The sequence below is a fragment of the Klebsiella sp. TF21-TM genome, from assembly GCF_019753495.1.
In the GTDB taxonomy this organism is placed as follows: domain Bacteria; phylum Pseudomonadota; class Gammaproteobacteria; order Enterobacterales; family Enterobacteriaceae; genus Klebsiella; species Klebsiella quasipneumoniae.
Genome location: NZ_JAIJYL010000002.1, coordinates 57,263 through 281,454, shown reverse-complemented (window position 1 = coordinate 281,454; position 224,192 = coordinate 57,263). Strand labels below are relative to the sequence as shown.

General features: G+C 60.4%; 220 protein-coding genes and 4 pseudogenes (2 of these 224 running past the window's edge). 110 read left to right on the top strand and 114 right to left on the bottom strand.

The genetic code is table 11. The features are described 5' to 3' along the window. Positions 1-439, top strand: the 3' portion of a protein-coding gene (locus tag K5R89_RS03275; protein WP_104467058.1) for a LysR substrate-binding domain-containing protein. The gene continues 407 nt to the left of window position 1, outside the view; 439 of the gene's 846 nt are visible here — the last part of the coding sequence; its start codon lies off the left edge, out of view; its stop codon occupies positions 437-439. A gap of 320 nt (positions 440-759) precedes the next feature. Further along, positions 760-1,185 (top strand): VOC family protein, encoded by a 426-nt coding sequence (locus K5R89_RS03270; RefSeq protein WP_032452805.1) that lies wholly within the window; start codon positions 760-762, stop codon positions 1,183-1,185. Between the two features lie 38 nt (positions 1,186-1,223). On the opposite strand, the gene K5R89_RS03265 is transcribed toward K5R89_RS03270, so the two are convergent. Further along, positions 1,224-1,670: a VOC family protein gene (locus tag K5R89_RS03265; RefSeq protein WP_217259156.1), complete on the bottom strand. Its 447-nt coding sequence runs from the start codon at positions 1,668-1,670 to the stop codon at positions 1,224-1,226. A gap of 177 nt (positions 1,671-1,847) precedes the next feature. Between K5R89_RS03265 and K5R89_RS03260 the strand changes: the two genes are divergently transcribed. The 5 genes from K5R89_RS03260 to K5R89_RS03240 all read left to right on the top strand — a co-directional run bounded on the left by K5R89_RS03260 (position 1,848) and on the right by K5R89_RS03240 (position 5,367). Then, positions 1,848-3,035 (top strand): MFS transporter, encoded by a 1,188-nt coding sequence (locus K5R89_RS03260; RefSeq protein WP_023289646.1) that lies wholly within the window; start codon positions 1,848-1,850, stop codon positions 3,033-3,035. 219 nt (positions 3,036-3,254) lie between these two features. After that, on the top strand, positions 3,255-3,545 hold the full coding sequence (locus K5R89_RS03255) for a hypothetical protein (RefSeq protein WP_008804940.1): 291 nt from the start codon (positions 3,255-3,257) through the stop codon (positions 3,543-3,545). A 206-nt stretch (positions 3,546-3,751) separates the two neighbouring features. Beyond that, the gene (gene tam / locus K5R89_RS03250; RefSeq protein WP_217259157.1) at positions 3,752-4,513 is read left to right on the top strand and encodes a trans-aconitate 2-methyltransferase; all 762 of its coding nucleotides are present in this window, start codon (positions 3,752-3,754) and stop codon (positions 4,511-4,513) included. A 162-nt stretch (positions 4,514-4,675) separates the two neighbouring features. Next, positions 4,676-4,996 (top strand): carboxymuconolactone decarboxylase family protein, encoded by a 321-nt coding sequence (locus K5R89_RS03245; protein WP_049014008.1) that lies wholly within the window; start codon positions 4,676-4,678, stop codon positions 4,994-4,996. After that, on the top strand, positions 4,987-5,367 hold the full coding sequence (locus K5R89_RS03240) for a tautomerase family protein (protein ID WP_217259158.1): 381 nt from the start codon (positions 4,987-4,989) through the stop codon (positions 5,365-5,367). Before K5R89_RS03245 ends, K5R89_RS03240 begins: the two co-directional genes overlap by 10 nt. A 208-nt stretch (positions 5,368-5,575) precedes the next feature. Here the strand turns inward: K5R89_RS03240 and K5R89_RS03235 are convergent, their stop codons facing one another. From K5R89_RS03235 to sad, 7 genes are all read right to left on the bottom strand, one after another. Beyond that, positions 5,576-6,022, bottom strand: coding sequence for a GNAT family N-acetyltransferase (locus K5R89_RS03235; RefSeq protein WP_032452801.1), 447 nt, complete (start codon positions 6,020-6,022; stop codon positions 5,576-5,578). A 261-nt stretch (positions 6,023-6,283) separates the two neighbouring features. Beyond that, positions 6,284-7,735 (bottom strand): tagaturonate reductase, encoded by a 1,452-nt coding sequence (locus tag K5R89_RS03230; RefSeq protein WP_060590741.1) that lies wholly within the window; start codon positions 7,733-7,735, stop codon positions 6,284-6,286. Between the two features lie 113 nt (positions 7,736-7,848). Next, positions 7,849-8,379, bottom strand: coding sequence for a GNAT family N-acetyltransferase (locus K5R89_RS03225; RefSeq protein WP_049014010.1), 531 nt, complete (start codon positions 8,377-8,379; stop codon positions 7,849-7,851). Between the two features lie 76 nt (positions 8,380-8,455). Further along, positions 8,456-9,880, bottom strand: coding sequence for a GGDEF domain-containing protein (locus tag K5R89_RS03220; protein WP_023289639.1), 1,425 nt, complete (start codon positions 9,878-9,880; stop codon positions 8,456-8,458). Between the two features lie 114 nt (positions 9,881-9,994). Then, the gene (locus tag K5R89_RS03215; protein ID WP_023289638.1) at positions 9,995-10,363 is read right to left on the bottom strand and encodes a DUF4186 domain-containing protein; all 369 of its coding nucleotides are present in this window, start codon (positions 10,361-10,363) and stop codon (positions 9,995-9,997) included. Next, positions 10,363-11,289: a glutaminase B gene (glsB, locus tag K5R89_RS03210; protein ID WP_050534214.1), complete on the bottom strand. Its 927-nt coding sequence runs from the start codon at positions 11,287-11,289 to the stop codon at positions 10,363-10,365. The genes K5R89_RS03215 and glsB overlap by 1 nt, the downstream gene beginning before the upstream one ends. Before the next feature lie 80 nt (positions 11,290-11,369). Next, positions 11,370-12,755, bottom strand: a complete 1,386-nt coding sequence (gene sad, locus K5R89_RS03205) for a succinate-semialdehyde dehydrogenase (protein WP_004205961.1) — start codon at positions 12,753-12,755, stop codon at positions 11,370-11,372. A 106-nt stretch (positions 12,756-12,861) separates the two neighbouring features. Between sad and K5R89_RS03200 the strand changes: the two genes are divergently transcribed. Continuing rightward, positions 12,862-13,740 carry a LysR family transcriptional regulator gene (locus K5R89_RS03200; protein WP_023289635.1) on the top strand — a complete coding sequence of 293 codons (879 nt, stop codon included), beginning with the start codon at positions 12,862-12,864 and terminating at the stop codon, positions 13,738-13,740. Here K5R89_RS03200 and K5R89_RS03195 read toward each other — a convergent pair. Next, positions 13,694-14,176: a GNAT family N-acetyltransferase gene (locus K5R89_RS03195; protein WP_023289634.1), complete on the bottom strand. Its 483-nt coding sequence runs from the start codon at positions 14,174-14,176 to the stop codon at positions 13,694-13,696. The two genes, K5R89_RS03200 and K5R89_RS03195, sit on opposite strands and share 47 nt — an antisense overlap. A 145-nt stretch (positions 14,177-14,321) precedes the next feature. On the opposite strand from K5R89_RS03195, the gene K5R89_RS03190 reads away from it, so the two are divergent. Beyond that, positions 14,322-15,266, top strand: coding sequence for an L-lactate dehydrogenase (locus tag K5R89_RS03190; protein WP_044522927.1), 945 nt, complete (start codon positions 14,322-14,324; stop codon positions 15,264-15,266). A gap of 21 nt (positions 15,267-15,287) precedes the next feature. Here the strand turns inward: K5R89_RS03190 and K5R89_RS03185 are convergent, their stop codons facing one another. The 3 genes from K5R89_RS03185 to K5R89_RS03175 are packed head-to-tail and all read right to left on the bottom strand — an operon-like array spanning position 15,288 to position 18,265. After that, positions 15,288-16,049: a DeoR/GlpR family DNA-binding transcription regulator gene (locus K5R89_RS03185; RefSeq protein WP_217259159.1), complete on the bottom strand. Its 762-nt coding sequence runs from the start codon at positions 16,047-16,049 to the stop codon at positions 15,288-15,290. 1 nt (position 16,050) lies between these two features. Further along, positions 16,051-17,037, bottom strand: a complete 987-nt coding sequence (locus tag K5R89_RS03180; protein ID WP_032452794.1) for a D-threonate 4-phosphate dehydrogenase — start codon at positions 17,035-17,037, stop codon at positions 16,051-16,053. Then, a complete protein-coding gene (locus K5R89_RS03175) occupies positions 17,030-18,265 on the bottom strand; it encodes a four-carbon acid sugar kinase family protein (protein ID WP_217259160.1) in 1,236 nt (411 codons plus the stop codon). Before K5R89_RS03175 ends, K5R89_RS03180 begins: the two co-directional genes overlap by 8 nt. Positions 18,266-18,449: 184 nt before the next feature. Between K5R89_RS03175 and K5R89_RS03170 the strand changes: the two genes are divergently transcribed. The 6 genes from K5R89_RS03170 (at position 18,450) to K5R89_RS03145 (ending at position 24,297) form a co-directional block, all read left to right on the top strand. Next, entirely contained in the window at positions 18,450-19,598 is a 1,149-nt protein-coding gene (locus K5R89_RS03170) for an iron-containing alcohol dehydrogenase (RefSeq protein ID WP_217259161.1), read from the top strand. A 14-nt stretch (positions 19,599-19,612) separates the two neighbouring features. Continuing rightward, positions 19,613-20,497 carry a dihydrodipicolinate synthase family protein gene (locus tag K5R89_RS03165; protein ID WP_217259162.1) on the top strand — a complete coding sequence of 295 codons (885 nt, stop codon included), beginning with the start codon at positions 19,613-19,615 and terminating at the stop codon, positions 20,495-20,497. Positions 20,498-20,573: 76 nt separating this feature from the next. Further along, positions 20,574-21,983: a sodium:solute symporter family protein gene (locus K5R89_RS03160; protein WP_023289627.1), complete on the top strand. Its 1,410-nt coding sequence runs from the start codon at positions 20,574-20,576 to the stop codon at positions 21,981-21,983. Between the two features lie 3 nt (positions 21,984-21,986). Continuing rightward, on the top strand, positions 21,987-23,153 hold the full coding sequence (locus K5R89_RS03155) for an exo-alpha-sialidase (RefSeq protein WP_060590754.1): 1,167 nt from the start codon (positions 21,987-21,989) through the stop codon (positions 23,151-23,153). Then, the gene (locus K5R89_RS03150) at positions 23,150-23,623 is read left to right on the top strand and encodes a YhcH/YjgK/YiaL family protein (RefSeq protein WP_048297479.1); all 474 of its coding nucleotides are present in this window, start codon (positions 23,150-23,152) and stop codon (positions 23,621-23,623) included. Before K5R89_RS03155 ends, K5R89_RS03150 begins: the two co-directional genes overlap by 4 nt. After that, entirely contained in the window at positions 23,620-24,297 is a 678-nt protein-coding gene (locus K5R89_RS03145; protein ID WP_023289624.1) for an SDR family NAD(P)-dependent oxidoreductase, read from the top strand. Before K5R89_RS03150 ends, K5R89_RS03145 begins: the two co-directional genes overlap by 4 nt. A 50-nt stretch (positions 24,298-24,347) precedes the next feature. On the opposite strand, the gene K5R89_RS03140 is transcribed toward K5R89_RS03145, so the two are convergent. Beyond that, positions 24,348-25,139, bottom strand: coding sequence for a PhzF family phenazine biosynthesis protein (locus tag K5R89_RS03140; RefSeq protein ID WP_023289623.1), 792 nt, complete (start codon positions 25,137-25,139; stop codon positions 24,348-24,350). Between the two features lie 201 nt (positions 25,140-25,340). Between K5R89_RS03140 and K5R89_RS03135 the strand changes: the two genes are divergently transcribed. Next, entirely contained in the window at positions 25,341-26,540 is a 1,200-nt protein-coding gene (locus tag K5R89_RS03135) for a sugar transporter (RefSeq protein ID WP_032452773.1), read from the top strand. Positions 26,541-26,608: 68 nt separating this feature from the next. On the opposite strand, the gene K5R89_RS03130 is transcribed toward K5R89_RS03135, so the two are convergent. Next, positions 26,609-27,277 carry a MarC family NAAT transporter gene (locus K5R89_RS03130; protein WP_004205969.1) on the bottom strand — a complete coding sequence of 223 codons (669 nt, stop codon included), beginning with the start codon at positions 27,275-27,277 and terminating at the stop codon, positions 26,609-26,611. A gap of 261 nt (positions 27,278-27,538) precedes the next feature. Between K5R89_RS03130 and marR the strand changes: the two genes are divergently transcribed. The 3 genes from marR to marB are packed head-to-tail and all read left to right on the top strand — an operon-like array spanning position 27,539 to position 28,627. Continuing rightward, positions 27,539-27,973 carry a multiple antibiotic resistance transcriptional regulator MarR gene (gene marR, locus K5R89_RS03125; protein ID WP_004143563.1) on the top strand — a complete coding sequence of 145 codons (435 nt, stop codon included), beginning with the start codon at positions 27,539-27,541 and terminating at the stop codon, positions 27,971-27,973. Between the two features lie 20 nt (positions 27,974-27,993). Continuing rightward, complete coding sequence (gene marA, locus K5R89_RS03120) at positions 27,994-28,374, top strand: MDR efflux pump AcrAB transcriptional activator MarA (RefSeq protein WP_004205971.1); 381 nt, start codon at positions 27,994-27,996, stop codon at positions 28,372-28,374. Positions 28,375-28,408: 34 nt separating this feature from the next. Continuing rightward, complete coding sequence (gene marB / locus K5R89_RS03115; protein WP_048297476.1) at positions 28,409-28,627, top strand: multiple antibiotic resistance protein MarB; 219 nt, start codon at positions 28,409-28,411, stop codon at positions 28,625-28,627. Positions 28,628-28,675: 48 nt separating this feature from the next. Here marB and eamA read toward each other — a convergent pair whose 3' ends face one another. Continuing rightward, a complete protein-coding gene (gene eamA, locus K5R89_RS03110; RefSeq protein WP_217259163.1) occupies positions 28,676-29,575 on the bottom strand; it encodes an O-acetylserine/cysteine exporter in 900 nt (299 codons plus the stop codon). Between the two features lie 194 nt (positions 29,576-29,769). Between eamA and ydeE the strand changes: the two genes are divergently transcribed. Beyond that, on the top strand, positions 29,770-30,966 hold the full coding sequence (gene ydeE, locus K5R89_RS03105; RefSeq protein WP_023289619.1) for an efflux MFS transporter YdeE: 1,197 nt from the start codon (positions 29,770-29,772) through the stop codon (positions 30,964-30,966). A 129-nt stretch (positions 30,967-31,095) separates the two neighbouring features. Then, entirely contained in the window at positions 31,096-31,578 is a 483-nt protein-coding gene (locus K5R89_RS03100; protein WP_064157637.1) for a helix-turn-helix domain-containing protein, read from the top strand. 33 nt (positions 31,579-31,611) lie between these two features. On the opposite strand, the gene urtE is transcribed toward K5R89_RS03100, so the two are convergent. The 7 genes from urtE to K5R89_RS03065 form a co-directional block, all read right to left on the bottom strand. After that, positions 31,612-32,310 carry an urea ABC transporter ATP-binding subunit UrtE gene (gene urtE / locus K5R89_RS03095; protein ID WP_023289617.1) on the bottom strand — a complete coding sequence of 233 codons (699 nt, stop codon included), beginning with the start codon at positions 32,308-32,310 and terminating at the stop codon, positions 31,612-31,614. A gap of 9 nt (positions 32,311-32,319) precedes the next feature. Then, on the bottom strand, positions 32,320-33,117 hold the full coding sequence (gene urtD, locus K5R89_RS03090; protein ID WP_023289616.1) for an urea ABC transporter ATP-binding protein UrtD: 798 nt from the start codon (positions 33,115-33,117) through the stop codon (positions 32,320-32,322). After that, complete coding sequence (gene urtC, locus K5R89_RS03085) at positions 33,117-34,190, bottom strand: urea ABC transporter permease subunit UrtC (protein WP_217259164.1); 1,074 nt, start codon at positions 34,188-34,190, stop codon at positions 33,117-33,119. The genes urtD and urtC overlap by 1 nt, the downstream gene beginning before the upstream one ends. Then, positions 34,190-35,764 (bottom strand): urea ABC transporter permease subunit UrtB, encoded by a 1,575-nt coding sequence (urtB, locus tag K5R89_RS03080; RefSeq protein WP_217259165.1) that lies wholly within the window; start codon positions 35,762-35,764, stop codon positions 34,190-34,192. Before urtB ends, urtC begins: the two co-directional genes overlap by 1 nt. Before the next feature lie 61 nt (positions 35,765-35,825). Further along, positions 35,826-37,097: an urea ABC transporter substrate-binding protein gene (gene urtA, locus K5R89_RS03075; protein WP_004205981.1), complete on the bottom strand. Its 1,272-nt coding sequence runs from the start codon at positions 37,095-37,097 to the stop codon at positions 35,826-35,828. A 170-nt stretch (positions 37,098-37,267) separates the two neighbouring features. After that, complete coding sequence (locus tag K5R89_RS03070) at positions 37,268-38,371, bottom strand: cobalamin-independent methionine synthase II family protein (protein ID WP_217259166.1); 1,104 nt, start codon at positions 38,369-38,371, stop codon at positions 37,268-37,270. 148 nt (positions 38,372-38,519) lie between these two features. Continuing rightward, positions 38,520-38,918, bottom strand: coding sequence for a rhodanese-like domain-containing protein (locus tag K5R89_RS03065; protein WP_023289613.1), 399 nt, complete (start codon positions 38,916-38,918; stop codon positions 38,520-38,522). Between the two features lie 67 nt (positions 38,919-38,985). Between K5R89_RS03065 and ftrA the strand changes: the two genes are divergently transcribed. Beyond that, a complete protein-coding gene (gene ftrA, locus K5R89_RS03060; RefSeq protein ID WP_217259167.1) occupies positions 38,986-40,083 on the top strand; it encodes a transcriptional regulator FtrA in 1,098 nt (365 codons plus the stop codon). Further along, positions 40,052-40,267 carry a DUF4177 domain-containing protein gene (locus K5R89_RS03055; RefSeq protein WP_004205985.1) on the top strand — a complete coding sequence of 72 codons (216 nt, stop codon included), beginning with the start codon at positions 40,052-40,054 and terminating at the stop codon, positions 40,265-40,267. Before ftrA ends, K5R89_RS03055 begins: the two co-directional genes overlap by 32 nt. A gap of 53 nt (positions 40,268-40,320) precedes the next feature. Here K5R89_RS03055 and K5R89_RS03050 read toward each other — a convergent pair whose 3' ends face one another. Then, a complete protein-coding gene (locus K5R89_RS03050) occupies positions 40,321-40,761 on the bottom strand; it encodes a GNAT family N-acetyltransferase (RefSeq protein ID WP_048297467.1) in 441 nt (146 codons plus the stop codon). A 265-nt stretch (positions 40,762-41,026) separates the two neighbouring features. After that, complete coding sequence (locus K5R89_RS03045; protein ID WP_044522878.1) at positions 41,027-42,091, bottom strand: LacI family DNA-binding transcriptional regulator; 1,065 nt, start codon at positions 42,089-42,091, stop codon at positions 41,027-41,029. Positions 42,092-42,286: 195 nt separating this feature from the next. Between K5R89_RS03045 and K5R89_RS03040 the strand changes: the two genes are divergently transcribed. Together K5R89_RS03040 and K5R89_RS03035 are read left to right on the top strand one after the other, a co-directional pair. Further along, on the top strand, positions 42,287-45,394 hold the full coding sequence (locus K5R89_RS03040) for a beta-galactosidase (protein ID WP_087827620.1): 3,108 nt from the start codon (positions 42,287-42,289) through the stop codon (positions 45,392-45,394). Positions 45,395-45,448: 54 nt separating this feature from the next. Continuing rightward, on the top strand, positions 45,449-46,714 hold the full coding sequence (locus tag K5R89_RS03035; RefSeq protein WP_087827621.1) for an MFS transporter: 1,266 nt from the start codon (positions 45,449-45,451) through the stop codon (positions 46,712-46,714). 29 nt (positions 46,715-46,743) lie between these two features. On the opposite strand, the gene K5R89_RS03030 is transcribed toward K5R89_RS03035, so the two are convergent. The 3 genes from K5R89_RS03030 to K5R89_RS27340 form a co-directional block, all read right to left on the bottom strand. After that, on the bottom strand, positions 46,744-47,832 hold the full coding sequence (locus K5R89_RS03030; RefSeq protein WP_023289607.1) for an AAA family ATPase: 1,089 nt from the start codon (positions 47,830-47,832) through the stop codon (positions 46,744-46,746). Positions 47,833-47,916: 84 nt separating this feature from the next. After that, entirely contained in the window at positions 47,917-48,177 is a 261-nt protein-coding gene (locus K5R89_RS03025) for a hypothetical protein (RefSeq protein WP_004205993.1), read from the bottom strand. Continuing rightward, positions 48,161-48,292 carry a hypothetical protein gene (locus tag K5R89_RS27340; RefSeq protein ID WP_023289606.1) on the bottom strand — a complete coding sequence of 44 codons (132 nt, stop codon included), beginning with the start codon at positions 48,290-48,292 and terminating at the stop codon, positions 48,161-48,163. Before K5R89_RS27340 ends, K5R89_RS03025 begins: the two co-directional genes overlap by 17 nt. Positions 48,293-48,473: 181 nt before the next feature. Between K5R89_RS27340 and blaOKP the strand changes: the two genes are divergently transcribed. Further along, positions 48,474-49,334, top strand: coding sequence for an OKP family broad-spectrum class A beta-lactamase (blaOKP, locus tag K5R89_RS03020; protein WP_101976783.1), 861 nt, complete (start codon positions 48,474-48,476; stop codon positions 49,332-49,334). A 20-nt stretch (positions 49,335-49,354) separates the two neighbouring features. Here blaOKP and K5R89_RS03015 read toward each other — a convergent pair whose 3' ends face one another. Then, positions 49,355-50,116, bottom strand: coding sequence for a DeoR/GlpR family DNA-binding transcription regulator (locus K5R89_RS03015; protein ID WP_023289604.1), 762 nt, complete (start codon positions 50,114-50,116; stop codon positions 49,355-49,357). A 261-nt stretch (positions 50,117-50,377) separates the two neighbouring features. On the opposite strand from K5R89_RS03015, the gene ltnD reads away from it, so the two are divergent. Genes ltnD through K5R89_RS02990 form a run of 5 tightly spaced genes read left to right on the top strand, consistent with a single transcriptional unit; the run spans position 50,378 to position 55,378 of the window. Then, positions 50,378-51,280, top strand: coding sequence for an L-threonate dehydrogenase (ltnD, locus tag K5R89_RS03010; protein WP_023289603.1), 903 nt, complete (start codon positions 50,378-50,380; stop codon positions 51,278-51,280). A gap of 11 nt (positions 51,281-51,291) precedes the next feature. Then, on the top strand, positions 51,292-52,557 hold the full coding sequence (otnK, locus tag K5R89_RS03005; protein WP_048297465.1) for a 3-oxo-tetronate kinase: 1,266 nt from the start codon (positions 51,292-51,294) through the stop codon (positions 52,555-52,557). Beyond that, positions 52,550-53,170, top strand: a complete 621-nt coding sequence (locus tag K5R89_RS03000) for an aldolase (protein ID WP_065806325.1) — start codon at positions 52,550-52,552, stop codon at positions 53,168-53,170. Before otnK ends, K5R89_RS03000 begins: the two co-directional genes overlap by 8 nt. A 4-nt stretch (positions 53,171-53,174) precedes the next feature. Then, complete coding sequence (locus K5R89_RS02995) at positions 53,175-53,957, top strand: HPr family phosphocarrier protein (protein WP_032452753.1); 783 nt, start codon at positions 53,175-53,177, stop codon at positions 53,955-53,957. A 56-nt stretch (positions 53,958-54,013) separates the two neighbouring features. Continuing rightward, positions 54,014-55,378: a GntP family transporter gene (locus K5R89_RS02990; RefSeq protein WP_217259168.1), complete on the top strand. Its 1,365-nt coding sequence runs from the start codon at positions 54,014-54,016 to the stop codon at positions 55,376-55,378. Between the two features lie 26 nt (positions 55,379-55,404). Here the strand turns inward: K5R89_RS02990 and K5R89_RS02985 are convergent, their stop codons facing one another. Further along, the gene (locus K5R89_RS02985) at positions 55,405-56,313 is read right to left on the bottom strand and encodes a helix-turn-helix domain-containing protein (protein ID WP_217259192.1); all 909 of its coding nucleotides are present in this window, start codon (positions 56,311-56,313) and stop codon (positions 55,405-55,407) included. A 310-nt stretch (positions 56,314-56,623) separates the two neighbouring features. Here K5R89_RS02985 and kbvR point away from each other — a divergent pair, with 310 nt between their 5' ends. Then, on the top strand, positions 56,624-57,235 hold the full coding sequence (gene kbvR / locus K5R89_RS02980) for a LuxR family transcriptional regulator KbvR (RefSeq protein WP_048297462.1): 612 nt from the start codon (positions 56,624-56,626) through the stop codon (positions 57,233-57,235). Positions 57,236-57,264: 29 nt separating this feature from the next. On the opposite strand, the gene K5R89_RS02975 is transcribed toward kbvR, so the two are convergent. Next, positions 57,265-57,384 (bottom strand): small membrane protein, encoded by a 120-nt coding sequence (locus K5R89_RS02975; protein ID WP_137910593.1) that lies wholly within the window; start codon positions 57,382-57,384, stop codon positions 57,265-57,267. Positions 57,385-57,781: 397 nt separating this feature from the next. Between K5R89_RS02975 and K5R89_RS02970 the strand changes: the two genes are divergently transcribed. After that, positions 57,782-58,999, top strand: coding sequence for a diguanylate phosphodiesterase (locus K5R89_RS02970; RefSeq protein WP_044522842.1), 1,218 nt, complete (start codon positions 57,782-57,784; stop codon positions 58,997-58,999). Positions 59,000-59,019: 20 nt separating this feature from the next. On the opposite strand, the gene K5R89_RS02965 is transcribed toward K5R89_RS02970, so the two are convergent. From K5R89_RS02965 to K5R89_RS02955, 3 genes are all read right to left on the bottom strand, one after another. Then, positions 59,020-59,532, bottom strand: a complete 513-nt coding sequence (locus tag K5R89_RS02965; protein ID WP_023289595.1) for a 2-oxo-tetronate isomerase — start codon at positions 59,530-59,532, stop codon at positions 59,020-59,022. A gap of 167 nt (positions 59,533-59,699) precedes the next feature. Further along, positions 59,700-60,173 (bottom strand): Hsp20 family protein, encoded by a 474-nt coding sequence (locus K5R89_RS02960; protein WP_044522839.1) that lies wholly within the window; start codon positions 60,171-60,173, stop codon positions 59,700-59,702. Positions 60,174-60,608: 435 nt separating this feature from the next. Then, complete coding sequence (locus K5R89_RS02955; protein ID WP_224222711.1) at positions 60,609-60,710, bottom strand: hypothetical protein; 102 nt, start codon at positions 60,708-60,710, stop codon at positions 60,609-60,611. On the opposite strand from K5R89_RS02955, the gene K5R89_RS27760 reads away from it, so the two are divergent. Further along, a complete protein-coding gene (locus tag K5R89_RS27760; protein ID WP_272482055.1) occupies positions 60,670-60,765 on the top strand; it encodes a YnaM/YnfT family protein in 96 nt (31 codons plus the stop codon). The two genes, K5R89_RS02955 and K5R89_RS27760, sit on opposite strands and share 41 nt — an antisense overlap. Before the next feature lie 411 nt (positions 60,766-61,176). Continuing rightward, positions 61,177-61,812: a LuxR C-terminal-related transcriptional regulator gene (locus tag K5R89_RS02950; protein WP_072199086.1), complete on the top strand. Its 636-nt coding sequence runs from the start codon at positions 61,177-61,179 to the stop codon at positions 61,810-61,812. On the opposite strand, the gene K5R89_RS27845 is transcribed toward K5R89_RS02950, so the two are convergent. Continuing rightward, the gene (locus K5R89_RS27845; protein WP_044522836.1) at positions 61,809-61,931 is read right to left on the bottom strand and encodes a small membrane protein; all 123 of its coding nucleotides are present in this window, start codon (positions 61,929-61,931) and stop codon (positions 61,809-61,811) included. The genes K5R89_RS02950 and K5R89_RS27845 overlap by 4 nt on opposite strands. A gap of 347 nt (positions 61,932-62,278) precedes the next feature. On the opposite strand from K5R89_RS27845, the gene K5R89_RS02940 reads away from it, so the two are divergent. Then, a complete protein-coding gene (locus K5R89_RS02940) occupies positions 62,279-62,950 on the top strand; it encodes an SOS response-associated peptidase (protein ID WP_217259169.1) in 672 nt (223 codons plus the stop codon). 78 nt (positions 62,951-63,028) lie between these two features. On the opposite strand, the gene K5R89_RS02935 is transcribed toward K5R89_RS02940, so the two are convergent. Next, entirely contained in the window at positions 63,029-63,565 is a 537-nt protein-coding gene (locus tag K5R89_RS02935) for a GNAT family N-acetyltransferase (protein ID WP_102006430.1), read from the bottom strand. A gap of 206 nt (positions 63,566-63,771) precedes the next feature. On the opposite strand from K5R89_RS02935, the gene K5R89_RS02930 reads away from it, so the two are divergent. Next, positions 63,772-64,665, top strand: coding sequence for a LysR family transcriptional regulator (locus K5R89_RS02930; RefSeq protein WP_117128794.1), 894 nt, complete (start codon positions 63,772-63,774; stop codon positions 64,663-64,665). Here K5R89_RS02930 and K5R89_RS02925 read toward each other — a convergent pair. Next, positions 64,660-65,262: a LysE family translocator gene (locus K5R89_RS02925; RefSeq protein ID WP_217259170.1), complete on the bottom strand. Its 603-nt coding sequence runs from the start codon at positions 65,260-65,262 to the stop codon at positions 64,660-64,662. The genes K5R89_RS02930 and K5R89_RS02925 overlap by 6 nt on opposite strands. A gap of 30 nt (positions 65,263-65,292) precedes the next feature. Between K5R89_RS02925 and K5R89_RS02920 the strand changes: the two genes are divergently transcribed. Beyond that, positions 65,293-65,457: a hypothetical protein gene (locus K5R89_RS02920; protein WP_181940029.1), complete on the top strand. Its 165-nt coding sequence runs from the start codon at positions 65,293-65,295 to the stop codon at positions 65,455-65,457. A 53-nt stretch (positions 65,458-65,510) separates the two neighbouring features. Here the strand turns inward: K5R89_RS02920 and dcp are convergent, their stop codons facing one another. After that, the gene (gene dcp / locus K5R89_RS02915; protein WP_217259171.1) at positions 65,511-67,556 is read right to left on the bottom strand and encodes a peptidyl-dipeptidase Dcp; all 2,046 of its coding nucleotides are present in this window, start codon (positions 67,554-67,556) and stop codon (positions 65,511-65,513) included. A gap of 130 nt (positions 67,557-67,686) precedes the next feature. Here dcp and ydfG point away from each other — a divergent pair, with 130 nt between their 5' ends. After that, positions 67,687-68,436 (top strand): bifunctional NADP-dependent 3-hydroxy acid dehydrogenase/3-hydroxypropionate dehydrogenase YdfG, encoded by a 750-nt coding sequence (gene ydfG, locus K5R89_RS02910; RefSeq protein WP_023289559.1) that lies wholly within the window; start codon positions 67,687-67,689, stop codon positions 68,434-68,436. 91 nt (positions 68,437-68,527) lie between these two features. Then, a complete protein-coding gene (locus tag K5R89_RS02905) occupies positions 68,528-69,214 on the top strand; it encodes a GntR family transcriptional regulator (protein ID WP_004206025.1) in 687 nt (228 codons plus the stop codon). Between the two features lie 51 nt (positions 69,215-69,265). Here the strand turns inward: K5R89_RS02905 and K5R89_RS02900 are convergent, their stop codons facing one another. From K5R89_RS02900 to K5R89_RS02885, 4 genes are all read right to left on the bottom strand, one after another. Next, a complete protein-coding gene (locus K5R89_RS02900) occupies positions 69,266-69,697 on the bottom strand; it encodes a universal stress protein (protein ID WP_048334875.1) in 432 nt (143 codons plus the stop codon). Positions 69,698-69,965: 268 nt separating this feature from the next. After that, positions 69,966-71,429, bottom strand: a complete 1,464-nt coding sequence (locus K5R89_RS02895; protein WP_217259172.1) for a mannitol dehydrogenase family protein — start codon at positions 71,427-71,429, stop codon at positions 69,966-69,968. 269 nt (positions 71,430-71,698) lie between these two features. Beyond that, positions 71,699-72,982, bottom strand: a complete 1,284-nt coding sequence (locus K5R89_RS02890) for an MFS transporter (protein ID WP_023289556.1) — start codon at positions 72,980-72,982, stop codon at positions 71,699-71,701. 114 nt (positions 72,983-73,096) lie between these two features. Continuing rightward, positions 73,097-73,459, bottom strand: coding sequence for a YnfA family protein (locus K5R89_RS02885; RefSeq protein ID WP_072140454.1), 363 nt, complete (start codon positions 73,457-73,459; stop codon positions 73,097-73,099). Between the two features lie 108 nt (positions 73,460-73,567). Between K5R89_RS02885 and K5R89_RS02880 the strand changes: the two genes are divergently transcribed. Both K5R89_RS02880 and speG read left to right on the top strand, forming a co-directional pair. Further along, complete coding sequence (locus K5R89_RS02880) at positions 73,568-73,909, top strand: DUF1283 family protein (protein WP_004206035.1); 342 nt, start codon at positions 73,568-73,570, stop codon at positions 73,907-73,909. 66 nt (positions 73,910-73,975) lie between these two features. After that, positions 73,976-74,536, top strand: a complete 561-nt coding sequence (speG, locus tag K5R89_RS02875; RefSeq protein WP_004206037.1) for a spermidine N1-acetyltransferase — start codon at positions 73,976-73,978, stop codon at positions 74,534-74,536. On the opposite strand, the gene K5R89_RS02870 is transcribed toward speG, so the two are convergent. After that, positions 74,530-75,240 carry a YnfC family lipoprotein gene (locus K5R89_RS02870; RefSeq protein WP_044522806.1) on the bottom strand — a complete coding sequence of 237 codons (711 nt, stop codon included), beginning with the start codon at positions 75,238-75,240 and terminating at the stop codon, positions 74,530-74,532. The two genes, speG and K5R89_RS02870, sit on opposite strands and share 7 nt — an antisense overlap. Before the next feature lie 101 nt (positions 75,241-75,341). Between K5R89_RS02870 and K5R89_RS02865 the strand changes: the two genes are divergently transcribed. From K5R89_RS02865 to clcB, 6 genes are all read left to right on the top strand, one after another. Next, positions 75,342-75,611: a DUF1161 domain-containing protein gene (locus K5R89_RS02865; protein ID WP_004206039.1), complete on the top strand. Its 270-nt coding sequence runs from the start codon at positions 75,342-75,344 to the stop codon at positions 75,609-75,611. Between the two features lie 150 nt (positions 75,612-75,761). After that, the gene (ynfE, locus tag K5R89_RS02860; protein ID WP_217259173.1) at positions 75,762-78,197 is read left to right on the top strand and encodes a selenate/tellurate reductase subunit YnfE; all 2,436 of its coding nucleotides are present in this window, start codon (positions 75,762-75,764) and stop codon (positions 78,195-78,197) included. A gap of 10 nt (positions 78,198-78,207) precedes the next feature. After that, positions 78,208-78,825 (top strand): DMSO/selenate family reductase complex B subunit, encoded by a 618-nt coding sequence (locus tag K5R89_RS02855; protein WP_023289552.1) that lies wholly within the window; start codon positions 78,208-78,210, stop codon positions 78,823-78,825. A 1-nt stretch (position 78,826) separates the two neighbouring features. After that, on the top strand, positions 78,827-79,684 hold the full coding sequence (locus tag K5R89_RS02850) for a DmsC/YnfH family molybdoenzyme membrane anchor subunit (RefSeq protein WP_217259174.1): 858 nt from the start codon (positions 78,827-78,829) through the stop codon (positions 79,682-79,684). Positions 79,685-79,725: 41 nt separating this feature from the next. Continuing rightward, positions 79,726-80,334: a Tat proofreading chaperone DmsD gene (gene dmsD, locus K5R89_RS02845; RefSeq protein WP_023289550.1), complete on the top strand. Its 609-nt coding sequence runs from the start codon at positions 79,726-79,728 to the stop codon at positions 80,332-80,334. A gap of 133 nt (positions 80,335-80,467) precedes the next feature. Next, a complete protein-coding gene (clcB, locus tag K5R89_RS02840; protein WP_217259175.1) occupies positions 80,468-81,763 on the top strand; it encodes a voltage-gated ClC-type chloride channel ClcB in 1,296 nt (431 codons plus the stop codon). On the opposite strand, the gene bioD is transcribed toward clcB, so the two are convergent. From bioD to K5R89_RS02825, 3 genes are all read right to left on the bottom strand, one after another. Continuing rightward, positions 81,716-82,411 carry a dethiobiotin synthase gene (gene bioD, locus K5R89_RS02835; RefSeq protein WP_023289548.1) on the bottom strand — a complete coding sequence of 232 codons (696 nt, stop codon included), beginning with the start codon at positions 82,409-82,411 and terminating at the stop codon, positions 81,716-81,718. The two genes, clcB and bioD, sit on opposite strands and share 48 nt — an antisense overlap. Positions 82,412-82,538: 127 nt before the next feature. Further along, positions 82,539-83,759: a sugar metabolism global transcriptional regulator Mlc gene (gene mlc / locus K5R89_RS02830; protein WP_048298665.1), complete on the bottom strand. Its 1,221-nt coding sequence runs from the start codon at positions 83,757-83,759 to the stop codon at positions 82,539-82,541. A 124-nt stretch (positions 83,760-83,883) separates the two neighbouring features. Then, positions 83,884-84,786, bottom strand: coding sequence for a LysR family transcriptional regulator (locus K5R89_RS02825; protein ID WP_023289546.1), 903 nt, complete (start codon positions 84,784-84,786; stop codon positions 83,884-83,886). A 130-nt stretch (positions 84,787-84,916) separates the two neighbouring features. On the opposite strand from K5R89_RS02825, the gene K5R89_RS02820 reads away from it, so the two are divergent. Further along, positions 84,917-86,167, top strand: coding sequence for an MFS transporter (locus tag K5R89_RS02820; RefSeq protein WP_023289545.1), 1,251 nt, complete (start codon positions 84,917-84,919; stop codon positions 86,165-86,167). A gap of 30 nt (positions 86,168-86,197) precedes the next feature. Here K5R89_RS02820 and K5R89_RS02815 read toward each other — a convergent pair whose 3' ends face one another. Further along, complete coding sequence (locus K5R89_RS02815; protein WP_004206050.1) at positions 86,198-86,290, bottom strand: hypothetical protein; 93 nt, start codon at positions 86,288-86,290, stop codon at positions 86,198-86,200. A gap of 227 nt (positions 86,291-86,517) precedes the next feature. On the opposite strand from K5R89_RS02815, the gene K5R89_RS02810 reads away from it, so the two are divergent. The 3 genes from K5R89_RS02810 (at position 86,518) to K5R89_RS02800 (ending at position 90,344) form a co-directional block, all read left to right on the top strand. Further along, on the top strand, positions 86,518-88,005 hold the full coding sequence (locus K5R89_RS02810; RefSeq protein WP_101989466.1) for a carboxypeptidase M32: 1,488 nt from the start codon (positions 86,518-86,520) through the stop codon (positions 88,003-88,005). A gap of 165 nt (positions 88,006-88,170) precedes the next feature. Continuing rightward, positions 88,171-88,590 carry an acid resistance repetitive basic protein Asr gene (gene asr / locus K5R89_RS02805; protein ID WP_004206052.1) on the top strand — a complete coding sequence of 140 codons (420 nt, stop codon included), beginning with the start codon at positions 88,171-88,173 and terminating at the stop codon, positions 88,588-88,590. A 941-nt stretch (positions 88,591-89,531) separates the two neighbouring features. Next, complete coding sequence (locus K5R89_RS02800; RefSeq protein WP_044522790.1) at positions 89,532-90,344, top strand: serine protease; 813 nt, start codon at positions 89,532-89,534, stop codon at positions 90,342-90,344. On the opposite strand, the gene K5R89_RS02795 is transcribed toward K5R89_RS02800, so the two are convergent. Continuing rightward, the gene (locus K5R89_RS02795) at positions 90,345-92,501 is read right to left on the bottom strand and encodes a bifunctional diguanylate cyclase/phosphodiesterase (protein ID WP_101989467.1); all 2,157 of its coding nucleotides are present in this window, start codon (positions 92,499-92,501) and stop codon (positions 90,345-90,347) included. On the opposite strand from K5R89_RS02795, the gene K5R89_RS27755 reads away from it, so the two are divergent. Further along, positions 92,461-92,550: an ArsR family transcriptional regulator gene (locus K5R89_RS27755; protein WP_258315333.1), complete on the top strand. Its 90-nt coding sequence runs from the start codon at positions 92,461-92,463 to the stop codon at positions 92,548-92,550. The genes K5R89_RS02795 and K5R89_RS27755 overlap by 41 nt on opposite strands. Positions 92,551-92,605: 55 nt before the next feature. Here the strand turns inward: K5R89_RS27755 and kpnF are convergent, their stop codons facing one another. Further along, positions 92,606-92,935, bottom strand: a complete 330-nt coding sequence (gene kpnF, locus K5R89_RS02790; RefSeq protein WP_023289540.1) for a multidrug efflux SMR transporter subunit KpnF — start codon at positions 92,933-92,935, stop codon at positions 92,606-92,608. After that, complete coding sequence (kpnE, locus tag K5R89_RS02785) at positions 92,922-93,284, bottom strand: multidrug efflux SMR transporter subunit KpnE (protein ID WP_023289539.1); 363 nt, start codon at positions 93,282-93,284, stop codon at positions 92,922-92,924. Before kpnE ends, kpnF begins: the two co-directional genes overlap by 14 nt. Positions 93,285-93,726: 442 nt before the next feature. On the opposite strand from kpnE, the gene K5R89_RS02780 reads away from it, so the two are divergent. The 9 genes from K5R89_RS02780 to mdcH all read left to right on the top strand — a co-directional run bounded on the left by K5R89_RS02780 (position 93,727) and on the right by mdcH (position 102,041). Next, the gene (locus tag K5R89_RS02780) at positions 93,727-94,761 is read left to right on the top strand and encodes an AI-2E family transporter (protein WP_023289538.1); all 1,035 of its coding nucleotides are present in this window, start codon (positions 93,727-93,729) and stop codon (positions 94,759-94,761) included. 220 nt (positions 94,762-94,981) lie between these two features. Continuing rightward, positions 94,982-96,637: a malonate decarboxylase subunit alpha gene (gene mdcA, locus K5R89_RS02775; RefSeq protein ID WP_080819670.1), complete on the top strand. Its 1,656-nt coding sequence runs from the start codon at positions 94,982-94,984 to the stop codon at positions 96,635-96,637. Next, positions 96,637-97,479, top strand: coding sequence for a triphosphoribosyl-dephospho-CoA synthase (locus tag K5R89_RS02770; protein ID WP_048334889.1), 843 nt, complete (start codon positions 96,637-96,639; stop codon positions 97,477-97,479). The genes mdcA and K5R89_RS02770 overlap by 1 nt, the downstream gene beginning before the upstream one ends. Positions 97,480-97,496: 17 nt before the next feature. After that, the gene (gene mdcC / locus K5R89_RS02765) at positions 97,497-97,796 is read left to right on the top strand and encodes a malonate decarboxylase acyl carrier protein (protein ID WP_023289535.1); all 300 of its coding nucleotides are present in this window, start codon (positions 97,497-97,499) and stop codon (positions 97,794-97,796) included. Next, positions 97,789-98,622: a biotin-independent malonate decarboxylase subunit beta gene (locus tag K5R89_RS02760; RefSeq protein ID WP_217259176.1), complete on the top strand. Its 834-nt coding sequence runs from the start codon at positions 97,789-97,791 to the stop codon at positions 98,620-98,622. Before mdcC ends, K5R89_RS02760 begins: the two co-directional genes overlap by 8 nt. After that, positions 98,622-99,422, top strand: coding sequence for a biotin-independent malonate decarboxylase subunit gamma (gene mdcE / locus K5R89_RS02755; protein WP_217259177.1), 801 nt, complete (start codon positions 98,622-98,624; stop codon positions 99,420-99,422). The genes K5R89_RS02760 and mdcE overlap by 1 nt, the downstream gene beginning before the upstream one ends. Before the next feature lie 136 nt (positions 99,423-99,558). After that, the gene (locus K5R89_RS02750) at positions 99,559-100,518 is read left to right on the top strand and encodes an AEC family transporter (RefSeq protein ID WP_064157582.1); all 960 of its coding nucleotides are present in this window, start codon (positions 99,559-99,561) and stop codon (positions 100,516-100,518) included. Between the two features lie 3 nt (positions 100,519-100,521). Next, positions 100,522-101,139, top strand: a complete 618-nt coding sequence (locus tag K5R89_RS02745; protein WP_107112615.1) for a malonate decarboxylase holo-ACP synthase — start codon at positions 100,522-100,524, stop codon at positions 101,137-101,139. Further along, entirely contained in the window at positions 101,139-102,041 is a 903-nt protein-coding gene (mdcH, locus tag K5R89_RS02740; RefSeq protein ID WP_072420263.1) for a malonate decarboxylase subunit epsilon, read from the top strand. The genes K5R89_RS02745 and mdcH overlap by 1 nt, the downstream gene beginning before the upstream one ends. Here mdcH and K5R89_RS02735 read toward each other — a convergent pair. The 4 genes from K5R89_RS02735 to K5R89_RS02720 form a co-directional block, all read right to left on the bottom strand. Then, positions 102,031-102,957 carry a LysR substrate-binding domain-containing protein gene (locus K5R89_RS02735; protein WP_023289529.1) on the bottom strand — a complete coding sequence of 309 codons (927 nt, stop codon included), beginning with the start codon at positions 102,955-102,957 and terminating at the stop codon, positions 102,031-102,033. The two genes, mdcH and K5R89_RS02735, sit on opposite strands and share 11 nt — an antisense overlap. A gap of 157 nt (positions 102,958-103,114) precedes the next feature. After that, a complete protein-coding gene (gene mqo / locus K5R89_RS02730) occupies positions 103,115-104,725 on the bottom strand; it encodes a malate dehydrogenase (quinone) (protein WP_135734263.1) in 1,611 nt (536 codons plus the stop codon). Positions 104,726-105,032: 307 nt separating this feature from the next. Next, a complete protein-coding gene (locus tag K5R89_RS02725; RefSeq protein WP_072421724.1) occupies positions 105,033-105,953 on the bottom strand; it encodes an N-acetylmuramic acid 6-phosphate etherase in 921 nt (306 codons plus the stop codon). 199 nt (positions 105,954-106,152) lie between these two features. Continuing rightward, positions 106,153-106,473, bottom strand: coding sequence for a hypothetical protein (locus tag K5R89_RS02720; RefSeq protein ID WP_032428815.1), 321 nt, complete (start codon positions 106,471-106,473; stop codon positions 106,153-106,155). A 155-nt stretch (positions 106,474-106,628) separates the two neighbouring features. Between K5R89_RS02720 and K5R89_RS02715 the strand changes: the two genes are divergently transcribed. Together K5R89_RS02715 and dcuR are read left to right on the top strand one after the other, a co-directional pair. Beyond that, positions 106,629-108,245 carry a sensor histidine kinase gene (locus K5R89_RS02715; protein WP_023289525.1) on the top strand — a complete coding sequence of 539 codons (1,617 nt, stop codon included), beginning with the start codon at positions 106,629-106,631 and terminating at the stop codon, positions 108,243-108,245. Further along, positions 108,242-108,961: a two-component system response regulator DcuR gene (gene dcuR / locus K5R89_RS02710; RefSeq protein ID WP_044522752.1), complete on the top strand. Its 720-nt coding sequence runs from the start codon at positions 108,242-108,244 to the stop codon at positions 108,959-108,961. The genes K5R89_RS02715 and dcuR overlap by 4 nt, the downstream gene beginning before the upstream one ends. On the opposite strand, the gene K5R89_RS02705 is transcribed toward dcuR, so the two are convergent. Beyond that, the gene (locus tag K5R89_RS02705; protein ID WP_178944484.1) at positions 108,942-109,892 is read right to left on the bottom strand and encodes an FAD:protein FMN transferase; all 951 of its coding nucleotides are present in this window, start codon (positions 109,890-109,892) and stop codon (positions 108,942-108,944) included. The two genes, dcuR and K5R89_RS02705, sit on opposite strands and share 20 nt — an antisense overlap. 65 nt (positions 109,893-109,957) lie before the next feature. Continuing rightward, on the bottom strand, positions 109,958-112,735 hold the full coding sequence (locus K5R89_RS02700; RefSeq protein ID WP_044522748.1) for a flavocytochrome c: 2,778 nt from the start codon (positions 112,733-112,735) through the stop codon (positions 109,958-109,960). A gap of 641 nt (positions 112,736-113,376) precedes the next feature. Between K5R89_RS02700 and K5R89_RS02695 the strand changes: the two genes are divergently transcribed. Further along, positions 113,377-114,888 (top strand): anion permease, encoded by a 1,512-nt coding sequence (locus tag K5R89_RS02695; RefSeq protein ID WP_049092623.1) that lies wholly within the window; start codon positions 113,377-113,379, stop codon positions 114,886-114,888. Positions 114,889-114,941: 53 nt separating this feature from the next. Next, positions 114,942-116,594 (top strand): class I fumarate hydratase FumA, encoded by a 1,653-nt coding sequence (gene fumA / locus K5R89_RS02690; protein WP_023289520.1) that lies wholly within the window; start codon positions 114,942-114,944, stop codon positions 116,592-116,594. A 597-nt stretch (positions 116,595-117,191) separates the two neighbouring features. On the opposite strand, the gene pcaC is transcribed toward fumA (K5R89_RS02690), so the two are convergent. Genes pcaC through K5R89_RS02660 form a run of 6 tightly spaced genes read right to left on the bottom strand, consistent with a single transcriptional unit; the run spans position 117,192 to position 122,256 of the window. Next, positions 117,192-117,581 (bottom strand): 4-carboxymuconolactone decarboxylase, encoded by a 390-nt coding sequence (gene pcaC, locus K5R89_RS02685; protein WP_023289519.1) that lies wholly within the window; start codon positions 117,579-117,581, stop codon positions 117,192-117,194. After that, positions 117,571-118,338, bottom strand: a complete 768-nt coding sequence (gene pcaD, locus K5R89_RS02680; RefSeq protein ID WP_032452712.1) for a 3-oxoadipate enol-lactonase — start codon at positions 118,336-118,338, stop codon at positions 117,571-117,573. The genes pcaC and pcaD overlap by 11 nt, the downstream gene beginning before the upstream one ends. Further along, the gene (locus K5R89_RS02675; protein WP_087827636.1) at positions 118,328-119,680 is read right to left on the bottom strand and encodes a 3-carboxy-cis,cis-muconate cycloisomerase; all 1,353 of its coding nucleotides are present in this window, start codon (positions 119,678-119,680) and stop codon (positions 118,328-118,330) included. The genes pcaD and K5R89_RS02675 overlap by 11 nt, the downstream gene beginning before the upstream one ends. Positions 119,681-119,689: 9 nt before the next feature. Then, positions 119,690-120,892: a 3-oxoadipyl-CoA thiolase gene (gene pcaF, locus K5R89_RS02670; RefSeq protein ID WP_023289516.1), complete on the bottom strand. Its 1,203-nt coding sequence runs from the start codon at positions 120,890-120,892 to the stop codon at positions 119,690-119,692. A gap of 10 nt (positions 120,893-120,902) precedes the next feature. After that, positions 120,903-121,559 (bottom strand): 3-oxoacid CoA-transferase subunit B, encoded by a 657-nt coding sequence (locus K5R89_RS02665; RefSeq protein WP_023289515.1) that lies wholly within the window; start codon positions 121,557-121,559, stop codon positions 120,903-120,905. Positions 121,560-121,569: 10 nt separating this feature from the next. Next, positions 121,570-122,256 (bottom strand): 3-oxoacid CoA-transferase subunit A, encoded by a 687-nt coding sequence (locus K5R89_RS02660; RefSeq protein ID WP_023289514.1) that lies wholly within the window; start codon positions 122,254-122,256, stop codon positions 121,570-121,572. A gap of 169 nt (positions 122,257-122,425) precedes the next feature. Between K5R89_RS02660 and K5R89_RS02655 the strand changes: the two genes are divergently transcribed. Beyond that, positions 122,426-123,232 (top strand): IclR family transcriptional regulator C-terminal domain-containing protein, encoded by an 807-nt coding sequence (locus K5R89_RS02655; protein WP_023289513.1) that lies wholly within the window; start codon positions 122,426-122,428, stop codon positions 123,230-123,232. Here K5R89_RS02655 and smrA read toward each other — a convergent pair. Together smrA and K5R89_RS02645 are read right to left on the bottom strand one after the other, a co-directional pair. Then, positions 123,229-123,792 (bottom strand): DNA endonuclease SmrA, encoded by a 564-nt coding sequence (smrA, locus tag K5R89_RS02650; protein ID WP_032452707.1) that lies wholly within the window; start codon positions 123,790-123,792, stop codon positions 123,229-123,231. The genes K5R89_RS02655 and smrA overlap by 4 nt on opposite strands. Positions 123,793-123,893: 101 nt before the next feature. After that, a complete protein-coding gene (locus K5R89_RS02645) occupies positions 123,894-124,802 on the bottom strand; it encodes a LysR family transcriptional regulator (RefSeq protein WP_044522727.1) in 909 nt (302 codons plus the stop codon). Positions 124,803-124,968: 166 nt separating this feature from the next. Here K5R89_RS02645 and K5R89_RS02640 point away from each other — a divergent pair, with 166 nt between their 5' ends. The 3 genes from K5R89_RS02640 to abgT all read left to right on the top strand — a co-directional run bounded on the left by K5R89_RS02640 (position 124,969) and on the right by abgT (position 129,374). Further along, positions 124,969-126,279: a M20 family metallo-hydrolase gene (locus tag K5R89_RS02640; protein WP_044522725.1), complete on the top strand. Its 1,311-nt coding sequence runs from the start codon at positions 124,969-124,971 to the stop codon at positions 126,277-126,279. Then, complete coding sequence (locus K5R89_RS02635; RefSeq protein WP_101989468.1) at positions 126,279-127,724, top strand: M20 family metallopeptidase; 1,446 nt, start codon at positions 126,279-126,281, stop codon at positions 127,722-127,724. The genes K5R89_RS02640 and K5R89_RS02635 overlap by 1 nt, the downstream gene beginning before the upstream one ends. Positions 127,725-127,847: 123 nt before the next feature. After that, positions 127,848-129,374, top strand: a complete 1,527-nt coding sequence (abgT, locus tag K5R89_RS02630; RefSeq protein WP_049013443.1) for a p-aminobenzoyl-glutamate transporter — start codon at positions 127,848-127,850, stop codon at positions 129,372-129,374. Positions 129,375-129,406: 32 nt separating this feature from the next. Here abgT and K5R89_RS02625 read toward each other — a convergent pair whose 3' ends face one another. Further along, a complete protein-coding gene (locus tag K5R89_RS02625) occupies positions 129,407-129,565 on the bottom strand; it encodes a hypothetical protein (protein ID WP_064154677.1) in 159 nt (52 codons plus the stop codon). A gap of 267 nt (positions 129,566-129,832) precedes the next feature. Between K5R89_RS02625 and ogt the strand changes: the two genes are divergently transcribed. The 3 genes from ogt (at position 129,833) to uspE (ending at position 132,383) form a co-directional block, all read left to right on the top strand. Then, positions 129,833-130,348, top strand: coding sequence for a methylated-DNA--[protein]-cysteine S-methyltransferase (gene ogt, locus K5R89_RS02620; protein WP_023289506.1), 516 nt, complete (start codon positions 129,833-129,835; stop codon positions 130,346-130,348). Positions 130,349-130,541: 193 nt separating this feature from the next. After that, a complete protein-coding gene (fnr, locus tag K5R89_RS02615) occupies positions 130,542-131,294 on the top strand; it encodes a fumarate/nitrate reduction transcriptional regulator Fnr (protein WP_004887031.1) in 753 nt (250 codons plus the stop codon). 138 nt (positions 131,295-131,432) lie between these two features. Then, complete coding sequence (uspE, locus tag K5R89_RS02610) at positions 131,433-132,383, top strand: universal stress protein UspE (protein ID WP_004887033.1); 951 nt, start codon at positions 131,433-131,435, stop codon at positions 132,381-132,383. A gap of 119 nt (positions 132,384-132,502) precedes the next feature. Here the strand turns inward: uspE and K5R89_RS02605 are convergent, their stop codons facing one another. The 3 genes from K5R89_RS02605 to pntA all read right to left on the bottom strand — a co-directional run bounded on the left by K5R89_RS02605 (position 132,503) and on the right by pntA (position 135,768). Beyond that, positions 132,503-132,691, bottom strand: coding sequence for a YdiH family protein (locus K5R89_RS02605; protein WP_004887037.1), 189 nt, complete (start codon positions 132,689-132,691; stop codon positions 132,503-132,505). Positions 132,692-132,839: 148 nt separating this feature from the next. Beyond that, the gene (gene pntB, locus K5R89_RS02600) at positions 132,840-134,228 is read right to left on the bottom strand and encodes a Re/Si-specific NAD(P)(+) transhydrogenase subunit beta (protein WP_217219767.1); all 1,389 of its coding nucleotides are present in this window, start codon (positions 134,226-134,228) and stop codon (positions 132,840-132,842) included. Between the two features lie 10 nt (positions 134,229-134,238). Further along, positions 134,239-135,768, bottom strand: coding sequence for a Re/Si-specific NAD(P)(+) transhydrogenase subunit alpha (gene pntA, locus K5R89_RS02595; RefSeq protein ID WP_048297428.1), 1,530 nt, complete (start codon positions 135,766-135,768; stop codon positions 134,239-134,241). 521 nt (positions 135,769-136,289) lie between these two features. On the opposite strand from pntA, the gene ydgH reads away from it, so the two are divergent. The 3 genes from ydgH to folM all read left to right on the top strand — a co-directional run bounded on the left by ydgH (position 136,290) and on the right by folM (position 139,559). After that, the gene (ydgH, locus tag K5R89_RS02585; protein ID WP_004887044.1) at positions 136,290-137,240 is read left to right on the top strand and encodes a DUF1471 family protein YdgH; all 951 of its coding nucleotides are present in this window, start codon (positions 136,290-136,292) and stop codon (positions 137,238-137,240) included. 177 nt (positions 137,241-137,417) lie between these two features. Further along, positions 137,418-138,800 (top strand): amino acid permease, encoded by a 1,383-nt coding sequence (locus tag K5R89_RS02580; protein ID WP_044522700.1) that lies wholly within the window; start codon positions 137,418-137,420, stop codon positions 138,798-138,800. Positions 138,801-138,836: 36 nt separating this feature from the next. After that, positions 138,837-139,559 carry a dihydromonapterin reductase gene (gene folM / locus K5R89_RS02575; protein ID WP_048334905.1) on the top strand — a complete coding sequence of 241 codons (723 nt, stop codon included), beginning with the start codon at positions 138,837-138,839 and terminating at the stop codon, positions 139,557-139,559. Here the strand turns inward: folM and K5R89_RS02570 are convergent. After that, a complete protein-coding gene (locus K5R89_RS02570; protein WP_023289501.1) occupies positions 139,556-139,891 on the bottom strand; it encodes a GlpM family protein in 336 nt (111 codons plus the stop codon). The two genes, folM and K5R89_RS02570, sit on opposite strands and share 4 nt — an antisense overlap. A 128-nt stretch (positions 139,892-140,019) precedes the next feature. Between K5R89_RS02570 and rstA the strand changes: the two genes are divergently transcribed. The 4 genes from rstA to tus all read left to right on the top strand — a co-directional run bounded on the left by rstA (position 140,020) and on the right by tus (position 143,907). Beyond that, positions 140,020-140,736 (top strand): two-component system response regulator RstA, encoded by a 717-nt coding sequence (gene rstA / locus K5R89_RS02565; RefSeq protein WP_217219765.1) that lies wholly within the window; start codon positions 140,020-140,022, stop codon positions 140,734-140,736. A gap of 233 nt (positions 140,737-140,969) precedes the next feature. Beyond that, positions 140,970-141,332, top strand: coding sequence for a hypothetical protein (locus K5R89_RS02560; protein WP_023289499.1), 363 nt, complete (start codon positions 140,970-140,972; stop codon positions 141,330-141,332). 265 nt (positions 141,333-141,597) lie between these two features. Next, positions 141,598-142,899: a two-component system sensor histidine kinase RstB gene (gene rstB / locus K5R89_RS02555; RefSeq protein WP_072421730.1), complete on the top strand. Its 1,302-nt coding sequence runs from the start codon at positions 141,598-141,600 to the stop codon at positions 142,897-142,899. Between the two features lie 75 nt (positions 142,900-142,974). Further along, entirely contained in the window at positions 142,975-143,907 is a 933-nt protein-coding gene (tus, locus tag K5R89_RS02550; protein ID WP_065812462.1) for a DNA replication terminus site-binding protein, read from the top strand. On the opposite strand, the gene fumC is transcribed toward tus, so the two are convergent. Together fumC and fumA (K5R89_RS02540) are read right to left on the bottom strand one after the other, a co-directional pair. Continuing rightward, positions 143,897-145,297: a class II fumarate hydratase gene (gene fumC / locus K5R89_RS02545; protein ID WP_032452692.1), complete on the bottom strand. Its 1,401-nt coding sequence runs from the start codon at positions 145,295-145,297 to the stop codon at positions 143,897-143,899. The two genes, tus and fumC, sit on opposite strands and share 11 nt — an antisense overlap. A 337-nt stretch (positions 145,298-145,634) precedes the next feature. Beyond that, positions 145,635-147,281: a class I fumarate hydratase FumA gene (gene fumA, locus K5R89_RS02540; protein WP_217259178.1), complete on the bottom strand. Its 1,647-nt coding sequence runs from the start codon at positions 147,279-147,281 to the stop codon at positions 145,635-145,637. 201 nt (positions 147,282-147,482) lie between these two features. Here fumA (K5R89_RS02540) and manA point away from each other — a divergent pair, with 201 nt between their 5' ends. Further along, on the top strand, positions 147,483-148,661 hold the full coding sequence (gene manA, locus K5R89_RS02535; protein ID WP_023289494.1) for a mannose-6-phosphate isomerase: 1,179 nt from the start codon (positions 147,483-147,485) through the stop codon (positions 148,659-148,661). An 86-nt stretch (positions 148,662-148,747) separates the two neighbouring features. Then, a complete protein-coding gene (locus K5R89_RS02530) occupies positions 148,748-150,307 on the top strand; it encodes a YdgA family protein (RefSeq protein WP_217219762.1) in 1,560 nt (519 codons plus the stop codon). Between the two features lie 39 nt (positions 150,308-150,346). On the opposite strand, the pseudogene K5R89_RS02525 reads toward K5R89_RS02530, so the two are convergent. Beyond that, a pseudogene (locus K5R89_RS02525) lies at positions 150,347-150,586 on the bottom strand (substrate-binding domain-containing protein); the annotation flags it as partial. Between K5R89_RS02525 and K5R89_RS02520 the strand changes: the two are divergent. Beyond that, positions 150,584-150,748 (top strand): annotated as a pseudogene (locus K5R89_RS02520) (transcriptional regulator); the annotation flags it as partial. The pseudogenes K5R89_RS02525 and K5R89_RS02520 overlap by 3 nt on opposite strands. A 244-nt stretch (positions 150,749-150,992) precedes the next feature. Beyond that, a complete protein-coding gene (gene ydfZ, locus K5R89_RS02515) occupies positions 150,993-151,196 on the top strand; it encodes a putative selenium delivery protein YdfZ (protein ID WP_004151566.1) in 204 nt (67 codons plus the stop codon). 69 nt (positions 151,197-151,265) lie between these two features. Here the strand turns inward: ydfZ and K5R89_RS02510 are convergent, their stop codons facing one another. Beyond that, a complete protein-coding gene (locus K5R89_RS02510; protein WP_162823501.1) occupies positions 151,266-151,745 on the bottom strand; it encodes a hypothetical protein in 480 nt (159 codons plus the stop codon). A gap of 239 nt (positions 151,746-151,984) precedes the next feature. Between K5R89_RS02510 and K5R89_RS02505 the strand changes: the two genes are divergently transcribed. The 4 genes from K5R89_RS02505 to K5R89_RS02490 all read left to right on the top strand — a co-directional run bounded on the left by K5R89_RS02505 (position 151,985) and on the right by K5R89_RS02490 (position 154,528). Then, entirely contained in the window at positions 151,985-152,338 is a 354-nt protein-coding gene (locus tag K5R89_RS02505; protein ID WP_112201607.1) for a DUF1304 domain-containing protein, read from the top strand. A gap of 103 nt (positions 152,339-152,441) precedes the next feature. Further along, positions 152,442-153,653 carry a selenium metabolism membrane protein YedE/FdhT gene (gene yedE / locus K5R89_RS02500; protein WP_048294706.1) on the top strand — a complete coding sequence of 404 codons (1,212 nt, stop codon included), beginning with the start codon at positions 152,442-152,444 and terminating at the stop codon, positions 153,651-153,653. Further along, positions 153,650-153,883: a sulfurtransferase-like selenium metabolism protein YedF gene (yedF, locus tag K5R89_RS02495; protein ID WP_004204092.1), complete on the top strand. Its 234-nt coding sequence runs from the start codon at positions 153,650-153,652 to the stop codon at positions 153,881-153,883. Before yedE ends, yedF begins: the two co-directional genes overlap by 4 nt. A gap of 252 nt (positions 153,884-154,135) precedes the next feature. Beyond that, complete coding sequence (locus K5R89_RS02490) at positions 154,136-154,528, top strand: DUF1398 domain-containing protein (RefSeq protein WP_023289488.1); 393 nt, start codon at positions 154,136-154,138, stop codon at positions 154,526-154,528. Between the two features lie 39 nt (positions 154,529-154,567). Here K5R89_RS02490 and K5R89_RS02485 read toward each other — a convergent pair whose 3' ends face one another. Then, positions 154,568-154,726: a YqaE/Pmp3 family membrane protein gene (locus tag K5R89_RS02485; RefSeq protein WP_002903230.1), complete on the bottom strand. Its 159-nt coding sequence runs from the start codon at positions 154,724-154,726 to the stop codon at positions 154,568-154,570. 282 nt (positions 154,727-155,008) lie between these two features. Between K5R89_RS02485 and gap the strand changes: the two genes are divergently transcribed. Next, positions 155,009-156,007: a type I glyceraldehyde-3-phosphate dehydrogenase gene (gene gap / locus K5R89_RS02480; RefSeq protein ID WP_016160929.1), complete on the top strand. Its 999-nt coding sequence runs from the start codon at positions 155,009-155,011 to the stop codon at positions 156,005-156,007. A gap of 48 nt (positions 156,008-156,055) precedes the next feature. Here the strand turns inward: gap and aldA are convergent, their stop codons facing one another. Then, the gene (gene aldA, locus K5R89_RS02475; protein ID WP_023289487.1) at positions 156,056-157,495 is read right to left on the bottom strand and encodes an aldehyde dehydrogenase; all 1,440 of its coding nucleotides are present in this window, start codon (positions 157,493-157,495) and stop codon (positions 156,056-156,058) included. On the opposite strand from aldA, the gene K5R89_RS02470 reads away from it, so the two are divergent. Next, positions 157,494-157,631, top strand: coding sequence for a hypothetical protein (locus K5R89_RS02470; RefSeq protein ID WP_181404265.1), 138 nt, complete (start codon positions 157,494-157,496; stop codon positions 157,629-157,631). The two genes, aldA and K5R89_RS02470, sit on opposite strands and share 2 nt — an antisense overlap. A gap of 61 nt (positions 157,632-157,692) precedes the next feature. Here K5R89_RS02470 and K5R89_RS02465 read toward each other — a convergent pair whose 3' ends face one another. Further along, a complete protein-coding gene (locus tag K5R89_RS02465; protein ID WP_044522681.1) occupies positions 157,693-158,493 on the bottom strand; it encodes a YdcF family protein in 801 nt (266 codons plus the stop codon). 380 nt (positions 158,494-158,873) lie between these two features. Between K5R89_RS02465 and K5R89_RS02460 the strand changes: the two genes are divergently transcribed. Beyond that, positions 158,874-160,199 (top strand): MFS transporter, encoded by a 1,326-nt coding sequence (locus K5R89_RS02460; protein ID WP_032452678.1) that lies wholly within the window; start codon positions 158,874-158,876, stop codon positions 160,197-160,199. Between the two features lie 343 nt (positions 160,200-160,542). On the opposite strand, the gene K5R89_RS02455 is transcribed toward K5R89_RS02460, so the two are convergent. From K5R89_RS02455 to K5R89_RS02430, 6 genes are read right to left on the bottom strand one after another with little or no spacing between them, the layout of a single operon-like run. After that, positions 160,543-161,973 (bottom strand): amino acid permease, encoded by a 1,431-nt coding sequence (locus tag K5R89_RS02455; RefSeq protein WP_023289484.1) that lies wholly within the window; start codon positions 161,971-161,973, stop codon positions 160,543-160,545. A 9-nt stretch (positions 161,974-161,982) separates the two neighbouring features. Then, complete coding sequence (gene astE / locus K5R89_RS02450; RefSeq protein WP_032452676.1) at positions 161,983-162,978, bottom strand: succinylglutamate desuccinylase; 996 nt, start codon at positions 162,976-162,978, stop codon at positions 161,983-161,985. A gap of 10 nt (positions 162,979-162,988) precedes the next feature. Next, a complete protein-coding gene (gene astB, locus K5R89_RS02445) occupies positions 162,989-164,329 on the bottom strand; it encodes an N-succinylarginine dihydrolase (RefSeq protein ID WP_032452675.1) in 1,341 nt (446 codons plus the stop codon). Between the two features lie 21 nt (positions 164,330-164,350). Next, entirely contained in the window at positions 164,351-165,817 is a 1,467-nt protein-coding gene (gene astD, locus K5R89_RS02440) for a succinylglutamate-semialdehyde dehydrogenase (protein WP_023289481.1), read from the bottom strand. Beyond that, positions 165,808-166,830 (bottom strand): arginine N-succinyltransferase, encoded by a 1,023-nt coding sequence (gene astA, locus K5R89_RS02435; protein WP_023289480.1) that lies wholly within the window; start codon positions 166,828-166,830, stop codon positions 165,808-165,810. The genes astD and astA overlap by 10 nt, the downstream gene beginning before the upstream one ends. 18 nt (positions 166,831-166,848) lie before the next feature. Next, on the bottom strand, positions 166,849-168,054 hold the full coding sequence (locus tag K5R89_RS02430; RefSeq protein ID WP_217259193.1) for a bifunctional succinylornithine transaminase/acetylornithine transaminase: 1,206 nt from the start codon (positions 168,052-168,054) through the stop codon (positions 166,849-166,851). Between the two features lie 169 nt (positions 168,055-168,223). Here K5R89_RS02430 and K5R89_RS02425 point away from each other — a divergent pair. Together K5R89_RS02425 and K5R89_RS02420 are read left to right on the top strand one after the other, a co-directional pair. Beyond that, positions 168,224-168,370: pseudogene (locus tag K5R89_RS02425) on the top strand (hypothetical protein). Between the two features lie 212 nt (positions 168,371-168,582). Next, positions 168,583-169,857: a Glu/Leu/Phe/Val dehydrogenase gene (locus K5R89_RS02420; RefSeq protein ID WP_032452671.1), complete on the top strand. Its 1,275-nt coding sequence runs from the start codon at positions 168,583-168,585 to the stop codon at positions 169,855-169,857. 62 nt (positions 169,858-169,919) lie between these two features. On the opposite strand, the gene K5R89_RS02415 is transcribed toward K5R89_RS02420, so the two are convergent. The 7 genes from K5R89_RS02415 to K5R89_RS02385 are packed head-to-tail and all read right to left on the bottom strand — an operon-like array spanning position 169,920 to position 177,402. Continuing rightward, positions 169,920-170,573 carry an HAD family phosphatase gene (locus K5R89_RS02415; protein ID WP_049013317.1) on the bottom strand — a complete coding sequence of 218 codons (654 nt, stop codon included), beginning with the start codon at positions 170,571-170,573 and terminating at the stop codon, positions 169,920-169,922. Further along, positions 170,554-171,339, bottom strand: coding sequence for an AfsA-related hotdog domain-containing protein (locus K5R89_RS02410; protein ID WP_023289476.1), 786 nt, complete (start codon positions 171,337-171,339; stop codon positions 170,554-170,556). Before K5R89_RS02410 ends, K5R89_RS02415 begins: the two co-directional genes overlap by 20 nt. Before the next feature lie 13 nt (positions 171,340-171,352). Next, the gene (locus tag K5R89_RS02405; RefSeq protein ID WP_023289475.1) at positions 171,353-172,558 is read right to left on the bottom strand and encodes an acetyl-CoA C-acyltransferase; all 1,206 of its coding nucleotides are present in this window, start codon (positions 172,556-172,558) and stop codon (positions 171,353-171,355) included. Between the two features lie 2 nt (positions 172,559-172,560). Next, complete coding sequence (locus K5R89_RS02400) at positions 172,561-174,045, bottom strand: FAD-dependent monooxygenase (protein WP_217259179.1); 1,485 nt, start codon at positions 174,043-174,045, stop codon at positions 172,561-172,563. A gap of 60 nt (positions 174,046-174,105) precedes the next feature. Then, complete coding sequence (locus K5R89_RS02395) at positions 174,106-175,170, bottom strand: aldo/keto reductase (protein ID WP_064157556.1); 1,065 nt, start codon at positions 175,168-175,170, stop codon at positions 174,106-174,108. Further along, the gene (locus K5R89_RS02390) at positions 175,167-176,354 is read right to left on the bottom strand and encodes an MFS transporter (protein WP_023289472.1); all 1,188 of its coding nucleotides are present in this window, start codon (positions 176,352-176,354) and stop codon (positions 175,167-175,169) included. Before K5R89_RS02390 ends, K5R89_RS02395 begins: the two co-directional genes overlap by 4 nt. A 49-nt stretch (positions 176,355-176,403) precedes the next feature. Next, complete coding sequence (locus K5R89_RS02385) at positions 176,404-177,402, bottom strand: aldo/keto reductase (protein WP_023289471.1); 999 nt, start codon at positions 177,400-177,402, stop codon at positions 176,404-176,406. A 100-nt stretch (positions 177,403-177,502) separates the two neighbouring features. On the opposite strand from K5R89_RS02385, the gene K5R89_RS02380 reads away from it, so the two are divergent. The 6 genes from K5R89_RS02380 to K5R89_RS02355 all read left to right on the top strand — a co-directional run bounded on the left by K5R89_RS02380 (position 177,503) and on the right by K5R89_RS02355 (position 183,800). Then, positions 177,503-178,417, top strand: coding sequence for a LysR family transcriptional regulator (locus K5R89_RS02380; RefSeq protein ID WP_023289470.1), 915 nt, complete (start codon positions 177,503-177,505; stop codon positions 178,415-178,417). Positions 178,418-178,551: 134 nt separating this feature from the next. Beyond that, a complete protein-coding gene (locus K5R89_RS02375; protein ID WP_023289469.1) occupies positions 178,552-178,983 on the top strand; it encodes a MarR family winged helix-turn-helix transcriptional regulator in 432 nt (143 codons plus the stop codon). Further along, the gene (locus K5R89_RS02370) at positions 178,983-180,635 is read left to right on the top strand and encodes an MFS transporter (RefSeq protein WP_032452666.1); all 1,653 of its coding nucleotides are present in this window, start codon (positions 178,983-178,985) and stop codon (positions 180,633-180,635) included. Before K5R89_RS02375 ends, K5R89_RS02370 begins: the two co-directional genes overlap by 1 nt. Positions 180,636-180,663: 28 nt before the next feature. Further along, on the top strand, positions 180,664-181,749 hold the full coding sequence (locus K5R89_RS02365) for an HlyD family secretion protein (RefSeq protein WP_032452665.1): 1,086 nt from the start codon (positions 180,664-180,666) through the stop codon (positions 181,747-181,749). After that, entirely contained in the window at positions 181,746-183,125 is a 1,380-nt protein-coding gene (locus K5R89_RS02360) for an efflux transporter outer membrane subunit (protein ID WP_050534155.1), read from the top strand. The genes K5R89_RS02365 and K5R89_RS02360 overlap by 4 nt, the downstream gene beginning before the upstream one ends. Then, positions 183,126-183,800 carry an O-methyltransferase gene (locus tag K5R89_RS02355; protein ID WP_072413124.1) on the top strand — a complete coding sequence of 225 codons (675 nt, stop codon included), beginning with the start codon at positions 183,126-183,128 and terminating at the stop codon, positions 183,798-183,800. It begins immediately after the preceding gene. 60 nt (positions 183,801-183,860) lie between these two features. Here the strand turns inward: K5R89_RS02355 and hrpA are convergent, their stop codons facing one another. Then, positions 183,861-187,763: an ATP-dependent RNA helicase HrpA gene (gene hrpA, locus K5R89_RS02350; protein WP_048334923.1), complete on the bottom strand. Its 3,903-nt coding sequence runs from the start codon at positions 187,761-187,763 to the stop codon at positions 183,861-183,863. Between the two features lie 203 nt (positions 187,764-187,966). Here hrpA and azoR point away from each other — a divergent pair, with 203 nt between their 5' ends. The 3 genes from azoR to nadS all read left to right on the top strand — a co-directional run bounded on the left by azoR (position 187,967) and on the right by nadS (position 189,434). Continuing rightward, positions 187,967-188,572: an FMN-dependent NADH-azoreductase gene (gene azoR / locus K5R89_RS02345; protein ID WP_002902889.1), complete on the top strand. Its 606-nt coding sequence runs from the start codon at positions 187,967-187,969 to the stop codon at positions 188,570-188,572. Positions 188,573-188,815: 243 nt separating this feature from the next. Then, entirely contained in the window at positions 188,816-189,148 is a 333-nt protein-coding gene (locus K5R89_RS02340; protein WP_008805112.1) for a type II toxin-antitoxin system RelE/ParE family toxin, read from the top strand. A 1-nt stretch (position 189,149) separates the two neighbouring features. Then, complete coding sequence (gene nadS / locus K5R89_RS02335; protein WP_049013327.1) at positions 189,150-189,434, top strand: NadS family protein; 285 nt, start codon at positions 189,150-189,152, stop codon at positions 189,432-189,434. 32 nt (positions 189,435-189,466) lie between these two features. Here the strand turns inward: nadS and paaY are convergent, their stop codons facing one another. The 13 genes from paaY to paaA form a co-directional block, all read right to left on the bottom strand. Continuing rightward, positions 189,467-190,063: a phenylacetic acid degradation protein PaaY gene (paaY, locus tag K5R89_RS02330; RefSeq protein ID WP_032452657.1), complete on the bottom strand. Its 597-nt coding sequence runs from the start codon at positions 190,061-190,063 to the stop codon at positions 189,467-189,469. 9 nt (positions 190,064-190,072) lie between these two features. Then, a complete protein-coding gene (paaX, locus tag K5R89_RS02325) occupies positions 190,073-190,999 on the bottom strand; it encodes a phenylacetic acid degradation operon negative regulatory protein PaaX (protein ID WP_072199087.1) in 927 nt (308 codons plus the stop codon). Positions 191,000-191,098: 99 nt separating this feature from the next. Beyond that, positions 191,099-192,415 (bottom strand): phenylacetate--CoA ligase PaaK, encoded by a 1,317-nt coding sequence (gene paaK, locus K5R89_RS02320; protein WP_048297408.1) that lies wholly within the window; start codon positions 192,413-192,415, stop codon positions 191,099-191,101. A gap of 26 nt (positions 192,416-192,441) precedes the next feature. After that, positions 192,442-193,647 carry a 3-oxoadipyl-CoA thiolase gene (gene pcaF / locus K5R89_RS02315; protein ID WP_044522629.1) on the bottom strand — a complete coding sequence of 402 codons (1,206 nt, stop codon included), beginning with the start codon at positions 193,645-193,647 and terminating at the stop codon, positions 192,442-192,444. Continuing rightward, positions 193,647-194,069 carry a hydroxyphenylacetyl-CoA thioesterase PaaI gene (paaI, locus tag K5R89_RS02310; protein ID WP_217259180.1) on the bottom strand — a complete coding sequence of 141 codons (423 nt, stop codon included), beginning with the start codon at positions 194,067-194,069 and terminating at the stop codon, positions 193,647-193,649. Before paaI ends, pcaF (K5R89_RS02315) begins: the two co-directional genes overlap by 1 nt. Continuing rightward, a complete protein-coding gene (locus tag K5R89_RS02305) occupies positions 194,059-195,483 on the bottom strand; it encodes a 3-hydroxyacyl-CoA dehydrogenase (RefSeq protein ID WP_072413122.1) in 1,425 nt (474 codons plus the stop codon). The genes paaI and K5R89_RS02305 overlap by 11 nt, the downstream gene beginning before the upstream one ends. Then, on the bottom strand, positions 195,484-196,272 hold the full coding sequence (gene paaG / locus K5R89_RS02300) for a 2-(1,2-epoxy-1,2-dihydrophenyl)acetyl-CoA isomerase PaaG (RefSeq protein ID WP_217259181.1): 789 nt from the start codon (positions 196,270-196,272) through the stop codon (positions 195,484-195,486). A 2-nt stretch (positions 196,273-196,274) separates the two neighbouring features. Then, complete coding sequence (gene paaF / locus K5R89_RS02295; protein WP_107112602.1) at positions 196,275-197,042, bottom strand: 2,3-dehydroadipyl-CoA hydratase PaaF; 768 nt, start codon at positions 197,040-197,042, stop codon at positions 196,275-196,277. Continuing rightward, positions 197,039-198,109, bottom strand: coding sequence for a 1,2-phenylacetyl-CoA epoxidase subunit PaaE (paaE, locus tag K5R89_RS02290; RefSeq protein WP_177335656.1), 1,071 nt, complete (start codon positions 198,107-198,109; stop codon positions 197,039-197,041). Before paaE ends, paaF begins: the two co-directional genes overlap by 4 nt. A 7-nt stretch (positions 198,110-198,116) precedes the next feature. Beyond that, the gene (paaD, locus tag K5R89_RS02285) at positions 198,117-198,614 is read right to left on the bottom strand and encodes a 1,2-phenylacetyl-CoA epoxidase subunit PaaD (RefSeq protein WP_217259182.1); all 498 of its coding nucleotides are present in this window, start codon (positions 198,612-198,614) and stop codon (positions 198,117-198,119) included. An 11-nt stretch (positions 198,615-198,625) separates the two neighbouring features. Continuing rightward, on the bottom strand, positions 198,626-199,381 hold the full coding sequence (gene paaC / locus K5R89_RS02280; RefSeq protein ID WP_217259183.1) for a 1,2-phenylacetyl-CoA epoxidase subunit PaaC: 756 nt from the start codon (positions 199,379-199,381) through the stop codon (positions 198,626-198,628). Between the two features lie 7 nt (positions 199,382-199,388). Next, positions 199,389-199,676 (bottom strand): 1,2-phenylacetyl-CoA epoxidase subunit PaaB, encoded by a 288-nt coding sequence (gene paaB, locus K5R89_RS02275; RefSeq protein ID WP_023289451.1) that lies wholly within the window; start codon positions 199,674-199,676, stop codon positions 199,389-199,391. A gap of 11 nt (positions 199,677-199,687) precedes the next feature. After that, entirely contained in the window at positions 199,688-200,617 is a 930-nt protein-coding gene (paaA, locus tag K5R89_RS02270; protein ID WP_032452647.1) for a 1,2-phenylacetyl-CoA epoxidase subunit PaaA, read from the bottom strand. A gap of 286 nt (positions 200,618-200,903) precedes the next feature. On the opposite strand from paaA, the gene paaZ reads away from it, so the two are divergent. Further along, the gene (gene paaZ, locus K5R89_RS02265; RefSeq protein ID WP_217259184.1) at positions 200,904-202,949 is read left to right on the top strand and encodes a phenylacetic acid degradation bifunctional protein PaaZ; all 2,046 of its coding nucleotides are present in this window, start codon (positions 200,904-200,906) and stop codon (positions 202,947-202,949) included. 814 nt (positions 202,950-203,763) lie between these two features. Next, entirely contained in the window at positions 203,764-206,031 is a 2,268-nt protein-coding gene (gene tynA / locus K5R89_RS02260) for a primary-amine oxidase (RefSeq protein WP_217259185.1), read from the top strand. Between the two features lie 2 nt (positions 206,032-206,033). On the opposite strand, the gene K5R89_RS02255 is transcribed toward tynA, so the two are convergent. The 7 genes from K5R89_RS02255 to K5R89_RS02225 all read right to left on the bottom strand — a co-directional run bounded on the left by K5R89_RS02255 (position 206,034) and on the right by K5R89_RS02225 (position 212,518). Further along, the gene (locus tag K5R89_RS02255) at positions 206,034-207,017 is read right to left on the bottom strand and encodes a zinc-dependent alcohol dehydrogenase family protein (RefSeq protein WP_072413118.1); all 984 of its coding nucleotides are present in this window, start codon (positions 207,015-207,017) and stop codon (positions 206,034-206,036) included. 22 nt (positions 207,018-207,039) lie between these two features. Beyond that, the gene (locus tag K5R89_RS02250) at positions 207,040-207,858 is read right to left on the bottom strand and encodes a phytanoyl-CoA dioxygenase family protein (RefSeq protein WP_049015212.1); all 819 of its coding nucleotides are present in this window, start codon (positions 207,856-207,858) and stop codon (positions 207,040-207,042) included. A 24-nt stretch (positions 207,859-207,882) separates the two neighbouring features. Next, the gene (argE, locus tag K5R89_RS02245; protein WP_217259186.1) at positions 207,883-209,052 is read right to left on the bottom strand and encodes an acetylornithine deacetylase; all 1,170 of its coding nucleotides are present in this window, start codon (positions 209,050-209,052) and stop codon (positions 207,883-207,885) included. Beyond that, positions 209,045-209,719: a DUF1028 domain-containing protein gene (locus tag K5R89_RS02240; RefSeq protein WP_130952585.1), complete on the bottom strand. Its 675-nt coding sequence runs from the start codon at positions 209,717-209,719 to the stop codon at positions 209,045-209,047. Before K5R89_RS02240 ends, argE begins: the two co-directional genes overlap by 8 nt. Continuing rightward, positions 209,716-210,150, bottom strand: coding sequence for a RidA family protein (locus tag K5R89_RS02235; protein ID WP_044522612.1), 435 nt, complete (start codon positions 210,148-210,150; stop codon positions 209,716-209,718). Before K5R89_RS02235 ends, K5R89_RS02240 begins: the two co-directional genes overlap by 4 nt. A 26-nt stretch (positions 210,151-210,176) precedes the next feature. After that, positions 210,177-211,433: an NAD(P)/FAD-dependent oxidoreductase gene (locus tag K5R89_RS02230; RefSeq protein ID WP_087827657.1), complete on the bottom strand. Its 1,257-nt coding sequence runs from the start codon at positions 211,431-211,433 to the stop codon at positions 210,177-210,179. 170 nt (positions 211,434-211,603) lie between these two features. Beyond that, positions 211,604-212,518, bottom strand: coding sequence for a LysR substrate-binding domain-containing protein (locus K5R89_RS02225; RefSeq protein ID WP_004204026.1), 915 nt, complete (start codon positions 212,516-212,518; stop codon positions 211,604-211,606). A gap of 489 nt (positions 212,519-213,007) precedes the next feature. Here K5R89_RS02225 and K5R89_RS02220 point away from each other — a divergent pair. The 4 genes and pseudogenes from K5R89_RS02220 (at position 213,008) to K5R89_RS02205 (ending at position 217,018) form a co-directional block, all read left to right on the top strand. Continuing rightward, a pseudogene (locus tag K5R89_RS02220) lies at positions 213,008-214,528 on the top strand (amino acid ABC transporter permease/ATP-binding protein). A 26-nt stretch (positions 214,529-214,554) separates the two neighbouring features. Then, positions 214,555-215,427: a phytanoyl-CoA dioxygenase family protein gene (locus K5R89_RS02215; RefSeq protein ID WP_064154704.1), complete on the top strand. Its 873-nt coding sequence runs from the start codon at positions 214,555-214,557 to the stop codon at positions 215,425-215,427. Between the two features lie 23 nt (positions 215,428-215,450). Continuing rightward, positions 215,451-216,281, top strand: coding sequence for an ABC transporter substrate-binding protein (locus K5R89_RS02210; protein ID WP_023289439.1), 831 nt, complete (start codon positions 215,451-215,453; stop codon positions 216,279-216,281). 5 nt (positions 216,282-216,286) lie between these two features. Then, positions 216,287-217,018: a class II aldolase and adducin N-terminal domain-containing protein gene (locus tag K5R89_RS02205; RefSeq protein WP_032452631.1), complete on the top strand. Its 732-nt coding sequence runs from the start codon at positions 216,287-216,289 to the stop codon at positions 217,016-217,018. A 27-nt stretch (positions 217,019-217,045) separates the two neighbouring features. On the opposite strand, the gene K5R89_RS02200 is transcribed toward K5R89_RS02205, so the two are convergent. Next, positions 217,046-217,936, bottom strand: coding sequence for an oxidoreductase (locus tag K5R89_RS02200; protein ID WP_023289437.1), 891 nt, complete (start codon positions 217,934-217,936; stop codon positions 217,046-217,048). A 124-nt stretch (positions 217,937-218,060) separates the two neighbouring features. Next, on the bottom strand, positions 218,061-219,560 hold the full coding sequence (locus tag K5R89_RS02195; RefSeq protein ID WP_060590893.1) for an aldehyde dehydrogenase family protein: 1,500 nt from the start codon (positions 219,558-219,560) through the stop codon (positions 218,061-218,063). 235 nt (positions 219,561-219,795) lie between these two features. Here K5R89_RS02195 and feaR point away from each other — a divergent pair, with 235 nt between their 5' ends. After that, positions 219,796-220,698 carry a transcriptional regulator FeaR gene (feaR, locus tag K5R89_RS02190; protein ID WP_048297386.1) on the top strand — a complete coding sequence of 301 codons (903 nt, stop codon included), beginning with the start codon at positions 219,796-219,798 and terminating at the stop codon, positions 220,696-220,698. Here the strand turns inward: feaR and K5R89_RS02185 are convergent, their stop codons facing one another. Genes K5R89_RS02185 through K5R89_RS02175 form a run of 3 tightly spaced genes read right to left on the bottom strand, consistent with a single transcriptional unit; the run spans position 220,699 to position 223,851 of the window. Continuing rightward, a complete protein-coding gene (locus tag K5R89_RS02185) occupies positions 220,699-221,022 on the bottom strand; it encodes a YdbL family protein (protein ID WP_023289434.1) in 324 nt (107 codons plus the stop codon). It lies immediately after the preceding gene. A 7-nt stretch (positions 221,023-221,029) separates the two neighbouring features. Beyond that, positions 221,030-221,215 carry a YnbE family lipoprotein gene (locus tag K5R89_RS02180; protein ID WP_004204017.1) on the bottom strand — a complete coding sequence of 62 codons (186 nt, stop codon included), beginning with the start codon at positions 221,213-221,215 and terminating at the stop codon, positions 221,030-221,032. Then, positions 221,212-223,851, bottom strand: a complete 2,640-nt coding sequence (locus K5R89_RS02175; protein WP_217259187.1) for a YdbH family protein — start codon at positions 223,849-223,851, stop codon at positions 221,212-221,214. The genes K5R89_RS02180 and K5R89_RS02175 overlap by 4 nt, the downstream gene beginning before the upstream one ends. Positions 223,852-224,057: 206 nt before the next feature. On the opposite strand from K5R89_RS02175, the gene K5R89_RS02170 reads away from it, so the two are divergent. Further along, a protein-coding gene (locus K5R89_RS02170) for a DedA family protein (protein WP_023289432.1) crosses the window boundary here: on the top strand, positions 224,058-224,192 show its 5' portion. 366 nt of this gene lie beyond the right edge of the window; 135 of the gene's 501 nt are visible here — the first part of the coding sequence; the start codon lies at positions 224,058-224,060; its stop codon lies beyond the right edge, outside the window.

Below are 224,192 nucleotides of genomic sequence, written 5' to 3'. Positions count from 1 at the left end.
CGCCGCCCTTGATGCCGCGCTGGTCTGCCTGCCGCCAGGGACGGATGGCCAACCGGCTTGCCCGCCCGGCCTGGGATCTGTCCCGGTGTTTCAGGAAACCCTGATGCTGGTCCGTCCGCAGAGCGCTGGCCCGCTGCGGTTCGCGGCATTTGCCAGCGGCTGCAGCTATCGGGCGCTGGGAGAGCGCTGGCTGGCGGAACAACAGGCGGCCGTCGAGGTGCATGAGGTGAGCTCCTATCACAGCATGCTGGCCTGCGTGGCCTCCGGGCGCTACGCCTGCCTGTTGCCGCAGAGCGTGCTGGCGCTGATGACGCTTCCCGAAAACAGCTTAAGCGAACCGCTGTGCGAGGCGACCACCCAGCTTATCTGGCGCCAGGGGTTCAGCACCTCCGCCCTCAGCGAGTGGCGCATCCTGTTGCAAAGCGCCGCGAACGGCTAAGCTAAATGAGGAAACCGCGACGCATTCGCCGGAGGCGAACCTGAGCTCTTACCGACAAACGCAGAGGCCTTTTGCCGCTACAGTATCCATCCGAGCGACAAAATCGTTTTCGCCAGGTCGCGGCCATGATGCCGCTTTTTTGCCGGGTGGCGGCTACGCCTGACCCGGCCTACATGGCGGCGCTTAGCCGGCTATAGGGATCCTCCGCTCCGTAGGCCCGCGCAAGCGCAGCGCCGCCGGGCGCCAGGTCGCGGCCATGATGCCCTTTTTTGCCGGGTGCCGGCTGCGCCTGACCCGGCCTACACCTTTTGGGAGTCATTATGTCGTTCTGCCACATGCGCATCGCCAGACCGGTCAGCGAACTGGAGAGCACCGCCAGCATGTATTGCGCCGGGCTGGGGCTGCAGCAACTTGGAAGCTTTACCGATCATGAAGGATTCAGCGGGATGATGATCGGTTCGCCGGATGCCAGCTGGCATCTGGAATTCACCCACTGCCGCCACCATCCCGTTACCCCCTCGCCAGGAGATGAAGATCTGCTAGTGCTGTACTATCCGCAGCCTGAGGCCTGGAAGGCACAATGCAGCGCCATGGACGCCGCCGGGTTTCTGCGCGTCACGGCATTCAACCCCTACTGGGAGGTCAACGGCGTCACTTTCGTCGACCGCGACGGCTATCGCACCGTGCTGCAAAACCGCGCCTGGGGGGAAGTGCGAAACGTTTCACATCACGAGGAGCCTCAATAACCTCCCTGAGGTGACCCGCACCGCGCCCGGCGGGGGCGTTAAGCCTGTTCCGACCGCAGCCACGGCGTCACGGTAAGCCCGGCCAGCAGACCTTCCGGACTGAGCAGACGGGTGACGGTCTGCCCCCACGGCTCGTCGCGCGCGGCAACAAGGAGGTGGTACCCCTGCTGCTGCAGTCGCGCCGTCGCCGCGGCAAGGTCGCGGACCTCAAATTCAATCCACGCCTGCGGCACCGGCTCCGTCTCCGGCCACTGCTCCTGACCAAAACAGGACTGCGCCGCCTGCGCCAGCGGCCACAGCGCAAAATGCTTCACCCCGCCGATGGCATCCTGCTCGCTGAGCAGATACGCCTCGTTACCCGGCATCGGCTTCAGCGGTAATCCCAATGCCTGACAATAGAAATCACGGCTTTGCGCGGTGCTTTGGGTAATAGGGCCGAAGCCCGCAATGAACATAACGTCAATATCGGCGAATTCCTGGGACATATTCTCTCCTCAAGGCGGCGGCAAGATACCGTCATCATGCCCCGAAGCCGGCGTCCGCGGCAACACCGTTAATGACGGCGGTGAGGCCATCGATCACGGATAAAACGCCCTCGCCACTCGCCAGCCTCTTCGCGGCGCGTTATGCTAAACATCCCTATGTATTAACCCTTTATCCCTATGAGCACTTCCGTCAGCACCACGCAACTTAATCTGCGCATCATTTCGATCGTTGTTTTTACCTGTATCTGTTACCTCTCCATTGGTCTGCCGCTGGCCGTTCTGCCGGGTTATATTCACTATCAGCTGGGCTACAGCACCTTTGTCGCCGGGATCGTGATCAGCCTGCAGTACATCTCGACGCTGATAAGCCGGCCGCACGCCGGGCGCTACACCGATATCTGGGGCCCGAAAAAAGTGGTTAGCCTCGGGATCGTCTGCTGTCTGCTCAGCGGCGCCTTCACGCTGCTGGCGGTAATGTTGCAGGCGATGCCGATGCTGGCGATTGCCGCGCTGTTGGCGGGCCGGGTGTTTCTTGGCGTCGGCGAAAGCTTTACCGCCACCGGCGCCACGCTCTGGGGGATCAAAACCGTCGGCGCGATCCATACGTCGCGGGTGATCTCCTGGAACGGCGTGGCAACCTATGTGGCGATGGCGGTCGGCGCGCCGCTGGGGGTCACCCTTAACCAGTATTTCGGCATCAGCGGCTTTGCCACGGTGGTGGTGCTGGTCGCCGCCATCGGCCTGCTGTTCGCCCGCACGCGGCAGGACGTCAGCGTGACCGCCGGCGTCAGAGCGCCCTTTCACGCGGTGGTGCGCAAAATCTGGCCTTATGGGCTGGGGCTGGCCTTTGGCACCGTCGGTTTCGGCGTTATTGCCACCTTTATCACCCTCTACTTTGCCGCGCACAGCTGGCAGGGCGCCGCGTTTACCCTCTCGCTGTTCAGCGTCGGCTTTATCTGTGTTCGCCTGGTGCTGGGGAACACCATCACTCGCTATGGCGGAGTCCCGGTATCCCTGGCCTGCTTCGTCATCGAATGTCTCGGCCTGCTGCTTATCTGGCTGGCGCCGTCGGCCTGGGTGGCGGGGATCGGCGCCTTTCTCACCGGCTCGGGTTTTTCGCTGGTCTTCCCGGCGTTGGGGGTTGAGGCGGTAAAACAGGTGGAAGAGCAAAACCAGGGGACCGCCCTTGGCACCTACTCGGCGTTCCTTGATCTCGCGCTGGGGCTGACCGGGCCGCTGGCCGGCTGGGTCGCCGGGTACTACGATCTCGCCACCCTGTATCTGCTGGCGGCAATCGTCGTAGTGTTCGCTTTCCTGCTGATTTTACGCGTATATCTGCAACAGCGGGCCGCGGTCAGGACGTAGCCAGGCCCGGCTCGCGGAACGCCGACACCGGCAAAAAACGAATCGGCAATTGACGACGATTCGGCTTCCGTGCCAACATCCCCTTCAGCGTCTGGCGACAGATGCAAGGACGGTGGCGGAAAACAACAGAGATCGCGCAACGATCCGGCCCGCCGCCGTAGTCCAATCCGAATCACTGACCCACACGGTGAATTCCTGATTCTGGCGGGAAACACAGACATGCACCAAAGTTTTAATCAGCGCGTTCATTTCTATTACTGCGTCCTGGTCGCGCTGAAGATGCACGGAAAGTCGAAAAAGTCGGGCGGTATCAGAGGAAAGAACAACTTTCTACTGAAATGGCTGCGCCGGGCGCAGGATAACAACATTTTCCCTCCCGATATCACCAGTGAAATCGAATGGCTGCGCGGGAAGATTATTCAGGCCGGCTACGATACCGATCTCGAGCCGATGCTGGATTTTGTTTACGCCACCGCCAGCCGCGCCGAAGCGCTCAAGAACGCCGAATAAGCCACTGCGCCCGCTGCGGGCGCAGATGCTGCCCAATCCGCTTACTCCCTGACAATATGCCCATCACGCACGGGATAGCCTGCTGAGGTTATTTTATCGGTGACACTGTCACGCAAGGCAGATGCTGCAGTGGATCATTTCCCCCTGACAGGCGGCCCCGGGCGTTCTATGCTTTGCCCTGTCTCCCTTACACAGGACAACGCCCGATGGCCGACTGGAACCCTTCGCTGTATCTGCAGTTTGACGCTGAGCGCACCCGCCCGGCGGCTGACCTGCTTTCCCGTATCGCTCACCTGCAGGTCGAGAGCGTCGTTGACCTTGGCTGCGGGCCGGGCAACAGTACCCGCCTGCTGCGTGCCGCCTGGCCGCTGGCGGCGATCGTCGGTATCGATAACTCCCCGGCCATGCTGGACCAGGCGACGCAGGCCTTACCTGACTGTGAGTTTATCGAGGCCGATATCGCCAGCTGGCGGCCTGCGCAACCGCCAGACGTGATCTATGCCAACGCCTCGCTGCAGTGGCTGGCGGATCATGAGACGCTGTTTCCGCATCTGGTTAACCAGCTGACGGAGAACGGTACGCTGGCGGTGCAGATGCCGGATAACTGGCAGGAGCCCTCCCATACTCTGATGCGTCAGGTCGCCAGCGAGCTGGGATTACCGGACCGTGGTCGCCAGCCCTTGCTTCCGCCGAACGCCTGGTACGATCTGCTCACCCGTCAGGGCTGTGAAGTTGATATCTGGCGCACCACCTATTTTCATCCGCTCGCTTCCCATCAGGCGATCGTCGACTGGCTGCAGGGCACCGGACTGCGACCTTATCTGACGGGCCTCGATGAACCGGCCAGGAGCGCCTTTCTGACCCGCTATTTGGCATTGCTGGCCGACCACTATCCGTTACAGTGTAACGGAATGGTGCTTTTGCGCTTCCCGCGTCTGTTTATCGTGGCGCGAAAAAGAGCCGCCTGACGGTTGGCCTGAGCAAGTCGTAAAACATAACCAACACAAAAATAAGAGCGGGCCAGCTGACCATCCTGATTTTCAGGATTAACTATCCTGAACATTGCGATATTCAACACATTCCTCAGCGTGCGACAGTGACGACCACTTCAACCTGTAACGGGAGTCACTATGCATACCCCCCCTGTCGATCGCCACACGCTGGCCGCCATTGCGCCAAAACTGGCCGAACTGACCGAAACGGTGCTGTTTGGCGATATCTGGGCGCGCAGCGAGCTGTCGCTCCGCGAACGCAGCTTAATCACCCTCTCCGCCCTGACGGCGCTGGGCAAAACGGAGCAACTGCCCTGGCATATCGCCTACGGCTATCAAAATGGCCTGAGCCAGGAGGAGATGGTCGAATTGTTTACCCACCTGGCGTTCTACGCCGGCTGGCCGGCGGCGGCCAGCGCCCTGACCTGCCTGAACGCGCAGGAGGCGCCATGCCTCTGACGCGTATTTCGCTTGGCGCGGCCTGGCGTCCCGCGGAGTTTGCTCAACTGTCGGCGCTATTCCATGAATGCCTGGTGGCGGAGTTTGACGTGCCGCCGGCGGACAAATTTCAGTTTATCGAGCAGACCGCCGACGGACAGCGCATTTACGACCCGCATTATCTCAGCGGCGGGCGCAGCGTCCGCTTCGTGCTGTTTCATATTTTCGCCGGGAAGCCGCGCCGCCGGGCGCAGAAACAGGGGCTCTACCGTCGGCTGTGCGCGCGGTTAGCCGATGAGATGGCGGTCAGCCCGCAGGACGTGATGGTGGTGATCCAGTTTAACCAGCTGGAGGACTGGAGTTTCAGCGCCGGCATAATGGCGGGTGAATAAGACAGGCGGCGCCTGCAGGGCGCCGCGATTCAGGCTATTTTGTTGCTACCAGGCGAGATGATGCACCAGTGACAGATCCCAGGCCGTCGCCAAGAGCGAAAGAAACATTATCAGATTGACCACTGTTTCGAGACGTTTTTCCATCGTTGCTTCTCCTGAGCCTGTTTCCCCTGTTATAGCGGGAAAAGCTTAACAACATCTTATCGCTTCAGGAGTCGAGGGTGATCCTGTAGCGCACATAATCGTCAGCCGGGGTGAATTCATCATACAGGTGGCGGGCGGGATTATCACGGCGAGTATGCCAGTACAGACGTGACCAGCCTTTCTCAGCCCCTTCGGTTTGCAGCGACTTAATCAGCGTTCTGGCAATGCCTTGTCCGCGGAAGGCAGGATCGACGAACAGATCCTCCAGATAGCAGATCGGCGTGGTGACCCAGGTGCCTTCGTGCAGAATGCAGATAGCGAACCCCACCACGGTATCATCCACCACCGCGACTCTGCCCAGCACGGGTGAGTTCACCTCCAGCATCCGCTGCCAGGTGCATTCGGTCACCTCTTCCGGCTGCGGGCTGCCGTAGAAGCGGGTATAGCCTTCCCAGAGCTGAAGCCATTCGGCTTTGTCATGCGGCCGAACTTCCCGGATATCGATGACCATGCGAGTTTCCTTACAGATGAATGAATTAGCCTGCGAACATTGGCAGGAAATATGTGATATGTGTTAAGGCCATTATTTTCCTGCGCAGGTATTTGTTCAAGCGGCTTAACCACAATTCTCCCCCTGTGCAGGGCGATTTGGCACTAAAAAGCCTTTTGCAGCGAGGCTGCCGACCGGCTAAATCTGGTTAATAAAAAAGTATGTTGTAACTAATTCGATTGCGATTAAACCCGGCCGCAGCCGGGTGAATAGACTCCGCTATCAGCAGAGCGGCCTGACGGCGTCGCGCATACCGCGGGTCAGGATAGCGTCAAGGTCAGCGGCGACCTGCTCCACCAGGCCGGGGATCTGGCTGAGATCCTGCTCCCAGTGGGACTCCACGCTGAGCACAGCGGAAACCAGCTCGCGGGTGCATATCTGGCCGTCACGATGGCGGGCCCAAAGCGTCTGGTAGCGCGTCAGCCATTCCGCATCATCCTGTACCGGATAGCTTGTCCCCTCCCGCTCTCCCCGGTAGAAGGCGATCAGCGCCGCCAGGGCGAAGGTCAGGCGCGGCGGCAGCGCGCCATGCGCCTTCTGCCCTGCCAGCAGCTGCGGCAGAATACGGGTGCGGTATTTGGTCATGCCGTTGAGAGCGATCGAGAGCAGCTGATGTTTGATATAGGGATTACGGAAGCGCCCGGTCACGGCGCTGGCGAATGACACCAGCTCATCGCGCGGCAGATCCAGCACCGGAATAATCTCGTCATAAATCGCCTTTTCGACAAACGCGCAAATTTCCGCATCGTTCATCGCCTCGCCGACGGTGTCGATCCCGGCCTGGAAGGCCACCGGCACCAGGGCGGTGTGCGCCCCGTTGAGGATCGCCACTTTGCGCTCTTTATAGGGCTTGATATCGTCCACGATGCGCACATTGAGCGGCAGCTTATCGAGTCGCAGCTCGCTGGCTAATGAGGCGGGCCCCTGAATAACGAACAAATAAAAGTGCTCGGCAGTATCGAGGAAAGCGTCCTGATAGCCGGTTTGCGCCTCCAGAGCCGCCACTTCATCGCGCGGGTAGCCGGTCACAATGCGATCCACCAGCGTGGAACAGAAGGTATTTGCCGACGTCAGCCAGTTGATAAAGGCCTGCGGCAGCTGCCACTCGGAGGCATAGCGCAGCACCAGCGTCTGCAACGCCTCGCCGTTATAATCGATCAGTTCGCAGGGGATGATCACCCATCCCTTATCGGCTGCGCCGGCAAAATGCTGGTAGCGTTCAAACAGCAGGCGGGTCAGTTTTGCCGGATAGCTTACCGGCGGCGCGTCATCAAACCGATCCCCGGCATGGTAGCTGATGCCCGCCTCAGTGGTATTGGAAAAGACAAACCGCATCTGGGGGTTATGCGCCAGACGTAAAAAAGCGTCGTAGTCAGCGTAAGCGCTGATTTCCCGATTGACCGAGCGGATCAGCCGCGCGTCGCTCACCGCTTCGCCCTGCTCGTTGAGACCGCGAATGATAGTGGTATAGAGGCCGTCCTGGGTATTCAGGGAGGGGGGGAAATCGGTGGCGATAGGACGAACGACCACGATGCCAGCATTCAGGTCGGTATGCGTGTTGAGCAGGTCAATCTGCCAGTCAACGAATGCGCGCAGGAAGTTACCTTCTCCAAACTGGATGATACGGTCAGGGTACTGCGCGCCGGGGAAATCACGACGGTTTAACGTTTTCACAATGGGTTCCCTCTAAGAGTAGTCATACAACCTGAGTAATTGGTCCAATAACTTATCAGGTTTTACTACCAGTGAAACCCTGTTTTGATCAAAGGATTCTGTAATAACCGCCGTCAGGCAAGAAACTTATAGAACAGTGAAGTGGCGGTCATCGCACCATCAGGCATCAGCGCATAGCGCGGAATTTCGCCCACTTTTTCCCAGCCACAGCGGACATAGAACTGTTCCGCCCCGCTGCCGGTCGCCGTGTCCAGCACCAGCACCGTCTTACCTACCCGCCGGGCGGTTTGCTCCAGCTCCGCCATCAGCGCGTTGGCAATCCCCAGGCGGCGGGCATTTTGGTGAACCAAAAGTTTGGCCACGTCCGCACGATGGGGCTGGTTTTCCGGTTGGCTGGTGATAAGTTGCACGGTGCCGACGGGACGTTCCTCAGCGTCAAGGGCGGCCAGCACGATGCGCTCCCCGGCCGCCACGCTGTTGGCGACATGTTGCCAGAAGGTCGTCGCCGTCTGCTGACTGAAAGGCAGCATAAAGCTCACCGAGGCGCCGCCGTTCACGCAGCTCGCCAGGATATCGCTTAATGCCGGAAGGTGATGAAGAATATCGTCACGCGATAGCGTGCGCAGTGAAAATGATGTGATCATGATAGCTCCTTGTTTTTGACCACATCACTATATTTTAACCAAGCATTAACACAAGCATAACACATATAGGATTTTCTTATGGTGCGCTTTCCGTCAGCGTCGGCATACAGATGCGATTACGGCCTGTCTGTTTGGCTTTGACCATTTCATCGTCCGCCGCCAGCAGCAGCTGGTTAAACAGCTCGGTAATACGGGCCTGGCCCACCTCGCGTGTCTCCAGTCCCATACTGATGGTCAGGTGGATCGGGTTATGTCCCCAACCGAAAGCTTGCGACTCTACGCCGTGGCGGATCTTCTCCGCCAGCAGATAACCCTGCTGGGTGCTGTCGACCACGGCGGCGACCGCAAACTCCTCGCCGCCGATACGGGCGACCATACCCTGCTCGCCCACCAGTTGCCTGACCTGCTGGGCAAACTGAGTCAGTACGCAATCTCCGCCCTCATGGCCCAGGGCATCGTTCACCCTTTTGAAGCCATCGATGTCCAGCACCATCACCGTCAGCAGTTTATCGGCCGGCAAGGCCTGACGTTTCAGCGCCTCGCTCAGCCCGGAACGGGAATAGACCCGGGTCTGGAAATCAAAATCAGCGCGCAGGGCCAGCTGTTTCACCAGCATGTTGATCGCCTCGACGCTGGAGGCGACGATCACCGGACTTATCAGCATCGCCGCGATCCCCAGGCGAGTGGAGAACAGCTGCCACGGCTGCATTCGCGTATCCGGCGCAAAGTGAATTAACGAGTTGGCCACCAGCAGTATCTCACCGATGCCGGTGAGGAAGGTCAACAGGCAGGTCAGGGGCAGCGGATAGCGCACGGCGCACCAGATCAGGGCCGGTAACGGGAAGGTAATGCTGCCGGCGCCGCCCACCGCCACGCCAAGGGCAATCGACAGCACCAGCGCCAGCGCGGGCAGCAGCTGGCGAAAGCGAAAACCGCTTAACGCGGAGGGCAGCGTCAGGGTCAGAATAAACGGCAGAATAAGCACCGCCGTCGAGAACTGCTCGCTAAACCAGTCCGCCAGCTGGGGAATAAAGGTGGCGCGCTCGACGTCCACCGACCCCAACGCGCCGACCGCTGCGCACAGCAGCGCGGCTAACAGACAGAAACAGAATAAATTAAGCGCGTTAATCGGGCCGGGCATCGAGTCGGCGCGTCGTTTATCCCACAGCACCAGCTGCGCCAGGGTCACAATAAAGACAATATTGGAGAAGTTAATCAGCAATGAGGCAAAGCCCATTCCCCAGCGCGAGGTTAATCCGTCATAGACCAGCATTGCCGCAAAGCAGACGGCATAAAAATAGCTGCGATTAAGCCATACGTAGCGCGCAAAGATCCCGGCCATCACTGCGTTGAGCGGCCAGAAGAAAGAGAGCTCCTGCACCAGACGCAGCATCGCGCCCAGAAAATGCAGCAATAGCGTTAACGTAAATAAGACCAGTGCATCGCGCACGGGTTGTTCTTCACGAAACAGCGTAAATGACCGAATCGACAGTGAAGACATTCAGTAATTATCCGTCTAATTGTTTCAGGCAATTATTATGTTAATAGTTAGTTAGCGGATTATCATAACATGAGAATATTTATCAGGCATACTCCGGCGCCGATCAAATGCAAATTAGCGCACAGACGGGCCGTTCATCTGCAGCACCAGCCAGCGGTGGATCACCTGCACAATATAGCGCTGCTCCTGCTCGCTCAGCGCGCGGCCGTGGGGAATGGCGTGCCATTTTTCCAGGCAGCCGCGACAGCAGGTGGCGGTCGCGTGCTGGGCGATAAACACCGGGTGACCGCGCATCGGCGTCTGCTTGCCATCATTGGCCGGCGCGGCGGACGCCAGCCGCTGACGGATAAAATCGGCGGCATGCTGGTCGATGACCTCCGGCCCTTTATCGAGGCAATATTGCCGCTCTTTCATTCCCAGCCGGAAGCGTGAACGAAACGTCGAACGCGCCAGGCGAGCAAATAATCGATCCTGATCGACCATCAGAACACCGACCTCCCCATCCGCTGAGTCAGTTTCTCCAGCAGCGCCACGCCGGCCAGGGAGTTCCCCGCCTCGTCAAGCTCCGGGCTCCAGACCGCGATCGCCATCTCCTGCGGCACAATTGCCACAATTCCGCCGCCGACGCCCGATTTCGCCGGCAGACCGACGCGCCAGGCAAACTCGCCGGCGTTCTGGTACATGCCGCTGGTCATCATCAGGGCATTCACCTGGCGGGACTGTATCGGCGCGATAACCGGCGTTTCGAGATGCGGGGCGATGCCGCGGTCGGCGAGAAACAGAAAGGTTCGCGCCAGCTCGACGCAGCTCATCTCCAGCGAACAGTAGTGGAAATAGTTCTGCAGCACGGTGGCGACATCATTATGGAAGTTGCCGAAGGATTTCATCAGCCAGGCGATAGCGGCGTTGCGCGCCGAATGCTCAAACTCAGAGCGGGCCACCAGCGGATCGTAGGCGATATCGGCCACGCCGCTCAGGCGGCGGACAATCTCCAGCATTCGCTGGCGCGGCGCGCTGAGCCGGCTCTGCAGCATGTCGCAGACAACCAGCGCCCCGGCGTTAATAAACGGGTTGCGCGGTTTGCCCTGCTCGATCTCGAGCTGCAGAAGCGAGTTAAAGGGCTGACCGGAGGGATCTTTCCCCACCCGCTGCCAGATCTCCTCTTCCTGATAGTGGTTCATGGCCACCACCAGACTCAATACCTTGGAGATCGACTGGATGGAGAATCGTTCATGGGCATCGCCGGCGGCAAAATGTTGCCCGTCCACCGTACAGATAGCGATGCCAAGCTTATCGCCGCTGACGCTGGCCAGCGCCGGAATATAATCCGCCACTTTACCGCGGCCAATCAGCGGCCTGATTTCTGCCAGAATGGCTTCCAGCATTGCGTTATTGATCACCGTCGCCACACGCGGCTCCTTGCCCACCGTCGAATTTTGGTGGGCGAGTATAGCAGACGAGAACGACGGTCGTCAGGGGCAAACGCAGATTAGCGACGGTCTTTCCAGACGGTCTGCGCATTGCAGAACTCATGCAGGCCAAAATGCGACAGCTCACGACCAAAACCGCTCTTCTTCACGCCGCCGAAAGCCACCCGGGCGTCGCTGGCGCAGTAGCCGTTAAGGAAGACACCGCCGCACTCCAGCTCGCGGGCAAAGCGCTGGGCCTGCGCCTCGTCGGTGGTGTAGACCGTTGCCGACAGGCCAAATTCGCTGTCGTTGGCGAGGGCCAGCGCATGGTCTGCGTCACGGGCGGTGGTCAGGGTCGCGACCGGACCAAACAGCTCCTGGCGGAAGCCGGTCATGCCGGCGGTGACGTTGCCCAGGACCGTTGGCGCATAGTAATTGCCCGCCCCTTCGATTTTTTCCGCCCCCAGCAGCAGGGTTGCGCCTTCATCGAGGGTCGCCGTTACCTGCTGGTGCAGTTCATCGCGCAGATCGAATCGCGCCATCGGCCCGACGTAATTCTGCTCGTCGCGCGGATCGCCCATCTTCAGCGCCGCGACGGCGTCGACAAATTTGCGGGTGAAGGCCTCGGCAATGCCGGCTTCGAGGATAAAGCGCTTCGACGCGGCGCACACCTGGCCGCTGTTCTGATAGCGGCCGGTGACGGCGGCCTTCACCGCTTCATCCAGATCGGCATCGTTCAAAACGATAAAGGGATCGGATCCCCCCAGCTCGAGCACGCATTTCTTCAACGCTGCGCCCGCCTGAGCGCCAATCGCTTTCCCGGCGCGGACGCTGCCGGTGACGGTCACCGCCGCGATGCGGTCGTCATTGATAATCTGCGAAACGCCGTCATTGGTGGCGTTGACCCAGCCAAACACGCCCTCCGGCAGGCCGGCGGCGGCAAAAATCTCGCCCAGCAGGCGGGCGCTGCCCATCACGTTCGGGGCGTGCTTCAGCAGGTAGCTGTTGCCGGCCAGCAGGATTGGCACCGCGCCGCGCAGCACCTGCCAGACCGGGAAGTTCCACGGCATCACCGCCAGAATGGCCCCCAGCGGACGATATTCGATCACCGCCTGGTTATTTTCCACCAGGGTGGCTTCGGTCGCCAGCATCGCCGGGCCATGTTCGGCATACCAGTCGCAGAGATTGGCGGATTTCGCCACCTCGCCGCGAGCCTGAGCAATCGGTTTGCCCATCTCGAGAGTGATCGTCTGGGCCACCTCTTCACCGCGGGCGCGCAGCTCGGCCCCGATGCGGCGCAGCGCGTCGGCGCGTGCGGCGAGCGGCGTCTGACGCCACTGGCGATAGCCCGCCGCGGCGAGAGCGATAGCCGCGTCGACCTCGCGTTCGCTGGCCCACGGCAGCGAGGAGACCACCTCGCCGGTAGTCGGGTTGACGGAGACGGCGTGCGTTGCAGATAAATTCATCGTTATTCTCTCTCTCGTTGCTTGCGAAGTGAACGTATTCTGGCTTACCTTTCCATTCATTGAAAATGAATAATATTAAGCAACGCATTCACAAAAGAAGAATAGTATGGACCTGACTCAGCTAGAGATGTTTAACGCCGTCGCCAGCACCGGCAGCATCACCCAGGCAGCGCAGAAAGTGCATCGCGTGCCGTCCAACCTCACCACCCGCATCCGCCAGCTGGAGGCGGATCTTGGCGTTGAGCTGTTTATCCGCGAGAACCAGCGGCTGCGCCTCTCGCCCGCGGGCCACAGCTTCTTACGCTACAGCCAGCAGATCCTCGCCCTGGTGGACGAGGCGCGAATGGTAGTGGCGGGCGACGAACCCCAGGGACTCTTCTCTCTCGGTTCGCTGGAGAGCACCGCGGCGGTGCGGATCCCCACCACCCTGGCCCACTTTAATCAGCGCTACCCGAAAATTCATCTCGCCCTCTCCACCGGCCCCTCCGGGACGATGATCGACGGCGTGCTGGAGGGAGCCCTGAGCGCCGCGTTCGTTGACGGACCGCTGGTGCACCCGGGCCTGGAGGGGCTGCCGGTGTTCCCTGAAGAGATGATGATCGTCGCCCCCTACGGCCACGCGCCCATCGCCCGCGCCAGCGAAGTGAACGGGGCTAATGTCTACGCTTTTCGCGCCAACTGTTCCTACCGCCGGCATTTTGAGAGCTGGTTCCATGCCGACAGAGCCACTCCGGGCCGGATCCATGAGATGGAGTCTTATCACGGGATGCTGGCCTGCGTGATCGCCGGCGCCGGGCTGGCGCTGATCCCGCGCAGTATGCTGGAGAGTATGCCGGGCCATCAGCAGGTTTCCGCCTGGCCGCTGGCGGAAGAGTGGCGCTGGCTCACCACCTGGCTGGTGTGGCGTCGGGGCGCCAAAACCCGCCAGCTGGAAGCGTTTATAGCGCTGCTGAACGAAGATCGGCAAACAGCGGTTTCTCCATAAAGACGCTGAGCGGATCGGGCTGGTAGGGAGCAAACGCGCAGCGGGTCTGATAGCCGTTGCGCGTATAGAGGGTGATGGCCGCATGCTGATGGATGCCGGTCTCCAGGCGCAGAGTATGGCAGTCGCGCTGGCGCGCTTTCGCCTCCAGGGCCGCCAGCAGCTTTTCTCCCAGCTGTTGCCCACGATGCTGTGGATCAATATAGACCCGCTTCATCTCGCCAAAACCTTCCTCGCTGAGGACGATAGCCCCACAGCCAACGGCTTCGCCCTGCGGACTGCGGATCGCCAGGGCGATCACTGTCTCCGGCGGCAGCTGACCGAGGTCCAGCAGATGGTTGCTCTCCGCCGGGTAGAGTGTCTCCTGCCAGGCGTCGAGGGCGGCAATCAGGGCGGTAAATTCGGCGTCGGTGGGGGCGATGTCGGTGATGGTATACATAGGTGAGCTCCTTTTTTTACGCCACTGTAGCGCGCCCCGGAACGGTTACCGCCATAGCATTAACTTATATTGCCGCCCGCCACTTGCGCTAACTAACTGAAACGCAGTAACTTTATCCCCTGCCGTCCGTTTTTGAGACCTGAATATGCGCACCAAAGCCCGTAAAGTGATGATTATTGGCGCCGGTAACGTCGGCGCGTCAGCGGCCTACGCCCTGCTCAACCAGAGCATTTGCGAGGAGCTGATCCTCGTCGACCTTAACCAGCCGCGCGCCGAGGCCCACGCTCAGGACCTCAGCGACGCCGCGGCCTATCTGCCGGGAATGATGACCATCTCCACCCGCGAGGCCAGCGACTGCGCCGATGTCGACATCGCGGTGATCACCGTCTCCGGCGGCGCGCTGCGCCCCGGCCAGAGCCGTCTTGATGAACTGACCACTACCGCGAAAATCGTCAAGAGCATTGTGCCGACCATGATGGCCAACGGGTTTAACGGCATCTTCCTGGTGGCCACCAACCCGTGTGACATCATCACCTGGCAGGTATGGCAGCTCTCCGGCCTGCCGCGGAGCCAGGTGCTGGGCACCGGCGTCTGGCTGGATACCACCCGCCTGCGTCGTCTGCTGGCGCAGGAGCTGAACATTGGCGCCCAGAGCATCGACGCTTTTATCCTCGGCGAGCACGGCGATACCCAGTTTCCGGTATGGTCGCACTCCTCGGTATATGGCACGCCGATCGCCGACCTCTACCAGCAACGCACCGGCCGGCCGCTCGACCGGGAGGCGATGGCCGACAAAGTGCGCAAGCTGGGGTTTGAGATCTACGCCGGCAAAGGCTGTACGGAATATGGCGTGGCAGGCACCATCGCCGAGATCTGCCGCAATATTTTTACCGGCAGCCACCGCGCGCTGGCGGTCTCCTGCATTCTTGACGGTGAGTACGGGGTCAGCGGCGCGGCGGCTGGGGTGCCGGCGGTGCTGGCCCAGGGGGGCGTGGAGCAGATTATCGAACTGCGGCTGGCCGGCGAAGAACAGGCGAAGTTCAGCCAGTCGGTTGCGGTGATCAAAGCCAATATCGCGCGTCTGCCCTGACGGCAGACGGCGGCGTCTGGATCAGTCGGCAATGATCAGCTGAGGGGAAAGGGTCACCAGCGCCTCGCGGGTCGCTACCGGCAGGTGGCCGTCGGTGACGATATCGGTCAACGACTCCAGCGGGGCAATGTTGAAGAGTGACCAGGCGCCGTATTTGGAGCTGTCCGCCAGCAGAATGCGCCGGCGGGCATTGGCCATCAGATCGCGTTTCAGGGCGGCCTTCTCCTCCGTCGGGGCGGTGATCCCTTTCTCAAGGTCCCAGCCGTTGCAGCTGACGAAGGCGAGATCGGGCCAGATGGTCTGCAGCAGGCGGCGGCCGTGATCGCCGATGCACGACTGGCTGCTGTCATCGATGCGCCCGCCGATAATCGTCACTTCAATCTGCTTAAATTCCGACAAAAACAGGGCGATATGTAAATCGCTGGTGATCACCCGCAGCGGCAGATGGGTGATCTGCCGCGCCAGCTCAATCATGGTGGTGCCGGCATCGAGCACAATGGCGTCGCCGGCTTTCACCAGCGCTGCCGCCGCGCTGGCGATTGCCTGCTTTTCCAGCGGGCTGCGCTGGGCTTTCTCCAGCGTCGTCGGCTGGGCAGGAATAAACCGGTTCAACGTCACCCCGCCATGCGTGCGGCTGATCACCCCTTCCTGATCGAGTTTGATCAGGTCGCGACGAATGGTGGCTGGCGAGGCGTTGGTCGCCGCCACCAGCTGGTCGACTGTCACCAGATTATGGCTTTTCAGGAAGTCCATAATCTGCTCTAACCGGTTATATCCCTTCATGTTATTCCTGCGCGATGTGCATGGCGAGCTCAATGGAGGTTGCCATGCTCTCAGACTTCGCTTTACCTGTCCAGGCAATATCAAACGCGGTGCCATGATCCGCAGAGGTGCGGATAAACGGCAGCCCGGCGGTGATATTGACCCCATCATAGAATCCCAGCAGCTTCAGCGGAATATGCCCCTGGTCGTGATACATCGCCACAACCATGTCGTACATCCCCTCATGACACTGCATAAACACCGTGTCCGGCGGACAGGGGCCGGTTACCTCCACTCCCTGCTCCCGCATGGCGGCAACCGCGGGGGCGACGATGCGGATCTCTTCATCGCCAAACAGGCCGTTCTCCCCGGCGTGCGGGTTCACGCCGGCGACCGCAATGCGCGGACGCTGATAGCCGACCCGGCGCAGAAAGCGATCCGCCACGCCAATCACTGTCTCGATCCGCGGCTGGTTGAGGGTGTCAAGGAACTGGCGCAGGGCGATATGGGTGGTGATATGGATAACCTTAAGCTTTTCGGTATACAGCACCATGGCGTAATCGGTGGTTTGCGTCAGGTGGGCCAACAGTTCCGTATGGCCGGGAAAAGCATGCCCCGCCAGATGCAGCGCCTCTTTATTCAACGGCGCGGTGGCGATGGCCGCGACGGCGCCCTCCAGCGCGAGGCGGGTCGCCCGCTTAATGCAGCGAAACGCCAGATCCCCGGCCTGGGCCTGCACTTCGCCAGGACGCAGCCCCTGCGGGTCGCTGAGCGGCTCATCGATGACGTTAATCGTCGCCGGGGCAAAGCTTGCCTCGGCGGGATGGTCAATGATGCGTAGCTCCGCCCGCGGGGTGATGTTCAACGCCAGGATACGCCGCAGCGTCTGCGCGCAGCCCACCACCACCACCGGCGCGCCGCTCAGCGCCCCTTCGGCGAGGGATTTGATAATAATCTCCGGACCAATCCCTGCCGGGTCGCCCATTGTGACTGCAATGATGTTAGACACTCAGTTTCTCCTCAATAAAATTCACAACATGTAATAGCGTGGTGTCGGTGCCGAATCCTCCGGCTTTAGTCATCACCGGCCGCGACCAGCGGCCGCCGAGGAAGTATCCGTATGGGACGCACTCCGCGACCCGGCCGCGGATCTGAAAACCGCTGGCGCCGAGCGCCTGAGCCACGGCGATGGCCACATCGCCACCGGAGAGATACAGCGCGCCAGGGGGGCACAGGGCCACCGCCTGTGCCGTAACGTCGGCAAGCCAGGCGCAAATGTGCTCCCCGTAGGCCGCACGGCTGAGACCGCGTTCGCGGCACTGGGCTTCAATCCCGTGCCGGACGGCGTTATTCGGGCGGGTGGTCACCACGCAGTGATGACCCTCACGCAGCACCTCGGCGATCCGCGAGGCTTCCTCCTTCGGCGATCCGCTAAAGGCCTGTTCGACATCAATTTCGATCTTTCTCACTCGGGAATGAGCCTGCAGCGCCGCGACCTGGCGCTGCGCCATCTCGCTCATCGAGCCGACCACCGCCAGCAGCGGCCCCTGCTCGCTGCGGCGCAGGCGGCGCGCCAGCGCCTCGCAAAGGCCTGCCGAGCCGACCAGCAGGGTCTCCTGCGCATGAGGAGCGACGGCGTCAATGACCTGATCCAGATGACGCTCTTCCCAGGCGTCGATAATCAGTACCTGCCTCGCATCGCCTGCCGTCGCTAACGCTCCCGGAAGCTGGGCGGCGCTCAGCGACCGGCTCGGCAGCCGGCTCTGCATGGCGAGAATGCCGGCAATATCCGCCCGGCTAACCGGCGTCTTCGGATCGCTGGCAAATTCGGTGTGATCGAGGGGTATCCCGTGTACATAGCAGCGTCCGTCCCGGGTATGCCGCCCGGCCGCCGGGTAAGCCGGCGCCACAACCGCCACCCGGCAGCCCTGCGCCGTCATCATCGCTTCCAGTTCGGCGCCGGGGTTGCCGCGCAGCGTGGAGTCGATCTTCTTTATCTGCCAGCGCGGGGCGAATCGCGCCGCGCCGCGCAGCAGAGCGGTGACCTTGTCGGCGGCCGCGCCGGCGGTCATCGCCCGGCTGTCGCTGTTGAGTATTAACGCCCGGGCGGATGACGCCTGCCCGGCGGAGAATGCCACTTCTACCGACATACCCGCCTCCGCCAGGCTGACCCCGGCGTCATTGGCTCCGGTAAAGTCATCTGCCAGCACCAGCACGCTGTTATTGCCGTCTTTCATTGTCCTGCCTTGTGGTCGTTGTAAACGTTGCAAACCTGGAATTGATTATATTCAATCATATTTGATTAAATGTGAGCAAGGTCAAGTTATTAAACCGCCGTATAAATTATAACTTTTCCCCACCACACGAGTGGAACGACTCGTGAATGATTGAATTCAATCAACCACTACCAAGGAGAAACGCGTGGCGACGATACACAGCACGATCATCAGCGGGGCTGGCGCCTCATCGGCCCTGCTCCCGCTGCTGGCAGATAAAACCCGTATCCTGCTGGTGACCGACCAGAACGTCGGAGCGCTGGAGGCGACCCGGGCGATCCATCGCCTGCTGGCGGCAGACGGGCGCCAGGTTGAGGTCATTAACAGTGTGCCTGCCGAGCCCAGTCATCAGGATGTGGCGGAGATCGTCAGCCAGTTGGGCGCTTCTCAACCGCAGATGGTCGTCGGCATTGGCGGTGGGAGCGTGCTGGACGTGGCGAAACTGCTGTCGGTGCTGCTGCATCCGCAAGCCCCCACTCTGACGGCCCTGCTGGCGGGTGAACAGCCGCAACGACGGCTATGCTCCCTGCTGATCCCTGCCACCGCCGGGACCGGCTCCGAAGCAACGCCGAACGCTATTCTGGCGATCCCCGAGCAGCAGACCAAAGTGGGGATCATCTCCCCGGTGCTGCTCCCGGACTACGTCGCCCTGCTGCCGGAGCTGACCACCAGCATGCCGGCCAGCATCGCAGCCTCGACCGGGATCGATGCTCTGTGCCATCTGCTGGAGTGTTTCACCTCCACCGTGGCCAACCCGGTAAGCGATAACGCGGCGTTAATCGGTTTACACAAGCTGGTGCGTCATATCGAACGCTCGGTGGATCAGCCGCAGGATCTGACGGCGAAGCTGGAGATGCTCTGGGCCTCGTGGTACGGCGGCGCAGCGATCAACCATGCCGGCACCCATCTGGTGCATGCGCTCTCCTATCCGCTCGGCGGCACCTGGCACCTGCCGCACGGGGTGGCCAACGCCATTCTGCTGGCGCCCTGCATGCGGGTGGTCCGCCCCCACGCGGTGGCGAAGTTCGCTCAGGTCTGGGATCTGATCCCCGACGCGGACCTCACCCTCAGCGAGGAAGAGAAATCCCATGCGCTGGTGGCATGGCTGGCGGCGCTGGTCAAACGCTTACCGCTGCCCGATAACCTCGCCGTGCTCGGCGTTCCCGCAGACAGCATCCCCGCCCTCAGCGCAGCGGCGCAGAACGTTAAACGCCTGATGAATAACGCCCCCTGCAGCGTCAGCCGTGAAGAGATCGCGGCTATCTACCAGACGCTGTTTCCGGAACATGCCTAACAGGAGAAAATCAAATGAGGAGAGCCATTAGCGGCGTACTCACCGCCATCGTTACCCCCTTTACCACCGAGGGAGCCCTTAACCTGCCAGCGCTGCAGCAGCAGGTGCAGCGCCAGATCGCCGCGGGCAACGGCATATTCTGCGGCGGCACCAACGGCGAGTTTTTTGTCCTCAATGAGGAAGAGAAGATCGCCGTCGCCAGAACCTGCGTGGAGGCGGCCGCCGGTCGCGCGCCGGTGGTAGCCCACATCGGGGAGGTTTCCACCCGGGAGACCCGCCGGCTGGGCCAGCAGATCGCCCGCCTCGGGGTTGACGCGGTATCGGCCATCACCCCGTGGTTCGTGCCCCTGAAGCAGGAAGAGTTGATAAACCACTATACGGCGATCGCCGACGCGCTGAGCGTCCCGCTCTTTCTTTACAACATTCCCGCCCGCACCGGTAACACCCTTGCGCCGGAGACAGCGCGTAAGCTGGCGCAGCACGACAATATCATTGGCATCAAGGATAGCGCCGGCAGCTACGACAGTCTGAAAGGCTTTCTTGACGCGGTACGCGACATTGACGGTTTCGACGTTCTCAACGGCCCGGACTCGCTTATCCATCAGGGGTTTGTCGACGGCTGCTCAGCCTGCATCTCGGGGCTTGCCAACGTCGCGCCTGCCGAGATCAACGCTATCTGGTCGCTGTTCCATGCTGGAGATATCGCCAGATCGCGCCAGGCGCAGGAGCGGGTAACGGGCCTGCGCACCGACCTGTACAACGTAGCGTTCTCACCCGCGGCGGTGAAAAAAGCGCTGCAGCTGATGGGCCATGAGGTGGGCGACAGCCGCTACGCGGTGCAGTTTAGTGACCAGCAGCTGCAGGAAATACGCGGCATCATTGCCCGTTATTTAGCGTAATACCCGCTGCGTTTCGTAAATAAAACAGACCGGGTACCGCCGTACCCAGGATTCGTACGCCCAGAGAGAGGCTAAGATGAATCATTTTACCGCTGAAGATACCTTTATTATTGTCGGCATTGTCATTGCCTATATTCTGTTTACCACCTGGCTGACATTCCGTATTCGTAGTAAGAATTCCGGGGATTTTATGGAAGGCTCGCGCGCCATGCCGGCCTTTATTGTCGGTATATTACTGATGTCGGAATATATTGGTGCCAAATCAACCATCGGTACCGCTCAGGCCGCCTTTGAGAGCGGAATTGCCGCCTCATGGTCCGTGCTGGGGGCGGCCATCGGCTTCCCGCTGTTCGGTTTGATTCTGGTAAAGCGCATCTATAACACCGGGAAAATCACCATATCCGGGGCTATCGCTGAGAAATATGGCACCAGTACCAAAAATATTATCTCCCTGATCATGATTTATGCGCTGTTGCTGGTTAACGTGGGCAACTACGTCAGCGGCGCCGCGGCTATTTCCACCGTCTTAAAAGTCAACTTACCCGTGGCCGCCTTTATTACCGCCATCGTCAGTACCTTCTATTTCGCCTTCGGCGGCATGAAAGGCGTCGCCTGGGTCACCATGTTACACAGCGCGTTAAAATACGCTGGTCTGCTGATCATTCTGGGTTTTGCTCTATCCAAAACCGGCGGCTTCACGCCGATGATTGAGAAGATGCCGGATTACTACTGGACGTGGGATGGCAACATTGGCGCTGGCACTATCTTCGCCTGGCTTATCGGCACTATCGGCTCCATCTTCTGCACCCAGTTTGTTATCCAGGCGATCAGCTCCACCAAAGACGTCCGGTCAGCAAAGCGCTCCACGTGGATCGCCTTCTTTTTCTGCCTGCCCATCGCCCTTGCCATCGCCATCATCGGCGTGGCGGCGAAGTATCTGCATCCGGAAATCAACAGCCTGTACGCCCTGCCGGTATTTCTGCAGGACATGAATCCCTGGCTGGCGGGACTCGTGACAACGTCACTTGTGGCCTCGATATTCGTCAGCGTAAGTACCGTTGCTCTGGCCATTGCCTCGCTGGTGGTGAAAGATTTCTACGTACCATGGCGTAACCCAACTCCGGACCAGGAGTTCAGAGCCACGCGCTGGGCATCGTTAATTATCGGCTTCCTGCCGCTGATCTTTGTGCTGCTGGTGCCGGAAGTGCTGAAACTCTCCTTCTTCACCCGCGCCATCCGCCTGTCCATTACCGTAGTAGCGGTCATCGCCTTCTATGCACCCTTCTTCAGGAGCACCCGCGGCGCCAATGCCGGTCTGATCGGCGCCTGCGTGGTGACCTCCGTCTGGTATTTACTTGGCGATCCGTTCGGCATCAATAACATGTATGTCGCCCTGGCGACCCCGGCGATCATCATGGTCATCGATCGCCTGATCCCGAATAAATCACAATCATCCCCTGCCCCTGTTGAGCAACGTGGAGTCTAAAACATGTCCGCAATTCCTTCTTTCGACGGCGTCATTCGCCAGCACCAGCAAGATGAACATATCGCATGGGCGATGCTCCCCAGCGCCTGCCCGCAAAATCATGCCGCCAACCTGCTTCAGCTGGAAGATGGCAGCCTGATGTGCGTCTGGTTCGGCGGCTCCCAGGAGGGGAAAGCCGACATTTCGATCTGGGGTTCGCGGTTAGCCCCCGGCAGCGATCGCTGGAGCGAAGCGGTTAAGCTCTCCGACGATCCTGACCGCTCGGAACAAAATCCGGTGCTGTTTCAGGCGCCGGACCAGGTAGTGTGGCTGTTATGGACGGCGCAATTCGCCGGCAACCAGGATACCGCCATTGTGCGCTACCGCCAGTCACACGACGGCGGGCAAAGCTGGGGACCCATCGATACCCTGTTGGATCAGCCCGGTACCTTTATTCGCCAGCCGATTAGCGTCATGCCTGACGGCAGCTGGCTGCTGCCGGTGTTTTACTGCCGCACTGCACCCGGCGAGAAATGGGTGGGTAACAATGACGTCAGCGCGGTGAAGATCTCCTCCGACGGCGGCAGAAGCTGGCGCGACGTGGCGGTCCCGGAGAGTCTTGGCTGCGTCCATATGAGCATCACCGCGCATCCCGACGGCGGACTGGCGGCCTTCTTTCGCAGTCGCTGGGCGGATCACATCTGGTTCAGCCGCTCCAGCGACCAGGGTGAAAGCTGGTCTGCGCCGGTGCCAACGACGCTGCCGAACAACAACTCGTCCATTCAGGCGACGACTCTCGACAATGGCGAACTGGCGCTGGTGTTTAATAATATGAGCGCCGCCGGGGCCACCGAACGCCGAGCCTCACTGTACGATGAAATTGCGGATGACGATGGCCGTAAGGAGCCGGAAACAACCGGAAAAAGCGCCTTCTGGGGCGCGCCCCGCGCGCCGATGACGGTGGCGATCTCGCCTGACGGCGGCAAAAGCTGGCCGTGGCTGCGTAATCTTGACGAGGGCGACGGCTACTGCATGACCAATAATTCGGAGCAGAAGCTGAACCGGGAGTTCTCCTACCCCAGCATCAAACAGGGAACAGACGGTAATTTGCATATCGCCTACACCTGGTACCGTCAGGCGATCAAGTATGTTCGCGTTTCGCCACAGTGGGTGAAAGGAGAAAGCGCATGATTATCGGTACCCTGCAGGCGCTGCACCAGGCTGGTCTGCCGCCGGCGTTAAAGCAGCTTTTGAGCAGCGAGGCCTGTTCGCTGGCCGCCCTGAGCGCCAGAGAGGATGGCCGCTTCCAGCCCGACGGCGCGCCGTGGTTCTGCACCCTCGGCGTGGCGCAAACCCAGCCTGCGGCCGAGCGGCATACGGAATATCATCGCCAGTGGGCGGATATTCAGGTCATCCTGGCCGGCGAGGAGCGGATCCAGGCGGGCATGGCTGCCGTGATGCGCCCGCAGGATAATGAGCTTAAGCCCGACCTCTATCTCTGTCAGCCGGCCCCGGAGAGTGTCTCTATTCTGCTGCGTCCCGGCGACTTCGCGGTCTTTTACCCCGGCGAACCGCACCAGGCGCTGTGTGCGGTTTCGACGCCAGCGCCGGTCAGAAAGGCGGTATTCAAGATACCGGCAGCGATGCTGGAGGCGCAATGAAGCGGGCCATAGTCACCGGGGCCAGCTCCGGGATCGGCGCCGCGGTGGTGAGGCAATTGCTGGAGGACGGCTGGCAGGTGGTCGGCATGAGCCGTTCGCTGCCGCCCTTCTCACAGCCGAACTTTCGCCATCTGGAGGTCGATGTCAGCCAACGCAGCGCGCTGCTGGCGGCGCTGGAACAGATTGAGCCACCTCAGGCCATCATCCACGCCGCGGGTTCGATGACCGCCGCGCCCCTGGGCAATCTTGATCCACTGCGCGGCGAGTCGCTGTGGCGTTTACATGTCGACGCGGCCCAAACGCTGGTCAATCACTTCGCCCCGGCCATGGAGCCGGGCGGGAGGATTGTTCTGCTGGGAAGCCGTACATCACGAGGCGCAGCGGGTCGTTCCCAGTATACGGCCACCAAAGCCGCGCTGGTCGCCCTTGCCAGAAGCTGGGCGGCAGAGCTGGCGCCCGCAGGGGTGACGGTCAACGTGGTGGCGCCCGGGGCAACCGATACGCCGATGCTCCATCAGCCTGGCAGGGAAAGCTCTCCGCCGCGGCTGCCGCCGCTGGGGCGGCTCATTACCCCGCAGGAGGTGGTCTCGCTGATAAGCTGGTTATTGAGTGAGGGCGCATCGGCGATGACCGGACAGGAGCTGGTGATGTGCGGTGGCGCCTCCCTTGCCTGATGACGCACGCCGCGCCGTCCCCGGACAACGGAACGACGCGGCGGTGAGGATTAACGTAAATAGACAGTCCCGCGCAGATAGGTGGTGGCCTGGCCGCCGATCAGCACCCGGTCGCCCTGCCACTGGCAGCGCAGATCCCCGCCGCGGGCGGAGACCTGGCGCGCCATCATGGTGGTTTTCCCCAGCTTGTCGCCCCACCAGGGGATCAGCATGCTGTGGGCGGAGCCGGTCACCGGATCCTCCGGCACCCCTTCTCCCGGGCAGAAGAAGCGGCTGACAAAGTCATATTCCTCATCCGGCGCGCTAACGCAGATCATTTTGCCGAGCGTCTGCAGGCGCGCCATGTCCGGTTGCACCGCTTCAACCTGCCGGCGATCCGCCAGCAGCACCAGATAATCGCGCCCTTCCCGTACCTCGACGGCCGCCTCGAGGCCCAGCCCGGCCAGCAGGTCCGCCGGCGGATTGGCCACCGGGGTGGTCGTCCACGCCGGGAAGTCGAGCGTCAGCCAGTCGCCGCTGCGGGTCACCCGCAGGTCGCCGACAAAACGGGTGCTAAAGGTAATCGTCGCCGAGGGATGGTCGAGATATTCAAAAATAACGTGCGCCGTCGCCAGGGTGGCGTGGCCGCAGAGGTTGATCTCGCCAAGGGTGGTAAACCAGCGCAACTCATAGCCTTCGTCGGTGCGGACGAAGAACGCCGTTTCGGACTGGTTATGCTGTTGGGCCATTTTCAGCAGCACATCGTCGGCTAACCACTCGCTGAGGGGGCAAACGGCCGCGGCATTGCCGCCGAAGTTTTTATCGCTGAAGGCATCGACCAGATAAAATTGTATTTCCTGCATACACTGTCCTTATTTTTTTTACTTTCCTTCAACATGACATAAAAGCGCCCCCCTGACACTATCCATAGCAAAATTAATTGCTTAACCGCACCTGGGCGCTTGCAGTGAAATGAGATGCAGATCACAAAATGATTGTCTTTTCGCCAGCAAACGTTTTAAGATCAGCGTCACATCTTCCCCTGAATCACCAGTCCAGAGCTTATGACTACGAATACGGTCTCACGCAAGGTAGCGTGGCTACGTGTCGTGACGTTGGCCATCGCCGCGTTTATTTTTAACACCACAGAATTTGCCCCGGTCGGTCTGCTGTCGGATATTGCCGACAGCTTCGGCATGGAAACCGCCCAGGTGGGCATGATGCTGACCATCTACGCATGGGTGGTGGCGTTAATGTCGCTGCCGTTTATGCTGCTGACCAGCAAAGTGGAGCGTCGGCGGTTGCTCATCGGCCTGTTTATTCTGTTTATCGCCAGCCATGTGCTGTCGTTCTTTGCATGGAATTTTGACGTGCTGGTCATCAGCCGCATCGGCATCGCCTTCGCCCATGCGGTGTTCTGGTCGATAACGTCGGCGCTGGCCATCCGCATGGCGCCTCCGGGCAAACGGGCGCAGGCGCTGAGCCTGATCGCCACCGGTACCGCACTGGCGATGGTGTTTGGCATTCCGATCGGCCGCATCATCGGCCAGTATTTTGGCTGGCGGATGACCTTCCTGGCGATCGGCCTCGGCGCCTTAGCCACTCTGGCCTGCCTGGTGAAACTGCTGCCGACGCTGCCGAGCGAACACTCAGGCTCGCTGAAAAGCCTGCCGGTGCTGTTCCGTCGCCCGGCGTTGGTCAGCGTGTACATTCTGACCGTGGTGGTGGTGACCGCCCATTATACCGCCTACAGCTATATCGAACCCTTCGTCCAGACGGTGGCGGGTCTGAGCGGCAATTTTGCCACCGTACTGCTGCTGATCCTCGGCGGGGCCGGGATTATCGGCAGCATTCTGTTCGGCAAGCTCGGTAACCAGCACGCTTCGGGGCTGATAAGCCTCGCCATCGGCCTGCTGCTGGCCTGTCTGCTGCTGCTTTTGCCGGCCTCGCATAACCCGCACCACCTGATGCTGCTCAGCATCTTCTGGGGGGTGGCGATCATGATTATCGGTCTCGGCATGCAGGTGAAAGTGCTGGCCTCCGCCCCGGACGCCACCGACGTCGCCATGTCGCTGTTCTCGGGCATCTTTAACATCGGCATTGGCGCCGGCGCGCTGGTGGGCAGCCAGGTGAGTCTGCACCTCTCTATGGCCTCCATCGGCTACATCGGCGCCATCCCGGCGCTGGCAGGCCTGATCTGGGCCCTGCTGATCTTCCGTCGCTGGCCGGTATCGCTGGAAGAGCACCAGCCGCACCACTCTTGATTGAGCCGCAAAAAAAAGCCCGTCGGTATCGTTCCGGCGGGCTTTTGTCTCTCTGCGCATCACCGCGGTCAGGGATGCCAGGTCGAAATGATCTCCAGCACGCCGTTAATAATGAACTGCACGCCCATGCAGACCAGCAGGAAGCCCATCAGCCGCGAAATGGCCTCAATGCCGCCTTTGCCTACCAGACGCATAATCGCCCCCGAACTGCGCAGGCAACCCCAGAGAATGATCGCCAACAGGGCAAAGATAATCGGCGGCGCCGCCAGCACCACCCACTCCGGGAAGTCCACGCCGTGCTTCACGGTTGAGGCGGAACTGATGATCATCGCGATGGTGCCCGGACCGGCGGTGCTTGGCATCGCCAGCGGCACAAAGGCGATATTGGCGGTTGGCTCATCCTGTAGCTCTTCCGATTTGATCTTCGCTTCCATCGAATCGTGGGCTTTTTGCTGGGGGAACAGCATGCGGAAACCGATAAAGGCCACAATCAACCCCCCGGCGATACGCAGCCCAGGTATTGATATGCCGAATGTATTCATCACCACCTGGCCGGCATACCACGACACCATCAGGATGGCGAAGACATACACCGAAGCCATCAACGCCTGTTTGTTCCGCTCGGCGTTGTTCATATTGCCCGCCAGGCCAAGGAACAGCGCCACGGTAGTCAGCGGATTCGCCAGCGGTAACAGCACCGCCAGGCCGAGCCCTATCGCTTTAAACAAATCAAACATAGTTAAAAAAAGCCCCGTAAATATTGATTTTTTAAGGATGGTTTCACGCCGTGAGTATACCGGCTTCAACAATTCCAACGCCAGCCTGCTGATAAATCACCTTCGCCAAAAATTAACAAGCGTTAGAAAATTCACAAACAGTGACCCGTGTCGAATTTTCTTGTTTTAGCAAATCGTGGCATCGGCCAATTCATAATGTTGACTTATGATTGCCTGGGCAATAGTATCACTCGCAACTAAATCATTGCCTGGGCAACCATCATGAAAAGTACCAGCGACCTGTTCAACGAGATGATCCCGCTGGGCCGCTTGATCCAGATGGTTAACCAGAAAAAAGATCGCCTGCTCAACGACTACCTCTCACCCATGGATATTACCGCGACCCAGTTCCGGGTGCTCTGTTCCATTCGTTGCGAGGTATGTATTACCCCCGTTGAGCTGAAAACCGTGCTTTCCGTCGACCCGGGCGCGATGACGCGTATGCTCGACCGCCTGGCGTGTAAAGGCTGGATTGAACGGTTACCCAACCCCGCTGACAAGCGTGGCGTGCTGGTGCAGTTGACGCCAGACGGCGCAGCCCTTTGCGAGCAGTGTCATCAGGTTGTGGGTCAGAAGTTACACCAGGAGTTAACAAAAAATCTGTCGGCGGACGAAGTCGCCATGCTTGAGCAACTCCTCAAGAAGGTCCTGCCGTAAAAATAAGAAGAGGTAAGATGATGTCCAGACGTAATAATGACGCCATCACTATCCATAGTATTTTGTCGTGGATCGAGGATAACCTGGAATCGCCCCTGTCGCTGGAAAAAGTGTCTGAGCGCTCAGGTTACTCCAAGTGGCACCTGCAACGTATGTTTAAGAAAGAGACCGGCCATTCCCTCGGCCAGTACATCCGCAGCCGTAAGCTGACGGAGATTGCGCAAAAGCTCAAGCAGAGCAATGAGCCAATCCTGTACCTGGCGGAACGCTACGGTTTCGAATCGCAGCAGACCCTGACGCGAACGTTTAAAAACTATTTCGATGTTCCGCCCCACAAATATCGCATAACGAATGTACCTGGCGAATCCCGCTATCTGCATCCGCTAAATAACTGTTGTTAATCGCCTGCATTATTAAAGACGTATTGAGGAAATCATGAAACTATTCGCTGCCGCAGCCATCGTCGTTCTGTCGCTGGCATCCAGCTTCAGCTATGCGGAGCAAACCACCACGCCGGTGCGGCAAAACCAGCGTGACACAATGATTATCCCTTCGGAACATAACGACTCGCCGTTTGATTTCAATCATATGGCGGCCGGCAATGATAAATCTGACGAACTTGGCGTGCCGTACTACCAGCAGCACGACCTGTGATGCCATTACACGCATACTTGTGTATAGCCCCGTCTCCGGGGCTTTTTTTTACCCGCGCGCCATGCCCGGCCGCACCAGACGCAGACCGAAAACGTTGATATAGAGCCCGGCCATGATCAGCGCCGCCCCGGCGAGCTGCAGTCCGCTCAGCGTCTCTCCCAGCAGCAGCGCGGCGCTGGCCATCCCCACCACCGGCACCAGCAGCGACAGCGGCGCCACCCGCCAGGTTTCATACCGCCCCAGCAGCGAGCCCCAGATACCGTATCCGACGATAGTGGCGATAAACGCCAGGTAAAGCAGCGAGAGAACCGTCAGCACATCGATCTGGCGCAGACTCGCCAGCATCAGCTGCGGGCCATCGATCAGCCACGAGGCGAGCATAAACGGCAGCACCGGGATCAATGCGCTCCACACCACCAGCGACATGATCGGCGGCCGGGTCGCCTGGGACATGATTTTTTTGTTAAAAATATTGCCGCAGGCCCAGCTGAGCGCCGCTGCCAGGGTCAGCATAAAGCCCACCAGCGGGACATGTTCCCCACCGAGGCTCCCCTCCACCAGCACCAACACGCCGAAGATCGCCAGGGCGATCCCCGCCAGCTGCTTGCCCTGCAAGCGTTCGCCAAAGACGAAGGCGCCGAGAATGATGGTAAAGAAGGCTTGCGCCTGCAGAACCAGCGACGCCAGCCCCGCCGGCATGCCCAGGCCGATAGCGCAGAACAGAAAGGCAAACTGGCCAAAGCTGATGGTCAGGCCATAGCCCAACAGCAGGCGCAGCGGAATAGCTGGCCGGGCGACAAACAGCAGCGCCGGAAAGGCCACCAGCATAAAGCGCAGGCCCGCCAGCATCAGCGGCGGCATATTGTGCAATCCCAGCTTAATCACCACGAAGTTAAGCCCCCACACCACCACTACCAGCAGCGTCAGCAGTCCATCTTTCCTCGTCATACCCCTGCCTCTGTCGTTATTAGAATTTTGTGAACAAAATCAAAGTAGCGAAAAAGCGGCCGCCAGGATAGATCATTATTTTTGGCAGGTTCAGAAGTGCCGATCGCGACCGGGGCGACCTGTACAAGGCGTGATGACCGTGTTATTTGTGATCGAAGACATAAAATTATAACAACATGACAGGCAAGGAAATCATGATCACCACACTCCGGCGCTCCACCATCGCGCTGCTGGCATCGTCGTTACTGTTGACTATCGGCCGCGGGGCCACACTACCGTTTATGACCATCTACCTCACCCGACGCTATCAGCTGGAGGTGGATGTGATCGGCTACGCCCTGTCGCTGGCCCTGGTGGTCGGCGTGCTGTTCAGCATGGGCTTTGGCATCCTCGCGGACAAGTTCGACAAAAAGCGCTATATGGTGTGGTCAGTGCTGGTATTTATCCTCGGTTTCAGCGCGATACCGCTGGTCCATAACGCGACCCTGGTGGTGATCTTCTTTGCGCTGATCAACTGCGCCTATTCGGTCTTTTCCACCGTACTGAAAGCCTGGTTCGCCGACCGGCTGACGGCGGAGAAAAAAGCGCGCATCTTCTCGCTGAACTACACCATCCTCAACATCGGCTGGACCGTCGGGCCGCCTATCGGCACGCTGCTGGTGATGCACAGCATCAATCTGCCCTTCTGGCTGGCGGCGGCCTGCGCCGCCTTCCCGCTGGTGTTTATTCAGCTATTTCTCCAGCGGGATGGGGCCGCCGCCGCCCAGCCGGGAGCTGCCGCCTGGACGCCTTCGGTGCTGCTGCGCGACCGCGCGCTGCTGTGGTTTACCTGTTCCGGGCTGCTGGCCTCCTTCGTCGGTGGCGCCTTTGCCTCCTGTATCTCGCAGTACGTGCTGGTGGTCGCCAGCAGCGACTTCGCCGAGAAAGTCGTGGCCGTGGTGCTGCCGGTTAACGCCGCGGTGGTCGTCGCCCTGCAGTACGCCGTTGGCCGGCGGCTGAGCGCGAGAAATATCCGCCCGCTGATGACCTTCGGTACCGTCTGCTTTGTGATCGGCCTCGTGGGCTTTATGTTCTCCGGCGCCAGCCTGTGGGCGTGGGGGATCTCGGCGGCGATCTTCACCCTTGGCGAGGTGATTTATGCCCCCGGCGAGTATATGCTGATTGACCATATCGCCCCGCCGGGAATGAAGGCCAGCTACTTCTCCGCTCAGTCGCTGGGATGGCTGGGCGCGGCCTTCAACCCGATGTTCACCGGGTTGATCCTCACCCATCTGCCGCACTGGTCGCTGTTTGTCATTCTTATCGCGGCCATTGTCGCCGCCTGGCTGATGATTTTCCGGGGGATGAATGCCCGTCCCTGGCAGCCGGATTCTCCGCTGGCCAGGGCCTGACGCCAGCTGACATGCGGCTGTCAGGTTGCTGTCGGGCCGTTGTCGGGTCGCTGTCGTGGTGGCTGACGGCCCGCTTTTCCATACTCCATCACAGGTTTACATCCGCAGAACGTCATGGAGCATATGAATATGAACAGCATCAATCAGGTCAAACAATTACGGCTGCAGCGCGCCTGGTCCCAGGAACAGCTGGCCGAAATGGCGGGGCTCAGCGTCCGCACGATCCAGCGCATTGAGAATGGCGAACGCCCGGGGCTGGAGACCCTCAGCGCCCTCGCCGCGGTCTTTGAGGTGACGGTGGCCGAGATCGGCGGCGAAGCCTCGCGGGAGGGCGCGCCGGGTCCGCAAGCTTCGCTGGATCTGCGTATAGAGGAAGCGAAAGCGCGGGTGCAGCAGGAGAGTCGCTTTTTTCGTTCGCTGTCGGTGGCGCTGGTGGTCTGCGTGCTGCTGGCGGTGCTCAACCGGTACACGAACCCGCAGGACTACTGGTCCGGCTGGGTCGCCCTGATCTGGGGCGCTCTGCTGGTGGTGAGAGGATTACGTCTGTTCGTCTTTGGCGAATGGATCAAAAACTGGCGCCAGGCGCGCCTGCAGCGGCTGCTGCGTAAATAGCATGGAAACCGGCGGGGCGCGCCGCCGGCCCGATCAGATAGTCACCAGGGCGCGCACGCCGTCGGTTTCCATATCTCCGCCCTTTCCCTGCTGGACGATGGCGCCGCGCGACATCACCAGGTAGTGGTCCGCCAGCCCGGCGGCAAAGTCATAGAATTGCTCCACCAGCAGAATGGCCATATCCCCGCGGCTCGCCAGTTGACGGATCACCTCGCCAATCTCTTTGATGACCGAGGGCTGGATCCCCTCGGTGGGCTCATCGAGGATCAGCAGCTGCGGACGGCTGGCCAGCGCGCGGCCGATCGCCAGCTGCTGCTGCTGACCGCCGGATAAGTCACCGCCCCGCCGCTGCTTCATGGTCTTGAGCACCGGGAAAAGCTGGTAAATCTCCTCCGGCACCTGCTGCGCCTCGCGGGCGGGAAAGCGCGACAGCCCCATCAGCAGATTTTCTTCCACCGTCAGGCGAGGAAAAATCTCGCGTCCCTGGGGGACGTAGGCCACCCCGGCCTGCACCCGCTGGTGCGGTTTACGGTGGGTGATGTTCTGATCCTGCCAGCGCACCTCGCCGCTGCGCGCCGGAATAAGCCCCATCAGACATTTCAGCAACGTGGTCTTACCGACGCCGTTGCGCCCCAGCAGGCAGGTGACCTCGCCCTGACGGGCGGTAAAATCCACCCCGCGCAAGATGTGGCTCCCGCCGTAGTACTGATGTAACTGACTCACCTGTAACATTGGCGCTCCTTAACGTCCCAGATAAACTTCAATGACCTGCTCATTGGCCTGCACCTCCCGCAGCGACCCCTCCGCCAGCACCTGGCCCTGATGCAGGACCGTCACCCGGTCGGCGATGGTCTCGACAAACCCCATGTCGTGCTCCACCACCATCAGGGAGTGCTGTCCGGCCAGCGTGCGAAACAGCTCCGCGGTATATTCGGTTTCCGCATCGGTCATGCCGGCCGCTGGCTCATCAAGCAGCAGCAGATGCGGTTCCTGCACCAGCAGCATGCCGATCTCAAGAAACTGTTTCTGGCCATGGGACAGCAGACCCGCCTGGCGGTAGCGTTCGCCGTCGAGGCGTAGCAGGCGCAGCACCTCATTCAGCCGATCGTCCTGTTCGCTGCTCAGCCGGGCGCGCAGGCTGGCCCACACCGATTTATCCCCCTTCATCGCCAGGGCGAGATTTTCCGCCACCGTCAGCGCTTCGAAGACCGTCGGCTTTTGAAACTTGCGCCCGATACCCTGGCGGGCGATGGCTACCGGGTCGAGAGTGGTCAGATCCACCGACTGGTCATAGATCGCTTTGCCGCTCTGCGGCCGGGTTTTGCCGGTGATCACGTCCATCAGGGTGGTCTTGCCCGCGCCGTTGGGGCCGATCACGCAGCGCAGCTCGCCGACGCCTATCGCCAGCGACAGATCCGTCAGCGCCCGGAAACCGTCAAAGCTGACGTTAATGTTCTCCAGCTGCAGTACCGGGTCGGTTTGCGCACGGAAGCGATCTCCGGGCAGCTGGCGGGTAAACAGTCCTTCATCCGGTTGCATTAGCGGTCTCCTCGACGCAGCAGACCCATCACCCCGCGGGGTAGAAACAGGGTCACGATAATGAAGATGAGGCCAAGAAACAGCTGCCAGTACTCCGGCATCGCCACGGTGAAAATGCTTTTCGCGCCATTGACCAGCCCGGCGCCAAGCACCGGGCCGATCAGGGTGCCGCGCCCGCCGAGCGCCACCCAGATGGCGGCCTCGATGGAGTTGGTCGGCGACATTTCGCTGGGGTTGATGATCCCCACCTGCGGGACGTATAACGCCCCCGCCAGGCCGCAGAGCACCGCCGACAGCGTCCACACCAGCAGCTTGAAGCCGCGCGGGTCGTACCCGCAGAACATCAGGCGATTCTCGGCATCCCGCACTGCGGTGAGGATGCGGCCAAACTTACTCTGCGCCAGCGCCGAGCCCAGCCACAGGGTCAGCAACAGCAGCAGGACCGTGGCCATAAACAGCGCCGCCCGGGTGCCGGTGGCGGTGACCGGAAAGCCCAGCAGCGTGGTAAATCCGGTGAAGCCGTTGTTACCGCCAAACCCGGTCTCGTTGCGAAAGAACAGCAGCATACCGGCATAGGTCAAGGCCTGGGTCATGATCGAGAAATAGACCCCTTTGATCTTCGAGCGGAAGGCGAACCAGCCGAAAACCAGCGCCAGCAGGCCGGGAACCAGCACCACCAGCGCCATCGCCCAGGCGAAATGCTGCGTGCCCCACCAGAACCAGGGCAGCTCGTCCCAGGAGAGAAAAGACATGAACGCCGGCAGACCGTCCCCCGCCGCCTGGCGCATCAGGTACATGCCCATGGCGTACCCGCCGAGGGCAAAGAAAATCCCGTGGCCAAGGGATAGCATACCCGCGTAGCCCCAGACCAGATCCAGCGCCACCGCCACGATGGCGTAGCAGAGGATTTTGCCGCTCAGAGTCAGCAGCCAGCTCGGCACCGCCAGCGGATGGGAGGCCGGCAGCAGCGCCAGGAATGGCATGCTCAGCAGCCCCAGCACTAACAGGACCCCCAGCCAGCGCAGAGGCCGCGGCGCGCGCTGCGCCAGCGTTAAGGTAATGGGTTGGCTCATCAGTCAATCACCCTCCCTTTCAACGCGAACAGGCCCTGCGGGCGTTTCTGAATAAACAGAATAATCATCACCAGGATCAGGATCTTGCCCAGCACCGCGCCCATCTGAGGTTCAAGAATTTTGTTGAAAATGCCCAGCCCAAAGGCTGCCGCCACGCTGCCGGCCAGCTGGCCGACGCCGCCCAGGACCACCACCAGGAACGAGTCGATGATATAGCCCTGACCCAGCTCCGGGCCGACGTTGCCAAGCTGCGACAGCGCCACGCCGCCCAGCCCGGCAATACCGGATCCGAGACCAAAGGCCAGCATATCCACCCGCCCGGTAGGCACGCCGCAGCAGGCGGCCATCGCCCGGTTCTGCGTCACGGCGCGGACGTTCATTCCGAGGCGGGTGCGGTTCAGGATGAGCCAGGTGAAGCACAGCACCAGCAGGACGAACGCCAGCACCGCCAGCCGGTTCCACGGCAGGATCAGGTTCGGCAGGACCTGCACGCCGCCGGAGAGCCAGGCGGGGTTCGCCACCTCCACGTTCTGCGCGCCGAACAGCATCCGCACCAGCTGAATAAGCATCAGGCTGATCCCCCAGGTGGCGAGCAGCGTCTCCAGCGGCCGACCATACAGATGACGAATAATGGTGCGCTCGAGCGCCATGCCGATCCCGGCGGTGACCAGGAAGGCCACCGGCAGCGCGACCAGCGGATAAAAGGCCAGCCACTGCGGCGCGAGCTGCGCCAGGACCTGCTGTACCAGCCAGCAGCTGTAGGCGCCGATCATCAGCATCTCGCCATGGGCCATGTTAATCACCCCCAGCAGGCCGTAGGTGATCGCCAGCCCCAGCGCGGCCAGCAGCAGCACCGAGCCCAGCGACAGCCCCATAAAGGCCTGACCCAGCAGATCGCCGAGCAGCAGACGATGTTTGATCTTTTGCAGGCTGTCGCTGGCCGCCTCGCGCACCGCCGCATCCGGCTCATGCTGGGCATCGGTAAAGGGGATCAGCAGCGCCTGGGTTTCCGGGTCCGCGGAATGGCCGAGCAGCGTCACCGCGGCCAGCCGCGCGCTGGCCTCAGGCTGAGTCAACTGCAGGCGCGCCAGCGCCACCTCCAGCAGGCCCCGCACATTATCATCGCTTTCCGCCTTCAGCCGCTGCTGCAGCAGAGCGGCCATGGCCGGGGTCGCTTCCCGCTGCAGGGTGCGCGCCGCGGACGTTCGCTCTGTGACGTTGTCACTTAAAATAAGATGGCTGGCCAGCGCGCCGGCAGCCAGATTGCGCAGGCGGTTGGTCAGACGGACCGGCCGGGTGTCGCCCTGCGGCGCGGCGGCGGCGCCCAGCGGTTGTAAGCCGCCCTGTCGGGCGCGGAAGGCATGTTTTCCGTCGTCCATCACCAGGCTCTCGCTGGTTAACGCCCGCAGCAACGGCAGGCGATCCGCCTGCGGCGCTGCCGCCCACTGGGTCAACAGCTGCGCCTGCTGGCTGCGGCTGGCGGCGACGAAATCATCCGCCTCCGCAGCCTGCGCCCGCCATGGCAGCAAGCTCAGCAGCAGCGCCAACGCACTCATGAGACGCAATGCGTTCATGTCGTTCTCCTCTGGTCAGCGGCCGACGGGCGCGACGCTCCCGCCCCGTCGGCCCTGGCGCTTACTGGCTGACGGTTTTCACCGGATGGTCAGGTTTCTTATCATTACCGGGGATCCACGGGCTCCACGGCTGCGCGCGGACGGGCTCATCGGTCTGCCAGACCACATTGAACTGGCCGTTGCCTTCGATTTCACCGATCATCACCGGCTTATGCAGATGGTGGTTGGTGGCATCCATCGTCAGGGTAAAACCGGACGGCGCTTTAAAGGTTTGCCCGGCCATGGCGTCGCGCACTTTGTCCACGTCGGTGGTGCCGGCTTTGGTCACCGCCTGCGCCCACATATGCAGACCCACCCAGGTCGCCTCCATCGGGTCGTTGGTCACCACCGTATCGGCATTCGGCAGCTTGTGCGCTTTGGCGTAAGCGCGATAGTCGGCGACAAAGGCTTTATTGGTCGGGTTATCGACCGACTCAAAGTAGTTCCATGCCGCGAGGTTGCCGACCAGCGGTTTGGTATCGATGCCGCGCAGCTCCTCTTCCCCCACCGAGAAGGCCACCACCGGCACGTCGGTCGCTTTCAGACCCTGGTTAGCCAGCTCTTTGTAGAAAGGCACGTTGGAATCGCCGTTGATGGTGGAGACCACCGCCGTTTTGCCACCGGCGGAGAATTTTTTGATATTGGCGACGATGGTCTGGTAATCGCTATAGCCGAACGGGGTGTAGACTTCTTCGATATCTTTGTCCTGGATCCCTTTGGCATGCAGGAAGGCGCGAAGGATCTTGTTGGTGGTGCGCGGATAGACGTAGTCGGTTCCCAGCAGGAAGAAGCGTTTGGCGCCGCCGCCGTCCTCGCTCAGCAGGTATTCCACCGCCGGGATGGCCTGCTGGTTAGGCGCCGCGCCGGTATAGAAGACGTTGGGGGACATCTCTTCCCCTTCGTACTGTACCGGGTAGAACAGCAGGCCGTTCAGCTCCTCAAACACCGGTAGCACCGATTTACGCGAGACCGAGGTCCAGCAGCCGAACACCACCGCCACCTTGTCCTGGGCCAGCAGCTGGCGCGCCTTCTCGGCGAACAGCGGCCAGTTGGAGGCCGGGTCGACCACTACCGGCTCCAGCTTCTTGCCCAGCACCCCGCCTTTGGCGTTGATGTCGTCGATGGCCATCAGGGCGACGTCCTTCAGCGGCGTTTCGGAAATCGCCATCGTCCCGGAGAGCGAATGCATAATCCCGACTTTAATGGTGTCGGCGGCATAGGCCTGGAATGAGAGACCCATAGCCATTACAGAGGCGGAGAGTGCAAAAGCTTTTAATAACGTTCTTCGTTGCATGATTCACTCCTGAGTAGCGCAAAAATAAAGAATTAACAGCTAACCAGAGGTGATAAGGCAAAAACGGTGCCAGGTTGTGAGAACAGCGGGATGCGGCGCAGGCGGAGGGCGCAGACGAAGGAGATGGCAGCGTTGCCTCATCACGGTGCAACGCTGCGCTAAGAAAGGCATTACCAGACGTCGGCGGCGATGGCGGTCACCAGGCGAACTTTTTGCCACTGCTGGTCTTCGCTGAGGGCGTTACCCTCTTCCGTGGAGGCGAAACCGCACTGCGGACTCAGGCAGATCTGCTCAAGCGGAACATACTGCGCCGCCTCGGCGAGACGCGCTTTGACCCCCTGCGGGTTCTCCAGCTCGCCGTTTTTGGTGGTGATCAACCCGAGGACCACCTGCTGATGGCCGGGACGAATAAAGCGCAGCGGCGCGAAATCCCCGGAGCGGTCGTTGTCATATTCGAGGAAGAAGGCATCGACATTGACGCCGCCAAACAGCACCTCGGCCACCGGCTCGTAACCGCCCTCCGAGATCCAGGTTGAGCGGAAATTACCCCGGCAGACGTGGAGGCCCACCGTCAGATCGGCCGGTTTGCCCTCCAGCGCCTGGTTCAGCACCCGGGCATAAATGCGCGCCAGCGCATCCGGATCGTCGCCGCGCTCGCGCACCTGCTGACGCTGGGCATCGGAGCACAGATAGGCCCAGACGGTATCGTCCAGCTGCAGATAGCGACAGCCGGCGTCATAAAAGGCGCGGATCGCGTCGCGCCAGGTGGTGGCCAGGTCGTCGAAGTAGTCGCTGAGATCCGGGTAAACGGTGGCATCAATATCTTTCCGACCGCCGCGGAAGTGCAGCACGCTCGGGCTGGGAATGGTCATCTTCGGCTGCGCGTCGCCGCTGATGCTTTTCAGATAGCGGAAATCCTCCAGCATCGGGTGGTCGCCGAACGCCAGCTTGCCGGTAACGCGCACGCCGTGGGCTTTGGTCTGCACGCCGCTGAACTGGATCCCCTGCTCGGCATCGTAACGCTCAACGCCCTGCAGGCCGTCGAAGAAATCGAAATGCCACCATGCGCGACGAAACTCGCCGTCGGTGACCACGTGCAGGCCGCAGTCGCACTGCTGCTGGACCAGATGACGGATAGCGTTATTCTCAATTTCGCGCAGCTGACCGGCGTCGATCAGCCCCTCCGCCAGCTGCTGACGCGCCTGTTTGATACTGTCCGGACGCAAAAAACTGCCGACGATGTCTGCGCGGAACGGGGCCTGTTGACGTTGCATGCTGTCTCCTTAGCGGTGGGCGCGTTAGTTGCCCACCGTGATAGTTCATTATTTGAATTTTTAGACTTCTGGATGGCTATATGTCCAGATACTGGCATGCAGGTCGACGGGCCGCAAACGAGAATATTTCATGGTACATGAAATATATTCACTTACCGGCGACAAACGCATAACCTTCATCTTCCCAGCCGGTGATCCCGCCGAGCATCATTTTCACCGGCCGCCCCAGTTCGGCCAGCTTCAGCGCGGCAACGTCGGCACCGTTGCAGTGCGGCCCGGCGCAATAGACCACAAACAGGGTCTCCGCCGGCCAGGCCGCCATTCTCTCGGCGCTGATCTGGCTGTGCGGAAGATGCAGCGCGCCGGGCAGGTGACGCCTGGCGAAGGCCTCCTCGCTGCCGACCACGTGCAGCAGGACAAAGTCGACCTCGCCGGCACGCTGCGCGCTGTGCACATCGGCGCAGTCGGTCTCGAGATGCAGCTTATGGCGGAACCAGCGGATAGCCTCGGCGGAGGTGGCGGGGGTAAATTGGCTTACTACACTCATGGCGTCTTCTCCTTGTCTGTGATAACACTACTTTACTGACGCCCATCACCCTTATCTGCCGGCAACCATGACAGAAAACGCTAACATCCTGACAACCTCTTCGGTGACACCGTCACCTCACCGCGTGGTGGCCCTCGCCTACGATGGCCTGTGCACGTTTGAGTTTGGCGTGGCCGTGGAGATCTTCGGCCTCCCGCGCCCGGAAATGGGCGAGCGTTGGTACCAGTTCGCCGTCGCCGCCGTCGATGAAGGGCCTTTAAGAGCCACCGGCGGGGTCCGCCTGATGACCGACGGCGGCCCTGAGCTTCTCGCCCAGGCGCAGACTATCGTGGTCCCGGGCTGGCGCGGCATCGACGCCCCGGTCCCCGAAGCGCTGTGCGCCGCCCTGGCCGCCGCTCACGCCCGCGGATGCCGAATAATCTCCATCTGTTCCGGAGTGTTCGTTCTCGCCGCCGCCGGGCTGCTCAATGGCCGCCAGGCGACAACCCACTGGCGCTACACCGCGGCGCTGCAGTCCCGTTTTCCGCAGATCCAGGTGGTGGAGGATGTCCTTTACGTGGGCGATGATTTGCTGATGACGTCCGCCGGCAGCGCGGCGGGGATCGACCTCTGTCTGCATCTGGTGCGCGAGGATTTCGGCAGCGAGGCAGCGAATGTGGTCGCTCGCCGCCTGGTGGTCTCTCCCCATCGCGATGGCGGTCAGGCGCAGCAGGTCCTGCGTCCGGTGGCCCGCAGCCGGGAGAGTCTGCGCCTTGGCCAGCTGTTTGATTATCTGCACCAGCATCTCGCCGCCAGCCACACCGTCTCCTCCCTCGCGCAGCGCGCCGGCATGGGGACGCGCACCTTTTTGCGCCGCTTTGAAGAGGCCACTGGTAAAACCCCCGCCCGCTGGCTGCTGGAGGAGCGTCTGCTGCGCGCCCGTCAGCACCTGACGGAGAGCACGATGGGCATCGACCAAATCGCTGAGCGCTGCGGATTTGCCAGCGCTGGCACCCTGCGCCACCATTTTCGCCTGCGCTTCGCGCTAAGCCCGCTGCAGTACCGTAAACAGTTTGCTACTTCTCCGATTGCAAAATCCTCGCAGCCACGGACAATAGACGGCCACAGTAAACCGGTCGCCAGGATGGTCGATGATGAAGAAAGAGTGTCGGGTAGTGATCTATAAAGAGGGCCTGCTGGGCAGCCTGTTTTTTGGCGAAGCCAAAGCCGACCCTGACAAAATGAGCCAGTTTCTCAGCAGCTATACCCGCGAGGGCTGGGAGGTAAAAACCATGTCGGTGGAGCGCCGCCGTACCGCCCTGTTCTGGTCGCGGGAAGCGTATCTGTTTGTGCTTGAAAGGCCCCTCTGACGGAGCCTGCGCCTGGTTTGCAGCTTAAGCCAGGCGTTGCCCGGCATCCGCGCTCAGGGCTGGCGGATATAGCCCTGCTCGTGCATTTTGCGCATGCCCTCCTCGCCAGCGCAGACCATCCCGGTGGTCAGCATGGCAAAACCAAAACGCTGATAGAACGCGATTTTATCGGCCACCGCATAGATAAAAATTTTGCCAAAGGGCAGCAGCTGCTCCCGGACCGCCTGCATCAGCTGTTGTCCGTAACCCTGCCCCTGTCGGTCGGGGACGATCGCCACATCCGACAAGTAGCTGCTCCAGGTGCAGTCGCTGATGGCGCGCGCCACGGCAATCAGCTGACCGTCCTCATAGCCAAACCAGCAGAAGGTGCTCTGGCGAAACGCCTGCTCCAGTTGCTGAACATCACGTTCATTCAGCCCGGCCTCGGCGACGATGGTCCGCACCCGCCGCCAGTCTACCCGCGCCATCGCCTCTTTGCCCTCAATCACCATCATGACCTTGTCTCCCGCCGTGTTCGGCATCTATCCCGGAAGAAAGATGTAGCATGCCGCCGCCGGGGATGCCAGGCGAAAAAACCAACGAAAGAACGCGGAAAACGGGGGTGAGGCAAAAAAAAAACCGCCATGTGACTGGCGGTAAATCAATGCTTGCATGGATAGATTGTATTTTGCATTTTTCGCAGGCAGAGGATCCTGACCTCTCTACGTTTGATCCCGAGGTTAGCATGGTCAACCTCAATAAATCCTCAACGGCATGCGGCTAAAGCCTCTCCACCAACGCTTTCAGCTGCGCCAGGGTCTGCTGCCGGTCCTCCGCGGCGGCGAGCGGCCACGCCGACTGGCGCACGATGAGCCGGGTCGGCAGCAGCTCGCGGATCCGCATCTGCGGGGCCGCCATCAGAGCAATCAGCCGCTCCACGGCTCGTTTGCCCAGCAGATCAAAGTCCTGCGCCACCGTGGTGAGCGGCGGCTGAAAGTAGAGACTGTCGGCGGTGTCGTCATAGCCGGTCACCGATACCGCCTGGCTGCCGCTGCGATTGAGCTGGGCCAGCGCGCTGAGTACCCCGAGCGCCATCTGATCGTTGGCCACCACAATGGCGCTGATCCGCGGCTGGAGGTGCAGCAGTTCGAAGGTTTTCTGCCAGCCGCTGGCGGCGCTCCAGTCACCGAACACCGTGGTGGAACGGGCGATGTTCAGGCTGTGCAGCGCCTCGCGCCAGCTGGCGAGACGCAGACGGGCGGAAACCGAACTTTCCGGCCCCGCCAGCAGGCCAAATTCGCGATGCCCGAGCTCCCAAAGATGGCGCACGCAGGCTCCGCAGCCGTCGCGATGGTCGAAGCGCACGCAGCAGACATCGGCCTCCGGGGAGACGTCAAGAAACAGGCAGGCCATATCCGGGTTCTCTTTAACCAGCCGCTCGGCGGTAGCGCTCTCCAGCGGCAGGCTGACGATCACCCCGCGAATATGCTGGGCGCGCAGTTCGTCCAGCCGGGCCTGCAGCGCGGCGAAGTCGGCCTGCGCTGGCATCGCTATCGCCACCTCCAGCTGGTGCAGGCTGGCATGGCTCTTTACTGCGGCGGCGATCTGCGAGGGGGCATGCAGGGTCAGCGAGGCGGTAATCAGCCCAATGGAGGGAGCCGCTTTGCCGGCGAGCAGCTGCGCCGAGCGGTTAGGCACGTAGTGCAGCGTCTGCATCGCGCGGATCACCTGCTCGCGGGTGCGGGCTGACACCACTTCCGGACGGTTCAGAACCCGGGAGACCGTCTGTTGGGAGACGCCCGCCGCGCGGGCGACATCCTCCAGGGTTGCGGTACGACGCGGCATAGTTTCTCCTCATCGACAAAATGTCGTGCGCTAACATTTTATGTTTAACGCACGACAAAAAACAGCGTATTACGCCCGCTTTCGTGATCGTCTGTTAATTTCATTTCCGCCGTCGTTGCTGGAAAAAACAAATTACCCGATAACGTTCTTCATCCTGTTTAGCGATCGACATTTTCTGACTTACCGGGGATTACTATGCCAATAAGCGATACCAGTCGCCGCCACGCGCCTGACTTCCACGCCGTCCTCGCCCGCGAAGACTGGCAGAACCAGACCATTACCCATCTCAACCGCCTGCCGGCCCATCCCGCGTTCGCCAGCTGGCGCGATGAGCTTGCCGCCCGCGATAATCATCCTTCGCCCCATCGTCGTCAGCTGGACGGCGAGTGGCAATTTGCTTACGCCCGCAGCCCGTTTGCCGTCGATGCGCAGTGGCTGACGCAGGACCTGCCGGGCAGCCGCGGCACGCCGGTGCCCTCCAACTGGCAGATGGAGGGCTATGACGCGCCGATCTACACTAACGTCCGCTACCCCATCGACACCACCCCGCCGCGGGTGCCGGAGGAGAACCCAACCGGCTGTTACTCCCTGCACGTTGCGATCGATGACGCCTGGCGCGCGGACGGGCAGACGCAGATTATTTTCGACGGCGTTAACTCGGCCTTTCATCTCTGGTGCAACGGCGCCTGGGTCGGTTACTCCCAGGACAGCCGCCTGCCGGCGGCGTTCGATCTCAGCCCCTTTCTGCGTCCGGGCGACAACCGCCTGTGCGTGATGGTCATGCGCTGGAGTGCCGGCAGCTGGCTGGAAGACCAGGATATGTGGCGGATGAGCGGTATTTTCCGCTCGGTGTGGCTGCTGAATAAGCCGCACCAGCGGCTGAGCGACGTCCAGCTGACGCCGACCCTTGACGCCCTCTGCCGCGACGGCGCTCTGCAGGTCCAGGCGACCGTCGAGGCGACAGAAGCGGCGCTTGCCGGGCTCAGCGTCGGGGTTAGCCTGTGGCGCGGCGAGCAGCCTGTCGTTGCCCACCGTCAGCCGTTAGGCACCCCGACGGTGGATGAGCGCGGCCGCTACGCCGAACGAGTCGATTTCTCCCTGGCGGTGGCGGCGCCGGCGCACTGGAGCGCGGAAACCCCGGATTGCTACCGGGCGGTGGTCACCCTGTGGCGCGGCGAGGCATTGCTGGAGGCCGAGGCGTGGGATATCGGTTTTCGCCGCATTGAGATCGCCGACGGCCTGCTGCGCCTTAACGGCAAACCGCTGCTGATCCGCGGCGTTAACCGCCATGAACACCACCATTTACGCGGTCAGGTGGTCAGCGAGGCGGATATGGTGCAGGACATTCTGTTGATGAAGCAGAACAACTTTAACGCCGTCCGCTGCTCGCACTACCCCAACGCCCCGCGCTGGTATGAGCTGTGCAACCGCTACGGTCTGTACGTGGTCGATGAAGCCAATATTGAAACCCACGGCATGGTGCCGATGAATCGACTGTCCGACGATCCGGCGTGGCTGCCAGCCTTCAGCGCCCGCGTCACCCGGATGGTACAGAGCAACCGCAACCATCCGTGCATTATCATCTGGTCGCTGGGCAACGAATCCGGCGGCGGCGGCAACCACGAAGCGCTGTACCACTGGCTGAAGCGTAACGACCCGACCCGTCCGGTGCAGTACGAGGGCGGCGGCGCGGATACCACCGCCACCGATATTATCTGTCCGATGTACGCCCGCGTCGAACGCGACCAGCCGATCCCGGCGGTACCGAAGTGGGGGATCAAAAAATGGATCAGCCTGCCCGGCGAGCAGCGGCCGCTGATCCTCTGCGAGTACGCCCACGCGATGGGCAACAGCCTCGGCAACTTCGCCGATTACTGGCAGGCCTTCCGCGAGTATCCGCGGCTGCAGGGCGGGTTTATCTGGGACTGGGCCGACCAGGCGATCCGCAAAATCTTTGACGACGGCAGCGTCGGCTGGGCCTACGGCGGCGACTTTGGCGATAAGCCGAACGATCGCCAGTTCTGTATGAACGGCCTGGTGTTCCCCGATCGCACGCCGCATCCGTCGCTGGTCGAGGCGAAGCACGCCCAGCAGTATTTCCAGTTCGCCCTGCTGTCGACTTCGCCGCTGCGGGTGCGCATCGCCAGCGAATACCTGTTCCGCCAGACCGATAACGAAGCGCTGCGCTGGCAGGTGCAGGCGGCCGGTGAAACCTTGTACCACGGCAAGCTGACGCTGGCGCTCCCGCCTGAGGGCAGCGACGAGATAACGCTGCTCGACAGTCTGATCCTGCCGCCAGGCGCCCGCGCCGTGTGGCTGACGCTGGAGGTGGTCCAGCCCCAGGCGACAGCCTGGTCCCCGGCGGATCATCGCGTCGCCTGGCAGCAATATCCCCTGCCGGCGCCGCTGGCGCTGCCTGCGCCCACGGTGCCAGCCGGCGCCCCGGATCTTATCGTCAGCGATGAGGCCTGGCAGATCCGCGCCGGCACGCAGTGCTGGACCGTCGATCGCCGGACCGGTTTGCTGAGTGGCTGGTCGGTTGGCGGTCAGGAGCAGCTGCTGACCCCCCTGCGGGATCAGTTTATCCGTGCGCCGCTCGACAACGACATCGGGGTCAGCGAAGTGGAGCGCATCGACCCCAACGCCTGGGTGGAGCGCTGGAAAAGCGCCGGCCTGTTCGACCTTGAGGCGCGCTGCGTGCAGTGCGACGCCCAGCGTCTGGCGAATGAGACCCTTGTCGACAGCCGCTGGCACTACCTGCGCGGCGACGAGGTGGTGATTATCAGCCACTGGCGTCTGCGCTTTACCGCGGACGGAACGGTACGGCTGGCGGTGGACGGCGAGCGCGCGGAAACGCTGCCGCCGCTGCCGCGGGTCGGGCTGCACTTCCAGGTGGCGGATCAGCAGGCGCCGGTGAGCTGGCTGGGGCTGGGGCCGCATGAGAACTACCCCGACCGGCGGAGCAGCGCCTGCTTCGCCCGCTGGGAGCAGCCGCTGGCGGCGATGACCACCCCCTACATCTTCCCGACGGAAAACGGCCTGCGCTGTGATACTCAGGCGCTGGACTGGGGACGCTGGCACGTCAGCGGTCATTTCCACTTCTCCGTTCAGCCGTGGAGCACCCGTCAGCTGATGGAGACCGACCACTGGCACAAGATGCAGGCCGAAGACGGCGTGTGGATCACCCTTGACGGCCTGCATATGGGGGTGGGAGGCGATGACTCCTGGACCCCAAGCGTGCTGCCGCAGTGGCTCCTGACCCAAACGCGCTGGCAGTACGAGGTCTCATTGCGTTGCCTTTAATCCGTGGGGGCGGCAGCCCCCACCCTACAAACAGAATAACAAGGGATCATGGTGATGAAATTCTCTGAACTGGCGCCGCGAGAACGGCATAATTTTGTCTATTTCCTGCTGTTCTTTTTCTTTTACTATTTCATTATGTCGGCCTATTTCCCGTTTTTCCCGGTGTGGCTGGCGGACGTTAACCATTTAACCAAAACGGAAACCGGGATCGTCTTCTCCTCCATCTCGTTGTTCGCGATTATTTTTCAGCCGGTATTTGGTTTAATGTCGGATAAGCTCGGCCTGCGCAAACATCTGCTGTGGACTATTACGGTGCTGTTAATTCTGTTCGCGCCGTTCTTTATTTTCGTTTTCTCCCCGCTGCTGCAGATGAATATTATCGCCGGTTCGCTGGTGGGCGGGATCTACCTGGGGATTGTTTTCTCCAGCGGCTCCGGGGCGGTGGAAGCCTATATCGAGCGCGTCAGCCGGGCAAACCGCTTTGAATATGGCAAAGTGCGGGTCGCTGGCTGCGTCGGCTGGGCGCTGTGCGCCTCGATAACCGGCGTGCTGTTCGGCATCGACCCCAATATTACCTTCTGGATCGCCTCCGGCTTTGCGCTGGTGCTGGGTCTTCTGCTCTGGCTGTCGCGTCCGGAAAGCAGCAACAGCGCCCAGGTTATCGAGGCGCTCGGGGCCAATCGCCAGGCCTTTTCGCTGCGTACGGCGGCAGAGCTGCTGCGTATGCCGCGCTTCTGGAGCTTTATCGTCTATGTGGTGGGGGTCGCCAGCGTTTACGACGTGTTTGACCAGCAATTTGCTAACTTTTTCAAAAGCTTCTTCGCCAGTCCGCAGCGCGGTACCGAAGTGTTTGGCTTCGTCACCACCGGTGGCGAGCTGCTCAATGCCGTGATCATGTTCTGCGCCCCGGCCATCGTTAACCGTATCGGGGCCAAAAACGCCCTGCTGACCGCGGGGATGATCATGTCGGTGCGTATTCTCGGGTCGTCTTTTGCCTCATCGGCGGTGGAAGTGGTGATCCTCAAGATGCTGCATATGTTTGAGATCCCCTTCCTGCTGGTCGGGACCTTTAAATATATCTCCTCCGCCTTTAACCCGCGGCTCTCAGCCACCCTGTTTCTGATCGGCTTTAACCTGTCGAAACAGTTGTCCGGGGTGGTACTTTCCGCCTGGGTGGGCCGGATGTACGACACCGTCGGCTTCCATCAGGCCTATCTGATCCTCGGCTGCATCACCCTGAGCTTTACCCTGCTCTCGTTCATCACCTTGCGCGGCGGCAAAAGCCTGCTGCCGACAGCGGAGACGCAGACCCCCGCCTGACCGGGCGCGCCCGTCAGGGATGACGGGGTTCACTCCACAATGCGCGTCTCTCCGCCGCTATTCTCCAGCGCATAGCGCTGGCAGGCAGCCCCGGCGGCGATAAGATCCGCCAGCTCTGCCGAGTGGCTGGTCAGCCAGATCTGGCTGTAGCGGGAGGCCTCGACGATCAGCCTGGCCAACGCCGGGAGCATGTCGCGATGCAGGCTGTTCTCCGGTTCATTGATCGCCAGAAAGGCCGGCGGGCGCGGGCTGAGCAGCGCGACGGCGAGGCAGAGAAAACGCAGCGTGCCGTCGGACATCTCCGCCGCCAGCAGCGGGCGGCGGATCCCCTCCCGGCGCATTTTCAGCGCGAAACGCGAGTGCTCGTTTTCACAGTAAAACTGGCAGCCGGGAAAGGCGTCGGCGAGGATCTCGTGCAAAATCTCCTCCGCGCCGATCTCGACAATGGTCTGAAAGGCGGCCGCCAGATTATGGCCGTCGCTGTCGAGCACCGGCGAACGGTAGCCGACGGCCGGCTGGCGCAGCGGTGAGTGGCGGCCGATAGCGAATTCATGGTAAAACCGCCAGCGGCGCAGGGTCTCGCGCACCCGCGAGACCTCAGGAAAACGGTGCGGCTCGCCAAGCTGACCGAACACCGACTCGTTTTCATAAATACTCTCGGTGAAGGTGCTTTTCTCCCCGGCGACATCGACGAGGAACGCCGCCTGATTCTTACGCTGCAGTACGCGGGAGGAAGGCCGACGGGAATAGCCCGCCAGCCAGATGTTCTCTTCTTTGACGATGGGATCGAGCATGAACTGCGTCGGATAGGGCAATTTTTCCGGGAAACCAACCTGCAGTTCATAATCAAAGCTCTCCGTCCGACAGGCGATTTGCAGCCGGCGGGGATGGCGATCGAGGGGGGAACGATCTCCGGACCACATCATATTTTCAAGGCCCCCCTCTTCGCTGATAAATCCCGACAGCCTGCCGTCGGCAGCCGCGGTCAACAGATGGATAGCGTTGTAAATATTGGATTTGCCGCAGCCGTTAGGGCCGAAGACAATGTTCAGCGGCCCCAGCTCCAGCGCGATATCCCTGACTGAGCGAAAGTTTTGAATACGGATGTACTGAATCATAATGCGTCCTGGCCCGGAGAGAGAAGGCTGCCACAGTAGCAAAGCCGCGGCAGGGATACTATCGCCCCCTCTCTCCGACCGGGTTTAACAGAACATTTTTTTCATTCCGCGGGTCAGCGCCACCCGCGTCAGCTTGTCGCTATCCTGATGGGCGTCACTGAAAACGCCAAAGAAATAGCGTTCATCGTCAATGGTTTGACTCACGATACGATAGCTGAGCGGTTGGCCGGACGGCGCACCGTATTGCGCAGGCGTCACTGAGACCTCGGTCGCATCGTCGGCGACGCTGACCAGCAGTCCATCCGCCTTACCGCCCACCAGCATGACCTTAATTATCGGGTGCACCAGTTCCTCCCGGGATGGCATAGATCATTGGCAAACCGCGCAGCGCGGCGGGCGTATCGTCAGCAAACAGCGGCGCCAGCCAGAGTGCGGTCTTAAGTACTTTCTTATAGTTCATTGCGGCCTTGAGTCAAAAAATAGCGTGCTTAGGCTGAGCTAAATATTGATTATTCGAAATAAAAGATGACAAATGATGAAGGAAAAAAGAGGAATTGTGAATCAGCAAAACGCCAGGTTATTCTATTTTATCACTCCTCTACTCGCCTTTAATGGCCCTGATTCAAGGAAGTATTGCGGTTATGCGTTATGTTCGCCTGTGCCTTATCTCCCTGATTGCCGCCCTGCCACTGGCGGTATTCGCCAGCCCTCAGCCGCTCGAACAAATTACACTCAGCGAAAGTCAGCTGGCGGGCCGCGTGGGCTATGTTGAAATGGATCTGGCCAGCGGCCGCACGCTGGCCGCCTGGCGCGCCAGTGAGCGCTTTCCGCTGATGAGCACCTTTAAAGTGCTGCTCTGCGGCGCGGTGCTGGCCCGGGTGGATGCCGGAGACGAACGGCTGGATCGGCGGATCCGCTACCGCCAGCAGGATCTGGTGGACTACTCCCCGGTCAGCGAAAAACACCTTGCCGACGGGATGACCGTTGGCGAACTCTGCGCCGCCGCCATCACCATGAGCGACAACAGCGCCGGCAATCTGCTGTTGAAGAGCGTTGGCGGCCCCGCGGGATTGACCGCTTTTCTGCGCCAGATCGGTGACAACGTCACCCGCCTTGACCGCTGGGAAACGGAGCTCAATGAAGCGCTTCCCGGCGACGTGCGCGACACCACCACCCCAGCCAGCATGGCCGCCACCCTGCGCAAGCTGCTAACCAGCCACGCGCTGAGCGACCGTTCGCAGCAGCAGCTGCTGCAGTGGATGGTGGACGATCAGGTGGCCGGTCCGCTGATCCGCGCCGTGCTGCCGGCGGGCTGGTTTATCGCCGATAAAACCGGGGCCGGCGAGCGGGGCTCACGCGGCATTGTCGCCCTGCTCGGCCCGAACGGCAAAGCGGAGCGCATCGTGGTGATCTATCTGCGGGATACGCCGGCGACCATGGCCGAGCGTAACCAGCAGATCGCCAAAATAGGCGCGGCGCTGATCGAGCACTGGCAGCGCTAGCCCGGCGAAGGCCGCGCGCCTTACCCGGCGCGCAGCACCTCGCAAGCGTGCCGGGCGATATGTGTGGCGGCAGCATCGGAGAGATGCCGGTCGGTAATGATGGTGGTAAAGCGGGTCAAGGGTAACGCCATAAACGTGGCCACCTGATTGTATTTCGAACTGTCGCACAGCAGGATGCTTCTGGCGCTGACCTGGCTGACGGTCTCCTTGACGGTGACCTTGTTCTCATCAGGGGTGAAAATCCCGCGGCTGTCCCAGCCGCTGGCGGAGATAAAGGCCGTATCGATAGCCAGGTGGCGCAAGGTCCGCGCCGCCGACTCGCCGACGCAGGAGCGGTTCTCCCGGCACAGGGTGCCGCCGGTGTGGATCACGCCGCACTGGCTGGCATCGATCAGCAGTTGGGTTATCTCAAAATCGTTGGTGACCACCTGCAGGTCGTCCCGGTCGAGGATCGCCCGCGCCAGCGCCAGGGTGGTGGTGCCGGCATCGAGATAGATGCAGCTGTTTTTGGCGATGTGACTGGCCGCCAGCGCGCCGATGGCCTGTTTCTCTTCACTCTGTAGAGTGCTTTTCACCAGATGACTGGGCTCTGCGGCCAGCCGGCTGACGGCGCGCACGCCGCCCGAGACGCTGACCAGCAGCCCCTGTTCTTCCAGCTTACTGACGTCGCGACGGATAGTCATATGGGACACGCCGAGGATCTCCGTCAACTCATTAATGCTCACCGCCCCACGCTGCTCCACCAGGGCTAAAATACGCTGATGACGTTCTATTGGAATCACCGCTCTCCCCTTACCATTTTTTCACACCAGAGCTTACCACTCACGCCGGGAACCTGAAGATCCCCTGTGCTGTTATCGCTGCTTGACCGCTGTTTTTACGCTATTTTAGGGCAAGAATCGCCGTCGCGCAGCCACTTTCCGTCTGTGAATTTTTTATATTCATGTGGGTTATTCGTGATAACTCTCACATAATTTCACATGACAACGCTTTATTCTATCATTAAATCACATTAATTAACGAATATTCACAAGGAGACCGGCATGACTGCACACACTAACGTCTGCGTGATTGGATTGGGTTCGATGGGCATGGGCGCCGCCCGCGCCTGCCTGCAGGCGGGCCTGAACACCTGGGGGGTGGACATCAACCCCGACAACTGCCGCGCGCTGCTGGAGGCGGGCGCCAAAGGCGCAGGCCCCAGCGCGGTGCCTTTCGCCGCTGAACTGGATGCGGTCGTGCTGCTGGTGGTCAATGCCGCCCAGGTTCGGGGGATCCTGTTCGGCGAGAGCGGCCTCGCCGCCCATCTGAAGCCGGGTACCGCGGTGATGGTGTCGTCAACCATCGCCTCCGCCGATGCCCAGGCGATTGCCGCGGCGCTGGCGGAATACCAGCTATTGATGCTCGACGCGCCGGTATCGGGCGGCGCGGTGAAAGCGGCCGCCGGCGACATGACGGTGATGGCCTCCGGGAGCGATGCCGTCTTCGCCCGCCTCGCGCCAGTGCTGGACGCGGTGGCCGGCAAAGTCTACCGCATCGGGAGCGATATTGGCCTCGGTTCGACGGTAAAAATCATCCATCAGCTGCTGGCCGGGGTGCATATCGCCGTCGCCGCCGAAGCGATGGCCCTCGCCGCCCGCGCCGGCATCCCGCTGGAGACGATGTACGACGTGGTGACCCACGCGGCGGGTAATTCGTGGATGTTTGAGAATCGTATGCAGCACGTCCTGGATGGCGATTACTCCCCAAAATCCGCCGTCGATATTTTTGTCAAAGATCTCGGCCTGGTGAATGACACCGCCCGGGCGCTGACCTTCCCGCTGCCGCTCGCCACCACCGCGCTGAATATGTTCACCTCCGCCAGCAACGCCGGATTCGGCCGGGAAGATGACAGCGCGGTGATCAAGATCTTCAACGGCATTACCCTGCCGGGCCATAAACAGTGAGGAGAGACAAGATGCAGCTTGGTGTCATTGCCGATGACTTTACCGGCGCCACGGATATCGCCAGCTTCCTCGTGCGCAACGGCATGGCGACGGTGCAGCTAAACGGCGTACCGCCCCACGAACTGCCGCTAACCAGCGAAGCGGTGGTGATCAGCCTGAAAACGCGCTCCTGCCCGGTGGAAACCGCCGTCAGCCAGTCGCTGGCGGCCCTGCGCTGGCTACAGGCCCGGGGCTGTCAGCAATTTTATTTTAAGTATTGTTCCACGTTCGACAGCACCGCGCAGGGCAACATTGGCCCGGTACTGGATGCTCTACTGGCAGAGCTGGGCGAGACCCGGACGGTGATTTCCCCGGCGCTGCCGGTAAACGGCCGCACGGTCTATCAGGGGTATCTGTTTGTCGGCCAGCAGTTACTCAATGAGTCCGGGATGCGCCACCATCCGGTGACGCCGATGGAGGATGCCCACCTCGGCCGCTTAATCGAGCGCCAGGGCGGCGGAAAAGCGGCGCTGATCGCCTGGCCGATTATCGATCAGGGGCCGGAGGCGGTCGCTGCCGCGCTGGCGGCAATCAGCGACCCGGCGGTGCGCTATGTGGTGCTCGACGCCCTCAGTGAACAGCATTTGCTGACCCAGGGGGCGGCGCTGCGGGAGATGAAGCTGGTCTCCGGCGGCTCTGGTCTCGCCATCGGCCTCGCCCGCGACTGGGCGCAGCGCCACGGAACCCAGGGTGAAGGATCCCAGGCGGGCATGCCGCTGCCCGGCCCGGCGGTAGTGCTCTCGGGCTCCTGTTCGCTGATGACCAACAGCCAGGTGGCGGCCTATCGTGAACAGGCTCCCGCCCGCGCCGTCGACTTAAGCGCCTGCTTTACCGATCTGGAGGGCTATGCCGGGACGCTGGCGGCCTGGGTGGACGCAAACCGCGATTCGCCGCTGGCGCCGATGGTCTATGCCACGACTGAGCCGCAAACGCTGCAGCGGATCCAGGCGCAGTATGGCGACAAGGCCAGCAGCGAACGGGTGGAACAGCTGTTCGCCGCCCTCGCCGCCGCGCTGAAGGAGAAAGGATTCACCCGGTTTATTGTGGCCGGAGGGGAAACGTCGAGCATCGTGGCGCAGACGCTGGGGGTCGAGGCGTTCCATATCGGGCCGACGATCTCCCCTGGGGTTCCCTGGGTGCGTGACACCCGCCAGCCGCTCTCCCTGGCGCTGAAGTCAGGTAATTTCGGCGATATCCAGTTCTTTGCCCGTGCCCAGCAGGAGTTTTGTCATGACTGAGCAACAGCTGCGAGATGAGATGGTGCAGATTGGCGCCTCGTTGTTTAACCGCGGTTATGCCACCGGCTCCGCCGGCAATCTGTCGCTCCTGCTGCCGGACGGCAACCTGCTGGCGACGCCGACCGGCTCCTGCCTGGGCGAGCTGCAGGCCCAGCGGTTGTCGGTGGTCACCCTGCAAGGCGAATGGATCGCCGGCGATAAACCGTCGAAAGAGATCGCTTTTCACCGGGCGGTCTATTTACATAACCCGGCCTGCAAGGCGATCGTCCACTTGCATAGCCACTATCTGACCGCGCTCTCCTGCCTGCAGGGGCTCGATCCGCACAATTGTATTCGCCCCTTTACTCCCTACGTGGTGATGCGGGTCGGCGACGTCCCGGTGGTTCCCTACTACCGACCGGGCGACGACCGCATTGCCGAGGCGCTGGCCGGCCTGGCGCCGCGCTATAACGCCTTTTTACTGGCCAACCATGGTCCGGTGGTCACTGGCTCATCGCTGCGCGAAGCCACCAATAATACCGAAGAGCTGGAAGAGACCGCGCGGCTGATGTTTACCCTCGGCAATCGCGAGATCCGTTACCTGACCGCTGACGAAGTGGATGAACTGAGATAAAACCATGCCAAAATTCGCTGCAAATTTATCCATGCTGTTTACCGAACTGCCGTTCCTGGACCGCTTTGCCGCCGCCGCCCGCGCCGGTTTCGAAGCCGTGGAGTTTCTGTTCCCCTATGAGTATGCCGCCGGGGAAATTAAACAGCGCCTGCAGGAAAACCAGCTGCAGCTGGTGCTGTTCAATACCCCGCCCGGCGACGTTAACGCCGGGGAATGGGGACTCGCCGCCCTACCGGGCAGGAGCGCTGAGGCCCGGCGTGATATCGAGCTGGCGCTGGAGTACGCCTGCCAACTGGATTGTCCGCAGGTGCATATTATGGCCGGCGTGGTGCAGCCGGGGATGGATCGCGCGGCCTGCGAGGCGGAGCTTTTCGATAACCTGCGCTACGCCGCCGAGCGCTTTGCCCGCCACGGCAAGCGGGCGCTTATTGAAGCCCTGAATCCGCAGACCAAACCGGGCTATTTCTACCACAGTCAATATCAGACGCTGGAGATTGCGCAGCGGGTCGACCGGCCAAACATCGCCGTGCAGTTAGATCTGTTTCATGCGCAGAAAGTGGACGGCAATTTAAGCCATCTTATTACCGAGTATGCCGGTCAGTACCGCCATATCCAGATAGCCTCCCTGCCCGACCGCCATGAACCGGACGAGGGCGAGATTAATTATTCATGGATCTATGCGTTGCTGGATAACGTCGGCTATGACGGTTGGATCGGCTGCGAATATATCCCCAGGGCGGATACCCTTTCCGGACTGGAATGGTTCTCGCCCTACCGGAAAAAATAAAGCGCGGTTCTAAAAATATAACTCTCTGTACACCTGTTAATACCCGAGGCAAAACTATGTCGACATCGGCGCTGTTACTTATTGCGTTAGCCAGCGTAGTGCTGTTGCTCCTGCTGGTGATCAAAGCGAAAGCGCATCCTTTTGTGGCGCTCCTGATCGTCAGCCTGCTGGTGGCGTTCGCCACCGGCATTCCGGCGGATAAAATCATTACCACCATTGAAAAAGGCATGGGCGGCCTGCTCGGCCACATCGCCAGCATAATTATTTTGGGATCAATGCTGGGGGTGCTTATTGAAATATCCGGCGGCGCCGAATCGCTGGCGAAAACGCTGACCGGCGTGCTGGGTTCTAAACGGACTATTACCGCCTTAACCATCGTGGCTTTTATTCTCGGCACGCCAGTCTTCTTTGAAGTCGGCTTTATTATCATCATTCCGTTAATTTACGGCTTCAGTAAAGTCGCCCATCTGTCGCCGCTGAAATTTGGCCTGCCGATGGCCGGAGTGATGTTAACCGTCCATGTGGCATTGCCAACCCACCCTGGCGCGGCGGCGGCGGCAGGTATTCTGCATAGCGATGTCGGCTGGTTGATGCTGGCGGGAATTGGAGTGTCGATCGTCGTGGGTATCGTGGGCTATTTTGTCGCCCGGTCTATCAATCAGCGCCATTATCATCTGTCGATTAACGTGCTGGAACAGCAGCAAACGGCCGAGGTGCCCGACCTCTCCGTCAACGCCCAGCAGACCCGACTGGCGCCGCCGAATGCGCTGGTTATCGGCGGGCTGATCGTGGTGCCCATCGTGCTGATTGTTTCCGGAACGCTTTGTCAGGCCCTGCTGCTGCAGGATAACGCGATTCGCCAGCTGATGACCGTCATTGGCACCCCGCCCGTCGCCCTGCTGATCTCCCTGGGGCTGGCCAGCTGGACGCTGGGCATCCGGCGGGGGATGAACCTGAAAAAGTTGGGAGAAGTCACCGGCAGCGCGATCCCCTCCTCGGCGGACGTGATCCTCGTCGCCGGCGCCGGCGGCGCCTTTGGCGGGGTGCTGGTCGCCTCCGGCATCGGCAATGCCTTAGCCGAGGCGCTGGAGACGATTCATCTGCCGCTGATGCCCGCCGCTTTCCTGCTGTCGCTGGTGCTTCGGGCCTCGCAGGGCTCGGCCACCGTGGCGATCCTTACCACCTCCGGCCTGTTGTCACAGGCGGTCGTCGGGCTGGAGCCGCTGCAGCTGGTGCTGGTGACGCTGGCGACCTGTTTCGGCTCGCTCGGGTTATCGCACGTTAACGACGCCGGGTTCTGGGTGGTCACGCGCTATCTCGGGCTCTCGGTGCCGGACGGACTCAAAACCTGGACCGTACTGACCACCATCATGGGGGTGACGGGCTTCCTGATCACCTGGCTGTTGTGGTTTGTACTGTAATATTTACCTGGGTGGCTCCGGCCACCTTATCGTGTCCCCTTCGCGGGGACTAACGCATTATCGCTGCCCGGCAGCTGGCCCCCCGCTGACAGCGTCACCGGTATAAAATAGCGTACGTGATAGCGCTTCTCCTCTGCCTCTCCTCCTTCCGCATGACGGGTCATGAAGCATTCAATGTCATGCCCATCCCGACGGCTTACCCCCAGCGTTGGCAACCGTTCCAGATAGAGATCGCTGGACAAACGGGCATAGCGTGACCAGCTGCCGTAGAATTCAACCCCCACATACAGCCCCGACCGGGTAGTCAACGCGGAAGACGGCTTTCGCGCCTCGTGACAACCGACAAAGGCGTTAACCTCGACGTTAAGCTCATTTTGACTCGCTGCGGCGTAATCGGAAAGTATGGAAAGCGAACCGCCTCCAGCGGCGAAAAAGCGGTCAACCTTTTGTCTGATAGCCGTCTTGCCGGTACTTTGCAACACCATATCCGACAGGCGCAGTTCATACTTCATCGTGTAGCCATAATAGACCCGCTCCGGCAGGGAACAGATCCGAGCCAAAGGCAGGCTCTCATCATCCGTGGGGAATTTTTTTAACAGTTTTGCCGTGTCCCAGTGCGCCGCGCAGCGGTACTCCCGTGGCGAAAGCGAGAAACGTTTCTTAAACTCCCGGGAGAAGGTCTGCGGCGAATCGTAACTTAACTGCCAGGCTATGGCGGCGATCGGTTGCCGCGTTAAACGCAGACTGACCGCTGCGATGGTCAGCCGCCGCAGGCGAATATACTGCCCGATGGGTAACCGGCCATATTGATAAAACACCTCGTACACAAACCGACGCGAATAGCCCATATACTGCGCCAGGTCATCGATCGCCGGGTTACAGTAGATATTATCCTCCAGCCACGCCAGCATTTTTAAATAGAGCATTTGCTTCATAAGCACCGCATACTTCCTGTAATCTTGTCCTCCGCTAATTTTAGCAACAGATACTGGCTACCACTAAGCTTTTTATGCATCGCAAAAATAAAAAATTATTAAAGTGCTTAAAACGCCATCTAATATAGGCTTATCATTTTGTTTATTAGGAACTTTCGCATACCAACACACCGTTATCTCACTTTTCCTGGCAGATATTGCATTAATGAAAAACATCCCTTAGATTACCCCAGCTAAAAAAGACCTGCGCATCACCATTATATTCTTTAATTTATTCTGACACCTTTTTCATACCCCACTGGGAAGTTATATGACGAATTTTTTGATCAATATAAAAAATCACTATTTGCGAGTCGCTATTGCGGAGCTGGTGGATGAAGCGATGAAGACCTACGGGGGATCAGCCTATCAGTTTTCTGAACAATGGGACCTGGAGTCGATAGCGCAATCTCAGGTGTTCTTCACGGAAATGGTGGCGGGAGAATGGTACCTGTGTCATGACCTGTTTCAGCATGCCCCAGAGCAATACACGCTTTTTATTTTCCAGGACAATGAACAAGCTACCGTCGAAGAGGGCTTACCCAACTGTCTGCGGCAGGCGGTGTTTATACCTCCCCATGCTCCCGTTCAGCGTCTTAAAGATGAGATAGTCAGCGCGATTCAGCGCCCCTTATCTCCTCAGCATGACCCGGCCTTCAATCGGCTGCGGCGTTGTATCAATTGCGCCTGCAAGTCGGTCAGCGATGCGCAAACCAAAGTCATTTACGCGTTCAGTATTGGTCTGAGTCCGCATGAAGTTGCCGCGGCGCTAAAAATTAGCCACAAAACCATTCACTCGCATAAAAAGAATATTATGAACAAGTTCAATTTGCACAGCCGCCAGCAATTTAACAACCTCGTAAAACTACTCGCCAGACGTTAATACAACCGTCATTATATTACCTCTGCAGATTATCTTCTGGAACGGAAGACGTAGCGTCTTTTGCGTCTTTCCTGAATATAAGAAAGACCACTCCACAAAGAAATGACGGGACAAAAAATCAAACACAAAATAATAAATAAGTCGCTCATATCAGACCTAAAAAAAGAATTTAACTTACGTTGATAATATGCATTTGCATTTAATCAGGCAAGACCAGCATCTCTTTTTGAGAGCGGGCAATATAATGGCAGGATAATTCCTGGTGGCGAATGTTAACCGATAATTTAAGGCGGTAGACCAATACCGCAGGAGGAATGAGCGGCCTGTTTGCCCTTTTTTGCATTGGGAATGAGAAAATGATAGCTAAACCTCAGATTCCCTGTAGAGTGAAGGTAATCACAAAGTGAAGCTCCCGTTCCGCGTAGCGGACATCACGGTTGGTTAAATGTCATAAAAAACAGCCTCCCTTCTCCGAGGGTCTGGCCATACCTCCCTAAATACGCGCTGTGCGGACCATTACGCGCTGCCGCAGCGACCGGAATGATTATGCTAACCACCCTGATATACCGCAGCCAGGTTAATCCTGCCCGCCCGCCCACCGATCTCGACGCTTTAATTCATCGCGCCAGCGGGAAAAACATGCCTCTTGGCATCACCGGTATTCTGCTGTTTAACGGCCTGCAGTTCTTCCAGGTGCTGGAGGGAAGCGAGGAAGATCTTGAGTCGTTATTCCACGAGATACAGAGCGATCCGCGCCATCGCGACGTGGTGGAACTGATGCGCGACTATTCGGCCTACCGTCGTTTTCACGACACCGGGATGCGCCTGCTGGATCTTCGTCTTTTCGAAGCCGACAGCGCGCTGGAGGAGCTCCTGCGCTTTAGCTCGTTTGGGGTCACCGAGCCGGTCAACGACCGGATGTTCCGCCTGATTAGCGCCTTTATCGCCGACGGTGGGCGCTATTGTCTACCCGAGCCGCTGCAGCCTTCTCGCTGGACGATGATGCCTGCCCCGGCCACTGCTACGGCGCGCCACCTGCCCGATCAACCTTGCCAGTTTGCCCTGCAGGCCATCGTCGAGCCGGCCACAAAGCGGGTCTCTTCCTTTGAAGCGCTGATCCGCAGCCCCACCGGCGGATCTCCTGTAGAGATGTTTGCCGCCATCCCGGCGGAGGATCGCTACCGTTTCGACCTTGAGAGCAAAGCGTATGCCTTCTCTCTCGCCGGTCAGTTACCGCTTGGTAAACACCAGCTGGCCATTAACCTGCTGCCCGGTTCGCTGTATAACCACCCTGACGCCGTAGGCTGGCTGATGAACAGCCTGCTGGCGGCCGGCCTCAGACCTGACCAGGTGCTGATAGAGGTTACCGAAACGGAGGTGATCACCTGCTTTGACCAGTTCCGCAAGGTGCTCAAAGCGCTGCGCGTCGCGGGCATGAAGCTGGCCATCGACGACTTTGGCGCGGGTTACTCCGGCCTGTCGTTACTGACCCGCTTTCAGCCCGATAAAATCAAAGTGGATGCAGAGCTGGTGCGCAATATTCATATCAGCGGCGCCAAGCAGGCGATTGTCGCCTCGGTCGTGCGCTGCTGCGAGGATTTGGGCATCACGGTGGTGGCGGAAGGCGTCGAAACCCTGGAAGAGTGGTGCTGGCTGCAGTCGGTGGGCATTCGCCTGTTTCAGGGGTTCCTTTTCTCCCGACCGTGCCTGAACGGCATCGGGGAAATTTGCTGGCCGATAGCGCGTCAGGCCACGGATCTGTAAGGCCGCGGTAGGCGGCAGCGTCACTGCCAGTGGGGGAGCTTTTCGCCCAGCGCCGCCAGGGCGAAGCGCACCGCTTTCGCCACCACTGTCTCGCAGTCACCGGTAAAGCGCAGCCGTTGGGTTTCGATCTGGCCGCGAAAGTTCCAGGCAAACCATACCGTGCCGGCGGGGGTACCATCCTCTCCCCCCTCCGGTCCCGCATAGCCGCTGATGGCGATGGCGATGTCGGCCCCGGCTATCGCCAGCATACCGCTGGACATCTCCTTCACGCACGCTTCGCTGACAGCGCTGTGTTCCGCCAGGGTTTCCGCGCGCACCTGCAGCACATTGCGCTTGGCTTCATCGCTGAAGGTAACCACGCCGGTATCATAAAAGGCCGCGGTATCAGCCTGAGCGCAGAGCGCTGCCGCCAGATTGCCGCCGGTGCAGGATTCCGCAGTGGTGAGCCGCCAGCCGCGCGCGATAAGCGCGCGGGCCACCTCGGCGGTCAGTTGATGAGTATGTTGTGCGTCTTTATCGATCTCGTCAGCCATTCTGACTCCTCGCCGAATTTGAAAAGTATCACCGCCTCACTGCCCTGTTAACAGGATAGCATAGTGATTTCTCTCGTCGCCTGAAGGCCGCTACGCCACCCTGAGTGAATAAAATAAAGGCCCGCAGCGCGGGCCTTGAAAGGAACGACCTCGGCACAGAGGCGGAATCACACTTTGTGTTCGATCACCCGCCCCTGGTTCTCAATGGCAATTTTGCGCGGTTTTTCGCTCTCGGGGATCTCCTGATGGATAGCAATTTTTAAGATCCCGCTCTCCAGTTGCGCCTGATTAATCTGGGCGTGTTCGGGAAGCGAAAAACTAAGCTGGAAATCAGCCCGGCGAATGCCTTTATAAATCCAGCCCTGGCTGTTTCCGGAATGATTGTCGGTTTGCGCGCGTTTACCGGTAATATGCAGATTACCGCCTACGGTCTCTATTTCCAGTTCATCATCTTTCCAGCCAGGCACGCTGACGCTGAGCAGAAAATTACTGTCATCCACTTTCTGTAAATCGTAGGCTGGTAAGGTCCCCACCGGCGTATCGCCCGTTAACTGGCTGAAAAGACGGTCGATACGGTTAAAGCGATCGGCAAAAAGGGAATCAGCAAATACCGGAAGTGCTGACAAGGTTTTGAGTGCCATAATTAACCTCCTGAATATCCATTCAAAAGCTCAACATAAAGGCAAGCATTGCTTGTCCGCTTTATAAAATAATAGCTAAAGCGCGTTTTTCAAGACCTGAAATAAAAAAATTTCTTCGTCAGTCACAGAAAGAAATAACCAGGTCAGGTGGCAAAGTGACCCCCGCCAGACGGCGGGGGCTGGGGTGCTTCTGAGTCCCATAACTGATGCTGTTTAACATTCAATAAACAGAAGCGTCATGTATATATTACTTGTTCAAGGGGATGTCAACGCCCGAATCGCCCCCCCTCCCCCGTCGCCCTGCAATAGCGCCACGAGAAACGCGGTTCCCCTGCGGTCGTTTCGCCAACAGCGGCGGCCTCGACATCACTTTGGCCTCGCTGGCGCCAGCCGGAAGACCCTGGCGAAAATTTACGCCGTCAGGGAAGGAACCTTTCACCTCCCTCCGTGCCTAATAACCTGCATACGCACTTTCTGAGGCATCACTATGACCGGCATTTTTATCTCCACCACCCTGTTCGCCCTCTTCGCGTCGATGTTGATCGGTCTGGGGATGGTATGGAAAGGCATCTCCAACAACCCGGATAACTAATCCTTTTTGGACGCCGTTGCCAGTCACCTGAGGCAGCGGCGTGATAGCGCCCTCTACCGACATCCGGTCAGGACCACTTCTGCTTCCGCTCAGGCATTATTGACAAGAGTATGCCCTTGCCGAACCGTTTTTGAACAAATAATTCATGCAATAAATACATCACTTGAATTAATACATTCCAATCCAGAATTAATGTTTGTTATATGTACAATTTAAGCAGTTTGTGCCAAATCACCAGCTACAACAGGGCAAAGCCCAAAATCAACACATTGATTTATATGCTTTTTAAAGTCTTTTCCAGATAAAGTCTCAAAAATGGATTTATTGATTTTATTAGCTATTAGAAATATCCTAATCCCATATACTGTAAATGCTCTCCCCCTTAAAAATATTAATATTTTGACAATCGGCATTACTATGACTAATATTTTCATTAATACTGAAAACATATTTCTTAATCGAGGTGTTTGTGAACTTCTTATCGAGGTCGCAAAGGAAGAAAACATCTGTACACCTTTTTCCATTTTGCAATACTCACCAGATACTCTCGGTCAGATAGATATGCTGTTTACGGAAATGACGACCGGTGAACATTATCTATGCCACCCGGTTTTCAAAAAAATCCCCGAACAAACGTCTATTTTTATTTTCGTTCCCACCGATAGTGCTGTGCAAGTTGATCGGATACCGTATTGTCTACGTGATGCTACTTTTATTAGTATCAACACCGGATTGCACCGTATAAAAAATCAGATTGCGAAACATCTCATGGAGTCAACAGCGTCAATTGATGATCGCCAGGTAAAAGACAGCAGACGCTGTGTAAAATGCCCTCGATTAACATTGACCAAATCACAACTTTATATTATCGATGCGATCAGAACGGGAATGAACAATCAGCAGATAGCGCAAGAACTGGGTATCAGCCATAAAACGGTCTTTTCCCATAAAATCAATATCATGAAAAAATTCCAAATAGCCACCAAACAAGAGTTAACGAAATTCTCATCCGTTGCTCTTGCGCTGTCCTCAGGAAGGATCGGTTAACGTCGAGTTTTGTTAAATCGCATCTTCATTTTTCTTCGATCTTTAACATAGGAGAGACCAAAAATTAATGATGTCAATAATAATACTACCGCCAGGGATAATAATAGCCAGTTACTCATAAACAACCTTGTCAAAGTAAAAGATGATTTTTAAATAATAAGGGGTAAAAGTTTTCGAACACAACTAAACGCCAACCATTTCAGACAAAGGTAAAGCCACATACGATAATTCTGAAAAGCAATAAAAGAGAAGAAGCCTTCTCTCTAGCCCCGGTTATTAGGGTAATAAAGATTACTCGTAAAGAGAAAAAGCCAGGTACCACACCGAACGGTTATTGCAGAGACGTCTGGCAATATGATGGCCTGAAATTATAGCCTCTTCCAGTGGAATGATTGTGGTTTTTGGTAAGGCGTCCCTTTTTTCTGCTGTTCTATACTTCTAGTCAGACATCTGGCTGGAGGTGGCGATGTGCGGACGTTTTGCGCAAGCACAGACGCGGGAAGCATACCTGGCGTTTCTCGCAGAAGAGGCCGAACGCGATATCCCCTGGGACCCGGAGCCCATTGGGCGGTATAACGTCGCGCCCGGGACAAAAGTGTTACTCCTGAGTGAAAGGAATGAGCAACTCCACCTCGATCCCGTTCACTGGGGCTATGCGCCGGGATGGTGGGATAAATCACCGCTGATTAATGCCCGGGTTGAAACCGCTGCCACCAGCAGGATGTTCAAACCGCTGTGGCAGCACGGGCGGGCGATCTGCTTCGCCGATGGCTGGTTTGAATGGAAAAAGGTCGGAGACAAAAAGCAGCCCTACTTCATCCAGCGGAAGGATGGCCAGCCGATATTTATGGCCGCTATTGGCAGCCCCCCCTTCGAACGCGGGGACAGCGCCGAAGGATTTTTGCTGGTGACCGCTGCCGCCGATCGCGGTCTTGTCGATATACATGACCGCCGGCCGCTGGTCCTGACGCCGGAAGCCGCCCGGGAATGGATGAGGCAGGATCTCACCGGCGCGGAAGCGGCGGAGATTGCCAGGGTCGGAAGCGTCTCCGCCGACGATTTCATCTGGCACGCGGTATCGCGGGCGGTCGGCAATGTGAACAATCAGGGGCCAGCGTTAATTGAGCCAGTAGAGTGAGCACCTAACTCTGTGCCGATCCCCCGCCTGATGCGCCGGCTGCGGTGCGATCCAGCCTTGCCAATAAGCCCCCGCGAGTTATCCCGACTGGCTTAACCACTCGCTTAAGGTCAACGAATAAAGCAGACTCGGCGGGGCATTTTCTATATCGGCAATCTCGTTGATGAACCTCAAGCCTGCTTTCTCGAGCACTTTTCGCGAAGCCAGATGATTCGCCCTCACCACCGCTGAAATCTCCGTGAGTTTGATCGCCTCGAAGCCATATCTTACCGCCGAGGTCGCGAGGTCGGTGGCCAGCCCTTTTCCCCATGCCTCTGTTGCGAATCGATAGCCAAGATTGTTGATGATGACATCGTTATAGCGGCGAATACTTAAGCCGCCAAAGCCAATGATTTTTTCCGGGGCATCACGCGCCGATATGGCCCAGTTGCCAAACCCGCGATCGTGCCAGTGGGCAAGCCAGCGCTGGAGAACCGTACTGGCATAGTCAATATCCGGGTAGGGTCCTGCGGGGTTAAAGGTATTGGTCGCCGGATCGCCATAAATTCGGTAAAGATCGGCGACATCTTCAGCCATGACAGGGCGAAGACGCAGGCGATGAGTCTCAATATGCAAACGTATCTCCTTGACGAGTGAGGTGGCCCGCGACGCTTCGCGAACCCTCCCTGCCGTTGTGAATGCCTGGTACTCGTTCAAGCGGACCTGAGAAGCGCGATTAAACAGATACTTCCGGCAATAAAAATAGGATATGGTAATCCGGAAACGGGATCCCTTTTTATCGGCGCCACGCATATCGTTACCGCGTGAACACAGGACTGTAAATGATCGATGACATCCGCTACCTGATAGTCTTTGCCAAAATTGTCGAGAGCGGTTCTGTTTCAGGCGGCGCCGCGGCGTTAGGGTTGTCGACCGCAACAGCAAGCGCACATTTATCCAGGCTTGAGAAAAACCTTAACAGCGCTTTGCTCTACAGAAATACCCGAAAGCTTTCTCTAACACAAGATGGCGAAAGTGTGCTGGAGACCGCCAGATCGATGCTCGAGCTTTATGAAAAAGGCGTCATTGAGTTTAAGCAACGTTCGGTATCCACAGCCGGTAAGCTGCGTATCTCCATACCTGCCGTTTTTTTAAACAGCCCATTCACTCACCATCTTGCAAATTTCATTAAAGAGAACCCGGATATTGCTCTGAGCATTTCTTATAGTGACCTGCGCGAGGACATTATTGCCGACAGTATTGATGTCGCCTTTCGCATTGGCGAGCTCCCCGATAGCGCTCTCAAGGCACGGCACCTGTTTGTTCTGCCGCGAAAGCTGGTGGCAGCAAAGGGCTTTCTCCTGCGCTATCCCCCCATTGATCATCCCGCTATGCTTGAATCAATGCCGTGGATTGGGCTGACGATGAGGGAGAATGTGCGCGAGTTCAGACATCGCAACGGCGAACGGGCGATAATAAAGTATACGCCCGGCGTGTATGTCGATAGTGTTGAGGCCGCCTATGCCCTTGCCAGACAACAAATTGGCCTGGCCGCTCCGCCGCGTTTTCTCTGCGAAGAGGATATCCGCCGCGGCGACATGCAGGAACTACTCCCTGACTGGTCATTAGCCCCGCTAAAAGTGTATGCCCTATGGCCTGGCAATATTTCAGTTAGCGGCGCGGCCTATAAGTTGATTAATTTTATCTATAATGCCGTTGAACATCAGCCGCTATGAATAGGTAATAGACTGCGAATACAGTATGTAACCCGCAGTCATGCACAATAATCCGCCCATCACCAGATTAAACAGGCGGATCTGTGCTCTGCTTTTGAGAATCGCTGACATTTTATCACCAAATATCGCCCAGGCCGCCAGGGACAGATAGCAGACAAAAAAGTAGATGATAATAAATAGCGATATACTCAGGCGCGACGAGGGTTCAGAAAACAAGGCGACGCCAGAGGCACAGGCAGCCCAGGCTTTAGGATTGAGCCATTGCATTAAAAAACCCTGCGCAAACCCCGGCGCCTGTGCTTTTTTCAGTGACCATTCCGGATGTGAAGTAGCAATTTTATAGCCCTGAAACAAGATAAATAACGAACCAACGATATTCAGATAGCTAAAAAACCAGGGGTGCGTTGCGATGGCCGCGTAGAGTCCAAAACTAATAAAAACCAGTAACAATGTAAAACCAATAGTGGCGCCCGAGACGAAAGAAAATGTTTTTCTGAATCCATGCGCAGCGCCGGAAGAGATAATAACCATATTAACCGGACCTGGCGAAAATGACAGGGCCAGCGCAAACATAAGCATAGTAACGATCAAAATCATTTATTTATCCGTTTTCCAGGGAGAGATATCGTGGCAGGTGGTTTTATTACCACCTGCATGACGTTATTGAAAGACTACCTCGATATCGCAACGGGATTAAGTGGCTTTTCTCTAAATGTGTATTTGATTATTTTCGCGCTATTTGTCCTGACCGGCACCTGGCGCAATCTTCTGCGATCAAAGCATGGCCAGTGAAAAGCGCCTGATAAGGAAAACACCCAATCGATCGCTTCTCACCGCCCGATAACCTATGCGCTCAACCCGCGATTTTCCAGCATTGGCTCAATCTGTGGATCGTGTCCGCGCCACTGGCGATACAGTTCAGCTAAATCAGCGCTATTGCCGCGCGACAGAATCGCCTCCCGGAAGCGCTGACCGTTCTCACGGGTCAAACCGCCCTGCTCCACGAACCACTGATAGCCGTCGTCGGCCAGCATCTGGGTCCACAGGTAGGCGTAATAGCCTGCCGCATAGCCGCCGCCGAAGATATGGGAGAAGTAGCTGCTGCGATAGCGCGGGGGAACGGCCGCCAGATCGAGGTGTTCTTCCCGGAGTACCCTCTGCTCAAATGCATCCACCTCGTCCGGAAACGCGGTGGTCGACAGCGTGTGCCAGCGCATATCGAGCAGCGCAGCAGCCAGCAGCTCGCTCATGTCGTACCCTTTATTGAAGGTTGCCGCACGCAACATATTGTCGCGCAGCGCCTCCGGCATCGGCTCTCCGGAGCGATAGTGCTTCGCATAGTGGGCGAATACCTGCGGATGGCTGGCCCAGTGTTCGAAGATTTGCGACGGAAACTCGACAAAATCCCGCGGGGTATTGGTCCCGGAGAGGCTGGCATAGCGCTGGCTGGCGAACAGTCCGTGCAGGGCGTGGCCAAACTCATGGAACAGGGTGATCACCTCATCCCATGACAACAGCGCGCTCTGTCCGCTCTGCGGCCGGCTATAATTGCAGACGTTATAGATAACCGGGCGCTGCTCCCGCAGGGTCGACTGTTCGACAAACACGTCCATCCAGGCGCCGCCGCTCTTTGAATCGCGCGCGAAATAATCACCGTAAAACAGCGCCATCCCTTCGCCATTGTGGTCGAAAATCTCCCAAACCCGCACATCCGGGTGGTACACCGGGATGTCAAAGCGTTCCACGAAGCGGAGCCCAAAGAGCTGTGTTGCCGTCCAGAAGACGCCGTCCTGCAGCACGCGCTCGAGGGCAAAATAGGGTTTGAGCTGCGCGTCATCAATGGCATAGGCAGCCCGCCGCACCTGCTCGCTGTAGTAAAGCCAGTCCCATGCCTGCGCGCGAAACTCCCCGCCTTCGTTGTCGATCACCTGCTGGATGTCCGCCAGCTCACGTTCCGCCCTCGCCCGCGCCGCCGGCGCGATCTGGCGCATAAAGCCCAATGCCTCCGCCGGAGAAGCCGCCATCTGATCGGTCAGCGCCCAGCTGGCGTAATTTGCCGCCCCCAGCAGTTCCGCCTGCTGCGCGCGGATCGCCGCCAGCCGCAGCACCAGACTACGGGTATCATGCTCATCGCCCTGTTGATTGCGCGTCCAGCCGGCGGCGAAGAGATTCTCCCGCGTTTGCCGGTCGCGCAGCGCAAGCAGCTGCGGCTGCTGGGTGGTGTTGGTCAGCGTCAGCAGCCAGCGATCGCCGAGCCCTTTTTCGCGCGCCGCGTCGGCCGCTGCCGCTATCTCCTCATCGGTCAGGCCATCCAGTTGATGCCGGTCATCGACCACCAGGCCACCGCTTTTCGCCGCCCCTAGCAGCCGCTGCTGGAACTGACTTTGCAAAGTGGCCGCTTCGGTGTTCAGGGCGCGCAGCACCGCCTTCTGCGCCGGGGCCAGCGTTGCCCCGGCGTGAACAAAGCGTTGCCATGTCAGGGTCAGAAGACGCCGGGATTCGTCGTCAAGCGAGAGCGTCTCGCGCTGCTCGTAGACGCTGTTCACCCGCTGGAATAACGCCTCGTTGAGCCAGATGTCATTCCCCAGCCCGGCGAGCTCGGCGGAAAATTGTTCATCCAGTGATTGCAGATAAGGGTTGGTATGGGCGCTGGCCATGGCGAAAAAAACCCGCGTCACCCGCGCCAGCAGCTGTCCGCTCTGCTCCAGCGCCTCGAGCGTGTTGGCGAAACTGGCAGGCTGCGGATTGTCGATAATGGCGCGGATCTCCTCGCGCTGCTGTCGGACGCCCTCATCAAACGCCGGCCGATAGTGACTGTCTTCGATCAGATCAAACCGCGGCGCCTGGTAAGGCAACAGACTGACGCTAAAAAAGGGGTTTTGTTCGGACATCTTTCTCTCCTGTACAGGCTTATCCTGTAAGATTAGGCTTCTCCTTAAGGGGTCGCAATGATTTCCGTTACCGGTCGCCGCCTGTGCGTGCTATGGTATGAAAACACAAAAAGCGTTGAGGAACAGTAAGATGATTATCATGGTCACCGGCGCCACTGCCGGTTTTGGTGAAAGTATTACTCGCCGTTTTGTCGCCAACGGTCATAAAGTGATTGCGACCGGACGTCGCGAAGAGCGCCTGAAGACGCTGAAAGACGAGCTGGGCGATAATCTTTATATCGCGCAACTGGACGTTCGCAACCGCGCCGCTATTGAGACGCTGATTGCCGACCTGCCCGCCGAGTGGCAGGCAATCGATGTGCTGGTGAACAACGCGGGTCTGGCGCTCGGTCTGGAGCCGGCGCACCGCGCCAGCGTGGAAGACTGGGAAGATATGATCGACACTAATAATAAAGGGCTGGTGTACATGACCCGCGCCGTCCTGCCGGGCATGGTGGCGCGCAATCGCGGCCACATCATCAACATCGGCTCCACGGCAGGCTGCTGGCCTTACGCCGGCGGTAACGTCTATGGGGCGACCAAAGCCTTCGTCCGTCAGTTCAGCCTCAATCTTCGCACCGACCTGCACGGCACCGCGGTGCGCGTCACCGACATCGAGCCGGGCCTGGTGGGCGGCACCGAGTTCTCGAACGTCCGCTTTAAAGGCGATGACGCCAAAGCCGGTAAAACCTACGAGAACACCGAAGCCCTGACGCCGGAAGATGTGACCGAGGCGGTCTGGTGGGTGGCCACCCTGCCGAAACACGTCAACATCAACACCCTGGAGATGATGCCGGTGAGCCAGAGCTTTGCCGGACTCAGCGTTCACCGCCAGGGCTAACCGTCAGCCACCCGGCCTGCTGGCCGGGTATGGGCGGAACCGCAAAAAACGCGTAAAATAGTGCGCATAACCCCATAAAAAGTAACCATCAATGGCCGCAGAATCGCAACTGAATCCGACGCAACCCGTCAATCAGCAAATTTATCGCATCCTCCGCCGGGATATCGTTCACTGCCTGATCCCGCCTGGCACGCCGCTGTCGGAGAAAGAAGTCTCCGTGCGTTTTGCGGTATCTCGTCAGCCGGTGCGCGAGGCCTTTATTAAGCTGGCGGAGAATGGACTTATCCAGATCCGTCCCCAGCGCGGCAGCTACGTCAACAAAATTTCCCTGTCTCAGGTGCGCAATGGTTGCTTTGTCCGCCAGGCGATTGAATGCGCGGTGGTCCGCCGTGCCGCTGGCATGATTAACGATGAGCAAGTCTATCAGCTGGAGCAGAATCTTCATCAGCAGCGTATTGCCGTCGACCGTCAGCAGTTAAACGACTTTTTCCTGCTTGATGATGAATTTCACCAGAAGTTGTCAGTTATTGCCGATTGTCAGCTGGCCTGGGATACGGTGGAAAACATCAAAGCCGCTATTGACCGCGTGCGCTACATGAGCCTCGACCATGTCTCCTCCCCGGAGATGCTGCTGCGCCAGCATCATGAAATTTTCACCGCGCTGGAAAAACGCGACGCCGAGGCGGTCGAGAAAGCCATGAGTATTCATTTGCATGAAATCAGCGAATCCGTGCTGTTGATCCGCCAGGAGAATCGCGACTGGTTTAGCGAAGAGTAAGGATCAGACGGCTGCGAAATAAGGCAGACGCAGCCGTCGTAATGGAAAGGATTATCTGACCACCAGCACCGGCGTTTTGGCGTAGCGCAAAATGGATTCGGCGTTGGAGCCCAGCAGATGGGTGGAGATCCCCGGTTTGCGGGAGCCAATCACTATCACATCGAACGCTTCGTTGTTACTGATAGCCAGAATTTCATCGCGCACGTTACCAAAGACGACCCGGGTATGGATCCGCGACATCGGTATGTCGAACAGTCGCGCCACCTCGCGCATCTTTTTCTCCGACTCTTCCTGCATATAGGCTTCGAATTTACGAATATCCGCCGTAAACCCGCGTAATAACGAACGGCTGCTGTTCGGCAGAACGTTGAGCAAGGTGATTTCGCCATTTTCCGCCGACGCGAGAAATTCCGCGTGACGCACTGCCTTATCGCTTAAATCCATTTCAAAAACATCAACAGGCAATAAAATCTTTTTATACATGGCCCGCACTCCTTTTCCAGAGAAAGTGATTTTTCAATAACTTAACTATGCCATTTTTGCGGTGAATGACCAGCCTTTATTCGGAAAAATAACAGCTAATTATCTTTAGTAAATCAGGGAAATATAGAGTTATGTAAGGACATTGCGTTCGATCATATTTTTAGTCTGCTAAAAGCGATCGACAGCAAAAAATGAAATATCAGCGGAACCGTGCGGAAACAGCAGAAGAGCCGGTGTCGACCCCATGACCGACACCGGGAATAAACGATTATTGCGCCTCAGCCCATGCGGCAACGGTGGCTTTGGCCCCCTGACGCTGCAGCGCAACATAGGCGCGGGTCACCGCCGAGACGAACCGCGCTTCCTGCGGCAGCTCACGGCCGAAGATGGCCTCAATGCCCAACAGCGCTTTGACGCGCGCTTCGCCATCGGCGCTGGCGGCTACCGCCTCCTTGATCACCGGCAGCAGCGGATCGCAAATTTCGATCGCCTGGCCGGCGTCGTCAACACCGCCGACATAGCGCATCCAGCCCGCCACGCCCAGCGCCAGCAGCGTGAAGTCATGCTGGTGCGCCAGGTGCCAGCGTACCGAGTCCAGCATGCGCTGCGGCAGCTTCTGGCTACCGTCCATGGCAATCTGCCAGGTACGGTGTTTGAGCGCCGGATTGCAGTAGCGGTCAATCAGCAGACTGGCATAGTGTGACAGATCCACCCCCTGCACTTTCAAGGTCGGAGCCTGCTCGTCCAGCATCAGCGCCAGCGCCGCGCGGCGGTAGTTGTCATCCTGCATACAGTCGTTGATATGCTGATAACCGGCCAGATAGCCGAGATAGGCGAGGAACGAATGGCTGCCGTTGAGCATCCTCAGCTTCATCTCTTCGAAAGGCACCACATCGGCGACCAGCTCCGCCCCCGCTTTCTCCCACTGTGGACGTCCGGCGACAAAGTTATCCTCAATCACCCACTGGCGGAAAGGCTCACAGGCCACGCCAGCCGGGTCGCGCACGCCGGTCAGCTGTTCAATTTTATCGAGGGTTTCCGCCGTCACCGCCGGGACAATACGGTCCACCATGGTCGACGGAAAGGTGACATTCTGTTCTATCCATGCGGCGAGGTCCGCGTCCAGCGCCCGGGCGTAGGTGCAGACGACGTTGCGCATCACATGACCGTTTTCCGGCATGTTATCGCAGGACATCACGGTAAAGGCCGACAGCCCTGCCTCCCGGCGACGCGCTAAGGCCGCCACCACTACGCCCACTGCCGATTTCGGCTGGCGCGGTTTAGCGAGATCGGCGGCGATCAGCGGGTGATCGAGCTGCAGCTCGCCGCTGGCTGGCGAATGGCAATAGCCTTTCTCGGTAATGGTCAGGGAGACAATGGCCACCTGTGGCTCACACATCGCCGAAAGCACGGCCTCGAGACCATCGACCTGGGCGTGCAGCGCCTGCTTCACCACCCCGACCACGCGCGCGGTCCACGCGTCAGCGGACATTTCTGCCACGGTGTACAGCAGATCCTGCTGCCGGAGATCGGCGATCTGCTGCTCGCCGCCAATCAGGTTGACTTCAGTGTAGCCCCAGTCGCTGCCGTGCTCGCTGGCCAGTATATCGGCGTAGACCGCCTGATGGGCGCGGTGGAACGCGCCAAAACCCAGATGGACGATACGGGGGACCAGCGCGCGGCGATCGTAGTCCGGCTGTATGGCGTTAGCGGTTAAGAGGGTGTTTTCCATGATGACTCTCGTTGTTATGTGGCTCATCAACCATTCTCTGGGAGAACTCTCGAGGAGAATGCCTTTGTGCCTCAACCATCTCACGCAATTGGTATAACATCTTTGATTTCTGTCAACTACCATACAAGAAGCTTTTGGCGGGTTGTGGTCGCTGGCGAGCGATCACAAAATCTCTGGGATGGCAGGAGAAAATCCGCCGCGAAGCGGTAAGAGAAGATGGAACATGGCGCAGGCCGCGCCTCCCTGCGGGCCTGTGGCTTCCTGGTCGGTTAATCGATGCGGGTTTTGACGATAAAGAAGTAGCACAGCGCCCCGGCGAAGGTCACCCCGGCGGCGATCACCAGCGCCAGATTGAAAGAATGGGTGGTATCCACGACCCAGCCGGTGACTATCGGCGCGAAAGAGGCAAACACAAAGCTGCCAAAGTTCTGGATCGCCGCCACTGACGCCACTTTATGCTCTGCCACCAGCACCTGTACCAATCCCCAGGCCGAGGTGCCAGCGAAATGGACGCAGAACAGCGCCATAGAGATAAATGCCACCGCCTGGGTCGGCGTGGACGATTGCACCACCAGCAGCGTTCCCAGCGCCGACAGCACCAGACCGGCAACGATCGCCGTTTTGCGGGTTTTCGCCAGATCGTAGCCTCTGCGCGCCAGGGCGTCGACCACCAGACCATTGACCCACATCCCCACCGCCGCGGCGAGGAACGGGATCGCCGCCACCCAGCCGGTGCGCGCCAGGCTTAACCCCTGCTGAGCCTGCAAATAGCCGGGCAGCCAGGCGATATATAGCCAGCCGGTATAGTTCACCCCGGAGAAGCCGAGGATCATCCCCCAGGTGGTACGCCGTTTAAACAGCGCCAGCCATTCGCTCAGTTTCAGCGCCGGCCGGGCCGCCTCCTCGCTGGCCAGATAGCGTTGCTCCTCCTCCTGGAGGGTAAATTGCCGCCGGTTACGGTATCCCACATACCAGCACAGGCCGACCAGAATACCGGCCAAACCAATCACCACAAACATTGTCCGCCAGCCCCAGGCCAGCTGCATGATGACCAGGGCCGGCGGGGCAATGGCTTGCCCCAGCACCGTCGAGGAGTTAAATATCCCCACCGCCGTGCCGCGCTCTCTTTGCGCATACCAGTCGTTGATCGATTTCACCCCGGCGGGCATAAACGGCGCTTCACCGATCCCGAGGCCAATGCGCAGCAGAATAAAATGCGAGAATGAATTGACCATCCCGGTCAGGGCCTGCATCGCAGACCAGAATATCAGCCCGGCGCCCAGCACAACCCGCGGTCCGAGGCGATCCAGCAAAATGCCCGATGGCAGTTGCGCGAAGCCATAGGAGAGCGAAAAAGCGGAGAGCAGCACCCCGAACTCGGTGGCGCTCAGACCCAGATCGGCGCGTATCGCCTCCCCGGCGACGCTCAGGGAAGAGCGGTCAAGAAAGTTAACGATCCCGGCGATAAACAGCAGCGTCAGGGTGATCTTCTGCACCCGACGGATGCGCAGCGGCGTCGCGCCCGCCTGTGGGGCAAATGTCTCAATAGCCATCGTGATTCCTTACAGAGTCATAACCCAATATGATGTCTGATAAGTAAGGCAACAGGTCGACTACCATACAAGAATTAGGGTTTAAAAAAGTGGCAGGGATCACACAAGACGGGCTTACGCTCGTCCCCAGCCCGCCACGATAATCAGCATGCCGCACAGGGCGATGGCCGCGCCCGCCCAGTCATAATGGGTTAATTTGACCCCATCAACGACCCGCAGCCAGAGCAATGCGGTACAAACGTAGACGCCACCGTAGGCGGCATATACCCGCCCGCTGGCGGTCGGATGGAGCGTCAGGAGCCAGACGAACAGCCCCAGCGCCAGGCCGGCGGGGATCAGCAGCAGCGGCGTGGCCCCGCGCTTTAACCATAGCCACGGCAGATAGCAGCCGACGATTTCACACAGGGCGGTGGCAAAGAACAGCAGCGTTGTTTTGAGCATTAAAAGATTCGTAAAAGAGACAAAGCGTTGAACTATTCTACGCGATAATAGCCCTTTCCCTACGCTGTTTCGTCGGCTATGCCCGGCAAAAGAGCTGTAGTAAACTTAACCTGAGGGTTAACCCATCACTTAAAGGAAATCGTGATGAACATGACACTGAACAAACGCTGGTGCCTGACCGCCATTCTGGCGTTAAGCGCCGTCGTCTATACCTCCAGCTCGTTCGCGGCCACCGATCGGCTGGTGATTGAGTCCGGCGACAGCGCGCAAAGCCGTCAGCAGGCGTCGATGGAAAAAGAGCAATGGAACGACACCCGCAGCCTGCGCCAGAAGGTGAACAAACGGGCGGAAAAAGAGTGGGACAAAACCGATGTCGCCTTTGACGCGCAGGATAACTGCCAGAAGAGCGCCAACGTCAATGCCTACTGGGAACCAAACACCCTGCGCTGCCTTGACCGCCGCACCGGCCGGGCGATCAATCCCTGAGCACGCTGGCGCCTGCGGGCGCCGCCTTTCAGTCCCCTCTTTTCCGCTTTGACCACAGGAATTCCCATGACCGACGCGCTACACGTCAGACTCCGCCCCCTTGAGCGCGAAGATTTGCGCTTTGTTCACCAGCTCGACAACAACGCCAGCGTGATGCGCTACTGGTTTGAAGAGCCCTATGAAGCCTTCGTTGAGCTTTCCGATCTGTACGATAAGCATATTCACGATCAAAGCGAGCGTCGCTTTGTGATCGAATGCAATGGCGATAAAGCCGGACTGGTGGAGCTGGTGGAAATCAACCATGTGCACCGCCGGGCCGAATTTCAGATCATCATCTCACCCGACTTCCAGGGAAAAGGCCTCGCCACCCGCGCCGCGCGGCTGGCGATGGACTATGGCTTTACCGTGCTCAATCTGTATAAGCTGTATCTGATTGTGGATAAAGAGAATGAAAAAGCGATCCATATTTACCGCAAGCTCGGCTTTATGGTCGAGGGTGAACTGATCCATGAGTTTTTCATTAACGGCGAGTACCGCAACACCATCCGCATGTGTCTGTTCCAGCATCAGTATCTGGCGGAACACAAAACGCCGGGCCCGTCTCTGCTGAAGCCGACGGCTCAGTAATAATCAATGCGGTTTTTAATCGTGTAGTGACGGGTCAGCGGCGGCTGGACGCTTTCATCGATCACCTGCAGCTCACAGCTCAGCGGATTGTCATGGCGATCGTAGTCGCAGGTCTGGCGCACCGTGCCCAGCGTGCGGTCGTTGAAGGTGCTGATGGCGGTATAGTCCATTTTCTTGCGCGGATCCTTCGACGGCGTGGAGGCGACGGTAAATCGCTCCTCTTTGGCGGTGGTGGTTTTCCCCAGCGGATAGCCATCGCTGTCGTAACGGTAGGTGGCGGTAGTCTCTTTGCCGCGGGCGCTGATAATAAAGCCGTTATCATCCGTTTCCCAGCTCACGCCGGTGGCGGGCATCTCCGCCAGCTGACATTTCCCCTGTAGACGCAGCCGCTTTTCATGGGTGCGGCCATCGACGTAATAGTTGGCGTCCAGCAGCAGCGTGGCGCCGGTGTTATTCTCCACATCCTCCAGCGTCAGCAGATCGAAACATCCCTCTTTTGACAGCTGCGCGCTCACCTTCTTGACCACCACATCGTGTTCGTCCAGTAACGTCTGGCTAAAATCCTTCACCGGACCGCGCAGCGGATCGAACTCAAACTCATTGGAAAAACTCGCCATCTCCGGGGTGAAGGCTTCCGGGGCGCTTTCGCGGTCGCACGCCGTCAGCAGCAGCGCTGCCGGGATCAGCCAATACAGTCTTTTCACAGATGATTCCTTTTGTGTACATCCAATCATATTAGCAAATACAATTGTTTACACCAGTTCTGCTATGCTTAAATCTGGATACCATCGATAAGGAGCGTAAGATGAAACTATCCCTCTGGACAGGCGCCGCGCTGCTGCTGTGCTCCACGACCGTGCTGGCGGCCCCCGACTCCTGTGAACGGGTCAAAAATGATATTCAACAGAAGATCATTAACAATGGCGTACCGGAAACGGCCTTCAGTCTGGCCATCGTGCCAAACGACCAGGCGGACCAGCCCGGCGCTCAGGTGGTGGGTCATTGCGCCAACGACACCTTCAAAATCACCTACACCCGTAACAGCGACAGTCCCGCCGAAAACGACGCTCAGTAAGCCCGCCTCGCTTTCAAACGAAAGATCTTATCCCTGCATTGACCAGGGATAAGATCTGCCGGCGACCCATAACGTATTATCGCTCACCCCGGCGTCTGTTAAAGACGCGGCGGCCCTTCTCCGCCCAGCATAACTATCATGGAGTGAGCAATGTCGAATCAGGAATCTTCCGGCGGCGTCACCCGACGCGCGCTACTTAAATCCACAGCCCTCGGTTCTCTGGCGCTGGCCGCCGGCGGGCTTCCCCTGCCCTTTACGCTGCGCAACGCCGCGGCGGCGGTACAGCAGGCTGCCGGCGACAACACCCGGATTGTCTGGGGCGCCTGTTCGGTCAACTGCGGCAGCCGCTGCGCCCTGCGGCTGCACGTGCGTGATGATGAAGTGGTCTACGTGGAAACGGATAACACCGGCGACGACCGCTACGGCGATCATCAGGTCCGCGCCTGCCTGCGCGGGCGTTCGATTCGCCGGCGCATCAACCACCCGGATCGCCTTAACTATCCTATGAAGCGCGTCGGCAAACGCGGAGAAGGCAAATTTGAGCGTATCAGCTGGCAGGAAGCGCTGGATACCCTTGCTGACCGTCTGAAACGCGTCGTCGCGCAATATGGCAACGAAGCCGTGTACATTAACTACTCATCAGGAATCGTCGGCGGGAACATGACCCGCTCCTCGCCTTCCGCTTCGCCGGTGGCGCGGCTGATGAACTGCTACGGCGGCTCGCTTAACCAGTACGGTACCTACAGCACCGCGCAGATCGCCTGCGCCATGCCCTACACCTACGGCAGTAACGACGGCAACAGCACCTCGGATATTGAAAACAGTAAGCTGGTGGTGATGTTCGGCAACAACCCGGCGGAAACCCGCATGAGCGGCGGCGGCATTACCTGGTATCTGGAACAGGCCCGCGAGCGCTCCCACGCGCGGATGATCGTTATCGATCCGCGCTACACCGATACCGCCGCCGGTCGCGAAGATGAGTGGATCCCCATTCGCCCCGGCACAGACGCCGCGCTGGTCGCCGGTATCGCCTGGGTGTTGATTAACGAAAATCTGGTGGATCAGCCGTTCCTTGATAAATACTGCGTCGGCTACGATGAGAAGACGCTGCCGGCCGGGGCGCCTGAGAATGGCCACTATAAAGCCTATATCCTCGGCGAGGGCGACGACGGCGTCGCCAAAACGCCGCAGTGGGCTTCGCGTATCACCGGCATCCCCGCCGATCGCATCATTAAGCTGGCGCGCGACATCGGCATGAGCAAACCGGCCTACATCTGCCAGGGCTGGGGGCCGCAGCGCCAGGCCAACGGCGAACTCTCCGCCCGGGCGATCGCCATGCTGCCGATCTTAACCGGCAACGTCGGCATCAACGGCGGCAACAGCGGCGCCCGCGAATCGACCTACACCATCACCATCGAGCGTCTGCCGGTGCTGGAAAACCCGGTGAAAACCGCCATCTCCTGCTTCACCTGGACCGACGCCATCGCTCGAGGCCCGGAGATGACCGCCACCCGCGACGGCGTGCGCGGCAAAGAGAAGCTGGATGTGCCGATCAAGTTCCTGTGGAACTACGCGGGCAATACCCTCATCAACCAGCACTCCGACATCAATAAGACCCACGAGATCCTGCAGGACGAAAGCAAGTGCGAAACCATCGTGGTCATCGACAACTTTATGACCTCGTCGGCGAAATACGCCGACCTGCTGCTGCCCGACCTGATGACCGTTGAGCAGGAAGATATTATTCCCAACGATTACGCCGGCAATATGGGCTATCTGATTTTCATCCAGCCCGCCACCTCGGCGAAGTTTGAACGCAAACCGATTTACTGGATCTTAAGCGAAGTGGCGAAACGGCTCGGCGACGATGTCTACCAGCGTTTTACCGAGGGACGTACTCAGGCGCAGTGGCTGCAGCATCTGTACGCCAAAATGGTGGCGAAAGATCCGGCGCTGCCGGCCTACGATGAGCTGAAGCGAATGGGCATCTACAAACGCAAGGACCCGAACGGCCACTTCGTCGCCTATCGCGACTTCCGCCGCGATCCTGAAGCGTATCCGCTCAAAACCCCGTCCGGCAAAATTGAGATCTACTCCAGCCGGCTCGCCGAAATTGCCGCCCGCTGGCAGCTGGAGAAAGACGAAGTCATCAGTCCGCTGCCGGTCTATGCCTCCACATTTGAAGGCTGGGACGATCCGCTGCGCAGCCAGTATCCGCTGCAGCTGTTTGGATTTCACTATAAGGCGCGCACCCATTCCAGCTACGGCAACGTGGACGTGCTGCAGGCCGCCTGCCGTCAGGAAGTGTGGATCAACCCGCTGGACGCGGAAAAACGCGGGATTAAAAACGGCGATCTGGTGCGGGTGTTCAACCAGCGCGGCGAAGTCCGGCTGCCGGCGAAAGTGACGCCACGCATCATGCCGGGCGTGTCGGCGATGGGCCAGGGCGCGTGGCACGACGCCAATATGGCCGGGGACCGGGTTGACCATGGCGCCTGCATGAATACCCTGACCACCCATCGCCCGTCGCCGCTGGCGAAAGGGAATCCGCAGCATACCAACCTGGTCGACATCAAGAAGGTTTAAGGAGTAAACCATGAGCACGCAATATGGATTCTTTATCGACTCCGCTCGCTGTACCGGGTGCAAAACCTGCGAGCTGGCCTGTAAGGACTATAAGAACCTGACTCCGGAGGTCAGCTTCCGTCGCATCTATGAGTACGCCGGCGGCGACTGGCAGGAGGACAACGGCATCTGGCAGCAGAACGTGTTCGCCTATTACCTCTCCATCGCCTGTAACCACTGCGCCGATCCGGCCTGCACCAAGGTCTGCCCGAGCGGAGCGATGCACAAGCGCGAAGACGGTTTTGTGGTGGTGGATGAAGAGGTGTGCATCGGCTGCCGCTACTGTCATATGGCCTGCCCGTACGGCGCGCCGCAATACAACGCCGACAAAGGCCATATGACCAAGTGCGACGGCTGTTATCAGCGCGTCGCCGAGGGGAAAAAGCCGATCTGCGTCGAGTCCTGCCCGCTGCGGGCGCTCGATTTCGGCCCCATTGCCGAACTGCGCGCTAAGCACGGCCAGCTGGCGGCGGTGGCCCCGCTGCCCTCCGCGCACTTCACTCAGCCGAGCATCGCGATCAAACCTAACCGCAACGCCCGGCCGTGTGGCGATACCACCGGTTATCTGGCAAATCCGAAGGAGGTGTGAGATGGGAAGCGGATGGCAGGAATGGCCGCTGGTGCTGTTTACGGTACTGGGGCAATGCGTGGTCGGCGCGACCCTCGTCAGCGGTCTGGTCTGGCTGGCGCTGGCGGACCAGCGCGAAGCGCGGCAGCGGCTGGTGCGCAGCATGTTTTTTATCTGGCTGCTGATGGGGATCGGTTTTCTCGCCTCAGTGATGCATCTCGGTTCGCCGCTGCGGGCGTTTAATTCGCTGAACCGCGTCGGGGCCTCGGCGCTGAGCAACGAAATCGCCAGCGGCGCCTTGTTTTTCGTCGTGGGCGGATTCTGGTGGCTGCTGGCCGTGCTGGAAAAAATGCCGGCGGCGCTGGGGAAAGTCTGGCTGGCGATCGCCCTGCTGTTGGGGCTGGTGTTTGTGCTGGCGATGACCCGGGTTTATCAAATCGATACCGTGCCGACATGGTACACTGGCTACACCACCAGCGCCTTCTTCCTGACGGTACTCCTCAGCGGGCCGCTGTTCGCCGCCCTGCTGCTGCGTATGGCGAAAGTCGACGTTAACGTCTGGTTTATTGCCGGGCTGAGCGTGGCCGCGCTGGTCATCAGCGCCGCGATTATCGTGATGCAAAGCGCCGGGCTCGGCGCCATTCACAGCGCCGTTCAGCAGGCGGCCACCCTGCTGCCGGATTACGGCAGACTGCAGGCCTTACGTCTGATCCTGCTGGCGCTGGGACTTGGCTGCTGGCTGTATCCGCTGATCCGCCGTCAGCCGCCGCGCGCTGCGGGGCTGTTGGCCGGTCTGTTGCTGGTCCTGATCGCGGAATGTATTGGCCGCGGCCTGTTTTATGGGCTCCATATGACCGTCGGTATGGCGGTTGCCCGTTAATGAGACGGCGCGCCGGCGCGCGCCGCAGAAAGGAATAAGTGATGATGCCGTTCCCTCACCGCGACGCTGTCGCCTTAAGCGCCCGTACCCTGGGCGCGTTGTTCTCTTATGCGCCGAATAGCCCGCAAATCGCGCCGCTGGTGGCCGCCTTCCAGGACGGCAGCTGGCAGCAACAGTGGCCCTTCCCGGTTGCCGCCCCGCTGGCATCGGGGTTTGCCGCGTCGGTTGAAGAGTCGTTGCCGGAAGCCTGGCAGCGCCTGTTTATCGGACCGTGGGCCCTGCCGGCGCCGCCCTGGGGATCCGTCTGGCTGGATAAAGAGTCGGTACTGTTCGGCGAATCCACACTGGCCCTGCGCGAATGGATGCGCGCGAACGGCATCGCACTGGACGCCGAACGCAACGAGCCGGAAGACCATTTCGGCACCCTGCTGCTGCTGGCGGCGTGGCTGTGCGAAACGGAACAGGAGGCGTTGTTTGCCCAGCTGCTGGCCTGGCATCTGCTGCCGTGGTCCGGGCGCTTCCTGAGCGTCTTTGTCGAACATGCCGCCCACCCCTTCTACCAGGCGCTGGGCCAGCTGGCGCAGGCGACCCTGGCGCAGTGGCAGGCAGGTCTGCCCCTCGCGGTGGCGGAAAAGCCGCTCTATCGCTAATCTCTTTGCCGCGCCGGGAGTCGGCGCGGTTTCCTTGCTGGCTTCGCTCTCCGTAACCCGCACTTATCGCTTTTGCATATAAGTTTATTCCCTATCACAATAAGGCCATGTTTTCCCAATCTCGCTGTGACCGATGCACCGTCTTCATCCCTATCCAGATGTGCAGGTGATGTTTCGTCGCCTGCTGATCGCCACGCTGATTGGCCTTCTCGCCGCCCTGGCGGTGGCCCTGTTTCGCCATGCCATGGTGGTGCTGGAAACGCTGTTTCTCGGTAACGACAGCGGGAGCCTGGTCAACGCCGCGCAGTCGCAGCCGGCGTGGCGACGGCTGATTACCCCGGCGCTGGGGGGACTGGCGGCAGGGGCACTTCTCTGGCTGTGGCAACGACGCCGCGTTGCCCGTCCGCACGCCGCCACCGATTATATGGAAGCCCTGGAGACCGGAGACGGTTGCTTCGATACGCCGGCAAGCCTGGTGAAGTCGCTGGCCTCGCTGCTGGTGGTGGTCACCGGCAGCGCGATTGGCCGGGAAGGCGCCATGATCCTGCTGGCCGCGCTGGCGGCCTCGCTGTTCGCCCGCCGCTTCACGCCGCAGGCCGAATGGAAACTGTGGGTCGCCTGCGGCGCCGCCGCCGGGATGGCCAGCGCCTATCATGCTCCACTGGCCGGCAGCCTGTTTATCGCTGAAATTCTGTTTGGCACGCTGATGCTGGCCTCGCTTGGGCCGGTAGTGATCTCGGCAGTGATCGCCCTGCTGCTGACCCAGTTTCTCAACGGCGGCGCCGCGCCGTTGTACCATGTCGTCCTGCAGCAGGACCTCAGCGCGCTGCACTATGGCTTGATGCTCGCCACCGGACTGCTGGCCGGACTGTGCGGGCCGCTGTTTATCTGGCTGATGGAATACAGCCACCGCGGGTTCGTCAGGCTGAAACTGGCGCCGCCGTGGCAGCTGGCGCTGGGCGGTCTGATCGTCGGCGGCTTATCGCTCATCACGCCGGCGGTGTGGGGCAACGGCTACAGCGTGGTGCAAAGCTATCTGCTGCTGCCGCCGCCCGGCGCGCTGCTGGTGGCGGTATTCCTGTGCAAACTGCTGGCGGTGCTGGCCAGCAGTGGCTCCGGCGCGCCGGGCGGGGTGTTTACCCCCACGCTGTTTGTCGGCCTGGCGATGGGCATGCTAATGGCCCGCTTCAGCGGGCTGTGGCTACCGGGGGAACAGGAGATGGCTATGATGATGGGACTGACCGGCATGGCGGCGTTTCTTGCCGCCACTACCCATGCGCCAATCATGTCGACTCTGATGATTTGTGAGATGACCGGGCAGTATGTGCTGCTGCCCGGCCTGCTGATCACCTGCGTGGTGGCGTCGGTGCTGTCGCGGACGTTACGCCGGGATTCGATCTATCGCCATCACGTTGCCGAGCATGTCTAAGTCGACGTAGCGGCTTAGCTCACGCTGTTCGGCGCGCGGCAGATACGGCAGCTCGCCAATGAGCGGCGCCGGCAGCTTTTTGCTGAGCACATCAATGATTTCGGCGTAGTGCGCCAGACCGGGATTGATGCGGTTGGCCACCCAGCCGATCAGCGGCAGCCCGTCATTGGCGATCGCCTGGGCCGTCAGCAGCGCATGGTTGATGCACCCTTCCTGGATCCCCACCACCATCAGCACCGGGAGCTGCTCCTGTACCACCCATTCGGAGAGCGGTCGCAGGTCGTTCATCAGGCTGCGCCAGCCGCCGGTGCCTTCAACCACCACGTGTTCAACCTGCCCGGCCAGCCGCTGCAAACCATCCGACAGCAGACCGTAGTTGATCGGGCAGCTATGCGCCACGCTGCTTTCGTCTTCGCTTAAGGCGATGGGATTGACAGCCTCATAGGGTAACGCCAGCGTGGAGACGCTCTGCAGCACCAGCGCGTCTTTATTACGCAAACCGTCCGGCGTCTCTTTGCTGCCCTTCGCCACAGGCTTGTACCCGGCCACGCTTTTGCCTCTGGCAGCAAGTGCCTGCAACAGCGCACGGGAAACCACTGTCTTCCCGACAGAGGTGTCTGTACCTGTAATAAAGAAACGCTTAAACATCACTAACCCCACAGTTTTGTCGATGAAATATACGGGAGAGAAATAATCAACAGTGGGCAAAGTCTACGTGAAGCCGCTGGGGGTCAGCTTGAGATAGCGCAATTTTTGGTGTGACTATGAAAAAATGTTAACCCTGTAACAGTCGTATGAGTAAGGATCCGTTATAGAGCGCATCCTTGACCAGCGCCGCGCCAGCCATCGTTCCGCGGTTGGAGAACTGGGTGCTTTCAACTGCGATATGCTGGCTGTAGGCCGGGAGTGATTGTTGCCGAATGCAGCTGGAAATTGCCGGAAAAAGAATGTCTGCCGCCAGGTTAAACGGCGAGCCGATCAGGATTTTCTGCGGGTTAAACAGATTGACCATGATCGCCAGAATTCGACCGACGTGATGACCGACGCCGCTAATAATGTCCCGGGCCAGCAGGTCGCCCTGCAGCGCCGCCTGGCATAGCCACTCCACGCTCAGCGGACGCTGATGCAGCAGCGAGCTCATCGACTGCGCCATCCGCATCTGCGCCAGCTCCAGCACGCTCTCCACGCTGGCGATCGTTTCCAGACAGCCATGGTTGCCGCAGTAGCAGCGTTTGCCGTAGGGGTCGACCTGGGTATGACCGATCTCGACGAGGCTGCTGCTGCCGGCGTGCAGCAGACGTCCGTCGGTGATAACCCCGGCGCCGACGTTATGATCGATCACCACCTGGATGACGTCCCGGGCGCCGCGCGAGGCGCCAAACAGCGATTCCGCCATGGTCCAGGCGCTAATGTCATGCTGAATATAGACCGGCACCCCGGTATGGTTGGCCAGCGTTTCGCCCAACGGGACGTCTTTGACCTCTTCATAAAACGGCATGCGATGAATAATGCCGTTTTCGGTATCAATGATACCCGGCATCGTTATGGCGATGGAGGTGAGGCGTTCCAGCTTCTTCTGGTGGCGAATAAAGAAGCGATCGATATGGTCGATAATCCGCGTCAGAAACGGCGTGCTGTCGGTCAGCGCCAGCTCCAGCTGCTCCTCCACCACCAGCTGGCTGCTTAAATCGCGCAGCGAAAGGTGGATCTCGCCGCGGCTGATACGCACCGCCAGATAGTGCCAAGCCTCGGTTTCCACCATCAGACCCACCGCCGGGCGCCCGCGGCTGCCGGGCTCCTGAATCTCGGTCTCCTGCACCAGATGCGCTTCCAGCATCTCGCGGACAATTTTGGTGATGCTGGCGGGCGCCAGTTGCGCAAATCGGGAGAGGTCGATACGCGATACCGGGCCGAGCTGATCAATCAGGCGATAGACGGCGCCCGCATTGGTCTGCTTAATTTGATCGATATGGCCTGGTTGACTATCCGCTACCACCATTGACTCCCTTTATTTTCGCGCTTCGAAATAAACTTTCGGCTATGGTGAAGCACTTCGATGGTGAACGTCAAATTTTTGCTTAGCCTTGTGATTTACCGCACATTTCCAGCCCCTTTTTGCCTCAATTGCGCTCGTTTTTCCAGGCCAGCAGCGTGTCACGAAAGCGTTTTGCCAGCGCCCCCTGCTCATGGTGTTTCGACCACACCAGCCACATCTCCGACACCGCATCCTGTTCGTCAATCGGCAGCCAGCGCATTTCGCTGAGCTGCACGCGCTGAAAGGAGGCCGGCAGGATCGACACCCCCAGCCCGGCGGCCACCAGGCCAATAATGGTCATCGCCTCCCCCACCTCCTGGGCAATCACCGGCGTATGACCGTAGCGGCGCAGCAGGCCAAGGATATCGTCATACAGGCCGGTACCGACGTGCGGGTCGAAAAAGACGAACGGCTCCCGCGCCAGCGCCGCCAGGCTGACCGAGGGCTGGCGGGCCAGCGGATGGTCCGCCGGGACCATCGCCAGCAGCGGCTCGCGCAGCACTCGCTGCCACGCCAGGGTGTCCGGCAGTTGGGTATTGCGCAACAGGCCGAGGTCGAGGGCTCCCTCGCTCAGCGGGACAATCTGTTCGCGGGTATTGGTCTCGCGGGTGAGAATATGCACATCCGGGTAGCGCTGACGAAACAGGGACAGCGTATCGGATACCGCCTTGATAAAAGGGGCCGAGGAGGTAAAGCCGATACGCAGTTCGCCCGTTTCCCCATGGTGCAGACGGGCGGCGCGGGCGGCCGCGTCCTCCACCTGGGCGAGAATTTGTCGGCTGTCGGCGAGAAACTGTTTCCCCGCCGCCGTCAGGCTGACGCTGCGGTTGGTGCGGGCGAACAGGCGGGCGCCGGTCTGCTGCTCGAGGATCTGAATTTGCTGGCTTAACGGCGGTTGAGAGATGTTCAGTCGCGCCGCGGCGCGGCCAAAATGCAGCTCCTCGGCGACGGCGACAAAGTAGCGCAAATGGCGCAACTCGATATTCATATTTAAAACGTCTTATTTGAGATTATTAATATATTAGACAGAATATTTACATTTTCATACCCTAAAAATGTGAGCTGAATGTTCACAACACTCTGTTGGTAAGCAGCAACTTCTACCCAAGGAATTCTCTGTGAGTCGTACAACAACCGTTGACACCGTGCCGGCGGGCGAGGTCAGCGTCGCTGGTGCATCCCGCCCGGATCCGTTTATTAAGCGCGGCACCCCGCAGTTTATGCGCGTCACGCTCGCGCTGTTCTCCGCCGGTCTGGCCACCTTCGCCCTGCTCTACTGCGTGCAGCCGATCCTGCCGGTGCTGTCGAACGAGTTCGGCGTATCGCCGGCCAGCAGCAGTATTTCTCTCTCCATTTCCACGGCGATGCTGGCGGTGGGCCTGCTATTTACCGGCCCGCTGTCGGACGCCATAGGCCGCAAGCCGGTGATGGTCACCGCGCTGCTGCTGGCCGCCTGCTGCTCGCTGTTGTCGACCATGATGACCAGCTGGCACGGTATCCTGATTATGCGCGCCCTGATTGGCCTGTCGCTGAGCGGCGTGGCGGCGGTCGGCATGACCTACCTGAGCGAGGAGATCCACCCCAGCTTTGTGGCCTTCTCTATGGGACTCTATATCAGCGGCAATTCCATCGGCGGCATGAGCGGCCGCTTGCTCACCGGGGTCTTTACCGATTTTTTCGGCTGGCGCGTGGCGCTGGCGGTGATCAGCGGCTTCGCCCTGGCCGCGGCGATTATGTTCTGGCGAATCCTGCCCGAGTCGCGCCATTTCCGCCCGACCTCGCTGCGGCCAAAAACGCTGCTGATTAATTTCCGCCTGCACTGGCGCGATCGCGGCCTGCCGCTGCTATTCGTCGAGGGTTTCCTGCTGATGGGGGCCTTTGTCACCCTGTTTAACTACATTGGCTACCGTCTGATGATGTCGCCGTGGTCGTTAAGCCAGGCGGTGGTGGGTCTGCTGTCGGTGGCGTATCTCACCGGGACCTGGAGCTCGCCGAAAGCGGGCGCCATGACCGTACGCTATGGCCGCGGTCCGGTGATGCTCGGCTTTACCGGCGTGATGCTCTGCGGCCTGCTGATGACGCTCTTTTCTTCCCTGTGGCTTATTTTCCTCGGCATGCTGCTGTTCTCCGCCGGCTTCTTCGCCGCGCACTCCGTCGCCAGCAGCTGGATTGGCCCGCGCGCGCGCCGCGCCCGCGGTCAGGCGTCATCGCTGTATCTGTTCAGCTATTATCTTGGCTCAAGCCTGGCGGGGACATTAGGCGGGGTGTTCTGGCATCGCTACGGCTGGAACGGCGTCGGTGGATTTATCGCGCTGCTGCTCCTTGCCGCGCTGTTGACCGGCACTTGCCTGTATCGGCGACTCAAATAATCGCGCGTGACGTGGCCTGCGGGCCACGTTTCACCACATGCCCATGATAGATGACAAGCCCATCAGCTCTCTGACGGCATCAACGGACAGTAAGGCAATAAACAGCCAGGTGAACGGATTCATAAACCACCCCCGAACCTCCAGACTTGCGTTATCGATCACAGTTTAGTCACGATGCGTTACCGATTTCTGCAATACTGCTCACAGAGCCACGCTTTTTTTCCTGCTATCACGCGGCTAATGCTTTACCCCGCCCTCTGCGCGCCACGCTCGACCCGCCAGGCGTATCAGGATAGTGTAGAGGCATACCGATAATCTGTTCATTCACCTGTCACGGACCGAACGCTACTATGACTGAAAATACGCCTTATCAGCAGCTTACCCGCACCTTTCAGCGCCTGTCGCGCTTTTCGCATCTCTCCGCCATCGCCGGCTGGGATATGTTCGCCATGATGCCTCCGGGCGGTAGCGCCGCCCGCGGCGAAGCGCTGGCGGAACTCGGCGTGCTACAGCATCAGATCCTGACCGATAAAAAAGTGGGCCAATGGCTGCAGGCGGCCCGCCAGCAGGATCTCAACGACCTCGAACAGGCCAACCTGCGGGAAATGCAGCGCCAGTACGATCAGGCGGCGCTGCTGCCGGAGAGCCTGGTGGAGGCCAAATCGCTGGCCGGTAGCCGTTGCGAACATGCCTGGCGCAGTCAGCGGCCGGCTAATGACTGGGCTGGCTTTGCCGATAATTTGCGCGAGGTGGTCAGGCTGAGCCGCGAGGAAGCGCAGATCCGCGCCGACGCCCGGGGCGGCTCACGCTATGACGCGCTGCTGGATATTTTCGAACCGGATATGACCAGCGCCCGGCTGGACAGCCTGTTTGCCGACCTCAAATCCTGGCTGCCTTCCCTGCTGCGACAAGCGGTCGATAAGCAGGCGACGCGAACCTTGATCGCCCCGCAGGGGCCGTTCCCGATCTCTGAGCAGCGCGAACTGGGTCTGCAGGCGATGCGCATCCTCGGCTTTGACTTTGACGGCGGGCGTCTGGACATCAGCGCCCACCCGTTTTGCGGCGGCGTCCCTCAGGATGTGCGCATCACCACTCGCTACAACGAAAACGACCTGCTCAGCGCTCTGTTCGGCGTGATCCACGAGACCGGCCACGCCCGCTATGAGCAGAATCTGCCTCGCCCGTGGGTCGACCAGCCGGTAGGACTGGCCCGCTCTACTGCTATCCATGAGTCGCAGAGCCTGTTCTTCGAAATGCAGCTGGGACGCAGCGAGCGCTTCCTGAAACGCCTGTTGCCGGCGGTGCGCGAACGCTTTGGCGATCGGCCGGCCTTTAGCGAGGAGAATTTCATCGCCTGGAACCAGCGGGTGAAACCAGGCTTTATTCGCGTTGATGCCGATGAGGTCAGCTATCCGGCGCATGTGATCCTGCGCTATGAAATTGAACGCGCGCTGATCGACGGCGAGATAGAGGTGGAAGATATTCCGTCGCTGTGGGATGAGAAAATGCAGCACTGGCTGGGACTGTCGACCACCGGCAACTACCGGGACGGCTGTATGCAGGATATTCACTGGACCGACGGCGGCTTCGGCTACTTCCCTTCCTACACGCTGGGGGCGATGTATGCCGCGCAGCTGATGGCCGCCGCCCGTCGCGCGCTGCCGACGTTAGACCGCGATATCGCGGAAGGGGATTTCAGCGCCCTGTTTGACTGGCTGCGGCAGAATATCTGGCAGCATGGCAGCCGCTTCACCACCTCGCAGCTGATCCAGCAGGCCACCGGCGAGGATCTTAACAGCCGCTACTTCCGCAACCACCTTACCGCCCGCTATCTGTGATCGTCCGCGCCGGGCTGCCCGGCGCGTCCTTCCACTCCCCGTCTTGTACATTCGGTTACACGCCGATACCAAACACTCACGGAAAGCCCGAAAAGACAAGCATATAGTGATTTCACCGGCCCCGCAGTGGGGTTGAAATTAAGAAAACTTTTCGAGGATATCAGAATGAAAAAAGTATTAGCTCTGGTCGTTGCCGCTGCTATGGGTCTCTCTTCCGCCGCTTTCGCTGCTGACGCAGTAAGCACCACTCAGGCGCCAGCTGCTACCCACAGCACTGCTGCCAAGACCACCCATCACAAAAAACACCATAAAGCCGCGGCCAAACCAGCTGCAGAGCAGAAAGCTCAGGCTGCCAAAAAACACAAGAAAGCAGAAGCTAAACCAGCCGCTGCCCAGAAAGCCCAGGCCGCTAAAAAACACAAAAAAGCAGAAGCCAAACCCGCCGCTCCGCAGAAAGCCCAGGCCGCGAAAAAGCACCACAAAGCTGCCGCTAAACCGGTAGCCCAGAAAGCTCAGGCAGCGAAAAAACACCACAAAACCACCAAACACCAGGCCGCTAAACCTGCTGCACAGCCGGCAGCCTAAATCCTCCCGGTGAACCAACCTTCTTAAATAATCGGCGCTGCTTCAGCGCCGTTTTTTCTGGAGAGCACTATGCTGCGGCGTTATCGTTTTGAGCTCATCCTGATCCTGTTAATCATTTGCGCAGTGGTTGCGACCCGCTTTTTCCTCTATTAATCATTTCGTCTTCTCTCCCGTTTTGCCGCCTGGCTCAGACTTCCCGCAAGGTGAAGGTCGCGCGAATATTGTTGCGCACCCTTATCACTCTCTTTTACCCTGCCGCTGCCAGCGGCGCAAATCATGCCCGGCGCCCGAAGACGCCAGACACGTTAGCAATAAACCATCGCGCGCCTGGCCCCCACGCGGCGGCCAGACTCATCACAACGCACGTACCGCTTCCATTACCAGATAGCCGGTTGCGCCCCAGATGGCCACCGAGACCAGGGAAACATAGACCAGTGCGCGAATACCTTTTTTAGACATATACCCTCCGAACGCCGGGGAAATAGAATTCAGGCTATCATCGCCGGTATTACCTCTCTATTTACTCAACGGCCGGGTGACGGTAACAACGTTTTCGGTGAGAAAATGTTTCGCATTGAAAATAATTACGTGAGGCGTAAAGAAGTGCGAATTCTGGTGAAGTTCTGGCGGGTAAAAGTATTATTTTTGCGCATTATGCTGCCAAACCAGAAATAACCTCAACGAGGTATTGCTGCATTATTCGCCAATTTCAGTACGTTCTGATACACGAATGTGCTTGCGCCAGACCGTACTTTCTGCGGAAATAGCAGCAGAAGGTTAATGGTATTAACCGATTGAAATCAGAAGGTTTTACCCGCGCCAGAGCCCGTCGCGCGCAGATGAGACATGCCGTTTGGCCTGTTTAGAATTATTGTTTACTTTCAAAAACTTAAATCTCCTGCTACTGTCAATAGACATCATAGCCTCCCCCAGAGAGTGATATGCGTAGAGACGTTCTGTTATTACTGTGTTCATTTTATCTGTTACCTCTGGGCGCACATGCCGAAGATAGCGGACTGAGCGCCAAAGATATTAAGACGTTGTTTTTCGGCCACGATGAGCGTAAAGCGGTGAGCCGCCCGGAGGAGAGTCCGTGGGACGCGATTGGCCAGCTGGAGACCGCCAGCGGCAATCTGTGCACGGCGACGCTCATCTCCCCCAACCTGGCGCTGACCGCGGGCCACTGCCTGTTAACGCCCCCGCGCGGCAAGCCGGACAAAGCGGTCGCTCTGCGCTTTATTTCCCGCAAGGGTAACTGGGTGTATGAGATCCACGGCATTGACGGGCGAGTTGATCCCGGGTTAGGCAAGCGTCTGAAAGCCGACGGTGACGGCTGGATCGTTCCCTCCGCCGCGGCGCCCTCGGATTTTGGCCTGATCGTGCTGCGCTATGCTCCCTCGGGCATCACGCCGATCCCGCTCTTCCCCGGCAGTAAGGCCGATTTAACCGCCGCGCTGAAGGCGGCGGACCGGAAAGTGACCCAGTCAGGTTATCCTGAAGATCATCTGGACAATCTCTACAGCCATCAGGATTGCATCGTCACCGGCTGGGCGCAAAACAGCGTCCTGTCGCACCAGTGTGACACCCTGCCCGGCGACAGCGGCTCGCCGCTGCTGCTGAAAACCGCGGACGGCTGGCAAGTGATCGCCGTGCAAAGTTCGGCTCCCGGCCCGCAGGATCGCTGGCGGGCGGACAACCGCGCCATCGCGGTGACTGGCTTTCGCGATAAGCTGGAGGCGCTGGCCGGAGAGTAATTACCCCTGCTGCTGACGCCGCTGCAGCAGGTCGGCGATCGGCATCGGTTTACTGAAGTAAAAGCCCTGTAGCCGGTCGCAACCGGCCCGCCGCAGCAGCGCCAGCTGTTGCGGATCTTCAACCCCCTCCGCCACGACCGTCATCCCCAGCGCGCGGGCGATGCGCACCGTGCCGCGCACCATCTCCGCCGCCTGCACATCGCAATCCACCCGCCCGGCGAGGGATTTGTCAATCTTCAGGCTGTCAAAGCGAAAGCGGCGTAAATAGCCGATGCTGGAGTAACCGGTGCCAAAATCGTCCAGCGCCACGGCGATGCCCTGGGCCTTCAGATTCTCCACCACCGCCTGCGAACGTTCCGGATTTTCCAGCACATAACTCTCCGTCACCTCCACCTGCAGGCGCGACGGCGGAAAGCGGCAGGCAGCGACCGTTTCCATCACCCGGCTTTCAAACGCCGGATCGCGAAATTGCGCCGGCGAGATGTTCACCGACAGCAGCAGATCGCCCACCGGCTGCAGGTCGCTGCAGGCGCGTTGCAGGACGAACTGGCCGAGGGCGTCAATCAGGCCGCTACTCTCGGCAATGGCGATAAACGCATCCGGCGCCAGCGCACCCTGCGGGCGACGCGGCCAGCGCAGCAGCGCTTCAACGCCGGTCATCGCCAGCGTATCGGCATCGACCACCGGCTGATACCAGACCTCAAATTCATCCTGCTCCAGCCCCTGACGGATGCCATTCTCAATCATCAGCTGATGACGTCGCACGGCATCCAGCGCATCGTCATACCAGGCCGTCCGCCCCTTGCCGCTCTTCTTGGCGTGGTACATGGCGATATCCGCCCGGCGAAACAGTTCGGTACTGGAGCATTCCGCCGGAGTACCGCTGGCGATGCCGATGCTGGCGCCGATATAAATTGTGCGTTTGCTCAGCGCCACCGGCGCTTTAAGCAGCTCCAGCGCCGCCCAGGCGAACGCCGCGGCCCGGTCGATCGCCTGTTCGCCGCTCACCGCCATGGCGAATTCATCCCCGCCCATTCTTGCCAGCATGGCCCCCGCCGGCACCCTTTTTTGCAGCGCGCTGGCGATATGGCGGATCAGAGTGTCGCCCACATCGTGGCCATAGTTATCATTCACATCCTTAAAACCGTCCAGATCGATAAACACCACGCACTGCATATCGTGCTTACTCGTGTCGCACACCTGGCTGAGCCGCAGCAGCAGCGCACGCCGGTTGGGCAGGCGGCTAAGCCAGTCAATCAGGGCGATCTCCCGCGCCTGACGTTCGCCGCGGGCCAGCTTATACATGCCGAGGCTGCTGAACAGAATAAACAGCAGGATCAGGCTGGCGGCCACCCCGGCGATCAGCCGCATACTGCCTGACGAGGCCAGAGCCGCTTCGGCGCCGGGCAGGCGCGGCTGCCACGCCAGATAGCCCAGAACCTCGCCTCCCTGCGTGCGCAGCGGGATCCGGTGTTCGCCTGGGCCGTCGCTGAGATGCAGATGGCTTATCTGGAAGGTGTCGCCTAAACGCTCCAGCAGCTGAGGGCTGATGTGCCGGGTAATGACCAGATAGCGCCGGGTCTCGTCAGCCACCTGCAGCCGGCCGCTCGTCGGCCGTATCAGGCCGATGCCGACGAAAGCGATCCCGGCTTCGGTACGTGTGATGCCGGCGAAGGCGTTTTTCCCCTCGCGCAGAGCCTGTGCATGATAGCGGATCAGGCTGGTCAGCCCGGCGCCGAGAAATGAGAGGTCTGCCCGGGGCATGACCTGACTCTGAAAGGCGCCCCACAGGATGTGATAATGTTCATCAAGGACAAAGGTGCCGTCATACAGGTTATTGATTTTGAAGCCGGATCCCCAGGAGTCGTACAGCCATTTTTGATCCAGGCTGGGAGCGTAAGTCTGGGTCACCGCATCGTCCCAGATGGCATTGTCCAGCACCAGCGACAGCACCCGGTTGACCGAGGTCTGCACCGCCCCTTCCACCGACAGGACCGAGCGCTGTTGGTCAATTTCATTGGATTTGCTGGCAATGAGGTGTTGCGAGAGGTAAAGCAGGGAGATCACCGACGCGGTGAGGCCGAGCCCGGCGAGAAAAATCATTATTGACAACGTCCTGGCGGAAGGAATTTTCCGCCAGCCGAAAGCTGTGAGCATGCGCAGTCCTCATCGTCACCGGGCACAATACCTGCGGGGCCGGTCTTGAGTAAGCATACTACAGCGAACCCGTTTTGCCGCCTGGCTTTGCAGGCGGCGCGACGTCAGGCGAGTTTAATTAACACCATGCCGGCAACCAGCAGGATGACTCCCGCCCAGCCTTTGTTATTCAGGCGCTGGCCAAACAGCACCCAGCCGGCGGCGATGGTCGCCGCGATACCGAAGCCGCCCCACAGCGCATAGGCGACCGACAGATCGATGCCTTTCACCGCCTGCGACAGGGCGCTGAACGCGCCCAGCACCGCCGCCAGCGACAGAATGCCATAGACCTTGCGGCGGAAACCGTCGGAAAACTTCAAAAAGACGTTGGCAATAATTTCCAGAACAATGGCGATAGCCAGCCAGATGGCGTGGATCCACTCAAACTGCTGCATGAGCCACCTCCTGCTTCGACGACGCTTTTTTCTGGGTGCCGGACTTAATTAAGACGATCCCCACTACCAGGGTAGTCAGACCGGCTATTTTCAGCAGCGACAGGCTTTCATCAAACAACAGTACGCTGAACAGGGTGATCAGCAAAATACCAATCCCTTCCCATAACGCGTAGGCCACGCCGAGGGCAATTTTTTTAACCGCAAAGGCGAGAAAAATATATGACAGGGCAATCATGGCCAGCATTAAAATAAAGCCGGTATGCCCACCGCTAATGCTTGCCCATTTCATCGACAAGGTGCCGGTAATTTCAGCAATAATCGCTAAAGCTAATAAAATCCAATAAAACATGATCCCTTCTCCTGCTTGAGAATATAATCCATTACCGTTTACGCGACGCGTAAACAGGAAAATTTCTGACGTAGATTTCGCTGTGCGCTTGGCGCCAGCTCAGGCAGAAAGAAGGTGACTATAGCGCCGAATGCCAGTGCTGTTCGCCGGCAAAACGGGAAAAAGTGAGGGATACTGCGGGGGGATTTAAAATATACATCCTGAACTGATTGTCCATAAAATTACAATTATCCGCGGTGTTGCTTCTCGTCCGGTGCGGATGAAAATTGTCCTCAGTAGTTAAACACAGGTACATTTGTAGCATAGTGCTACATTTTATTCAAAGACTTTGCAATTCTTTACGACGCGGTTTTGCTGCAATGCGTTTTTTCTGAAAAAAAACGTCATTATGCTAATGTAACGCAACCTGTTAACAGGCAAGGAAGATTGAGGACGGGATCCTATGGCTAAACCTATTATTACACTTAACGGATTAAAGATGGTCATCATGCTGGGCATGCTGGTGATCATCCTGACCGGCATTCGCTTTGCGGCAGACATTATTGTCCCGTTTATACTCGCGCTTTTTCTGGCGGTGATTATTAATCCGCTGGTCCAGCTGCTGGTCCGCTGCCGGGTGCCACGCGTGCTGGCGATCTCATTGCTGATCGGCCTTATCGTCATGTTAGCCGTTGTGCTGCTGGCCTCGCTGGGAACCTCGCTTAACGAGCTGGCGCGCACCCTGCCGCAGTACCGCAACTATCTCTACGAACCGATGCAAACCATCGCTCCCTGGCTGCAGCGCCTGGGCTTTACCGTCTCGGTGGTGGAGCTAAACAAATACATCGACCCCAACGCCGTGATGACCCTGGTCACCGGTCTGCTCACTCAGCTGTCGAACGCCATGTCCTCGATTTTTCTGCTGCTGCTGACGGTAGTGTTTATGCTGCTGGAGGTTCCGCAACTGCCCGCCAAACTGCAGCAGCTGATGTCCCGCCCGGTAGAAGGCATGGGGGCCATTCAGCGCGCCATCGACAGCGTGTCGCATTATCTGGTGCTGAAGACCGCGATTAGCCTGGTCACCGGGCTGGTGGTCTGGGGCATGCTGGTTCTGCTGGACGTGCGTTTCGCCTTTATGTGGGGGCTGCTGGCCTTCGCGCTGAACTATATTCCCAATATTGGCTCCGTGCTGGCGGCCATCCCGCCGATCCTGCAGGTCCTGGTATTCGGCGGTCTTTACGAGGCGCTGGTGGTGCTGGCCGGCTATCTGATCGTTAACCTGGTGTTCGGCAATATTCTCGAACCGCGGATCATGGGGCGCGGCCTGGGACTCTCCACCCTGGTGGTATTCCTGTCGTTGATCTTCTGGGGCTGGCTGCTGGGTCCGGTCGGTATGCTCCTGTCGGTGCCGTTGACGATCATCGTCAAAATCGCCCTCGAGCAGACCAGCGGCGGCCAGAGCATCGCATTCTTATTAAGTGATGTGAGCAAAGAGTAACCCTTCCTCGGGCCGGCGACTGGCCGGCCCCCTCTCCCTGACACCTGTGGTAGACCACTACGCCTTTCGTATTATTGATCCTCATCACAAAGGGCCAATCACAATTGTTACTCTCAGGCTAACGATTGGCCGCCGTGCTTAATTGATGCTCCGCGCCTCGCATCGCACACTACCCTCCACCAGGACAAACAAAACGATTTGTCGAATCAGGAGGTTAATAATGAATGCCGAACAAACGACGGGGCGGGTCTGGAACCGTCGCCGGACGGAAAAGCAGCGGCGGCTGGCCGAGGCCAACATCCCCGGCAAAGTCATCCCCACTGACCAGCTGGTCAGCGTACTGGAAAACCTGATCGCCCCCGGCGACCGGGTGGTGCTGGAAGGCAACAACCAGAAGCAGGCCGATTTCCTCTCCCGCATGCTGGCGGAAGTCAATCCGCAGAAAATCCACGATCTGCATATGATCATGCCGAGCGTCGGTCGCAGCGAGCATCTGGACCTGTTTGAAAAAGGTATCGCCCGCAAACTCGATTTCTCCTTCTCCGGTCCCCAAAGCCTGCGCATTTCGCAGCTGCTGGAAGATGGCCTGCTGGAAATCGGCGCCATTCATACCTATATCGAACTCTACTCCCGCCTGTACGTCGATCTGTCGCCCAACGTCGCGCTGATCGCCGGCTACAAAGCCGACCGTAAAGGTAACCTGTATACCGGGCCGAGTACCGAAGATACCCCGGCACTGGTGGAAGCCGCCGCCTTCCACGACGGTATTGTTATCGCCCAGGTTAACGAACTGGTGGACGACGAGTGCGATCTGCCCCGTGTCGATATTCCCGGCTCGTGGATTGATTACGTGGTGGTCGCCGACAAGCCGTTCTTTATTGAACCGCTGTTCACCCGCGACCCGCGCCTGATTAAGCAAGAACACATTCTGATGGCGATGATGGCGATCAAGGGCATCTACGCCGAGCATCAGGTGCAGTCCCTCAACCACGGGATCGGCTTCAACACCGCCGCCATCGAACTGCTGCTGCCGACTTACGGCGAACAGCTCGGTCTGAAAGGCAAAATCTGTAAACACTGGACCCTGAACCCGCATCCGACGCTGATCCCGGCGATCGAGAGCGGCTGGGTGGAGAGCGTGCACTGCTTCGGCGGCGAGCTGGGGATGGAAGAGTACATCCGCGCCCGTCCGGATATCTTCTTTACCGGCCCGGACGGCTCCATGCGCTCCAACCGCGCCTTCTGCCAGCTGGCGGGGCAGTACGCGGTGGATATGTTTATCGGTTCGACCCTGCAGGTTGATGGTCTGGCTAACTCCTCGACCGTCACCCGCGGCCGCCTTTCCGGCTTCGGCGGCGCGCCGAACATGGGCCACGATCCGCACGGCCGCCGCCACGCCACCCCTGCCTGGCTCAATATGATCACCGAGCCAGACCCCATGCAGCGCGGTAAAAAACTGGTGGTGCAGATGGTCGAAACCTTTCAGGCCGGGGTGAAGCCGACCTTTGTTGAGACCCTCGACGCGGTCGACGTCGCCAAAACCTCCGGCATGCCGCTGGCGCCGGTGATGATTTACGGCGATGACGTCACCCACGTGCTGACCGAAGAGGGTATCGCCTACCTGTATCGTGCGGAAAGCCTGGAAGAGCGCCGGGCGATGGTCGCCGCCGTGGCCGGGATCACCGACATCGGCCTCGGAGTGGACGCGAAACGCGTGGCTGCCCTGCGTCAGAGCGGCAAAGTGGTCTACCCGGAAGATCTCGGCATTCGCCGCAGCGAGGCCACCCGTTCGCTGCTGGCCGCCGGCAGCGTCGCCGACCTGGTGGAATGGTCCGACGGACTGTACAACCCACCGGCAAAATTCCGGAGCTGGTAATGAAAATTCTCTCCCCCTTGCACGCAGAAAGCCGCGTCAGCTGGCTGGCGGATACCGCCAGCGCCTGTCTGATTGACGAAGCCCGTCTGAGCCCGAAACCGGGTCTGGTCGACAGCCGCGGCAGCGGCGCGCATCAGGACCTCACGCTGGCGCTGATGGAACGCTCCGCCCGCAGCCTGCAGCCGACCTTCCACGCGCTGGCCCAGCAAAGCTGGCGCCGCCCGGCGGATATCGCGCTGCGCGAAACCGTCGGCCGCCTCGGCCGGGAAGGCGAAGCGCAGATGATGCAGGCCACCGGCGGGGTCAACACCCACCGCGGCGCCATCTGGGCGCTGGGGCTGCTGGTCAGCGCGGTAGCGATGTTGGGGGGAGTGGGTCATTCACAGGCGATCGCCGACACCGCCGCCGCCCTCGCCCGTCTGCCCGACGGCCTGGCGCCGAAAAGCTTCAGTAAAGGGCTACGCGCCAGCCGCCGCTGGCAGGTGCCGGGCGCGCGCGAAGAGGCGCAGCGCGGTTTCCCGCATATCACCGCCCTGGCGCTGCCGCAGTTACAGCAAAGCCGCGCCCGGGGCGCCAGCGAGCCGCAGGCGCGACTTGACGCGCTGATGGCCATCATGACCTCGCTGAGCGATACCTGCGTGCTGTCGCGCGCCGGCATGACCGGCCTGCAGACCATGCAGCAGGGCGCCCGCGCGGTGCTGGCGGCCGGCGGGTGCGCCAGCGTCGCCGGACGCGCCGCCCTGGCGCGGCTTGACGCGCAGATGCTGGCGCACAACGCCTCTCCGGGCGGCGCCGCCGATCTCCTTGCCGCCACCCTGTTTCTCGACCGGGTTGCCGGCTAACGCATTCAGAGGATGTTATGGAACAGATTACATTGTCATTTCCTGCCAGCCGCGCCCTCCGCGGCCGAGCGCTGGCAGGGGTTGTAGGTTCAGGCGATATGGAAGTGCTCTATACCGCCGCCGGGAGCGATACGCTCAGCGTGCAAATTACCACCTCGGTGGATAACAGCCAGGCGCGCTGGCAGGCGCTGTTCGACCGGCTGAGCCTGATCAACGGCCTGCCCGCCGGGCAGTTGGTTATTCACGATTTCGGCGCCACGCCGGGCGTCGCCCGTATTCGTATTGAACAAGTCTTTGAGGAGGCCGCTCATGCGTAACGATCGCAGCTTTATCGAACTGCGCGCTCGCGAACGCGCCCACGCACTGCTGGACGACGGCAGCTACCGTGAACTGCTGGATCCGTTTGACGGCATTATGTCGCCGTGGCTCGGCGCGCAGGGCATTGTCCCGCAGTCCGACGACGGTATGGTGGTCGCCAAAGGCGCTATCAACGGCCAGCCGGCGGTGGTGATTGCTATCGAAGGCACCTTCCAGGGCGGCAGTATGGGCGAGGTCTCCGGCGCCAAAATGGCCGCCGCGCTGGAGCTGGCGGCGGAGGATAACCGCAACGGTATTCCGACGCAGGCGGTCCTGTGCCTCGAAACCGGCGGCGTACGTCTGCAGGAGGCCAACCTTGGCCTGGCCGCCATCGCCGATATCCACGCCGCGATTGTCGATCTGCGCCGCTACACCCCGGTAGTCGGCATCATCGCTGGCACCGTCGGCTGCTTCGGCGGCATGTCCATCGCCGCCGCGCTGTGCAGCTATCTCATCGTCACCCGAGAAGCCCGTCTCGGCCTCAACGGCCCGCAGGTTATCGAGCAGGAAGCCGGCATTGAAGAGTACGACTCGCGTAACCGGCCGTTTATCTGGAGCATGACCGGGGGTGAAATTCGCGCCGCCAGCGGGCTGGTCGACGCGCTGGTTAACGATGGCGTTAACGCCGTTAAAACCGCAATGAACGAGGCGATCGCCAAAGGCGTACCGACGCAGCACCGCAGCGACAATTATGACGACTATCTGCGCCGTTTAAGCCAGTTCGACACCCGCCTGCAGGCGGATACCGCGCAGATTAAACAGCTTTTTGCCCGGGAGGAAAAATAATGAGTCAGTTCCCAAACCGCGCCGCGCTATGGCTGAACAAACTGGCGCCCGAGGCGCCGCTGATGAGCGGCCTGTGCCCTTCCGTGCAGGTCGCAGATGGCCAGATTGATGGCGAAAGCGTCCGCTTTATCGCCGTGGTGCCTGACGCCAACAACCACTACCCGCGCGCCGCCGGCGGTGAAGTCGGCCTGCTGGAAGGCTGGACGCTGGCGAAAGTGGTCAATGAAACCATCGCCGCCGACGCCGACCAGGCCCGCAAACGGCCGATCGTCGCCGTGATCGATGTGCCCAGCCAGGCCTATGGCCGTCGCGAAGAAGCCTTTGGTATTCACCAGGCGCTGGCCGGAGCGGCAGGCGCCTACGCCAAAGCCCGTCTGGCCGGCCACCCGGTGATTGGCCTGATCGTCGGCAAAGCGATGTCCGGGGCGTTTCTGGCCCACGGCTACCAGGCCAACCGTCTGATCGCCTTTAACGACAGCGGCGTACTGGTCCACGCGATGGGTAAAGCGTCGGCCGCGCGCATTACCCTGCGCAGCGTGGAGGCGCTGGAGAAACTGGCGGCGACCATCCCGCCGATGGCCTATGACGTCAGCAACTACGCCACGCTCGGCCTGCTCTCCGCTCTGCTGGACATCAGCCATCCGGACGCCCCTGACGACCACGATCTGGCGCTGGTCAGCCACACCCTGCGCGACGCCATCGCTGACGCGCGCCAGGATCCCTCGCTGAAGTGCCGCCTGGGTGCGGAAAACCGCCGCAGCTCGCAGCGGGTCCGCGACCTGATGCGCACCAGCTGGTAGCACGTTCGTACGTAAGTAGTAGAAGAAAACCTGCCGGAAGCCGTCCCCCGGAGCGCGTCATAACCGCGCCGGGTAGGGACGGCTTTTAGAAAAAATAACAATCGCGCCAGTACTCTATTTTATTTACAGGTGATTTATGACTTATGTGATTATTCATGCTCTTGCCCCGATTTTCGTCATTATGCTGCTGGGCTTCTGGGCCGGTAAGGCCGGGATGGTAGATAACAAAAATGTCTCCCTGCTCAATATCTTTGTAATGGACTTTGCCTTACCCGCTACGCTGTTCAGCGCCACGGTACAAACGCCGTGGGCCGGTATCGTCGCCCAGTCACCGCTGGTGCTGGCGCTCACTGGCGCGATGTGGATCACCTACGCCGGGATTTACTTCCTCGCCACCAGCGTCTTCAAACGCACCCCGCAGGATGCCGCGGTGCTGACCCTCACCGTCGCGCTGCCGAACTACGCCGCGCTGGGCCTGCCGATCCTTGGCAGCGTGCTGGGTGAAGGCGCATCGACCTCGCTGTCGGTGGCGGTCTCTATCGCCTGCGGTTCGGTACTGATGACCCCCTTCTGCCTGCTGATTCTGGAACGTGAAAAAGCCCGCGCCGCGGGGGAAACCACCGGTTCTACGCTGGCGATGCTGCCGGTGCTGATGTGGCGTTCGGTGAAAAAGCCGATCGTCTGGGGCCCGCTGCTCGGGGTGGTGCTTTCCGCTATCGGCATTAAAATGCCGGACCTGCTGCTGGCCGCCATCAAACCGCTGGGCCTGGCCGCCACCGCCGCGGCGCTGTTCCTCACCGGGGTGATCCTCTCGGCGCGTAAACTGCAGCTCAATGCGCTGATCGCCACCTCCACCATCGTGAAACTGCTGGTGCAGCCGTTTATCGCCTGGGGTCTGGTGATGCTGCTGGGTCTGCACGGCTCTATCGCCATTACCGCGATCCTGATGATTGCCCTGGCCGCCGGCTTCTTCGGCGTGGTCTTCGGCAACCGCTTCGGCGTGCAGTCCCCGGATGCTGAAGCCGTGCTGCTGTTGAGCTCGGTTCTGTGTATCCTGTCGCTACCGCTGTTTATCTCTTTGACTTCAGGACTGTAAACCATGTCATCAACGCCGCGTCCCCACGATTTAGTGTGGTTAAACCACGCCAGCGCCCTGGAAGATATAGCCGAGCCGTGGGTGGCTCAGCAGTGGCGAGCCGCGCTGCCGGTGGTGGTGAGGCGCGATGTTGACGGCCAGGGCCGCATCCCGGTTGGGGTGCGGGGCATGAAGCGCGAACAGCGCGCCGCCGGCTGGGTACAGGCGCACAATATCGTGCGCAGCGTCACCCCGGAGATGCTGGTGGAGCGCGAGCGCCTGCTGGGCTCCCCTTTTGTTTCGCAGCCGCCGGTCCAGGCGGCCATCGCCCTGACGCTGGGCGACTGGCCCTGGCGCTGGGGCATCACCGGCAGCACCGGCTACGCGCTGGCGACCGAAATCCCGGTACTCCATGCGGCAAGCGATCTGGATCTCCTGATCCGCGCCCCGCAGCCGCTGGCCCGCGAGGCGCTGCTGGAATGGCAGTCCCGGGTGGCCCAGCTCCCGTGCCGCGCCGATACCCAGGTCGAAACGCCATACGGCGCCTTCGCCCTCAATGAGTGGCTACGCGATGGGCGAGCGCTGCTGAAAACGTCCCGCGGCGCGCGCTTAACCGCTGCGCCGTGGCGCAGGGAGGAATGATGAAGATTTTGTTTACTTTTCCCGGACAGGGTGCCCAGCGTCCCGGCATGCTGGCGGCTATCCCCGACCGCGAAGCGATCCTCAGCCAGGCGCGCGCCGTGCTGGGGAATGAAGTCGAGGCCCTCGATAGCGCCGGATCGCTAAAACATACCCGTGCGGTCCAGCTCTGCCTGCTGATCGCCGGGGTAGCCTGGGCGCGCGAGCTACAGCGCCAGGGCGTCAATCCGCAGATTGTCAGCGGCCTGTCCATCGGCGCCTTTCCCGCAGCGGTGATTGCCGGCGCGCTCGATTTCGCCAGCGCGCTGCGCCTGGTGGCCCTGCGCGGCGATCTTATGGAGCAGGCCTATCCCGAAGGTTACGGGCTGACGGCGATCATGGGCCTGACCCGCCCGCGGGTTGAGGCGCTGATGCAGGGCCACGAGGTCTATCTTGCCAACCTGAACGCCGAAACGCAGATCGTGATCGCCGGACGCGATGAAGCCATGGCCGAGGTAGCGCAGCTGGCGCTGCAGGCGGGCGCCAGTAAGGCGCAGCGGCTGGCGGTCAGCGTCCCGTCGCACTGCGCGCTGCTGGATAAACCCGCCGCCGCGCTGGCAACAGCCTTTGCCGACGTGACCTTAACGCGCCCGCAGTGCGCCTATTTAAGCGGCTCGACGGCGCGCGTGCTGTGGGATCCGCAGCGGATCGCCGACGATCTGGCGATGAACATGGCGCGCACCGTCCACTGGCAGGAGGCGATGATCGCCGCCGATGAGCGCGACGCGCGCTTAGCCATTGAGATGCCCCCAGGCGGGGTATTGACCTGCCTGACCCGCCAGGCGGGCTGGCGCGGAGAGACCCTTTCGCTGGAACGCAGCGGCGTGGATGTCGCCCGCCATCTGGCGCAGCGGCTTAGCGATTAAGGCTCCGGGCGTACATTCTCCCTTCCGCCGCCAGCGCCAGCAGGTCGGCATCGCGTTCGCGATGGTGTGAATAGACAATCGAGATCAGCTGGCGCATCTGGTACGGTTCCGCCAGCTTTAACAGCTGTACATCTTTTTCATAGACTTTTTTCATCCGCCCCGGCAGCAGCGCAAACCCGACGCCCGCCTGCACCAGGCTAATCATCGAAAAGATGTCATTCACCCGGGTGACGATCGTCGGCTCGAAGCCAGCGATATGAAACGCTTCCCGGAACCCGGCATAGGTGGCGAACCCCTCTGCCAGCGAGACGAATTTCCGGTCGGCGTAATCGCGCAGGTCAGCAAGCTGTGTGCTATCCAGCTGCGCTGTCGCCGGGGCGGCGAGAAAGATATCGTCCTCAAACAGCGGCACCACGTCGAAAGCGGTATTGTTGAACTCCCCTTCATTGGTGGCGATCAGGATAGCGTCGAGGGCGTCGTCTTCCAGCATATCCAGCAGCATCTGGTTAGAGCCCATGGTCAAATCCAGCTCCAGCTCCGGGCGACGCAGCTTCATACCCATGATAATGCGCGGGACGGTTTCCAGGGTCAGGGAATAGAGGGTGCCGATGCGCAGCCGCCCCTGGCCGACGCCGGCGACTTTGCGCGTCGCCTCAAGGCCGCGGCTCATCAGACTCATCACATCCTGACAATATTCCAGCAGCGTCCACGCCGCCTGCAGCGGCAGCAGATTGCGCCCTTTATGGACAAACAGCGGGCAGCCCACCCCCTCTTCCAGGGTATGCAGCGCGCGGTGAACGCTGACGCTGCTAAGCTTCATCGCTTCGGCGGTTCTGGCGATATTGCCCTTCGCCATAAACATCATAAAGACCGACAGCTTGCGGAAGGTGATCTCCTGGTTGATATCGTCTTGCATAGCCCTTCCACACTCCTGATTTGCTTTTCTTTTTTCAATTCAAATCAGTATATCGTTTATGACGGCAAAGTTGCAGGCAGAGAGCGGCTTAGGCCGGCAAGGAACGCAAAAAAGGGAAGACCGTGGTCTTCCCTTTTGTTCTCTATCGAGTTTGCTTTTACAGCGCCATATCGTGCTGCGGCGAGGCGTCGCGCTGCGGCTCCGCCGGCTTCGCGGTCGCGGTGGGCGCAGCCGCTGGCATCTGGATCACCGGCGGTTTCGTCAGCTGCAGGGTCGCGGCGGTATCATCCCAAACCTGCTGGGTCAGCGCCACGTTACCGTTCAGCTTCTGACCGTAGCTCGGCACGATCTGGTGGATACGGGTCTGCCACTCCGGCGAGTTAAACTGCGTCGGGAACATCTGCTTGAGCACATTGAGGGTGATCGGCGCGGCGGTGGAAGCCCCCGGCGACGCGCCGAGCAGCGCGGAAATGGTTTTCTGCTGATCGACCACCACTTCGGTGCCCAGTTTCAGCACGCCGCCCTTCTCTGCGTCTTTCTTAATGATCTGCACGCGCTGGCCGGCCTGGATCAGCTTCCAGTCCTCTTTACGCGCGTCCGGGTAGTACTCTTTCAGCGCGGCGAAGCGGTCATCATCGCTGAGCATCACCTGGCTGACGAGATATTTCACCAGGTCGAAGTTATCGAGTCCGACGTGGGTCATCGGCAGCACGTTGTCAGTGGTGGTGGTGCTCAACAGGTCGAAGAAGGAACCGTTTTTCAGGAACTTGGTCGAGAAGGTGGCGAACGGCCCAAACAGTACCACGCGCTTGCCATCCAGGTAGCGGGCGTCAAGGTGCGGTACCGACATCGGCGGCGCGCCGACCGAAGCCTGGCCATACACTTTCTCGAGGTGCTGCGCGGTGACCGCCGGGTTCTCTGTCATCAGGAACGAACCGCCCACCGGGAAGCCAGCATAGTTGTCCGCTTCAGGAATACCGGTTTTCTGCAGCAGCTTCAGCGCGCCGCCGCCGGCGCCGATAAAGACGTATTTCGCGTCAATAGTCTGCGCTTCCCCGCTCTGTACGTTCTTAATGGTCACGTGCCAGGAGTTATCGGCATTGCGTTTGAAATCGGTGACCTCAGAGGAGGTTTGCAGGGTGAAATGGCTGTTTTTCTTCAGGCTGCCGATCAGCTGCCGGGTGATTTCGCCATAGTTAACGTCGGTACCCACCGGCGTCCAGGTGGCAGCGACTTTCTGCTGCGGATCGCGGCCTTCCATCACCAGCGGCGCCCACTGTTTAATTTGCGCGTGGTCGGTGGAGAATTTCATCCCCTGGAATAAGGTGGTCTGCTGCAGCGCGGTATAACGCTTCTGTAGATAGTCGACATTATCGCCCCAGACGAAACTCATATGCGGCGTGGAATTAATAAAGGAGTGCGGATCGTGCAAAATACCGCGCTTCACCTGTGCCGACCAGAACTGACGGGAGATCATAAACTGTTCGTTAATATCCAGCGCTTTGCTGACGTCAATCGATCCGTCGGCCCGCTCCGGCGTATAGTTCAGCTCCATATTCGCCGAGTGACCGGTACCGGCGTTATTCCAGCCGTTGGAAGATTCCAGGGCCACGCCGTCCAGTTTCTCCACCATCGTCAGGTCCCAGTCCGGCTGCAGCGCCTGCAGCCAGGTGCCAAGCGAGGCGCTCATGATCCCGCCGCCAATCAGCAGGAAGTCAGTTTTTTTAGAGGTATCCGCTTCAGCATGCGTCGCCGCGCTGACGAACATCGCTAATGCGGTAAAGGAAATAATCGTTTTTTTCATTGCAGGCATAATAGAATTATCACGTAGCACACGGTAATAAGAGGCAGCATATTAACGCACTTTTACTTTATTTTAAAATATCATTTACACTCTCGCATTTTTAATCAAATAATTATTTAACTTAAAAAATCAGATCGGTGAAAAAAATAAGAGCCGCCGTAAAATTATCGCTGAAAATTCAGCGCGATTGCCGGGGAAAATAGAAAAGAGGGGTTTCTTTAGTTAATAAAGTCCAGACGCGCACACCGTTGGTGCGCGCCTGGCGACAGGCTTAATGGGCGGGAGTGACAGCGCTGCGCTGGGCTTCGCGCAGGGCAAGACGCAGATGATCGTGATGTTTGGTCAGCAGCTCCCGCGCGTGCCAGGCGTCCAGCCCGCTGAGCAGCATCAGGATCGCGGTGCGGCAATGGTGGTGGCAGTTGGTCAGCGCGGCTTTTGCTTCGCTGCGCGTGCAGTCGGTGGCCGCCATGACAATCGCCACCTGCCGCTCCGCCCAGTGCGGAGTGTCAGCCTGCAGATCCACCCGCAGGTTGCTGTACACCCGGCCGTCACGGATAGCGAGGCCCGTCGACACCATGTTAAGGATCTGCCGCTGGGCCAGCCGGGCCTTCGGATTGGTCAAACCCGCCACCGCTTCCGGCCCGGTCTGCGGAGCAATAACAATATCCGCCAGCTGCGCCGCCTCGCTGGCCGCCTGCTGGGTCACCACCGCGATCGGGGCCCCCAGCGACCAGGCGTGGCGCATCGCCCCCCAGACCCACGGGGTCTTGCCGCTAACGGTCAGCGCCAGCAGCATATCGTGGCTGGAAAAGTCCAGCGACTGCAGCTCGAAGGCGCCAAGATCGTAATTATTCGCCGCCGTCTCCCGCTCGGCCATCGCCGCCGTCTGGCCACCGGCAATTAGCCCCACCAGCGCATGTTTGCCTTCCGGAGAGTAGTCGCTGACCGCCTGGACTGCCGTGCGGCCTGATTCCCCGGCGCCGATAATGACCAGACGCCCTCCCCGGCTCATTGTCGCGGTGGCGATATCAATCAACCGGGCGATATCCGGCAGACAGGCGCCGACCGCCTCCGATATCTGCTTATCATCCTGATGCAGCATCGCCAGCATGTCGGCGGTGGCGAGGCGATCGATGTGGGTGGTATCCGGGTGACGACGTGCCTGCATTGACGCGGTTAGCGAACTGCTCATAACAACCTCCATTTACGACAGAAAAAGCGCATCTCGGCGAAATCAGCGGCCTGATGCATATCCTTATATTCATCAGGACTATTTAACCTCTGTCGCCACTATAAGGGGAATCTTCCGCGCTTTACCGCCGTCGGGGTCACAGTTTACCGTCCCGATCGCCCGTTCACGGGCAATTGCCGATTATCTGAGCAATCCTGTATCAGGTCTTATCTTCACCTTCCGCCTGCATGGCCAGCCAGAAGGATTGCTGACAGAGGTTATAAAATTGTTTGCGCATTGGCTTCACCTCCAGGCCGGCGCTATCGATAACCTGCCAGTCGATCCAGCACTCCGGGCAGGAGGCGGCATCCTGTTGCGGAAGCTCGAGCTCGTAGCGGTGCTGGATCACCACCCCGCTGCGATGCCGCCAGCGCGCGATCTCCCACTCTGCTTCCGCTTCACGGTCCTGTTCACGATGCTGCGTCAGTCGTTCAACGTGCTGTTGCCGGAGGATATCCCGGACCAGAGATGCCAGTTCCATCATGTCTGCCTTAAGCCTGTGGCGAAAAGCGACAGTTTATCGTGGACGGGCCGAGGCTACCGTAGCAAAAGCGGCCTTTTGCTTTGATTACACGGCTTTATGAATGCCGCGCTATCAGCGATAATAATCGTTCACTGAATCTATCCGGGATCGTCATGAAGGCATCAGAGCACCCGCCTCGCGTTCGTCAACGCGCCTTACCGCTAAAGCTGAGCACCGCCGTCTCCTTGATGATTGGCAGCGTGATCGGCGCCGTGCTGCTGCTGGTCTATGCCCTGTGGTATATGCAGATCAGCAATGCCACCCGCGACGGCCTGAAAGAGACCGCGCTGGCGGTGGCGCGTACCATGGCTGATATGCCGCAGGTGAAGCGCGGACTGGCGGCGCCGCCGCAGCAGCAGATTATTCAGCCGCTGGCGCAGGCCATCACCCGGCGCAACGACCTGCTGTACGCTATCGTCACCGATATGCACGGTATTCGCTATTCGCATCCGGACAGCTCAATTATTGGCAAACCCTTCATCGGCCACGATATCCAGCCGACGCTGCAGGGAAAAGAGAACGTGGCCATTAACCACGGGGTGCTGGCCCCGGCGCTGCGAGTGTTTACCCCGGTGTTCAACGACCAGCATCAGCAGATTGGCGTGGTGGTGGTCGGCATTTCGCTGAGCAAAGTGGACGAACAGATCGCCAATAGCCGCTGGGACGTGCTGCTGACCATCCTGTTCAGCGCGCTGGTCTGCGCCATCGGCACCTGGAGCCTGGTGCGCGGCCTGAAGCGCGTCCTGCTGGGGCTGGAGCCGCACGAAATATCCACTCAGTTTCAGCAGCGTCAGGCCATGCTTCACGCCCTCAAGGAGGGGGTGGTGGCGGTCGATGCCCATGGTGAGGTTAACCTGATCAACCCGGCGGCGCGCGAGATACTCTTTTCCGGGCCGGACAAGACGCTCGCGCATACCCCGCTGCTGGCCGACCTGCAGACGGTTTTGCACAGCGGCGAGCCGATGTACGACCGCGAGCTGGGGTGCAATGGCCTGTTGCTCATCAGCAACACGGTGCCTATCCGCAGCCAGGAGGCGGTGGTCGGCGCCATCTGTACCTTCCGCGATAAGACCGAAGTCAGCCAGCTGCTGCAGCGTCTGGACGGCATGATGAGCTATGTGGATGCCCTGCGCACTACCTCTCATGAGTTTATGAACAAACTGCACGTGATCCTCGGCCTGCTGAATATGAAAAGCTATGGCAAACTCGAGGAGTACGTGCTGCAGACCGCCCACCGCTACCAGGCGGACATCGGCGATATTCAGCACCGCATTAAATCCCCGGTGGTGGCTGGCTTTCTGATAAGTAAAATGCAGCGCGCCACCGAGTGCGGCTTTACCCTTAAGCTGGCGGAAGAGAGCCTGGTGCCGGATTGCCCGAATGAAAAGCAGGTCACCGTGCTGGTGACGGTGCTGGGCAACCTTATCGAGAACGCGCTGGACGCCATGAGCGGTCAGGCGGAGGGCGAAATCGGCCTGCTGCTGCACTATCAGGACGGCTGGCTAAGCGGTGAAGTGAGCGACGACGGGCCGGGGATCCCGGAAAACAACATCGACGCTATCTTTAACAAAGGCTTCTCCACCAAAGGCGAGAATCGCGGCGTCGGGCTGTTTCTCGCCAACCAGCAATTACGCGAGCTGGGCGGCACCCTCGCCGTCGAGTCGGAACCCGGCGTATTTACCCAATTTTTTGTTCATCTCCCCTGGGATAGTAAAAGGAAACGTGCGTGATAAATGTGTTGATTGTTGACGATGATGCCATGGTGGCCGAACTGAATCGCCTGTACGTGGCAAGGGTTCCCGGCTTTCGTTGCAGCGGGAGCGCCTCGACGCTCAGTCAAGCCCGGGAGATGATTAACGATCCGCAGCTGGAGATCGATCTGGTGCTGCTGGATGTCTATATGCAGCAGGACAGTGGGCTCGATCTGCTGCCGACTATCCGTAAATCGGGGCGCGCCATCGATGTCATCATGATCACCTCGGCGGCGGATGCCGCCACGGTGCAGACCGCCATGCATTACGGAGTGGTCGATTACCTGATTAAACCTTTCCAGTTTCCCCGTTTTGAAGAGGCGCTCACCACCTGGCGGGAGAAGCGCAAGCTGATAACCGGTCAACCCTATTACGAGCAGGCCGACGTTGACCGCCTGCTGCACGGCGGCGCGCCGGAGGCCAGCGACGCGCGCAAGCTGCCCAAGGGGCTCACCGCGCAAACCCTGCGCACCCTGTGCCAGTGGATTGACGCTCACCCGAACGTTGAATTCTCTACCGATGAGCTGGCGGCGGCGGTGAATATCTCCCGTGTTTCCTGCCGCAAGTATCTGATCTGGCTGGCGCAGATCAATATTCTCTATACCACTATCCACTACGGCGCCACCGGGCGGCCGGTCTATCGCTACCGCCTGGTGGCCGAACAGTACAGTTTGCTTAAGCAGTACAGTCAGTAACGCGGTAGCCGCTGTCCAGCGACGCAAAGCGCAAGCGCTGCGGCGATGACAGTATAATGTCGCGATTTTTGGTGACGAAAATCGCGTCGATATCCTGCCGATGACGCAACGCTGCGCAGCCTTTCTCGACGCCGAGGCCAAACAGCAGCGTGCTCCAGATATCGCCGTCTAAAGAATCGCTGGAAATCACCGTGACGCTGTCGAGTTCGTTGTCCAGCGGGTAACCGCTGCGCGGGTCGAGAATATGGTGCCAGCGCTTGCCGTCCTGCTCGAAATAACGTTCGTAGGTGCCCGAGGTGACTACCGACTGTCCGTTGACCGTCAGGGAACCGATCAGCGCCTGCGCATCGGCAAACGGTTTTTTCAGGCCAATAGCCCATTCGCCGAGGGTATGCACATTGCCGCCGAGGTTGATCAGCGCCCTTTCCACCTGCTGCTGACGCAGATAATCACGCACCCGGTCAGCGATATAGCCTTTGGCGATCGCCCCAAGATCCAGCTCCATCCCCGGCTGCTGAAGAAACACGCTGCAGGTTGCCTCATCAAGGATCACCTCCTGCGGGCGGGTCAGCGCCAGCCGGGCCCTGATTTCGCCGGCGTCAGGCACGCTGTGTCCCTGAAAGCCAATCCGCCACAGCTTCACCAGCGGCCCAATCGCGAGGTTAAAGGCGCTGTCGCGCACCATGCTAGCGGCTTTGGCGCACTGAATGAGCTGAAAGACCGGACGGCTGACGGTCACCGGGTGACGTCCGGCGGCGTGGTTGATATCCATCACCTGCGACTCGGCGCGGTTAACGGTAAGCAGATCTTCGTAGCGCTTGATTAACTGAAATACGCGGGAGGCCAGCGCCTCATCATGGGAGCAGAGTTTGAGCAGGATGGGAGAACCCATCAGAACGGCGGAGTAGCTATAGACGCGGTTATCAGACATCGGGCTCTCCTTAGTAGGGATAAGCCGGGCGGCGACAGCGCCGGCCCGGCATCAACAATGGCGTGTTATCCTCTGGCGCGTTTCGCCGCCTGGTGGCCCGCGAGGGTGCCGAAGATGATGATATCCGCCACCGCGTTACCCCCGATACGGTTGCCGCCGTGGATCCCGCCAACCACCTCACCGGCGGCGTAGGCGCCGCGGATCGGCTGCCGGGCAACGTTCAGCACTTCGCCATCGGTGTTAATGGTCACGCCGCCCATGGTGTGGTGCACCCCCGGGGCGATACGAATGGCGTGGAACGGACCTTCGTTAATCGGCGCGCGCAGCGCGGTGGTACGGCCAAACTGTTCATCATGCTGTTTTTCCACCGCCCCGTTGTAGCACTCGAGGGTGGCGAGGAAGGCATGGTAATCCATCCCCAGTTTCTCCGCCAGTTCACGCGGCGAGCTGGCGCTGGTGACGAAGCCTTTGGCGATGTACTCATCGGCGGCTTTGTTTTTCGCCCGTACATGTTCGTCAAAGACGATGTACGCATAGTGTTCCGGCAGGGCGATAATCGCCGCGGAGACTTTATCGCGGGTCTCCATTTCGTTGAAGAAGCGGTTACCCTGCTGGTTGACGAGGATCGCCCCACCGCCGCGAATCGACTCGGAAATCAGATAAGAGGTCTGCTGTTCAACGGTCGGGTGAATTTGAATTTCGCCCATATCCACCGTGTCGGCGCCGATACGCTCCAGCAGCGCGATACCGCTCCCGGTGGCCCCTTTGTGGTTGGTGGTGACGAACCCTTCGAGGTCAGGACGATACTTCACCACCATCGCGCTGTTGGCGCTGAAGCCGCCGGTGGCCACCACAATGCTTTTGCTCTGGACTTCAATGATCTCGTTTTCGTCGTTGATCAGACGCACGCCGCTGACTTCATCGCCGCTCATCAGGATCTCCTCCACCGAGGTATCCAGCAGGACGTCGATGCCGCGTTTGGTGATGTTGCGCACCAGGCCGCTAATCAGATAGCCGCCGACCGCTGACCCGTCGCGCGGACGGTGGGTGCGGTCAATGCTCATCCCGCCGGTGGTGGTGATATCGTTGAGCATAATGCCGCGGTCAGCCAGCCATTCAATGGCTTGCGGGGCATTCTCCACGAAGCGGCGCAGCAGCTGCGGGTTGTTTTTATTGTGCCCACCTTTCAGGGTTTCCTGATAGAACAGCTCTTTGCTGTCCTGAATGCCTTTCACGCGCTGGAAGCGGGTCTCCGCGGCGTTCATCCCGGCGGAAGCCTTGATGGTGTTCCCGCCAATGGTCGGCATTTTCTCGACGATCAGCACGCTGGCGCCTTCGTCGTGAGCCTGAATGGCGGCCGCCAGACCGGCGCCGCCGCTGCCGACCACCACCACATCATAGCTTTTCGGCGCGGCGTCATTGCCGCCCTCTTCCGCCGCCAGCGCTTTGCTCGATTTCAGCATCGCTTTGGCGACCGCTTTTTTCACCGCCTCGCTCTGGCTGGTGGCCCCGGAAATAGCGTCCACGTGCGGCGTATTGGCGGTCAGAATACGTTCGCGGATTTCTTCGAAGCTGGTGGTGAACTCCACGGTCTGCACCGGGCTCGCCGCCAGTTCGATATCGGCGATATGGTCATTTTCGAGGCTGACGTTGATTACCAGCTCATTGGCGTCATCCTGAACGGTTTCAACAAACATCCCCGGCTTAAATTTGGCGTCGCCCATGCTCATGTCGCGGATCATCGCTTCCACCAGCGAGAAGCGCCACAGCGGTTCCGGAATGTGCAGCGCCTCGCGCTGGGTGCTGTCGATAAACAGCTCCAGCTCTTCACCCGCGGCGATACGAGCCGCCCAGTCCGGATAGGCGATGCAGGCGCGGCCCACGGCGATCAGGTCATAGCCGTGATCGAGGCCCAGCTCGGCATCGGCGACGTTAACCACCCCGCCGACGCCCATCACCGGCACCTGAGCCAGAGTGTCAGAGCGCATGGCGCAGTATTTCTCAATCAGCGGCGTTGGGTCGCAGGTATCAACGATAGAGGGACGCAGAGTCGCGCCCACCGAGAAGTGCAGATAATCGACGCCGCGAGCGGCCAGTTTTTCCAGCAGATACATGGTGTCGTCGAAGCGGATCCCCGGGACCTCCATCTCCTCTGGCGAAAAGCGGTAACCGATGATAAAGGCATCGTCAGCGTACTGGCGGGCCATTTTATGGGTGATGTCGAGCACCGCCAGCGGGAAACGAGCGCGATTGTCGCGGCTACCGCCCCACTCATCGTCGCGCTGGTTGGAGTTCGGCGAATAGAACTGCTGAATGAGATAGGTGTTAGCCCCGTGAATTTCGACTCCGTCGAAACCGGCGAGGATAGCGCGACGGACCCCATCGCCAAACTTGGCGATCATGCCTTCCACTTCGTCTCCGCTCAGCGCCCGCGGCATCGCGGCGCCCTCACGCGGGGCGGCGATAGCGCTCGGCGCCACCGGCTGGCGACCGCCGATCAGCTGCGGGTCGACCATGCGGCCGCCGTGATAGATCTGCAGAATCGCTTTCGAACCTTCCGCTTTAATCGCTTCGGCGATTTTCGCCAGGCCGGCGATTTTTTCATCGTTATCGATACCGATAGCACCCGGGAAGGCCAGGCCGTAGTCATCAATAAAGCAGCACTCGACAATAATGGTGCCGATGCTGCCGGCGCGAGCGCGATAGTACTCCACCAGCTCGCTGGTGACAGTCCCATCGAAATAACCGGTGCAGGTGGTCATCGGCGCCATGAGCAAACGGTTTTTCAGCTCCGTACCATTTGGTAAAGTAAATGGCTGCAGAATTCGTTCGTTACTGGTCATAAGTTACGCTCCAGATTTTAAAATATTAAAAATTCAGAATGGGGTGACGGAATCATTAATGGTTGTGGTTTTTTAATTCCTGTTGTCATGCCAATAATATAACGGGTTTTTTAGTTACTAAATCAATTACGTTAGTTATAAAACTATTTAACCCCAGCAATAACATCGCTACCTCTATTGTATTATTAAAATAATAAATAGCATTTACATAATACAAATGAACGATAACATTTCAGATACTTACGTTAACATTCACAACGACCAAACTCGCGCACATTACAGTTATTATTCAGCAACTTACGAAACACATGGAAAAAATTAGCATTAATTGCTTATTTTTATTTTAACATTTACCGATATTTTCGCCAAAATAACACCTCATCACATAGGGTTATACTGATAATAAAAAAATAGTGAAATCACCTGCTTTTCTTGATCTTGATCAATTGCAACGGCCATTGAAAGCGCAATATATAAATAACCAATAAATTTAATTTAACGCCCATCAAATCGCGTTAAATAATCGCCCCAACGATACTCAGAAACGCAAAATAAAAACTAAAGAAACTTTTGTAATTAAAGAAACCACTGAGCGCATCGCTGGCGTAAACGTTATTTTCAACAACTTGCAGATACTCATTATGAAAGAGAAAAAGACAACCATACCGCCTGCCGGTGCAGTCAATCCAACGACTGCGAATAAAAAACGTCTCCTGATGATGGCGCTGCCGATTATCGTTGCCGTGCTGTTACTCTTCGTCCCGGTCCCGGACGGCCTGCCGCCGTACGCCTGGCACTACTTCGCTATCTTCGTTGGGGTGATCGTCGGGTTGATTTTTGAACCACTGCCTGGCGCCGTTATCGGCATCACCGGCGTGGTGGTCATCGCCCTGTGCAGTCAGTGGCTGCTGTTCAGTCCGGAACAGATGGCCGCACCTGGCTTCAAAATGGCCGGCGCCTCCTTTAAGTGGGCGGTGAGCGGCTTCGGCAACTCCACCGTGTGGCTTATCTTCGGCGCCTTTATGTTCGCCGCCGGCTACGATAAAACCCAGTTCGGCCGCCGCCTGGCGCTGATTCTGGTGAAATATCTCGGCCGTCGCAGCCTGACGCTGGGCTACGCCATCACCTTCGCGGATCTGCTGCTGGCGCCGTTTACGCCGTCGAATACCGCGCGCAGCGGGGGCACCATCTACCCGATTATCGCCAACCTGCCGCCGCTGTACGGTTCAAAACCGAACGATCCGAGCGCGCGTAAAATCGGTTCCTATCTGATGTGGGTAGCGATCACCGCCGCCTGTATCACCAGCTCGATGTTCCTGTCGGCACTGGCGCCGAACCTGCTGGCGCTGGCGCTGGTAAAAAGCATCGTCGGTATCAACATCTCCTGGGGCACCTGGTTCATCGCCTTCCTGCCGCTTGGCGTACTGCTGATCCTGACCATGCCGCTGCTGGCCTACTGGTTCTACCCGCCGGAAGTGAAAGTCAATAACGAAGTGCCGCTGTGGGCCGCTCGTGAACTGGAAAAACTGGGCAAACTGTCGCGCAATGAGATCCTGCTGCTGGTGTTCGTCTGCTTCGCGCTGATGATGTGGATCTTCGCCGCCGACTGGATTGAACCGGCTCTGGCCGCCCTGCTGGTTATCGTGCTGATGCTGTGGACCGGCGTGCTCTCCTGGAGCGATATCACCAACAACAAAGCGGCGTGGAACACCTTTGTCTGGTTCGCCACCCTGGTGGCGCTGGCCGACGGCCTCTCCTCTACCGGCTTTATCGCCTGGCTGGGTAAAGAGGGCGGCGCGCTGATGAGCGGTATCTCCCCGGGGATGGCGACCATCGTCCTGCTGCTGGCGTTCTACCTGCTGCACTATCTGTTTGCCAGCACCACCGCGCACACTACCGCGCTGCTGCCGGCCATGCTGACCATCGCCGCCACCATTCCGGGGATGAATATGGAAGTGTTCGTTCTGCTGATGGTGACCTCGCTGGGCGTGATGGGGATCATCACCCCGTACGGTACCGGCCCAAGCCCGATCTACTACGGCAGCGGCTATCTGCCGACCAAAGATTACTGGCGCCTCGGCACCATCTTTGGCGCCATCTTCCTGGCCGCCCTGCTGCTGATTGGCTATCCGTGGATGTCCATGATGTTCTGATTCATAACCGCCGGGACCACCCCGGCGGTTTTATCTTTATGGAGTAAGTGATTATGTCGACTAAACCGTTTGTTTATCAGGATCCGTTCCCGCTGGCGCACGACGATACCGAATACTATCTGCTCAGCAAAGCGCACGTCTCCGTCGCCGAATTTGACGGCCAGGAAGTGCTGAAAGTGGAACCGCAGGCGCTGACCCTGCTGGCGCAGCAGGCCTTCCACGACGCCGCCTTTATGCTGCGCGTCTCCCATCAGCAGCAGGTCGCGTCGATTCTGCTCGACCCGGAGGCCAGCGATAACGATAAATATGTCGCCCTGCAGTTCCTGCGCAACTCGGAAATCGCCGCCAAAGGCGTCCTGCCCACCTGTCAGGACACCGGCACCGCCATCATCATGGGTAAAAAAGGCCAGCGCGTCTGGACCGGCGGCGGCGACGAAGCCGCCCTGGCGCAGGGCGTGTACAACACCTATACCGAAGATAACCTGCGTTACTCGCAGAACGCCCCGCTGGATATGTATAAAGAGGTCAACACCGGCACCAACCTGCCGGCGCAGATCGATCTCTACAGCGTCGACGGCGACGAATATAAATTCCTGTGCATGGCAAAAGGCGGCGGTTCCGCCAATAAAACCTATCTCTATCAGGAAACCAAAGCGCTGATCACCCCGGCGAAGCTGAAAAACTATCTGGTGGAGAAGATGCGTACCCTCGGTACCGCGGCCTGCCCGCCGTACCATATCGCCTTTGTCATCGGCGGCACCTCGGCGGAAGCGACGCTGAAAACCGTCAAGCTGGCCTCCACCCGCTACTACGACGGTCTGCCAACCGAAGGCAACGAGCACGGTCAGGCTTTCCGCGATGTGCAGCTTGAGCAGGAACTGCTGCAGGAAGCGCAAAACCTCGGCCTCGGCGCGCAGTTCGGCGGCAAATACTTCGCCCACGATATCCGGGTGATCCGCCTGCCGCGCCACGGCGCCTCCTGTCCGATCGGCATGGGCGTCTCCTGCTCCGCCGACCGCAACATCAAAGCCAAAATCAACCGCGACGGTATCTGGATTGAGAAACTGGAGAGCAATCCAGGAAAATATATCCCCGAACATCTGCGTCAGCAGGGCGAAGGCAAGGTGGTCAGCATCAACCTGAATCAGCCGATGAGCGAGATCCTGGCGCAACTGTCCGCCCATCCGGTTTCCACCCGCCTGAGTCTCAACGGCACTATTATCGTCGCCCGCGATATCGCCCACGCCAAGCTGAAAGAGCTTATCGATAATGGCGAGGAACTGCCGCAGTACGTGAAAGATCACCCGATCTACTACGCCGGCCCGGCCAAAACGCCTGCCGGTTACGCCTCCGGCTCCCTCGGCCCGACCACCGCAGGCCGCATGGACTCTTACGTCGATCTGCTGCAGTCCCATGGCGCGAGCATGGTGATGCTGGCGAAAGGCAACCGCAGCCAGCAGGTCACCGACGCCTGCCACAAACACGGCGGCTTCTACCTCGGCAGCATCGGCGGCCCGGCGGCGGTGCTGGCGCAACAGAGCATCAAGAGCCTTGAGTGCGTGGCGTATCCGGAACTGGGGATGGAGGCGATCTGGAAAATCGAAGTGGAAGATTTCCCGGCGTTTATTCTCGTCGATGATAAAGGCAACGATTTCTTCCAGCAGATCCAGAACAAGCAGTGCGCCGGCTGTAAACAGCACGGCTAACGCCCCCCTCTGGCGCTAACAGCAGGCCGTCGCCGTTCAGGTGACGGCTTTTTTTATGCCCGCGCCGCGCCAGCTTGAATTCACTTCCTGCCCGGCTATGCTCAACGACAAGTCGTCCCTTGGATGCTGAAAAATAACAATAATTCCCTTTCCCGGGTTGATGCTGACCCTCGGGTCGACCGGGACGATGCCCCAGCCGTCGCGCCGCAGGAGGGTGAGAAATAAGGATAACGTAGCGGCATTTCCGCCGGGTGGCGGCGTACGCCTTACCCGGCCTACAGGGGCCGTGCAGCCAGCCGTTAATTAACCCACTTGCGCGACTGAAACTGCCGGGGCTGGCGGCCTCAGCATCGCTGAGACGTTCACGGAAGACGGGGGCACAGGGGGCGGCGGCGACTGGCCGCTCCCTGCGCCATGAGTGACATAACGCAGAAGATCAACCGGGAGCGCAATCTGCCCGGAGTTAACATAGACGTTGTAACCCTGCCAACATAGTGCGAACAGGAACACTTCCGGTTGCGCCGTTATTTCGTCGGGAGGCGTCTGTTCCTTACCCGGCCGACAACGACTGCCGGGCAATCCGACCTGGACGACGACTCAACCCTGCGCGGCGTCAATGTCGTCAAACACCTGCTGCGCCAGATGCATCGTGGCATTGGCCGCCGGCAGTCCGCAGTACAGCGCAGAGTGCATGATCAACTCTTTCAGCTCATCGCGGGTCACCCCGTTGTTAAACGACGCGCGCAGATGCATCTTCAGCTCCGCCTCGCGATTGAGAGCAATCAGCATGGCAATGGTGATCATACTGCGGGTGTGGTGGTCGAGCCCCGGACGGGTCCAGGTCTCACCCCAGGCGTAGCGGGTGATAAAGTCCTGAAACTCTTCGTTCAACGGCGTCAGATGCTGCAGCGTACGGTCGACGTGGGCGTCGCCCAGTACTTTGCGCCGCACCGCCAACCCGTCCTGATAGCGCTGTTTATCCTCCATGGCGTTCTCCCTGGAAAAAGCTCAGCAGCGCTGAAGTAAAGCTTTTCGCCGCCTCAATGTTTGACAGATGCGATGCCGGCAGAACTACCACCTGGGAGGCGGGGATCTGCTGCTGCAGGAAATTAGCGTCACCGACCGTGGTGACAGGGTCACTTTCCCCGGCGATGATTAACGTAGGCAGCGGGATCTGCCCTACTTCGCCCCGCAGGTCGGCGGCGGCCAGCGCCTCACAGCAGGCGGCATAGCCTTCGGCGTCGGTATGGGTCAGCTGGTGACACAGGGCCTCCACCACCTCCGGCGCCTTCTGGCGAAACGCGTGGGTGAACCAGCGATCCGCCGCCCCGGCGGCCACCACCGCCATTCCCTCCTGGCGTACCGCCCGCGCCCGCGACAGCCAGCTGGCCTGATCGCCGATGCGCGCCGCGGTGTTCGCGACGGCCAGACCATAAAAACGCTCTGGCGCGAAGCGGCCCAGCCACAGACCGGTCAGACCGCCCATCGAGATCCCGCAGAACCAGGCGCGGTCGATATTCAGATGATCGAGCAGCGCAATCACATCTTCTCCCAGCTGGGCGAGGGTCACTTTGCCATTTTTCGTCGTTTTACCGTGGCCGTGGGTGTCGTAGCGCAGCACCCGGAAATGGGCGGTTAACGCCTCTGTCTGCGGCTGCCACATCGCCCGGGTGGTACCCAGCGAGTTGGAGAGAACGATAACCGGCGCACCTTCCGGTCCGTCGAGTTGATAATCAAGATTCATCATGTTGCTCCTGATAACGCGCCAGCACCTGGCGCACAAAGCGTTCGGCGCTGCCGGTCGCCGTTGCCGGGTCCAGCAGCGTGGTTAAGCGTTCGCGGGAGAGATACTGACTAACCTGCGGGTCTGCCGCGAGCAGATCGACCAGCGGGCAGTGGCGGTCCAGCGCCTGACGGCACAGCGCCTCAATATGATGGTGCGCCTCAGCTTTGCCGATGCATTCCGCCAGCGCCAGGGTCACCGCCTCAGCCATGATCAGCCCGTGGGTGATATCAAGGTCGGCGCGCATCTTTTGCGGGAAGACCTGCATGTCGCGCACCAGCGCCTCGCTTTGCGCCAGCGCCCCGCCCACCAGGGTAATCAGCTCCGGCAGGGTCTCCCACTCCGCCTGCCAGCCGCCCAGCGCCCGCTCGTGCTGCTGAATCTGGCAGGCGTAGAGGGTGGCCATCAGACCCGGGGTGCGCTGGGCGGCGGTCAGGATCGCCGCGCAGGCCACCGGATTGCGCTTATGCGGCATCGTCGACGAGCCGCCGCGCCCTTCCGCTACCGGCTCGCCCACCTCAGCCACTTCGGTCTGCATCAGCAGGGAGAAGTCGTTAGCGAATTTCCCCAGGGTGCCGCAGACGCCAGCGAACCAGGCGCCTGCCTCCAGCAGCCGATCGCGCTGGCTGTGCCACGGGGTATCCGGCAGCGACAGACCGAGGTTCTGCGCCAGCGCCTGGCCAACCGCCGGTCCTTGTGCTTTCAGCGCGTCCAGGGTCCCCGCGGCGCCGCCGAACTGCAGCACCAGCAGACGCGGACGCATCTCCCGCAGCCGCTGCTGCCAGCGCAGCAGCGCGTCGAGAGTGCCCGCCAGCTTCAGACCAAAGGTCACCGGCAGCGCATGCTGCATCCAGGTCCGGCCCGGCATCACGCTGTGGCAATGACGGTCGGCCTGCCCGGCGAAGGTCGCCAACAGTCGCTCGAGCAGTTGCTCGGCGGCATCCAGCGCCCCGCGCAGCTGGAGCACCAGCCCGGTGTCGATAGCATCCTGACTGGTGGCGCCCCAGTGAACGTAGCGCGCGGCGTTTGGATCCCGCGCTTTTACCTGGGCCGTCAGCTGTTTCACCAGCGGGATCGCCAGATTACCCGCCCCCACAGCCGCCTCGCCCAGGGCGGTAAAATCGATCGCCTCGTGGCGGCAGGCCGCGACAATCGGCCCGACCGCCGCCGCCGGCACCATCCCGCAGGCGGCCTGCGCCTGGGCCAGCGCCGCTTCAAAATCCAGCATGCCCTGCACCCGCTGCGCGTCGCTGAACCAGTCGGTGAGCGGACTGCTGCGCAGCATCGGGGTCAACAAACTCATTCTGGCTCCTTAAACACGTTCAATAATCAGGGCGATCCCCTGCCCGACGCCGATGCACATGGTGCACAGCGCGTAGCGGCCGCCGGTCCGTTTCAGCTGGTAAGCTGCGGTCATCGCCAGGCGGCCGCCGGAGGCGCCGAGCGGATGCCCCAGGGCGATCGCCCCGCCGTTGGGGTTCACATGGGCGGCATCGTCCGGTAAGCCCAAATCGCGGGTCACCGCCAGCGCCTGGGCGGCGAAGGCTTCATTCAGCTCGATCACGTCCATCTGGGCTAACGTCAGACCGGTCTGCGCCAGCACCTTCCGCACCGCCGGCGCCGGGCCAAAGCCCATAATGCGCGGCGCCACCCCGGCCGTCGCCACGCCGACCACCCGGGCCAGCGGCTGAAGATCGTTGGCCGCCAGCGCAGTTTCGCTGGCCAGCAGCAGCGCGCAGGCGCCATCGTTAACGCCTGAGGCGTTGCCGGCGGTGACGCTGCCGTCGGCGCGCACCACGCCGCGCAGTTTCGCCAGCGCCTCCAGCGAGGTGCTGCGCGGGTGTTCATCGCGACTAAACCGCAGCGGCTCGCCTTTACGCTGCGGCACCTGGACGGCGATCAGCTCATCGGCAAAATGCCCAGCCTCCTGGGCCGCGGCGGTGCGCAGTTGGCTGCGTAAGGCGAACGCATCCTGATCGGCGCGGGAAATGGCAAACTCATCGGCGACATTTTCCGCCGTCTCCGGCATGGAATGCACGCCGTACAGGGCTTTCATCTGCGGGTTAATAAAGCGCCAGCCGATGGTGGTATCCTCCATCTGCATGCTGCGGCTAAAGGCGCTCTCCGCTTTACCCATCACAAACGGCGCCCGGGACATACTCTCCACGCCGCCGGCGATCATCAGCTGCGTCTCCCCGCTTTTAATCGCCCGCGCCGCGACGCCGATCGCATCGAGGCTGGAGCCGCACAGGCGGTTAATGGTGCTGCCGGGCACGCTCTCCGGCAACCCGGCCAGCAGCAGCGCCATCCGCGCCACGTTGCGGTTGTCTTCCCCGGCCTGGTTGGCGCAGCCAAAGATCACATCGTCAATGCGCGAAGGATCCAGTCCCGGGTTACGCTCCAGCAGCGCTTTCAGCGGTAGCGCCGCCAGGTCGTCAGCGCGCATCGTCGCCAGGGTACCACCAAAACGGCCAAAGGGTGTACGCACCGCATCACAGATAAATGCCTGATTCATCATAGGTTCCTTACGCGCTTTCCGCCAGTTGTTCAAAGGTCAGCGTCACCGGAGTGATGCGCTGCAGCTCTTCAAAAGAGAGACCATTAAAGATTTCCCGCACCACCGGGCCGCGGTCGGTAATGTCGATCACCGCCAGGTCGGTATAGATCCGGCTCACGCAGCCGACGCCGGTCAGCGGGTAGCTGCACTGTTCCACCAGCTTGCACTCGCCGTCGCGGGTCAGATGGTCCATCATCACAAACACCTGGCGAGCGCCGATGGCCAGATCCATCGCCCCGCCGACCGCCGGGATGGCGTCCGGCGCGCCGGTGCTCCAGTTGGCGAGATCGCCGCTGGCGGAGACCTGATAGGCCCCCAGCACGCAGATATCGAGATGGCCGCCGCGCATCATGGCGAAGGAGTCGCCATGGTGGAAATAGCAGCCGCCCTGCAGGAGGGTGACGTACTCTTTACCGGCATTGATCAGCTCGGGATCTTCTTCTCCGGGCTGCGGCTTCGGCCCCATGCCCAGCAGGCCGTTCTCGCTGTGCAGGAAGACCTCTTTGTCGGCAGGCAGGTAGTTGGCAATCCGGGTCGGCAGGCCAATGCCGAGGTTAACGTAAGCGCCTTCGGGGATATCGCGGGCCACGCGCTGGGCCATTTCGTCACGGGTCAGTTTTTGCATCTCGGGCTCCTCAGGCGCGTTGTGCGGCAGTCAGGTTTTCCAGCGAGAATACGCGCTGGACGAAAATGCCGGGGGTGATGATGTGTTCCGGGTCGAGGTCGCCCAGCGACACCAGCTGCGAGACTTCAACGATGGTGGTTTTCGCCGCCGTCGCCATAATCGGGCCAAAGTTGCGCGCTGCTTTGCGATACACCAGGTTGCCCCAGCGGTCGCCCTGGTGGGCTTTAATCAGCGCGAAATCGGCTTTGATCGGATACTCCAGCACATAGTGGCGGCCGTCGATTTCCCGTGTCTCCTTGCCTTCCGCCAGCGGCGTGCCGTAGCCGGTGGGGGTAAACACCGCCCCCAGCCCGGCGCCGGCGGCCTGGATCCGCGCCGCGAGGTTGCCCTGCGGCACCAGCTCCAGCTCCACTTTGCCGCGGCGATAGAGGTCATCGAAAATCTGGGAATCGACCTGGCGCGGGAAGGAGCAGATCATTTTGCGCACCCGGCCAGCCTTAAGCAGCGCCGCGAGCCCCACTTCGCCGTTGCCGGCGTTGTTGTTAATGATGGTCAGGTCGCGGGCGCCCTGGTCAATCAGGGCGTCAATCAGAAAGGTCGGCTGGCCGGCGGGACCAAAGCCGCCGATCATAATAGTCGCCCCGTCGTGGATCCCGGCGATGGCCTCGCTCAGCGTCGATACGCTTTTATCAATCATCAGGTCGCTCCAGTGATGTGCGGTAATCGCACTTTTATTCGTTGTTCGCACAAAATGTGACCCGCTTAACGATGTCGGTCAAGGGCGATAATCGAAATATGGTGCGATAATCGAACATCGGTTATCTTTAGCGAAAGAATGTGATCGATGGCAAATATGGGGAACAGAAATGGACAAGCATCCAGACGATTTACTGACCGGCGACGGCGATCCGTTTAAGGGCGATCCTAACTTCATGGCCTCGCTGGCGCGCGGCCTGGAGGTGATTCAGGCATTCACGCCGCAGCGGCCCCTGCTGTCTATCTCACAGATCAGTCAAAAGACCGGCATTCCGCGCGCAGCGGTGCGCCGCTGCCTGTATACCCTGAGCAAGCTGGGGTTCGTTTATGCCGAAGACGGTAAGCATTTTCAGCTGCGGCCGCGGATCCTTGCCCTGGGGCACGCCTGGCTGGCCTCAACGCCGCTGGCGCGTTCGGCGCAGCCGGTGCTGCGGCATCTGAGCGAAATGCTCAATGAATCCTGCTCCATCGCCACCCTCGACGGGGACGATATCCTGTATATCGCCCGCGCTTCCAGCTCGCGGATCATGACCATCGACCTCGATATCGGCAGCCGCCTTCCGGCGTGGGCGACCTCGATGGGTCGGGTGCTGCTCAGCCATCAGCCGGAGGAGAAGCTCAACGACATGCTGGCCCGGGTAACCATGATCCGCTATACCCCGCAGACGGTGGATTCGGTGGCGAAGCTGCGCGCCGAGCTGAAACGGGTGCATCAGCAGGGGTATGCCCTCAACGATCAGGAGCTGGAGATGGGCCTGCGCTCCCTCGCGGTACCGCTGTTTAACGCCCAGGGGCAGGCGCAGGCGGCGCTGAACGTCGGGGTGCATGCGGGCCAGATGTCGGCCCGCGAGATGATCGACCGCGTGCTGCCGGAGCTGCAAAAAGCCGCTCGCGAGCTGACGCTGCTGCTGCGCTAACGGCTGCGCTTGGCGTGCCGCTCCCAGGTCTCCTGCTTCGCTTCGGCCGATTTACGCAGCGCGACATAGCAGGCGCCGCTACCGCCATGATGTGGTAGCGCGGCGCAGAAGGCCTGCACCTCCGGCAGCTCTTCCAGCCAGCGCGCCAGATAGCTGCGGATGATATTGGCATGGGACTGGTCGTCGCGGCCTTTGCCGTGAACGATCAGCACATTGCGTAACCCCTCTTTCTGCGCCTGCACCATAAAGGCGAAGAGCATCTGCCGGCACTGTTCCACCGGCTGGCGCAGCAGGGAGAGGCTCGCCTGCTGGCTGTATTTCCCCCGCCGTAGCTTATCCAGCACACCGCTCTGCAGCCCTTCGCGCTTAAACTCCAGCGGCGTGGCGAGCGGTACGATATCGAGATAGCCGGTAGTGAGAAAATTATCCAGTTGCAGGGTGTCGACGCGCTGCGGGGCGCGACTGTTGCGCCCGGGATGCCAGTGCACGTCATTGTTACGTTTCAGGGGCTGGACATCTTCCATGGCGTCAAGAAACAGGGATTTGTCATCAAGGTTCATGGGCTCTCCTCCAGCGGCTGTCGCCAGCTACTATAGCCGCCTCGCGCTCCCCCCTCAACGCGTTTAGCCCCGTCTGCTGGCAAAGTGAGCGCGACGGGCGGTTAAGGAAACAATTGTCGACTCTGGCGGCGAAACAGGGTGATTAATGACGCCGTTAGCGGCGTCTGCCGGGTGTCGCGCCGCTGGATCAGAAAATAGGCCGCCGTCGGCAACGCTTCGCGGACGGGGATCATCATCAGCTTGTCCGCCATCATCGGATCGTTGCCGAGCTCCACCGGCAGGATACTGAGAAAATCGCTTTTCACCACCAGGCTGATGCACGACGAGAAGGTCTCGCACACAATATCCACCTTTGGCGCCAGTCCGGCCTGATTAAACCGGTCCTGCAGCTGTTTAAAGTAGCTGCCGCGCGGCGTCGGCATGGTCCAGTGGTGATCCATCAGCTCCACCAGCGAGGTGGCCTGCGCCGCAGGATGCCCCGCGCGGGCGAAGACCGCGAACGGTTTCTCAAACAGTTTTTCAAAGCTGAACTCATGGTCGTACGGCCCGGGATAGTAGGTGTTGATGGTGAAATCCAGCTCCCCCTGGCGCAGCTCATTGATCATCGCCAGCAGCTGGCCCTCCATGATCCGCACCTTCACCTGCGGATGCTGCTGATGAAAGCGGCAGATCACCGACGGCATCAGCGACCGGGCGACGCTAGCGCCAAGGCCAATATTGATCTGCCCGGCCTGCTCTCCCTGGCGCTGCAGCAGTTCATCCTGCGCCGCCCGCAGCTCCTCGAGGATTAGGCTCGCATGTTGATAAAAACTTTCGCCATCGTCAGTCAGCGCCACCCCCTGGCGGCGGCGGACGAACAGCTGAGCGGAAAGCCCCTCCTCCAGCTCTTTAATCGCTTTGGTCAGGGCCGGCTGCGAGACCGCCAGCGAGCGGCTGGCGCCGCGAATACTCCCTTCCCGGGCCACCTCGACGAAGGCGCGAATTTGATGAAATTTAATCTGAAATGCCATGCTTTTGGTGATAACCGTTGTTTATCAGACGGAAGAAAATGACATCTACTGTAATCCATCAGGCTGTGGCAGGTTAAGAGCGTTAAGGCCTGTAGCGCGTCAGTGATAAACAAAAGCTATCACATCGTGAACGCCGTCACATTTTTTACTTATGACAGGATAAGCTATGCCGCAACTTGATGAATACCTGCGCCAGCTGGCGCCAGCCATGACCCAATGGCGCCGCGATTTTCACCTTCACGCTGAATCCGGCTGGCTGGAGTTTCGCACCGCCAGCAAGGTGGCGGAGATCCTCGACGGGCTCGGCTACCAGCTGGCGCTGGGGCGTGACGTCATCGATGCCGACAGCCGGATGGGGCTGCCGGATGAGGAGACCCTGACCCAGGCTTTCGAGCGCGCCCGCGAGCAAGGGGCGCCGGAACGCTGGTTGCCGGCGTTTGAAGGCGGGTTCGCCGGCGTGGTGGCGACGCTCGACACCGGACGTCCCGGCCCAACCCTGGCCTTTCGCGTCGACATGGACGCCCTCGACCTCAATGAGCAGCACGATGACAGCCACCGCCCCCATCGCGACCATTTCGCCTCCTGCAACGCCGGCATGATGCACGCCTGCGGCCACGATGGACATACCGCCATCGGGCTGGGTCTGGCGCATGTGCTCAAGCAGTATGCCGCCCAGCTCAACGGGGTCATTAAACTGATTTTCCAGCCTGCTGAAGAGGGTACCCGCGGCGCCCGCGCGATGGTGGCCGCCGGCGTGGTGGACGAGGTGGACTATTTCACCGCCATCCATATCGGCACCGGCGTTCCGGTCGGCACCGTGGTGTGCGGGGGGGACAACTTTATGGCCACCACCAAATTCGATGTGCAGTTTAGCGGCGTGGCCGCCCATGCCGGCGGTAAGCCTGAAGATGGGCGCAACGCGCTGCTCGCCGCCGCCCAGGCCGCCCTTGCTCTGCACGCCATCCCACCGCACAGCGCCGGCGCGTCGCGGGTCAACGTTGGGGTGATGCAGGCCGGCACCGGACGCAACGTGGTGCCCTCTTCGGCCCTGTTAAAAGTGGAAACCCGCGGCGAAAGCGAAGCCATCAATCAGTATGTTTTTGACCGGGCGCAGCACGTCATCGCCGGGGCCGCGGCGATGCATCAAGCCGGGTACGAGTTACGCATGATGGGCGCGGCCACCGCCAGCGCCCCGTCGCCGGCGTGGGTGGCGTACCTGCGCGAACAGGCCGCCCTTGTGCCCGGCGTGCAGCAGGCGGTGGATCGCATCGCCGCCCCGGCGGGATCGGAAGACGCCACCCTGATGATGGCCCGGGTCCAGGCGCGCGGCGGCCTCGCCTCGTACATGATATTCGGCACCGAACTGAGCGCCGGTCACCACAACGAGAAGTTTGACTTCGACGAGAGCGTAATGACGGTCGCGGTCGACACCCTGGCGCGCGTCGCGCTTAACTTTCCCTGGCAGCGGGGGGTGTGATGGAACCCATCTTTCAGTTTGTGGACGAGGTGATTGAGGCAAGCCGCGAGACGTATTGCGCTATCGCCGATGATATCTGGGATCACCCGGAGACGCGCTTTGAGGAGTTCTGGTCCGCCCGCCGGCTGGCGGACGCCCTCGAAGCGGAAGGTTTTCAGCTTACCCGGGATGCCGGCGGGATCCCCAATGCTTTTATCGCCAGCGTCGGCGAGGGCCAACCGGTTATTGCCCTGCTGGGCGAGTTTGACGCCCTGGCGGGTCTTAGCCAGCAGGCCCACTGCGCGGAGCCGACATCGTCGACGCCGGGGGGCAACGGTCACGGCTGCGGGCACAATCTGCTCGGGACGGCGGCTTTCGCCGCGGCGGTGGCCGCTAAAAAATGGCTGCAGCAGCACGGCGGCGCAGGCACCCTGCGCTTCTACGGTTGCCCGGGAGAAGAAGGCGGCTCGGGCAAAACCTTTATGGTGCGCGAAGGGCTGTTTGATGACGTCGATGCGGCACTCACCTGGCATCCGGAGGCCTGGGCCGGGATGTTCAGCACCCGCACCCTCGCCAACATTCAGGCGGCGTGGCGCTTTACCGGCACCGCCGCCCACGCCGCCAATTCGCCGCACCTGGGGCGAAGCGCCCTGGACGCGGTCACCCTGATGACCACCGGCAGCAACTTCCTGAATGAACATATTATCGAGAAGGCGCGGGTTCATTACGCCATTACCGATACCGGCGGCGTCTCGCCCAACGTCGTCCAGGCCCAGGCGGAAGTGCTGTATCTGATCCGCGCGCCGGAGATGGCCGACGTGGAACAGATTTTCGCCCGCATTGAGAAGATTGCCCAGGGGGCCGCGCTGATGACCGAGACCCACGTCAGCTGCCGCTTTGAAAAAGCCTGCTCGGGCTATCTGCCCAACCGCACGCTCGAAGCGGCGATGTACCAGGCGGTATGCCATTACGGCACGCCGGCATGGAGCGACGCCGAGCGCGCCTTTGCCGCGGCGATCCGCGCCACGCTCAGCGACAACGATATCAACAACAGCCTGAACAATATCGCCGGCACCGGCGGCGAGGCGGGGAAAACCTTCGCTCGTCGCCACCGCAACACCCTGCTGATTGATGAGGTGGCGCCGTGGGCGGCCACGGATACGCTCCTCGCCGGCTCCACCGACGTCGGCGACGTCAGCTGGAAAGCGCCGGTGGCCCAGTGCTTCAGCCCCTGCTTCGCGGTGGGTACCCCGCTGCACAGTTGGCAGCTGGTGAGCCAGGGACGCACCGCCATCGCCCATAAAGGGATGCTGCTGGCGGGGAAAGTCCTCGCGGCGACGGCGATCCGCTTATTCAGCGACCGCGCGCTGCTGGAGGCCAGCCAGCGAGAGCTCAGGCAAGCGCTGGCCGAACATCCCTACCGCTGCCCGATCCCGGCGGAGGTGAGTCCGTCGGTTTTACGCTAACCATACAGACCAGACCGCTCCTGACAGACGCTGACCGGCATCGCGGCACGCACCGACCATAATAACCGCCGGCAGTACGGGAGCAGGCCTGCCTAACACAACAACGACAACAGAGGAACGCCCATGAGTATGTCATCCATACCGTCGCCTTCCCCCGCCGGAAAGCGCTATGGCTGGGTAGAGAAGATCGGTAATAAGGTCCCGCACCCGTTTTTGCTGTTTATCTATCTTATCGTGGCGCTGATCGCCGCCACGGCGATACTCTCCGCCTTCAACGTCGGGGTCCAAAACCCTGCGGACGGGTCGCGGGTGGTGGTCAAAAACCTGCTCAGCGTGGAAGGGTTGCACTGGTTTCTACCGAACGTGATTAAAAACTTCAGCGGATTCGCGCCGCTGGGGGCGATCCTCGCCCTGGTGCTGGGCGCCGGCTTTGCCGAGCGGGTGGGCCTGTTGCCCGCGCTGATGGTGAAGATGGCCTCCCACGTTAGCGCCCGTTATGCCAGCTATATGGTGCTGTTTATCGCCTTTTTCAGCCATATCTCTTCCGACGCCGCGCTGGTGATCATGCCGCCGCTGGGGGCGCTGATGTTTCTCGCCGTCGGTCGGCATCCGGTCGCCGGCCTGCTGGCGGCCATTGCCGGCGTGGGCTGCGGGTTTACCGCCAATTTACTGATCGTCACCACCGACGTGCTGCTCTCCGGGATCAGCACCGAGGCGGCCAAATCCATCGATGCCTCTCTGCACGTCAGCGTGATCGACAACTGGTACTTTATGGCGACCTCGGTGATCCTCCTGACCCTCGTCGGCGGTTTGATCACTGACAAGCTGGTGGAGCCGCGGCTGGGCCAATGGCAAGGCAGTCGTGATGACAAGCTGCAGACCCTGACCGCCGAGGAGCGTTTCGGCCTGCGCATCGCCGGCGTGGCGACGCTGGCGTTCGTGGCGGTCATCGCCCTGATGGTGGTTCCGGAAAACGGCATTCTTCGCGATCCGGTTCAGCACACGGTCATGCCCTCGCCGTTTATCAAAGGCATCGTGCCGCTGATTATCTTTTTCTTCTTTGTCGTGTCGCTGGCTTACGGCATCGCCACCGGCAAAATTCGCCGCCAGGCCGATCTGCCGCAGCTGATGATTGAGCCGATGAAAGAGATGGCCGGATTTATCGTGATGGTCTTCCCGCTGGCGCAGTTCGTGGCGATGTTCAACTGGAGCAATATGGGTAGGTTTATGGCCGTTGGCCTGACGGACCTGCTGGAGAGCGCCGGCATGAACGGCGTCCCGGCGTTTGTCGGTCTGGCGCTGCTGTCGGCTTTTCTGTGTATGTTTATCGCCAGCGGCTCGGCCATCTGGTCGATTCTGGCGCCGATCTTCGTGCCGATGTTTATGCTGCTGGGCTTCCACCCGGCGTTTGCGCAGATCCTGTTTCGCATCGCCGATTCATCGGTGCTGCCGCTGGCGCCGGTTTCACCGTTTGTGCCGCTGTTTCTCGGTTTTTTACAGCGCTACCGACCGGACGCCCGCCTCGGGACATACTATTCGCTGGTGCTCCCTTACCCGCTGATTTTTCTCGCCGTCTGGCTGCTGTTGCTGGTGGGCTGGTATCTGGCAGGACTGCCAATCGGCCCTGGCATCTATCCGCGGCTTCCTTAAGCCGTTGAAGCGCCAGGGACGGCGGCTTACGCTTAACGCGGCACCTTCACTTTGACCTTGCGGGGGAGATCCGCGGCTCCGGCGAAGATGCCGAAAAGCGCGCGATACCCGCGTTCGAGCAACAGCGTGAGGCAATGGATAACCAGGCCGCTGAAGATCAATACGATTACGCCAGTCAGTATATATTGCATAGCCCCACCTCTGAGTTATTAACCGCGCCGCGCCGACGCGGCGGCACCTTCCCGGGCGCGCAAAGCTGCGCGGAGGACCGGCGTCGTCAGCTTAAAAGTAGCAAAAACCATGCCCGATAACCCGCCAGGATCGATCCAAAAATAAATCAACGTAACGGCCGCTGGCTGCCGGTCGATGATGCGGGTTTATCTTTTGGGAGTATAGTTGACCGCCGCCGGCGCGTGGTATCGTGTGGCCCTCGTGTACGATGGTGGATGACCGAAACGATGTTGACCTTGCTGCAGGATAAAATGGATACCCCGCTGGGGGCGCTGTGGGTGCTCTGCGACGAACAGTTTAATTTGCGCGCCGTCGAGTGGGACGAGCACCGCGACCGGATGGAAACCCTGCTCGATGTACACTATCGCCGGGAAGGCTATCAGCGCGTCGACTGCCGCAATCCAGGCGGTCTCAGCAGCAAGCTGAACGACTATTTTGCCGGCGACCTGGCCGTTATCGAGACCCTGCCTACCGCCACCGCCGGTACCCCTTTCCAGCGCCAGGTCTGGCGGGCGTTACGCGAAATCCCCTGCGGCCAGGTGATGCACTATGGTCAGCTGGCCGAGGCGCTCGGTCGTCCCGGCGCGGCGCGCGCCGTGGGGGCCGCCAATGGCGCCAACCCGGTGAGTATTGTGGTGCCCTGCCATCGGGTCATCGGGCGTAACGGCACGATGACCGGCTATGCCGGCGGCGTGCAGCGTAAAGAGTGGCTTCTGCGCCACGAGGGCTACCTGTTGCTTTGACTGAAAATGCGTTTTCGGAATTTTCAGGTAATTTTACAATCCAATGTGGCTGAATAATCTATTTTTAATCAAGCAGATATCAGCCTGTGTTGATTTACCCTGCTGATATTACGTGTTTCAGAGCCTGAAGACTTACCTGCTCATCAAAAAGATGTTAAAATTGACCAATATCAATTAAGGCCTGAGCAGACATATGATCCCTGAGAAGCGAATTATTCGACGCATTCAGTCTGGCGGTTGTGCTATCCATTGTCAGGATTGCAGTATCAGCCAGCTCTGCATCCCCTTTACTCTGAACGAGCATGAGCTTGATCAGCTGGATAATATTATCGAGCGGAAAAAGCCCATCCAGAAAGGTCAAACCTTGTTCAAAGCGGGTGATGAGCTGAAATCGTTGTACGCCATTCGCTCCGGGACTATTAAAAGCTACACCATCACCGAGCAAGGCGATGAGCAGATTACCGGCTTCCATCTGGCGGGCGATCTGGTGGGCTTCGACGCCATCGGCACCGGCCTGCACCCGAGCTTCGCCCAGGCGCTGGAAACCTCAATGGTGTGCGAGATCCCCTTTGAAACCCTCGACGATCTTTCCGGAAAAATGCCGAATCTGCGTCAGCAGATGATGCGCCTGATGAGCGGTGAGATCAAAGGCGACCAGGATATGATCCTGCTGCTTTCCAAAAAGAACGCCGAAGAGCGCCTGGCCGCGTTTATCTATAACCTGTCCCGCCGTTTCGCGCAGCGCGGTTTCTCTCCCCGCGAGTTCCGACTGACCATGACCCGCGGCGACATTGGCAACTATCTCGGCCTCACCGTCGAAACCATCAGCCGGCTGCTGGGGCGTTTCCAGAAGAGCGGCATGCTGGCGGTGAAAGGCAAATACATCACCATTGAAAACGGCGACCTGCTGGCCCAGCTGGCCGGTCAGGCGCGCAACGTCGCTTAATCTCCGCGCAACACCTGGTCAGGATCGGCATTTTTTTCAGATTTGTTGATCTGACCAGGCTCCTCCCCTGTTTCAATTCATCCATATAGGTTATCTTTTTAATAACTGACGGTAGCTGCAGTTGTAAGGAGACCCTGTATGGCGAAGTATCAGAGCATGCTGGTAGTAATCGATCCTAACCAGGACGACCAGCCGGCGCTAAGGCGAGCGGTGTACCTGCACCAACGGATTGGTGGACGCATCAAAGCCTTTTTGCCGATCTATGATTTTTCCTATGAAATGACCACCCTGCTGTCGCCGGACGAACGGACGGCGATGCGTCAGGGCGTCATTGCCCAACGAACGGCCTGGATCCGCGAGCAGGCGAAATTCTATCTTGAATCCGGTGTGCCGATTGACGTGAAAGTGGTGTGGCACAACCGCCCCTTCGAAGCCATTATTCAGGAAGTGATCAGTGAGAAACACGACCTGCTGCTGAAGATGGCCCACCAGCACGACAAGCTGGAAGCGGTGATCTTCACCCCGACCGACTGGCATCTGCTGCGTAAGTGCCCCTGCCCGGTCTGGATGGTGAAAGATCAGCCGTGGCCGGAAGGCGGTAAAGCGCTGGTCGCCGTCAATCTGGCCAGCGAAGAGAATTATCACAACACCCTCAACGAGAAGCTGGTTCGCGAGACGCTGTCGCTGGCGGAAGAAGTCAACCACACTGAAGTGCACCTTATCGGCGCCTATCCGGTCACCCCGATCAATATCGCGATTGAGCTGCCGGATTTCGATCCCAGCGTCTACAACGACGCCATTCGCGGTCAGCATCTGCTGGCGATGAAAGCGCTGCGGCAGAAGTTTGGCATTGACGAGAAATTCACCCATGTGGAAAAAGGGTTGCCTGAGGAGGTGATCCCGGATCTCGCCGAGCATCTGCAGGCGGGGATCGTGGTGCTGGGTACGGTCGGACGCACCGGCCTCTCCGCGGCGTTCCTTGGCAATACCGCGGAGCAGGTCGTCGACCACCTGCGCTGCGATCTGCTGGTGCTTAAACCAGAGGCCTATCAGACGCCGGTGGAACTGGACGACGACGACGACGATTAACCTTCCCTCCCGGAACGTTCACCTTCCCCCGCCTCGCGGGGGATTTTTTTGCCCGCTTTCCCTCAGGCACAAAAAAGGGCCGCTTGCGGCCCCGTCATTGCATGGCGATCATGAACGACTCAGTGGATACCCAGACGCCAGGCCAGATCGATCTCTTCTTTCAGCTCCAGCGAGGAGAGCGCCATCAGGTCAGCAAACTCCAGCTCCAGCAGTTTAAGTTTTTTCAGATACTGCGCTGGGGTCATGACGGTGGTGTCGCGGCGTAAGAATTCGATGGCCATCTGCGTTGGGGTTAACTCGGTATCCATAATATCCTCTGTCTGATGTAAGAACCGGAACATTATATCACCTCTCTCCGCTTATTTTATGAACAATTCCTGGCATCCTTCTGCATATAAAAAAGCCGTCTCACAGGAGACGGCTTATAAACAAACGTTGTAAAACAATAATGTTACATTACAGCGCTTTCAGGATCGCATCGACGCTGGCTTTGGCATCGCCAAACAGCATATGGGTGTTCTCTTTAAAGAACAGCGGGTTCTGTACGCCGGCGTAACCGGTGTTCATCGAACGCTTAAAGACCACCACGTTCTGCGCTTTCCACACCTCAAGCACCGGCATACCAGCAATCGGGCTCTTCGGATCGTCCTGCGCCGCCGGGTTGACGGTATCGTTAGCGCCAATGACCAGCACGGTGTCGGTGTCGCTGAAATCATCGTTGATCTCATCCATCTCCAGCACGATGTCGTAAGGCACCTTGGCCTCCGCCAGCAGGACGTTCATATGCCCCGGCAGACGGCCGGCGACCGGGTGAATGCCAAAGCGCACCTTAATGCCGCGCGCCCGCAGCTTCTCGGTGATCTCGGCCACCGGATACTGCGCCTGGGCCACCGCCATACCATAGCCCGGGGTGATGATGACCGAGTGCGAATTTTTCAGCATCTCCGCCGTCTCTTCGGCGCTAATTTCGCGGTGCTCGCCCACGTCTTCATCGCCGCCGCTGGAGGAACCATCGGTGCCGAAGCCTCCGGCGATCACGCTGATAAAGGAGCGGTTCATCGCCTTACACATAATGTAAGAGAGGATGGCGCCGGAAGAGCCCACCAGCGCGCCGGTGACGATCAGCAGGTCATTGCTCAGCATAAAGCCCGCCGCCGCCGCCGCCCAGCCCGAGTAGGAGTTGAGCATAGAGACTACCACCGGCATGTCCGCGCCGCCGATAGAGGCCACCAGATGCCAGCCGAAGGCCAGCGCGATCGCGGTCATCACCAGCAGGCACAGGACCTGGGTGCCGGTGCTGTCGGAGCGCACGAAAATCACCATCAGTACGAAGGAGACCACCAGCGCCGCCAGGTTCAGCTTATGGCGATTAGGCAGCATCAGCGGTTTGGAGGAGATCTTGCCGCGCAGTTTACCAAACGCCACCACCGAACCGGTGAAGGTCACCGCGCCGATGAAGATGCCGAGGAACACTTCGGTCAAATGGATATTGACCAGAATCTGCTCCATACCGGTTTCATGCTGCAGGTAGCTGTTAAACCCTACCAGCACCGCCGCCAGGCCCACGAAGCTGTGCAGGATGGCCACCAGCTCCGGCATCTCGGTCATTTCGACCTTCTTCGCCAGACGAATACCGATGGCCCCGCCGATCACCATCGCGAGGATAATCCAGCCGACGTTGCCGGCGTCCGGCCCCAGAATGGTGGCGATCAGAGCGATGGCCATCCCGGCGATGCCGAAATAGTTGCCCTGCTGCGAGGTTTCGTGTTTCGACAGACCCGCCAGGCTGAAAATAAACAGGATTGCAGCAACAATGTATGCAGCTGTAACTAATCCACCAGACATGTGCTACCCCTTATCCTTTGCGAAACATTTTCAGCATGCGCTGAGTCACGGTAAAACCACCGAAAATATTAATGCTGGCGATCAGTACCGCGATAAAGCTCAGGAAGCTGACCCAGCCGCCGTGGCCTATCTGCAACAATGCGCCAACCACGATAATGCCCGAAATGGCGTTCGTCACCGACATCAGCGGCGTATGCAGGGCATGGGAGACATTCCATACCACGTAGTAACCCACCACGCAGGCCAGCGCGAAGACGGTGAAATGGCCGAGGAACTCTTTTGGCGCCACGTTGGCCAGCCAGCCGAAGAGGATAATCGCCAGCGCAATCAGCGCATATTTGCGCCACGGCGACGCCGGTTTGACCTCTTCTTTCGGCGCTTCCACTTTTTTCGCCGCGGCCTGCGGCTGAGCGGAGACCTGAATCGGCGGCGCCGGCCAGGTGATTTCGCCTTCGCGCACCACGGTCACGCCGCGCACCACCACGTCATCGAAATCGATAACGATATTGCCGTCTTTCTCTTTGCACAGCAGCTTCAGCAGGTTCACCAGGTTAGTGCCGTAGAGCTGGGAGGACTGGGTCGGCAGACGGCCTGGGAGGTCGGTATAACCGATAATTTTCACGCCGTTGGCGGTGGTCACCACTTCGCCCGGCACGGTGTACTCGCAGTTGCCGCCGTTTTGCGAGGCGAGATCGACCACCACGCTGCCCGACTTCATTGAGTCAACCATTTCCCGGGTGATCAGCTTCGGCGCCGGTTTGCCAGGTATTAACGCCGTGGTGACGATAATATCGACCTCTTTCGCCTGGGCGGCGAACAGCGCCATTTCGGCTTTGATAAAGGCCTCGGACATCACCTTGGCATAGCCGTCGCCGCTGCCCGCTTCCTCTTTAAAATCCAGCTCGAGGAACTCGGCGCCCATACTCTGCACCTGCTCCTTCACTTCCGGGCGGGTATCGAAGGCGCGGACAATCGCGCCCAGGCTGTTGGCGGCGCCAATCGCCGCCAGTCCAGCTACCCCGGCGCCGATAACCATCACCTTGGCAGGCGGAACTTTGCCTGCCGCCGTGATCTGCCCGGTAAAGAAACGACCGAATTCATGGGCCGCTTCAACGATAGCGCGGTACCCGGCGATATTGGCCATTGAGCTGAGCGCATCCAGCGACTGGGCGCGTGAGATACGCGGCACCGAATCCATCGCCATCACGTTGATATTACGGGCCGCCAGTTTTTCCATCAGCTGCGGGTTTTGCGCCGGCCAGATAAAGCTAATCAGCGTGGTTCCTGGGTTTAACAGGGCAATTTCATCGTCATTCGGGGCATTGACCTTGAGGATGACATCAGACTGCCACACCTCGTCGCCGGTCACGATTTCAGCCCCTGCCTGGGCAAAGGCCTCATCGTCAAAGCTGGCCAGCTTCCCGGCGCCGCTTTCTACCGCGACGCTAAAGCCGAGTTTGAGCAACTGCTCAACGGTCTTCGGCGTGGCGGCGGCCCGGGTCTCCTGGGCTAGCCTTTCTTGTGGTACACCAATACGCATAGTTTTCCCTTCCATCGGTTTTTGATGATGGTTTACTTTTCTGACCAACAGCGACAGGACGGCAAAATCATCCTCGCCATCTTTCGCTGTCTGCAAAATGAAACAGTAACAAACTTTTTATAACCTACTGAAAATAGCGATTGTGATCTACAGCGATAAAACAGAAATTTTGATTTTATTGCTTATTGTCAGCACAGATGGTTCCGGGCAGCAATATTTACCTGAATTTGCCTCTCAGGCCTGATAATCCGCTTATCCAGTGGTATAAAACGCCATTTATCGCCATTGAGATCATTGTATTAACATTACATTAACTAATAAAAGTGGTATCGATTATCGTTTTTGCTGGTCAAGCGGCTGTTTTTTCAACATATCGAAAAATGTTATCTTTCCGTAGTATACGATTCGGGCGGCACGCAAAAAATGACGCAGACAGTCACGGCGATTAAATGCAATAATCAAACGTTTTCAGTCAACAACAACACCAGTATATGGTTTGCGCAAGGCAAAGGATTATTTTTATGAAGCTTAAAAACACCCTCCTGGCGTCTGCTCTCCTGACAACCGCCACGTTGTCTGCCCACGCAGCGACCGAGTTGACCCCGGAGCAGGCGGCTGCGCTGAAGCCCTACGATCGCGTTGTCGTCACCGGCCGCTTTAATGCCATTGGCGACGCGGTGCAAGCGGTATCGCGCAAAGCTGACAAAGACGGCGCGGCCTCATTCTATGTTGTCGACACGTCGGATTACGGCAATGGCGGCAACTGGCGCGTCACGGCTGACCTCTATAAAGACGACGCGCCGAAAGCGGATGCGCCGAAAAATCGCATCATCAATGGCGTGATGGAGCTGCCGAAAGATCAGGCCGTTGAGCTGATGCCTTACGACACCGTCACCGTCCAGGGCTTCTATCGCAGCCAGCCGGAAGTGAACGACGCCATCACCAAAGCGGCGAAAGCGAAAGGCGCCTATGCGTTCTTCATCGTCCGCCAGGTCGACGCCAACCAGGGCGGCAATCAGCGCATTACCGCCTATATCTACAAAAAAGATGCGGAAAAACGCGTTCTGCAGAGCCCGGACGCTATCCCGGCTGATTCTGAAGCCGGCCGCGCGGCGCTGGCCAAAGGCGGCGAAGCGGCGAAAAACGTCGAAATCCCGGGCGTCGCCACCACCGCGGCGGTTGGCTCCGGCACCGGCGTAGGTCGTTTCTTCGAGACCCAGTCGTCAAAAGGCGGACGTTACACTGTCACGCTGCCGGACGGCACCAAAGTTGAAGAAGTGAACAAAGTGACTGCGGCGCAAATGGTGCCGTTCGATAACATCAAGTTCACCGGCAACTACGGCAACATGACCGAGATCTCCTATCAGACGGCAAAACGCGCGGCGAAGAAAGGGGCGAAGTACTATCACATTACCCGCCAGTGGCAGGAACGCGGCGGCAACATCACCATCAGCGCCGATTTGTACAAATAATCGCTGCTGACTGGCTAAAAAGGCGGCGCATTGCCGCCTTTTCATTTTTTTTCATCCCCCGCCATTGCATGGCCCCCGGACACTCCGTAAAATCCCGCGCCTTAGCGCAATCCTCCATTTTTATGCGATTTCGCAAAATAAATATTCTGGAACAGCCATTTTCACCTCGGGAATGCAATGGAAAAGAAACTGGGCCTGAGCGCCCTGACCGCCCTGGTCCTCAGCTCAATGCTCGGCGCTGGCGTATTCAGTTTGCCGCAAAATATGGCGGCCGTGGCCAGCCCTTCCGCTCTGCTCATCGGCTGGGCGATTACCGGCGTCGGGATCCTGTTCCTCGCCTTCGCGATGCTGCTGTTGACCCGTATTCGTCCCGACCTCGACGGCGGGATCTTCACCTACGCCCGCGAAGGGTTCGGCGAGCTGATCGGCTTCTGTTCCGCCTGGGGCTACTGGCTGTGCGCGGTGATCGCCAATGTCTCCTATCTGGTGATCGTCTTTTCGGCGCTCAGTTTCTTCACCGATACCCCTGAGCTGCGCCTGTTTGGCGATGGCAACACCTGGCAGTCTATCGTTGGCGCTTCAGTTCTGCTGTGGGTGGTCCACTTCCTGGTCCTGCGTGGCGTGCAGACGGCGGCGGGGATTAACCTGGTCGCCACCCTCGCCAAGCTGTTGCCGCTGGGGGCGTTTGTCGCCCTCGCCGCCCTGGCCTTTCAGCTGGATACGTTCCGCCTCGATTTCAGCGGCCTGGCGCTGGGCGTACCGGTGTGGGAGCAGGTTAAAAACACGATGCTGATCACTCTGTGGGTGTTTATCGGCGTCGAGGGCGCGGTGGTGGTCTCCGCCCGCGCGCGACACAAGCGGGACGTTGGCCGCGCGACGCTGCTGGCGGTGCTTTCGGCCCTCGCGGTGTATCTGCTGGTCACCCTGCTGTCGCTGGGCGTGGTGCCGCGTAGCGAACTGGCCGAAATGCGCAACCCGTCGATGGCGGGACTGATGGTCAGACTGATGGGCTCGTGGGGTGAAATTGTGATTGCCGCCGGGCTTATCGTGTCGGTGTGTGGCGCCTATCTCAGCTGGACGATCATGGCTGCCGAAGTGCCTTACCTCGCCGCCACTCACAAAGCCTTCCCGCGCCTGTTCGCCCGCCAGAACCGCAACAACGCCCCCTCCGCTTCGCTGTGGCTGACCAATATCAGCGTTCAGGCGTCGCTGGTCCTCATCTGGCTGACCGGTTCGGACTACGGCACCCTGCTGACCATCGCCTCAGAGATGATCCTCGTGCCCTATCTGCTGGTCGGCGCCTTTTTGCTCAAAATCGCCACCCGTCCGCTGCATAAAGCGGTGGGTATCGGCGCCTGCATTTATGGCTTATGGTTATTATACGCGTCGGGACCTGTGCATTTGCTGTTGTCGGTGGTACTTTACGCTCCGGGTCTTCTGGTCTTTTTGTACGCCCGACGTACGCACCAGCACGATCGTTCGCTCAAACGCCGCGAATTGGCGCTAATTGGTTTATTGCTGGTTGCCGCTGTGCCGGCAACGTGGATGCTGGTGGGGTAAGCGGTCGCCCTGCCGCAGAAATCAAAGGAGATACCCATGGCTGAACAACAGCCCCGCCCGGTTCTGATCACAGGAGGAGGCCGCCGCATCGGCCTCGCGCTAGCGCACCATTTTCTGCAGCAACACCAGCCGGTGATCGTCAGCTATCGCACGCCCTATCCGGCGATCGAAGACCTGCGCGAAGCGGGCGCCCTCTGTCTGCAGGCCGACTTCAGCAGCGATGACGGCATTCTGACCTTTGCCGAAGCGGTTAAATCGCATACCAGCGGCCTGCGGGCCATCATCCACAACGCCAGTGACTGGATGGCGGAGAAGCCGGGCGTACCGCTCAGCACGGTGATCAACCGCATGATGCAGATCCACGTCCATGCCCCCTATCTGCTCAACCACGCGCTGGAGGAGCTCCTGCGCGGCCACGGCCATGCCGCCAGCGACATTATCCATATCACCGATTACGTGGTGGAGCGCGGGAGCGATAAACATATCGCCTACGCCGCCAGCAAGGCCGCGCTGGACAACATGACCCGCTCCTTTGCCCGCAAGCTGGCCCCGGAGATCAAAGTCAACGCCATTGCGCCGTCGCTGATCATCTTCAATGAAGGTGACGACGAGGCTTATCGTCAGCAGGCGCTGGATAAGTCGCTGATGAAAATCGCCCCGGGCGAGAAAGAGATCAGCGACCTTATCGACTATCTGTTTACCAGCCGCTACGTGACGGGCCGGTCATTCGCCGTCGACGGCGGTCGCCCTCTGCGTTAGTGGAAGCGGCTCCAGCCAACAATCAACAGCCACGCGCACAGCCCCCAGCACCCCACTGCGCCTGCCAGCGCCAACGGCAGGCGCATGATCCCGGTGAAGTACCACAGCGACAGCAGATAGATAAAATAGGGAACGATCGACCACATACCGAACACGATAGTGGTGCGCAGGGCTTCAATACCGCGCTCGCTGGCGACAATATAGTGGGCGATGAGCGCAAAGGTGGGAAACAGCGGAACAAGTCCGGCGATGGCGTAGTTTTTGGTTTTCGCCAGCACGCCAATCAGCACCACCACCAGCGCGCCCAGCAGCCCTTTGATTAACAGCCCCATGTCCTTATGCCTTAACAATGAATCAACAAGTTAGCGCAGCATAGCGGAATTAGCGCTGTTTATAAAAGAGGAATGGCGGGTAAAATAGGCGCGGTGTATGTTACTTCTTTTACTGATGTGCAATAGACATGAATAAAATCGTTTTTGTTGAGGATGACCCTGAGGTAGGGGCGCTGATCGCCGCCTATCTCGGCAAGCATGATATGGATGTGGTGGTCGAGCCTCGCGGCGACCGCGCAGAGGACGTGATCGCGCGGGAGAAACCGGACCTCGTGCTCCTGGACATTATGCTGCCCGGCAAGGACGGAATGACCCTCTGTCGCGATTTGCGTGGGCAATGGCAAGGGCCGATTGTTCTGCTGACCTCGCTCGACAGCGATATGAACCATATCCTCTCCCTGGAGATGGGCGCCAGCGATTATATCCTGAAGACCACACCGCCGGCGGTGCTGCTGGCGCGACTGCGTCTGCATTTGCGCCAGCATATCGCCCCGGCGGGTACAGGCGCGCCTTCGACGCTGACCCCGCACAAGACCATCTCCTTTGGCTCACTGACCATTGACCCGGTCAACCGCCAGGTGCTGCTCGGCGGAGAAAGCGTCGCCCTGTCCACCGCCGATTTCGACCTGCTGTGGGAGCTGGCCACCCACGCCGGGCAGATTATGGACCGCGACGCCTTGCTGAAAAATTTACGCGGCGTCACCTACGACGGGATGGATCGCAGCGTTGACGTCGCTATCTCGCGCCTGCGCAAAAAACTGCTCGATAACGCCACCGAACCCTACCGGATTAAGACGGTACGCAACAAAGGCTACCTCTTCGCCCCCCACGCCTGGGATAACTGAGCGGTCCGTCTGCGGCCCTGAAAGGGGCCCGTTTCAGCGCCTGTTCCCCGGCGGTAAGCGCATCACATTTTTTCCGCCGCCTTCGCGCTGGCTGACCGCCGCCCATTTGTCATATTGAGTAAATCAATATGTTTCGCCGTACAGAAGCCCATCACATAACCCCTCAATATGATTGTGCTCAAGGACTTACCGTTATCAGAATGGCATAAAGCCTGAAAACACAGGACTTTTGCATGATGAAATACGTTGTACTTTTGGCACTTACCCTCTTCACGTCACTCTCTGGCTGGGCTTTTTCCCTCGACAACGCCGATATCCGGCTCCTCTGTCCACAGCGCGGGCAAATTAAGGTGCTCCTCCACCGCTATCAACATACCCAGCAATCCTGGGGAGATCACCATTTCGAAACCGGTGGCGGATACGTGCGCCAGGGGCCGCTGCTGGTGATCCCGTTTGCTAACCTTGATCAGATGATTTACCACCAGACCACCGGCGAATTTGCTTACTGGTATGCCGAAGCAAAACAGCTGGTGCGCTGTCGACTGCTGAGCCTGGCCACCCTCTATCCGGTGGATATCCCCTACTATCGCGAGTAGCGCTCAGCGGCGCGCAGATGACACTGGAGACAATCCTTGCCTAATGCAGAGGTAAGCTCGCAATAAGTGACACTGTCACATTTTTTACAACTTAGCTCCCCCCCGGCTGGCTATTGTCAGGGGGCATAAACCCTGCTTTGATAGCGTATCGGTTACTCCCGCGCGGGCCTCGGCTTGCCCCGGTAAACCCGAGACGTTTCCGCCTCGCCGGGCAGATGGTCCCGAGGCGCCGGCAGGTTTCTCTTTTTGACTATGCGGTAATGTAATGAAAAAGCTGTTCGTGCAGTTCTACCTTCTGCTCTTCGTCTGCTTTCTGGTGATGACCATGCTGGTGGGCCTGGTCTATAAATTTACCGCTGAACGCGCCGGCCGGCAGTCGCTTGACGATCTGATGAAAAGCTCACTGTATCTGATGCGCAGCGAGCTGCGGGAAATTCCGCCTCGCGACTGGAGCAAAACGCTGAAAGAACTGGACCTAAATCTGTCGTTCGACCTGCACATCGAGCCGATGAGCAAATTCAAATTGTCGGAAAGCTCGATGCAGCACCTGCGCGCCGGGGATATCGTCGCGCTCGACGACCAGTACACCTTTATCCAGCGCATCCCCCGCAGCCACTATGTGTTATCCGTGGGCCCGGTGCCCTATCTCTATTTTCTGCATGAAATGCGTCTCCTGGACGTAGCGCTGATGGCGTTTATCGCTATCTCGCTGGCCTTCCCGGTGTTTATCTGGATGCGTCCGCACTGGCAGGACATGCTGCGCATTGAGACCGCCGCCCAGCGCTTTGGCGAAGGCCACCTCAGTGAGCGTATTCATTTTGACAGCATGTCCAGCTTTGAGCGGCTCGGGGTGGCCTTCAACCAGATGGCCGACAACATTAACGCCCTCATTGCCAGTAAAAAGCAGCTGATTGACGGCATCGCCCATGAGCTCAGGACGCCGCTGGTGCGCCTGCGCTACCGTCTGGAGATGAGCGAAAACCTCACCGAGGCGGAATCGCAGGCGCTGAACCGCGATATCGGCCAGCTGGAGGCGCTCATAGAAGAGCTCCTGACCTACGCCCGTCTCGACCGCCCGCAGACGGAGCTCAGCCTGACCACCCCCGATTTCCCCGCCTGGATCAGCGACCACGTCGAGGATATCCAGATGGTCAACCCGCAGCGCGAAGTCGGCCTGGCGACGCTGACCCGCGGCAACTATGGCGCGCTGGATATGCGGTTGATGGAGCGGGTGCTGGATAATCTGGTGAACAACGCCCTGCGCTACAGCGGTCAGCGGGTGGCGGTCAGCCTGACCCTGCAGGGTTCCCGCGCGTCGTTGCAGGTCGACGATGACGGCCCGGGCATTGCCCCCGAGGAGCGCGAGCGGGTGTTCGAACCTTTTGTTCGTCTTGACCCCAGCCGCGATCGGGCGACCGGAGGCTGCGGCCTCGGCCTGGCCATTGTCCACAGTATCGCCCAGGCGATGGGGGGCGACGTTCGCTGCGAGGCCAGTCCACTCGGCGGCGCCCGCTTCTGCTTTAGCTGGCCGGTCTATCATCAGTTGCCCGATTTTACCCCTGCCTGAATAAAACTTGCGCAGAGGCCGCGGGCTGGCTATGCTGGAAAAATCGAATAGCATGTTGTAACTAAGGTGAAGGCGATGGCCAGCTACGACCTCGTTGAACGTCTGAATGATACCTTTCGCCAGATCGAGCTGGAGCTGCAGGCGCTGCGCCAGGCGTTAGCCACCTGCCGGCTGCTGGCGGGCCGGGTGTTTGAGCTGCCGGCGATCAGTAAAGATGCCGAGCATGACCCGCTGGCGAACATTACGGTCGTCCAGCACACCGGCGAGGCGGCGCTGGATCTCGCCCTGCGCCACTACGGCCATCTGTTTATCCAGCAGCAGTCGGAAACCCGCAGCAGCAAAGCCGCCGTCCGCCTGCCGGGCGCTATCTGTCTCCAGGTCACCGCCGCGGAACAGCAGGCGCTGCTGGCGCGCATTCAGCAGATTAACGCCCTGAAGGCCACCTTCGAGAAAATCGTCACTGTCGACGCTGGCCTGCCCCCCACCGCCCGCTTTGAGTGGGTGCATCGCCATCTGCCTGGGTTAATTACCCTCAGCGCCTATCGCACGCTAACGCCCCTTCTCGACCCGAGCACTATCCGCTTCGGCTGGGCCAATAAGCACGTAATCAAAAATCTGACCCGCGACCAGGTGTTGATGATGCTGGAAAAAAGCCTGCAATCGCCGCGGGCGGTGCCGCCCTGGACCCGCGAGCAGTGGCAGAGCAAACTGGAAAGGGAGTATCAGGATATCGCCGCCCTGCCGCAGCGGGCGCGGCTGAAAATCAAACGGCCGGTGAAAGTGCAGCCGATTGCCCGCGTCTGGTATGCCAGCGAGCAGAAACAGGTGCAGTACGCCTGCCCCAGCCCGCTGATCGCCCTGATGTCCGGTAGCCAGGGGGTCAGCGTGCCGGATATTGGCGAATTGCTCAACTACGATGCCGACAACGTGCAATACCGCTACAAACCGGAGGCGCAGGCGCTGAGATTACTGATCCCTCGTCTGCACCTCTGGCTGGCTAGCGAGTAGCCAGGCTGCCGACCATCTGTTCCGGGCGCACCCAGCTATCGAATTCGGCTTCCGTCAGGTAGCCCAGCGCCAGCGCCGAAGCCTTCAGGGTCAGCCCCTCATGGTGCGCTTTTTTGGCGATCTCCGCCGCTTTATCATAGCCGATATGGGTATTCAGCGCGGTCACCAGCATCAGCGACTCGTTGAGCAGCTGGGTGATCCGCTCACGATTCGGCTCAATGCCCACCGCACAGTGCTCGTTAAAGCTCGTCATGCCGTCCGCCAGCAGACGCACCGACTGCAGGAAGTTGTGAATGACCATCGGCCGATAGACGTTGAGCTCAAAGTTACCCGAGGCGCCGCCGATATTCACCGCCACGTCGTTACCCATCACCTGGCAGCAGACCATGGTCAGGGCCTCGCACTGCGTCGGGTTGACCTTACCGGGCATAATCGATGACCCAGGCTCGTTTTCCGGGATGGCGATTTCGCCAATCCCGCAGCGCGGCCCGGAGGCCAGCCAGCGGACATCGTTAGCGATTTTCATCAGCGAGGCCGCCAGACCTTTCAGCGCGCCGTGGGCATGGACCAGGGCATCGACGGTGGCCAGCGCTTCGAATTTATTCGGCGCGGTGACAAACGGCTGTCCGCTGAGCGAGGCCAGCTCGGCCGCCACCCGCACGGCATATTCCGGATGCGTATTCAGCCCGGTCCCCACCGCCGTCCCGCCCAGCGCCAGCTCGGCAAGGTGCGGCTGGCTGGCTTCAAGATGCTTCAGGCTATGGTCCAGCATCGCCACCCAGCCGGAGATTTCCTGGCCTAAGGTGAGCGGCGTGGCGTCCTGCAAATGGGTGCGACCGATCTTCACGATATCCCTGAAGGCCACCGCTTTTTCGTTGAGCGTGGCCCGCAGCGCCTGCAGCGACGGGAGCAATTTTTCCCGCAGGGCGACCAGCGCCGCGACGTGCATGGCGGTGGGGAACACATCGTTCGAGCTCTGGCTTTTATTGACATCGTCATTGGGGTGGATTTTTCGCGCCATCCCCCGCTCACCGCCGAGCAGTTCACTGGCGCGGTTAGCCAGCACCTCGTTCATATTCATATTGCTCTGGGTGCCGGAACCGGTCTGCCAGATAGCCAGCGGGAACTCCTGGGGGTGTTTTCCGGCCAGTACTTCGTCAGCGGCGGCGACGATCGCCCCGGCTTTCTCCGCCGTCAGCAGGCCAAGATCCTGATTGACCTTCGCCGCCGCCCGCTTGGTCAGCGCGAGAGCATATATCAGTTCCCCGGGCATTTTTTCGGTCGAGATGCGGAAATGCTCCAGCGAACGCTGGGTCTGGGCGCCCCAGAGTTTATCGGCCGGGACGTCGATGGCGCCCATCGAGTCTTTTTCACTGCGATGCGTTGTCATTACTTTCTCCTTGGATGAAAAGTGCGTCATAGCGACAAAGCTCACCTGCTTAAAAGAGTAAGTATTGGCCAGATTGATAAGTTGTTTTGGTGGTTCGTGCCGCAAAGCGGCATAAAAAAGCCGCCCCGAAGGGCGGCCCGGACGGCTGACAACGTGCCATCTTCAGCGATTGCCCGGCGGCGCTGCGGTTGCGCGGGCCGACAGGGAATGGCAAAACCGGTTGATAGTGCTGTTTTCGTAGGCCGGGTAAGGCGAAAGCCGTCACCCGGCAGAAGGCGCGCACGATAACGAAAACAGGTTTGTCATCGGCCAGAGCCGCCCCGAAGGGCGGCCAGGTTTATTTCACGCAGCGGGCGCACTGCGACGTCTGGATCTGCTGGAAGAAGTCGTTGCCTTTATCATCGACGAGAATAAACGCCGGGAAGTCTTCCACTTCGATTTTCCAGATCGCCTCCATCCCCAGCTCCGGATACGCCACGCACTCCAGGCTGCGGATGCTCTGCTGAGCCAGTACCGCCGCCGGGCCGCCGATGCTGCCGAGGTAGAAACCGCCGTGCTTGTGGCAGGCGTCGGTGACCTGCTGGCTGCGGTTGCCTTTCGCCAGCATGATATTACTCGCGCCGTGGGACTGCAGCAGATCGACGTAAGAGTCCATGCGGCCTGCGGTAGTCGGGCCGAGGGAGCCGGAGGCGTAACCGTCCGGCGTCTTGGCCGGGCCGGCGTAGTAGATCGGGTGATCTTTCACGTACTGCGGCAGTTCCTCGCCATTATCGATAAGCTCTTTCAGCTTGGCGTGGGCGATGTCGCGGGCGACGATAATGGTGCCGCTCAGCGACAGACGGGTGGAGACCGGGTACTGCGACAGCAGCGCCAGGATCTCGCTCATCGGCTGGTTAAGGTTCACCTTCACCGCTTCGCCTTCGCCGGCCTGGCGCAAATGCTCAGGGATATATTTCCCCGGATTGCTCTCCAGCTTCTCGATCCAGATGCCGTCGCGGTTGATTTTGGCTTTGATGTTGCGGTCGGCGGAACAGGAAACCCCCATCCCTACCGGACAGGAGGCGCCGTGGCGCGGCAGGCGGATCACCCGGATATCGTGGGCGAAGTATTTGCCGCCGAACTGCGCGCCGAGGCCGAGATTTTGCGCCTCCACCAGCAGCTCCTGCTCCAGCTGAATGTCGCGGAACGCCTGGCCATGCTCATTACCTTCGGTCGGCAGACCGTCGTAGTATTTGGTGGACGCCAGCTTGACGGTCTTCAGCGTCGCTTCCGCCGAGGTACCGCCGATGACAAAGGCGATGTGGTACGGCGGGCAGGCAGCGGTACCAAGGGTACGCATCTTCTCCACCAGATAGTTTTTCAGCTTCGCCGGGGTGATCAGCGCTTTGGTTTCCTGGTAGAGATAGGTTTTGTTCGCCGAGCCGCCGCCTTTGGCGATACAGAGGAATTTGTACTCATCGCCATCGGTAGCATAGAGGTCGATCTGCGCCGGCAGGTTGGTGCCGGTGTTGACCTCTTTATACATATCCAGCGGGGCGTTCTGCGAATAGCGCAGGTTGTCCTGGATGTAGGTGTTGTATACCCCCTGCGCCAGCGCGGCTTCGTCGCCGCCGCCGGTCCAGACGCGCTGGCCTTTTTTACCCATGATGATGGCGGTGCCGGTGTCCTGGCAGGTAGGCAGAATGCCTTTGGCGGCGATATCGGAGTTGCGCAGGAACTGCAGGGCGACGTATTTGTCGTTTTCGCTGGCTTCCGGGTCGTTAAGGATATCCGCTACCTGCTGCTGATGGGCCGGGCGAAGCATAAAGGAGGCGTCGTGGAAGGCATGTTGCGCCAGAAGGGTCAGCGCCTGAGGGTCAACTTTTAGCACTTCCTGGCCGGCAAATTCGGCGACGGAGACGTAATCACTGCTGAGGAGATAATACTCGGTGTCATCCTTTTTGAGGGGAAAAGGATCCTGGTAAACAAACGGTTTATTCGACATTGTACTCTCACTTACTGCTTTGGCTGATTATGTTTCAGGCAGGGACTCCATGTGCCTGTAGAAAAGCGAGTCGATCAATTTTACACAAATTTTTAACAAAAACTGAGACAGGGACGACTTTTTCTTTCAGCAGTTGCTTCTCCAGCGTTTGCTGGTTTAATAGGGCGATAAATTTTACTTTGATTGAAACAGGGATTGAGAATGCAAAAGCTGATTAACGCCGTGCAGAACTATGCATGGGGAAGCCACACCGCCTTAACTGAACTGTATGGCATCGCCAACCCGGACAACCTGCCGATGGCAGAGCTGTGGATGGGGGCGCATCCGAAGAGCAGCTCGCAGATCCTGGCGGCAGACGGCCAGCCGCGTTCGCTGCGCGAAGTGATTGATGCGGACAAAGCCGCCCTGCTCGGCGACAAAGTGGCGCAACGCTTCGGTGAATTGCCGTTCCTGTTTAAAGTGCTGTGCGCCGCGCAGCCCCTCTCCATTCAGGTCCATCCTAACAAGCAGGCCTCCGAAGAGGGTTTCGCTCGCGAGAACGCCGCCGGCATCCCCCTCTCCGCCGCCGAACGTAACTACAAAGATCCGAACCACAAGCCGGAGCTGGTCTTCGCCCTGACCCCGTTCCTGGCGATGAACGCGTTTCGCGAGTTCAGCGAGATTGTCAGCCTGCTGCAGCCGGTGGCTAACGCGCACCCGGCGATCGGCGCCTTCCTGCAGCAGCCGGACGCGGCTCGCCTGAGCCAGCTGTTTGCCAGCCTGCTGAATATGCAGGGCGAGGAAAAAGCGCAGGCGCTGCAGGCGCTGCGCGAGGTGCTGGACCGCGAACAGGGCGAACCGTGGCAGACCATCCGCCTGATCGCCGAATTTTATCCCGACGACAGCGGCCTTTTCTCCCCGCTGCTACTGAACGTGGTGAAGCTGAATCCGGGCGAAGCGATGTTCCTGTTTGCCGAAACGCCGCACGCGTATCTGCAGGGGGTGGCGCTGGAGGTGATGGCCAACTCGGATAACGTGCTGCGCGCCGGCCTGACGCCGAAGTACATTGATATCCCTGAGCTGGTGGCCAACGTCAAGTTCGAGGCCAAACCGGCGGGTGAGCTGCTGACCCAGCCGCAGCGGCACGGCGCGGAGCTGGACTTCCCGATCCCGGTGGAAGATTTTGCCTTCTCGCTGCACGATCTCTCCGCCGAGGCCAGCGATCTGGCCCAAGCGAGCGCGGCGATCGTTTTCTGCGTCGACGGCGAAGCCCTGCTGCGCAAAGGCGACCAGAGCCTGACCCTCAAGCCGGGCGAATCGGCCTTTGTGGCCGCCAATGAATCGCCGGTGCAGGTCAGCGGCCATGGCCGCGTGGCGCGCGTGTTCAATAAGCTCCAGTAAACGACAGACCTTTCAGGTCGCGCTTACTGATTATGACAACTCAGCCAGGCGGTCTCTCCGCCTGGCTTCATTTATGGACAAATGCTATGAAAAAATCGCTGGTCGCAGCAGGAATCATCGTGGCGCTGGGCGTGGTATGGACAGGCGGCGCCTGGTACACCGGCAAACAGCTGGAAGGCCGGATTGCCGATATGGTGCAGCAGGCTAACGCGCAGTTACGCAGCAGCGCGCCGGAGTCAGGTCTGGAGCTGAGCTATCAGGACTACCAGCGCGGGCTGTTCAGCAGCCATCTGCAGCTGGTGGTGAAGCCGATCGCCGGTCAGGCTAACGGCTGGCTGGCCGCCGGGCAGAGCGTGGTGCTTGACGAAGTGGTCGATCACGGCCCCTTCCCGCTGGCCTCGTTAAAAACCTTTAATCTGGCCCCGGCGATGGCCTCGGTCCACACTACGCTGGTGAAAAACGACGCCAGCCAGGCGCTGTTCGAAATAGCCAAAGGCAATACCCCCTTTACCGTCGATACGCGCATCGCCTACAGCGGCGACAGCCAGTCGGCGATCGTCCTCAATGCCCTCGACTACGCCAAAGGGGATGAGAAAGTCACCTTCAGCGGCGGCGAGTTCCAGCTCGACGCCGACCGCGACGGCAAAAACATCAGCCTGAAGGGCCAGGCCGGCAGCGGCCAGATCGATGCTCTCAACGAATATAACCAGAAGGTGCAGCTGCGCTTCGTCAACCTGACCACCGACGGCGCCACCGAGCTGGCCAGCTTCAACGAGCGTATCGGCCAGCAAAAAATGACCCTCGATAAACTGGCCATCAGCGTCGAAGGCAAAGAGCTGGCGCTGGTTGAAGGCATGGCGCTGGACGGCGGCTCCACGCTGACCAAGGACGGCAAAGGCGTGAACAGCCAGGTGAACTACACCGTCAACAGCCTGAAGCTGCAGGGTCAGGATATGGGTAGCGGCAAACTGACGCTGAAAGTGGATAACGTCGACGGTCAGGCGTGGCACCAGTTCAGCCAGCAGTACAGCGCGCAGTCTCAGGCGCTGCTGGCGAAACCAGAGCTGGCGCAGAACCCGGAGCTGTACCAGCAGGCGCTTACCGAAACCCTGTTTAATGCGCTGCCGATCCTGCTTAAGGGCAATCCGTCGGTGACTATCTCACCGCTGAGCTGGCGCAATGCCAAAGGCGAAAGCAGCCTCAACCTCTCGGTGCTGCTGAAAGATCCGGCCCAGGTGACCGCCCCGCCGCAGACCCTGGCGGACAGCCTGGATCGCGTGGTGCAGTCCCTTGACGGCAAAGTGGTGATCCCGGTGGATATGGCGACGGAGTTTATGACTAAGATCGCCGGTCTGGAAGGCTACCAGCCAGCCGACGCCGCCAAACTCGCCGATCAGCAGGTCAAAGGCCTGGCGGCGATGGGCCAGATGTTCCGCATCACCACCATGGAAGATAACGCCATCAGCAGCAGCCTGCAGTACGCGAACGGCCAGGTGACGCTGAACGGCCAGAAAATGCCGCTGGCGGATTTTGCCGCGATGTTTGGTCTCGAAGCGCCTTCGTTACCGGACAGCGCGCCGCAGGAGGGCCAGCCGCAGCAGGATGACGCCGCGCCTCAGCAGGACGACGCCGCCCCGCAGCCGTAACTTATCGGCTCAGGAGACGGCCACCGCGCGCCGTCTCCGTCATTTTCTCGTCACCAGCCGCGGGGGCATGATCTGATTTCGCGTCTCGCCCGCGCCCTCCTCCAGCCGCCGCAGCATCGACTCCGCCAGCGTTTTTCCCATCTCGCGCGCCGGGGTGGTGACCCAGGTGAGCGGCAGGTCGTCAAGCGCGGCCTCAGGCACATCGGCGAACGCCACCAGCGCCACCCGCTGCTCGAAGTAGCTGTCGACGCCATCTTCCCCGCTCTGCCTTCCGGCGCGCTGCAGCAAGCGCTGATCGCCGGGCAGAAGGTGGCGATTATGCCGGGATATACCTATGGTCCCGAAGGCAATGGCTTTCTGCGCCTCAATGTCGGCTGTCCACGCGAGAAGCTGGAGCGCGGTGTCGCAGGGCTGATAGCCGCCCTGCGCAGCCTTATCTGATGCGCCGGCAAAGTGAATTATCTGGTTGTCAAACCCTATCCTGCCTGCCAGATGGCTGGCAGGATGATCGAGGCTTTTCCCCTGGCGCAGGCAAACCCTGTAGCGGCCATGAATGACTCTCGCGCCCGGCTGATGTCGGCATTATTAAAATAATTTTGATATTCCTCAAAACTTTTTTAGGCAGGAAGCAGTATTAATTTGGCCGCTTAATCATTGCTTACACTGGTTTATTGAGGAGGAGAGCATGAAAACCTATGACCGTAATCGTAACGCTATTGCCACCGGCAGTATGGTCATGATCGCCGGTAACGGTACGACGGGCGTGATTAAAGCGATCCATGGCGAGGGGAAAACCGCCGAGCAGCTGCGTCGGGCGGACTGCGTGGAAATCGACGGCTGCGAGGGCCGCTTCTGTCCGTTAGATCTGATCCGTCTCGGTTTCCATTAATCCCTGCTGCCAGGGCAACATGAGCAGGCCACCCAGGGTGGCCTCTCTTTACCGGCCTGTTACAGGCGCTTAGCGAAAGCTCCACTGAATACTCATCACAAAGATCGCCGGGAGAATAATCCCGCCCTCGACGCCGAAATAATCGGTAAAGTTATACTGCAGACCATGATAGATATAGGGCGAAAAACCGACGCCGGTGATTTTTTTGGCGGTGCGGTAGGTGCCTGAGTCACCGCAGTGGCTGAAAGCGTCAAAGAAAAATTCTCCGGTATAGGCATACACCCCTTTCAGCAGCCAGCCGGTGTCGTTTTTCAGCCAGTCGCGGCGCACGCCGAGGGTCAGACAGCGATCGTCGAAGCTGTTTTTCATGGTGCCGACCAGCGCGCTGTATTTTGAATCCGCTGAAAACTTGCGCTCCACCGAGAAAAAGTTGTTGTTGAAATGCTCGTTATATTGTCCGTGGTTGCCGGTCATGTGATAAACATAGGAGCCGGTATTCATCGAATAGAGATTTAATTCCCCGGCCTGCGCCGACGGCATGGCAACCAACAGCAGCCCGGATAACACAACCCATAATTTATTCAACATTCAGTAACCTACGCCACACCCGTAAAAAAAGAACCCGGCATACTATCACCGCTAAGCTAAACCAAAGGGCAATCAGATAAACCGGCGCTCGTCGCGGCAGGCAAACATGACGCTATATGCACTATAGCAGTCGCCCTCTCGCCTGGTGAGCGCCAGCGGCTATACTGCAGACACATTCATCTCATCGATTAAGGACTGCTGTGTTAGCCACTCTCCTCGTTGCGCTGGTCGCTATTATTCATCTCGCCATCCTGGTGCTGGAGATGTTTTTCTGGGAAGCGCCCGCCGGGCGCCGGGCCTTTAACCTCAGCGCCGATTTCGCCCGGGAAACCCGGGTGCTGGCGGCCAACCAGGGGTTGTATAACGGTTTCCTGGCCGCCGGCCTGGCGTGGGGGCTGTGGCTGGGGGAGTCCGGCGAGCCGGTGGTGATCTTTTTCCTCGCCTGCGTGCTGGCCGCCGGGGTATTCGGCGCGCTGACCGCCAGCCGCAAAATTCTCTATATTCAGGCGCTGCCCGCGCTGCTGGCGCTGCTGGCGGTGCTGACGCAGGGGTAGGGCCTTGATCTAAAACAGAGAAAGCTGGCGGTAAGGCGGATACTATGTGCCCCCTTCGGTCGGTCATCGACCTTTAATACCTTCTGAGTTCAGAGGCATTTTTATGACATGGCAATCCTTCAAACAGGCCTGGCTTATCCGGTTCTGGTCCCCCGTCCCGGCGGTCATCGCCGCGGGCATTCTCTCAACCTACTATTTTGGCATCACCGGCACCTTCTGGGCGGTGACCGGCGAATTTACCCGCTGGGGTGGCCAGCTGCTGCAGCTGCTGGGGGTCCACAGCGAACAGTGGGGCTATTATCAGCTGATCCATCTCGACGGGACGCCGCTTACCCGCATCGACGGCAGGATGATCATCGGCATGTTCGGCGGCTGCCTGGCGGCGGCGCTGTGGGCCAATAACGTCAAATTGCGCTTGCCACGCAGCCGGATCCGCATTGTGCAGGCCGTAGCCGGGGGTATCATCGCCGGGTTCGGCGCGCGGCTGGCGATGGGCTGCAATCTGGCGGCCTTTTTCACCGGCATTCCGCAGTTCTCCCTGCACGCCTGGCTGTTTGCCATCGCCACCGCCATCGGCTCCTGGTTTGGCGCTCGCTTCACCCTGCTGCCTCTTTTTCGCATACCGGTAAAAATGCAAAAGGTATCCGCTGCTTCGCCGTTAACCCAAAAACCGCAGCAGGCGCGCCGCCGTTTCCGCCTGGGCATGGTGATCTTTTTCGCCATGATCGGCTGGGGCCTGCTCACCGCCGCAGACCACCCTGCGCTCGGCCTGGCGATGCTGTTCGGCATCGGCTTCGGTCTGCTTATCGAGCGCGCGCAGATCTGCTTCACCTCCGCCTTTCGCGATATGTGGATCACCGGCCGGACGGTGATGGCGAAGGCGATAATCTTCGGCATGGCGGCGAGCGCCATCGGCATCTTCAGCTATGTGCAACTGGGGATGGCGCCGAAAATCATGTGGGCCGGTCCCAACGCGGCGATTGGCGGGTTGCTGTTTGGCTTTGGCATCGTGCTGGCCGGCGGCTGTGAAACCGGCTGGATGTACCGGGCGGTGGAAGGCCAGGTTCACTACTGGTGGGTGGGGCTGGGCAACGTTATCGGCTCCACGCTGCTCGCCTGGTGCTGGGACGATATCGCTGCCCCGCTCGCCACCCACTGGCAAAAGGTCAACCTGCTGAACGCTTTTGGTCCCTTCGGCGGACTGCTGGCGACCTATCTGCTGCTGCTGATCGCCCTGCTGCTGGTGATCGCCTGGGAGAGACATTTTTTCCGCCGCCAGTCGGCAGCGGTCCGGACCGTGAAGGAGAGCGCATGAAGAACATCATCCCTGATTATCGCCTGGACATGGTCGGCGAGCCCTGCCCCTATCCGGCGGTCGCCACCCTGGAGGCGATGCCCTCCCTGCAAAAAGGCGAGATCCTCGAAGTGATTAGCGACTGTCCGCAGTCGATCAATAACATTCCGCTTGATGCCAGGAACCATGGCTATACGGTGCTGGATATTCAGCAGGATGGCCCGACCATTCGCTATCTGATCCAGAAGTAACCCCGTTTCCCCGCCGGCGACCTTCATCGCCGGCATGGGTTTCCCCGTCTCCCGTCAAGCCATTTCCTCACCACCAGAGGGGCCGTGCAGGCAAACGATTGCAATACATTGTAACACTTGAAACGATGTTCCAGTTATCCAATAACCATTAATATAACGCGCCTATATTATTAAAATACGAATAAGTAACTTCGTGAATGGTTTCTGCCGCTACCGGCCAAAGCCGCGCACCGCAACACAATAAGGATAGAAATGGAACTGCTGGCCAGGCTGGGTCATTTTTTTGAGCAAGTGCGTTCAGATGCCGATTTTGCCACCTTCGCCAGTGAACTGCGTCGGCATCAGGTCTCGTGTTATATCTACTTTGTCTCTACCGGCAATATGAATTTTGTGATGGCCAACGACGAGGTGATCACGATAAAAAGCGCCCGCGGCCTGCTGCGCGTGCGCAGCGCCCCCAGCCATCGGCTGACCTCGGCCGCGGTCATCCGCCATTTTGCCGGCGCCATCAACTTTGAACAGTACTGCAGGGATCTCGCCAGCGCCGGGGTGTTTAAGTGGAGCGTCGACCTGGACGAGGAGACTCGCCACTACTGGTCGAAGGAAAACAGGCTGCTGTATAAAGAGAGCCTGATTCCCCCCTGAGCGGGTCCCAGGGGGAAGCCTGGCCTGAGGGGCCAGCCCTTAATCGCGGGTCTGCACCCAGAAGGCGTGGATCAGGCCTGGAATATAGCCCAGCAGGGTCAGAATAATGTTGAGAATAAACGCCCAACCGAAACCTTTCCCCAGCAGTACCCCCAGCGGCGGCAGAATGATAGTAAAAACGATTCTCCAGAATCCCATAAGCTCTCCCTTCATCTAACGGCAACATTTTACTAAGTTATTCAATAGTTAAGCATAGACGCTTTTCACCGCTTCGCCAGCAGGCGGCCCCCTCATCTCCGGTAACAAAAATTATTCCCTGCCGTCACGGATAAAAAAGCCCGCCAAAACATCCACTTTTCTGGCTCATGCTGCGGGCCCGGCAGCGAACCGCACAGATTGTCAGTTGACCTGGCTGCGAGTCAGGACTAAGCCTGGAGGAGTTTTATCACATCGAGTCGTTTTACCAACCGGAGAATATCCATGAGTAAACTTGGGATTAATGGATTTGGTCGTATCGGACGTCTGGTGTTACGCCGTTTATTAGAAGTCGACAGCAGCCTCGAGGTGGTGGCTATCAACGACCTCACCTCGCCAAAAGTACTGGCCTACCTGCTAAAGCATGATTCAAACTACGGCCCCTTCCCGTGGAGCGTCGACTTCACGGAAGATGCGCTGATCGTCAACGGTAAGACCATCACCGTGTATGCCGAAAAAGAGGCGCAGCATATTCCGTGGCAGGCGGCGGGCGCGGAAGTGATTGTGGAGTGTACCGGGTTCTACACCTCGGCAGAGAAATCGCAGGCCCATCTCCAGGCCGGCGCGCGCAAGGTGCTGATTTCCGCCCCCGCCGGCGAGATGAAAACCATCGTCTATAACGTCAACGATGACACCCTGACGCCGGATGACACCATCATCTCCGTCGCCTCCTGCACCACCAACTGCCTGGCGCCGATGGCCAAAGTCCTGCAGGATGCCTTCGGCATCACCGTAGGCACCATGACCACTATCCACGCCTATACCGGCACCCAGTCGCTGGTGGACGGGCCGCGCGGTAAAGATCTGCGCGCCTCCAGGGCGGCGGCGGAAAACGTCATCCCGCACACTACCGGCGCGGCCAAGGCTATCGGCCTGGTGATCCCCGCCCTGAGCGGGAAGCTGAAAGGCCATGCCCAGCGCGTACCGACCAAAACCGGCTCAGTGACGGAGCTGGTGTCGGTGCTGGAGAAAAAGGTGACTGCGGATGAGGTCAATCAGGCGATGAAGCAGGCAGCAGAGGGCAATGAATCCTTTGGCTACACCGAAGAAGAGATTGTCTCTTCCGATATCATCGGCAGCCATTTCGGTTCAATCTACGATGCCACCCAGCTGGAGATTGTGGAGGCCGGCGGCGTACAGCTGGTGAAAACCGTCGCCTGGTACGATAACGAATACGGCTTTGTCACCCAGCTGATCCGCGTGCTGGAGAAATTTGCCCGCTAAGTGAACGGCGGACAGCCTGCGCTGCCCGCCGATTCTGCATTGAGCGCCTCAGGCCTGCAGATAGACCACCTGAGTCTGCAGGTACTCATTCAGGCCATGGCGGCCATCTGCGCCGCCGATCCCCGATTTACGCCAGCCGGCGTGGAATCCCTGCATCGCCTCAAAGTTCTCGCGGTTGATATAGGTTTCGCCGAATTTCAGCCCCTTAATCGCCTTCATCGCCACATTAAGATCGCGGGTGTAGATCGAAGAGGTCAGGCCATAATCGCTGTCATTGGCCATCGCCAGCGCTTCATCGAGCGTCGAAAACGCCACCACCGGCAGCACCGGCCCGAAGGTTTCCTCATGGATAATATCCATCTCCTGACGCACATCCAGCAGCAGGGTCGGCGGATAAAAATAGCCTTTCCCCTCCTGCGGCTGACCGCCCAGCGCGACCCGCGCCCCCTGCGCCACCGCCTTTGCCACTTTGCGCGCCACCTGATCCCGCGCGGCGGCGTTAATCAGCGGCCCCATGGCGATGTCATCCCGCGCCGCCGGGTCGCCAAACTGCACAGCCTTCATCGCCTCGCCGAGGCGGTTGACGAAGCGATCGTAAATCCCCTGCTGAACATAGACCCGCTCGACGCAGTTGCACACCTGCCCGGTGTTGATCACCCGCGAGTCCACCACCGCCTTCACCGCCAGCTCCAGATCCGCATCGTCCATGACGATGGCCGGCGCTTTGCCGCCGAGCTCGAGGCACACTTTGGTGATATTTTTTGCCGCGGCGGCCATGATTTTCTCCCCCGCCGCTACGCTGCCCGTCATGCTGACCATCGCCACCTTCGGATTGCCGGCCAGCTCCTGGCCGACGGTTTCCCCACGGCCGAGCACCAGGTTAAAGACCCCTTTCGGCAGCCCAACCTGGTGGACGATCTCGGCGAAAGCGATGGCGTTGTTGGGCGTGAATTCGCTGGGCTTAATGACGATAGTGTTGCCGGTGATCAGCGCCGGCGCCAGCTTGCGGGCGATAAGAAAGAACGGGAAGTTCCACGGCAGGATCCCGGTGGTCACCCCCAGCGCGCGTTTGAAGACGAGAATATTCTCCCCGGGACGGTCGCTCTGCACGATCTCCCCTTCATACCGCCGCGCCCATTCGGCCATGTAGTCGAGATAGTCGGCGGTAAACGCAACCTCCACCGCCGCCAGCTGCTGGATCTTGCCCCCTTCAGCGACGATCAGCCCGGCGATGTCGTCGGCACGCTGACGAATGCCAGCGGCAATTTTGCGCAGCCAGCCCGCGCGCTCAATGGCCGGCAGCGCCTCCCAGGCCGGCTGGGCGCGCTCTGCGGCGTCAATCGCCAGTCGCGCCTCTTCCGCGGTCCCGTCCGGGATCCGCGACAGCAGCGCTTCAGTCGCCGGGTTAAGCACGTCGATCCAGCCGTCGCCGCGACCGGTAACGAACTGGCCATCAATATACATTGGGTGTTGAACGGGTGCTGTCATGGCTGCTCCTGTGGTGCATTTGTATTTAACAGGTGATTTTTTTGTTAAATATCGGGCGGATAAGCCGTGGATTTGCAGCACGTTGGCGCATTTCTGTGAGCTGATTCATAAAACCGGGCCTAAAATGCCCGGTTGAGGTTACATTTCAATAACACAAATTGCCCGTTTGCGATAAATCTGCCGCAAACGGGCATTTTTCAGCCGAGGAGGCGGGCCTGCAGCGCCCCGGCAAGCCGGTCATCCTCCCGCAGCTGTCGCCAGGCGTCGAGGATCGCCGGCGGGAAGGTCACGTGGCTGATAAAGTCTTTCCCCCGCGGACCGTACCCTTCAGGGGAATCCTGCAGGCGCGGCAGCTCGCCCAGCAGCAGCGCGAGGTAGCGGGTCACCGGCCACAGCCCCGCCCCGCCGCCCGCGAACCCCAGCTGGCCGTCGGTCTGCTCCAGCACCGGCGAGCAGCCGGGAAAGCTCAGCCACTGCGGCGGCGTCGTCGCCCCCTGCCAGACGCGGGCGAAGGTGGCCATCGTCCGCCGCTGCATGGTGGGGTCCTGAATGACGATCCCGCGACGATGGGGGATCCCCCGGCTCTCCAGCATTGTGCGGGTAAAGCGCGCGTTTTCCCCGCAGTTGGTCGACCGATCCTCCACCACCAGCCGCGGGCGAGGAATGTGCCAGAAGTCATGCGCAATATCCGCCAGAATATGCGCCTCCGGGCGGCCCTCCACCGCGAGCGAACGGTAGCGGGGATCCTCGCGCACCGCCTCATACAGAAAACCGGTGGAGTGTCCTATGCCGCCGCTGATCAGCAGCGGAACCTCCTGCTCCTTCGCCAGCCGGCAGGCGGCGTCGATGGTGGGGATCACGGCATTGCCAGCCAGCACCACCACATCCACTGCCGGCGGCGCGGTCAGCGTCGCCAGATCGTTCTGCGCCAGCCAGCCGCCAGTCAGGTTTGCCGCCGCCAGCGTCGTCGCCGACAGCGGGGGAAATTGTTCTGCCATTCTGATCTCCTTAATCACCTCTCAGCCGCGCAGAGAGGATAGTCCGGCCATCATAAACGCCGCCTGCCGGGGCGCAAAGCGACGTCGATTTGTAACCATTTTGAAATAACAAGAAACATCTAAAAACACACAGGTTGCACCTGAATAACTGACCATGAAAATAACAAAAAACAGCAAAAACAGGTGGAAAATAAAAATTTACCTCGCGGTTACACCAGACAAAAGCGCGTTTTCTCGCCCGCGTTGCCGAGGGATAACTTGCCAATTGTAACCATCAACTCTAAGTTGCTTAACAATTAAACAACCTTTTCACATCAGGTTGCACCCTGCACGCACAGAGTGACACCTGACCTTTTACCGTGGCGGGAGAACGTTTCGTAATGAGCAATCCAGAAAGCAACACTGCATCCATTCTGCAGAAAAACAAGAAGGTCCTGATCGCGAGCCTGACCGGCAGCGCCATCGAATGGTTTGATTATTTTCTCTATGGCACCGCCGCCGCGCTGGTGTTTAACAAAATCTTCTTTCCGATGGTCGACCCGGTCATCGGCCTGATCCTCTCCTGGCTCTCCTTTTCGCTCACCTTTTTTATCCGCCCCATCGGCGGGGTCATTTTCGCCCACATCGGCGATCGCATCGGTCGCAAGAAGACGCTGGTGCTGACCCTGTCGCTGATGGGCAGCGCCACGGTGGCCATTGGCCTGCTGCCCACCTACGAAATGGTGGGCCTGTGGGCGCCCGCCCTGCTGATTACCCTGCGCATTATTCAGGGCATGGGTATCGGCGGCGAATGGGGCGGCGCGCTGCTGCTGGCCTACGAATACGCCCCGGAAAAGCGGAAAGGCTTTTTCGGCAGTATTCCTCAGGCCGGCGTGACCATCGGCATGCTGATGGCGACCTTTATCGTCTCGCTGATGACCCTGTTCGATGAGGCGCAGTTTCTTGCCTGGGGCTGGCGCATTCCGTTCCTGCTCAGCTCCGTCCTCGTTTTCCTCGGCCTGTGGATCCGCAAAGATATCGACGAAACGCCCGCCTTTAAGCAGGTGAAACAGTCTGGCCAGGTGGCGAAGGCTCCGCTGCGCGTGACGCTCAAACACCACTGGCGGGAGGTGCTGATCGCCGCGGGTCTGAAAGTGGTGGAGACCGCCCCCTTCTATATCTTCTCTACCTTTGTGGTCAGCTACGCCACTACCACCCTGAGCTATCAGAAGTCGCAGGCGCTGGAATCCGTCACCCTCGGCGCGCTGGTGGCCACCGTGATGATCCCGCTGATGGGGCTGCTGTCCGACAAGGTGGGCCGGCAAAAGATGTACACCCTGAGCGTGGTGCTGCTGGGGCTGTTTATCGTTCCGTGGTTCCTGCTGCTCGACACCGGCACCAGCTGGGGCATTATGCTGGCGACGATCGTTGCCTTCGGCATCCTGTGGGCGCCGGTGACCGCGGTGCTGGGTACCCTGTGCTCAGAGATTTTCAGCGCCAATGTGCGCTACACCGGGATCACCCTGGGTTACCAGCTGGGCGCCGCGCTGGCCGGGGGCACCGCACCGCTTATCGCCACCGGTCTGCTGGCGAAATACGATGGTGACTGGCGACCGGTGGCCGTCTACCTGGGCGTTACGGTGGCGATTTCGCTGCTGGCGATATTCTGCGCCAGCCGGATGAAATCCGTCCCAGGCGCGGCGCGCCCCCGGGCGGAAAGCGCCTAACCGCAGCCGGTCCAGGTCGACTATCCTGCCCGGCGGCGCTGCGCTTGCGCGGGCCTACAGGGAGATCGCGCCACGTGGGAAACCGCTCATCCCAGGCTCAGTAAGACAGTAGGCCCGGTAAGGCGCCAGCCGCCACCGGGCAGTAAAGCTGCTGCGAAGCCGACCATCCTGCCCGGCGGCGCTGCGCTTGCGCGGGCCTACGGGGGGATCATACCGCGGGTGAAACTGCACCCTTCCGGGCCCGGTAAGCATCCAGGCCCGGTAAGGCGCCAGCCGCCACCGGGCAGACAAACGAGAACAACGGTTAAGACGACTTGTAGCCGGCCGCCAGGGCCGGCGGGTGTCAGGCGCTCTGATTGTCCAGCTGAAGCTGCCCCTCGCGCCGCTGTTTCAGCTTCCAGAAGGCCCACAGCGCGATAAACCACAGCGGAGAAGCCAGCAGCGCCAGCAGCGTGTCCGGGTCAAAGATCATGATGAAGATGGCGAACGCGAAGAACAGCAGGCTCACCCAGCTCATCGCCACGCCAAAGGGCATCTTAAAGATCGAACCGGCGTGCAGGTCCGGACGCTGACGGCGATAAACCAGATAGGCCATGAGGATCATCCCCCAGCTGAACACCACCATAATCGCCGCCAGGGTCGAGACGATGGTAAACAGGGTCATCACATTCGGCACCAGGAACAGCAGCAGCGTACCGATCAGCATACAGAAGCAGGAAAACAGCAGGCTGCGCACCGGGATGCGGGTGCTGCGCGACAGAATGCGGAACTGCCAGTGCGCATGCTTCTCCACCGACAGGCCGTACAGCATGCGGGTGCTGGAGAAGACCCCGCTGTTGGCCGAGGACATCGCCGAGGTCAGCGCCACGAAGTTAATCACCGCCGCCGCCGCGGGCAGCCCGGCTTTGGCAAACAGCGTCACGAAGGGGCTGGTCTCCGCCGACACTCCCGGCCAGGAGGCGACAGCGATGATCACCACCATCGACAGCAGATAGAAGATGATAATCCGCAGCGGCAGGGCATTGATCGCCTTGGGCAAAATGCGCTGTGGATCGCGGGTCTCCGCCGTCATCGTCCCCAGCAGTTCGATGCCGGTAAAGGAGAAGATCGCTATCTGGAAGCCGGCGAAAAAGCCGGTGATACCGTGAGGCATAAAGGCCGTCGGGTCGGTGAGATGGCTCAGAGAAGCCGTCACGCCGTCCGGAGAGGTCCAGCCGGTGGCAATCATCCAGCCGCCGGTGGCGATCAGGGCGATAATGGTGATCACCTTGATCAGGGCGAACCAGAACTCCGCCTCGCCAAACATTTTCACCGACAGCAGGTTGAGCAGAAACAGGATAGCCAGCATGCTGAGGGCCGGCATCCACGCCGACAGCTCGGGGAACCAGTACTGCATATAGCTCCCGCACACCACCACGTCGGCGATACAGGTCACCACCCAGCTCAGCCAGTAGGTCCAGCCGAGATAAAAGCTGGCCTGCGGTCCGAGATACTCGCCGACAAAGTCGGCAAACGAGCGGTAGTCATGGCGGGTGAGCAGCAGCTCCCCCATCGCCCGCATTACCATATAGGTAAAGAACCCGACCAGCACATAGATAACCAGAATCGAGGTGCCGGCGACGGCGATGTTGCGCCCTGCCCCCATAAACAGCCCGGTGCCGATGGCGCCGCCGAGGGCGATCATCTGGATATGGCGGGCGCCAAGCCCGCGCTTAAGCTGTGACGCGCCTTCACCTCCGGCGGCAGATGGCGCCTGATGTTGATGTTCAGTCATGGTGTTTCCTCAGGCTGGTTGCGGGAGGCGAAGCGCCGCGGCGCGGAGCAGCAGCCCGGCGCGCTGGCCGGTGGCGACCCCGGCATTGGGAAAGAGGATATAGGGGGCCCGGGCCTGCACCACCCACCGTTTCTCTGCCTGGCGGGCGATCTCATACCCTGCCGGGAGCGCGGTGAAGTTCTCGACGTTGGCCGCCAGATTGAGCGTAAATTCCCCTTCGCGCTTGATGATGCTCTCCTCGACCAGGAAGTAATCCACCGGCGCTTTGTCGCGCGGGGGCAGCGGCGCGTCAGAAATCCAGGCCCGGATCGCCGCGTCGGCGGCGGCGAACAGGCTGAGATCGTTGGCGCCGAACGGCATCACTTTTCCCAGCTCAAGGGTGGCGCTTTGCGCGGCGAACTTTTCGCAGGTGAAATGAGTGAAGGTGCCGCCCGCTTCGGTATGGCGCACGATGGCGTCCATCCCGCTGGCCTGCAGCAGCTGGTAGAAGCCGGGCGAAAAATCCTCCGCGTGAGCCGGGAGCAGCGCAAACTGGCGATACAGCGACCCGCGAATGGCGGTATGCATATCGAGATGACTGCGGCTGACCGGCCCCGCCGCGTCGGCGGCGCGATAGAAGGCCTGCACCGCCTGCTCGAGGGCAAAAGCCCGCCGCGACTCATTGCCCGGGGAGACCGCCAGATGGCGACCGCCGAACAGGCGATTGAGGTCGTTGTGCAGATAGCGACGCGCGGCGCGGATCGCCGGCAGGTTACCAAAGACGATCAGCAGCGCCTGGGTGAGCGGCTGCCGCCCCTGGCTCAGATCGTGGGTAAGCTGCAGCAGCAGCTCGGTCGGCGCGGTCTCATTGCCATGAACGCCAGCGGAGAGGATCGTCGCCTGACGCCACGGCGTGGACGGCAGCAGCTGCAGGATGCCCTCGCCCAGCCAGCGGGCCTCGATGTCCGCCGGAAAGGTCCACTCCTGCAGGCGGCAGTGCAGTAAATCGTTAACCAGATGCTCCATCTGCCGCTCCTTAACGCTGAAAATCATAGACAGGGCCCAGACGCAGGATCTGCGTCAGCTCATCCAGCGCCTGATAAACCTCGCGCAGCAGCTGCGGGTCCGCCAGATCGCGGGCGTGCAGCCGGTCACGGTAGTGTTTTTCCACCCACGCCGTCAGCTGCTGGTAACGCTCGTCGTTCATCAGGCTGTGGGCGTTGACCGCGTCGCGCTCCGCCTCGTTGAGCACCACCCGCAGCCGCAGGCAGGCCGGGCCGCCGCCGTTGCGCATGCTTTCCCGCAGGTCAAAAACCGCCACTTCATCGATCGGCGAGGCGCTGTCAGCCGCCAGGTCGCCCAGGTAGCGCCAGACGTTTTCCCGCTGCCGGCACTCCTCTGGCACCACGATCAGCATCTTGCCGTCGGGTTTGCTCAGCAGTTGGCTGTTGAACAGATAGGAGGCCACGGCGTCATCGAGCGACACCCGCTCGTCCGGCACTTCCACGCTGGTAAACGGGATATCGAGACGGTCGCTTTTTGCCCGCAGCGTCGCCAATACTGTCGACTGATCGACAAACGCCTGCTGATGGTGGAACAGCACATGGCGATTGCTGACCGCGATAACGTCGTTATGAAACACGCCGCGATCGATAGCCTGCGGCGCCTGCTGGGCAAACACCGTATAGCGCGGATCCAGCTGGTGCAGACGGGCCACCGCTTCGCTGGCCTCCAGGGTCTGCCGCGCCGGATACTTCACCGGGGCGATGCCGCCGCTGGCGCGTCGACCGTAGACAAACAGCTGCACGCCCTGTCGATCGTACTCCCGGCAGAAGCGGTTATGGTTGGCCGCCCCTTCGTCGCCGAGGTCGCCATGCTGCGGCAGCGCCGCGTGGTGGGCGAAGAAGCGCGGATCGGCGAAGGTGGCGCGCAGGATCGCCGAGGTGGTGGGCGCCTCCTGCATGCGGTGCAGCTTATTGTTCAGGTTGGCGACAGTGAAATGGACTTTGCCATCGGCGCTGTCCGCCGACGGCGAAACGGTCGCCGCGTTGGCGGTCCACATCGACGAGGCGGAGCTGAAGGCGGAGAGCAGCTGCGGCGCCGCCTGGGCCGCCTGGCGGATGACCTGCTCATCGCTGCCCTCGAATCCCAGGTCGCGCAGCAGGCGCAGGTTCGGCCGCGGCTGCGGCGGCAGGATCCCCTGCACGAATCCGCGATCGGCCAGGGCTTTCATTTTATACAGCCCCTGCAGCGCGGCCTTTTTCGGGTTAGAGAGACCATCGCGGTTATTTTGCGAGGCTTCATTGCCGACGGAGAGTCCGGCGTAGTGGTGCGTCGGGCCGACCAGGCCATCAAAGTTAGCTTCAAAACCAGACATATGTCCTCACAGGATCCGTTATCAGAATGGCAGGCCCGGCGATACGTTCGCCGGAAGCGTCAGCGTGTCGCTGACCAGAGAGGCCATCGGCCAGGCACAGTAATCGGCGGCGTACCACGCTGCCGCCCGGTGGTTGCCGGAGGCGCCCACCCCGCCAAACGGCGCTTTACTGGAAGCGCCGGTCAGCGGCTTGTTCCAGTTGACGATCCCGGCTCGCGCCTCGTCCGCCAGCTGGTCAAACTGCGCCGCATCGCGGGAGATCAGCCCCACGGCCAGGCCATAGCGGGTCTGGTTGGCGAGGCGAATCGCCTCCGGGAAGTCGTCGTAACGGATAACCGTCAGCAGCGGACCAAAGTACTCTTCATCCGGCACCTCGATACCGGTGACGTCGACGATCCCCGGGGTCAGCACCGTGGAGTGCGGGTCGGGCTGGCGCATACGCAGCAGCACCTTGCCGCCGAGCGCCTCCAGTTTCTGCTGCGCCGCCAGCATGTTCTGCGCCGCCTCAAGGGAAATCACCCCGCCCATAAACGGCGCCGGCTGGTCATCCCATTTCCCGGCGCGGATCTGCGCGCTGGCCTCCACCAGTCGCCGCAGCAGCGCATCCCCCTGCTCGCCGCGCTGAACGATCAGCCGGCGCGCGCAGGTGCAGCGCTGTCCGGCGGAGATAAACGCCGACTGGATAATCACATGCAGCGCCGCATCGACATCGGCCACGTCGGCCACGATCAGCGCGTTGTTGCCGCCCATCTCGAGGGCCAGCATCTTCTCCGGCTGACCGCCGAAGTAGCGATGGAAGTGGAAACCCGCCGCCGCGCTGCCGGTGAACAGCACGCCGTCGATATCGCGGTTTTCCAGCAGCGCCTGGCCGGTGGCTTTCCCGCCCTGCAGCAGGTTAATCACCCCGTCGGGGACGCCCGCCTGCTGCCACAGCTGGACCGTCAGTTCCGCAGTGGCCGGCGTCAGCTCGCTGGGTTTAAACACCACGGTGTTACCGGCGATCAGCGCCGGAATGATATGCCCGTTGGGCAGATGGCCCGGGAAGTTGTAGGGACCGAAGACCGCCATCACGCCGTGCGGCTTGTGGCGCAGCTGCGCTTTACCGTCCGGCAGGGTCGACTCGTGAAAGCCTGTCCGCTGGTGATAGGCCTCGACGGAGATGGCGGCTTTGCCGATCATCGCCTGCACTTCGGTGCGGGTCTCCCACAGCGGCTTGCTGGTCTCCCGGGAAATCAGGGTCGCCAGCGCCTCTTTGTGCGTCTCCAGCAGCGCGGCGAAACGCTGGACGACGTCAATACGCTCGGCCAGCGGGCGGTGCGACCAGGGATAAAACGCCGCCCGCGCCGCGGCGCAGGCCGCCTGGACGTCGTCGGCCCCCGCGCTGGCCGCCTGCCACAGCAGAGATTGATCCTCCGGGGCCAGTTTACTCATCGTAGCGCCGCTGCCCGGCTGCCACTGCCCGGCTATGAACTGTGCTTTTACCGCCATGATCTGTTTTCCTCTGGGTTCAGGGTTACCGTGTAAACGCGGTCGGTTTCAGTGACCTGCAGCGCATCCAGCGCGGCGGCGTCCAGTGAGACCTGCTCTTCGTGGGCCACCAGCAGCGCCCGAAAATTGTCGAACTGACCGTTGGCGACCAGCGTCGGCGCCGACAGCGTGCCCGTCAGCTGCTGAGCCGGCAGGCACTGGCAGTCGCGCACGGCGCGGATCTGATCGGTCTCCGCCTCCAGCACCGGACCGGCATCGAAAATATCCACCGAGCCGCGCCAGCTGAACCCCTCTTTCTCGAGGATCGCCCGCGCCGGGGCGGTGTTGGGATGCACCTGACCGATGACCTGACGGGCATTCTCCGGCAGCAGCGAGATATAGATCGGGTACGCCGGCATCAGCTCGGCAATAAAGGTTTTCATGCCGGTGCCGGTCAGCCGGTCGGCATCGGCGAACGGGATCTCGAAGAAGTGATGGCCCAGCGCATCCCAGAACGGCGATTGCCCTTGCTCATCGCTGCAGCCGCGCAGTTCGGCAAACAGGTGCGGCGAAAACCACTCGCGGAAGGCGGCGATAAACAAAAACCGCGCCTTGGAGAGCAGCAGACCGTTGCGGTTGCGCTGATACCCGGGGTCGAGAAACAGCGTACACAGCTCGCTGTGACCGGTGTGGTCATAGCTCAGATTGAGCAGCTCCTGAGGCTTATAGACTCCCAGCGCTTTCGAGGCGCGAACCGTTTTCTGAATGCGAAAATTGTAAAAGGGCTCGTCCAGGCCCACCGCCACCTCAATGGCGCTGACCCCCACTACCCGCTCCAGCGCGGTGTCTTCCAGCACAAACAGAAAGCCTTGCTGGCCGCGCGGCAGCGCGCCGGCGAAGGTGTCAATGCTGCGGCGTATCCGGGCGGCCAGGCGCCCGGCATCATGGGGTAAAGAGGTCATGCCGACCCCCGCCCGCGCGGCAAGGCGGACGATGTCGTCAAGATCGTTTTCCCTTACGGGACGAAATAGCATCACAGGCCGTCCTCCCGGTTAGCGGGTTAAGCGGGCAACGGCGCGATCAAGGCGCACGAAGGCTTGCGCAATATCCGCCAGCGGGATATTGAGCGCCGGCGCGAAGCGCAGCACGTCCGGACCGGCAATCAGGGCGATCACCCCCTCTTCCGCCGCCAGGTTGGTCAGGGTTTTGGCCTTCCCGCGCAGCGGTCCGGCCAGCTCGGCGCCGATCAGCAGACCGGCGCCGCGCACGGCGCTGAACGCATCGTAGCGGGCAGAGAGGGCATTCAGCTGGTCGACGATCAGCGCATGGCGCTCGCCGACGCCCGCCAGCAGCGGCGCATCCAGATGGGCCAGCACGGCGTTGGCGACGGTCGCCGCCAGCGGGTTACCGCCGAAGGTGGTGCCATGGGTGCCTGGCTGGAAGACCTGCGCCCAGGCCTCTTTCGCCAGCATCGCGCCGATCGGGAAGCCGCCCCCCAGCCCTTTGGCGCTGGTGAGGATGTCCGGGACGACGTTGTAATGCTGGTAGGCGTAGAGATGGCCGGTACGCCCGGCGCCGGTCTGCACCTCATCGAATATCAGGGTGGCGTGATGGCGATCGCAGAGGGCGCGCAGCGCCTGGAGGAACGCCGGGTCCGCCGGGATCACCCCGCCTTCGCCGATAATCGGCTCGACGATCACCGCGCAGGTACGTGAGGAGATCGCCGCGGTGACCGCCTCGATATCGTTATAGGGCAGATGGGTAATGCCCTGCGGCAGCGGCGCATAATCGCTGGAATATTTCGGCTGGCCGCCGACGGAGACGGTGAACAGCGTGCGGCCATGGAAGGCGTGGTTGAAGGCGATGATTTCGCTTTTTTCACCGCCGAACTTATCGTGGGCATATTTCCGCGCCAGCTTAAGGGCCGCCTCGTTCGCTTCAGCGCCGGAGTTGCAGAAGAACACCTTGTCGGCAAAGGTGGACTGCACCAGGGTTTTCGCCAGCTGCAGCACCGGTTCGTTGGTATAGCCATTGCCGATATGCCACAGTTTCGCCAGCTGCCCCTGCAGGGCCTCAGCCAGCGCCGGGTGGGCATGGCCGAGGGCGTTCACTGCGATGCCGCCGGCCATATCGATATACTCTTTCCCCTGCTGGTCCCAGACGCGGGAGCCCGCCGCCCTCACCGGAATAAACGGCGCGGGGGCAAAACAGGGAATCAGGTAAGCGTCAAAATCTTCGCGAGTCATACTGCCTGACATCATTCATCTCCGGAACGTAAGACGACGGAAAACGCTCCCGCCGCGTTGGACAATCGACATTAACCCTGACCCTCGGCTTATTTTGGGCACGAGCGCGCCCGCTGCGATGGTAAAAATATTCACCACAGAAAAGTTAAGCCCTATTCTTTTTACGGGTATTTGTTAATTCATGGTTAACGCCATGTTGTTGTGTGGGCTAATGCTGGCCTGTGAACAATAAGATTGTCAATATGGGGAAACGCAATTTATTCACTTTTTGAAGATCATCAAGATAATGAAAAACATAGAAAAAATATTTTCTTATGCACTTAAGTGAATAAAAAGTGAATTAAAATGCACAGCTTGCGGATGGTTCTCGTGCGTAGTTATTCACTTAAAAAATAAAATTTCTAACAAAAATTTAAAAATCGGAATTGCCGTCAAATACCGCTTTATAAAATTGGTGATACCATTCATTGCACAGAGTTTACTGCTGTAGCTATTCCACGGTTTTACACGACATAAATAACACTGAGAAACAGGACTCTTATGGAAAAGTTATCTTACGCATCTGAAAGTAGTACATCTCCATGGACCACCTACCTGCGCCAGATCGACCGTGTCGCGCCTTATCTCGGCGATCTTGCCTACTGGGTGGAAACCCTGCGCCATCCGAAGCGTGCGCTGATCGTCGACATCCCTGTGCAGATGGACGACGGCACCATTCGCCACTTCGAGGGCTATCGCGTTCAGCACAATCTTTCGCGTGGGCCGGGTAAAGGTGGTGTTCGCTACCATCCGGATGTTGATCTTAACGAAGTCATGGCACTTTCTGCCTGGATGACCATTAAGTGCGCCGCGGTCAATATTCCTTACGGCGGGGCCAAAGGCGGCATCCGCGTCGACCCCTTCTCGCTGTCGGAAGGTGAACTGGAACGCCTGACTCGCCGCTATACCAGCGAAATCGGCATTATCATCGGGCCGCAGAAAGATATTCCGGCGCCGGACGTCGGCACCAACGGCAAAGTGATGGCATGGATGATGGACACCTACTCCATGAACCATGGCACCACCATCACCGGCGTGGTCACCGGCAAGCCGATCCACCTCGGCGGCTCCCTCGGTCGTGAAAAAGCCACCGGACGCGGCGTGTTCGTCACCGGCCGGGAAGTGGCCCGTCGCGCCGGCATCGAAATTGAAGGCGCTAAAGTGGCGCTGCAGGGCTTTGGTAACGTCGGTAGCGAAGCGGCGCGCCTGTTCGCCGGCGTCGGCGCCCGCGTAGTGGTCATTCAGGATCACACCGCCACCCTGTACAACGAAGGCGGGATTGATATGACCGCCCTCACCGCCTGGCAGGCGGAGAAAAAGCAGATCGCCGGTTTCCCGGGCGCCCAGGAGATCGATAAAGAGGCGTTCTGGACCACCCCGATGGACATCCTGATCCCGGCGGCGCTGGAAGGGCAAATCACCCGCGAGCGCGCTGAGAAGCTGAGCTGCAAACTGGTGCTGGAAGGGGCTAACGGCCCAACCTATCCGGAAGCGGACGATGTGCTGGCCGAGCGCGGGGTGATCGTAGTGCCGGACGTTATCTGCAACGCCGGCGGGGTGACCGTCAGCTACTTTGAGTGGGTGCAGGACATGGCCAGCTTCTTCTGGAGCGAAGAGGAGATCAACGCCAAGATGGACCGCATCATGACCGACGCCATTATTCACGTCTGCGATAAAGCGGCCGAGAAAGAATGTACCCTGCGTACCGCCGCCTATATCGTGGCCTGCGAGCGCATCCTGATGGCGCGTAAAGACCGCGGCATCTACCCGGGCTGATCCCCGTCAGGAAGTGAATCAGGGGTGGCATTGCGCCGCCCCTTTTTTTTGCCGTCGCGCCGTCAGCCGCCGGTGGACCACAGCACTGGCCATCCCCGACGCTGCGCCTCCGCCAGCAGCCCCGGAGAGGGATTCACCGCGCAGGGGTGGCCGACCGCGGCGAGCAGCGGCAGATCCGAGATATGATCGCCGAAGGCGTAGCATGCCGCCAGCGGCTGACCCTTTTCCTGCGCATAGCATTGGGCATGCGCCGCCTTGTGTTCGCCGATGGCGGTCCGCCAGAGCTCGCCGGTATAGCGGTCTTCCACCACGACCGGCTCTGAGCACAGGGCATGCTCCACCCCCAGCGCCGCCATCGCCGGCCAGAGAATGTCGGTCATCGACCCGGAGACAAACACCACGTCATCCCCCCGAGCCTGATGCTGCCTGAGGCGCGCCGCCACCTCGCGGTGAAAACCATATCCGCCTTCGCGATACAGGCGCTCGGCGACCGCCCGCACCCGGGGGCGCGACTCGTGGCGAAACAGCGAGTAATAGTAGCGGTTGATCGCCTCCCGCGGCTGACCCGCTTCGCTGAGCGCCTGCAGCTGCCGGACAATCGCCGCGGCCGTCAAACCGCACTGCAGCGGATATTCCGCGGCATAGCGGTGCAGAAACAGGAACATACTTTTGCCGGTAATCAGCGTTTCATCCACATCAAAAAAGGCGATGCTCATCCCCGTCCCCCTGCTCAATACTGACCAGATAATGTTGATGGCACTGCGCCGCCTGCTCGCACTCTTTGCGAGTGATGTAGTTAAGGTCATAGACGCTGAAGCTAAAGCCAACTTCCGCTTTGCGGGTGCCGGTCTGGTCAAACCCCACCGAGCATTCACAGGTGAAGCGGCCATGGGCTGAACTTTTGCGCGACACCACGTTGAGGACGATGGTCACCGGCAGCGGAAAAACAAAGCAGGAAAAGGCCACCTGCAGCGAGCTCAGGGTAAAGTACTTCTCCGCCATCGCCACGCCGGCCTCCGCCAGCAGGAATTTTTCCGTGGTGGCGATGATGGTCTGCCGCGCCGCCTCGATCAGCACCATCCCCTGAATATGTTGCCCGGTCTGGTGGTCGCAGAGCAGCTCCGAGGCATCCTGCAGGATCAGGCGCGCGCAATAGCTATCCTCATCGCGTTTTTCCGGCGAGGTGATGAGGATATTCGCTTTTTTACGTTTATGTACCAGCCGCTGATGATCGCGATTGTTTTGATAATAGAGATCCTGCAGATTGACGATCTGGCGCATTGTGTCCGGATAGTGCTGACGAATAATGCAGATGGTGCGGGAGATGTCGTCGAGCTGTACCCCCTGACCGATAACGATTTTATCGACCCCGGCCAGCTCGCCGCTCCAGACAAACCGCTCAAACTCATTCACCGTCAGCACATTCTCATGCCGCCGGGCAAAATCGGTAAATTTCTCACCCACCACAATTAATTTTTCCATGGCGCTTGTCTCCTCAGATCGTTTTCACCAGTAACGCAATCCCCATCCCGCCGCCGATGCACAGCGACGCCAGGCCGGTCGGTTGATTCTCCCGGCGCAGCGCGTGCACCAGGCTGACCACAATCCGCGTCCCGGAACTGCCCAGCGGATGGCCGAGGGCGATCGCGCCGCCGTGGACGTTCAGCCGGGAAGCAATCTCCTCCTCCGTCATCTGATGCGCTCTGGCCAGTCCCTTGACCACCCCCAGCACCTGCGCGGCAAAGGCTTCGTTGATCTCCAGCCGGGCCATATCGCTGAGCTGAAAACGCCCGCGGCGCAGGGCGCACGCTATCGCCGGCAGCGGGCCAAGCCCCATCATGGACGGGTCAACGCCGCCCTCGCCAAAGGAGACAATCTCCGCCAGCGGCTGCAGGCCATAGCGGGCAACGGCGCGCGCCGACGCGAGGATCACCGACGCGGCGCCATCGTTCAGCCCGGAGGCATTGCCCGCCGTGACGCTGCCGTCGGCGCGAAAGGCCGGCTTCAGCGCCGCCAGCTGCTCGGCGCTAAGATCATGGCGGATCGGCTCATCCTCGCGGACCGTGCTGACGCCCCGCTTCGCGCTGACCGTCACCGGCACCATCTCATCGGCAAAATAGCCGGCGCGGCTGGCGGCGGAGGCTTTGTGATGGCTCTCCAGGGCATACTGGTCCTGCGCCGCGCGCGAGATCTGCTCCTGCGCGGCGATGGCCTCCGCCGTTTCCCCCATCGGGATCTGCAGCAGCGGATCGGTTAATCCGTCGCGCTGGATCACATCCTCACTGCTGAACGCGCCGAATTTCATCCCGCCCCTTATCTCTCCCCGCAGCAAAAACGGCGCCTGACTCATATTTTCCATTCCGCCGGCGACCACCAGGTCGGCATAACCGCTCTGGATATGGATCGCCCCTTCGGTCAGGCTTTTCATGCCGCTACCGCAGATCATATTCAGGGTGTAAGCCGGCTTTTGCACCGGGATCCCCGCCCGCAGCGCAACCTGACGCGCCGGTCCCATCCCCTGCCCGGCGGCAAGGACGCAGCCGCAGATCACCTCATCGATCCACGCCGGGTCAATGCCAGCCTGCTGCAGGTTGTGCCTGACGGTGAGCGCGGCCAGCTCCACCGCGGAGACCGTTTTCAGGGCGCCAAGAAAGCGCCCCACCGGCGTACGGCAGGCCGCGACGATATAGACTTTGTTCATGATTATTCCATTACGTAGAGCGAGGAAAGATACTGCCGTGTCCCGGCTTCGCTGCCGGTAAAGCCCACATAGCCATCGGGATTGACCACCGCATAGTCATCGGGGCCGATCTGTAGCGCTTCGAGAAACGCCTCGTCCGCCGGTTCGAGGGGGCAGAATATAAACCAGCCGGCCTGCTTCAGGCGGGACATAGGAGGACAAGCGGCGCGGGCGGAAAAGATCACCACCTTACCGCTGGCGAAGACGTCATAGCTGTTGCGAAACATCGCCTGCGGCGAGGCAAAAACGTACCAGGGAACATGGTGCCCTGCCAGGCCGTCCGGGTGCTGCGCCTGCGTTGCGGTGAAACCGGCGTACTGCAGCGGCAGCTGGTGACGATAGTAGTGACGGTTGCAGAACTCCGGAAAGTAGACCCCGTCGATATGATTTCTCGGCACCAGACCGGCAATCAGGCCGGTATCGCGATCGGTGGAGCGAAGCACGCCGCTCACCGCCGCGAAGCGCTGGGCGCGATAGGACGCCGGCAGTCGGTCAGTGGCCACGCCGTGCAGATAGAAAGCCAGCTTCCAAGCGAGGTTCACCGCATCCTGGACGCCGGTGTTCATCCCCTGCCCGCCAATGGGACTGAACAGGTGGAAGGCATCTCCCGCCAGCATAATATGATGCTGCAGATTGTCATCGGCGATGCGGTTATAGAAATTGGCGCTGGAAGACCAGGTCAGCGCCTGCGCCGGAGGAACCTCGGGACAGAACCGCGCCAGCGCGGCGTTAATCTCCTGCAGATCAGGCACCGGACGCGGCGAAGGTAATCGACCGGCTCTTTTAATCACGATCCTGACCTGATTGTCCGGCATGGGCAGGAAAATCAAAAAGCCCTGCTCATCAATATGGTAGGAGGTTCCCGGGAGCGCCGCCGCGCGGTCGAATTGCACGTCCGCCATCACAAAATGCAGCGGATAGTCATGACCGCTAAAGCCGATCCCGGCCAGCTCGCGGACGGTGCTGGCCGCGCCGTCGGCGCCGATAATATAGTCATAAGCGGCGGAACAGGCCCGGCGGGCATCGTCGAGCAGGGAGACGTGATAGCGTTCCCCCTCCCGGCGCCAGGAGACCAGCTGGTGCCCACGTTTGACCTCCCGCCCGGCGTCGGCCAACGCCGTTTCGAGGATCTTCTCCGTCCGCGGCTGCGGGATACTGACATGAAAGGGGTAGCAGGTGGCGAGTCGGCGGTTATCGATATGCAGAAATTTGCGGTTTTTATAGTAAGCGTAGACTGACTGAACCTGCTTTCCCTGGGCGATCAGTTCCCCGGCAAGGCCTAAGCCGTGGAAGGCTTTAATGGTCGCCGGACTGACGCTCAGCGCTTTGGACCAGGTGGTGCTGTGGGTATTTTTATCAATGATATCAAAATCAATTCCATACTTATTCAGATAGCAGCCAATGATTAACCCTACCGGGCCGGCGCCAACAATGAGTACTTTTTTCACGATCGAGCCTCTCTGTATGCCCCGTGCGGGGCATACGCGTGTTGCCTGGGTGTAGGGTGATTAGGGATAGATATCATCGGCCAGACGACGATCGCCGGCGACATTGCAGATATGCCAGTAGGGGTATGGTTTCTCTTTCTCGCTCACGCTGTTGAGGATCGCCGTCTCCTCGTCGCTCAGCGTCCAGTTCAGCGCCGCCAGGTTATCCTCCAGCTGGGCTGGTTTGGTCGCGCCGATCACCAGCGAAGCAATCCCCGGACGGGTACGCAGCCAGTTGAGCGCCACCTGCGCGACGCTGGCGTTGCGCTGGCGGGCAATCTCCTGCATCACCTCCAGGGTCTGCCAGGCCTGCTCGCGGTTGGCGATCGGCGCGGATTCGAACGGCGTGGCGTTCGCCAGGCGACTGCCCTCGGGAAACGCCTGATTGCGTGGGTATTTACCGGTGAGAAAGCCCCCGGCCAGCGGGCTCCAGACGGTGATGCCGACGTTCTGATCGACGCTGAGCGGGATAATCTCATGCTCCAGTTCACGCGCGGCGATATTGTAATAGCCCTGATAGACGCAGAATTTCTCCAGCCCAAGGCGCTCCGAGATCCCCAGCGCCTTCGCCAGCTGCCAGGCCGCGTAGTTGGAGACCCCGATATAGCGAATTTTCCCGGCGCGTATCAGCGTATCCAGCGTGCGCAGGGTATCCTCCAGCGCGGTGCGCGGATCGAACCCGTGAAGGTGATAGATATCGATATAATCGGTCTTCAGCCGCTGCAGGCTGGCCTCGACGGCATTGATGATATGGTAGCGCGACGCCCCCAGCGCGTTCGGGTTGGGGTCGGTTTGCCAGCGTCCTTTGGTGCCGATAATCACCTGCTGGCGTTTTCCCTTCAGCGCGTTGCCGAGCAGCTCTTCGCCCTGGCCGTTCTTATAACAGTCCGCGGTATCAAAAAAGTTAATCCCGGCGTCCAGCGCTTTGTACACCAGATCGTAGGCCGTCTGCTCAGGCACCACGCCGAATTCCGACCAGTTGCGCCCCGGCGCGCCGAGAAAGGCCCCTTTCTCGCCAAACGTCATGGCGCCAAAACAGAGCTCCGAAACCGACAGCCCGGTGGAACCTAAATATCGATACTTCATGCTTGACTTCCTTTTAAAGGTGACAACGTCACACTAGCGATAACCCATCCGCTGGCGGTCAGGCAAGCACCGGCCAGGGGAATGTGAGAGAGAGAAACGCCGGAGGCGAGCAGCAGCCCGCCAAACCAGGCGCCGCCGGCATTGCCGAGGTTAAAGGCGGCGATATTGCACGAAGAGACCATGCTTTTGCCGCTCTCACTGCTGTCCAGCGCCTGCATCTGCAGCGGCGGAATGGTGGAGAACATCGCCGCCCCCAGCAGAAACACCGCCGCGCAGGCGCCGGGCAGCGTCTGAATCGCCCACGGAAAAAGACACAGGACGACGCTCAGCAAGGCGAGAGTTAGCAGCAGCGCCCGGCGGACGCCACCGTCGGTCAGTCGGCCGCCAAGATGATTCCCGGCGACCATCCCGACGCCGAACAGCATCAGCACCGGCGGAATAAGGTGGTCGCTCATCCCGGTGACGGTTTTCAGCATCGGCGCGATGTAGGTGAAGGCGGCGAAGACGCCGGAGAACCCGAGGGCGGTGATCAGCAGGCTGCGCAGCACCGCGGGATGACGGAGCACCTTCAGCTCATCGCGGATCCGGCTCTGGGCCGACGGCTGCGCCTGACGGCCAGGCACCAGGGCGATCACCGCCAGGGCGGAGAGAATGCCGATCAGCGTGACCATATAGAAGGTATAGCGCCAGCCAAGGTACTGCCCCACCCAGGCGCCGAGCGGCACGCCCAGAATATTGGCCAGGGTGGCGCCGAGAAACACGGCGGAGACCGCCGAAGCCCGTTTATCCACCGGCGCCAGCTCCGCGGCATAGACCGAGCTTATTCCGAAGAACGAGGCGTGAGCGAACGCAGTTATTACCCGGGCAATAATTAGCATGGTCATATTACCGGCGATCGCACAGCCTAAATTTCCAATGGAAAATAAGATCATTAAAAATAACAGCGCCGGTTTTTTGCGATAACGGCTTAATAGCGGCGTAAGCAGCGGCGCGCCAATCACCACCCCACAGGCATAAGCGGTAATAGACCAGGCGGCGAGCGTAATGGATATATGAAAGTCATGGGCTACATCGAGTAATAAACCCATAATCACAAATTCGGTGGTGCCAATACCAAATGAACCCACGGAAAGCGCATACACCGCCGCAGGCAATCCCGCCGGACGGGAAACAGCAATAGTCATAAGTTACCTTATCTCCCGCCAGACCGGCGGGAGGAGCGTATTCAGGAGATTATTTATCGATTAAATTAAAGTCGCCCTGGTTATAGCGTAATCCGGCGACGTTTTCGGGAGCGAAAATATGATCGATGGCGAGAATATCCTCAGGGGAGAGCATAATATCGGCCGCAGCGGCATTATCGCGCAGATGGTTCATTTTTCGCGCCCCGGGGATCGGCACGATATCTTCCCCTTTGCTCATCACCCAGGCGAGGGCCATCTGCGCCAGGGTGGCCTCGTAGCGGCTGGCGACCTGCTGCAGACGGTCGAGCAGTTGCTGGTTTTTGCGCATGGTTTCGGCCTGGAAGCGCGGCAGATTGCGACGAAAATCATCGGCTGCGAAGACGCCGGGGTCGGTGATCTGGCCCGTCAGGAAGCCGCGGCCCAGCGGACTGTAAGGGACAAAGCCCACGCCCAGCTCGCGGCAGGCCTTGAGGATGCCGCCCTCCGGCTCACGGGTCCATAGCGAGTATTCCGTCTGCACCGCGGCGATCGGATGCACCTTGCAGGCCCGGCGCAGCGTCTGGGCTGACACTTCCGACAGCCCGATATGGCGAATTTTACCCTCTTTGACCAGGTCGGCCATGGTGCCCACCACCTCTTCCACCGGCACCGCAGGATCGACGCGGTGCTGATAGAGCAGATCGATGGTCTCGATATTCAGCCGCTTCAGCGACCCTTCCACCGCCTCGCGAATATGTTCCGGACGGCTGTCGACGCCGGCCATCCGCTCCAGCCCCTGGCCGGTCGGCAGAATACGAAAGCCAAATTTAGTGGCAATCTGCACCTTATCACGGATGCCTTTAATCGCTTTCCCAACAAGGACTTCATTGTCAAAAGGCCCATACACTTCGGCGGAATCCAGGAAGGTCACCCCCATGTCCACTGCGGCATGGATGGTATTTATCGCCTGCGACTCCTCAGCGCCGCCATAGGCGAAACTCATTCCCATACACCCGAGACCCAATGCGGAAACCTGGAACTTCTCTTTTCCGAGATAACGTGTTTTCACCTTATTTTCCTTACGTGCTGAATGTTATTAAATATATACTTCCCTTTTACATTGATAACAATTAATCTATTCCGAACGCGGTGTTAGCTGGAAATTAACAATGAAAACGTTGCCTGATTTGCAACAAATTGAAATATTAATACTCATAGTGAAACATGGCAGTTTTCGGCAAGCTGCCAGAGCATTAAATCTTTCACCGCCGGCCCTCACCAGCGCTATTAATCATCTGGAAGAAAAATTAGGCGTGCGCCTGCTCAATCGCTCGACGCGCAGTTTGTCTTTAACCGCGGTGGGTGAGGAATTTCTTAATAATATGACGCCGGTGGTGAATGATTATCGCCGGGTGGTCGACAGTCTGAATTATCACCGTCTGACCCCGGAAGGGGTGGTGAAAGTCAATTTACCGCGCATTGTTCTCGACCTTTTCTTTCAGCGCTATTTTATTGCATTTAAAACCGCCTATCCTGACGTGACGCTGGAGCTGTTTACCACCGATCGGAAAGTGAATATTATCGAGTCCGGTTTTGACGCTGGCATTCGCTATTCCCGGGACGTGCCCAAAGATATGATTGCCATCCCCTTTGGCGAGAAGCTGTCGCTGATCCCGGTGGCCAGCCCGGACTATCTCCACGAGGCCGGAGCGCCCGACACCCCGCAATCGCTGGTCAATTTCCGCTGCATCAACCGCTGTTTTCCCAGCGGCGAAAAGTACCGGTGGGAATTTATCAGCCCCGACGGCGAGCCAGGCGAAGTCGCCGTCAAGGGCGATCTGGTCGTCGATTCCGATACGGCGATGATCCAGGCGGCGGAGAGCGGACTGGGGATCGCCTTTGTCTATCAGTCGCTGGTGTCCGCGCAACTGAACGCCGGCAGTCTGGTCCGCTTATTACCCAGCTACCGCTACCCGGCGGATCATTTCTGCGTCTACTATCCGAGTCGCAAACATATTCCCGCGCCCCTGCGCGCTTTTATCACCTGGGTGATGGCGCAGAATAAGAGCATCCTCCATGAGTAAATGGCCTGAGGGGGGTATCCTCCTGTCGCCACAATAAACGCACACACCGTTAACCCTTTTTTATCCTTTCCCTTGAATTCCGCCGGTTGTCAGACATAAACTCGTTAGAGCTCTAACGATTTTGCAGACGACCTATGGACCATCGACAGCTTAACTTCTCCCATCTTTTATATCTGACCGCCCATCACTGGCGGCTGGCGGTTAATCGTCGGCTGAAAAACCTCGGTCTCAGCCAGGCCAGCTGGGTGGCGGTCGCCGCCATCGCCCGCCACCACCAGCCGCTGTCGCAAAGCGAACTGGCGCAGGAGCTGGGAGTGGAGAGCCCGACCATTGTGCCGCTGATCAACCGCCTGGTGGCCCTCGGCCTGGTGGAGCGCGTCACCACCGACCGCGATAAACGCAAGCGGCTGCTGGTGGTCACCGACCAGGGGCAGGCCCTCTTCGAGCAGGTCAAAACGGTGGCGGACGATCTGCGTGAAGAGATCCTGACGGCGATCACGCCGCAGGAGCGTGAACAAACTCAGCGGGTGCTGGAAAAGCTGTTGCGCGAAGTGGAGAAGAAATAATGCCCCGTCGCCAGAGTAACCCCTACGTCCCTCATGACTGGGCGCCGCATGAAAAACCGGCCCTGCTCGGCTCGCCATCGACGCCGCTGCACAGCCCGGCGAAGCGCCTGGCCTACGGGGTGGTCGGACTGCTGGTGTGCCTCACCGGCGCGCTGGGCAACGCGGTGGTCACCGCCAATCTGCAGCTGCTGCAGGGCACCTTCGCCGCCTGGTCGACGGAGATCGCCTGGCTGCCGGCGGTGTATGTCATGACCAACGTCTCCATTAACCTGCTGCTGGTGAAATTTCGTCAGCAGTTCGGGCTGCGCGCCTTTACCGAAGGCTTTCTGGTGCTCTATGTGCTGGTCACCTTCTTCCACCTGTTCGTCAACGATCTCAGCTCGGCGATGATGGTCCGCGCCGCCCACGGCATGGTGGCCGCGGCGCTCAGCTCGCTGGGGATCTACTATCAGGTGCAGGCCTGGCCCGCACGCCACCGCCTGAAAGGGCTGACTATCGGTATCACCGGCTCGTCGCTGGCCATTCCGCTGGCGCGCCTCTTTTCCACCGAGCTGCTGCAGATCGATGAATGGCGCGGGCTCTACTTCTTTGAGCTGGGGCTGGCGCTGGTGTCGCTGGCCTGCGTCATCGCCCTGAAGCTGCCGCCGAGCGATCGTAAAAAGGTGTTCGAGAAGAAGGATTTTATTACCTTCTTCCTGCTGGCCCCCGGCATGGCGCTGGTCTGCGCGGTGCTCTCGCTGGGACGGCTCGAGTGGTGGTTCGAAGCGCCGTGGATCGGCTGGTCGCTGGCCGCGGCGGTGGTGCTGATCGTCGCCGCCATCGCCTTTGAGCATAACCGCAGCAATCCTCTGCTCAATACCAAATGGCTCTCCAGCGGCAGTATCCTGCGCCTGGGTCTGATTATGCTGCTGATCCGCATCGTGCTGGCGGAGCAGAATACCGGGGTGATCGGCTGGCTGCAGTACGTTGGCCTGCAAAACGAACAGATGACCAACCTTGCGTGGTCAATTTTCGCCGGCATTCTGTGCGGGATCATCGCCAGCTGCCTGACGCTTAACCCGCAGAAGCTCTACTGGCCGACCGCCACCGCCCTGGCGCTGATCATGGTGGCCTCGCTGCTCGACAGCCAGTCCAACGCCCTCACCCGTCCGGAACAGCTGATGTTCAGCCAGTTTTTGCTTGGCTTCGGCAGCGCCTTCTTTCTGGCGCCGGCGATGCTCGCCGGCATTGGCGGGGTGTTCGCCGATCCGCGCAACCTGGTCAGCTTCTCGGTGCTGTTCGGCATGAGCCAGAACATCGGCGGTCTGCTGGGGTCGGCGATACTCGGCACCTTCCAGACCTGGCGGGAGAAATTTCACTCCAGCCAGCTGGCGGACCAGATCACCACGCTCAACCCGCTGATCGTCGAGCGGCTGCAGCAGTACAGCCAGATGTACCAGAGCCAGATCGGCGACAGCACGCTGCTTAACGTCCAGGCCACCACCCTGCTGCAAAACGCCGCGACGCTGCAGGCCAATATTCTCGCCTGGAATGACACCTATCTGCTGACGGCGGCGATCTCCGCCGGGACGTTAGTGTGGGTTTTCTGGCGTTTAATTCGCTTACGACTGACCGCCCGTATCGCCTTAAAACGCGCCACCGGCAGCAAATAATTATCATCATTTCATCTCTGGAGTCGTTATGAGTCAGCAGGATGCGGCCAAACAACAGGCCAACACCCGGAACAACATTCGCGTGGTCTCCATTTTTACCGCCGCGGCGATAGGCCTCGTCGGTGTACTGGTGATCCTCTATGCCTGGCAACTGCCGCCGTTCACCCGCCATAGCCAGTTTACCGACAACGCCTACGTGCGCGGGCAGACCACCTTTATCAGTCCGCAGGTCAACGGCTACATCACTGCCGTCAACGTCAAGGATTTCGCCATCGTTCAGCCGGGCGAGGTGCTGTTCCAGATAGACGATCGCATCTATAAGCAGCGGGTGCACCAGGCCCAGGCCACCCTGGCGATGAAGGAGGCGGCGCTGCGCAACAACCTGCAGCAGCGCAAAAGCGCCGAGGCGACGATCGCCAAAAATGAAGCCGCGCTGCAGAACGCCCGCGCGCAGAATCTGAAAATCCAGGCTGATTTAAAACGGGTGCAGGAGCTGACCGCCGATGGATCGCTGTCGATCCGCGAGCGGGATTCCGCCCGCGCCAGCGCCGCCCAGGGGGCAGCGGATATTGAACAGGCGAAAGCGGCGCTGGAGATGTCGCGCCAGGACCGCGAATCGACCATCGTCAATCGCGATTCACTGGAGGCCGACGTGGCCAGCGCCAAAGCCGCCCTCGAGCTGGCGCAGATTGACCTGCAAAATACGCAGATCATCGCCCCCACCGGCGGCCAGCTGGGGCAGATTTCGGTGCGTCTTGGCGCTTACGTCAGCGCCGGAACCCATCTGACTTCGCTGGTGCCGCCGCAGCACTGGGTGATCGCCAACCTGAAAGAGACCCAGCTGGCCGATGTGCGTATCGGCCAGCCGGTTACCTTCACCGTTGACGCGCTCAACGGCGAGACCTTCCACGGCAAGGTGCAGAGTATCTCCCCGGCGACCGGGGTGGAGTTCAGCGCCATTTCGCCGGACAACGCCACCGGCAACTTCGTCAAGATCGCCCAGCGCATCCCGGTACGCATCACGGTTAACGAGGGGCAACGCAACAGCGAGCGCCTGCGCCCCGGCATGTCGGTGCAGGTGACCATTGATACCCGCGCGGAGAAGCAGCCATGATCCGCCCGGTCACCCTTGCCATCGTCCTGGCGCTGGTCGGCTGTCAGACCGCCGATGTGCAGCGCGCCCAGCCGACGCTCGCCATCCCTGCCGCCTGGCGGGCCGACGTTGGCCCTGCCAGCCCGGTGGAAGGCGTATGGTGGCGCAATTTTCATGACAGCGCGCTGAATCAGTATGTCGACCGGGCGCTGCGCTATAACAGCGATGTACTCATCGCCCGCGAGCGGGTGAATGAGTATCAGGCGCGGGCGTATGCCGCCGACAGCAGTCTTTTCCCCTCGCTGGATGCCAGCCTGACCGGCACCCGCGCCCGCGCGCAGTCCGCCGCCACCGGCCTGCCGATCCACAGTACGGTGTATAAAGGCGGCCTGACCGCCAGCTATGATGTCGATATCTGGGGCGCGAACCGCAGCGCGGCCAGCGCCGCCGGGGCCAGCCTCGAGGCGCAGAAAGCCGCTGCCGACGCGGCCAATTTGAGCGTCGCCGCCTCGGTGGCCGTGGGCTACGTGACGCTGCTGTCGCTGGATGAGCAACTGCGGGTCACGCAGCAGACGCTCCAGGCGCGGGAAGACGCCTGGCGCCTGGCCAAACGTCAGTATGAAACCGGGTATACCTCGCGCCTTGAGCTGATGCAGGCGGATTCGGAGCTGCGCTCCACGCGGGCGCAGATCCCGCCGCTGCAGCACCAGATTGCGCAGCAGGAAAACGCCCTCAGCGTGCTGCTGGGGGATAACCCCGGCGTGATAAAACGCGGCGAATTCGCCGGGCTCACCCCGCTGCGTCTGCCCTCGCAGCTGCCGTCCACCTTGCTCAACCGCCGCCCGGATATCGTACAGGCCCAGCGTCAGCTGGTCGCCGCCGATGCCACCCTGGCCTCGTCCCAGGCGCAGCTGCTGCCGTCTATCAACCTGACCGCCACCGGCAGCCTGCAGGACCGGACGCTGCCGGATCTGCTGGACAACCCGCTGCGACTCTGGAGCATTGGCGGTAGCATCCTGGCGCCGCTGCTTAACCGCCAGGCGTTAAATGCCCAGGTGGATGTCTCGATGGCCCAGCGCAACCAGGCGCTGTACAGCTATGAGAAAACGGTGCGCGGCGCGTTTAAAGAGGTCAATGACAGCCTGGACGCCATTAGCCGCTACGGCGAACAGCTGACCGAACTGCAGGGGCAGGAGGCGGTGGCGGAAGAAACATTGCGCATTGCGCAGAACCGCTACCGTAACGGCTACTCTTCGTATCTGGATGTGCTTGATGCCCAGCGAACGCTGTTCTCCACCCAGCTTAGCGTGGTACAGGTGAAGAATAACTTGCTGCTGGCGCAGATCGATCTATACCGGGCGCTGGGAGGCGGCTGGTCTGACTCATCAGGGAGCTAAATGGGGAAGCGTCATATGCAACAACAGTGGTCTGCAGTAGACAATTATTTGATTGAGGCCTTAATTCCCAGCGATCCTGTGCTCGATCGGGTACTGGAAAACAACCATCGTGCCGGGCTCCCGGCACACGATGTCGCCGCCAATCAGGGTCAGTTTCTCGCCCTGCTGGTACGGCTTACCCAGGCTAAGCGGATCCTGGAGATCGGCACCCTCGGCGGCTATAGCACCATCTGGATGGCGCGCGAGCTTCCTGCCGACGGCCAACTCCTCACCCTGGAGGCCGACGCGCATCATGCCCGCGTGGCGCGGGAGAATCTGCAGCTGGCGGGGGTTGACCAGCGGGTCACGCTGCGGGAGGGGCCCGCGCTACAGTCTCTGGAGGCGCTTGGCGAATGTCCCGCTTTCGACCTGATCTTCATCGATGCCGATAAGCCGAATAACCCCCATTATCTGCGCTGGGCGCTGCGTTATTCCCGCCCGGGAACCTTAATTATTGGCGATAACGTGGTACGCGACGGCGAAGTGGTCAACCCACAGAGCGCCGACGAGCGCGTTCAGGGCGTGCGTCAGTTCATTGAGATGATGGGCGCCGAGCCACGGTTGACGGCAACGGCGCTGCAAACCGTGGGCACGAAAGGCTGGGACGGCTTTACCCTGGCGTGGGTCAACGCTTAAGCGTGGACGCCTGGCCCGTCGCCCCGGTAAGCGCAGCGCCACCGGGGACAACCGGCCAGGTTACGGCGTAATCTGCTCCATCGCCTGCAGCACGCGTTTGTCCGAGATAGGGTACGGGGTCCCCAGCTGCTGGGCGAAGAAGCTCACCCGCAGCTCCTCGATCATCCAGCGGATCTCCCGGACATCGTCGTCCTCACGGCGGTTCGGCGGCAGCTTATTCAGCCACTGCTGCCACGCCTGCTGCACGCTCTCGATTTTCAACATCTGCGCGCGGTCGCGGTGCGGATCGATAGCCATCTTCTCCAGACGCTTTTCAATCGCCTGCAGATAGCGCAGCGTATCGCCAAGACGACGGAAGCCATTGCCGGTGACAAAGCCGCGGTAAACCAGCCCCGCCATCTGCGCTTTGATGTCCGACAGCCCCAGCGCCATGGTCATATCCACCCGGCCTTTCAGCCGTTTGTTGATATTGAACACCGCGGTGAGGATCTGCTCGACCTGTTTGGCGATCTCCACGACCGTCTCGTTGAGCTCGGCGCGAACTTTATCATGCAGCTGGCTAAAGCCCTCTTCCGTCCACACCGGCCCGCCCGCCTCGTCGATAAGCTTATCAACGCCGCAGGAGATGCAGTCGTCAATCAGATCCAGCACTTTGCCGTACGGGTTAAAATAGAGCCCGAGCTTGGCTTTGTTCGGCAGCTTCTCGTGCAGATACTTAATCGGCGACGGAATGTTAAGCAGCAGCAGGCGACGCAGACCGCGCCACATGGCCTGCTGCTGTTCCTGTGGATTATCAAACAGTTTGATGGCCACGCTGTCGCGCTCGTCCACCAGCGCCGGCCAGGCTTTTACCTTATAGTTGCCGCGCTTCTGTTCGTAACTCTCCGCCAGGGTGCCAAAGCTCCAGATATGCAGCCCGCTCTGCTCGATGCCGTCATCAGCGACCGCCGACAGCGTCTCCTGAACTTTGCCCTTCAGTGCCTCTTTCAGCGCCTGCAGCGAGCGCCCTTCCTGCAGCTTCTTGTTTTTATCGTCCACCACCCGGAAAGTGATTTTCAGGTGATCGGGCACCTGATCCCACTGCCAGGCTTCGCGGTCGATGGTCACGCCGGTCATCCGCCGCAGTTCGCGCTCGAGGGAGTCGAGCAGCGGCAGCTCCAGCGGCGTCGCCCGGCCAAGAAACGCTTCCGCATAGTTGGGCGCCGGGACGAAATTGCGCCGCACCGGCTTCGGCAGCGATTTTATCAGGGCGATAATCAGCTCCCGGCGCAGACCGGGGATCTGCCATTCAAACCCGGCCTCCTCCACCTGATTAAGCAGCGGCAGCGGAATATGCACCGTCACGCCGTCGGCGTCGGCGCCCGGCTCGAACTGATAGGTCAGACGCAGCTTCAGATTGCCCTGGTGCCAGAAGTTCGGATAGTCCAGTTTGCTGACCTGCTCCGCCCCTTCCTTAATCAGCATGCTCTTCTCAAAGTTGAGCAGATCCGGGGTGTCGCGGCTGGCCTGCTTCCACCAGGCGTCAAAATGCCGGGCGGAGATGACGTCGTGGCTGATGCGCTGGTCGTAGAATTCGAACAGGGTCTCGTCATCCACCAGAATGTCGCGGCGGCGCGACTTATGCTCCAGCTCTTCGATTTCCGCCCGCAGCTTCAGGTTCTCCCGGAAGAAGGCGTGGCGCGTTTGCCAGTCACCCTCCACCAGCGCGTGGCGGATAAACAGCTCGCGGCACAGCGCCGGATCGATCTGGCTGTAGTTGACCTTACGTGCGCCAACGATCGGCAGGCCATAGACGGTGACCTTTTCCGTCGCCATCACCGCGCCCTGCGCCCGCTCCCAGTGCGGCTCACTGTATGAGCGTTTGATCAGGTGCTGCGCGACCGGCTCCACCCACTCCGGCTCAATGCGGGCGGCAATGCGGCCCCACAGCCGGCTGGTTTCCACCAGTTCCGCCACCATCGTCCACTTCGGCGGCTTTTTAAACAGACCGGACCCCGGGAAGATGGAGAAGCGGGCGTTACGCGCGCCGGTAAACTCCTGTTTATCGGCATCCTTCATGCCGATGTGCGACAGCAGACCGGTCAGCAGCGCAGTATGGATCTCGCGGTATTCCGCCGGTTCGCTGTTGATCGGCAGGCCAAGCTCTTTCACCACCTGACGCAGCTGGGTGTAGATATCCTGCCACTCGCGCACGCGCAGATAGTTCAGAAAATCGACCCGGCACTGGCGGCGGAACTGATTCGACGACAGCGCCTTCTGCTGCTCGCCGAGGTAGTTCCACAGATTGACGAAGGCGAGGAAATCAGACTCTTTATCGTGAAAGCGGCGGTGCTTCTCGTCGGAGGCCTGCTGCTTATCCATCGGCCGCTCGCGCGGATCCTGAATCGATAGCGCGGAGGTGATGATCATCGCTTCCCGCACGCAGCCGTGCTTCTGCGCCTCCAGCACCATCCGCGCCAGGCGCGGGTCCACCGGCAGCTGGCTGAGCTGGCGGCCCATCGGCGTTAGCTTATAGGCGGTGGCCTGCTCATCGGTGGTGATCGCGCCCAGCTCTTCCAGCAGGCGCACGCCGTCCTGAATGTTGCGCTTATCCGGCGCTTCAACGAACGGGAAGGCGGCGATATCGCCTAAGCCCAGGGCGGTCATCTGCAGGATGACCGACGCCAGGTTGGTGCGCAGAATTTCCGGGTCGGTAAATTCCGGGCGCGACAGGAAATCGTCTTCTGAATAAAGACGAATACAGATCCCTTCCGAGACGCGGCCGCAGCGGCCTTTACGCTGGTTGGCGGAGGCCTGGGAAACCGGCTCGATCGGCAGGCGCTGCACCTTGGTGCGGTAGCTGTAGCGGCTGATACGCGCGGTACCGGGATCGATAACGTACTTGATGCCCGGCACGGTCAGCGAGGTTTCCGCCACGTTGGTCGCCAGCACGATGCGCCGTCCGCTGTGCGGCTGGAAGACGCGGTTCTGCTCGCTGTTGGACAAGCGGGCGTACAGCGGCAGCACTTCGGTATGGCGCAGATCCAGCTTATTCAGCGCATCGGCGGTATCGCGAATCTCCCGCTCGCCGCTCATAAAGATCAGAATATCCCCTGGCCCTTCGCGCCCCAGCTCGTCGACGGCATCAAAGATCGCCTGCAGCTGATCGCGCTCGGTATCGTCCGCCTCTTCCACTATCGGCCGGTAGCGCACTTCCACCGGGTAAGTCCGCCCGGAGACTTCGATAATCGGCGCATTATTGAAATGCTTTGAGAAACGTTCCGGGTCGATGGTCGCCGAGGTGATGATGATTTTCAGGTCAGGACGGCGCGGCAGCAGCTCTTTCAGGTAACCGAGCAGGAAGTCGATGTTCAGGCTGCGCTCGTGCGCTTCATCGATAATGATGGTGTCATACTGCATCAGCAGGCGATCCTGCTGGATCTCCGCCAGCAGAATACCGTCGGTCATCAGCTTGACCATGGTGTTGTCGCTGACGTGATCGCTAAAGCGGACCTTATAGCCGATACAACCGCCCGGCTCCGTTTGCAGCTCCTCGGCGATACGGTTGGCGACGGTTCGCGCGGCGAGACGACGCGGCTGGGTATGGCCGATCAGCCCTTTCAGCCCGCGGCCCAGCTCCATGCAGATTTTTGGCAGCTGGGTGGTTTTACCCGAACCGGTCTCCCCGGCGACAATCACCACCTGGTGATCGCGTACCGCCTCGAGAATTTCTTGTTTTTTCTGGCTAACCGGCAGGTTTTCCGGATAGGTGATGGCCGGTCGCGCCGCTTCGCGCAGCAGGACTTTACCGGCTGCCTGGCTTATCTCCTGCGCCATCTCCTGGAGGATGGCCTGTTGCGATTCAGGATTTTTAACCTTCTTCACGCCGTGCAGACGGCGGGCAAAGCGCGTTTTGTCGCGCAGCATCAGGCCGTCGAGCTGTTGATAAAGCTGGGGGAAGGTGATTTTTTGTTGTTCTGTCATAGCGTTATCGGGCAGAGCTCTGCCGGGAAAATCTCTTTTGAAGTATTGCCTTAGAGTACCACATCTGTGTCATCCGTGCCTTGTTCAAAAAATCTGAACATAGGATTCGATATATTGCGCTATCTCTGTGGCGCGATTGTGAATACAGTGTCATCAAGCACCAGGGCACTGACCCGTCAATCACATTAAAAAAGGAAACACCCATGAGCAAAGTATTAGTTCTGAAATCCAGTATTCTGGCAGGGTACTCACAATCTGGTCAGCTTTCCGACTATTTTGTTGAACAATGGCAGGAAAAACACCCGGGCGACGAGATCACCGTGCGTGACCTGGCCGCTAATCCGATCCCGGTTCTGGATGGTGAACTGGTTGGCGCCCTGCGTCCGAGCGACGCGCCGCTGACGCCGCGTCAGCAGGAAGCGCTGGCCCTTTCCGACGAGCTGATCGCCGAACTGAAAGGCAATGATGTGATTGTTATCGCTGCGCCGATGTACAACTTCAACATTCCGACGCAGTTGAAAAACTATTTTGACCTGGTGGCTCGCGCCGGCGTGACCTTCCGCTACACCGAGAAAGGGCCGGAAGGTCTGGTGACCGGTAAACGCGCGGTCGTCGTGACCAGCCGCGGTGGTATCCATAAAGATACCCCGACCGACCTGGTCACCCCGTACCTGTCCACCTTCCTCGGCTTTATCGGCATCACCGACGTGAACTTCGTGTTCGCCGAAGGTATCGCTTACGGCCCGGAAGTCGCGGCCAAAGCGCAGTCTGACGCAAAAGCGGCCATCGACAGCGTGGTTGCAGCCTAATATTTCCACTCCCGCCGCCCGGTGGGAGTGTTTTTTCCCACTCGCCCATCCCCCTTTTACGAGCCGCCTCGTAAATTCACACATCATTCAAACGCCTTAAGCCACCAGCCTGTACCATGCCTGTCGCCGCGCGAATCTGGCTCACTCCCGGTCGCTGACGGCAACCGTTGTCATGGTCAAAAACAGGAGTGCGTACTATGTACACTCGATGGTTTACATGGTACCTTAGCAAGGAGCGTTTTCGTGTGTCATGCCATTGAATTTATCGAAACGTCGCTATTTACCCGCCAGATAAAACAGCTGGCCAGCGATGAAGATCTGAGGGCACTGCAGAGGCAACTCATAGGCAATCCGGATTTCGGCGATCTTATCCAGGATACCGGCGGGTTACGGAAAATAAGAATGGCGACAGGCTCACAGGGAAAAAGCGGCGGCGTGCGGGTGATTTATTTTCTGGCAACCCGCGAGATTATCTATCTCGTCTTAGCCTACCCGAAGCACACCAAAGAGAGCCTGAGCGCAGCGGAAAAAAACGAACTCAGGAAACTGACCCGGCGACTAAAAAATGAGGTTTGAAATGGGTTACTTCGACGAGCTTAAAGCGTCCCTGGAAGAGGCTGTTGAGATCAAAGACGGCTACAAGGCCCCAGCCCGAGCGACGCGTTATGAAGTTGCTGATGTGAAAGCCATCCGCACGCAGCTTAAAGTTTCGCAGGCGGAAATGGCAAAAGCGCTGGGTACCAGCGTGGATACTATCAAAAGTTGGGAGTCCAGGCGGCGCAACCCGACAGGCCTGGCAGCAAAAGTACTGGCGGTTATCCAGGCCAACCCGGCGTTCTTTCGCGAACTGGCTGAGCACTAATCCACTGAGCCCCTCCGGGTTGCCCTGGAAAGTTAGCGCTGCGTTTTTGGCCGCAGGTTTTCATCAAACTCCAGCCGCTTACGCCCCTCTTCCACTTCCCGTAACGGCTCGACCTGATGCAGCGTCTGCTTACAGCGTTCCACCAGCACCTGGTATTCACGGGTGCCATGCTTTTTCCACGCCAGCTCCTGTTCGCTCAGGACGCGAATCGCTTTTGCCGGGCTGCCGATGATCAGATGGTTGGCGGGCATCTCGGCGTTGGCTTTGACAAAGGCCGAGGCGCCGACAATGCTGTTTTCGCCGATGGTCGCCCCGTCGATAATCACCGCGCTCATCCCCACCAGCGCGTTGCGGCCAATCACGCAGCCGTGCAGAATAGCGCCGTGGCCGATATGTCCGTCCTCTTCCACCACCGTATCCTGGCCGGGGAAGCCGTGCATCACGCAGTTGTCCTGAATATTGGCCCCGTCTTTGACCACGATGCGGCCAAAATCGCCGCGCAGGCTGGCGTTGGGCCCAACATAGACCCCTTTGCCGAGGATCACGTCGCCAATCAACACCGCGGTCGGGTGGACGTAACTCTCCTCCGGCACCACCGGGGTCAGTCCATCAATCTGATAAATCGGCATGCAACCTCCTTATGCGCCCGGCAAACCGCCAAAGCGCTGATAATAGAGCGGGCCCGGCGCGGGAAGCTCGCCGACCGAGCTTTCACCTTTCTCGCTGACGAACGCCAGCGCGCCGGGACTCACCCGTTGGTAAATATTGATACACAGCTGGCGGGCGGTTTGCCCCGCCCAGTGCGCCGGCAGCAGCTCTTCCGGCAGCAGCGGATCTTTGAGCACCACCCGGCGATAGAAATGAATCAGCAGGAGCTGGATCTGAAAGCTGCGTTCCGGCGTTAACTCCGCGGGGTCGCAGTCGCGCAGCAGCGGCAGTAACGGCCGGAATAACGAGATAAAGGCCTCATACATCTCGTTTTGTTCGGTGAGATGCCAGCACTCCTCCACCCGGCTGCGCAGCGCCGCCCGGGAGAGCGCCAGCGGCGAGTGGGCTTCAAAACAGATGACGTTTTCGGCAACCCCCGCTTCATGGAGCAGCGACTGGACATCCGCCAGCTTTTGCGACGGCGAGGCTAACAGACTCGGCGCCAGCGCGCCAAACCCCTGCCACAGCAGCTGCTTTTTGACGTCGGCCAGCACATTTTTCTCCAGGCCTTCCGAAAGCAGCAGCAGCCAGGTGCCGTCCCATTCCGGAGCGTTCGCGCGATAAATTTTATGTTCCGCGCGTCGGGTCAGGCGCAGCCCTTTGTCGCTCAGACGATAGAAGCTGCGGCGGCCGATACGGACGACATCGAGCCACTCCTCTTTATTGAGGCGAAACAGCGCGGTGCGGACGAAACGCTCGCCGAAGCCTAATCCTTCCAGCAGCGCCGCGACGCTGCCCAGCCACACTTCCCCACCGCGTTGTAATAAGGCGTCGCCATACAACGAGGCGATTAATGACGTGCCGCTGATCGGCGTCGCCGTCACCGCTTGTTGAATAAAGGCGTCGAGTTTACTCATCTGATTCATTCTGTTGTTATATTTTTCCTTTATGAATCATAGCACAGGAAATACCCGGCCTACGGCGTAAAGGCCTCAGCCGGGTTATCGGGGAGAGAATTAACCGCTGACCACCGCTTTACGCAGGTCGAATACGCGACAGGCTTTGCCTTCAGAGCGCGGAATGCTGCCGCAGTTGACGATGGTGATATCGGTGGAGATCCCGACCATCGACTTAATGCGGTGGCGCAGCTGGTGACAAATCTGGCAGCGCTGTTCGTGACTCAGGGCCAGCCCGCTCTCTTTCAGCTCCACGCGCACTGCCAGCGAATCGAGATGGCCGCGGCGATTCACCTCCAGCTGGTAGTGCGGCGCCAGGTGTTCAAACTTAAGGATCTCTTCTTCCAGCTGCGACGGGAAGACGTTAACCCCGCGGATGATCAGCATATCGTCGCTGCGTCCGCTGATGCGGTCCATACGGCGCATGGTGCGCGCAGTGCCCGGCAGCAGGCGCGTCAGATCGCGGGTACGGTAGCGGATCACCGGCAGCGCCTCTTTGGTCAGCGTGGTGAACAGCAGTTCGCCGTGTTCGCCATCGGCCAGCGGCGTGCCGTCGTCCGGGTTAACGATTTCCGGGAAGAAGTGGTCTTCCCAGATGGTCGGGCCGTCAACGGTTTCCAGACACTCCATCGCCACCCCCGGGCCCATCACCTCTGACAGACCGTAAATATCCAGGGCGGTGATCCCCAGCCGGCGCTCGATCTCCGCGCGCATCGCCAGGGTCCACGGCTCGGCGCCAAAGACGCCGACGCGTAATGAACAGCCGCGGGCATCGCCGGCCATCTGGCGCTCCAGCTCTTCAATCAGATTCAGACAGTATGAGGGCGTCACCATGATCATATCCGGCTGGAAATCGCGGATCAGCTGCGCCTGTTTTTCGGTCTGTCCGCCGGACATCGGGATCACCGTCGCGCCTAAGCGTTCCGCGCCGTAGTGCGCGCCAAGGCCGCCGGTAAACAGGCCGTAGCCGTAGGCGACGTGAATTTTATCTTTCGCCGTGCCGCCGGCGGCGCGCAGCGAACGGGCGACGATATTGGCCCAGTGATCAATATCGTTTTGCGTATAACCCACCACCGTCGGTTTGCCGGTGGTGCCGGATGAGGCATGAATACGCACCACCTGCTCCATCGGCACCGCGAAGGTATCGAAGGGATAGTTGTCGCGCAGATCCTGTTTGGTGGTGCACGGGAATTTGGTCAGGTCGCTCAGTTCGCGGAAGTCGTCAGGGTGCACGCCTGCGGCGTCGAATTTACGACGATACATTGGCACATTGTTATACGCATGATTCAGCGTCCACTTCAGACGCTGGGTTTGCAGGGCCTGCAGCTCATCACGCGAGGCGGTTTCAATCGGATCTAATTTTGTAGTAGTTATCATTGTAGGGTACTCGCAGGTAAATTAGCTCACACTCGCTCGAGGATCATGGCGATGCCCTGACCCACGCCAATACACATCGTACACAACGCATAGCGCCCGCCGCGGCGCTGCAGCTCAAGGCTGGCGCTCAGCGCCAGACGCGCGCCGCTCATGCCCAGCGGATGGCCTAAAGCGATGGCGCCGCCGTTGGGATTCACATGCGCCGCATCGTCCGGCACGCCGAGCTGTCTGAGCACCCCCAGCGCCTGGGCGGCGAAGGCCTCATTCAGCTCAATCAGATCCATATCGTTAATATTGAGCCCCGCCCGCTCCAGCACTTTACGCACCGCCGGTACCGGCCCCAGCCCCATCAGGCGCGGCTCGACGCCCGCCGTCGCCATCGCCACGATCCGCGCCCGCGGCGTGAGCCCCTGGCTAGCGGCCTGCTGTTCGCTGGCGATGATCAGCGCCGCGGCGCCGTCGTTAACGCCGGAAGCATTGCCCGCGGTAATGACGCCGCCTTGACGGAACGGCGCTTTCAGTTGCGCCAGCTGCTCAAGCGTGGTTTCCGGTCGCGGATGCTCGTCCTCGCGCACGTCGCTAAGCGCCCCTTTCCGGCCGACAACCTGCACCGGCACGATCTCCTGCGCCAGAATGCCGTCGCGCTGGGCCTGCGCCGTGCGCTGCTGGCTGCGCCAGGCGAAAGCATCCTGATCGGCGCGGCTGATATTTAACAATTCGGCTACATTCTCGGCGGTTTCCGGCATGCTGTCAGTTCCGAAGTGTTGCGCCATGAGCGGGTTCACAAAACGCCAGCCAATGGTGGTGTCGAACAACTCCGCCTGACGCTGATACGGCGCGCTGGCCTTCCCCATCACAAACGGCGCGCGCGACATCGACTCCACGCCGCCGGCGATCAGCAGATCGGCATCGCCGGCTTTGATCGCCCGGGCGGCAAAACCGACGGCGTCCAGCCCGGAGCCGCACAGGCGGTTGAGGGTGGTACCCGGCACGGTGTGCGGGTAGCCGGCCAGCAGCGTCGCCATATGCGCCACATTACGGTTATCTTCGCCCGCCTGATTCGCGCAGCCGTAAATCACATCATCGATCGCTGTCGGGTCAAGCCGGGGGTTGCGGCTCAGCAGCGCACGCAGCGGGATCGCCGCCAGGTCGTCGGCGCGCACGCTGGCCAGCGCGCCGCCGTAGCGGCCAATCGGCGTGCGGATCCCGTCACAAATAAAGGCCTCGCGCATTACACTTCTCCTGTGATTGTGCCGCCGATGCGGTGCGATTTGCCGCGAAAGAGGGCCACAATTTTTTGCTGTTGATTAACAATTTCAATGTCGTAGACCCCGGTCAGCTTGCCCTGCTGTTTGACTCTGGCGGTGGCGATCAGCCGGTCGCCGGCAAACGCCGGGCGGAGAAAATCAATGCTGGCCGCCGAAGCCACCGCCGCCAGCCCCTGGCTGTTACAGGCGTAGGCGAAAGCGGTATCGGCAAGGGTAAATAGCTGACCGCCGTGGCAGGTTTGATGGCCGTTCAGCATGTCCGGCGAGACGGTCATGGTCATCTGCGCAAAACCGTCGTCCATCTCGATGAGTTCGATCCCCATCGTTCTGGCGCAGGTATCTTTTTCATACATCGTGCGCGCGTTGCGCCAGGCGTCATTGCTCATGGTGCTTCTCCATCAGCGCCTTCTGGCGCAACAGGGAGCCGGGGCGATAGCGCTCCTCGCCATAATGGTGGTGTAGGTTCTCCAGCAGGCGCAGCACGCGGCGCCAGCCGAGGCTGTCCCCCCACGCCAGCGGGCCCTGCGGGTAATTGACGCCCAGACGCATGGCGGTATCGATATCCTGTGCGCTGGCCACCCCTTTCTGTAGTGCATCCAGCGCTTCGTTAATCAGCATCGCCACCGTGCGCCACACCAGCAGGCCGGGATAATCGGCGATACGCAGCACGTTCTTGCCCTGCTGCTGGAAGTAGTGCACCGCTTTGTCCGTCGCCGCCGGCGCGTTGGTCGCCGCTGCGGCCAGCACCACCGTATCGCTGGCGCACAGGTCATACACCACCACCGGACGGCGATGCTTAACGCTCAGCGCCAGGGCAGTCTCGCCTTCGGTCTCCAGCAACAGCAGCTCGTCCAGCTCAGTGACACTGTCACTTATAGTGATGACGGATTGAGCGCCATGGGCAACCGGCGGCAGCGCCGCCGCCGTCCTGACTTCCACAGGCCAGCGATAGACGCCATGGCCGCTCTTTTTGCCCAGCCGCCCGGCCAGCGCCAGCTCTTGCTGGAGTAGCGATGGCAGGTAGCGGCGGTCCTGCCAGAAAGCGTTAAATACCGAGCAGGTCACGGCGAAGTTAACGTCCTGGCCAATCAGGTCCGTCAGCGCCAGGGGCCCCATCGGGAAACCGCCGCCGTCACGCAAAGCGGCATCGATAACCTCCGGGGCGGCCACCTGCTCCTCCAGCGCCCGCCAGGCTTCGGCGTAGAATGGGCGCGCCACGCGGTTAACGATAAAGCCGGGCGTCGAGCGGCAGCGCACCGGCCGTTTCCCCCAGCCACTCACGCACTGGCACAGCTGCTCCACCACTTCCGCAGACGTCGCCAGGCCGCTGACGACCTCCACCAGCTTCATGACCGGCGCCGGATTAAAGAAGTGCAGCCCGGCGACGCGTTCGGGATGCTTTACCCCGGCGGCGATGGCGGTAATCGAAATCGACGAGGTGTTGCTGGTGAGTAACGTTGACGGCGCGCAGATCGTCGCCAGCTGCGCGAACAGCGCCGTTTTTACCTCCAGGCGTTCAGAGGCCGCTTCGATCACTAAATCTGCGTCGGCCAGCGCGGCTAAATCGTGGGCCGGATGCAGGCGTGCCAGCAGCGCGTCGGCCTGCTCTGATGCCAGTTTGCCGCGCTCGACCCGTGAGGCGAGCCGCCTGGCAATACCCTCTATCGCCCGGGCGATGGCCTGATGATCGATGTCGTAAATCAGCACCGGATGCCCGGCGGCAGCCGCCACTTCGGCGATGCCGGCCCCCATGGTGCCGCTGCCGATCACCGCCACGTTGGCTATGGATGTCGTCATCATCTATTTCCCGCTGAACAGTGGTGGCCGTTTGGCCAGAAATGCGCTGACCCCTTCGCGGTAATCATCGCTGCGCCCGGCGAGGCGTTGATAATCGCGCTCCAGGTCCAGCTGCGCGTCGAGACCGTTGGTTTCCGCCGCCAGCAGCGCCTTTTTAATCAACCCAAGACCCAACGTCGGCTGAGCCGCCAGATGGCGCGCCAGCTGCAGACTGGTGTCCGCCAGTTCGGCATCATCCACCAGCTGCCAGATAATCCCCCACTGCGCGGCCTGTTCCGCGCTGAGGCTATCGCCCAGCAGCGCCAGCCCCAGGGCGCGCGCGCGGCCGGCCACCCGCGGCAGGAACCAGCTGCCGCCGCAGTCCGGCACCAGCCCGAGCTTGCTGAAGGCCATCACAAACTTGGCCGAACGCGCGGCCAGCACGATATCGCAGCCCAGCGCCAGGGTGGCCCCTGCGCCAGCGGCTACGCCGTTGACCGCGCAAATCACCGGTTTCGGCAGCGCCGCCAGACGACGCACTAACGGGTTGTAAAAGCGTTCCACCGACAGGCCGAGATCCGGCGGCGGGCCGCTGGGGTCGACGTTGCGGTCGTTCAAATCCTGGCCGGCGCAAAAGCCGCGGCCGGCGCCGGTGATCAGCAGGCAACGCACGCCGTCGTCGCGCTCGGCCTGCTTCAGGCATTCCGCCAGCTGTTGATGCATCAGGTCGTTAAAACTGTTGAGGCGGTCCGGGCGATTGAGGGTAATGGTCATGACGCCCTGTTCCACTGCGCTGAGAATGAAAGCTTCCACGATTAGCGTCCTTTAAAGTCCGGGGTACGTTTTTGTAAGAAGGCGTCGATGCCTTCGCGGCGGTCTTCGGTGGCGCTCAGCAGGGTGAACAGCTGGCGCTCCTGCTGGAGACCGGCCTGCAGGCTCACCTCCTGCGACAGGCGCAGCGACTGTTTCGCCGCCCGGAGCGCCAGCGGCGCGTGGCGGGCGATGGTGGTCGCCAGTTGCAGGGCATATTCATCGGTTAACGCCGCCGGATGGATATCGCTCACCAGCCCGGCCTGCTGCGCCTGACCGGCGTCAATACTCTCACCGCTCAGCACCATCCGGCTGGCCAGCGCCTTGCCAACGCTGCGGATCAGCCGCTGGGTGCCGCCAGCGCCCGGCATGATGCCGAGGGTAATTTCCGGCAGGCCAAAGCGGGCGTTGTCCCCGGCGACAATCAGGTCGCACAGCAGGGCCAGCTCGCAGCCCGCGCCGAGGGCGTAACCGTTGACCGAGGCGATCAGCGGTTTGGGGAAGGCATCGATACGCGCCCACAGCCGCGGGCGGATATCATCCAGGGTCGCCGGGAGATCTTTCTCCGCCATCTCGTTCAGGTCGGCTCCGGCGGCAAAGAAGCGCGGATTGCCGCTGATGACGCAGACGCTGACGTTGTCATCAGCGGCCGCGGCCTCCAGCGCCTCGGCAATCCGGGTTAATAAGGCATTGTTCAGCGCGTTGCGGGCCTGCGGACGGTTGAGCGTCAGCTGCAGCACCCGGCCATGGCGGTGGATCATCAGCTCGCTCATGCCATCCCCCGCGCGTCAAAGTCGACCACCACGTCGCCGCTGGTGGGCAGCGCCTGGCAGCTCAGCACGTAACCCGCCGCCAGCTCATCCGCTTCGAGGCTATAGTTGGCGGCCATCGCCACTTCGCCGCGCAGCACTTTGCATTTACAGGTGGCGCACACCCCGCCCTTGCAGGCAAACGGCAGGTCTGCCCCCTGGCGCAATGCGGCATCCAGAATGCTGTCGTCTTCGGCGCTGAGGGCGATCAGCCGATCGCGCCCGTCCTGGCGGATGGTTACCGTGCGCCCTTCCGCCTGCACCCCGACGGCGCGCTTAACGCTGCCGCCCGGCGTATTGAAGCGTTCGAGATGAATGGCGTGCTCCGGCACGCCGAGCTTGCGCAGGGTCGTTTCCGCCTCATCCATCATCGTCGCCGGGCCGCAGATAAAGGCCTCGTCGAAACGGCTGAAATCCAGCAGATGGTCCGCGAGCTGGCGCAGTTTGTCGCCATCGATGCGCCCCTGCAGCAGATCGCTGTCCATCGACTCCTGGCTGAACAGATGCACCACCTGCAGGCGCTGCGGATAGCGGTCTTTTAAATCGGCCAGCGCCTGGCGGAACATCATGCTGTGGCTGCTGCGGTTGCCGTAGATCAGCGTGAAGCGGCTGTGCGGCTCGGTGGCCAGGGTGGCGCTAACGATCGCCATCATCGGCGTGATCCCGGAGCCGGCGGCGATCGCCAGATAGTCGCCCTGCCGTTCAGCCTGCGGCTGATAGCCGAAATGCCCCTGCGGCACCATTACCTCCAGCTCCATCCCCTGCTGGATAGCGTGCTGGGCGAAGCGCGAGAAGCGCCCGCCGTCGATGGCTTTGACCGCGACGCTGATCTCTCCCGGCGTAGGGCTGCGGCAGATGGAGTAACAGCGGCGCAGCTCTTCACCGCCCAGTCGGGCTTTCAGCGTCAGATGCTGGCCCGGACGAAAGCAGTACTCCGCCTGCAGGGCTTGCGGAATCGCAAACGTAATGGTCACCGCATCGCGGGTTTCCGGCTCGACTCTCGCGACCTTAAGCGCATGGAACGTCGTCATGGCAACCTCAAATACATTTAAAGTAATCAAAGGGTTCCCGGCAGCTGTCGCAGCGATAGAGCGCTTTGCAGGCCGTGGAACCGAATTCACTAATCAGCGAGGTGCGGGTGCTGCCGCAGCGCGGACAGCTCACCTCGGCGGGCATTTCCGCGTGGCAGGCGTGCCCCTGCGGCGGGCTGATGCCGTACTGGCGCAGGCGCTCGCGGGCCCCCTGGCTCATCCAGTCGGTGGTCCACGGCGGGTCCAGCTGCAGGACGATGTGGACCGGCAGATAACCATGCTCGCTCATCACCGCGCGGATCTCGCTCAGCAGATGCTCCGTCGCCGGGCACCCTGAATAAGTCGGGGTAAAGCCAATCACCCAGCCATCGCCGTGGCGCGCGACGCTACGCACCATGCCGAGATCGGTGATGGTGAGTACCGGCACTTCCGGATCCGGGATCGCGCTTAACACTCCCCAGATAGCGAGCACCTCGGCGGGAGCGATGTCATCTAAACGTTGCATCGTCCCCTCCCTTACCACTGCAGGCCGGGATGGGAACGCTGCAGATATTGCATCTCCGCCAGCAGCGGGCCGAGATGTTCACTGTGCAGCCCCTGTTTGCCGCCGCTGCGAAAGGCCGCTTCCTGCGGGACCGATAAGCCTGAGTCAAGCAGCGCGGTATGCACGGTGCTTTGCCATTCGGCCTGAAGCTCGCGCGGATCAACCGCAATGCCCTCCCCGGCCAGGCTGAGCTCCAGGTCATCGGCAAGGAACAGTTCGCCGGTAAAGCGCCACAGATTGTCGACCGCCTGCTGCATTTTGCGATTTGAAACCTCGGTGCCGTGACCAAGACGCTCCAGCCAGCCGCGGCTGAAGCGCTGGTGGTAGCGCACCTCTTTCAGCGCTTTGGCGGCAATGGCCGCCAGCTGCGCGTCGCGGCTGTTCACCAGCCGGCTGTACAGGGCGACGTGCCAGACGTCGATAAAGAACTGGCGGGCGATGGTGTCGGCAAAATTGCCGTTCGGCTGCTCCACCAGCAGCAGGTTGCTGAACTGGCGCTCATCGCGGCCAAAGGCCAGGGTATCTTCGTCGCCGCAGCCGTTAAGCTCGGCGGCATAGCTCAAAAAGTTGCGCGCCTGGCCAAGCAGATCGAGGCCGATATTGGCCAATGCGAGATCGATCTCCAGCTCCGGGGCATGGCCGCACCAGGCGCCTAAGCGCTGGGCCAGCACCAGGCCGTTGTCGCCAAGACGCAGAGTGTAGGTGGCTACAGGATTGGGGTTATTCATCGCCGCCTCACATGTGTTCCATGCCGTCCGGCACGGTATAGAAGGTCGGATGACGGTAGACTTTGCTTTCCGCCGGGTCGAAGAATTCGCCGCGCGCTTCCGGCTGCGAGGCGACGATTTCGCTGGCCTTCACCACCCAAATGGAGCAGCCTTCGCTGCGGCGGGTGTAGGCGTCGCGGGCGTTCTCCAGCGCCATTTGATCGTCGGCGGCATGCAGGCTGCCGACGTGACGATGGGAAAGCCCCTGTTTGCTGCGAACGAACACTTCATATAACGGCCAGTAAACTTTGCTCATGTTGTCTCTCCTTATGCCGCGCTGCGGGCCTGCTGTTTTTGCGCATGGGCCAGCGCGGCTTCGCGAACCCACTCGCCCTCTTCCCAGGCCTTACGCTTGGCGGCCAGCCGCTCGTGGTTGCACACGCCACGGCCGCTAATCACCTCGTTAAACTCCTGCCAGTCGATCTCGCCGAAGCGGTAGTGGCCGCTGGCTTCATCAAAGTGCAACTCCGGGTCCGGGACGGTCATGCCGAGGATCTCCACCTGCGGCACGGTGTTGTCGACGAAGCGTTGACGCAGCTCGTCGTTGGAGTGCAGTTTGATTTTCCACGCCATGCTGCGGGCGCTGTTCGGCGAGTTGTCGTCGTTGGGGCCAAACATCATCAGCGCCGGCCACCAGAAGCGGTTAATGGCGTCCTGCAGCATCTGCCGCTGGGCGTCATTACCCTGCGCCAGCGCCATGCAGGCTTCGAATCCCTGGCGCTGGTGAAAGCTCTCTTCTTTGCAGATTTTGACCATCGCCCGGGCATAGGGGCCGTAGGACGTCCGGCACAGCGCCACCTGGTTGACGATGGCCGCGCCATCGACCAGCCAGCCGATCACGCCGATATCGGCCCAGCTCAGCGTCGGGTAGTTAAAAATGGAGGAGTATTTCATCTGCCCGTCGAGCATCTTCTGATACAGATCTTCCCGCGCGCAGCCAAGGGTTTCCGCGGCGCTATAGAGATACAGCCCGTGGCCGGCCTCATCCTGCACTTTAGCCAGCAGGATCGCTTTGCGGCGCAGAGTGGGCGCCCGGGTGATCCAGTTGCCTTCCGGCAGCATGCCGACGATTTCCGAGTGCGCATGCTGACCAATCTGACGGATCAGGGTTTTACGATAGGCATCCGGCATCCAGTCCTGCGGTTCGATGGCCGTTTCCTGCGCGATGCGCTGGTCAAAGCGTTGTTCTTCTGTCACGTCATCACCTTTATGATTCCGATATTCACATCATAACCGTTTATGTGAATCACTTTGTTTATTGAAGGTTACATATTGGTTAAAGAAAACCACAAATTTTGTTTACTCTTTTTGTGATAGCCTCCGCAAAACCTTTTGTAAACCACAACAAATACAGTTAATTAGGCCGAAAACATAACGTCATCGCGATCACAATGTTAATAATTTATTAAATACGAGCTTGCATTTTATGATTCATAAAAGAACTATTTATAGACATTCCACGTAACATATTTGGAGATTCGCGATGCAGCAGTTAGCCAGCTACTTATCCGGCGCCTGGCAGACCGGCCGGGGCCGCGCCCGTACTATCCATCACGCCATCACCGGCGCGGCGCTGTGGGAGGTGACCAGCGAAGGCCTGGATATGGCGCAGGCGCGCCGCTTCGCAATTGAGCGCGGCGGTCAGGCTCTGCAAGCCATGACCTTTATTGAACGCAGCACGATGTTAAAAGCGGTAGCGAAACATCTGCTGGAGCAGAAAGACCAGTTCTACGCGATTTCCGCGCAAACCGGCGCCACCCGCGCCGACAGCTGGGTGGATATCGAAGGCGGCATCGGCACCCTTTTCACCTATGCCGGGCTCGGTAGTCGCGAACTGCCGGACGATATCCTGTGGCCGGAAGACGAGCTGATCCCGCTCTCTAAACAGGGCGGTTTTGCCGCGCGTCACGTGCTGACCTCAAAATCAGGCGTCGCTGTGCATATCAACGCCTTCAACTTCCCCTGCTGGGGAATGCTGGAAAAACTGGCCCCCACCTGGCTGGCCGGCATGCCGGCGATCGTTAAACCGGCCACCGCCACCGCCCAGCTCACCCAGGCCATGGTGAAGGCGATTGTCGACAGCGGCCTGGTGCCGGAAGGCGCCATCAGCCTAATTTGCGGCGGCGCGGGCGATCTGCTCGACCATCTCGACAGCCAGGACGTGGTGACCTTTACCGGCTCAGCCGCCACCGGCCAGCAGCTGCGGTCGCACCCCAACCTGGTGGCCAAATCGATTCCCTTTACCATGGAAGCGGATTCGCTCAACTGCTGTGTGTTAGGCGAAGACGTCACGCCGGAGCAGCCGGAGTTCGCGCTGTTTATCCGGGAAGTGGTCCGCGAGATGACGGCGAAAGCCGGGCAAAAATGTACCGCTATCCGCCGCATCATCGTCCCGTTGGCGCAGATCAATGCGGTTAGCGATGCGCTGATCGCCCGCCTGCATAAAGTGACCGTCGGCGACCCGGCGCAGGAAGGGATTAAGATGGGGGCGCTGGTTAATCACGAGCAGCGTCAGGACGTTCAGGAGAGCGTCAATAAACTGATTGCCGCCGGCTGCGAAGCGCTGCTTGGCGGACAGGCGGACCTCAGCGCGGCCGGGGCCTTTTTCCCGCCGACGCTGCTCTACTGCGCGCAGCCGGATGAAACCCCGGCGGTTCACGCCATTGAAGCCTTTGGTCCGGTGGCGACCCTGATGCCCTACCAGGATCGCCAGCATGCCCTGGCGCTGGCTCGTGCCGGCGGCGGTAGCCTGGCGGGAACGCTGGTCACCGCCAGCGGCGAACTGGCGCGCGAGTTTATCCTCGGCGCCGCCCGCGCCCATGGCCGTATTCAGATACTGAACGAGGCGTCCTCGGTCGAGTCAACCGGCCACGGTTCGCCGCTGCCGCAGCTGGTGCACGGCGGCCCCGGCCGCGCCGGCGGCGGCGAAGAGCTCGGCGGACTGCGTTCGGTGAAACACTATATGCAGCGCACCGCCGTCCAGGGCAGCCCGACGATGCTGGCGACCATTGGCCAGCAGTGGGTGCGCGGCGCCCTGGTGAGCGAAGACCGCATTCACCCGTTCCGCAAATATTTCGAAGAGATCCAGCCCGGCGACAGTTTGCTGACCCCGCGGCGGACCCTGACCGAAGCGGATATCGTTAACTTCGCCTGTCTGAGCGGCGACCATTTCTACGCCCACATGGACAAAATCGCCGCCGCCGACTCGATTTTCGGCGAGCGCGTGGTCCACGGTTATTTCCTGATCTCCGCGGCGGCCGGTCTGTTCGTCGATGCCGGCGTCGGGCCGGTTATCGCCAACTACGGCATGGAAAACCTGCGCTTTATTGAACCGGTCAAGCCGGGAGACACCATCCAGGTGCGTCTGACCTGTAAGCGGAAAACCGTTAAACGTCAGCGTAGCGCCGAGGAGAAAGCTACCGGCGTGGTGGAATGGGCGGTGGAGATTTTCAACCAGCACCAGCAGGCGGTGGCGCTGTATTCCATTCTGACCCTGGTGGCGCGCCAGCAGGGGGATTTCCCGGCGTAATGGCGGAAAATTGACCGCTGGCGCTCTGTTGGCCGTTTCTTGAGCCATTGAGACTGCAAGCGGTTTGCAACGGTTTCGCCGCGGGAAGTCCTTTATGTTATCTGCGGCTTCAGCGTAGTTTGCGCGGGCCTACTGGCAGTCAGACCCGGACAGGTAGGCCGGGTAAGGCGCAGCCGCCACCCGGCACAAAACCTGCTCCGTGCCCGCGGTCTTTGCCCGGCGGCGCTGCGCTTGCGCGGGCCTACTGGCAATCAGACCCGGACAGGTAGGCCGGGTAAGGCGCAGCCGCCACCCGGCACAAAACCGGCTCCGTGCCCGCTGTCCTTGCCCGGCGGCGCTGCGCTTGCACGGGCCTACTGGCAGTCAGACCCGGACAGGTAGGCCGGGTAAGGCGCAGCCGCCACCCGGCACAAAATCGGCTCCGTGCCCGCTGTCCTTGCCCGGCGGCGCTGCGCTTGCACGGGCCTACTGGCAGCCAGACCCGGACAGGTAGGCCGGGTAAGGCGCAGCCGCCACCCGGCGCAAAATCGGCTCCGTGCCCGCTGTCCTTGCCCGGCGGCGCTGCGCTTGCGCGGGCCTACTGGCAGTCAGACCCGGACAGGTAGGCCGGGTAAGGCGCAGCCGCCACCCGGCACAAAACCGGCGCACGTGCTCCATGCCTCTGCGGAGGCATTTTTTACGTCCGTCTGGCAAACCTGACAAATAACCTGGCAAGAGCAAACAAACGCCCCGGCGCCGCGGGCTGGTAGCTTAAGGGTGACAAAGCCGACATTCGCAGCGGCAAAAGACAACACAACAATAAGATGAGGTCATCATGGCAAACGGCTTGAAATTTTCCCCTCGTAAAACCGCGCTGGCGCTGGCCGTGGCGGTGGTTTGCGCCTGGCAATCCCCGGTCTTCGCTCACGGCAGCGAGGCGCACATGGTGCCACTGGATAAAACGCTGGAGGCGTTTGGCGCTGACGTGCAGTGGGACGACTATGCGCAAATGTTTACCCTGATAAAAGACGGCGCTTACGTCAAAGTGAAGCCCGGCGCTAAAACCGCGATCGTCAACGGCAAAACCCTTGATCTGCCGGTGCCGGTGGTGATGAAGGACGGTAAAGCCTGGGTCTCCGATACCTTTATCAACGACGTGTTCCAGTCCGGTCTCGACCAGACCTTCCAGGTGGAAAAGCGCCCTCACCCATTAAACTCGCTCTCGGCGGCGGAAATCAGCGACGCGGTGACCATTGTCAAAGCCGCGCCGGAATTCCAGCCTAATACCCGGTTTAGCGAAATTTCTCTGCATGAGCCGGATAAAGCGGCGGTATGGGCCTTCGCCCTGCAGGGTACGCCAGTGGATGCGCCGCGCACTGCCGATGTGGTGATGCTGGATGGCAAACAGGTGATGGAGGCCGTGGTCGATCTGCAACACAAAAAAATCCTCTCATGGACGCCGATCAAAGGCGCCCACGGCATGGTGCTGCTCGATGATTTCGCCAGCGTGCAAAACATCATCAACGCCAGCAGTGAATTCGCGGCGGTGCTGAAAAAGCACGGGATTACCGATCCTGGAAAAGTGGTCACCACCCCGCTCACCGTTGGCTACTTCGATGGCAAAGATGGTCTGCAGCAGGATGCGCGCCTGCTGAAGGTGGTCAGCTATCTCGATACCGGCGACGGCAACTACTGGGCGCACCCGATTGAAAACCTGGTGGCGGTGGTCGACCTGGAAGCGAAGAAAATCATCAAAATCGAGGAAGGCCCGGTGATCCCGGTGCCGATGGAACCGCGGCCGTATGATGGCCGGGACCGCAACGCCCCGGCGGTGAAACCGCTGGATATTACTGAACCGGAAGGCAAAAACTACACCATTACCGGGGATACCATTCACTGGCGGAACTGGGATTTCCACCTGCGTCTTAACTCGCGCGTCGGGCCCATCCTCTCGACGGTGACCTACAACGATAACGGCAAAAAACGCCAGGTGATGTATGAAGGTTCCCTCGGCGGGATGATCGTCCCCTACGGCGACCCGGACGTCGGCTGGTATTTCAAAGCCTATCTGGACTCCGGCGATTACGGCATGGGCACCCTGACCTCGCCGATTGTACGCGGCAAAGACGCGCCGTCGAATGCGGTGCTGCTGGATGAAACCATCGCCGACTACACCGGCGCGCCGACCACCATCCCGCACGCTGTCGCCATCTTCGAGCGCTACGCCGGGCCGGAATATAAGCACCTGGAGATGGGCAAGCCCAACGTCAGTACCGAGCGCCGGGAGCTGGTGGTGCGCTGGATCAGCACCGTCGGCAACTACGACTATATCTTTGACTGGGTATTCCACGACAACGGCACCATCGGTATCGACGCCGGCGCCACCGGGATTGAGGCGGTGAAAGGCGTGCTGGCGAAGACCATGCACGACCCTAGCGCCAAAGAGGATACCCGCTACGGAACGCTGATCGACCATAATATTGTCGGCACCACCCACCAGCATATCTATAACTTCCGTCTCGACCTCGACGTGGACGGCGAAAACAACACCCTGGTGGCGATGGACCCGGAGGTGAAGCCCAACACCGCCGGCGGCCCGCGCACCAGCACCATGCAGGTGAATCAGTACACGATCGACAGCGAACAGAAAGCGGCGCAGAAATTCGACCCGGGCACGATTCGCCTGCTGAGCAACACCAGCAAAGAGAACCGCATGGGCAACCCGGTCTCTTACCAGATCATCCCTTACGCCGGCGGCACCCATCCGGCGGCGACCGGCGCCAGGTTCGCCCCGGACGAGTGGATCTACCATCGTCTGAGCTTTATGGATAAACAGCTGTGGGTGACGCGCTACCACCCGAGCGAACGCTATCCGGAAGGCAAATACCCCAACCGCTCCGCTCACGATACCGGGTTAGGCCAGTATGCGAAGGACGATGAGTCGCTGACGCACCAGGATGACGTGGTGTGGATCACCACCGGCACCACCCATGTGGCGCGGGCTGAAGAGTGGCCGATCATGCCCACCGAATGGGCGCACGCCCTGCTGAAGCCATGGAACTTCTTTGACGAAACGCCGACCCTCGGCGAGAAGAAACAGTAATCTTAACCCACGGTGAAATCGAGCAGGATTTTACCGCCTCTTCCCGGCTGGCCGGCGGCGGCAATCGCCTCCCGCCAGTCGTTCAACGCCACCCGCCGGGCCGGCGGTTGCGTGGTCGTCGGCAGCCGCTGCCAGATTTCGTCGAACGCCGCCCGCCATGCCGCCACGCTAAGGCCAGGCAGCGCCTCCCGCAGATGAAACTTGCGCACCGCCGCGCTGGCGCGCGTCTGGATCAGCGGCCGTCCGGATAATAAGCCATAGGAGATCAGGATCGACGATGCGGGCAGCACCGACAACAGCGTGTTCCCCAGCTCCCCGCCCACCGCGTCAAACACCAGATCGCTGTGCTGGCTGACCTTCTCCACCAGCGCCCGGTCGGCCTCAAGGATCGGATAGATCCCGGCCTGCTCCAGACGCGCCCGATGCTGCGGCGAGCGAATAATCCCGCTTACCGAACGGGCGCCCATGGCCAGCGCCCACTGCCCCAGCAGGCTGGCGCAAGAGGAGGCGGCGGCGGTCAGCACGATCTGTTTCCCGGCAACCGGCCAGCGTCTGAGCATCAGCATCGCGGTCAGCGGATTGATATACCCGCGGGCGGCCAGCAGATCGTCAACCGCCGCGGGAACCGGCACCAGCCAGGTCTCATCCAGATCGATAAACCGCTGCCAGGTGCCGCCCCCGCGCAGGGGCAGCACCCGCTGGCCCGCGGTCAGTCGGCTGCCGAACGGCGCGGCGACCACCTCGCCAAGGCCTTCGTAGCCGGGCACGGCCGGCAGTCGGGTACGGTGGCGATAGGCGCCGGTAATGGGGATCAGATCTGAGGGATTCACCGGGGCATAGCGCATCCTGACCCGCACCCGTCCGCCGGCCAGCGGCGCCAGCGGGGTGCGTTTCAGCGATAGCACCGCGGCCGGCGGCCCGTAGCGGTCATAAACAATGGCGTCATTGAACATCGACAGGCTCCAGACAACGAAAGGCGGGATCATAGCAGATCCCGTCCGCAGCCGCTTACGCCGGTGGCCAGACCTGGGGGAACAGTGGCGAATCCAGCGGGTCGCCGTCCCGCAGAGTCAGTTCGGGGAACGGCGGCGAGGTCACGCCGCCGCGGTCGGCAAACGCGGCGTCATCCCCCACCCAGCGGGCGGAGAAGACCCGTCGCGCCCGCGCCCCGGGGTTGCCGCGGGCGCCATGGACGGTGCGAAAATGGAAGGCCACCGCGTCCCCCGGCTCCAGCGCCCAGCTGACGATATCGTACTCATCCTCATGGGCGTCGATATCCGGCAGCGCGCTGAACCGGGTGTGTTCGTAGAGCTTTGTGCCATTGAAGCGGGTGGGACTGTACTCCGCCTCCCAGCGATGCGACCCGCGAATGCAGCGCAGCGAGGTGGCCTCCGCTACCGGGTCCAGCGGGATCCAGAAGCTGACGTTCTGCCGGCCGGAGACGCAATAGTACGGCTGATCATGATGCCAGGGGGTGACCGTGCTGCCTCCGGCGGGTTTGACCAGCGTATGCTCATGGAAAAATTTCGCCGTCTGCGACTGCATCAGCGCCGCGGCGATCTCCGCGGCCGCCGACTGGAAGACAAACTCGCTAAACGTCGGGATCCGCGACCAGTTACAGTAATCCTGAAAGAAAGGCGGCGAGCCATCTTTGGGGATCACCGTGCGCGCATGACCATATTCGCTGGGGCTGGCCATCAGCGCCGTGACCCCCTCGGCGAGGCGCTCAACCCAGGGGGTAAAAACGCCCTTCAGTAATACCACGCCATCCGCCTGCCAGCGGTCGACAGTCGCTTGATCGATATGGGGAGAGTATTGATTGTGCATCGCTTGGGTTCCTGTGTGGGTGGATCAGGTAAGCGGTTCTGCGGGCTCGGCGCGCATCCAGGCGCACAGCTGGCCCAGCATCGTCATACAGCGTTCGGTCTGGTCGATGCTGACGTACTCATCGGCCTTGTGGCCCTGGGCCATGCTGCCCGGCCCGCAGACCAGGGTCGCGACGCCCATCTCATCGAACAGCCCCCCTTCGGTGCCGAACGCCACGGTGGAAAACCGATCGCTGCCGCACCACTGCGCCAGCCAGCGGGCGAAGTCGGACTGCGGATCGCTGAGCAGCGGCGGGTAGTGGCTCAACAGCTGAAACTGGATGTCGCTCCCGCCGCCGACCCGGCGCATCTTCGGCAGCAGCCGGCGGCGGGCGTAGGCCGCCAGCGCCTCGGTGACCGCTTCGGGACGCATCCCCGGCAGGTAGCGGATCTCAAAATCAAAGCGGCAGGACTGCGGGACGATGTTCAGCGCGGCGCCGCCCTGAATGGTGCCCACCTGCAGGGTGCTGAAGGGCGGCGAGAAGCGGCTGTCCTGTTGCCGGGCCAGACCCGCGCCCAGCCGATCCAGGCGATTAATTAGCCTGGCCGCGTAGTGGATGGCGTTCACGCCCTGTGGGGCATAGGCCGAATGGCAGGCCTGGCCCTCGATACAGCAGCGCATGGCCAGTTTGCCTTTATGACCGAACACCGGCTGCATCTCCGTCGGCTCGCCGATGAGGCACAGCGCCGGTTTCTCCGGCGAGGCCTGCAGAAACGCCACCAGGCTACGCACGCCGAGACAGCCGACCTCTTCATCATAGGAGAAGGCCAGATGCAATGGCATGCGCAGCGGCGCCGCCAGAAAGTCATCCACTGCCGCCAGCACGCAGGCGAGAAAGCCCTTCATATCGGCGCTGCCGCGGCCGTAGTAGCGGCCATCGCGCTCGGTCAGGCTAAACGGCGGCACGCTCCAGTCCTGCCCGTCCACCGGGACCACGTCGGTGTGGCCCGAGAGCATCACCCCGCCGCCGCCGGACGGCCCCAGCCGGGCGTAGAGATTGGCCTTACCGCCCGACGGGTCATAAAAGCGGCGGGACGCCACGCCGCGGGCGGCGAGAAAATCGGCGATCCAGTCGATCATCGCCAGGTTCGAATGGCGGCTGGTGGTATCAAAGGCCAGCAGCGCGGCAAGGATCGCTCCCGGCGTGTTATTCATCGCCAGGCACGCCATAGGCCGGCGCCTCGCGCGGGTCGAGCGCCCGGGTAATATAGGCCTCCATTTGCGGCTCCCACGCCAGCCACAGCTGCTCAAGGGCCGCCAGCGGATCCGCCTCCGCCCAGTCAATGCGCAGGTCGACCACCGGCCATGGGTAATCATCCACCACCTTCACCGCCGCCGAGTGGACCGGGCCGGCCTCGCCCCCGGCGACGATCCCGGCGCGCAGCCCGGCCAGCAGCCGGCTGGCCAGCTCACCGGTGGCGGCCTCAAAGGCGCCCACCATCGCGGCGATCACGCCCTGACTGGCCAGCATATTGCCCGCCGCCACGCAGTTATTCCCCGTCAGGGCGCCGCCGATCCCGAGGGTGAACTCCCCGCTGAACACCGCTGTGTCGCCGTTGGCGTCAATCGCCGCAACCTGGCGATATTCGCGGAAGCGATCCTCCGCCAGAGCCTGCTTCATGGCCTGCTCAACGCTGGCCCCCACCTCGATCGCGCTGAGGATCTGCGGCCCCAGCGACGGCAGGGTAATATTCTGGCTGGAAACCGCCCCCACGCCAGGCAGCAGCCACGGACAGCGCGACCCGACGGCCATGCTCGATGAACTAATGGCGATGCCCAACTGACCCGTTTCCGGGCAGCGGGCGGTAAGGGAGAGGGTCATTCTGTCGCCTCCCCCTGCCAGTCGTCGGGGATCACCGCCGTGACGTCAATCTCCATCAGCCACTGCGGCTGCGCCAGGGCCGACACCACCACCCCGGTGGAGATGGGGAAGACCCCTTTCAACCATTTGCCCACCTCCTGATAGACCGGCTCGCGATAGCGGGGGTCGATCAGATAAGTGGTGGTCTTGACGATATGCGAGAGGTCGCTGCCGGCCTCTTTCAGCAGCTGTTCGACATTCTTCATCGCCTGCTCCGCCTGGGCCCGCGGGTCACCGAGGCCGATCAGGTTGCCGGCGAAATCGGTGCCGACCTGGCCGCGAACGTAGACGGTATTCCCGGCCCGCACCGCCTGGCACAGATCGTTATTCAGCGCCTGGTTCGGGTAGGTCTCTTTGGTGTTAAACATGCGAATACGGGTATGGGTTGGCATCAAAGCACTCCTTCAGGAATCGGTTATCAGGACGGCTGGTAGCGCTGATACTGGCGCTGAATGGCGATCTGGTCGGCAATATATTTGGCATCGTGCCAGACGCCCCAGATAAAGGTGGACCCGCGCCGCGACAGCCACGGCAGGCCGAGGAAATAGACCCCCGGCTCCGTCGACACGCCGCGGTGATGCTGCGGCCGCTGCGCGTCATCGAAGGCGTTGACCTTCAGCCAGCGATAATCGGTGGTATACCCGGTCGCCCAGATGATGGCGCCGATCCCGGCCTCGGCCAGGTCGAGGCTAAGCAGCGGGTCGCTGACGCAGGCCGGGTCGGGCAGAAAATCACGGGCGGAGGGCTCTTCGGGCAGCTCCAAACCGTTGCGCGCGACCCAGTCGTCGGCGGCGTCGAGCAGCGCAAGATAGGAGGCATCGCCGCGGCGGATATTCTCGGCCAGGTCGGGGTGGAACAGTGCCCTGGCGCCGTCAAAGCCGCGAGTCTGCCCCACCAGGGTGACCCCCTGATGCGCCAGCTGGCGAAAATCGACGGTATGGCCGCCGCGCGCGCCGCTCACCGCGATAGTGACATGCTCTTTCCCCGGCGCATTGGCCGCAGCGTCCCACATCCCCAGCACGCCGAGCCACCAGCAAAAATCGCGCTGGCGATAGCGACGCGGCGGCCGGTCGTGCGCCCCCACCGACAGCCACACCGCGCGTCCGGCACGCTGTAGCTCATCGGCAATCTGCACGCCGGAGGATCCGGCCCCCACCACCAGCACGCCGCCCTCCGGCAGCTGCTGCGGATTAAAATAGTGCGCCGAATGGAGCTGCTGAATAGCCTCACTCTGCGGGGCGATGGCCGGGATCGTCGGGCGCTGAAAGGGTCCGGTAGCCGCCACGATCCGCTGCGCCTCAATCACCCCCTCGGAGGTGTCGACACGAAAGCCCGGCCGCCCGGCGAGGCGTTCGGCGCTGTACACCTCCACCCCGGTGCGGATCGGCGCATTGAAGCTGCGGGCATAGGCGGCAAAATAGTCCGCAACCTGCTCTTTGCCGACAAAGCTGTCCGGCGGGCAGTCAGGGAACACCATCCCCGGAAACCGATCGTGCCAGGCCGGGCCGTTGGCCACCAGCGAATCCCAGCGCCCGCTGCGCCAGGCCTGGGCAATACCCTGTTTCTCCAGCACCAGATGGGGGATATCCAGCCGGGTCAGATGCTCGCTCATGGCGACGCCCGCCTGCCCCGCGCCGACCACCAGGGTATCGATCTCGGTTATCTGTTCAGTCATTTCTCTATCCTTCAAGCACAGTTGCCGACGAGGTCGCCGGAATTGACGGCTTTCAGGTTATTTAACTGTGACGAATTGGTAAAATATTATAAAACGATCGACTGAATAGAATTTTACGAGGCTGAGTGGCGACAGAAAAAATAACGCCTGCCGGATCGACAGGCATTATTTCAGCCGTGGGAGGGGGTTAATTCGATACTGCGACAATAATCCATAAACAGTTGCGTCGGCCGCGTCGGCTCATTATTAGCGAGATGCGCCATAATTAAGGTTGAGGCGGGCATGTCGTCGGCAATATCCCGCTGCACCACCCTTTCGCCATCGTAGGTCATATCGCAGCAGGGCCGGGTGACCAGCACCGAAAAACCGAGCCCCTGGCCGACCATACAGCGCACCATTTCGATAGAGGGGGAGCTGTAAGCCACTTCCGGGTGATAGCCCTTTTCCTTAAAGATGGAGATGAAATAATTTTTACTCGGGACCGCATCGAGGAGGATCATCGGCTCGCGACTCAGCTCCTGCAGCGTCACCTGCGCCTTTTGCGCCAGCGGATGCGCGGCGGGCAGCAGCGCGTAGGGTTTATGCGGAGCATTAAGCCGCTCTTTATTGATCGAGTGGCCGAGCTCCAGATCGTAGACCAGCGCCAGGTCGAAGCGGCCGCGGTGCAGGCCATGCATCAGCTCATGCTGTTCGCCGTCATACAGATGCAGCGTAATTTCCGGATAGCATTTCTTAAACCCGGCCACCAGCTTCGGCATATACAGCGGGGCCACCGACTCAAAGCAACCAATGGAGATCATGCCAGAAACCAGCTCCTTATCCGCTCGCGAATTCTGCTCAAATTCCCACGACAGGCGCAGCAGCTCCTTCGCTTTATCGTAGATCCGCCGACCGCTGGAGGTGAGCGAGACGCCCTGCGCGTGGTGGCGAATAAACAGCTGCTGGTCGAAGGTGCTCTCCAGATTCTTAATGGCAATGGAAATCGACGGCTGCGCAATGTGCAGCTGGCGGGAGGCCTCGGCGATACTCTCCGTCTCCACCACGGTGACGAAATATTTGAGCTGCTTCAGGGTAAATCGGTTCATAGCATCACCATTGATAAAATATGGTCCGGCGCACGCGGGGAATAGTTTTCCTCTAAGTCCCAAGCAATCCGCGTGCCACCCGCGAAGAATGGCGGCGCATTGCCCGCCAGGGGGCGATATTATTTTTTCTCCTCCCGCGCCGGCGCGGTTTATTTCTCCGTTTGCACCATCATGCATCACGCTGCACATTGAGCAGGCAGCGGTCGCCCCAGTTTCGCGCAAAATAACCTGTCTGCATAAAATGGCGTTATTGAATTACAGCTATTGTTTTTAAATTGTTTACGTAAAGTATCCTGATAATCACTTTAAATTCCATATCGTTAATAACGCTGTATAGTTTTTTTTAAACTTAAAGACCAAAAATTTACTAATTGCCTCTGAAAGCATCCTGCCAGCATAGTGTATTCGCACGATGAACACCGGCGGCTCCCCATTAATGCACAGCCGAGCCGCTTTCATTTAGGTTAATTATGACGAGTGAAATAGCCCATGACGTTTAACTGGAACTACATGTTAAGCCTGCTCAGCGATGCCGATTTTTGGTGGGCCACCGGGACCGTCATTAAATTAAGTCTGCTGACCTGGGGCTGCAGTATTGTGCTCGGATTTATTCTGGCGCTGGCTAAACAGTCGCCGCGCGGCTGGTTATCCACCCCTGCCCGGCTGTATATCTGGTTATTTCGCAGTATGCCGCTGCTGGTCCTGCTGATTTTTGTCTACAACATGCCGCAGGCGCTGCCCTCCTTCGCGCCGGTGCTGAACGACCCCTTCTGGGCCGGCCTGCTGGCGATGGTCCTCAGCGAAGCGGCCTATATCGCCGAGATCCATCGCGGCGGGCTGCTCTCCATCCCCCGCGGGCAGAGTGAAGCCGCGCGGGCCCTGGGTTTGCGCTACGCCGGGATCCAGTGGCGGGTGATCATTCCCCAGGCGCTGCGCGTCGCCCTGCCGGCGCTGGCCAATGAGTATATCGCCATCGTGAAGCTCAGTTCGCTGGTGTCGGTGATCTCCCTGACCGAAATATTAATGGTCGGCCAGCAGCTCTACTCGCAGAACTTTCTGGTCATGGAGACCATGACCGCCGTGGCGTTTTATTACATCTTTATCGTCACGGTGTTCGATTTTCTGCTGAAACGGCTGGAGAACTACCTCGATGTGACCCGACGCGACACCGCCCGGCCGGTGGATGCCGAGATGCAGCAGTTGGCGACCGCCCGCCGCCCGGCGATGGCGCGCAGCGTCTCCCAGGGCCATGAGCCGGCGCTGCAGGCCTCTAAGCTGCATAAGGCCTACAACAACGTCGAAGTGCTGGGGGCGGTGAGCCTGTAGATCCAGCCCGGCGAAGTGGTGTCGGTCATCGGCCCGTCGGGCTCGGGAAAAACCACCCTCATTCGCCTGCTGAACGGTCTTGAGCAGATCGACAACGGCGAAATTCAGATTAACGGCCAGCCCTTTATTCATCTCGACCGCCAGGGGCAGCAGAAGCCGCGCTTTATGGAGAATGCCGAACACCGTCTGAATATCGGCATGGTGTTCCAGAGCTTCAACCTGTTCCCGCATCTGACCGTGTTCGGCAATCTGCTGCTGGCCCCGCGCTATCACCATCTGGCAAGCGACGCGGAGCTGCGCCAGCACGCCTGCGAGCTGCTGCACAAGGTGGGCATGCTGGAACACGCCTGGAAGTATCCGCACCAGCTCTCCGGCGGTCAGCAGCAGCGGGTGGCTATCGCCCGCGCCCTGATGATGCGCCCGCAGATCATGCTGTTCGATGAGCCCACCTCGGCGCTGGATCCGGAAAAAGTGAATGAGGTGCTGCAGGTTATCGAATCCCTGGCCCACGAAGGCATCACCATGGTCATCGTCACCCACGAGATGAACTTCGCCTTCAAAGTGTCTGACCGGATCGTGTTTATGGAGAAAGGCCGGGTGGTGTGCGATGACACGCCGCAGGCGATGCGCAGCGGGCAACACCCGCGGGTCGAGGCCTTTCTGAAAGATGTTTCTCTGGCTTAACTATCGGGACGTGAAGAGGAAAAACTATGATTGCGCAGTGGCAAATTGAGCAGTTTCATCAGCAGGGTTATCTGGTGGTCGAAGGGGTGCTTTCCGCCGCCGACATCGCCACTCTGCAGAGCGATTTTGACGGCTGGGTCGAGGAGAGCCGCCGCCACGCGTCGGCGTGGGGGGAAACCCTCGACGGGCGGCCGCGCTTCGATATCGAGCGCGACCATGCTCCCGACCATCCGTCGCTGCGCCGGGTCGCCTCCCCGACGGAGATCTCCGAAGCGTATCGCCATACTGCGCTCAACTCGCGGATGACGACCATCGCCGCGCAGCTGATCGGCGGCAGCGGCACCCGCTTTCACCACAGCAAAATTAACTCCAAGCTGCCGCACACCGCCACCGAGGTGAAATGGCATCAGGATTTCCTCTTCACCCCGCACAGCAATGACGACATCATCACTGCCCTGCTGATGGTCAGCGAGGTGACGCCGGAGAATGGCCCGCTCAATGTGGTGCCGGGCAGCCATCAGGGGCCGCTGTGGTCCCACTGGCAGGAAGGGCGCTTCACCGGAGCGGTGGATGACGAGGTGGTGACGGCTCACTGCCAGCAGCCGCAGGCCTGTTTTGGCCCGGCGGGCTCAGTCTGCTTTATGCATACCCGCCTGCTGCACGCCTCCAGCCCCAACGAAACCGCCCTGCCGCGCACCCTGTTCATCAGCGTCTACGCCGCCGAGGATGCGCTGCCCTTCGGCGAAAACCCGCTGCCGAGCCGCCATGCCGGCCAGCTGGTGGCCGGGGAAGAGAGCGGTCTGGTGCGCAGCACCGATAACCAGCTTCGTCTGCCGCAGAAGCCGCGCGGCGCTTCGTTTTTTGTTCAGCAGGCCGGTGCCGATCGCGCCAGCATGTAATTAGCCCACACTCCGGAGGTTTTATGACACGCTTTTTCGCACCACGCCCGCTGGCTCTGCTGCTCTGCGCAGCGGGGGCTCTGACATCCCTGAACGCGCTGGCCTTCCAGCAAAGCGGCAAGATCACCGCCGGTTCGGACATGACCTTTTTCCCTTACGAGTATATGGAGAACAATAAGCCGGCGGGGTTTGATATTGAACTGCTCGACGGCCTGGCGAAGAGCATGGGCCGCGAGGCGGTGAATATCGATACCCGCTTCCCCAACCTGATCCCCGGGCTGCAGGGCGGGCGCTTCGATATCACCAACTCGTCGATGTACATTACCGCCGAGCGCCTGAAGGTGATCGACATGGTGCCGTACCTGAAAAGCGGGGAAGCGATCCTCGCCCGTAAAGGGAGCGACTATCAGCCAAAGACCCCGGAAGACTTCTGCGGGCATAAAATCGGCTCGATGGGCGCCACCTCGTGGCTGGCGCAGTTGCAGAAGCTTTCCGCCGACTACTGCGTGAAGAAGGGGCTGAAGCCGATTGCGCTGAGCGTCTATACCACCGACCCGCAGACCACCCAGGCGCTGCTGTCGCGCGCAGTGGATGCGCAGATCACCGACGCCGCCGTGGCGCGCGGGGTGGTGGAAAAGCTGGGCGACCGGGTGGTAATCGCCTCTGACACTCTGATCTATCCGGTGCTGAACGGCTTTGGCGTTAAAAAAGGCAACACTGAGGTGAAAACCGCCCTTGAAGAGGCGCTGAAAAAATACAGCACCACGCCGGAATACGCCGCTCTGCTGAAGAAATATCACTTCCAGGCGCCGACGGCAGAGGATCTGCAGACCCTGATGCCAAAAGCGGAGTAATGCCCATGCGCGATACCGATGAAGAGCAGATCCGCATCGACCTGGCGGCCACCTTTCGCATCATTGCCCATCTTGGCATGCATGAGGCGGTGGCCAACCATTTCAGCGCCGCGCTCTCCGCCGACGGGAAGACGTTTTTACTGAACCCGAAGTGGAAACACTTTTCGCGCATCCGCGCCAGCGATCTGCTGGTGCTGAACGCCGATGATGAAAGCTGCGCCGCGCGCCCTGACGTCGATGCCACCGCGTGGGCTATTCACGGGCAGATCCATCAGCGGCTGCCGGACGTGCGGGTGGTGCTGCATCTGCACCCGGTGTACACCACCAGCCTCGCCTGTCTGGCGACGCCGCAGATCCTGCCCATCGACCAGAACACGGCCCGCTATTTTAACCGGGTCGCCGTCGATACGCTGTACGGCGGGATGGCGGACACCGCGGCAGAAGGGGCCCGGCTGGCGGGGCTGCTGGCGGATAAACGCCGTCTGCTGATGGGCAACCACGGGGTGCTGGTGACCGCCCCGACCATCGGCGAAGCGTTCGACGATATCTGGACCCTCGAGCGCGCCTGTCAGATCCTGATCACCGCCTGGTCAACCGGCCAGCCGCTGAAGGTGCTGTCAGACGCGGTGGCGGAAAAAACCGCCCAGGACTGGGAGAAGATTGCCGATTTCTCCCGGCAGCACTTTGCCGAGATGAAGCAGTTGATGATCGACCTCGATCCCTCCCTGGTGGACTAACCCCGCGCCAGCCCGCGCCAGCCCGGGTCAGCCCGGGCCGTCGCTGGCCGCCGCCAGCAGCGGCACGATGATATCGCTGAGCGGCGTCGGTATGCCGTGCTGACGCCCGCGACGCTGCACCACCCCGTTACGAATATCCCACTCCAGCGGTCGGCCATGCAGGCGATCGATCAGAATAGAGGTGCTCAGGTCGGCAGGCGCCCGATGAAAACCGGCGATGATCTCCTCCGGCACGCTGTCGCTCAGGACGGCTCCTTCCGCCCGCGCCACCTGCAGGCATTCGCGCAAATAGGCCAGTCCGAGAGCGGTGATCTCCTCCCGGGCGAACATCCCGGCGCGTCGTCCGGTCAGCACCATCAGTCCGGCGACGGCGTTCTGCAGCAGTTTACGCCAGGCCACGGTGGTAAAATCGGCCGCCAGCTCCACCGCGCAGCGGGTTCCCGCCAGCGCCTGCTGCACCCGCTCCGCCCCCGGCAGGTCCGGCAGCGTCAGTCGCGGCGCGGCGCGCAGCCAGACGGAAGCATCGGCGTCGCGCTGCGCCGGAAACCAGACCACCGACGGCAGCACCGTCGCGCCGCCGGTCAAAGGGGCAAACTGCTGGCGCTGCTCGACGCCGTTTTGCAGCACGCATACCACGGTGTCCGGCGAGCACAGGGCCGTCAGCCAGGGGGCGATGGCCTCCGTCTGGGTGGCCTTCACCGCGACAAACACCAGATCGAAGGGGGCGGCTATCGCCGTTGGGTCGGTAAGCACCGGGCCGGGCACCACGATCTCACCCTCATCAGTGCGCAGCACCAGCGACGAATGGGCAGTGCGCCCGCAAACCACCGGCGCCCTTCCCACCGCAAACAGGGCGGCGGCGATAGTCGTGCCAATGGCGCCGGGACCAATTAGTGCAACCTCAGGAAATGCTGTCATGCCGAAGACCTCCTCATCATTCACCGCCCTGCGCGGGCAAAGATTGCCCTCCACAGTAGCGAGAAAGCGCAGAGGTCGGCAAGCGGGATGTCGGGAAAAGCGATGCGCCTTCCCCGACGGAGGGCTAGTAACGCACGCAGACCGATTTGGTTTCGCACCAGCCGTCGAGCCAGTCCGGGCCGAAATCGCGACCGGTACCGGACTGCTTCATGCCGCCGAACGGCAGGTTGGCGTCAATCAGGGTATGGCTGTTGACCCATACCGTCCCGGCCTGCAGGCGGTCGGTATAGTTGAGAGCCTGGGTCAGGTCGCGGGTCCAGACGCTGGCGGTCAGGCCGAAATCGCTGTCGTTGGCCAGGCGCAGCGCCTCCTCGCCGTCAGCCACCCGCACCAGGTTCACCACCGGGCCAAACACCTCCTCGCGGGTAAGGCGCAGCCCGGCGTCCGGGTTGACCACCAGCGTCGGCGGAATATAGTACCCCCCGGCATCCGGCCCGGCGCTGCCGCTGATAAGCTCCGCCTTCTGCTGGCGGGCCTCTTCGAGGTAGGCCGCCACCTTGTCGCAGTGGGCCCGGGAGACCACCGGGTTGATCTGCGCCGTCTCCTGCATCCCCGGACCCACCTGCAGCGATTTCACCGCCTGCTCGAAACCGCTGACCAGGGTGTCAAACAGCGGCGCTTCAATGTAGATCCGCGAACTGGCGGCGCAGACCTGTCCCTGGTTGAGGAAGCTGCCGGTCATCAGCCCCTCAATGACCCACTGGGGATCGGCGTCTTTGAGCACAATCGCCGGGTTCTTGCCGCCCAGCTCCAGCGTCACGCGGGTCAGTCGGTCGGCGGCCACCCGCGCAATCTGTTTCCCGGTGGCCGTCGAGCCGGTAAAGCTCACCTTCGCCACCTGCGGATGCGAGGTCAGCGCCGCGCCGCAGCCGGCGCCGCTGCCGGTGACCACGTTGAACACCCCGTCAGGAATGCCCGCCTGGGTCGCCAGCTCCGCCACCCGCAGCAGGGTCAGCGGGGTGGTTTCCGAGGGTTTGATGACGATCGAGCAGCCCGCCGCCAGCGCCGGCATCACCTTCCACATGCCGATCATCAGCGGGAAATTCCACGGGACGATGCCCGCCACGACCCCCACCGGCTCTTTTTTGGTCCACGCCTGGTAACGGGCCCCTTGCGGGAACGGGATCGAGACGTCCAGCGTCCGGCCGCTGATTTTGGTGGTCAGCCCCGCGGTGTAGCGCATCCAGTTCAGGGTGCAGCCGACCTCGAAGGCGCGGGAGATGGCGATGGATTTACCCTGCTCAAGGGTCTCCAGCTGCGCCAGCTCCTCGCCGTGCGCCTCCACCAGATCGGCAAAGCGCAGCAGGATGCGCTCACGGTCGGCCGGAGTGCGACCGGCCCAGCGGCGATCGACGAAGGCGCGCGAGGCGGACATCACCGCCCGGTCGACATCCGCCGGGCTGGCGTCGGCGGTGGTGGCGATCGCCTGCCCGGTGGCCGGATCCCAGACGGTTAACCGGTTTTCGCTCTGCGCGGCGCAGGGAGCGCCGTCGATATACAGGCCATGCTGACGGTCTAAAAACTGCTGGACGCTGGCAAGCAGCGCTATCTGAGAGGTGGACATACCCTTTCCTTATTCTTCGCGGATAGTGCTTTCAGTCTATGTCCGGTTGGCGGCTGGCGCTTTTTTCTCTGTGACATTCGTTTGCGCCGCTGTGACAGTCGCCGCAATTCCGTCGCCTGCCCTGACAGAAATGTGCCGCAGGTAATAGTTCTTTCATATACCCGCCATCGCGCCCTTGCCTGAGGCGGCATAAATGCAACAATGCAGAAACATTATTATTACAGGAGAACGGCGAATGATGACCACGGCTGAGGGGGGGCTGGCCTACCAGCGCTGGCTGGCGACGATCAATCAGGTCTGCGGCCATTTCGCCGCCCGGCCGCTGGAGGGACGCTTTCACGGCGAGATTGACGCCCGCTACGCCGGCAGTCTCAAAGTCAGCACGGTCACCGCCGCCGGCGTCAATCTCTACCGCACGCGCAATGAGATCAAACGCGATAACGACGCCTGGTTCTATACTGTGTTTCAGCTCGCCGGCGAAGCAGTGATCGAACAGGACGATCGCCAGGTGACCCTGGCGGCGGGGGATATCACGCTGATCGACGCCGCCCGCCCGTGCTCTATCGTCTGGCAGCAGACCTCGCGTCAGGCTTCGCTGTTGCTGCCGCGCCAGCGGGTGGCGCCGACGGGCGAGATCGCCACCGCCTGCCGGCTGGACAAGTCTCTGCCGATGGTGCAGCTCAGTCAGCGCCTGCTGCTGGAGAGTATGGGCGGCACGACGCTCTCCGCCAGCGAGAGTGAGGCGGCGCTGGACGCGATCGCCTGCCTGTTGCGCCCGGTGCTGCGCCAGCGCGAGCCGACCCCGTCCCGGCGGGACCAGCAGTTTCAGAAGATCATTGCGTTAATCGATGCGTCCATTCAGTCGGAACACCTGCGGCCGGAGTGGCTGGCCAGCGAGACGGGAATGTCGGTGCGCAGCCTCTACCGGCTGTTTGCCGATAAAGGGCTGGTAGTGGCGCAGTATATTAAGAACCGGCGGCTGGATCTGTGCGCCCGGGCGTTACAGAACGTCCATGACGACGAAAAGCTGGCGGGGATCGGCTACCGCTGGGGCTTCAGCGACCACAGCCATTTCTCCACCGCCTTTAAGCAGCGCTTCGGCGTCTCGCCAGGCGAATACCGTAAGCGCTGCCGCTAACTATTTGCGCAGCCACTGGCCGTTCAGCCCCTGAACGTACTCGCCGGGCTGAGCGCGGGCCACCAGCTTCTGTCCGGCCATTTTCGCTACCTCATCCACCGGCAGATTGTTGTCATCCGCCAGCTGCTGGTAGCTTTCACTGCGCGCGGCGTTAATCTGCTTCACCAGCGCCAGCGTCTCTTTATCCTGACGCAGCGGCGCCAGATAGCCGTTCAGCGTCTCCCCCACCCGCCCCTGCTGGCGCGCTTCGTTCAGGGTCAACGCCAGCGCGGGCGCGCTGAGCAGAGTCAGCGCCAGCGCCGCGGTTAACAGTCGTTTTCTCATCGTCGCCTCAGAACAAATCGCTGCGGGATTTCAGCAGGTTTTCCACATCCTTATCGACCTTGATATGGATCTCATGCTCAATTTTGACATTCATATTGATGGTGATGGGCTCTTTCGACGCCGCAATTTCGATACGCGGCGTACAGCCGGCGAGCAGCATCGACGCCACGATGGCCAGTAACAGCTTCTTCATTTAGGTTCCTTACATGTCTTACCGTCCGTACAGCGCCGCACGGGCAGCGTGGCATTTTGCTCAAGCCACGCCTGTAAATTGTCGCCGAAGCGTAAACTGCGCCACAGATCGAAAATATTCTCCTCATGAGCGTAGTTTAAATGCACGGTACTGCTTTTCCCGTCCACCCGGCTGGTGCCGTTGATGGCGGCCTTAAGCGTCAGCACGCCCAGATTGTTGAGGTTAATCTGCGTCGATGAACGGGAGATCTCCATATAGCGCAGCCAGTTGATCGCCGCCCCGGCGGAGACGTTGTCCGCCACCAGCGCATCGGCGGTGTCTTTATCGAGCCGCAGCGTCATCGGTCCGTCATTGCGCAACCAGCCGTCGTGGATAATCCATTGATTGTTCTCCAGCCACAGCGGCAGCGCGCCGCTCACCGCCCCGGACATGGCGAACTGCTTCACCTTGACCGCGCTGGTCAGTTCGCTGCTGGAGATGTGCTGCAGACGGATCAGCGCCGGGTCGCGCTGCGGCATGCGCAGCTGCAGCAGGGTCAGCTTGCCGCCTAACAGGTCGACGCTGACGTCGCTAAGCTGCAGCGGATTAGCCTCGCTCCATGGCCAGGTGCCCTGCAGGTCCGCCGTCAGGTTGCGCGCGGTGACCTGGTTGACGATTTCGCCAATGCGCAGGGAGACCGGACGACGGGTGCCCAGCTGCCAGTGGCCATCGCTGAAGCGGAACGGCAGAACGAAGTCGACGCCATTGATCTGGTTATCCGGCATCCAGGCGCTGCCGCCCTTCAGGACGCCATGGCCGCCCGCCTCAAATCCCTGCCCGGCTGCCGCCGAGAAGGCCACCTGCGCATAGAGACTGCCTTCGCGCAGGTTCATCTTCCAGTCCGGCGGCACCAGCGGCTGGAATACCGTCAGCGACTGTTTAGGCCACCAGGCCTGGCCGCGCAGCCGTTCGCCATCCCAGCGCCCGGTCAACCGCACCGGGCCAATGGTATCGGCGTGCAGCGCGCCGGTGAACTGGAACCACGTCGGGTCCCGGCCGTCGACAGCGAATTTCAGCGTCGACGCCGGGAGATAGCTGCCGCCGGAGAAGGTGGTTTTTGCCGCATCCAGCGACAGCGCGCCGGTCAGCCGCGGATGCTCAGCGTCGCGCAGCCAGCGAATCGGCTGCTCGAGGGTCAGACGCGGCGTGCTGACCCGCATCGTGCCGTACTCGAGCTTATCGAAGCCAGTGGAGAGGCTGCTCAGCGTAATGGCATTGTCCCGCCACTCACCGCTGCCCTTCACATCCCAGCGCGCCTGCATTGGCGTGAAATGCCCCTCGCCCCAGTAGCGCCACTGCCAGCGGCCGCTGTCGGGCAGAAAATCGTTCGCCAGCCCGTCCAGGTGCAACGTAAAGTCGCCCATCCGCTGCTCATGGGCGCGGAGGATCGCCTGCAGGCGGCCATCGACGCCCTGCTGGGTGACCTTCACCCCGGCCAGCGGCCAGCGGATTTCGTCAATGTTCAGCGCGTCGATCACCCGCCCGCGCGAACGCAGTAGCGCCCCGGGGTGAAACGCCAGCTGCGGGCTGACCAGCGACCCGCTGAGCTGGGCCGGCAGCGCGGCGTAAAAGATCATCTCCCCCAGCTTGGCCTCGCCGGTGAGCCGCAGCGGCAGGTCGCTGTTATCCATGCTTAACTTGCCCGGGCCGATATTCAGCACCGCGTTGCCTTTGCCGGCATGCCCCTCGGTGAGCACATTTAAGCGGCCGCTGACGATCATCTGTTCCGTGCCCTGCTGCCAGTTACCGACCGACAGCGCCACGCGGCCGCTCAGCGGATACGCCTCGTAGCGGGTGCGCCAGCGTCCGTCGCTGATGGTGATCCGTTCCGGGGTGATCTCCCACGGCAGGTCGAGAATAGGCTCCACCTCGCCGCGCGGGGTGACCAGCAGCTGGCCGCGATTATGCTGCCACGCCAGCTCGGCATCGATCCATTCTGCGGTCTGCGGGAATTCGAAGGTGCCCTGCATCTGGCCATCCACCGGCAGGCCATCCGGCACCAGCGGCAGATGGAAGGTCCCCACCAGCTTCACCGGCGGCTGATCGTCAGTCAGCCGGGCGCTGAACTGGCTGACAGTGAGCGCCTGGCCGCGCAGGCGCGCCTGCAGGCTCAAATCGTTTCCGGCGAAGCCGATATCCTGCTGCGCAGGCGTCAAGGACATCACCAGCCGCCCCTGCCATTTTTCCCACGGCGACAGCCGCAGGTTCTCAATGGTTAACCAGCTGTAGGGCAGCATTGATTGCCATTCGGCGAGGGTGCGCGGCGACCCCGGCGCGGGATCGCTGGCCGGCAGTTTGCTCAGGCAGGCGCTGTTGATCTCCAGCTGGCCAATATGCAACCGCCAGCGGCTGGGGCGCGAGAGACGGGCATCGGTCACCCGGGCGAGTTCACAGTCGCCCACCAGATAGCGTAGATCGGGGATCAGCAGGGCGGAGCGCGTAAGACGCGGGCTCTCCTGCAAAGCGATATGAGTACCCACGGGCAGCCAGATGCCCGCCAGCGTCGGCACCCAGTGGGTCAGCGTCAACAGCAGGGTTAGCGGCAGTAACACCAGCGCTAACACCAGCGCGATGGCGGCTTTATATTTACCCTTCATGGGCAGTTAATATCCTGATTCAACATAAGTAAAAGCCGAAAGGCGCCCATTGTGACACGTTCGACCAGTGAGTGAAAGTTTGCGACCTGTTAAAGCATAGTTGCCAGCCGGTATCGCGGCGCGGCGATCGCTCGTCACTATTTAGCTTTTGTTTAAGCGCTACCTGCCACACTCCAGCCAGTTCGGTTTTGCTTGCGGGAGAGACAGTGTCGTTAATTATCTCGCTCATTGAGAGCGCACAGGGCCACTATCCATTGGTATTACTGATGGTTTTCCTGCTCACTTTCACTAAATCCTGCGCGCTGGTGTCGCTGGCGATCCCGGGCACCTCCGGCCTGCTG

What these genes read in the sequence shown, in the direction of transcription:
- K5R89_RS03270 (WP_032452805.1), top strand. Translation starts at nt 760, where the DNA reads ATGTCGTTCTGCCACATGCGCATCGCCAGACCGGTCAGCGAACTGGAG.
- K5R89_RS03265 (WP_217259156.1), bottom strand. Translation starts at nt 1,670, where the DNA reads ATGTCCCAGGAATTCGCCGATATTGACGTTATGTTCATTGCGGGCTTC.
- K5R89_RS03260 (WP_023289646.1), top strand. Translation starts at nt 1,848, where the DNA reads ATGAGCACTTCCGTCAGCACCACGCAACTTAATCTGCGCATCATTTCG.
- K5R89_RS03255 (WP_008804940.1), top strand. Translation starts at nt 3,255, where the DNA reads ATGCACCAAAGTTTTAATCAGCGCGTTCATTTCTATTACTGCGTCCTG.
- tam (WP_217259157.1), top strand. Translation starts at nt 3,752, where the DNA reads ATGGCCGACTGGAACCCTTCGCTGTATCTGCAGTTTGACGCTGAGCGC.
- K5R89_RS03245 (WP_049014008.1), top strand. Translation starts at nt 4,676, where the DNA reads ATGCATACCCCCCCTGTCGATCGCCACACGCTGGCCGCCATTGCGCCA.
- K5R89_RS03240 (WP_217259158.1), top strand. Translation starts at nt 4,987, where the DNA reads ATGCCTCTGACGCGTATTTCGCTTGGCGCGGCCTGGCGTCCCGCGGAG.
- K5R89_RS03235 (WP_032452801.1), bottom strand. Translation starts at nt 6,022, where the DNA reads ATGGTCATCGATATCCGGGAAGTTCGGCCGCATGACAAAGCCGAATGG.
- K5R89_RS03225 (WP_049014010.1), bottom strand. Translation starts at nt 8,379, where the DNA reads ATGATCACATCATTTTCACTGCGCACGCTATCGCGTGACGATATTCTT.
- K5R89_RS03220 (WP_023289639.1), bottom strand. Translation starts at nt 9,880, where the DNA reads ATGTCTTCACTGTCGATTCGGTCATTTACGCTGTTTCGTGAAGAACAA.
- K5R89_RS03215 (WP_023289638.1), bottom strand. Translation starts at nt 10,363, where the DNA reads ATGGTCGATCAGGATCGATTATTTGCTCGCCTGGCGCGTTCGACGTTT.
- sad (WP_004205961.1), bottom strand. Translation starts at nt 12,755, where the DNA reads ATGAATTTATCTGCAACGCACGCCGTCTCCGTCAACCCGACTACCGGC.
- K5R89_RS03200 (WP_023289635.1), top strand. Translation starts at nt 12,862, where the DNA reads ATGGACCTGACTCAGCTAGAGATGTTTAACGCCGTCGCCAGCACCGGC.
- K5R89_RS03195 (WP_023289634.1), bottom strand. Translation starts at nt 14,176, where the DNA reads ATGTATACCATCACCGACATCGCCCCCACCGACGCCGAATTTACCGCC.
- K5R89_RS03190 (WP_044522927.1), top strand. Translation starts at nt 14,322, where the DNA reads ATGCGCACCAAAGCCCGTAAAGTGATGATTATTGGCGCCGGTAACGTC.
- K5R89_RS03185 (WP_217259159.1), bottom strand. Translation starts at nt 16,049, where the DNA reads ATGAAGGGATATAACCGGTTAGAGCAGATTATGGACTTCCTGAAAAGC.
- K5R89_RS03175 (WP_217259160.1), bottom strand. Translation starts at nt 18,265, where the DNA reads ATGAAAGACGGCAATAACAGCGTGCTGGTGCTGGCAGATGACTTTACC.
- K5R89_RS03165 (WP_217259162.1), top strand. Translation starts at nt 19,613, where the DNA reads ATGAGGAGAGCCATTAGCGGCGTACTCACCGCCATCGTTACCCCCTTT.
- K5R89_RS03160 (WP_023289627.1), top strand. Translation starts at nt 20,574, where the DNA reads ATGAATCATTTTACCGCTGAAGATACCTTTATTATTGTCGGCATTGTC.
- K5R89_RS03155 (WP_060590754.1), top strand. Translation starts at nt 21,987, where the DNA reads ATGTCCGCAATTCCTTCTTTCGACGGCGTCATTCGCCAGCACCAGCAA.
- K5R89_RS03150 (WP_048297479.1), top strand. Translation starts at nt 23,150, where the DNA reads ATGATTATCGGTACCCTGCAGGCGCTGCACCAGGCTGGTCTGCCGCCG.
- K5R89_RS03145 (WP_023289624.1), top strand. Translation starts at nt 23,620, where the DNA reads ATGAAGCGGGCCATAGTCACCGGGGCCAGCTCCGGGATCGGCGCCGCG.
- K5R89_RS03140 (WP_023289623.1), bottom strand. Translation starts at nt 25,139, where the DNA reads ATGCAGGAAATACAATTTTATCTGGTCGATGCCTTCAGCGATAAAAAC.
- K5R89_RS03135 (WP_032452773.1), top strand. Translation starts at nt 25,341, where the DNA reads ATGACTACGAATACGGTCTCACGCAAGGTAGCGTGGCTACGTGTCGTG.
- K5R89_RS03130 (WP_004205969.1), bottom strand. Translation starts at nt 27,277, where the DNA reads ATGTTTGATTTGTTTAAAGCGATAGGGCTCGGCCTGGCGGTGCTGTTA.
- marR (WP_004143563.1), top strand. Translation starts at nt 27,539, where the DNA reads ATGAAAAGTACCAGCGACCTGTTCAACGAGATGATCCCGCTGGGCCGC.
- marA (WP_004205971.1), top strand. Translation starts at nt 27,994, where the DNA reads ATGTCCAGACGTAATAATGACGCCATCACTATCCATAGTATTTTGTCG.
- marB (WP_048297476.1), top strand. Translation starts at nt 28,409, where the DNA reads ATGAAACTATTCGCTGCCGCAGCCATCGTCGTTCTGTCGCTGGCATCC.
- eamA (WP_217259163.1), bottom strand. Translation starts at nt 29,575, where the DNA reads ATGACGAGGAAAGATGGACTGCTGACGCTGCTGGTAGTGGTGGTGTGG.
- ydeE (WP_023289619.1), top strand. Translation starts at nt 29,770, where the DNA reads ATGATCACCACACTCCGGCGCTCCACCATCGCGCTGCTGGCATCGTCG.
- K5R89_RS03100 (WP_064157637.1), top strand. Translation starts at nt 31,096, where the DNA reads ATGAACAGCATCAATCAGGTCAAACAATTACGGCTGCAGCGCGCCTGG.
- urtE (WP_023289617.1), bottom strand. Translation starts at nt 32,310, where the DNA reads ATGTTACAGGTGAGTCAGTTACATCAGTACTACGGCGGGAGCCACATC.
- urtD (WP_023289616.1), bottom strand. Translation starts at nt 33,117, where the DNA reads ATGCAACCGGATGAAGGACTGTTTACCCGCCAGCTGCCCGGAGATCGC.
- urtC (WP_217259164.1), bottom strand. Translation starts at nt 34,190, where the DNA reads ATGAGCCAACCCATTACCTTAACGCTGGCGCAGCGCGCGCCGCGGCCT.
- urtB (WP_217259165.1), bottom strand. Translation starts at nt 35,764, where the DNA reads ATGAACGCATTGCGTCTCATGAGTGCGTTGGCGCTGCTGCTGAGCTTG.
- urtA (WP_004205981.1), bottom strand. Translation starts at nt 37,097, where the DNA reads ATGCAACGAAGAACGTTATTAAAAGCTTTTGCACTCTCCGCCTCTGTA.
- K5R89_RS03070 (WP_217259166.1), bottom strand. Translation starts at nt 38,371, where the DNA reads ATGCAACGTCAACAGGCCCCGTTCCGCGCAGACATCGTCGGCAGTTTT.
- K5R89_RS03065 (WP_023289613.1), bottom strand. Translation starts at nt 38,918, where the DNA reads ATGAGTGTAGTAAGCCAATTTACCCCCGCCACCTCCGCCGAGGCTATC.
- ftrA (WP_217259167.1), top strand. Translation starts at nt 38,986, where the DNA reads ATGACAGAAAACGCTAACATCCTGACAACCTCTTCGGTGACACCGTCA.
- K5R89_RS03055 (WP_004205985.1), top strand. Translation starts at nt 40,052, where the DNA reads ATGAAGAAAGAGTGTCGGGTAGTGATCTATAAAGAGGGCCTGCTGGGC.
- K5R89_RS03050 (WP_048297467.1), bottom strand. Translation starts at nt 40,761, where the DNA reads ATGATGGTGATTGAGGGCAAAGAGGCGATGGCGCGGGTAGACTGGCGG.
- K5R89_RS03045 (WP_044522878.1), bottom strand. Translation starts at nt 42,091, where the DNA reads ATGCCGCGTCGTACCGCAACCCTGGAGGATGTCGCCCGCGCGGCGGGC.
- K5R89_RS03040 (WP_087827620.1), top strand. Translation starts at nt 42,287, where the DNA reads ATGCCAATAAGCGATACCAGTCGCCGCCACGCGCCTGACTTCCACGCC.
- K5R89_RS03035 (WP_087827621.1), top strand. Translation starts at nt 45,449, where the DNA reads ATGAAATTCTCTGAACTGGCGCCGCGAGAACGGCATAATTTTGTCTAT.
- K5R89_RS03030 (WP_023289607.1), bottom strand. Translation starts at nt 47,832, where the DNA reads ATGATTCAGTACATCCGTATTCAAAACTTTCGCTCAGTCAGGGATATC.
- K5R89_RS27340 (WP_023289606.1), bottom strand. Translation starts at nt 48,292, where the DNA reads ATGAACTATAAGAAAGTACTTAAGACCGCACTCTGGCTGGCGCCGCTG.
- blaOKP (WP_101976783.1), top strand. Translation starts at nt 48,474, where the DNA reads ATGCGTTATGTTCGCCTGTGCCTTATCTCCCTGATTGCCGCCCTGCCA.
- ltnD (WP_023289603.1), top strand. Translation starts at nt 50,378, where the DNA reads ATGACTGCACACACTAACGTCTGCGTGATTGGATTGGGTTCGATGGGC.
- otnK (WP_048297465.1), top strand. Translation starts at nt 51,292, where the DNA reads ATGCAGCTTGGTGTCATTGCCGATGACTTTACCGGCGCCACGGATATC.
- K5R89_RS03000 (WP_065806325.1), top strand. Translation starts at nt 52,550, where the DNA reads ATGACTGAGCAACAGCTGCGAGATGAGATGGTGCAGATTGGCGCCTCG.
- K5R89_RS02995 (WP_032452753.1), top strand. Translation starts at nt 53,175, where the DNA reads ATGCCAAAATTCGCTGCAAATTTATCCATGCTGTTTACCGAACTGCCG.
- K5R89_RS02990 (WP_217259168.1), top strand. Translation starts at nt 54,014, where the DNA reads ATGTCGACATCGGCGCTGTTACTTATTGCGTTAGCCAGCGTAGTGCTG.
- K5R89_RS02985 (WP_217259192.1), bottom strand. Translation starts at nt 56,313, where the DNA reads ATGAAGCAAATGCTCTATTTAAAAATGCTGGCGTGGCTGGAGGATAAT.
- kbvR (WP_048297462.1), top strand. Translation starts at nt 56,624, where the DNA reads ATGACGAATTTTTTGATCAATATAAAAAATCACTATTTGCGAGTCGCT.
- K5R89_RS02975 (WP_137910593.1), bottom strand. Translation starts at nt 57,384, where the DNA reads ATGAGCGACTTATTTATTATTTTGTGTTTGATTTTTTGTCCCGTCATT.
- K5R89_RS02970 (WP_044522842.1), top strand. Translation starts at nt 57,782, where the DNA reads ATGCTAACCACCCTGATATACCGCAGCCAGGTTAATCCTGCCCGCCCG.
- K5R89_RS02965 (WP_023289595.1), bottom strand. Translation starts at nt 59,532, where the DNA reads ATGGCTGACGAGATCGATAAAGACGCACAACATACTCATCAACTGACC.
- K5R89_RS02960 (WP_044522839.1), bottom strand. Translation starts at nt 60,173, where the DNA reads ATGGCACTCAAAACCTTGTCAGCACTTCCGGTATTTGCTGATTCCCTT.
- K5R89_RS27845 (WP_044522836.1), bottom strand. Translation starts at nt 61,931, where the DNA reads ATGAGTAACTGGCTATTATTATCCCTGGCGGTAGTATTATTATTGACA.
- K5R89_RS02940 (WP_217259169.1), top strand. Translation starts at nt 62,279, where the DNA reads ATGTGCGGACGTTTTGCGCAAGCACAGACGCGGGAAGCATACCTGGCG.
- K5R89_RS02930 (WP_117128794.1), top strand. Translation starts at nt 63,772, where the DNA reads ATGATCGATGACATCCGCTACCTGATAGTCTTTGCCAAAATTGTCGAG.
- K5R89_RS02925 (WP_217259170.1), bottom strand. Translation starts at nt 65,262, where the DNA reads ATGATTTTGATCGTTACTATGCTTATGTTTGCGCTGGCCCTGTCATTT.
- dcp (WP_217259171.1), bottom strand. Translation starts at nt 67,556, where the DNA reads ATGTCCGAACAAAACCCCTTTTTTAGCGTCAGTCTGTTGCCTTACCAG.
- ydfG (WP_023289559.1), top strand. Translation starts at nt 67,687, where the DNA reads ATGATTATCATGGTCACCGGCGCCACTGCCGGTTTTGGTGAAAGTATT.
- K5R89_RS02905 (WP_004206025.1), top strand. Translation starts at nt 68,528, where the DNA reads ATGGCCGCAGAATCGCAACTGAATCCGACGCAACCCGTCAATCAGCAA.
- K5R89_RS02900 (WP_048334875.1), bottom strand. Translation starts at nt 69,697, where the DNA reads ATGTATAAAAAGATTTTATTGCCTGTTGATGTTTTTGAAATGGATTTA.
- K5R89_RS02895 (WP_217259172.1), bottom strand. Translation starts at nt 71,429, where the DNA reads ATGGAAAACACCCTCTTAACCGCTAACGCCATACAGCCGGACTACGAT.
- K5R89_RS02890 (WP_023289556.1), bottom strand. Translation starts at nt 72,982, where the DNA reads ATGGCTATTGAGACATTTGCCCCACAGGCGGGCGCGACGCCGCTGCGC.
- K5R89_RS02880 (WP_004206035.1), top strand. Translation starts at nt 73,568, where the DNA reads ATGAACATGACACTGAACAAACGCTGGTGCCTGACCGCCATTCTGGCG.
- speG (WP_004206037.1), top strand. Translation starts at nt 73,976, where the DNA reads ATGACCGACGCGCTACACGTCAGACTCCGCCCCCTTGAGCGCGAAGAT.
- K5R89_RS02865 (WP_004206039.1), top strand. Translation starts at nt 75,342, where the DNA reads ATGAAACTATCCCTCTGGACAGGCGCCGCGCTGCTGCTGTGCTCCACG.
- ynfE (WP_217259173.1), top strand. Translation starts at nt 75,762, where the DNA reads ATGTCGAATCAGGAATCTTCCGGCGGCGTCACCCGACGCGCGCTACTT.
- K5R89_RS02855 (WP_023289552.1), top strand. Translation starts at nt 78,208, where the DNA reads ATGAGCACGCAATATGGATTCTTTATCGACTCCGCTCGCTGTACCGGG.
- K5R89_RS02850 (WP_217259174.1), top strand. Translation starts at nt 78,827, where the DNA reads ATGGGAAGCGGATGGCAGGAATGGCCGCTGGTGCTGTTTACGGTACTG.
- dmsD (WP_023289550.1), top strand. Translation starts at nt 79,726, where the DNA reads ATGATGCCGTTCCCTCACCGCGACGCTGTCGCCTTAAGCGCCCGTACC.
- clcB (WP_217259175.1), top strand. Translation starts at nt 80,468, where the DNA reads ATGCACCGTCTTCATCCCTATCCAGATGTGCAGGTGATGTTTCGTCGC.
- bioD (WP_023289548.1), bottom strand. Translation starts at nt 82,411, where the DNA reads ATGTTTAAGCGTTTCTTTATTACAGGTACAGACACCTCTGTCGGGAAG.
- K5R89_RS02825 (WP_023289546.1), bottom strand. Translation starts at nt 84,786, where the DNA reads ATGAATATCGAGTTGCGCCATTTGCGCTACTTTGTCGCCGTCGCCGAG.
- K5R89_RS02815 (WP_004206050.1), bottom strand. Translation starts at nt 86,290, where the DNA reads ATGAATCCGTTCACCTGGCTGTTTATTGCCTTACTGTCCGTTGATGCC.
- K5R89_RS02810 (WP_101989466.1), top strand. Translation starts at nt 86,518, where the DNA reads ATGACTGAAAATACGCCTTATCAGCAGCTTACCCGCACCTTTCAGCGC.
- asr (WP_004206052.1), top strand. Translation starts at nt 88,171, where the DNA reads ATGAAAAAAGTATTAGCTCTGGTCGTTGCCGCTGCTATGGGTCTCTCT.
- K5R89_RS02800 (WP_044522790.1), top strand. Translation starts at nt 89,532, where the DNA reads ATGCGTAGAGACGTTCTGTTATTACTGTGTTCATTTTATCTGTTACCT.
- K5R89_RS02795 (WP_101989467.1), bottom strand. Translation starts at nt 92,501, where the DNA reads ATGCTCACAGCTTTCGGCTGGCGGAAAATTCCTTCCGCCAGGACGTTG.
- kpnF (WP_023289540.1), bottom strand. Translation starts at nt 92,935, where the DNA reads ATGCAGCAGTTTGAGTGGATCCACGCCATCTGGCTGGCTATCGCCATT.
- kpnE (WP_023289539.1), bottom strand. Translation starts at nt 93,284, where the DNA reads ATGTTTTATTGGATTTTATTAGCTTTAGCGATTATTGCTGAAATTACC.
- K5R89_RS02780 (WP_023289538.1), top strand. Translation starts at nt 93,727, where the DNA reads ATGGCTAAACCTATTATTACACTTAACGGATTAAAGATGGTCATCATG.
- mdcA (WP_080819670.1), top strand. Translation starts at nt 94,982, where the DNA reads ATGAATGCCGAACAAACGACGGGGCGGGTCTGGAACCGTCGCCGGACG.
- K5R89_RS02770 (WP_048334889.1), top strand. Translation starts at nt 96,637, where the DNA reads ATGAAAATTCTCTCCCCCTTGCACGCAGAAAGCCGCGTCAGCTGGCTG.
- mdcC (WP_023289535.1), top strand. Translation starts at nt 97,497, where the DNA reads ATGGAACAGATTACATTGTCATTTCCTGCCAGCCGCGCCCTCCGCGGC.
- K5R89_RS02760 (WP_217259176.1), top strand. Translation starts at nt 97,789, where the DNA reads ATGCGTAACGATCGCAGCTTTATCGAACTGCGCGCTCGCGAACGCGCC.
- mdcE (WP_217259177.1), top strand. Translation starts at nt 98,622, where the DNA reads ATGAGTCAGTTCCCAAACCGCGCCGCGCTATGGCTGAACAAACTGGCG.
- K5R89_RS02750 (WP_064157582.1), top strand. Translation starts at nt 99,559, where the DNA reads ATGACTTATGTGATTATTCATGCTCTTGCCCCGATTTTCGTCATTATG.
- K5R89_RS02745 (WP_107112615.1), top strand. Translation starts at nt 100,522, where the DNA reads ATGTCATCAACGCCGCGTCCCCACGATTTAGTGTGGTTAAACCACGCC.
- mdcH (WP_072420263.1), top strand. Translation starts at nt 101,139, where the DNA reads ATGAAGATTTTGTTTACTTTTCCCGGACAGGGTGCCCAGCGTCCCGGC.
- K5R89_RS02735 (WP_023289529.1), bottom strand. Translation starts at nt 102,957, where the DNA reads ATGCAAGACGATATCAACCAGGAGATCACCTTCCGCAAGCTGTCGGTC.
- mqo (WP_135734263.1), bottom strand. Translation starts at nt 104,725, where the DNA reads ATGTTCGTCAGCGCGGCGACGCATGCTGAAGCGGATACCTCTAAAAAA.
- K5R89_RS02725 (WP_072421724.1), bottom strand. Translation starts at nt 105,953, where the DNA reads ATGAGCAGTTCGCTAACCGCGTCAATGCAGGCACGTCGTCACCCGGAT.
- K5R89_RS02720 (WP_032428815.1), bottom strand. Translation starts at nt 106,473, where the DNA reads ATGGAACTGGCATCTCTGGTCCGGGATATCCTCCGGCAACAGCACGTT.
- K5R89_RS02715 (WP_023289525.1), top strand. Translation starts at nt 106,629, where the DNA reads ATGAAGGCATCAGAGCACCCGCCTCGCGTTCGTCAACGCGCCTTACCG.
- K5R89_RS02705 (WP_178944484.1), bottom strand. Translation starts at nt 109,892, where the DNA reads ATGTCTGATAACCGCGTCTATAGCTACTCCGCCGTTCTGATGGGTTCT.
- K5R89_RS02700 (WP_044522748.1), bottom strand. Translation starts at nt 112,735, where the DNA reads ATGACCAGTAACGAACGAATTCTGCAGCCATTTACTTTACCAAATGGT.
- K5R89_RS02695 (WP_049092623.1), top strand. Translation starts at nt 113,377, where the DNA reads ATGAAAGAGAAAAAGACAACCATACCGCCTGCCGGTGCAGTCAATCCA.
- fumA (WP_023289520.1), top strand. Translation starts at nt 114,942, where the DNA reads ATGTCGACTAAACCGTTTGTTTATCAGGATCCGTTCCCGCTGGCGCAC.
- pcaC (WP_023289519.1), bottom strand. Translation starts at nt 117,581, where the DNA reads ATGGAGGATAAACAGCGCTATCAGGACGGGTTGGCGGTGCGGCGCAAA.
- pcaD (WP_032452712.1), bottom strand. Translation starts at nt 118,338, where the DNA reads ATGAATCTTGATTATCAACTCGACGGACCGGAAGGTGCGCCGGTTATC.
- K5R89_RS02675 (WP_087827636.1), bottom strand. Translation starts at nt 119,680, where the DNA reads ATGAGTTTGTTGACCCCGATGCTGCGCAGCAGTCCGCTCACCGACTGG.
- pcaF (WP_023289516.1), bottom strand. Translation starts at nt 120,892, where the DNA reads ATGAATCAGGCATTTATCTGTGATGCGGTGCGTACACCCTTTGGCCGT.
- K5R89_RS02665 (WP_023289515.1), bottom strand. Translation starts at nt 121,559, where the DNA reads ATGCAAAAACTGACCCGTGACGAAATGGCCCAGCGCGTGGCCCGCGAT.
- K5R89_RS02660 (WP_023289514.1), bottom strand. Translation starts at nt 122,256, where the DNA reads ATGATTGATAAAAGCGTATCGACGCTGAGCGAGGCCATCGCCGGGATC.
- K5R89_RS02655 (WP_023289513.1), top strand. Translation starts at nt 122,426, where the DNA reads ATGGACAAGCATCCAGACGATTTACTGACCGGCGACGGCGATCCGTTT.
- smrA (WP_032452707.1), bottom strand. Translation starts at nt 123,792, where the DNA reads ATGAACCTTGATGACAAATCCCTGTTTCTTGACGCCATGGAAGATGTC.
- K5R89_RS02645 (WP_044522727.1), bottom strand. Translation starts at nt 124,802, where the DNA reads ATGGCATTTCAGATTAAATTTCATCAAATTCGCGCCTTCGTCGAGGTG.
- K5R89_RS02640 (WP_044522725.1), top strand. Translation starts at nt 124,969, where the DNA reads ATGCCGCAACTTGATGAATACCTGCGCCAGCTGGCGCCAGCCATGACC.
- K5R89_RS02635 (WP_101989468.1), top strand. Translation starts at nt 126,279, where the DNA reads ATGGAACCCATCTTTCAGTTTGTGGACGAGGTGATTGAGGCAAGCCGC.
- abgT (WP_049013443.1), top strand. Translation starts at nt 127,848, where the DNA reads ATGAGTATGTCATCCATACCGTCGCCTTCCCCCGCCGGAAAGCGCTAT.
- K5R89_RS02625 (WP_064154677.1), bottom strand. Translation starts at nt 129,565, where the DNA reads ATGCAATATATACTGACTGGCGTAATCGTATTGATCTTCAGCGGCCTG.
- ogt (WP_023289506.1), top strand. Translation starts at nt 129,833, where the DNA reads ATGTTGACCTTGCTGCAGGATAAAATGGATACCCCGCTGGGGGCGCTG.
- fnr (WP_004887031.1), top strand. Translation starts at nt 130,542, where the DNA reads ATGATCCCTGAGAAGCGAATTATTCGACGCATTCAGTCTGGCGGTTGT.
- uspE (WP_004887033.1), top strand. Translation starts at nt 131,433, where the DNA reads ATGGCGAAGTATCAGAGCATGCTGGTAGTAATCGATCCTAACCAGGAC.
- K5R89_RS02605 (WP_004887037.1), bottom strand. Translation starts at nt 132,691, where the DNA reads ATGGATACCGAGTTAACCCCAACGCAGATGGCCATCGAATTCTTACGC.
- pntB (WP_217219767.1), bottom strand. Translation starts at nt 134,228, where the DNA reads ATGTCTGGTGGATTAGTTACAGCTGCATACATTGTTGCTGCAATCCTG.
- pntA (WP_048297428.1), bottom strand. Translation starts at nt 135,768, where the DNA reads ATGCGTATTGGTGTACCACAAGAAAGGCTAGCCCAGGAGACCCGGGCC.
- ydgH (WP_004887044.1), top strand. Translation starts at nt 136,290, where the DNA reads ATGAAGCTTAAAAACACCCTCCTGGCGTCTGCTCTCCTGACAACCGCC.
- K5R89_RS02580 (WP_044522700.1), top strand. Translation starts at nt 137,418, where the DNA reads ATGGAAAAGAAACTGGGCCTGAGCGCCCTGACCGCCCTGGTCCTCAGC.
- folM (WP_048334905.1), top strand. Translation starts at nt 138,837, where the DNA reads ATGGCTGAACAACAGCCCCGCCCGGTTCTGATCACAGGAGGAGGCCGC.
- K5R89_RS02570 (WP_023289501.1), bottom strand. Translation starts at nt 139,891, where the DNA reads ATGGGGCTGTTAATCAAAGGGCTGCTGGGCGCGCTGGTGGTGGTGCTG.
- rstA (WP_217219765.1), top strand. Translation starts at nt 140,020, where the DNA reads ATGAATAAAATCGTTTTTGTTGAGGATGACCCTGAGGTAGGGGCGCTG.
- K5R89_RS02560 (WP_023289499.1), top strand. Translation starts at nt 140,970, where the DNA reads ATGATGAAATACGTTGTACTTTTGGCACTTACCCTCTTCACGTCACTC.
- rstB (WP_072421730.1), top strand. Translation starts at nt 141,598, where the DNA reads ATGAAAAAGCTGTTCGTGCAGTTCTACCTTCTGCTCTTCGTCTGCTTT.
- tus (WP_065812462.1), top strand. Translation starts at nt 142,975, where the DNA reads ATGGCCAGCTACGACCTCGTTGAACGTCTGAATGATACCTTTCGCCAG.
- fumC (WP_032452692.1), bottom strand. Translation starts at nt 145,297, where the DNA reads ATGACAACGCATCGCAGTGAAAAAGACTCGATGGGCGCCATCGACGTC.
- fumA (WP_217259178.1), bottom strand. Translation starts at nt 147,281, where the DNA reads ATGTCGAATAAACCGTTTGTTTACCAGGATCCTTTTCCCCTCAAAAAG.
- manA (WP_023289494.1), top strand. Translation starts at nt 147,483, where the DNA reads ATGCAAAAGCTGATTAACGCCGTGCAGAACTATGCATGGGGAAGCCAC.
- K5R89_RS02530 (WP_217219762.1), top strand. Translation starts at nt 148,748, where the DNA reads ATGAAAAAATCGCTGGTCGCAGCAGGAATCATCGTGGCGCTGGGCGTG.
- ydfZ (WP_004151566.1), top strand. Translation starts at nt 150,993, where the DNA reads ATGAAAACCTATGACCGTAATCGTAACGCTATTGCCACCGGCAGTATG.
- yedE (WP_048294706.1), top strand. Translation starts at nt 152,442, where the DNA reads ATGACATGGCAATCCTTCAAACAGGCCTGGCTTATCCGGTTCTGGTCC.
- yedF (WP_004204092.1), top strand. Translation starts at nt 153,650, where the DNA reads ATGAAGAACATCATCCCTGATTATCGCCTGGACATGGTCGGCGAGCCC.
- K5R89_RS02490 (WP_023289488.1), top strand. Translation starts at nt 154,136, where the DNA reads ATGGAACTGCTGGCCAGGCTGGGTCATTTTTTTGAGCAAGTGCGTTCA.
- K5R89_RS02485 (WP_002903230.1), bottom strand. Translation starts at nt 154,726, where the DNA reads ATGGGATTCTGGAGAATCGTTTTTACTATCATTCTGCCGCCGCTGGGG.
- gap (WP_016160929.1), top strand. Translation starts at nt 155,009, where the DNA reads ATGAGTAAACTTGGGATTAATGGATTTGGTCGTATCGGACGTCTGGTG.
- K5R89_RS02470 (WP_181404265.1), top strand. Translation starts at nt 157,494, where the DNA reads ATGGCTGCTCCTGTGGTGCATTTGTATTTAACAGGTGATTTTTTTGTT.
- aldA (WP_023289487.1), bottom strand. Translation starts at nt 157,495, where the DNA reads ATGACAGCACCCGTTCAACACCCAATGTATATTGATGGCCAGTTCGTT.
- K5R89_RS02465 (WP_044522681.1), bottom strand. Translation starts at nt 158,493, where the DNA reads ATGGCAGAACAATTTCCCCCGCTGTCGGCGACGACGCTGGCGGCGGCA.
- K5R89_RS02460 (WP_032452678.1), top strand. Translation starts at nt 158,874, where the DNA reads ATGAGCAATCCAGAAAGCAACACTGCATCCATTCTGCAGAAAAACAAG.
- K5R89_RS02455 (WP_023289484.1), bottom strand. Translation starts at nt 161,973, where the DNA reads ATGACTGAACATCAACATCAGGCGCCATCTGCCGCCGGAGGTGAAGGC.
- astE (WP_032452676.1), bottom strand. Translation starts at nt 162,978, where the DNA reads ATGGAGCATCTGGTTAACGATTTACTGCACTGCCGCCTGCAGGAGTGG.
- astB (WP_032452675.1), bottom strand. Translation starts at nt 164,329, where the DNA reads ATGTCTGGTTTTGAAGCTAACTTTGATGGCCTGGTCGGCCCGACGCAC.
- astD (WP_023289481.1), bottom strand. Translation starts at nt 165,817, where the DNA reads ATGGCGGTAAAAGCACAGTTCATAGCCGGGCAGTGGCAGCCGGGCAGC.
- astA (WP_023289480.1), bottom strand. Translation starts at nt 166,830, where the DNA reads ATGCTATTTCGTCCCGTAAGGGAAAACGATCTTGACGACATCGTCCGC.
- K5R89_RS02430 (WP_217259193.1), bottom strand. Translation starts at nt 168,054, where the DNA reads ATGTCAGGCAGTATGACTCGCGAAGATTTTGACGCTTACCTGATTCCC.
- K5R89_RS02420 (WP_032452671.1), top strand. Translation starts at nt 168,583, where the DNA reads ATGGAAAAGTTATCTTACGCATCTGAAAGTAGTACATCTCCATGGACC.
- K5R89_RS02415 (WP_049013317.1), bottom strand. Translation starts at nt 170,573, where the DNA reads ATGAGCATCGCCTTTTTTGATGTGGATGAAACGCTGATTACCGGCAAA.
- K5R89_RS02410 (WP_023289476.1), bottom strand. Translation starts at nt 171,339, where the DNA reads ATGGAAAAATTAATTGTGGTGGGTGAGAAATTTACCGATTTTGCCCGG.
- K5R89_RS02405 (WP_023289475.1), bottom strand. Translation starts at nt 172,558, where the DNA reads ATGAACAAAGTCTATATCGTCGCGGCCTGCCGTACGCCGGTGGGGCGC.
- K5R89_RS02395 (WP_064157556.1), bottom strand. Translation starts at nt 175,170, where the DNA reads ATGAAGTATCGATATTTAGGTTCCACCGGGCTGTCGGTTTCGGAGCTC.
- K5R89_RS02390 (WP_023289472.1), bottom strand. Translation starts at nt 176,354, where the DNA reads ATGACTATTGCTGTTTCCCGTCCGGCGGGATTGCCTGCGGCGGTGTAT.
- K5R89_RS02380 (WP_023289470.1), top strand. Translation starts at nt 177,503, where the DNA reads ATGAAAACGTTGCCTGATTTGCAACAAATTGAAATATTAATACTCATA.
- K5R89_RS02375 (WP_023289469.1), top strand. Translation starts at nt 178,552, where the DNA reads ATGGACCATCGACAGCTTAACTTCTCCCATCTTTTATATCTGACCGCC.
- K5R89_RS02370 (WP_032452666.1), top strand. Translation starts at nt 178,983, where the DNA reads ATGCCCCGTCGCCAGAGTAACCCCTACGTCCCTCATGACTGGGCGCCG.
- K5R89_RS02365 (WP_032452665.1), top strand. Translation starts at nt 180,664, where the DNA reads ATGAGTCAGCAGGATGCGGCCAAACAACAGGCCAACACCCGGAACAAC.
- K5R89_RS02360 (WP_050534155.1), top strand. Translation starts at nt 181,746, where the DNA reads ATGATCCGCCCGGTCACCCTTGCCATCGTCCTGGCGCTGGTCGGCTGT.
- K5R89_RS02355 (WP_072413124.1), top strand. Translation starts at nt 183,126, where the DNA reads ATGGGGAAGCGTCATATGCAACAACAGTGGTCTGCAGTAGACAATTAT.
- hrpA (WP_048334923.1), bottom strand. Translation starts at nt 187,763, where the DNA reads ATGACAGAACAACAAAAAATCACCTTCCCCCAGCTTTATCAACAGCTC.
- azoR (WP_002902889.1), top strand. Translation starts at nt 187,967, where the DNA reads ATGAGCAAAGTATTAGTTCTGAAATCCAGTATTCTGGCAGGGTACTCA.
- nadS (WP_049013327.1), top strand. Translation starts at nt 189,150, where the DNA reads ATGGGTTACTTCGACGAGCTTAAAGCGTCCCTGGAAGAGGCTGTTGAG.
- paaY (WP_032452657.1), bottom strand. Translation starts at nt 190,063, where the DNA reads ATGCCGATTTATCAGATTGATGGACTGACCCCGGTGGTGCCGGAGGAG.
- paaX (WP_072199087.1), bottom strand. Translation starts at nt 190,999, where the DNA reads ATGAGTAAACTCGACGCCTTTATTCAACAAGCGGTGACGGCGACGCCG.
- paaK (WP_048297408.1), bottom strand. Translation starts at nt 192,415, where the DNA reads ATGATAACTACTACAAAATTAGATCCGATTGAAACCGCCTCGCGTGAT.
- pcaF (WP_044522629.1), bottom strand. Translation starts at nt 193,647, where the DNA reads ATGCGCGAGGCCTTTATTTGTGACGGGATCCGCACGCCGATTGGCCGC.
- paaI (WP_217259180.1), bottom strand. Translation starts at nt 194,069, where the DNA reads ATGAGCAATGACGCCTGGCGCAACGCGCGCACGATGTATGAAAAAGAT.
- K5R89_RS02305 (WP_072413122.1), bottom strand. Translation starts at nt 195,483, where the DNA reads ATGATGACGACATCCATAGCCAACGTGGCGGTGATCGGCAGCGGCACC.
- paaF (WP_107112602.1), bottom strand. Translation starts at nt 197,042, where the DNA reads ATGAGCGAGCTGATGATCCACCGCCATGGCCGGGTGCTGCAGCTGACG.
- paaE (WP_177335656.1), bottom strand. Translation starts at nt 198,109, where the DNA reads ATGACGACGTTCCATGCGCTTAAGGTCGCGAGAGTCGAGCCGGAAACC.
- paaD (WP_217259182.1), bottom strand. Translation starts at nt 198,614, where the DNA reads ATGCAACGTTTAGATGACATCGCTCCCGCCGAGGTGCTCGCTATCTGG.
- paaC (WP_217259183.1), bottom strand. Translation starts at nt 199,381, where the DNA reads ATGAATAACCCCAATCCTGTAGCCACCTACACTCTGCGTCTTGGCGAC.
- paaB (WP_023289451.1), bottom strand. Translation starts at nt 199,676, where the DNA reads ATGAGCAAAGTTTACTGGCCGTTATATGAAGTGTTCGTTCGCAGCAAA.
- paaZ (WP_217259184.1), top strand. Translation starts at nt 200,904, where the DNA reads ATGCAGCAGTTAGCCAGCTACTTATCCGGCGCCTGGCAGACCGGCCGG.
- tynA (WP_217259185.1), top strand. Translation starts at nt 203,764, where the DNA reads ATGGCAAACGGCTTGAAATTTTCCCCTCGTAAAACCGCGCTGGCGCTG.
- K5R89_RS02255 (WP_072413118.1), bottom strand. Translation starts at nt 207,017, where the DNA reads ATGATCCCGCCTTTCGTTGTCTGGAGCCTGTCGATGTTCAATGACGCC.
- K5R89_RS02250 (WP_049015212.1), bottom strand. Translation starts at nt 207,858, where the DNA reads ATGCACAATCAATACTCTCCCCATATCGATCAAGCGACTGTCGACCGC.
- argE (WP_217259186.1), bottom strand. Translation starts at nt 209,052, where the DNA reads ATGAATAACACGCCGGGAGCGATCCTTGCCGCGCTGCTGGCCTTTGAT.
- K5R89_RS02240 (WP_130952585.1), bottom strand. Translation starts at nt 209,719, where the DNA reads ATGACCCTCTCCCTTACCGCCCGCTGCCCGGAAACGGGTCAGTTGGGC.
- K5R89_RS02235 (WP_044522612.1), bottom strand. Translation starts at nt 210,150, where the DNA reads ATGCCAACCCATACCCGTATTCGCATGTTTAACACCAAAGAGACCTAC.
- K5R89_RS02230 (WP_087827657.1), bottom strand. Translation starts at nt 211,433, where the DNA reads ATGACTGAACAGATAACCGAGATCGATACCCTGGTGGTCGGCGCGGGG.
- K5R89_RS02225 (WP_004204026.1), bottom strand. Translation starts at nt 212,518, where the DNA reads ATGAACCGATTTACCCTGAAGCAGCTCAAATATTTCGTCACCGTGGTG.
- K5R89_RS02215 (WP_064154704.1), top strand. Translation starts at nt 214,555, where the DNA reads ATGATTGCGCAGTGGCAAATTGAGCAGTTTCATCAGCAGGGTTATCTG.
- K5R89_RS02210 (WP_023289439.1), top strand. Translation starts at nt 215,451, where the DNA reads ATGACACGCTTTTTCGCACCACGCCCGCTGGCTCTGCTGCTCTGCGCA.
- K5R89_RS02205 (WP_032452631.1), top strand. Translation starts at nt 216,287, where the DNA reads ATGCGCGATACCGATGAAGAGCAGATCCGCATCGACCTGGCGGCCACC.
- K5R89_RS02200 (WP_023289437.1), bottom strand. Translation starts at nt 217,936, where the DNA reads ATGACAGCATTTCCTGAGGTTGCACTAATTGGTCCCGGCGCCATTGGC.
- K5R89_RS02195 (WP_060590893.1), bottom strand. Translation starts at nt 219,560, where the DNA reads ATGTCCACCTCTCAGATAGCGCTGCTTGCCAGCGTCCAGCAGTTTTTA.
- feaR (WP_048297386.1), top strand. Translation starts at nt 219,796, where the DNA reads ATGATGACCACGGCTGAGGGGGGGCTGGCCTACCAGCGCTGGCTGGCG.
- K5R89_RS02185 (WP_023289434.1), bottom strand. Translation starts at nt 221,022, where the DNA reads ATGAGAAAACGACTGTTAACCGCGGCGCTGGCGCTGACTCTGCTCAGC.
- K5R89_RS02180 (WP_004204017.1), bottom strand. Translation starts at nt 221,215, where the DNA reads ATGAAGAAGCTGTTACTGGCCATCGTGGCGTCGATGCTGCTCGCCGGC.
- K5R89_RS02175 (WP_217259187.1), bottom strand. Translation starts at nt 223,851, where the DNA reads ATGAAGGGTAAATATAAAGCCGCCATCGCGCTGGTGTTAGCGCTGGTG.